Source organism: Stappia sp. 28M-7, from assembly GCF_014252955.1.
Taxonomy (GTDB): domain Bacteria; phylum Pseudomonadota; class Alphaproteobacteria; order Rhizobiales; family Stappiaceae; genus Stappia.
Map to the genome: position 1 here is coordinate 1,983,148 of NZ_JACMIA010000001.1, position 230,686 is coordinate 2,213,833.

Below are 230,686 nucleotides of genomic sequence, written 5' to 3' on the forward strand. Positions count from 1 at the left end.
CTCCATCCGCGACTTCTGCAGGAAGCTGTAGACCGGCAGGCCGAACTGCTGGCGGAACCCGTCCTTCAGCCGCTTTTCGCTGAGGCCGACGCAGATCGCGAGGTCGTGGATGGTCCAGCTGCGGTCGAGCTGGCGCAACAGCGTGTTCTTCGCCTCGTTGAGCTTGCGCGAGTCGCGCAGGATCTTCGTCTTCTGGCAGAACAGCGGCTCGCGCATCATCGAGATCGCCGCGGTCAGCAGGTCGAGGCAGCGCGCCTCGATCGCCAGGTCCTCGCAGCAGCGGTCGAGCCCGCTGGCCACCAGCCCGGCGGCCAGCGCGTCGATCATTTCCGTCGCCGGGAACCGGCCGACCCAGAACGAGCCGGCGGCGGCGACGGTCAGCGGATGGCCGCCGAGCGCCTGCTCGAACAGGGCCATCGCATCGAGCCGGCGCAGGAATGCCTCGCTCACGCGGATCTCGATGCCGCGGAAGCGCGTGTCCGCCGGCACGTCGTAGACCCCGCAAATCGGCGTCTTGGAAAAGATCATCAGTGCCGAGCGCGGATCGTAGTCCAGCCGCACCGGATGCGGGTCGCCGTCCAGCGCGCGCAGCATGCTGCTGCCGGTCGCGTGCTGCAGGATGACGATGGTCAGGCCCGGCGCCATGTTGGCCGTGCGGCGGAAGCGGTCCTGCAATTGCAGGTCATAGACGGACAGTTCAAGCCCGAGCCGGATGCCGAAGCGACGGAACTCTCCGTCGACCGCCGTCTCCGTCAGGCCGCTGTGGCTTGGCTGCCGCGCCGCGAGATCGAGCTCGCTGGCAGCCTGGCTCAAAGGGCGCTCTTCGATGTTCAGAGCCATTCGAACCTCTCCCAGGGCTGCGCACCAGAAAAGTGCCTAAGGCGGAAGGTGCACGCAAAAATAAGTATCCGATTGGGGCCGTGCCGGCCCGGATCGGGGTAGCGGGCCCGTCCATGATCTCCAATTCTTGACTGAAAAAGTCAACATTTAATCGCGCTCCCCCGAAACCCGCTTTTGCCGCGAATTGCGACATTCGCGTCAGGAAAACAGCGGGTTATCGCACTGCGACAGGTCAGCTGGAGTTTACGCATGTCCGTTGTCTCGCCTGAGGTTCCCGCCGTCGAAACGCTGGTCGATGCCATTGCGCACTGGGCCGGGGAACGGGGGGAGGAGATCGCGCTCGACTTCCGCGCCCGCTCTGGCGCCGCGCCGGTGACGCTCACCTATGCGCAGCTGTCGGCGAGCGCCCGGGCGCTCGCCGCGCGGCTTTCGGAAAAGGGGAGCCGGGGCGAGCGGGTGCTGATCCTGCTGCCCTCCGGCATCGACTACGTGGTGGCGCTGCTGGGCTGCATGCAGGCCGGCTTCATCGGCGTTCCGGTCAACCTGCCGGGTCCCTCGCGGGTCCGCCGGGTGCTCGGCAAGGTCGGCCCGATAGCGGCAGACTGCCGGCCCGCCTTCATCGTCACCACTGAGGAGATCCGCCGCCAGTCGCAGGCCGACCTGGAGGCCTTCGCGCAGGAGGCCGGGGCTCGCGTCCTCATCCTCGATGCGCCGTGCGAGCGGTGCGCGTGGCAGGGTGATCCCCTTCGCGGCACGGACACCGCCTTCCTGCAATACACCTCTGGTTCCACCGGCGAGCCCAAGGGCGTGATCAACGGCCACGCGCCCCTGATGCGCAACCTGCGCTTCATCGCCCGCCTGCTGGCACCGAAAGAACGGCCCGTCGTCGTCAGCTGGCTTCCGCTCTATCACGACATGGGGCTGATCATGGGGGTGTTGGCGCCGCTGGTGGCCGGCGGCAAGGCCGTGGTCCTGTCGCCGACCTCCTTCGTCGCCGATCCACTCCACTGGCTTGAGGTGGCGTCGGCGGAAGGGGCGGGCATGATGCCGTGCCCGGCCTTCTCCATGGATGCCTGCGTCGAGCGCTACGACGCTGCACGCTGCGCCGATCTCGATCTCAGCCGGGTGGAGAGCTTCATTCCCGCCGCCGAGCCGGTGCTGCCGCGCCAGGTCGCGGCCTTCCGCGACACCTTCGCCCCGCATGGGCTGAGGCCGGAGGCGATCCGCCCGGCCTACGGTCTTGCCGAGGCGACGCTGCTGGTGACCACCGGCTTCGAGCCCGCCGGCCCGCGCCATCTCGCCGTCGATACCGCCGCCCTGGAGGAGGGGCGCGTCGTTCCGGTCGCGGAGGCGGCGGCGGCTGCCTCGCGCATCTATGTCTCCAACGGCGCGGAGACGGACGGTCAAGACGTGCGGATCGTCGATCCGCAAACGCTGGAGACCCTGCCCGAAGGGCGGGTCGGCGAGATCTGGGTCGGCGGCGACGAGATCGCCTGGGGATACTGGGGCAACGAGGCGGCCAGCGCGGCGACCTTCCGTGCGGTTCCCGCCGACGGTGCGCCGGAGCATGCGTTCCTGCGCACCGGCGATCTCGGCTTCCTGCAGGACGGCCATCTCTATGTGACCGGCCGGCTCAAGGACATGATGATCCTGCGCGGCCAGTGCCACTACCCCAACGACCTGGAGGCAAGTCTCGTCGGCGCGCATCCGGCCATCGTCGGCGGCGCAGCGGCGGCCTTCGCCGTCGAGGACGCACAGGGGCGCGAGGCGGTCGTGCTGGTGCAGGAGGTGCGCCGCGACGGATCCCTCGATACGGGCGAGGTCGAAAGCACCATCCGCGAGGTGATCGCGCGCGAGCACGGCCTGGCGCTCGCCGATGTTGTGCTCATCCGCAAGGGGACGTTGAAGCGCACCACCAGCGGCAAGGTCCGGCGGGCGGAGATGCGCCGCGCCTATCTTGCCGGCGAGCTGGTTCTTGCGGTGGCGCCCGTGGCCGACGAGCCGGCCTCCCGGCCGGCGCCGGCAGCGGACGGCTACCGCGCGCTGGTGGCGGAGATTGCCGCCCGCGCTCTCGGCCTCGGCTCGGCGCGCCGGATCGACCCGCAGGCGAGCCTTTTCGCTCTCGGCTTCGATTCCCTTGCCGCGACGCAGGCGATTGCCGCGCTCGAGGCCCGGCTCGGCCGCCAGCTGCCCGAAGGACTGCTCTTCGACCATCCGACGGTGGCATCGCTTGCCGACTGGCTGGCCCGCGCCGAACAGGCAGACAGCGAGCCTGCGCAGACGTCGGCCGCCTCCCGTGCCGATGCCCGAGCCGCATCCAGTTCCGCCCCGCGCGCCGAGCCGCTGGCGATTATCGGCCTGTCCTGCCTCTTTCCCGGAGGCGATGAGGACTTCGACGATCCCGCGCGCTTCTGGTCCTTCCTCATGGAGGGCGGCGATGCGGTGCGCCCGCTCAGCCCCGCGCGCTTTGCCCCGGAACCGGAGATCCCCGGCTTCGGTGCCTGCCTCACCCGCGTCGACGGGTTCGACGCAGCCTTCTTCGGCATGGGCGCGCGCGAGGCGATCAACACCGATCCGCAGCAGCGCCTGCTGATGGAGGCCGCCTGGCATGCGCTGGAGGATGCGGGCATTCCCCCCTCAAGCCTTGCCGGCACGGATACTGGCGTCTTCATCGGCATCGGCACGGGCGATTACGGCCACATTCCCTTCGCCACCGGCGACCGCTCCCACCTCGATCCCTATTACGGCACCGGCACGGCCTTTGCCGCCGCCGCCGGCCGGCTTTCCTTCTTCTTCGACTGGCACGGGCCGAGCCTTGCGGTCGACACGGCCTGCTCCGCCTCCCATGCCGCCGTTCACAGCGCCTGCCAGGCGCTGCGCCTTGGCGAATGCGGGGTGGCGCTGGCCGGCGGCGTCAAGCTGCAGATGTTGACCGAGATCGACGTGGTGCTGGCGCGCGCCGGCATGCTGGCCCCCGACGGGCGGTGCAAGACGTTCGATGCCTCGGCGGACGGCTATGTGCGCGGCGAGGGGCTCGGCATGGTGGTCCTGAAGCGCCTGTCCGACGCGCTGCGCGATGGCGACCCGATCCGGGCCGTCGTGCTGGAAAGCGTGCTGGCGCAGGACGGCGCCAGTGCCGGCCTGTCTGCGCCCAATGCCGCCGCGCAGCGCCGGATGATCGAGACGGCGCTGACGCGCGCCGGCCTGACGCCCGGCGATATCGACTATCTGGAGCTGCATGGCACCGGCACCCGGCTCGGCGATCCCATCGAATATCGCGCGGTGCGCGATGTCTTCGCCGGCCGGCCGCAGGACGATCCGCTCTATCTCGGCTCGGTGAAGACCAATATCGGCCATCTGGAAGCGGGAGCCGGCATCGCCGGCCTGATCAAGGCGGTGCTGGCGGTGGAGGCCGGGCAGATGCCGCCGCATCTCCACCTCAATGAGGTCAATCCGGAGATCGGCCTGGGCGAGATCCCGGCCGTGGTGCCGGACCGCGCGACCGACTGGCCGCGCCGGGGTTCCCTCCGGCGCGCCGGCGTCACCTCCTTCGGCTTTGCCGGCACCATCGGTCACATCCTGCTGGAACAGGCGCCAGAACAGGAGCCAGAACGGGCGTTGGAGCGCGCACAGGAGACCGAAGGGAGCGAAGCGGAGGGCAAGCCGCCGCTGCTCCTTGCCTTCTCCGCCCGCAGCCGCGAGGCGGCGGACGGCCTGCGCCGCGCCTTCGCCGAGCGCCTGTCGCAACCGGGCACAGACGCCCGCGCGCTGGTCAACGCGGCCGCCCATCACCGCGACCATGAGGCGGGGCACCGCATCGCCGTCGCCGCCGGCGATGCGGCGGGGCTCGTTGCCGAGCTGGAGCGCGCGGTCTGCGAGGAAAGTCCGGCTGCACCCGCCCGCGTCGCTTTCCTCTTCACCGGGCAGGGCGCGCAATATCCGGCCATGTGCCGGGGGCTCTACGAGGCCGAACCGGTCTTCCGCGAGGCCTTCGACCGCGCCGACGCTGCCCTGCAGCCGCATCTCGGCCGCTCGATCCGCGATCTCGTCTTCTCCGCCAGCGAGGACGAGCTTCGGCGCACGGAGTTTGCCCAGCCGGCGCTCTTCGCCGTCCAGTTCGCGCTGGCCCGGCTCTGGCGTGCCTTCGGCATCGAGCCCGCCGCCGTCATCGGCCACTCCATCGGCGAGTTCGCCGCTTTTGTTCATGCCGGGATGCTGGAGCTCAATGATGCAGCCCGCATCATCGCCCGTCGCGGCCGGTTGATGCAGGAGCTCCCCGAGGCCGGCGCGATGCTCGCCGTGCGCCTGCCCCAGGACGAGGCCGAGGCTCTTGCCGAAGAGCACGGCCTGTCGCTCGCCGCCGTCAACTCCTCCGCCGATGCGGTGCTTGCGGGAAGCGAGGACAAGGTGGACCGGCTCGCCGCCATGCTGGAGGGGCGGGGCGTCAGCGCCCGCCGCCTGCATGTCTCGCACGCTTTCCACTCGGCCTTGATGGAGCCGATGCTGGCGCCCTTTGCCGAGGTCGCCGGGGATATCGTTCTCGGCGATCCGCGCCTTCGGGTCTTCTCCACCGTCACGGGGGCGGAACTGGAGCGGGCGCCCGGCGCCGACTACTGGGGCACCCAGGCGCGCCGCACCGTCCGCTATGCCGAGGCGCTCGCCCGCGCCTTCGAGGCCGGCTTCGACACCTTCGTCGAGATCGGCCCCCGGCCGGTGCTCACCATGCTGTCGCAGCGCGAGGCCCAGCACCACGATCTGACCGGCGCGCTGTTCCTGGCGAGCGCCGCGCCGGACGATGCCGGCGGCCTGATGCTGCGCCGCAGCCTTGCCGCGCTCTACCGGCGCGGCGTCGATGCCAATCGCGCGGCCGTGTTCCGGGGCGAGCGCGCGCGGCCCTCGCAGCTGCCGCTCTACCCTTTCGCGCACAAGTCCTATTGGCTCGACTACAGCGCCTCGCAGCCGACGCGTGCCGCCCTTCCGGCCCCGGGGCGCGACAGCTCCGGCGTGCTGCCGCTCTACCAGGTGGAGTGGGAGCAGGTCGAACTGCCCCCGGCTGCGCCCGCCGCCGCATCTGTCCCCGGCGCTCCGCTGCTTGCCGTCGGCGGGTCGCCGGACCTTGTCCGCGCACTTCGCGCGGCCGCGCCGGGGCGGGAGATCGCCGCTTGCGGCAGCGATGAGCAATTCGCCGGAAATTCGGAACAGCCGATCGTCTGGCTCGATGGGTTCGGGGTCGAAGGGGAGGCCGCGGACCCTGCATCCTGCGTCTCGAACTTGTGGAGGTTGATACGCCTTTCTCAAACCTTGCAGTCGACTTCGCAAAAATTCCGCATCCTTCTCCCGACCTGCGGAGCGCAGGGCGAAAACGGCACGAATGCGCCATTTCAGGCCGCATTCTGGGGGGCGGCGCGCTCGCTTTCGATCGAATGCCCGGATCTCCAGATCCTGCTTGTCGACATCGATCCGCGATGCGATCCCGCCGGGATATTCACGGAGCTCCTGCCGCGCCTCGATGCCGTTTTCGAAGAGCAGGACATGCTGCAGGCGCGTGCCGACGGCTGGTTCTCGCCGCGCATAACGCCGCTCGAGGCCGCGGCCTCGCAAGATACCGGCGACCTGCCGGTCGACGGGGCATATCTCGTGTGCGGCGGGGCCGGCGCGACCGGTGCCCATGTGGTCGAGTGGCTGGCTGCAAGGGGCGTGCGGCACATCGTCGTCACCGCCCGCAGTGCGCCGGGACCAAGGGTCCGCGCCGCCCATGAGCGTTTGCGGCTTGCCGGCGTCGACATTCGCCATGTCGAGGCGGATGTCGCCGACGAGGCGGCGATGGCCGCCGTTCTTGCCGGCATCGACGGGGACAACGTGCCGCTGCGCGGCGTCTTCCATTGCGCCGGCATAGGCCTTTTCGACACGCTCGAAGAGCTTGGCGAGGAGAATTTCTCGGCCGTTTTGCGCTCCAAGCTGGAGGGCTCGGCGGTGCTCCACCGCCTGACCGAGCACCGCACCGATCTTGCGGTCTTCGTGCTGTTTTCCTCCATCTCCGGCGTGTGGGGATCGCGCCTCCAGATCCATTACGGCGCCGCCAATGCCTACCAGGATGCCCTTGTGCGCTCGCGCCGCGCCCGTGGTCTGCCCGGCTTGTCCATCGCCTGGGGGCCGTGGGGCGGCAAGGGCGGGCTCTCCGACCTGGAGGATAACCTTCTCGACCTGCTGCGGCGGGCCCGCATCCACAAGTTCGAACCGGCACGCGGCATCGCCACGCTGAACCGGCTCGTCGCGGGACCCGGCGGCAATGTCGTCGCCGTCGATGTGGAATGGCCGGCCTTCGCGCCGCTCTATCGCGCCTTCGGGCGCAGCGACTTGCTGGCCCGTGTCGCGCCGGCGCTTGCCGGGCCGGTGGAGGGCGAGCATCCGGACTGGTCGCGCCTGTCGGAAGACGAGCGTCGCCAGACGGTCGGCGCTTTCGTCGATGCGGCGCTGCGCGAGGTGCTGAAGGTCGATGCCGGGGTTCTGACCGACGAGGCGGACCTGATCGGCCTCGGCCTCGATTCCATTCTGGTGATGGACCTTGCCCGGATCGTCACCCGCGATCTTGGTCTTGCCTGCCCCTTGCGGGCGATCTTCGAGAACGCGACGCCTGGCCGGCTGCGCGCCCACCTCGTCGACCTCGCCGGAGAGGCGGAGCCGGCTCCAGGCGGCGGGGACACGTTGCCCGGCAGCGGCGGGCAGGGCCTGATCCTTGCCGATCCCAATGCCCGCCACGAGCCGTTCCCTCTCACCGAATTGCAATACGCCTACTGGGTGGGGCGCGATCCGAGACATGTCCTCGGGGGCATCGCCTGCCACGCCTATCTTGAGACCGAGCCGGATACCCCCTTCGACGTGACCCGTCTGGAGGATGCCTGGAACCTGCTGATCGCCCGCCACGACGCGCTTCGGCTGGTCGTCGACGACAGCGGCCGCCAGCGCATTCTGGAAGAGGTTCCGCGCTATCGCATCGAGGTAACGGATCTTTCCAACGCGGATCCGGACCGCATCGCCTATCACCTGCTGGAGATGCGCGAGACCCTGTCGCATCAGGTGCTCGATCCCTCGGCCTGGCCGATGTTCGACATCCGCCTGACGCGCATGCCCGGCGGCCGCGACCGCCTGCACATTTCCATCGACATGCTTATCAACGATGCGATGAGCAGCCAGATCCTCTGGCAGGAATGGCAGGCGCTCTACCTTGCAGGCTCGCCCGAGGCCGCCGGCCTGCCGCCCTTCACCATCTCCTTCCGCGATTATGTCCTGGCCAAATCGGCCCCGGATGCGGAGCGCAAACGGCGCCAGGAGATCGACCGCGCCTACTGGATGGCGCAGCTCGACGAGCTGCCGCAAGGTCCGCAGCTGCCGCTGGCGCGTGCGCCGGAACATATCGGAGTGCCTCGCTTTTCCCGGCTTCAGGCAGGTCTCGACGCGTCCCGCTGGGAGGCGCTGAAGGCGCAGGCCCGCGCGGTCGGGGTGACCCCGGCTGGCCTTCTCGTCGGCGTCTTCGGCGAGGTGCTCGCCGCCTGGAGCGACCAGGCGCGCTTCTCGCTCAACCTGACGATCTTCGACCGTCTCGCCCTCCACGAGGACGTGCCCCGGCTGGTCGGCGACTTCACCTGCCTGACCCTGCTTCCGCTCGACTTCGGTACGGCCATGCCGCTCGGCGAGCGGTTGCGCGAGGTGCAGGGGCGCATGTTCGAGGCGCTGGAACACCGGACCTTCAGCGCGGTCGACGTGCTGCGCGAGTTGAACCGTGGCGGCTCCGGCCGGCAGTTTGCAGCGCCCGTGGTCTTCACCAGCCAGCTCGGCATGCAGGACCCCACCAAGGGCACGTCGGAAGGAGACGTGCTCGGCCGGCTTGTCCACGGCATCACGCAGACGCCGCAGGTCTGGCTCGACCATCAGGCGGGCGAGCAGGACGGCGGGCTCGTCTACAACTGGGACGTGGTCGACGGGCTGTTCCCGGCGGGACTCGTGGAAGGGATGTTCACGGCCTATGGGGCGGTGCTGGAGCGGCTGGCCGACGAGGCGCAGGCATGGGGCGAGCCGGTCGGCGACCTCAGGCCCGAGGACCAGAGAAAGGTGCGCCGTGCCGTCAACGAGACAGCACGCGAGTTGCCGCTCGACCTGCTCGATGCCCCGTTCTTCCGCAACGCGCAGGCCAGGCCGCAAGCTTTGGCGCTGATTTCCGGGGTGAGGTCCTACTCCTACGGCGAACTGGCCGGCTGGGTCGGCAAGCTTGCCGGCGGGCTCCGTCAGGCCGGCATCCGTCATGGCGAGCGTGTCGCCGTGCTGATGGAGAAGGGCCCCGAGCAGGCCGCCGCCTGCCTCGCCATCCTGTCGCAGGGCGGCGTGTATGTCCCCGTCGATCCGGCGATCCCCTCGCAGCGCTTTGCCAGCATCGTGGAGACGAGCGGGATCCGGCTCGCATTGACGCAGACGCGGCTGATCGGGCGGCTGCCGGAATTTTCCGGGAAACTCATCCCCGCCGACGAAGATGCCTGCAGGGACTTCGAGGAAGCGGGTCCGGCGAGCGGGCGCGCTCTCTCCGACGAGGCCTATGTCATCTACACCTCCGGCTCGACCGGAACGCCCAAGGGCGTGCTGATCGACCATCGCGGGGCCTCGAATACGGTCCTCGACATCAACGCCCGCTTCGGCGTCGATGAAAACGACCGCATCTTCGGTTTCTCGGCGCTCGGCTTCGACCTGTCGGTCTACGATCTCTTCGGCGGTTTCGCGGCCGGAGCGGCGCTCGTCCTGCCCGACCCGGAGGGAACGCACGATCCCTCGCACTGGGCGGAGCTGATCGCCCGCCACGGCGTCAGCGTGTGGAATTCCGTCCCGGCGGTCTGCGACCTGCTGCTCGGCGAGACGGAGGCAGACCTTTCCAGCTTGCGCCTCGTCCTGCTGTCAGGCGACTGGGTGCCGCTGAAACTGCCGGCGATCCTGCGCGAGCGGGTGCCGGGCGCACGGCTCATCGCCATGGGCGGGGCGACCGAGGCCTCGATCTGGTCCAACTGGTTCGAGGTGGAGGAGGTGCGTCCCGGCTGGACGTCGATCCCGTACGGCACACCGTTGTCCAACCAGAGCTACCGGGTGCTCGATACGCGCCTGCGCGATCGACCCGACTGGGTGATCGGCGACCTGCATATCGGGGGCGTCGGTCTTGCGCTCGGCTATGAGGGGGACAAGGAGCGGACCGAAGCCGCGTTCATCCGGCACCCGGACGGCGAGCCGCTCTACCGGACCGGCGACATGGCGCGCTACTGGCCGGACGGGGTCATCGAGTTCCTGGGCCGCCGCGATACCCAGGTGAAGATCGCCGGCCATCGCATCGAACTCGGGGACATCGAGGCCGCTCTGGCCGGTCATGCGGGGATAAGGGACGCGGTGGTCGATGTCGTGGGCTCGCAGGAGCGCGGACGCCGGCTGGTCGCATGGCTTCGGCTCGAAGGCACTCACCCGGACTTCCACGAGGACCTGACCGCCGATCCCGTGGAGGCGGAAGCGATTGCCGCGTCCCTCGGGGATACGCTTGCCGGCGGCATGGCAGCCGTCGCCTTGCCGAAGGGCAGGACCGGTGCCTATGCGGACTGGCAGGCCGGGCTTGCGGCACGGATGCTTGCGGATCTCTTCGCCGGAGCGGGGCTGCTGGGTGAGGGGGAGAAGTCCTTCGACAAGCAGGACGCGGAGACCGCACTTGGACTTGCGGCGGAGTTCAGCCCGCTGCTCCCGCGCTGGCTCGCCCATCTGGAGCGGCTCGGCGTGGTGCGACGCGAGGGCGAGCGGTTCGCGCCCGGCGTGCTGCCGCTATCCTGGGGGGACATGGAGCGCCGGGCCGGCGAGGCGGGGCTCGCCCCCGCTCTGCTCTCCCGCGTCAAGGCGCTGGTGCCGGAGCTTGCCTCCGTGCTGCGCGGCGAGACGGATCCGCTGGAACTCTTCTACGCGGATGGGGCCGATCTCAGTCCCGAACGTCTGGCCCGGCTGCATCCTTGCGCGGTCGATGCCCATCGCCGGATCGGCGAAACGCTCGCGGCCATGGCCGAGACCGCCGGTCGGCCCTTGCGCGTTCTCGAGATCGGCGCCCGCGCCGGCGTTGCCACCCGCGACTGGCTGGCGGGGCTGGTAGAGGCGGCGGGGGACCTGCCTGCGCACACGCGTGTCGATCTCGTGCTTGCTGATCCCTCGCCCTTGCTGCTGGCAGACGCCCTGCGCGACCTGCCGGGCGGGCTCCAGGCGGCAACCGTGGTGTTCGATCCCGAAGGCACCGTGCCGCCGGATCTCGAACCCAACAGCTTCGATGTCGTGCTTGCCTTCAACGCCCTGCACCGGGCGCGCGATGTCGGTACCGTGCTGGCTGCCGTCCGCTCGCTGCTGAAACCGGCGGGGCACCTGCTGGCGGTGGAACTGACCGTCAACGGTCCGATGATCGACCTGACGGCCGGCGTGATCGAACGCGGCTTTGCCGGACTGGCGGACGGACGCAAGCAGAGCGGGCTGCCGTTGATGGCCGCTTCGGCCTGGACGCAGAGCCTCGATGAGGCCGGCTTCGACGCGGCCATGGCTCTCGACCCTGCCGATAACGGCGATCTCGCCGTGCTGGCCGCCCGCAACGCCGATCCGGCGGTGCGCTTCCGTCCCGAACGGGTGATCCGCCATCTGGAAGGACTGCTGCCGGCCTATATGGTTCCGCGCCAGGTGGTGCCGCTGGCCGCGCTGCCGCTGTCGGCCAACGGCAAGGTGGACCGCAAGCGCCTGCCGCTGCCGGGCGAGGTCGCGCCGGAGCAACAGGCGCTCGCCGCCCCGCGCAGCGAGAGCGAACGCCGGCTTGCCGCGATCTGGAGCGAGCTCCTCGGTCATGCGGTCGGGCGGGATGCCAATTTCTTCGCGGCCGGGGGCGACAGCCTGATCGCCGTGCGGATGGCCGAACGCATTCGCGCCGTCTTCGGACACAAGGTGAAGCTGCGCACCATCTTCGCGATGCAGGACCTTGCCGAACTCGCCGCCCATCTCGACGGGTTCGGCGACAGCGGTCAGGACATGCAGGACGATGCGCCGGTGCCGCTTGTCGTCGATCCGCACGCTCAGTTCGAGCCGTTCCCGCTGACCGACGTGCAGCAGGCCTATTTCATCGGCCGCCAGCCCGTGTTCCCGCTGGGCGGGGTGTCGACCCACATCTTCGCGGAAATTGAGGTGAGCGACCTGTCCGCAGAAGCGCTGGGCTGGGCGTGGAACCGGCTGGTGCAGCGTCACGGCATGTTGCGGGCGGTGATCGACGAGGCGGGCAACCAGCGGATCCTGCCGCAGGTTCCGGTCTTCTCGGCAATGACGTCGGACCTGACGGAAGGCGACGAGGCAGCGCTCGAGCATTGGCTGGAGCGTCAGCGCCGGGAGATGAGCCACCGGGTCTACGACACGGCGCAATGGCCGCTGTTCGACGTGCGCATGGCCAAGCATGGCGGCGGCGTCAGGTTGCTGGTCAGTCTCGACAATCTCGTCTGCGACGGGCGCAGCATGGTCATGATCCTGTCCGAATGGGCAGCGCTTGCGCGCGACCGCGCAACGGTCCTGCCGCCGCTGGACCTGTCGTTCCGCGATGTGGTGCTGCACTGGGAGCGCGAGGAAAGCTCGCCCGCCCATGCGGCGAGCCTGGAACACTGGTTCGCCCGCCTGCCGGACTTGCCGCCGGCGCCGAGCCTGCCCCTGCAGCGCAAGCCCGAGGACCTGACGCCGCCGCGCTTTGCACGCCTTGCCGGAACGCTCTCCCATGACGACTGGGCAGCCTTCCGCGCCAATGCGGCGGCGGCCGGCCTGTCTCCCAACGCGGCGCTTCTCTCCGCCTATGCGGCGAGCCTTCGCGGCGGCGGTGGCGGCGACCGCTTCAGTCTGAACCTGACGCTGTTCCGCCGCGATCCGATCCACCCGCAGATCGACCTTTTGGTCGGCGACTTCACCTCGCTGTTGCTGGTGCCGTTCGAGGCGCAGGCGGGAGATGGCTTTGCCGCTGCCGCCCGGCGCCTGCAGGACCGTCTGATGGAGGATCTGGAGCATGCCCGCGTTTCGGCGGTGCGGGTGATGCGCGAGGCGGCAAGGCGCGGCACGGATGCGCAGGCCCTCGCCATTCCGGTGGTGTTCACCAGCGGCGTCGGCGTCGACAACACCGCATCGGACGGCAGCACGGCGGACTGGCTGGGGCGCTTCACCGGCGGCATCACCCAGACGCCGCAGGTGTGGATCGACCACCAGGTCGTCGACCGGGACGGCGAGCTCGCCTTCAACTGGGACCATGTCGAAGGCCTGTTCGATGCCGAATGGATCGAAGGCGTGTTCAACGCCTATTGCCGGATGCTGGCCGATCTCGCCGCCGACCCGGGCGCGTGGCAGGCCCTGTTGCCCGCCGTCGATCCCGTCGCTGCCGGCGCCTTGCCGCACGCAGCCGATGACGAGCCGGAGGCGGAACCGGCCGTTGCAGTCGATGCGCCTGTCGATGGCGAGATTGCCGACCTGATTGCCGATCTCCTGGCGCAGGAACTGGGCATCGGCGCGCCGGACCGGGAGGCGAGCTTCTTCGAGCTGGGGGCAACGTCGCTGACCTTGCTGCGGCTGCACCAGAAGCTGCGCAAGGCGTTGGCGCGCAATTTCCCCGTGGTCGCCATGTTCGCCCACCCTTGCGTCCAGGCACTCGCCGGGCACCTCGGGGCGCCGGAGCCGGCCCTTGCCGGCGAGGCCGGGCGTGCCGGCACGCGCCGGGCGGCGGGCCGGGCCAATGCCGAGCGCCGGCGCCGGGTGCGCGAGCTGTGAACCGCCATCTCCCTTCACTTCATTCAGGACGTCCCATGCGCGCTTTCGACATGAGCCTCTTCACCGAGATCTATCAGGACGTGGAACCGGTCGCGATCATCGGGGCGGGATGCCGCTTCATGGGCGCGGCGGATCCCTTCACCTTCTGGCAGCGCCTTGCCGACGGCGAGGAGCTGTCCCGCCGGGTGACGGCGCAGGATCTTGCCGCCGCCGGGCTCGATCCGTCCTTGCTGGAGCGGGACGACTTCGTTCCCGTCGCCAGCGTCGTCGACGAAGCCGAGCATTTCGATGCGGAGCTGTTCGGCTACTCGCCGGCGGAGGCCGCGACCATCGACCCGCAGCAGCGCCTGTTCCTTGCCTGCTCGCGCGAGGCGCTGGACATGGCGGGGCTGGCCGAGACGGTGGCCGGCATGCGGGTCGGCGTCTTCGGCTCCGCGCGGATGAGCACCTTCTCGATGCCGCAGCCGGAGGACGTGCTGTCGGCCGGCCAGTCGCGGACCTTCCAGCGGCTGATCGGCAACGACAAGGACTATCTGGCAACGCGCACCGCCTACAAGCTGGGCCTGACCGGGCCGGCGCTGACGGTCCAGACGGCATGCTCCAGCTCGCTGGTGGCGGTGCATGTGGCCTGCGAACAGCTGCGCAGCGGCGAATGCGATCTGGCGCTCGCCGGAGGCGCGGCGCTGACCTTTCCGATGGCCGCCGGCTATTTCCACCAGCCGGGCATGATCTTCTCGCCCGACGGGACCTGCCGGCCCTTCGATGCGGAGGCGTCCGGCACCTTCATCGGCAACGGTGTCGGCGTCGTGTTGCTGAAGCCGCTGCGCCGGGCGCTGGAGGATGGCGACGGCATCCTCGCGGTCATTCGCGGATCCGCGGTCAACAATGACGGCACCGACAAGGCCGGCTTCACCGCGCCTTCGCTGGCCGGGCAGCGGGCGGTGATCGAGGAGGCGATGGCGCTGGCCGGCGTCACCTCCGACAGCATCGGCATGGTCGAGACCCACGGTACGGCAACGCCGCTGGGCGATCCCATCGAACTGAATGCGCTGGCCGAGGCCTTCGGCCGCGACACGCCGCGCCGTCACCCCTGCGCGCTCGGCGCGCTGAAGGCAAATACCGGGCACCTCGACACCGCCGCCGGCATCGGCGCGCTGATCAAGGCGGCGTTCAGCGTCCGCACCGGCCTCATCGCTCCCTGCCTGCATTTCCGAAAGCCCAATCCGGCGCTGGAGATCGACGCAACGCCTTTCATGGTGCCGCAGGCGCTGCAGGCCTGGCCGGACGGGCCGAGGATTGCCGGCGTCAGCTCCTTCGGCATCGGCGGGACCAATTGCCATGTGATCGTGGAGGACCTGCCGGAGCCGCTGAAGCCGGCACGGCTCAAGGCCGACGGTCCCTTGCAGCTGGCCCTGTCGGCGCCGGATCTGCCGGGGTTGCGGGCGCTGTCGCAGGCCCATGCCGATCTGCTTCTGGAAGGCGCCTACGAGGGCGAGCTGCCGCGCTACTGCGAAACGCTGGCCCGCCAGCACAAAGGCGCCCGGGGCGCGCGGCTGGAGATCGGCGGCGGCAACGGGCTGGAGCTTGCCCGCACACTGTCGCTGTTCGCCCGGACCGGCGGCGAGGACGCAGCTTTCGTGCAGGACAAGGACGCGGCGGCGCCGTGCTGGCGTGCCGGCCTGGCGGAGACGGAGGCTGAGCTGCCCGCCGGCCCTGCAGGACCGCGCGTCATCGCCCCCGTTGCTCCGCGCGTCGGTGGGCGCATCGCCCGGCCAGGTGCTCGCGAGGGCAGGGACGACGGTTGGGGTGAACTGGTGGCCAGTCTCCAGGAGGCCTCGCGCCTGCGCGCGGCCGAGCACGACTGGTCATCGCTGGACGCGGAAGGCGCGGCCGTCGCCCGCCTGCACGCCATCCATGTCGCCCATGCCTTCGACAGGCTCGGCGTCTTTGCGGACGGTGCCTGGCGCACGGTGGAGGAGGCGATGGCGGCGGGCGGCATTCTCCCGCATTACGCCCAGCTCACCGCTCGCTTGCTGCGCGATCTCGTGGACGAGGGGGTGCTCCGCCGCGAGGGAGACAGGTTCGGCGCGCTTCAAGTGCCGCCGATGGCCGAGGCCGCCCCGCTGCTCGACGACATGGCCGGGCGCGGCTATCGCCGCCTGACGGGCATGGTCGCCCGCGTCGGTCCGCAGCTTGCGCAGATGCTGACCGGGACGGTGGATGCGGTCTCGCTGGTGTTCCCGTCCGCCGCCATGGACGACGTGGAGGACATGTACGAGCGCCAGCGCGACAGCGTCTTCCTCAACGATCTTGCCGCCGATGCGGTCGCGGCCATCGTCGAGGCACTGCCGGCGGGCAAGCCCCTGCGCGTGCTGGAAATCGGCGCGGGAACCGGCGGCACCACGTCCGCGCTGCTGCCAGTCCTGCCGGCACGGCGGACCCGCTACACCTTCACCGATATCGGGCCGCTGTTCCTGCGAAAGGCCCGCGACAAGTTCGCCGCTTTTCCGTTCCTCGACTTCGCGACGCTGGATATCGAGAAGGATCTCGCCGCACAGGGCTTCGAACCGGGCAGCTACGATCTCGTGGTGGCGGCCAATGTGCTGCACAACGGCCGCGACCTGACGCGAGTGCTCACCGATGTGCGGGGTCTTCTGGCGCCCGGCGGCGTTCTCCTGATGCGTGAGATTTCGCAGCCAAAGCCCTTGTTCGACTTCATTTTTGGTCCGCTGGTGCCGGTGCTCGACGATATCGAGGCGCGCGGCGGCGAGCTGTTCCCCTCGCTCGCCCGCTGGGGGGCTTTCCTCACCGGAGCCGGGTGGTCCGACTGGTCGTCCTTCCCGCCGGAAGGGCAGAAGGACGGCGCCATCGGCGAGACGATCCTGCTTGCCCGCAACGGGAAGCCGGCGGCGCCCGTGGCATCCACGTCCCTCGCAAACCGGTCGGAGACGGTGTCGACGACCGATGCTGCGGGCCTGATCGCCGGGCTCGCCGCACGGGCCGGCGACGGGTTCTGGCGGTTCGAGGGCGTGCGGCTTGTCCCCGCAGCTAAACCGCAGGCCCTGCGTTGGACCAGTGTCGAGACCGAACTTGCCCTTGCAACGGAAACGGGGGCGGAGGTGATCGCGGCAAGGCCCGCCCGCTTTGCCGGGACCACGCTGCCGCCCATGCCCGGCGAGAACGCGGCCGCCGTCGCCGGATCGCTTGCCGAGGCCTTGCGTCCGGCATTGGCCGGGTTCGACGGGCAGGGACCGCTTGTCGCCGATGCGGTGAGCGGCACCGGCACCGATGTCTCGGGCGGCCGGCTGTCCGTCCGTTCGCACGACGCTGGCGGGCTGGGCATTGCCGTCTTCGACAAAACGGACTGGCCGGTCCTGTGGATCGACAATCTCCGCAGGGTCCGGCCGGCCGCCGCCGCGACACGCCCCCAGCTCTGCCATTGGCGCTGGGAGGCTGCCAACTCCCGTGTGTCCGCGGGGCGTGTCGCGGCGGTGATCCCGTTCGAAACCGAGCTTTCGCTGCCGGCCGATGCGGGCGACGGCGATACCTGTCTTGTCGATCTCACAAAGGCCGACGAGGGGCGGTCGCTTTCCGCTCTCTCTGCCGCCCTGGCTGCGCTGTTGCCTGCGGCGGCGAAATCCGGCTGCCGGATCGTGCTGCTGACGCGCGGGGCATTGGCTGCCGTGCCCTGGGACCGGCCTTGTGCGCCGCTGATGGCCGGACTTGCCGGTCTCGTGCGGGTGGCGGCGCAGGAATATCCGGGCCTGGCGTTGCGACTCGTCGATGACGACGGCAGCCATGGCGAGGACGCGCTGCATCGGGCCTGCCTGGTCGAGGACGGCGAGGCGGTCGTCGCCCTGCGCCGGGGGCGGCGCTTCGTGCCGCGCCTCATGGCGCAGGAGGCAGCTCCTTCCTCGTTCGGAGTGGAGCCGGACGGCCTGCATCTTCTGCTCGGCGGATTGTCGCCGATGGGCCTTGCAACGGCCGAATGGCTGGCCGGAAAAGGTGCGCGCAGCATCCGCATCGCCGCTCGCCGCACCCCGTCGGAGGCAGAGGCGGCCCGGATCGCTGCGCTGACTGCTGCCGGGGTCGAGGTGGCCGTCGACAGCAACATCGATCTGGCCGATGCGGCCGCGACGGATCGGCTGCTCTCGGCCATCGAAGGGGGGACGCTCGCCTCGCTCTTCCACTTCGCTGGGCATCTGGAGGACAGGCCGCTCGCCTCCCTGGATGCTGCCGCGCTGGAACGGGTGCTGGCGCCCAAGCTGCGGCCGGCCGAAGCCCTGTGCCGGCATATCGCACGGCTGGCGCCTAGGCGCGTGGTTTTCGCTTCATCGGCCGCGACCGTCTTCGGCCCGGCGGGCCAGGGCGCGCACGCCATTGCCAATGCCGCTCTGGAAGGACTTGCAACCGCGCTGCGCGCGGACGGCATTGCAGCGACCGCGCTTGCCTGGGGCTTCTGGGGTGACGGGCGCGCGGAGCGGGTACGGCTGGCGCAGGACCTTGCCGGCCGGGGCATGCTGACGCTCGCGCCGGACGAGGCGCTGTCGTTGATGGAAGCGGCGCTGGACCTCGGCCACGCGGTGGCAAGCCCGCTGCATGTCGACTGGCAGGCCCTGGCGGGTGCTGCGGGCGGGCGACTGCCGCCGGCCCTGTCGCGAATGGCGCAGGCCGCACCGGCCCGCGAGCCGGCACTTGCGCATGGGGATACTGTCGAACCTGTCGGCATCGAGACCTGGCTTGTCGACCGTCTGGCGAGCCTGCTCGCTCTTCCGCGCGAGCGGATCGACATGCAGGCCAGCCTGCTGTCGCTGGGGATCGATTCCCTGATGATGCTGGAACTCGCGCAGGCGGTGAAAGGCGAACTGGGGCTCGAGCTTTCGGCAGCTTTCGCCTTGCAGGACCAGACGCCGGCCTCGCTTGCCCGGCACCTCGCTGAGGCTGGTGGCCAGCTCCCGCCGAAGGCGGCGGGCGCGGACCTTGCAGCCATCGTCATGAACCTGATCGCCGATCTTCTCTCGCTGCCTGCGGATACGGTGCGCCCCGAGAGCCGGCTGATCGACCTGGGGCTCGACTCCCTGCTGTTTCTCGACCTGTCCGAAAGGCTTGCCGCCGAGACCGGGCTGCGGCTGTCGGGCGAGGCGGCCATGCGCTTCGATACGGTCGGCGCGCTCATCGAGGGGATCCGCTCGCAGGGCGGTTCGCGGGAGGACGCGGAGGCAGGATCGCTGCGGGCGGCGCTCGCGGAACTGTCCGCCAGCCGCCAGGGGCTTCTGCTCGCGAATGGCGATCTCGCGCCGGTACCGGTACGCCCGGGCATGACTTGGTCGCTGTCGCCGCTCCAGCGGGCATGGTGGCTGGGCCGGCGGGCAGGCGCACCGCTCGGCGGCACCGCCCGGCACATGTATGTGGAATACGACAAGGAGACGGCGAGCTTCGACCTCGACGCCTTCGAGCAGGCCTGGGCCCGGTTCGTGCAGCGCCACCCGGCCCTGCGCATGACCGTCGATGACGAGGGCAGGGCGGTGCCGGCCGATGTCGAGACGGTTCCTCCGATCGTCCGCGAGGACCTCTCCGGCCTGACCGACGCGGAGCGGGAGGAGCGGCTTGCCGAAACCCGCCGGCGCATGAGCGCACAGGCGTTCGACCTGTCCGCCTGGCCGTTTTTCGAATGGCGCGCGTCGCTGCTGCCGGAAGGGCGCCTGCGCCTGCACTTCGACATCGACACGACCTTCCTCGATATCGAGAGCTTCCAGGTGATGTTGCGCGAGCTTGGTCGCCATGTGGGGGCGCCCGGTCAGGAGCTGCCGCCGCTGAGCTTTGCGGCGACTGACTACATGCGCGGCATGGCGCTGGTGGGAAAGACGCAGGCCGCAGAACAGGCACGCGCAGCGGCTCGCAGGCGCCTTGCCGCCCTGCCGCCGGCGCCGGACCTGCCGCTTGCCGCGCTGCCCGAAACACTGCCGCCGCGGTTCGCCATCGAACGCCGGGCGCTCGACCGCGCGTCCTGGCTTTCGGTCCGGGATGCGGCGGCCGGCCGGGGCGTTTCCGGCACGGCGCTGGTGCTTGCGGCCTTCGCCGCCGGCTTGCGCAGGTGGTCGGCGGACACGGAGCGTTTCTCCCTGCAACTTGCCTATCCCGACCGCAAGCCGCTGCATGCGGAAGCGATGAACATCGCCTGCGAGGCGAGCGCGGCAATGGCGGTCCCGTTCGATTTCGCGGGGGCGCCGAGTTTCGGGGATCTCATGGAGCGAACCGAGGCGGCGATCCGCGAGAACCTGTCGCAGCTGCTGTGCGGAGGGCTCGCCGACGACACTGCGGCGGAGGACCTGCCGACGCTGATGTTCCCGGTGGCGATGACATCGCTGCTCGGCGTGCGGCAGGCCTATGCGCTGCCGGAAAGCGCCGACCCGCTGCTCGGCATGCCGGCCTATGAATACGCGGCCCAGCCGCAGGTGGCGCTGCATTTCCAGGTGCTGGAGGAGGAGCGCGAGCTGCTGTGCAACATCGACGAGATCTCCGGACTGTTCCCGCAAGGGCTCGCCGCATCCGTCTTCGATACGGTGATGGCGATCCTCGCGAAGGGCGAGAAGGCATGGTCGCTGCCGCTGGAGGAGTTCGCCGGTACCGGTGCGCCCCGTGAGGGCGCCAGCTCCCTGCGCGCCTGGCTCGGAGGCTTTGGCCATGTCGGGTGAGGTGCTGAACGTCGTCGTCTGCGGCACCTGCTTCGGCGAGCACTACCTTGCCGCCATCGCACGGCTTGGCGGGGATGTCCGCCTGGCCGGCATCCTGGCGCGCGGGGGCGCTCGCTCGCGTGCGCTCGCCGCTCATCTGGACGTGCCGCTCTATCGGGACGTTGCGGACCTGCCGGCCGATATCGACGTGGCCTGCGTCGTTGTCCGCACCACGCTGTTCGGCGGCGACGGCAGCCGCCTTGCCGAGGCACTGCTGAAGCGCGGCATTCATGTGCTGCAGGAGCACCCCGTGCATCCGGGAGAGGTCGCCTCGCTGCGCCGGCAGGCGGAGGGCGCAGGCGTGCGCTACCACGTCAACAGCTTCTACCCGCATCTGCCGGCGTTCCGGCATTTCATCGCCTATGCGAGCGCGGCGGGCGAACGGGCCCCGGCGGCCTTTGCCGAAGTCACCACCAGCCCGCAGCTGCTCTATTCGGCGCTCGACAGCCTGGGGCGCAGCCTCGGCTCGCTGGCCGGGCTCGAATGCCTCGGCCCTCTGGTTCCGCCGTCCGAGGCGTTGCCGTTCCATGCCTTCCAGGGGCGGGTCGGCGGCATTCCCTTCTCATTGATGCTGCAATCCTGGCTCGACCCGTCCGACCCGGATCACCACTCGCTGGTCATGCACCGCATGGCGGTCGGCTGGCCCGAGGGCGCGGTCAATCTGGTCAACAGTTTCGGCCCCGTCGTGTGGAGCCATTCGCTCTATGCGCCCGACTATCGGCAGGACGGCGAGGCGAGCTCCTATCTGCTGTCGCCGGAGCGCCATGCCGGCTGTCGCCACTTCACGCAGCCGAGCGCCCATGTGCTGGGCTCGCCCGCCGGCGCGCCGTTCTGGGACGTGGTGCATGGCGAATTTCCCGAGGCGATCGGCCATGCGCTCGCCGAGCTGCGCTGCGCCATCGAGGCGCCGGGCAGCGTGCCCTGGCAGTCGGACGCCTATCTCGCCGACCTCGGCAAGGCCTGGCTGACCGTGTTGCGCCAGGCCGGACCGCCGCGCGAACGCGCCATGCCGGTGCCGCCGCCGCCCCATCCCGATCCCGTTGAATTCGCAAGGACCCTCACCGATGCCGACTGAACCGGTCGCAGAGCGCACCCGCAGCGCCTATTCCGCCCTCGACGAGGCTTTCGTGCAGGCCGGGCTCGACGGGCACGCGCATTTCCTCAACTGGGGCTATGAGCCGATTGCCGGGCTTGCCGACGGTGCCGTTCCCGGACTTGTGCAGCCGGGCGCCAACGAGGCGTGCGAGCGTCTCGTCGCCGAACTGGTGGGTCCCGTCTCGCTCGACGGTCTGCGGGTTGCGGACATCGGCTGCGGCCGTGGTGGCGCGCTGGATGTCGTCCTGCGCCGGTTCCGCCCACTGTCGGCCATCGGGCTCGATCTCAGCGCCGACAACATCGCCGGGGCCCGGCGGTTGCTCTCCGGGCGACGCGTCCGCCTGCAGGTGGCCGATGCCTGTGCGCTGCCGCTGGGGGAGGCCAGCCAGGATGTCGTCCTCAACCTGGAATCCTCCGGGGCCTATCCGGACATGGGCGCCTTCCTGCAGCACGTCCGGCGCGTGCTGGCGCCCGGCGGGTTGTTCCTGCACGGCGACCTCTGGCCGTCCGAGCTGGTCGGCCCGTTCATCGAGACGATGGAGGAGATGGGCTTCGTGCTGGAGAGCCTGCGCGACGTGACGCGGCAGGTGTGCCGCGCGCGCGACCGGATGCCCGCCGGGCTGATGTCGCGCCTTGCCGGCAGCAGGGGCGCGGCAGAGGTGGAGGACTACTTCGCCGCACCCGGCTCGGCCATGTACGACTGCCTCGACCGGGGCGCCATCGCCTATCTGCTTTGCCGCTGGCGGCGCGGCGAAGACCCGGGCGGAAGCGTGGACACGGGCCCGCTCGAGAGGCGCGCGGCGCGGATCGATGCGCTGCTGGGCGAGGCGCGCGCCTCGCTTGCCGAGCGTGCCGACTGGTTCCCGTTCGGCGGGCCGAGACGAGGCGCCGACGTCAACATCCTCGCCTTTCCCCATGCGGTGGCCGGTGCCTCGGCCTTCAAGAACTGGCAGGCCCGGTTCCCGCGCGACTGGCAGGTCTCGCCGGTGCAGCTGCCCGGCCGCGAGGGACGGATCGCCGAGCCGCCGTTCACCTCGCTGTCGGCGGCCGTCGAGGCCTTGCTGCCGAAGGTGAGACCCTACCGGGACACGCCGCTCGTTCTTCTCGGCTGGAGCCTTGGCAGCAAGATCGCGTTCGAGCTGGCGCACCGGCTGGAGCAGGAAGGCGTCTGCCAGCCGCTGCTGGTGGTGGCTGGCGTGTGTCCCGGACCGCATCAGCCGCTGCCGGATCTTCGCAGCTTTTTCGGCGAGGACGGCATGGAAACGCGGCTGCGGCTGCTCGGCGGAACGCCGGAGAACATCCTGTCGAGCGGCGAGATGCTGTCGGCGCTGCAAACGACGATGGAGGGCGATACCGCGATGGCGGCGAGCTATCGCAGCGAGGCGGTGATCCGCGCGCCGATGCTGGCGCTGTCCGCCACCGGCGATGAGCTCGTCTCAAAGGAGGCGGTGGAAAGCTGGCGGCCGCGCACGGCGGGAGGCTTCACCCATCGCCGGCTGGAGGGCGGACATTTCATGGCGCGCGACGATGCGCCGACCGTCGCCGGCGTGGTGAAGGAGGCGGTCGCAGCGCGCCTGCGCCAGGGCTCCCGACAGGCGGAGGTCGCATGATGAACGCGCCCGTTCGAGCCGTTTCGCCGTGGTTCCCCTTCGGCCTGCCGACGGGGCGGGGAAGGGCCGTGCTCTTCGTCTTCCACCATGCCGGCGGGACGGCATCGTTCTTTCACGGCTGGCGGGAGCATCCGCTGCTTGCGGATCTGGATGTGTGCCCGGTGGAACTGCCCGGCCGCGGCCGTCGATTTGCCGAACCCGCCTCCCGCACCGTCGGCGAGCTTCTTGCCGGCCTGGTTCCGGCGCTGTGCGGAGCGGTTCCTGCAGGGCGGCCCGTCCTTTTGTTCGGCCACAGTCTCGGGGCGCTGGTCGCGTTCGAGGCCGCGCTGGCATTGCAGGCGCGCGGATTGCCGCCGGCCGGCCTCATCGCTTCGGCCCGGCGCGCACCGCAGCTGCCGACGCCGGCGCCCTGGCGCCATGCAATGGCCGACGAGATGCTGATCGGTGAGCTGCGGCGCCTTGGCGGCACGCGCGACGAGGTGCTGGAGAGCGAAGAGCTGCTGGAGCTTTTCCTGCCCGCGATCCGGGCGGACTTCGCCCTGACCGAAACCTATGCGCCGCGCGCGGGCTCGAGGATCGGCTGTCCCGTTCTGGCCCTGCGCGGCGAGGGCGACCTGGAGGTATCGGCGGCCGATGTCGATGCCTGGCAGGAGGTCTGCGGATCGCGGTTCGCGCGGGCGGATCTGCCGGGCGATCACTTCTACCTCTCCGAGCCGTCGGTGCTTGCCGACATTCTCGCGCGCCTGCGCTGCCATGCCGGGCTTGCGTGACATGCGGGCAACGGTTCGCCCCAGGAGGCACGAACAGTCCCGATCAGGGCTGAAGCGGGCCTGATCCGGGTGGCGGGCCTCGCCGGGGGCAATTAAGGCCGGAATGTGGTCGGGGTAAGCACTTCATGACATCGAAATCAGGCGCATCGGGCGTCTTCACTTTCAAGATCCTGAGCCTGTTCATCGGGCTCTACGCGGCACAGGCCATCACCGGCAGCCTCGTGCAGACCGGTCTCCCGACCGTGCTGCGCGAGGAGGGGATGGGGCTCGACCGTATCGGCCTCCTGTCGCTGCTGTTCCTGCCCTGGGCGCTGAAGTTCCTGTGGGCGCCGCTGGTCGACCGGTTCTGTGTCGTCCGCCTCGGCCGGAGGCGATCCTGGCTACTCGTGTGCCAGGCACTGATCGCATTGAGCTTCGCGGTCCTGTCGCTGCTGTCGCCGGCCGGACACTTCGAGCTGATGCTATGCGTGCTGCTGGGCGTTGCGGTGTTCGCCGCGACCCAGGACATCGCCACCGACGCCCTGGCGGTCGAGGTGGTCGATGAAAGCCGCCGGGCCACCGTCAGCAGTGCCGGGGTCTTCGGCGGTTATGTCGGGTTCCTGCTCGGCGTCGGCGCGTGGTTGCCGGTCTATGCCGCGTTCGGCTGGCAGGCCTCGATGCTGTTCATGGCCGGCGTGGTCGTGGTGCTGACGATCCCGGCCGTCGCGGCGCGCGGACTGGAAGACGGTGTGCCTGTTCCTTTGGACGAAGCGGCGTTTCGCCCGCGTCTTTCGGCGTCTTTCCGCAGGCCCGAATATCGCCGGGGCCTCGGCTTCATGCTCGTCTACCAGTCGGGCCTGCGTCTCGGCATCGCCCTGATCGGCCCGTTCCTGGTCGATGTGGGCCTGACGCTCGCCGATGTCGGCTGGCTCAAGGGGGCGGGCGGTGCGGCCGCCGGTCTTGTCGCCGCGCTTGCCATGCTGGCGCTTCTGCGCCGTCCGTCCGCGCGCGCCCTGATGCTTGCCGCCCTCGCCAACGCCGCCCTGTTCCTGGCGCTGGCGGGCGTGTGGGCCGGCATCGTCTCCCGCGATCTGGTCGCCCCGCTGATCCTTGCCCAATCCGCGGCCGCGGCGACATCGATGATCGCGCTCTATGCGGTGATGATCGGCTGGTGCTCGCCGCGTCAGGCCGGCACCGATTTCGCCCTGCTGCAGAGCGCCGACGCGGTGATGGCCATCGCCTTCGGCATCGCCGCCGGCTTCATCGGCCAGGCCTTCGGACATGCGGCCGTCTTCGCCCTTGCCGCTCTTCTGCTTCTTGCCGGTGCGGCTCTCGCCCGGCGCCACTCCATTGCCTCGGACCTGCCCCTCGCCGCTGAGGGGGCACTGGAAATACAAGGAAATCAACAATGAGAAGCCGTGCTCTGCTGGGCGTTTCCCTCCTCGCGATCGCTGCCGTCCTCCGGCCGCTCCCCTCCAAGGCGCAGGACGCTGCCATGGCGGGCGAGCCGACGCTGCTTCCCCGTGTTCTCGTGTCGGCCACCAAGCGTCTGCAGGATGCCTTCGAGGCGATCGGCGAGGTCGCGACTGTCGAAGCGGATGAGCTGGAACAGCGCGGTTTCTCCACCATCGACCGCATCGACCGGGTGTTTCCGGACGTGCTGATCCGCCAGCGCTCCAGCCGGGCCTATTCCGGCATCACCGTGCGCGGCCAGTCGTCGGTCGACTTCTACAATCCGGCGACCCAGCTCTATGTCGACGGGCTGCCGCAGGATCAGGCGCTGTTCAGCCAGTTGCTGCCGCAGACGCTGGAGCGGGTAGAGCTGCTTTACGGCCCGCAAGGAACGCTCTACGGCCGCAACGCCATCGGCGGCGTGATCAACGTCGTCACCCACAAGCCGGAGAACGAGTATTTCCTGAGCACGGTGATCGACGTGAACAGCCTCGGCGTGCTGGGCGGCGTCGCCTTCGGCGGAGCGCTGATCGAGGATGTCCTTTACGGCGATGCCTGGTTCAGCGCCGAGCGCGAGGACGGCGAGATGCGCGACATGGTCACTGGCGAACGGACCGGTGACAGCGAGACGCTGGCCGGTCAGGCACGCCTGCGCTATGCGCCGGTGGGTAGCCCGCTCGACATCATGTTCTCCTACGGTCGCAGCGAGCGGACCTCGGACGAGGAACGCTTTGTCATGCAGTCGATGCTGGACAGCCGCATCTCGCTGCCCGTGCCCTCCCACTACGAGCTGACGACCGACAGCTACGGCCTGACCGCCTCCTACGATCTCGGCCCGGCGACGATCACCTCGCTGACCGGCTACCAGGATCGCTCGTTGCTGCGCACGATCTTCGGCTCCTACACGCCCGAATGGCAGGAGACGTTCAATCAGGAACTGCGGATCGCCTCCAATCCGCAGGAAGGGGCGATGTTCGACTATGTCGCCGGCCTCTATTTCCAGGATCTCGACTTCCGCCGCGAAGTGCCCGCCTCGACCCTGGCCTCGCACCAGGAAATCCGCTCCTACGCGGCCTTCGGCGAAGTGACCTGGCATGCGACCGAGCGGATCGACCTGACCGGTGGCCTGCGCTTCGACTACGAGGAGGTGGACGCGGCGACGACCCTTGCCGGCGTGCGCCAGACGAACAGCGCGGATTTCTCCGCGCTCTCGCCGAAGGTGGGCGCCAGCTACAAGGTCACGGACGACGTGCTCGTCTACGCGCTGTTCAGCACGGGCTTCAAGGCCGGTGGCTTCACCCGCGCGGTGACGCCGGCCAATATCGGCTTCTCCTATCAGCCGCAGCACAGCTACAATTATGAAGCCGGCATCAAGGCGAGCCTGTTCGACGACACGCTGGAACTCGGTTCCTCCGTCTACTTCACGATGACGGACGACTATCAGCTGTCGGTCGGTCCGGTGACCGGCCAGTACCTGCAGAATGTCGGCGAGGTGGAGAGCAAGGGCATCAGCCTGACGGCGCGCTGGCAGCCGGTCGATCCCTTCATGCTGTCGGGCGGCATCGCCTTCAACGACAGCTATTTCAGCAGCTACAACAATCCGGCCAATCCGGGCGTCAACCTGACCGGGAACAAGGTGCCCTATGCGCCGGATGTCACGGCCAACCTGACTGCGGCCTACACGTTCGGCCTGCCGGGCGACTTCGGCGACCTGACCGCGCGCGCCGGCGTCACCTATGTCGGAAAGACCTGGTTCGACGAGGCGAACACGGTCGGGCAGGGCGCCTATGCGCTGCTCGACGCGGGGCTGTCCTGGAAGCATGGCGAGCATGTCGTCGCGGACTTCTACGTCGACAACATCACCGACGAGACCTACGCGGTCTACGGCTTCGACTCCGCCGGCGCCGGCTTCGGCAACGTCTACCAGCTTGGCCAGGGGCGCACGATCGGCGGCCGCCTCAAGATCACGTTCTGAGGCGGACGGCATGCGCATCCTGATTTCGGGCGCGGGACCTGCCGGTCTTGCGCTCGCAAACTGCCTGCTCGATGCGGGCCTGTCGCCGGTGGTGGTGGAAAAGGCGCCGACGCTGCGCACGGCCGGCTATGCGGTCGGCCTGCATCTCGGCGGCTGGGAGGTCGCTGCCCGGCTCGGCCTGATCGACGCATTGAAGGCGAGGTCGATCTCGATCCAGCGGGCCGACTATCGCGACGCGCGGGATCGCAAGCTGTTCTCCTACAACTATCGGCATCTTTCGGCAGCCTGCGGCGACCGCATGCTGGTGATCATGCGCGATGCGTTGCAGGAGGTTCTGGTCGAGCGGCTGGGCGGACGGGTGCCGATCCGATACGGGACGTCCGTCTCTGCTCTCGTCGACGACGGCAAGGCGGTGCAGGCGGAATTTTCCGACGGGTCGAGCGAGCGCTTCGACTTGGTGGTTGCCGCCGACGGCTATCGCAGCGGCGTGCGGGAACTGCATTTCGGCCCGCATTCCAAGTTTCTGAAGCCGCTCGGCTATCGCAGCGCCGCCTGGCGGATGCCATCCTCGCAGGCGATGGACTGCGACTACGCCGCCTTCATGGATGTCGATCTGCAGGCCGGCCTTTACCGGGTCGGCGACGGTACGGTGGCGACCCTGTTCTGCTGGCGCGATGAAGACACGTCCCGCGTGCCGGCGGACAAGCGCACGGCCGAACTCGTCAGCCGGTTTTCTCACTGGCCGGCGCTGATTTCCGACACCTTCCGGGAGGGCGTCGACTGGTCGGGCGCCTTCTTCGACACGATCTGCCAGGTCGAGGTGCCGCAATGGTCGCGCGGACGGGTCGTCCTGTTGGGCGATGCCGCGCATTGCATGACCTTCCTGTCGGGGCAGGGCACCTCCACGGCCGTCGTCGGGGCGCATGTGCTGGCGGCCGAGCTCGCGACGCGCCCGCTGGATGAGGCTCTGGCCGCCTACGAGGCGCGGCTTCGACCCGTGGCAGGGAGGCTCCAGAAACAGTCGGAGAAGATCGGCGGGCACTATGTTCCGCGCAGCCGCTTCGGCCTTGCGGTCCAGTCCTGGATCATTCCGACCCTGATGCGTCCGCCGCTGGTCCGGCTGATGGCGCGCAAGATGGAGGCCTCATCGCCCTCCATCGCATGAGGGTTTGTTCGCGCTTGACCTTGCCCCTGCTGGAAGGTTCATCATGGCACAAATCCAGATCAACAGGTCGGACGTGCCATGAACATCGGAGAAGCTGCGGCTCTCGCCAGCCTGCCGCCCAAGACGATCCGTTATTACGAGGAAATCGCGTTGATCCGCCCGGCACGTGCCGGCAACGGCTATCGCGACTACTCGGAGATGGACATCCATCGCCTGCAGTTCCTGCAGCGCGCGCGCAGCCTCGGCTTCACCATCGAGGAATGCCGTGTGCTGCTGTCGCTCTACGACGACGAGCACCGGGCGAGCGCCGATGTGCGCGCGGTCGCGATCGAGAAGATCGGCGAGGTGGAGCGCAAGATCGCCGAACTGCGCTCGATGAAGGCGACACTCACCCGGCTGGTGGAATCCTGCCATGGCGATGCGCGGCCGGACTGTCCGATCCTCGAGGATCTCGCCAAGGGCAGCGGGTCCTCCTGCGGCGGTCACTCGTGATTTCGCGAAAGGGCCTGCTTCTCGGTGGAGCCGCCGTCGCGATCGTCGCGCTGGCGGTGGTCCTGCGTCCGCAGCCCGAACCCGAGCTGGAACCCGCATCTGCCATGGCAGAGGTGAGCGTGCCGGAGCTGTCGGGTCTTGCCGCCGAGGGCAGAACCGCCTTCGATGCCCTTTGCGCGAGCTGCCACGGTGAAAACGCGGCCGGACGGCAGGGGATCGCCCCGCCGCTGGTCCACGTCATCTACGAGCCGGGGCATCATGCGGACGGGGCTTTCTTGCTGGCGGCAACGCGCGGCGTTCGCCAGCACCACTGGACGTTCGGCGACATGCCGCCGGTTCCCGAGGCGAGCCCGCAGGATGTCGCCGCGATCATCGCCTATGTGCGGGAGCTGCAGCGCGCCAACGGCATCTTTTGAGCCGGCCCCCGGATCAAACGCCGAGATAGGCCTCGCGCACCCGCTCATCGGCCAGGAGCGCTTCGCCCTTGCCCTCCATCGCGATCTCGCCGGTCTCGATGACATAGCCGCGCGTGGCAATGGACAGGGCGGCGAAGGCGTTCTGCTCCACCAGGAAGACGGTGACGCCATCCTCGCGGTTCAGCCGCTGGATGATCTCGAAGACCTGGTCGACGAGCACCGGGGCAAGGCCCATCGACGGCTCGTCGAGCAGCAGCAGCTTCGGCCGGCTCATCAGGGCGCGGCCGATCGCCAGCATCTGCTGCTGGCCGCCGGACAGGCCGCCGGCAGGGTTCCTGCGCCGCTCCTTCAGCACCGGAAAGAGGTCGTAGACCCGCTCCAGGTCGGAGGCGATCTCCGCGTCCTTGCGCAGATAGGCGCCGAGCCGGAGATTGTCCTCGATGGCGAGCGGCGCGAAGATCTGTCGGCCTTCCGGCACCTGGGCGATGCCGGCTGCGACACGCGCATGCGGGCTGGCGCGCGAGATGTCGCGTCCCTGGAACAACAGGCTGCCGCCGGTCATCGGCTGGACGCCGGAAATGGTGCGCAGCAAGGTGGTCTTGCCGGCGCCGTTGCCGCCGACGAGCGCAACGATCTCGCCGGCTGCGACACTCAGCGAGACGCCGTGCAGGGCCTCGATCCGCCCGTAGGAGGACCGCAGCGTTTCGACGCGCAGAAGCGGATCAGTCGAGTGCAAGGTTGGCCTCCCGCGTGCCGTGGGTTCCAAGATAGGCCTCGATCACCTTCGGGTTCGAACGGATCTCGGTTGCCGAGCCCTCGGCCAGCACCCGGCCCTGATCGAGCACCAGGATGCGGTCGGAGATGCGCATGACGAGCTTCATGTCGTGTTCGACCAGCACCACGGCGACGCCATCGTCGGCGATCTTGCGGATCAGCTTCTCGATTTCCTCGGTCTCGACCGGATTGCACCCGGCGGCCGGCTCGTCGAGCAGCAGCGCCTTCGGCTCGGCCGCGAGCGCGCGGGCGATCTCCAGGCGCTTCAACGCGCCATAGGACAGGTTGGCGGCAGGAATGTCCGCCTGCGCGGAAAGTCCGACGCGCGCCAGCAGGGCATCGGCCACCTCCGCGCTCTCCCGGTTCTGGCGACCGGTGGAGGGCAGGGCGAGCAGGTGGGCGAGCAATCCGCGCTTTTCGCGCAGGTGCCGGCCGACCATGACGTTTTCCCGCGCGGTCATGCGGAAGAAGACCTGCAGGTTCTGGAAGGTGCGCGACAGACCGCGCTCGGCCAGCCGGTTGGGCTCCAGCGCGGTGACGGGCTCGCCCGCCAGATGAACGCTGCCGGCCTTCGGCGTGTAGACGCCCGAGACCAGGTTGAACAGCGTGGTCTTGCCGGCGCCGTTGGGGCCGATAATCGAGAAGACTTCGCCGGCCCGTGCCGAGAAGCTGACGTTGTCGACGGCGCGCACGCCGCCGAAGGCGATGCCGATCTCGCTCACCGAAAGAAGAGGCGTTGTGGTGCTCACTTGTTCCGCCTCCCCTGGAAGAACGCTGCGATGCTCGGCACGATGCCGGCACGCAGCACGATCATGATCACCATCATGATGAGGCCGAGGATCATGTGTTCGTAGTCGTGGAAGCCGGTCAGCGCCTGCGGCAGCACCACGAGGATGGCGGCGCCTGCCACCGATCCGAGGATCGAGCCCATGCCGCCGAGCACGACCATGGTCACCAGCTCGATGGAGTGCAGGAAGTTGGCCTTGTCCGGCGTCACGAAGCCGTTGACCAGGGCCAGCGTCGAGCCGGCGACCGAGGCATAGACGGCCGAGATGACGAAGACGGTCAGCTTGGCGCGGGCGACGTCGATGCCGGCGACCCGTGCGGCGACCTCGGAATCGTGCAGCGCTCTCAAGGCCCGGCCCGTCGGGCTGGCGACGAGATTGCAGGCGATCCACGCTCCGATCACCAGCAGGCCGCCGCTGATCCAGTACCAGGTGTCGGCGCCGCGCACCCGCCAGCCGAACAGCGTCAGCCGCTCGACCGGCATGCCGTCCGGTCCGCCGGTCAGCCAGGCCTCGTTGGAGATCGTCATGGCGATCAGGATGCCGAAGCCGAGCGTCGCCACCGCGAGATAGTGGCCCTTGAGCCGCAGGATCGGCCGGCCGACCAGAAAGGCGATGGCGGCGGTGGCAACGGCACCGGCCAGAACCGCAAGCAGCGGGTGCAGGCCGAACTGCGGCGGCAGCACGGCGACGGCATAGGCGCCGATGCCGAAGAACCCGGCATGGCCGAGGCTCACCTGGCCGGCATAGCCCATCAGCAGGTTGAGCCCGATGACAGCAAGGGCCGAGATCCAGACCAGCGCGGCGACGCGGTAGTAGAAATTGGAGGGCATCGCGAAGGACAGCGCGACGACCAGCAGCGCGATCACCAGCGGCACGGCGAGACGGTGGGAGAGAAGCTTGCCCATGGTCACACGCGCTCCACGCTGGCCTTGCCGAACAGGCCGCCCGGCATGGCGAAGAGCACGACAAGGATGACGATGAAGGCGATGGCGTCCTTGTAGGTGGACGAGATGTAGCCGGCGCCGAGCGCTTCCAGCAGGCCGACGGCCAGCCCGCCGACCACCGCGCCGAGCGGATTGCCCATGCCGCCGAGCATGGCCGCGGCGAAGCCCTTGAGCGCCAGCAGCATGCCGACGTCGTAGCTGGTCAGGGTGATCGGGGTGACGAGAATGCCGGCAATGGCGCCGATGGCCGCCGACATGACGAAGGACAGGCCCATCACGAAGGAGGTGTTGATGCCGACGAGACGCGCGGCCAGCCGGTTCGCTGCCGTCGCCAGCACGGCCTTGCCGATCAGCGTGCGGTTGAAGAAGGCCCACAGCAGCACGACGATCACCGCCGCCCCGCCCAGCACCCAGAAGCTCTGGGGCAGGATCGCGGCACCGCCGAAGCGGATCGGCGTGTCGCCGGAAAAGGCGGGGAGCGAGTGGAACTGCTTGTCGAACACCACCTGGGCAAGGCCGCGAAGGAAGATCGAGGCGCCGATGGTGATGATGATCAAGGTCACGGGCGAGGCGCCGCGCGCCGGCTCGATGGCCAGCCGGTGCAGCAGCAGCCCGACCACCATCGCAACGAGGATGGCGCCGATCACGGCCAGCGGCAGCGGCACGCCGGCAGCGGTGGCGAAGACCGTGGTCATGCCGCCGATCATGACGAACTCGCCTTGCGCGAAATTCACCACGTCGGAGGCGTTGTAGATGATGGTGAAACCGAGCGCGACCAGCGCGTAGACCGCGCCGACCGTCAGTCCGGAAACACAGAATTGCAGCAACTCGGGCATGGGTCCGCCGTCAGCTTGCCCGCGCCGTCGATGCGGCGGGGCCGGGGGCCTTCGATGTCGTGAGCAGGAGCCCTGCCGCGCGCCGGATCTCGCCGGGCGCGCGGCAGGGGAGGGCTTGCGCCTTACTCGGCCAGCGTCCAGTCGCCGCCGCGGATTTCCAGCATGCGGAACGCGGTCAGGTCGAGGCCCATGTGGTCGTCCGCCGACATGTTCACGACACCAGCGGTGCCCATGAAGCCCGAGGTCTTCTCGATCTCGTCGCGGATAGCCTTGGGATCCTCGGAACCGGCGCGCTTCATCGCCTCGACCAGGATCATCAGGCCGTCATAGGCGTGGCCGCCGAAGGTCGACACCGGCAGGCCGGTCTTTTCCTCGTACATCGACTTGTAGCCGGTGACGACGGCCTTCTGCGGGTCGCTGTCCGGCAGCTTGTCGGCGACCAGAAGCGCGGAAGCCGGAAGCCGCACGCCCTCGGCCGCATCGCCGGCCAGGTCGATGAAGGACTTCGAGGCAACGCCGTGGCTCTGGTACAGCGGCACCTCGATGCCGAGCTGCTTGTAGTTGCGCGTCACGATGGCCGGGCCCTGGCCGAAGCCGGGGTTGATGACCGCCTGCACGCCGGCAGCGTTCTTGATGTTGGTCAGCTGCGGCGTCATGTCGGAGTCGCTCGGACCGTAGGTCTCGTCTGCGACGATCTCGATGCCGTAGTTGCCGACCACCGAGAGACACTGCTCGCGCATCGACTTGCCGAAGCCGCCGGTGCCCGAGATCATGCCGATCTTGGCAAGGCCCTTGGCCTGCATGTCCGCGAAGATCTTCTCGCAGGCCATGCGGTCGGTATGCGGGGTCTTGAAGGTGAACTCCTTCACCGGATCGATGATGACCACGGCGCCGGCGAGCGAGATGAAAGGAATGCCCGCATCCTCGAAGACCGGGATCATCGCCATCGTCGTGCCGGTGGTGGAGCCGCCGACCACCGCGACGACCTCGTCGTCTTCCACCAGGCGGGTGGCGAAGGTGCGCGCCTTGTTGGCATCGGCGCTGTCGTCATAGACGATCAGCTCCAGCTGCTTGCCGTTGACGCCGCCTTCGGCATTCAGCTTCTCGACATACATTTCCAGCGTCTTGGCCTCGGGATCGCCGAGGAAGGACGCAGGGCCCGTGACCGACAGCGAAGCGCCGATCTTGATGGTGTCGGCCGCCGCAGGGGCCGCCCAGACCATGGCGACACCGGCCAGCAGGGCCGCGCCACGGATGCATTTTCCGAAAACTGCCATTCTTGTTTCCTCCCACAGGTCCAGTGCAGTCTGTTTCCGGTCTCCCGTTCGGAAAGCAGGGGCCGGGGGCAAACGTGTCGCCGCCGGCCCGTCCGTTCCTACGCCGCGACCGGGCGGCGCATGGCTGCCACGCGGAAGCGGTTGGCGACGAAGGCGCTGTCGCACAGACAGGCATTGCCGGCCGGGTTCGCTCCGGTGACGTGATAGTCGGAGAAGGCGGCGGACTGGTTCACGAAGATGCCGCCGGTCAGGTTGACCGAAAGCGCCACGCCGGCATCGGCGAAGGCATCGGCCGCCTTGTCGATCAGGGTCTCGTCCGTCGCATAGAGGGCTGCGGTGATCGCGCCGCGGGTCTTGGCCGAGCCGGCCGCACGGGCGATCGCGTCCTCCGCGCTGTCGGTGGCGATCACGAAGCTGATCGGCCCGAAGCGCTCCTCCAGATAGGCGGCTTCATCCGCGGCATCGACCGCCAGCACGAGCGGGGTCGCCGAGCGGGCGCCGTCCATGCCCTCGACCGGGGTGCTGTCGCGCAGCACCTTGCCGAGCTTGCGGGCCTCAGCCACGCGCTCCAGCGTCGCCTCACTCTGCACCGCGCCGAGCACGCCGGCCGCCCGCTGGGGATCGCCCAGCAGCTTGTCGACGGCGGTTGCGACGGCGCCGGCCACCTCGTCGAAGCTCTTGTGACCCTCGTCCGTGTCGATGCCGTCGCGCGGCACGAAAATGTTCTGCGGCGCGGTGCACATCTGCCCGGAATAGAGCGAGAGCGAAAAGGCGATGTTGCCGGCCATGCCGCGCATCGACGGCGTGCCGGTGATGACGATGGAATTGACGCCGGCTTCCTCGGTATAGACCAGCTTGCCCTTGGCGTTCTCGCGCACCCAGGCGCCGAAGGCCGGCGAGCCGGTGAAGTCGATGATGGCGACGTCCGGATGGGTGACCAGCTCCTTGGTCAGCGGCTTGTCGGCGGTGTCCGCGGCAAGCTGCAGCACGTTCGGGTCGAATCCGGCCTCGGCAAGCACCTCGCGGCCGATCTTGACCGTCAGCGCCAGCGGCAGGATCGCGCCCGGATGCGGCTTGACGATCACCGGGTTGCCGGTTGCAAGGCTGGCGAAGAGGCCCGGATAGCTGTTCCAGGTCGGGAAGGTGGCGCAGCCGATGACCAGCGCCGGCCCGCGCGGCACGATGCGGAACTGCTTGTCCAGCACCAGCGGATCCTTCGGACCCTGCGGCTTTTCCCAGCGCACGGCGCCGGGAATGCGGCTCATCTCGTCATAGGCATAGGCGACGGCCTCGAGACCGCGATCCTGCGCATGCGGGCCGCCGGCCTGGAAGGCCATCATGAAGGCCTGGCCGGACGTGTGCATCACCGCATTGGCGAACAGGAAGCTCAGCCGGTTGATGCGGTGCAGGATCTCCAGGCAGACGCCGGCGCGCGCTTCCGCGCTCGCCTTGCCCCAGCCGTCCATCGCGGCCTTGGCGGCGGCAACGGCCATGTCCGGGGTGGTCTCGGGATAGGTGACCCCAAGGTCGAGGCCGAAGGGGCTGACCTCATGGCCGACATGACCGCCGGTCGTCGGCTGGTCCAGCTCGAACGGCTTGCCCAGCAGAGCCTTGAAAGCGGCCTCGCCGTCGTCCTTCGCGCTCTCGCCGTAGATCTTGCCGGAGGGCATCTCCGGATAGGCGGACCAGTAGCCGCGGCTATGGATGGTCTCCACCGCCTTGTCCAGGGTCGCCTTGTGCGTGTCGAAGAATGCGGCCATGACCGTCTCCCTGCGTGACGCGCTTGGCCGGGGACGCACGCCGATACGGTCCCGTCTTGCGGGATCCCTCGACGTTTTCCTCCCGGCGGACGCGCCGCCTGATGTCTTGCCCGCCTCTCCGGCCGTGTCCAGGCTGTGCCTGATCGCGGTGCCACGGGGCGGGTCGGTTCGTTGGTTCGGACGCGATTGACAGCGCCCGATTGACGATCATAATAATTGACCGACCGGTTGGTCAGTCAAGTGAAAAATCACGAGGGCGACCGGTACGCATCGCGGCGAGGGAGGGCACCCCGAGGGTGGATCCACGTCGCGGCGGCGGCACCGGCGCAACGGGAGGGCGCATGCAAACCGAGACTTCTGCAGCTCACGGCGGGGCGGAGCCCGCGCCCGTTCTGGTCGAGCGCGAGGGCGGCGTTCTCGTCGTCACGTTGAACCGGCCGGACAAGCTGAACTCCTTCAACGAGGCGATGCATGCCGCGCTGCGCGAGGCGATGGACCTTGCCGAGAGCGATGCGGAAATCCGCTGCGTGCTGCTGACCGGCGCCGGGCGCGGCTTCTGCGCCGGCCAGGATCTCAGCGACCGTGTCACCGCGCCGGGCGATGCCCCGCCGGACCTCACCCGCACCATCGAGGCCAACTACAATCCGCTGCTGCGCCGGCTGAAGGCGCTGCCGAAGCCGGTCGTCTGCGCCGTCAACGGCGTCGCGGCAGGCGCCGGCGCGAACATCGCGCTGGCCTGCGATATCGTTCTGGCCGCCGAAAGCGCAAAGTTCATTCAGGCCTTCTCGAAGATCGGCCTCGTGCCCGATTCCGGTGGCACCTGGTCGCTGCCGCGCCTTGTCGGGCTGGCCCGCGCCAAGGCGCTGGCGCTTCTTGCCACCCCGGTTCCCGCCCGCCAGGCGGAGGAATGGGGCATGATCTGGAAGGCATTGCCCGATGGCGAGCTGATGGGCGAGGCGCGCCGCCTTGCCGGCGAGCTGGCCGCCGCGCCGACCTTCGGCCTCGGCCTCGTCAAGCAGGCGCTGGAAGCCTCCTTCGGCAACGATCTCGACACGCAGCTCGACCTGGAGCGCGACCTGCAGGGGCTGGCCGGCCGCTCGCCGGACTACGCGGAAGGCGTCGCCGCCTTCATGGCCAAGCGTGCGCCTGCCTTCACCGGCCGCCCGCCGAAGGGCGCGGGCACGGGTCCGGAGGGGGAGGCGTGACCATGACCGATACGCAAGCCGCACGGCCAGCCAACAGCATGACCCCGGATGAGCTGGCCCGCGCCTGCGCCGATGCCATGTGGGCCGGCGACAAGGCGAGCCAGGGGCTCGGCATGGAGATCCAGGAGGTGGGTTCGGGGCGGGCGGTGATCGCGATGACCGTCACCGAGGCGATGGTCAACGGCCATGGCATCTGCCACGGAGGCTACATCTTCACGCTGGCGGATTCGGCCTTCGCCTTCGCCTGCAACAGCCACAACCAGAACACCGTGGCGAGCCACTGCGCGGTCAGCTTCCTGCGGCCCGGACGCCTCGGCGAGCGGCTGGTTGCCACGGCCTTCGAGCGCTGGCGCGAGGGGCGCTCGGGCATCACCGACGTGACCGTGACCAATGCGGCCGGCGAGGTCCTCGCCGAGTTCCGCGGCAATTCCCGCACCATCAAGGGCACCCACCTGCCGGTCGAGTGATCGGCAGGAACGACGGATTTCAACAAGAGCGATGACCGCGCGGGGGAGAGCCCCCGTGACGGCACAGGACAATCCGGGAGGATTAGACGCATGTTCGATCTGGCGCCGAAGCCGGGCGATCTCGACCCCATCGAAACCGCTTCTCGCGACGAGATCGCGGCCCTGCAGCTCGACCGGCTGAAATGGTCGCTGCGTCACGCCTACGAGAACGTTGCCCATTACCGCAAGAGCTTCGACGAGGCCGGCGTCCATCCGGACGACCTGAAGACCCTTGCCGATCTCGGCAAGTTCCCCTTCACCTACAAGCAGACCCTGCGCGACAACTATCCTTTCGGCATGTATGCCGTGCCGCGCGAGCAGGTAGCCCGCGTCCATGCCTCGTCCGGGACGACGGGAAAGCCGACCGTGGTCGGCTACACCCGCAATGACATCAAGACCTGGGCCACCGTCATGGCCCGCTCGCTGCGCGCCGCCGGTGCCCGGCCGGGCATGATCTGCCATGTCGCCTACGGCTATGGCCTGTTCACCGGCGGTCTCGGCGCCCATTACGGGGCCGAGGAACTGGGCATGACCGTCGTGCCGATTTCCGGCGGCATGACCGAGCGCCAGGTGTCCTTGATCGAGGACTTCCGTCCCGACGTCATCATGGTGACGCCATCCTACATGCTGGCGATCCTCGACGAGTACCGCGCGCGCGGCATCGATCCGCGCGAGTCCTCGCTGAAGGTCGGCGTCTTCGGTGCCGAGCCCTGGACCAACGCCATGCGCCAGGAGATCGAGGCCGCCTTCGACATGCACGCGGTCGACATCTACGGCCTGTCCGAGGTGATGGGGCCGGGTGTCGCCAACGAGTGCGTCGAGACCAAGGACGGTCTGCACATCTGGGAAGACCATTTCTATCCCGAGATCATCGACCCGGTGACGGGCGAAGTGCTGCCGGACGGCGAGATCGGCGAGCTCGTCTTCACCTCGCTGACCAAGGAGGCGATGCCGGTCATCCGCTACCGTACCCGCGACCTGACGCGCCTGTTGCCGGGCACGGCCCGCTCCATGCGGCGGATGGAGAAGGTGACGGGCCGCTCCGACGACATGATGATCCTGCGCGGCGTCAACGTCTTCCCGACGCAGATCGAGGAACAGTTGCTGCGCGTCGAGGGGCTGGCGCCGCACTACCAGGTGGAATTGACACGCTCGGGCCGGATGGACGAAATGACCGTCCACGTCGAGGCGCTTCCCACCCATGCCGACGATGCGCAGCGCGCGGCCTCCGCCGCCGAGCTGAGGACGCATATCAAGAACGTGATCGGGATCAGCACTCGCATCGCCGTTGCCGACCCGGGCGTGATCGAACGCTCGATGGGCAAGGCGAAGCGCGTGATCGACAACCGGCCGAAGGCCTGATAGGCCGGCGCCCGCACACCAGCAGCAACGGCCGCGGGACCTTCCGCGGCCGGACCACTCCGGGGGACTGGACGACATGGCACGCCCGCGCGCCGAAGATTACGACGACAAGCGCAAGGCGATCCTGAAGACCTCGGCCGAACTCTTTGCCGAGCACGGGTTCGACCGCGCCTCCATGAACCAGATCGCCCTCGGCTGCGGCGTCTCCAAGGCGCTGCTCTATCACTACTACGCCAACAAGGATGCGCTGCTCTTCGACATCATCCGCGATCATCTGGACGAGCTGATCGCGGCGGTGGAGGAGGGCGCCACGCCGGAGATGACCGGCGAGGAGATGCTGCACGGCTACGTGCTGGCGCTGCTGGACGCCTATCGCGACGCCAATGCCGAGCACAAGATCCAGATCAACGAGATGAAGCGGCTGCCGGCCGAGCAGCAGGAGGAACTGAAGGCGCGCGAGCGTCGCCTCGTGCAGCTGTTTGCCGGCGCGCTGTCGCGGGCGGTGCCGCAGCTCGCCGAGCCCGGCTCGACGCTGCTGAAGCCGGTGACCATGAGCCTCTTCGGCATGGTCAACTGGCACTATCTGTGGTTCCGCGAAGGCGGCGCCGTCAGCCGTGCCGACTACGCGCGCATTGCCACACGCCTCATCCTCGACGGTGCCCGCAGCCTCGCCGGCTGAGCCGCCGCAGGCAGGTCTTCCGCTTTGACAACGTGAGTGCCCGGCGCTTGAGCGTCTGGCTCAGCCGCCGGTCGAGCGCTGCGCCGGCCAGTTGCGGTCGCCTTCGGGGATCATGAACACTTGGCCGGGATAGATCAGGTCCGGATTGCGGATCTGGTCCTTGTTGGCCTGGTAGATCGTCGTGTAGCGAATGCCGTCGCCGTAGCGGCGCTGCGAGATGGTCCACAGGTTGTCGCCGGTACGGATGATCACGCTCGGGATCTGGCGCGTGCCGGCATCGCCGCTGGCGCCGGAGCCTGCTCCGGCCTCGCCGGACAGAGCCACAGGACGCAGGATCACGGCCTCGTCGGCAGCCTTTTCGAAGGTCACTTCGGCGCGGGCGGTCACTTCGCCGTCGCCGGTGGTCACCTGGTCGGCGCGCACGGCCACTTCGCCGGGCTTCACCTCGCCTTGCGCTTCCAGCAGCCAGCGGCCCTTGGCATCGGTCTTGGCCTCGCCGACCAGCTGGTTGTCGAGATAGACGCGCACGTCGCTGTTCGGCTCGCCGGATCCCGCGACGAAGACCTTTTCGTTCTCTGTCTCCACCGCCTCGACGGTCACGGTCGGCGTTGCCGCATCGGCGGCAGGTGCGGTGTCGGCAGGGGCGTTGCCGCCGGTTGCGGCCGGCTGGTCGCCTGCGGCGGGCGCCGTGCTGGTGTCGCCGGCCTGCGGGGCCGCGGCCACCTGCTGTTCGGTCGTCGTGTTGCTGTCGCTGGCGCTCTGCGGTGCCGCCTGCGGCTCGGCTTGCGCCTGAGCCTGTGCGGCCGCGTCCGTCTGCTGGCCTGCCGCGGCGGTGTCGCCGCCCGGCTGCGCCGGGGCAGCGGCTTCCGTCTGGGGCGCTGCGGTTTCGCCGGTGCCTGTGGTGCCCTGCGCTCCCGAAGGCGTGTCGGCGGCGGCGCCCGCATCGGCGACCTGCTGCGGCTTCTGCAGGATCTGCGAAGGCGCGCCCGGCTCGTTCAGCATCACCAGGACTTCGCCCTTGGACGGGTCGCCCGGCACGGAGACGGCCATCGACTGCTGCGATTCGTTGAGCACCTTGCCGTCGGCATCGCGCGTTTCCAGCGTCACCGCATGCGCGCCCGGCTTGAGCGGCTGGTCGAGCACGATGGCGAATTCACCGGCGGCATTGGCGATGCCGCGGCCGATCACCTCGCCGTTGGCGAGCAGCGCGATGATGGCGCCGGCTTCCGAGCGGCCCGCAACCACGGCCGAGCCGTCCGGCTCCACACGCATCAGGTCGAAGGAGGGAACGGCGGCCAGTCGCTCCTCGACGGACTTCCCGCCGATATCGGTGTTTTCGCTGGATGTTTCGCCGGCCTTGGGCTCTTCCGTCTTTGCGGGGTCGTTGCTCGCGGTGGTCTGCGTCGCCACATCGCCGGCCGTCGGGGCCTCGGTCGTTTGCTGTGCAGGACCATCGTCCTTCTGCGACAGGTAGTAGCCGGCGGCTCCCGCGCCGGCGAGGCCGAGCAGGACAAGAACCTGGATGATGAGTTTCTGCGACATGAAAACCCGCGCTCCCCGCGATTCGCGCCGTGCGGTTACCCCTGCGACACAATATGTGTCAGCGCCCCCGAAATTCCACCGAATGACTATACGCTAAACCAGCAGCCGGCAAGCAAGCCGGGTCTCCAGCCGCCTGCGCCGGCGGCGGCATTCGCCCGCTTGACCCGCGGGGGCGCTGGCGTCACATCTAGCCTCATGAAACACGATCACACGTCACCGTGCGGCGAGGATGAAACCCGCCGCCTGAAAACCGTTTGCGTCTATTGCGGCACGGGTGAGGGCGCCGATCCCGCCTATATGGATGCTGCGCGCCAGCTTGGCCGCATGCTCGCCGCCGAAGGCCTTGGCCTCGTCTATGGCGGCGGCTCCCTCGGCCTCATGGGCGCGGTCGCCAACTCCGCGCTGGAGGCGGGCGGCCATGTCACCGGCGTCATTCCCGCGTTCCTGGAGGAGCGCGAAGTGATGATGCAGTCGGTCAGCGAGCTCGTCGTCACCAGCGACATGCACGAGCGCAAGCGCACCATGTTCGAGCGCGCCGACGGCTTCGTCGCGCTGCCGGGCGGCATCGGCACGCTGGAAGAAGTGGTGGAGATGCTGACCTGGGGCCAGCTGGGACAGCATTGCAAGCCGGTGGTGCTCGCCGATATCGGGGGCTTCTGGCGACCGCTGATTGACCTGCTCGCGCATATGCGCGGCGAAGGGTTCATTCGCGCCGGCTTCGAGGTCGACTACCGGGTTGCGAACAGCGTTGCTGAGATTCTTCCCGCCCTTCGCCGGCCGGCCGGAGCGGGCGAGGGAGCCACGGAGGCCGGCGTCGCCGATCTCGAAAAGCTCTAATGTGAAAAACTCTGAGCCAGCGCCTGCAAGGGCCTGATCTTGGACAACAAAAAGGGCCCGCAGGATGTCTCCTGCGGGCCCTTTTCATATCATTCCGCTGCCTGGGGCAGCGTGCCCGGAGGCACCCTCGGCGGTTCCTTGCGCGGCCCGATCGAGGTGACGGTGGCCGAGACCGGTGCGCCGAAGGCGGCCGAGGCCGGCGTTGCCGGAGCCTCCGATGCCGCCACGTGCTGTCTCTCCCCGAACGCAGTTTCTGCGGGCGTAGTGCCGTCCGCACCGGTGCCCGCATCCGCCTCGCGGTTGCGCCGGCTGGCGAACAGCCGCATCCACACCGTGGGCAGTGCCAGCATGGTCGGGATTACGATCAGCGTCAGGATCGTCGCGAAGCCGAGGCCGAAGATGATCGCCGTGGAGAGCTGCACCCACCACACCGCGGTGATCGAGCCGAGCGCGATCACCCGGTTGACGAAGTCGAGGTTGAGCTGCGTCATCATCGGCACCAGGCCGGCGATGGTGGTGATGGTGGTCAGCAGCACCGGCCGGATGCGCTGCGCCGAGGTTTTCAGCACCGCCTCCACCGGTTCGATCCCGTCTTCCCGGAAGCGGTTGTAGGTGTCGATGAGCACGATGGCGTTGTTCACCACGATGCCGGCCAGCGCCACCACGCCCGTTCCCGTCATGATGATCGAGAACTTCTGCCCCATCACCGCCATGCCGAGCAGCACGCCGAAGACCGACATGATCACCGTCGAGAGCGTCAGGAAGGTCTGGTAGAAGCTGTTGAACTGGGTCACCAGGATGATGAACATCAAGAACAGCGACCCGATCATCGCCTTCATCAGGAACTCGCCGGACTCCTTCTGGTCCTCGTCCGCGCCGCGGAAGCGGAAGGAGACGGTTTCCGGCCATTGCTGGGTGTCGAGCCAGGCCTGCAACTCCGCCACCTTGTCGTTGGCGGTCAGCGGCCGGGTGACGCCGTCGGCAGTGGTGATCGTGTCGGTCATCACCACATTGGCCTTCACGTCCATCGCATAGAGCCCGTCGCGGCGGGTGATGGTCGTGACCTTCTGCTGCGGCGCCCGGTCGATGAAGTTGGACAGCGGCACCTGGCCGAGTTCCGTCTGCAGGCGCAGGGAATCGAACCGGTCCAGCGTGCGCTCCGCTTCCGGCAGGCGCACGCGGATGTCCACCTCGTCCTCGGAATCGTCCGGGCGGAACTTGCCGATCAGCACGCCGTTGGTGACGAGCTGCACCATCGAGCCGACCGAGCCGATACCAGCCTGGAAACGGCCCGCCTGTTCGCGGTCGATGGTGATCTGCCACTCGATGCCGGGCAGGGGACGGCTGTCCTCGCGGTCCTGCAGGCTCTCCATGCTGTCGACATGTTCGCGCACCTTGGCGACGGTTTCCGTCAGCTCCTTGTAGCTGGTCGAGGTGACTTGCAGTCGCACGTCCTTGCCGGTCGGCGGACCGCCCTCGATCTCCCGCGTCTCCACGAAGATGCCCGGCAGGTCGGCCGTGCGTTCGCGGATCTCGGCGGCGATCTGCTTCCAGTTCCGCCGGCAGCAATAGTCGGAGAACTCGAGGTTGATCTGGGCGATCACGTCGGCCGGCTTGTCCTGCACGCCCATCATGCCGCCGCCGCCACTGCTTCCGGTGGATACCGACATCACGGCATTCTTGATGCCCTTGACGTCGATCACCTCGCGCTCGACGTCGAGCGCCAGTTCCAGCGCCTCACGGGCGGAGAAGTTGCCTCGTGCCGAAACCAGCACGATGGCCGAATTCGGCTCCTCCTCCACGAAGAACTCGACGCCTTGCGAGTTGGCCATGAAGTAACTGAGGATGCCGCCCGACAGGGCCACGAGCGCGACCAGCGTGACGACATTGCCGAACGCGGTGCCGGCGCAAAAGCTCAGCAGCCGGACATAGATGCCCGTGACGCCGCGGATCTTCGAGGCATCGAACTGCTCGCCCGCCGACAGGAGCTTTGCAGCTTCCTGCTCTTCCGCCGCCGCACGCTGCGCGCGGCGGCGGGAGGCGGCGACCAGCGGCTTGAGACCAAAATAGGCGAGCACACCCGCAGCCAGAGAGGCGACGGCGGCAATCGTCAGGAACACTTCCTGCGGCAGGGGCAGCAAGCCGGCGACCGCCGGATTGGCGAACAGCGCGGCGACGGCGGCGCCGATCATCAGGGCCACCAGCCATTCGGCGTTGCGCCCGATCCAGGAGATCGCGCCGGACATGGCCGCACCCGTCACCGGCAGGAACACCAGCGCGGTCAGCAGCGAGGCGCTGAGCACGATGATCACCATGATCGGCAGGTAGCTCATGAACTCGCCCGCCACGCCCGGCCACAGCAGCATGGGCAGGAAGGCGGCCAGCGTCGTTGCCGTCGAGGAGGTGATCGGCCAGAACATCAGCTTGGAGGCGCGGATATAGGCCTCCTGCGCGTCCATGCCCTCGGCCACCTTGCGGTCGGCATACTCGACCATGACGATGGCGCCGTCGACCAGCATGCCGACGGTGAGCACGAGGCCGAACATCACCATCGTGTTCACGGTCATGCCGACCGATTGCAGGATCAGGAAGCCGACCATGAAGGACGCGGGGATGGAGATGCCGACCAGCAGCGCGGACTTGAAGCCGAGCGCCCAGACGATCACCACCATCACCAGGAAGATCGCGGTCAGGATCGAGGATTCCAGCGAGCCGAGGATCTCGAAGATGTCCTCCGACTTGTCGAGGATGTAGTCGACGCGGATCGTCTCCGGCCAGTCTTTGGTCGCCGCCTCCACCACATCGCGCACCGCGGCGTTGTTCTCGATGATGTTGGTGCCCTTGCGCTTGACCACGTCGATGGAGATCGCCGGATGGCCGTTGACGCGGGTATAGCTGGTCGGGTCCTTGAAGGTGCGGCGGATTTCGGCGATGTCGCCGAGCGTCACCACGCCTTCGCCGCTCTGCTTGATCGGCAGGGAATACACGTCTTCCGCCGTTTCGACGAGGCCGGGAACCTTGACGTTGAAGCGGCCCTGGCCGTTGTCGAGGAAGCCGGCCGGCACGAGCTGGTTGTTGTTCGACAGCGAGGTCAGCAGTTCCTGCTGGGTGACCTGGTAGGACTCCAGCTTCATGCTGTCGATGACGACCTCGAGCAGTTCCTCCCGGTGGCCGGAAAGGTCTGCGTTCAGGACCGTCGGAACCGCTTCGATCTCGTCCTTCAACCGCCGCGCATGCCGGTACAGCGTGCGCTCCGGAACGTCGCCGGACAGCGTCACGAAGATCGTCGGCATCAGGGCGAAATTGGTTTCGACGATGGTCGGCTCGTCGGCTTCCGCCGGAATGTCGGCCTTGGCCTGGTCGACCTTGTCGCGGACATCGGCCAGCGCCTTGTCCTTGTCGAAGTCGACGTTGAACTCCAGCACGACGCCGACATGGCCCTCACCGGAGACCGTGGTGATCTCCTTGAGACCGTCGAGGCCGCGCAGGGCGGTCTCCATCGGTCTTGCGATCAGCCGTTCCGCGTCTCCGGGCGAGACGCCCTGCTGGCTGATCGAAACGTAGAAGACCGGAATGTCGATATCGGGGTCGGCCTCTTTCGGCACGCTGATATAGGCCATGATGCCGGCCGCAACCATCACCACCATCAGGGTGAGAACGGTCTTCGGCCGCCGCAGGACCGTCTCGAGCATCGAGATCATTGCGTAGCTCCTGCCATGGTGGCCACGGGCTCGACGGTCTGGCCGTCGGTCACATAGTCCTGACCGGTCACGATCAGCCGAACCGTGTCCGGCAGCCCGCCAACCCAAAGTCCGTCCTCATCGCCGCCCAGAACCGTCACGGGGTGGAAGGCGACGCGGTTCTGCTCGTCCACGGCACGGATGCCGAGCGTACCGGCATCATTCAGCGTCAGGACGCCGGAACTCAGCTTGTGAGCGCTCTCCTCCTTCAGCGGCACCCGTGCGGTGGTGGTGATGCCGTCGCGGATCGACCCGTCCTTGTTCTCGATCTCGATCTCGACGCGGAAGGTGCGGGTGGCCGGGTCGGAGGCCGTCCCGATGTAACGGATCTTGCCCGTCGCGCTGTCGCCGGTCACCAGCTCCACCTCGGCGTTCTGGCCGATCTCCAGCTTGCTCACGTCGCGCTCCGACACCTGGCCGATCGCCAGCACCGGGTCGGCGTCGATGATGGTGGCGCATACGCCGCCCACCGCCAGCACCGTGCCTGTGCTGACCATCGGGCTCTCGATGATGCCCGGGATCGGTGCCTTGATGATCGTGCGCGACAGTTCCAGCTCCTCTTCCTCGAGTCGGGCGGTTGCCGCATCCATCGCCGCCTTCAGCGCGGCGACGCGGGTCTGGGCGGTGAACCCCTTCTCGTTGAGCTGCGTGGCGGCGGTAAAGTCGAGCTCGGCCTGGGCAAGCTGGGCCCTGGCGTCGAGAACCTTGGCCTCGCGCGCGCCCTTGTCGAGCACGCAGAGCACGTCGTCCTTCGCGACCCTGTCGCCTTCCTTGACCCGGCGCTCGGCCACCCGCCCGCTGGTCTCGGCCCGCACCTCGACCTTGGCGTCGGCCTCGGTGCGGCCGCGGATCACCAGGATCGAGCGACGTGGCTGCGCCGTGATCTCGCGAACGGCGACGCGGAAGGGCTTTGCCGCCGCTTCCTCCGCGCGCTGCGAGGGGGGAGGTGTCGCGTTTTCCGAGTCGGCCATGCCGCCGGCCACAAAACTGCCCGTCCACATCCAGCCCGCAACGCCGGCGACGATGCCGACTGCGAGAACGTGGGAGAAGCGGATCTTCATTCGGGGGATCTCCGGCTGTGTTCGTTCACTCGGCGGCCAGGGGGAGGGCGGGGTGGCCGAGTGCGATGTCTTCAAGTCTGTGTCGGTTCGCTTCCAGGAAGCGGATGTCCTCGGTCATGCAGTTGCGCCCGTATTCCAGGATGAAGCTCGCGGCCGGGCGCCGGTCGCAGGGTTCGGATCCGATCGCTTCCAGCTTGGCCAGCTCCTCGCGAAGATGCGCCAGGCGCGCGTCGATGGCCTTTGCGATGACCTGCGGCCCGACCATCTCCGCGCACATGGCGACCAGCAGGAACGGCGAACGGTAGGTGTCGGGTGCGGGCGGCCGGCTGAGATCGCGGACGAACTCCTCTCGACCCGCCTCGGTGATGGAATAGACCTTGCGCGACGGCTTGCCGCTCTGGGCCTCCTCGCGCACGGTGACCAGACCTTCGGCCTCCAGGCGGGCGAGCGCCGGGTAGATCGACCCGAAGCTGGCATCGACGAAATAGCTGTACTTGCCTTCGGTCGAGAGCTTACGGATCTCGTAACCTGTTGCGTCTCCGAAATTGAGGATTGCAAGGCACAGGGTTCTCACGCTCATTCTCGGTTTCCTTCCGCCCTCGCCGGGAGTGTCGGCCCGTCGCCCTGTCGTTGCAGGCGATCTTCTTGTTCGGCCGTTGCCGGTCGCGATCCTGTCGATGCGATCCGGTTTCGTTCCTGATGGCATGTCCGTCCCGACCGCGCTTGCGCTTTTGTGCCCTTCAGGGCGTGCTGGCTGCGGACAATGCCGGTTCGATATATTCTTGATTAGTGATATATCGGTTCGATATACTTCCGCCTTATATAGGCTGCACGCCTCCGGACACAAGCGATCCGCGAGGGATTTTTCGCAGCCAGCGGTTTTTTTCGAGCCTTGGAATGCGGACGGGGCCGACTGCGGCAGTCGACCACGTGGACATTCTCGTCGCCTGCGCCATCTTGATGAGGAGATGGATCGGGCAGGGCGCGTTGACGCTCTTGCGATCTCGTCTACGCTTCAAGGAAAGGTGCGGATCCATGACCGACCTGAAAGACGTGCACTCCTCCTCCCGGTCCGGCGGCATCCCCCGTCTGCTCGCCCAGCCGTTTTTCCGGCTTCTTGCCATCAACTGGCTGATCGGCGCCTTTGCCGCCGCGCTCGTGCTCGGTGGCTTGATGTGGCTCGATACCGGCGGCCTTCGCAGCCTGATCCTTGCCTCCGACCAGCCCTGGCTGCCCGTGGTGGTGCTGCTCGCCGGCCTGATGATCACCCTGTGCTCGGCCGCGATGGGCGCGGCGATCATGGCGCTGCCGTCGGAGCCCGGCGACGACCGGGGGCGCCGAGCGCGTGGCGGGACCCAAGTTGCGCTGGAGCCGGCACTTGTCCCGGTTCCTGTGCGTGTGCGTGAGCGCGGCTGACGCGAAGGCCTTGCATCGGCGCACGGTTTTGGGTTTCCTCCGGGCTTGAGCAGCCCGTCTTGGGCCTGGTCCCCTCGTGCAACGGACGGTCCCCATGAGCGACACCTATCCGCGCGATCTCGTCGGCTACGGACGCGAGACGCCCAATCCGCAGTGGCCGAACGACGCCAATGTCGCCGTCCAGTTCGTCATCAACTACGAGGAAGGCGGCGAGAACTGCATCCTCCATGGCGACAGCCATTCCGAGGCCTTTCTCTCGGAGATCGTCGGTGCCGCGCCCTGGCTTCGCCAGCGCCACATGAGCATGGAATCGATCTACGAATACGGCTCGCGCGCCGGCTTCTGGCGCCTGTGGCGCCTGTTCACCGAGCGCTCCATGCCGGTCACCGTCTACGGCGTCGCCACCGCCCTGCAGCGCAACCCGGATGCGGTCGCGGCCATGAACGAGGCCGGCTGGGAGATCGCCTCGCACGGGCTGAAGTGGATCGACTACAAGGACTTCTCGCGCGAGGACGAGCGGCGCCACATGATCGAGGCGATCCGCATCCACGAGGAAGTCACCGGCTCGCGCCCGCTCGGCTGGTACACCGGCCGCACGTCGGAATTCACCCGCGACCTCGTGATGGAGGAAGGCGGTTTCCTCTATGATTCCGACAGCTATGCCGACGACCTGCCCTACTGGGTCGAGGGGCCGTCCGGCCCGCATCTCGTCATTCCCTATACGCTCGATGCCAACGACATGCGTTTTGCCACCCCGCAGGGCTTCAACTCGGGCGACCAGTTCTTCACCTACCTGAAGGACACGTTCGACACGCTCTATGCGGAAGGCGAGGCCGGCGCGCCGAAGATGATGAACATCGGCCTGCACTGCCGTCTGGTCGGCCGTCCGGGACGTGCTGCGGCGCTCGCCCGCTTCCTCGACTATGTCGCCTCGCACGAGAAGGTCTGGGTCACCCGGCGCATCGACATCGCCTGGCACTGGCATGCCCACCACGCCGCCGGCTGAGGCCGGCACGGCTCCGGCGGATGTCGAGGCGCTTGCAACGGCCCTGCTGGACCGGCTGCACGAGACCCAGCCGCTGCGCGTCTGGTCGCTGATCGTCACGATCTTCGGCGATCTCGTCGCCCCGCGCGGCGGTGAGGTCTGGGCCGGCACGCTGTCCGATCTGCTCGGCCTCATGCGCATCGATGCAGCTGCCGTGCGCGCGGCGCTCTCGCGTCTTGCCCGCGACGGCTGGGTCGAGCGCGAGCGTCAGGGGCGGCTAAGCTTCTACGCCCTGTCGGCGGCCGGGCGCGCGACCTTCACCCCGGCCTCGCAGCGCATCTATCGCCTTGCGCCGGACGGGGGCGAGACGCGTCAGGTGGAACTGCGCGTCGTCGTGCTGCCCGAAACGGACGGCCGCAATGGCCTTCGTGAGGCGGCCCGCAAGGCGGGTTACGGGTTGCTGGCCCCCGGCGTGCTGCTCGGCACCCCGGCCAGCCCGCCGCTGGACGGGCCCGATTTTCCGCAAGGGGCGGCGGACGGCGCGGTGACGCTGGCCGCCTCCGTGCTGGCCGGGTCGGATGCCGATCTCGTTGCCCGCGCCTTCGATCTCGCCCCGCTGGCCGGCCGCTACCAGTCCTTTTGCCGGCGCTACGCGCCGCTCGCCGATGCGCTGGTGGCCGGACAGGGCGGTGCGGAACAAGGGTGCCTGTCGCCGGAGACGGCGATGGTCTGCCGCATCCTGCTCGTTCACGACTATCGCCGGTTGATCCTGCGTGACCCGATGCTGCCGCCTGCGCTGCTTCCAGCCGATTGGCCGGGCCTTGCCGCCAACCGGCTGGCGGCCCGTCTCTACGGCGCGTTGCGGGCGCCGGCCGAGGCCTGGATCGCGTCCCATGCGCGCGGCCGCGACGGCCTGCTGCCGCCGCCGGATGCCACGGAAGCCCGCCGCTTTTCTGCTGGCTGAACCTGGGAATTCAGACAAATCAGCGACTTGTGCGAACCGGTTCGCCATGGGCTAATGTGTGACAGAAAAAACTTGAAATATAAAAATATCGTCACGTATAATGCGTGGCAGATAAGGCGCGCCCCTTGCGCGTCCCGCATGGCAACCGAGGAGGGGTTGATCGCATGTACACCCAGGCCCTGAACGCCCGTGACGCATCGGACGAGCGCAGCGAGGACGCCGCGCTGCTCGCCGCCTTCCAGGCCCGCATCGACGCGGAAGAGAAGATCGAGCCCAACGACTGGATGCCGGAGGCCTATCGCAAGACCCTCGTGCGCCAGATCTCCCAGCATGCCCATTCCGAGATCGTCGGCATGCTCCCCGAGGGCAACTGGATCACCCGCGCCCCGACCCTGAAGCGCAAAGCGGCTTTGCTCGCCAAGGTGCAGGACGAGGGCGGCCACGGCCTCTACCTTTACTCCGCCGCCGAGACGCTGGGTGTTTCCCGCGAGGAGCTCACCGAGCAGCTTCTGTCCGGCAAGGCGAAATACTCCTCCATCTTCAACTATCCGACCCTGACCTGGGCCGACATCGGCGCCATCGGCTGGCTGGTCGACGGCGCGGCGATCATGAACCAGATCCCGCTCTGCAGGTGCTCCTTCGGTCCCTATTCGCGCGCGATGATCCGCGTGTGCAAGGAAGAGAGCTTCCACCAGCGCCAGGGCTACGAGCTGCTGCTTGAGATGTGCCGCTCTTCGGAAGAGCAGAAGGCGATGGTTCAGGACGCGCTGAACCGCTGGTGGTGGCCGTCGCTGATGATGTTCGGTCCTTCCGACACCGACTCCAAGCATTCCGCCCAGTCGATGGCCTGGAAGATCAAGCGCTTCACCAATGACGAGCTGCGACAGAAGTTCGTCGATGCGACGGTGCCGCAGGCGCACTATCTCGACCTGACGCTTCCCGACCCGGACCTGAAGTTCAACGAGGAAACCGGCCACTGGGAGTACGGTGAGATCGACTGGGAGGAATTCTCCCGCGTCGTCGCGGGCAACGGCCCGTGCAACCGCGAGCGCCTGGACGCCCGCCGCAAGGCCTGGGACGAGGGCGCCTGGGTGCGCGAGGCGGCCCTGGCCCATGCCGAGAAGCGCCGCAACCGCCGCGAGGCGGCCCGCATCGCCGCCGAGTGAGCGCGACACCCCGGCGCGGGGCACGCGCCGGGGGCAAGGCACAACGACGTTCCGAAGGAACATGAGGCTTTCGCACCGGCCATGCGCCCGCGAGCCCGAGGGAGAAAACCATGACCGAGAAGAACACGCCGCTTTGGGAAGTTTTCATCCGTTCGCGCACCGGCATGGCGCATCGCCATTGCGGTTCGGTGCATGCGGCCGACGAGGAGATGGCGCTGCAGGCCGCGCGCGACGTCTACACCCGCCGCGGCGAGGGCGTCTCCATCTGGGTGGTGCCGTCCTCGGCGATCGTCGCCTCCGACCCGACCGAGAAGGACGTGATGTTCGAGCCGACCGCCTCGAAGATCTACCGGCATCCGACCTTCTACGAGATCCCCGAAGAAGTCGGCAACATGTGAGCGGGAGCGGCACCATGACCACGACCGACCAGACCGCCGACCTCTTTGCCTACACCCTGCGCCTTGCCGACGATGCGGCCATTTTGGGCCAGCGCCTCGGCGAGTGGTGCGGCCATGCGCCGACGCTGGAGGAGGATATCGGCCTCGCCAATGTCGCGCTCGACCATATCGGCCAGGCGCGCGCGCTCTACACCTATGCCGGCGAGGTGGAAGGCGAGGGGCGCGACGAGGACCAGCTCTGCTTCCTGCGCCACGAGCGCCAGTTCAACAACTGCCTGCTGGTGGAGCAGCCGAACGGCGACTTCGCCCAGACCATCCTGCGCCAGTTGTTCTTCTCCGCCTTCATGCTGCCGCTGTGGCGCGAGCTGAAGGCCTCGAAGGACGCAACGCTCGCCGCCATCGCCGCCAAGGCGGAGAAGGAAGCGGCCTATCACGTGCGCCATTCGGCCGAGTGGACCATTCGCCTCGGCGACGGCACCACGCAGAGCCATGAGCGCGCCCAGGCCGCTGTCGATCAGCTGTGGCCCTATACGGGAGAGCTGTTCGAGATCGACGGCGTGGTCGAGCGGCTGGTTGCCGCCGGTATCGCGGTCGACCCGGCGAGCTTGCGCGACGAGTGGCACGCCACCTTGCGCGAGGTGCTGGACGAGGCGACGCTGCGCCTGCCGCCCGATGGCTGGTTCCAGACCGGTGGCCGTTCGGGCCGTCATTCGGAGAGCTTCGGCCACCTGCTGTCGCAGATGCAGTACATGCAGCGGGCCTGGCCGGGCCACAGGTGGTGATGGAGATGGGCTCGCGCCTGCACGACATCGCGGGGGAGAGCGCCCGCCGGCGTGCCTTCGAGGTCGCCGCGCAGGTGCCGGATCCGGAAGTTCCGGTGCTGACCATCGGCGATCTCGGCGTGCTGCGCGATGTGCGCATCGCCTCCGACGGCACGGTCGAGGTCGACATCACGCCGACCTATACCGGCTGTCCGGCCATGGCCGTCTTCACCATGGACATCGAGACCGCGCTGATGGCGGAGGGTTTCGGTAAGGTGCGGGTCAATACCGTCCTGTCGCCGGCCTGGACCACCGACTGGCTGAGCGAGGAGGCGCGCGAAAAGCTGCGCGCCTACGGCATCGCCCCGCCGGCCGGCAAGGCCTCCCGCCGTGCCCTGTTCGGCGACGACGAGGTCGCCTGTCCGCGCTGCGGCTCGATCGACACCGAGAAGGTGTCGGAGTTCGGCTCCACCGCCTGCAAGGCGCTCTGGCGCTGCCGCTCCTGCGCCGAGCCGTTCGATTATTTCAAGTGCCACTGAGCTGGCGTCTTGTCTGGCAGGCAGCGGATGCCGCCGGAAGCTTTTGAGGGAGAAACCGCATGTCGCCGAGATTCCATGCGCTGAAGGTCCGCGAAGTGAGGCGCGAGACGCCCGAGGCCGTGTCGATTTCCTTCGACGTGCCGGAGAGCCTGCGAGAAGCCTACCGCTTCGCCGCCGGCCAGTATCTCACCCTGCGCACGGTGATCGGCGGCGAGGAAGTGCGCCGGTCCTATTCGATCTGCGCCGGCGAGGATGACGGCGAGCTGCGTGTCGCGGTGAAGAAGATCGACGGCGGCGTCTTTTCCGCCTTCGCCAACGAGAACGTGGCGGCCGGCGACGAGATCGACGTGATGACCCCGTCGGGCCGCTTCGTGCTGCCGGCGCATGAGGGCGGCCCGCGCCGTCTCGTGGCGGTGGCCGCCGGCTCCGGCATCACGCCGGTGCTCGCGATGATCCGCACGGTGCTGACCCGCGAGCCCGAGAGCGAGTTCTTCCTGTTCTACGGCAATCGCAGCGCCCAGACGATCATCTTCAAGGAAGAGATCGAGGACCTGAAGGACGTCTTCCCGACCCGCTTCGGCGTCTTCCATGTGCTCTCGCGCGAGACCCAGGACGTGGAGATCCTTTCCGGCCGGCTGGATGCGGAAAAGCTGGAACGCCTGTTCAAGTATGTGATGCCGGTGGCGGAGGCGGACGGAGTGTTCCTCTGCGGTCCCGGCGAGATGATCGAGACCGCGAGCGAAGTCCTGTCGCGCCTCGGCGTGGCGGGCGAGCGCATCCACCGCGAGTTCTTCACGCCGGCCGACGGCTCGGCCCCGCATGCGGCCAAGCCCGCGAACAAGGTCTCCGAGACCGCCCACGAGGCGCGCGCGGAACTGATCATCGATGGAGCCCGCGTCACGGTACCGGTCGCGGCCGGCGAGACCATCGTCGATGCGGCCATGCGCGCGGGCGTCGAGGTTCCCTATTCCTGCAAGGGCGGCATGTGCTGCACCTGCCGCGCCAAGGTCGAGGCCGGCGAGGTCGATATGGCGGTCAACTATTCGCTCGAGCCTTGGGAGATCGAGGCGGGCTTCGTCCTCACCTGCCAGTCGCGCCCGGTCTCCGACACGGTGGTGCTCGACTACGACGCGATGTAGGCTCAAGGGACGCGGGGCAGGGCGCTTGATGCGCCGCCCCCGGTTTCCCCATAAAGAGAGCCTTCCCATGCATGAGCGTTTCGTGCTCGTCACCGGCTGTTCCGGTGGCGGAAAATCCACATTGATCGAAGAGCTTGCCCATCTCGGTCACCGAACGGTCGAGGAACCCGGCCGGCGCATCGTCCGCGAGGAACTGGCGGGAGAGGGTAGCGCGTTGCCCTGGGTCGATCTTGCCGCCTTTGCCCGGCGGGCGATCCGCATGGCCGTCGCCGACTGGCGCGGCGCGCATGCCGGAGCGGGTGGCGATGGCTGGACCTTCTTCGACCGAGGCGTGATCGATGCCGCATCCGCCTTCGAGGCCGCGACCGGGCGCGCCGTTCTTGCGACGCTCGCCTGTCGCTACCGCTATAGCCCGCTGGTCTTTCTTGCCCCGCCCTGGCCGGAGATCCATGCGGGTGATGAAGAGCGCCGGCACGGCTTTGCCGCCGCGGTCGAGGAATACGAGCGCCTGGCGAGCGAGTTGCCCGCGCTCGGCTACGAGACCCGGCTGCTGCCGAAAGTCCCGGTCGCCGAGCGCGTCTCGTTCATGCTCGCCGCGCTGGAGCGCGGCTGAGCCGTTCGCGTCAGATCTCCATCACCACGCGCCCGTCGATCTTGCCGGCGCGCATCGTGTCGAAGATCGCGTTGACATTCTCCAGCCGGTCCACCGAGTAATGTGCCGCGACCTTGCCGTCCGCTGCAAAGGCGAGTGCCTCGGCAAGATCGTTGCGCGTGCCGACGATGGAGCCGCGCACGGTCTTGCGGTTCAGCACGGTGTCGAAGATCGGCAGCGGAAAGTCGCCGGGCGGCAGGCCAACGAGGCTCATCGTGCCGCCGCGCGCCAGCATACCGAACCCCTGGCTGAACGACTTGGGCGACACCGCCGTCACCAGCACGCCTTCCGCGCCGCCGCCCTTCTGCACCTCGGCGGCAACGTCGCCGCTTCGCGCATCGAGGGTCATGTCGGCGCCGAGCGCGCGGGCCAGGGCCAGCTTCTCATCGGAGATGTCGACGGCGATCACGTGCATCCCCATCGCTTTGGCATATTGCACGGCCATGTGGCCGAGCCCGCCGATGCCGATGATGACAACGGTCTGGCCGGGCTTCGCCTCGGTCTCCTTCAGCCCCTTGTAGACGGTGACGCCGGCGCACAGCACAGGCGCTGCGGGCGCGAAGGCCAGCCCGTCCGGCAGGTGGCCGACATAGTCCGGATCTGCGAGCACATAGTCGGCAAAGCCGCCATTGACGCTATAGCCGGTGTTCTGCTGGTCGTGGCACAGGGTTTCCCAGCCGCCGACGCAATGCCGGCAATGGCCGCAGGCCGTGTGCAGCCACGGCACGCCCACCCGGTCGCCTTCCTTCACGCTGGTGACGCCGGCCCCGACCGCGGCGACGGTGCCGACACCTTCATGGCCCGGGATGAAGGGCGGCTGCGGTTTCACCGGCCAGTCGCCCTCGGCCGCGTGCAGGTCGGTGTGGCAGACCCCGCTGGCGGCGATCTTCACCAAGATCTTGCCGGGCGCTACCTCCGGCCGCACCACTTCGCAAATGTCGAGCGGTGCGCCGAACGCGCGCACCACGGCGGCTTTCATCGTCTTTCCCATCGGTCTCCCCGTTGCGATTTTCCGTCCAGCCCGGCGCCATTATGGTGCGGCGAGACGAGTCTCGCCTTGCGCGAGATCAAGGTGTGGGCGCTACCGCAGGTTCTTTCCGGGTCCAATCGTTAATGGCACGGGAACCACATCGGTTAGGTGAACATTCAAGTCTTCGTGCCACGGTGCTGCCCATGCAGCAGATCGGAACAAAATCGATGGGGCACTGGCTGGACGGACGCAAGCGCAACATGGCGCTGGCGATTTATCTGGTATGTGCCGCCGTTGTCGTCGCCTTCGCGCTTTCCAACACGCATATGCTCGGCAGCGCCGGCGGCATCGCCGACGAGGTGCGCGCGCAGGACGAGCGCCATCTGGTGCGAAACGAGGTCGACCGTCAGGTCGAGATTCTTGCCGACGACCAGTCGCGCGTGTCCCACTGGGACGAAGCGGTGAGGGCGCTTGTCGCCCGTATCGACTGGACGTTCGTTCGCGAGGAGATCGCCAACTGGCACTGGGAAGACTTCGGCATCCAGACGACCGTCATGGTCGGGCCCGACGATCTGCCGCGCCTGCTGATCTTCGAGGACGATATCCGCTCCAAGACGGAGGCCGAGGCTTACGTCGCCCTGGCCGCCGATCTCGTCGAGGCGGCACGCCAGGCCTATGCCTCCGCCCGGGAACGGCAGGGAAGCGGCTTCCGGGTGTCCCGCCACCCGGTGCGCTCGTCCAGCCCGCTCTACGTTTCCGACGTGCGGGAGGTGAAGGGCGAGATCAACATGATCGTCGCCCAGGCCATCGTGCCCGACGACGATGCCGTGCTGCCCGACGGGCCGCCCAACATTCTCCTCACCTTCAAGCCGCTGATGCCGTCGATCCTGACGGAAATCGGCCGCAAGCTCGGCCTGAAGGACTTCGCGATCCACCCGGTCGACGCGGTCCCGGCAGACAGCGACGTGATCCCGCTGGGCGACGGCACTCCGCGCTTCGTCGCCACCTGGGTCCGCAGCCATCCCTCCGCCGTGATCTGGCGCGAGGCACTGCCGCTGCTGGTCGGTGTTCTGGTTCTGGCGGCCATCGCGCTCGGCTTCGTTGCCCAGCGCTTTGCCCGCAGCCTCCGTCGCCTGCAGCAGAGCGAGGAGCGCAACCGCTTCCTCGCCAATCACGACGCCCTCACTGGCCTGCCCAACCGGCTGCAGTTCGAACAGGAGATGGAGCGCGTCCTGCAGCGCAGCGAACAGGACCGCTGCGCGGTCCTGTGCATCGATCTCGACCGCTTCAAGCAGGTCAACGACACCTGGGGTCATCCCATCGGCGATCTGGTGATCCGTACCGTGTCTGCCCGCATTCTGGAATCCGTTGGCGACCGGGGCATGGCCGCGCGTGTCGGCGGCGACGAGTTCATCGTGTTGCTGCGTGAGGGGCTCGACCGCGCCTCGGTGCTGGCCCTGTGCGATGCGATCGTCGACAGCGTCTGTTCGGAGATCGTGTTCGATGGCGGCCGGGCCTCGGTCGGCGCCAGCATCGGCGTCGCCTGGTGGCCGGACGATGCGCTCACTGCCAAGTCGGTGATCCGCAGCGCCGACGACGCACTCTACCGCGCCAAGCAGGACGGCCGGGGCCGGACCTTCCTTGCCACCGGCTACGTCCATCCGCCCGCGCCGCCGTCCACAGCCCGCGCAGAAGACCCGTCGCCCGCCATCTGAGCTGCAGCCGCGCGGGCTGTCGCCCTTACATCGGCAGCGACAATTGCCAGGACAGGCCGAACCTGTCGATCAGCCAGCCGAAGCGCGGGCTGAAGCCGTAATTGTCCAGCGGCATGAGAACCGTGCCGCCGTCCGACAGGCGCGCAAAGGCAGTGTCGAGCGCCTCCGCATCCTCCATCTCGACGAACAGCGACATGGATGGCGTGAAGTCGAAGTCGTGCGGCATCGGGCTGTCGATGACGATCAGGTTCTGGCCGGCGAAGGAGACCTTCGCCATGCGCACCGTTCCGGGGGAGGCCGTGTCGTCGCCGTTCAGCTCCAGCAGGTCGAGGGCGAAATCGGGAAACACCGCCTGATAGGTCTCCAGCGCGGCGCGCGCCTTGCCCTGGAACATCAGGTGGGTGAATGCTCTGGTCATCTGCGGGGCCCTGTCGTTTCGAGTGTCTCGAGGCGTCAAAGCGTTACAATGCAATCCGCGACGACTGCTCGCAAGAGTGGTGCCCACCCCGCATGTCTGGCTCGTGCGGCGATTAAACCCGCTAATCACCGCATGATATGCGGTGATTAATTGCAGTTGCGGCGAATGAGGGTTATATTCTCCGCAAAAGGTGCGGAGAATGGCGACCTATATCCATCAACTCGATGCGTGGCCGAAAGTCCACTTCGACCATGCGGCGGTCTCCGGCCCGCTGGCGGCCGTGCGTCACCGGCAGGGACGGCTGGCCGGGCGCATGGATGCGCTTGGCTTCGAACTGCGCTCCGAGGCGGTTCTGGAGACGCTAACGGCGGATGTCGTGAAGTCGAGCGAGATCGAGGGCGAGATCCTGGAGCGCAGCCAGGTTCGCTCCTCCATCGCCCGCCGGCTCGGCATGGATATCGGCGGCCTGCCGCCGGTCGACCGCAATGTCGAGGGCGTCGTCGAGATGACGCTGGATGCGGTCGGTGCGTTCGACAAGCCGCTCACGCAGGAGCGCCTGTTTGGCTGGCACGCGGCGCTGTTTCCCACGGGGCGCAGCGGCATGCTGCGCATCGCCGTCGGTCGCTGGCGCGACGAGGAGGCAGGACCCATGCAGGTGGTCTCGGGCCCCTTCGGCCGCGAGAAGGTCCACTTCGAGGCTCCGCCCGCGTCCCGTGTTGCCGGCGAGATGGCCGCTTTCCTGGAGTGGTTCGAGAGCCCGGATACGCTCGACCCGGTGTTGCGGGCCGCGCTCGCGCATCTGTGGTTCGTCACCATTCACCCCTTCGAGGACGGCAATGGCCGTATCGCGCGCGCGGTCGGCGACATGGCGCTGGCCCGTTCCGAGGGCAGCGGCCAGCGCTTCTACAGCCTCTCCTCGCAGATCCGGCAGGACCGCAAGGGCTATTACGAGATCCTCGAGCGCACCCAGAAAGGCGATCTCGACATCACGCCCTGGCTGCTGTGGCTTCTCGCCTGCCTCGACCGCGCGCTGGACGATTCTGCCCGCATTCTCGAGGACGTGCTGCGCAAGGCGGCCTTCTGGCAGGGGCTGGCCGGCGAGCCGCTCGGCGAACGCCAGCGCAAGGTGCTGAACCGCCTGCTCGACGGCTTCGACGGCAAGCTCACCTCGTCGAAATGGGCGAAGCTGACCAAGACCTCGCCCGATACGGCGCTGCGCGATATCAACGATCTTGTCGCCCGCGGCATTCTCGCGCGCGATCCCGGCGGCGGGCGCTCCACAAGCTATTCGCTGGTTCTGCCGGACGCCCGTTCCGGCCGATCGTGATCCCGTCGGTGCGGCGATTGCCGTTTTTCCTCAACCGCCTATGATCGCGCGACCCCGTTTGCACGGTCGCTTTTGAGGAGACCTTCCATGAAACTCGTCCGTTTCGGACCTGCCGGCAGCGAGCGCCCCGGCCTTGTCGATGCGCAAGGGCGCATCCGCGATCTTTCCGCCCATGTCGACGATATCGCCGGCAAGACCCTTTCCGACGAGGGGCTGGCCCGCATTGCCGCGCTCGATCCTGCCTCGCTGCCGCTGGTGGAAGAGGGCGCGCGCATCGGTCCCTGTGTCGGCCAGGTCGGCAAGTTCGTCTGCATCGGCCTAAACTATTCCGACCACGCGGCCGAATCCGGTCTCGACGTGCCGCCCGAGCCCATCGTCTTCATGAAGGCGACCTCGGCGATCTGCGGTCCCGACGACGGTATCGAGCTGCCGCGCGGCTCTGTAGCAACCGATTGGGAGGTGGAGCTCGCCGTCGTTATCGGCCGTCACGCCAAATACGTGTCCGAGGCCGATGCGCTGTCCCATGTCGCGGGCTACTGCGTTGCCAACGACGTGTCCGAGCGCGATTTCCAGACCAAGCGCGCCGGTCAGTGGACCAAGGGCAAGTCGGCCGACACTTTCGGCCCGCTCGGCCCCTGGCTGGTCACCCGCGATGAGGTGGCCGACCCGCAGGCGCTCGGCCTGTGGCTCGACCTCAACGGCAAGCGCATGCAGACCGGTTCCACCGCGACCATGATCTTCGGCGTCGCCAAGGTGATCTCCTACCTGTCGCATATGATGAGCCTGCATCCGGGCGACGTGATCTCCACCGGCACGCCGCCGGGTGTCGGCATGGGCATCAAGCCGGCTCCGGTCTATCTGAAGCCGGGCGACCGGTTGGCGCTCGGCATCGACGGCCTGGGCACCCAGAACCAACTGGTGCGCGCCGCCGACTGACGCGGGCAGGGGCGGGGAGCCTTGCCCTGAAACGAGAAACGCCGGCGCGGAGGGATCCGCGCCGGCGTTCGTTTTCAAGCGTGTTTCGGCGTTGCCGCGTTACGCGGGCTGGAACGAGCGGACACGGCCGCGCTCGCCGCTGTGATCGCGCGGCTTGGCGCCCTGCGGGCGGCTGTTGCGCTGCTGCTGGCCTGCCGGCTTGTCCTTGCGTGCGCCGCCATTGCCATTGCCGTTGGCACTGCCGCGGAAGCCGCGAGCCTCGCCGCGACCTTCATCGCGTGCGGCGCCTTCGCCGCGCGGGCGGAAGGGCTTGCGCTGCTGCTGCTGGCCACGGCCGCCGCCGCCACGCGCCTGCTTGCGCGGGGCCGGGCCGTCGTCCTCGCGCTCGACCAGCACCTTGCCGATCAGCTTCTCGATGTCGCGCAGGAACGGACGCTCCTCGCGGTCGCAGAAGGAAACGGCGATGCCGCTCTTGCCGGCGCGCGCGGTGCGGCCGATGCGGTGTACATAGGCTTCGGGAACGTTCGGCAGCTCGTAGTTGACGACATGCGACACGCCATCGACATCGATGCCGCGTGCGGCGATGTCGGTAGCCACCAGCACCGGGGTGCGGCCGGAGCGGAAGTTGTCGAGCGCCTTCTGGCGCTGGCTCTGGCTCTTGTTGCCGTGGATCGCGGCGGCCGACAGGCCGGCCTGCTCCAGCTGCTTGGTCACCTTGTCGGCGCCGTGCTTGGTGCGCGTGAAGACGATCGCGCGATCCATGTCCTCGCTGCGCAGCACGTCGACCAGCGCCTGGCGCTTGGCGTCGCGCTCGATCAGGAGAACCTTCTGCTCGATGCGGTCGATCGGCTTGGAGGCCGGAGCCACCGCGATTTCCTGCGGGTTGTTCAGAAAGTCCTCGGCCAGCGCGCGGATCGGCTTCGGCATGGTCGCCGACAGCAGAACCGTCTGGCGGTCACGCGGCAGGCTCGCCAGGATCTGGCGGATCGCCGGCAGGAAGCCGAGGTCGAGCATGTGGTCGGCCTCGTCCAGAACCACGGTGGTGGTCTTGTCGAGACGGATGGCACCGCCCTGCATGTGGTCGATCAAGCGGCCCGGCGTTGCGACAAGAATGTCGACGCCGCGCGCCATGTTGCGCACCTGCGGGAAGGGACGGACGCCGCCGACCACGACGGTGGCCGAATGGCGCACCTTCTGGCCATAGGCGCGGATGCTGTCTGCGATCTGGGCGGCGAGCTCGCGCGTCGGGGCGAGGATCAGCGCGCCGCAGGTCTTCGGCTCGGGCCGGCTGTTCTGCGCGACGATGCGGTTGAGCAGCGGCAGCACGAAGGATGCGGTCTTGCCGGTGCCGGTCTGGGCGAGGCCCAGCACGTCGGCGCCCGACATGATCGCGGGAATGCCCTGCGCCTGAATCGGCGTCGGGGAGGTATAGCCCTCGGCCTCAAGGGCCTTGAGGATCGGCTCGGCGAGGCCGAGGTCGTTGAACGTGGTCAAGCGGACTCCTTGCTCGCGCCGGCACGCCATCATGGGCGAGCGGTCGCGGTCCGTGTCTGTCATGAAGGGAGCTTGCGCAGATCAGCTGCCTTGGGGGCGCGCCGGCACCGAAAACGGACCATGTTGTCCGCCGCTCGGGTAGCAGCGCTTCGTATCGGCAACGATCGGGAGGAAGGTTGCGTCTGGGCGCCGGTCACGAAAGGCTCGTGTCTCCACGCGGACGCCGTTGCGCCGCATAGACCACGTTTGATGTTGCGATGCAACGAAAATCGCTTCCGAAGCCCCGTTCGAGAATTTGGAACAAAAATTCCATATGCGGTTTTTGCACGGCTGTGCAAGGCCTCGCTCCCGCATGGCTTCATGGCTGGACGGGGTGGCGTGGGGCGTATTTGGGTCCGATTGGATCGCTTTGCGCAGCGGTCAAATCGGATGCGGTGCGTGCCCCATGGTCTGCGCCTGATACCAGATGACCGGCTGTAGCTTGATTCTCTACGGGATTGATATCAGGCCAAAACCCGCCAATCCTAGCGGCATCTCTTGTGGTTTTCGTCGCGCCCGCCGTCGCGGTCCCCGGTCTCGTTTTCCACCACGGGCGGGCGATAAAGCGGTTGCAGTCGGCCATAATGGAATTTATGTTCCGTTTTGAGGGGCGAATAGGCCCCTTTGCGGTTCCGGCAGGGCGGGGAGAGGTTGTCATGAGTTCGCAGCAAGGCCGGGACGCGCGGCCGCTCGATGTCATCACCATCGGCCGCGCTTCGGTCGATCTCTACGGCTCCCAGGTCGGCGGCCGGCTGGAGGACATGCGCGGCTTCGCCAAGTATATCGGCGGCTCGCCCACCAACATGGCGGCCGGCACCGCGCGGCTCGGTCTGCGCTCCGCCCTCATCACCCGTGTCGGCGACGAGCACATGGGCCGCTTCATCCGCGAGGAACTGGTGCGCGAGGGCGTCGACGTGCGCGGCGTCAGGACCGATCCGGAGCGGCTGACCGCGCTGGTGCTTCTGGGCATTCGCGACCGCGAGCAGTTTCCGCTGATCTTCTACCGCGAGAATTGCGCCGACATGGCGCTGGACGAGGGCGATATCGACCCTGACTTCATCGCGGAAGCCGGCTGCATCACCGTCACCGGCACTCACCTGTCCAACCCGCGCACCGAGGCGGCGGTGCTGAAGGCCTTGCGCCTTGCCCGCGAAAACGGCGCCCGCACGGCGCTCGACATCGATTACCGGCCCAATCTCTGGGGCCTTGCCGGACACGATGCCGGCGAAAGCCGTTTCATCGAATCCAGCGCGGTGACCGCCAAGCTGCAGTCGCATCTTCACCTCTTCGACCTGATCGTCGGCACGGAGGAGGAGTTCCACATAGCCGGCGGCAGCACCGATACGCTGGCGGCCCTGCGCGCCGTGCGGGCTGTCTCCGCCGCAACGCTCGTGTGCAAGCGCGGGCCGATGGGCGCGGTCGCCTTCGAGGCCGAGATCCCCGACGATCTCGACCAGGGCATCTCCGGCCCGGGCTTTCCCATCGAGGTGTTCAACGTGCTGGGCGCGGGCGACGGCTTCATGTCCGGCCTCTTGCGCGGCTGGCTGCGCGACGAGGGCTGGGAGCGCGCGCTGACCTATGCCAATGCCTGCGGCGCGCTGGCCGTCTCGCGGCACGGCTGCACCCCGTCCTATCCGAGCTGGGAGGAGCTGTGCTTCTTCCTGGAGCGCGGCGTGCGCGTGCCGGCGCTGCGCAAGGACGCGGAGCTGGAGCAGATCCACTGGTCGACGACCCGCAAGGGCGACTGGCCGGAAATGCGGGTCTTTGCCTTCGATCACCGCAAGCAGCTGGAGGAACTGGCCGCCGAGCTCGGCGCCGACCCCGCTCGCATTCCCGCCTTCAAGAAGCTGTGCCTTGCCGCCGCCTGCCGGGTGCAGGCGGGGCGACCCGGCTACGGCATCCTCAGCGACGGGCGGCTCGGAGAGGAGGCGCTGTTCGCTGCCGCCGGCACGGGCCTTTGGATCGGCCGCCCGGTGGAACTCCCCGGCTCCCGGCCGCTGGAACTGGAAATCGGCCCGGACTTTGGCTCCGGCCTTGCCGAATGGCCGGCCGACCATGTGGTCAAGGTCCTGTGCTTCTGTCATCCGGACGACGACGAGACGATGCGTGCGGCGCAGGAGGCGACGGTGCTGCGGCTCGCGCGCGCTGCGCGTGCCAACGGGCTCGAGCTGCTGCTGGAGGTCATTCCGTCCAAGGTCGGGCCGGTCGGCGATGACACCACGGCGAAGCTGATCCGCCGCTTCTACGAGATCGGCGTCTATCCCGACTGGTGGAAGCTGGAGCCCTCCGTCTCCGCCGCCGCCTGGGCGCAGACCTGCGCCGCGATTTCCGAGAACGATCCGCATGTTCGTGGCATCGTCGTGCTCGGTCTCGACGCACCGGTCGAGGATCTGGAAGCCAGTTTCGCGGAAGCTGCCCGCTTCCCGCTGGTCAAGGGCTTTGCCGTCGGGCGCACCATCTTCTTCGAGGCGGCGCGGAGCTGGCTCGGCGGCAGGCTTGACGACGAGGGCGCGATCGCGCTCATGGCGTCGAAATACGAAACGCTTTGCGCGGCCTGGGACCGGGCGAGGGCGGCAGACGGGAGAGCGGCATGACGACGACCATCCGGCTCACGGCGGCACAGGCCGTCACGCGGTATCTCTGCCGGCAGATGAACGAGGACGGCGTTCCCTTCATCTCCGGCGTCTGGGCGATCTTCGGCCACGGCAATGTCGCGGGCCTCGGCGAGGCGCTCTACGGCGTTCGCGATGAGCTGCCGACCTGGCGCGGCCACAACGAGCAGGGCATGGCCCATGCCGCCGTTGCCTATGCCAAGCAGCTCGGCCGCCGCCGGGCGATGGCCGTCACCACCTCCATCGGCCCCGGCGCCACCAACATGCTGACCGCCGCGGCCATGGCCCATGTCAACCGGCTGCCGGTGCTGCTGCTGCCCGGCGACGTCTTCGCGGGGCGCGCGCCCGATCCGGTGCTGCAGCAGCTGGAGGACTTCGGCGACGGCACGGTCAGCGTCAACGACTGCTTCCGTCCGGTCTCGCGCTATTTCGACCGCATCACCCGGCCCGAGCAGCTGTTGACCGCGCTGCCGCGCGCCTTCCGCGTGATGACCGACCCGGCCGAATGCGGCCCGGTCACGCTCGCTTTCTGCCAGGACGTGCAGACCGAGGCCTTCGACTGGCCGGAGAGCTTCTTCGAGCCGAAGGTCTGGCGCATGCGCCGACCCCAGCCGGATCCGGCCGAGCTGGAGGAGGTCGCGCGCCTGATCGCCTCGGCCGAGCGCCCGGTCATCGTTGCCGGCGGCGGCATCCATTATTCCTTTGCGCATCAGGCGCTTGCGCGTTTCGCCGAAGCGCACGGCATTCCGGTCGTCGAGACCCAGGCCGGCAAGTCGGCGCTTGCCTGGGACCATCCTCTCAACTTGGGGTCGGTCGGCGTCACGGGCTCCTCGGCCGCCAATGCGGTCGCCGCCGAGGCCGACGTGGTGCTTGGTGTCGGCACGCGCTTCCAGGACTTCACCACCGGCTCCTGGTCGCTGTTCGCGCGGCCGGACCGCAAGCTCGTCAGCCTCAACGTCTCGCCTTATGATGCGGCCAAGCACGGCGCCGTGCCGCTCTGCGCCGATGCGCGCGACGGGCTGGAGGCTTTGGGCCGGGCACTTGGCGACACGCGGTTCACGCCGCCGGCGGATGATCTCAAGCGCGAGTGGATCGCCGCCGTGGACGCGGCGACAGCCCCGCCGCCCGATGGCAACGCGCTGCCGAGCGATGCCCAGGTGATCGGCGCCGTCCAGCGCAATGTCGATGAAAACGCAGTGGTTTTCTGCGCGGCCGGCGGCCTGCCGGGCGAGCTGCACAAGCTCTGGAAGGCTGCCCGGCCGATGGGCTACCACATGGAATACGGCTTCTCCTGCATGGGCTACGAGATCGCCGGCGGGCTCGGCGCCAAGATGGCGCAGCCCGAGCGCGAGGTCGTCGTCATGGTCGGCGACGGCTCCTACATGATGATGAATTCCGAGCTCGCGACCTCGGTGATGCTGGGCCGCAAGCTCATTGTCGTGCTGCTCGACAATCGCGGCTTCGGCTGCATCAATCGCCTGCAGAGGGCGACCGGCGGCGAGAGCTTCAACAACCTGCTCGACACCGCCCGCCATGTGGTGCCGAGCGACATCGACTTCGCCGCGCATGCCGCCTCGATGGGCGCGATCTCCGAGAAGGTCGACGACATCGCGGGGCTTGAGGCCGCGCTGGTGAGGGCGCGGGCGTCGGAGCGCAGCCACGTCATCGTCATCGACACCGACCCGCTGGCGACGACCGAGGCCGGCGGCCACTGGTGGGACGTCGCGGTGCCGGAGGTCTCGACCCGCGAGGCGGTCCGCTCCGCCCGTGCATCCTACGAGAAGGCCGTGAAAAAACAGAACCTTGTCGACTAGTCTTCACCCCGCTTCGACCCTTTGAAGGCGTAACAGATGATCCTCTACGGCACCAACCCGATTGCCTGGTCCAACGACGACGACCAGAGCCTCGGCGCTCACATTCCGCTTCAAACCTGTCTGTCGCAGGCTGCCGAGATCGGCTTCGACGGCATCGAGAACGGCCACAAGTTTCCGATCGATCCGGCCGAGCTCGCCGCAACGCTGGCTCCGCACGGCCTGAAATTCGTCTCGGCCTGGTACTCGCTGCATCTGCTGACGCGCTCGGCCGACACCGAGATCGAGGCGATCGGCGAGCATCTGGCGCGGCTGAAGGCGATGGGCTCGCCGGTGCTGATCGCCTGCGAGACCTCCAACGCTATCCACGGCAATGACGGGGTTGCGGTCAACGACCGCCCCCGTCTCGACAGGGACCGGTTCGCCGCCTTTTGCGCCGATCTGGAGAAGGTCGCGGCGCATTGCGCGGCCGAGGGCGTGCCGCTCGTCTACCATCATCACATGGGCACCATCATTGAAAGCGAAGAGGAAATCGACGCGCTGATGGAGCTGACCGGCCCGGCGACGCGGTTGCTGCTCGACACGGGCCACGCGTATTTCGGCGGCGGCGATCCGGCGCGGCTCGCCGAAAAGCACATGGGCCGCGTTTCACATATCCACGCCAAGAACGTGCGCCCGGATGTGATGGCTGAGGTTCGGAAAGAGGGGCTGAGCTTCCTGGAAGGGGTACGCCGGGGCGTCTTCACCGTGCCGGGCGATCCGGAGGGCGGGGTCGATTTCGCGCCGGTGCTGAAGACCGCTGCAAAGCACGATTATTCGGGCTGGCTGGTCATCGAGGCGGAGCAGGACCCGGAGGTCCGCGACCCGGTGACCTACCAGTCGATGGGCCTCAAGGCGCTGAAAGCGCTGGCGCGCGAGACCGGCCTCGACCGGGGATAAGGTGGGCCGCAAGGCCTCGATACACACGAGACGGGAGAGGGACGCCATGGCCGATCTGCTGGTGAAACCAAAGGGCAAGCACGGCAAGGTGCACGATATCACGCCGCAGAGCGCCGGCTGGTCCTATGTGGGTTTCACGCTCTACCGGCTGGCGCCGGGCGAGAGCGCGAGCGAGGCGACGGGCGACCGCGAAGCGATCCTGGTGCTGGTCGAGGGGCGGGCCGAGCTGAGCGCCGGTGGGGTCTCCTTCGGCGAGCGGGGCGAGCGCATGAGCGTCTTCGAGCGCAAGCCGCCGCATTGCCTTTACGTGCCGAACGGCTCGTCCTGGGAAGCGAAGGCGACGACCGAGCTGACGCTGGCCGTGTGCACCGCGCCGGGTAGCGGCGGGCACGAAGCCGGGATGATCGAAAACATCGGTTTCGAGGAGCGCGGCAAGGGCACCAATACCCGCTACATCCATCCCATCGCGATGGAGGACAAGGACGTCGCCGACAGCCTGCTGGTGACGGAGGTTTTCACGCCGCAGGGCCATTGGTCGTCCTATCCGCCGCATCGGCACGACGAGGACAACTACCCCGACATGACCTATCTGGAGGAGACGTACTATCACCGTCTCGATCCGGCGACGGGCTTCGGCATCCAGCGCGTCTTTACCGAGGACGGCAGCCTCGACGAGACGATGGCGGTGTCGGACGGCGACGTTGTGCTGGTGCCGAAGGGCCACCATCCCTGCGGCGCGCCCTACGGCTACCAGATGTACTATCTGAACGTGATGGCCGGCCCCTTGCGCAAGTGGCGCTTCAAGAACCATCCCGATCACGACTGGATCGCGCAGCGCGACGCGAAGACGTGACGGCACGGCCGAAATGCGAAATGGCGGTGCCGCTATCCCCGGTTAACCGAGATCGGAGATTGCAGGAAGCCGCCATTTTGTCCCCGTTTGCACAATGCTAGCTTGCAGCCATTGACGTTCTGGTTGCGGGTAATTTCATGTTGGAGAATTTTTATAGCCCGAAGGGGCGTATGGGGCGGATCGACTGGTGGATCTGCTCCACCTTCGTCACCGTCATCGCCTTCGGTTTTCTCGCGTTCGTATCGGGATATGCCAAACGCTACGGGCCGATGACCCTCGACGTGTCGATCATCATTGTCGCCGCTGCCTTGATGATCTCATGGGCCAGTTTCTGCATCTCCTCACGCCGGCTGCACGACATCGGACGCAGCGCCTGGTGGTATCTGCTGATCTTTATCCCCCTGATCGGCAGCGCGATCCTCTTGCTGCTATGGGCGTTCTATCCCGGAACGCCGGGCACCAATCGCTTCGGGCCGCGACGCTCCGGGGGCGAGGCCTATGCAGGCTCGGCGACAGGATCCGGGCTGACGGCCGACGAGATCGACGACCTGATCCGCCGGCATGCCAATGGCCGGGGCGGCCAGGGCGGCAGCCGGACAGCGATGGCGGCGAGCGGTCTGCCGCCGCAGGGCCAGCCCGTCGTGGTGGAAAAGCGCCGCGTGCCGCCGGGCGGCGGACATCCGCGCCCGACCTTCGGCCGCCGAGGGCTTGCCTGATCGGCGCAGACGCCTGAATTCCTTGAGAAAAGACGCCCGGACGAGATCTCGCTCGCCCGGGCGTTTTCATGCCTGTTTCGCCGCGTGCAAATTTCGAGACGGATTTTGCGAAATTCCGTCGCAAACAGCGCGAAATTCGAGAATCCGGTCTCAAACTCACGAAAACCCCGCGGCGGACCGATCCAGGGGCGAAAACCACCCGCTCGAGCGGGTTATCCCCGCTCAGGGTCAGAGGCGGTAAAGTGGTCGCCGGTCACCCGCTGATGAGCAGGGCGGCACCGGCGAGCGCCGTCAGACCGCCGAGCGCGCGGGTCAAGGCGTGGCCGCGCGACGAAGCGAGCTTGCCGAGGCCATAGCCGAGCGCGATGCCGGCGGCATGCAGCAGGGCGGTTGCGAGCGCGAAGCCGGCGCCGTAGGCGAGCTGCGTTGCCGCGCCGATCTCGCCGCCATGGGCATGGCCGTGGAACAGGGCGAAGGCGGCGACGACGGCGGCCGATCCGGCGAGCGGTAGCCGCACCGCCAGCGCCACGAACAGGCCGAGCGCCACGACCGAGGCGAGGATCGCCGGTTCGACGAAGGGCAGGGCGACGCCGCCGAGCGCCAGGGCGAAGCCGAGCAGCATGGTGCCGACGAAGGCGGCCGGCACCAGGGCGATCGCGCGGCCGCCGATCTGCCAGGCCCAGAGGCCGACGGCGATCATCGCCAGGATGTGGTCGGCGCCGAACAGCGGATGGCTGAAACCGGCGGCGAAGGAGCCGTGCTCGCCGGGATTGAGATGCGCAAGGGCGGGCGTCGCCGTGGCGGCAAGGGTTGCGGCCAGCGAGCCGGCCAGGAAAGCGGTGCGGGCGAACCCGGCGGATGTGAACCTCGTCATGCAGTCGATCCTTTTCTCAAGTCGATCAGGACGCCCCGGAATGGGTCGCGTCATTGCTTCAGGTCCTGGACGTCTTCTCACCTCAGGCTGTTTTGTCGTTTTGCCTGTTCCAAGGCGTGAGGGGCCTGCCCCCCGAAAGAAAACCGGCCGCACGAGGCGGCCGGGAAGAGATGCCGTCAGGCGGCAGCGTGGTAGAGGCGCTGCTGGAAGACGAGGCCGGTACGGGCCTTGTCGAACAGCTTGGCGCCGGCGAGCACGGCCAGATCGACGAGCGGCTCGACGATGATCACCGTCAGGTAGGCGAGGCCGAAGCTGCCGACATTGGCGAGGTTCTCGGCGCCGAGGCCGCCGCCATAGAGCGCCCAGAAGCCGACCCAGGCGACGATGCCGCCCTGGTAGCTGGTCGAAAGGGCCAGCGCCTGCTTGTAGCTGACGTCCTTGTAGGCGGTCTTTGCCGGAATGATGCGGCGTGCCAGGAGGCTCATGGCGAAGAGCGGCACGATCAGCGTCGTCAGGTTCATGCCGTACTGGGGCAGGTCGGCCGGGGCGAAGAACACGCCCTGCACCAGCAGGCCGAGCGCAAGGCCGATGCCGGCCGGACCGGCACCGAGCATCAGATAGAGCGTCGAGCCGAGAATGACGTGAACCTCGGACACGCCGACCGGCTTGGTCGGAAGCACTTCGAAGAAGCAGAAGACCAGCGCGGTCGCGATCACCGAGCGGACCACCAGGGCGGCAAAGCCCCCGTCGCGGCGAATGGTGTCGATCGCCATCTTGCCGATCAGGCCGACAGACGCGGCGGCGGTCGCAACGCTGAGTAGAATCTTGGCGCCGTCGACGACGCCGGGTTCGATATGCATATCAGCCTCCTTGGCGCACCCACCGTGCGCGGAGCTATGGGAAAGGCGCAAGAAATGCTTGCGCCGCGGCTGATGGCAGGTCTCCTGGCTCGCGGTTCATTGCGCCTGTCCGCCTTCCCGGCCGAAGGGCCAGTGGCATTGGGACAGCGCTCGCCGCTCACAGTTGCGGGGGCAGCCACGGATTCGGTCCCTGTTGGGTACGCCTCGCCGTGTTCCCTTTTCACCCGCGTTCGGCTTTGCCTCACGGGTACCATCACCTTGCAATGCTAGAGGGCGGGGAGTTGGTGTGACAAGATCAATTTTCGTCCGATCCTGTTCGAAACACGGCGTTTCGTGCCGGGAAATGAGGCAGAGGCCGTGCCCCATTGGCGCTCTGGGCAGGCGTGAGGCTTCTCCCTGGTGTCTTCCCGGACGAGGCCGAAGGCCGAAGATCCGGGACCGGGGAGCCGCGGCGGTCGTGGCATGATTCCGGAGCGCTCCCCATAGGCCCTCGGCTCTCCGATCCCGGCTCGTCGCTGACGCGCCGTCCGGGATGACGAAGGAGAGGTTTCGGTGTCCTCGCAGCCGCTCTGGGAACGAATGGGCCCCGGATCTCGCAATGCTCGTCCGGGGTGACGGCAGAGGGGATGCGGGGTGACGGCGGAGGGTGGGGAGAAGGCGTAGGAGGGACGGTAAAGGGCGGCGGCTGAGGTGATGCGAGGCGGCGCCTCCTACTCGGCTGTCATCCCGGGCAAGGCGCAGCCGCGACCCGGGACCCATTGGCGCCCTCGGCAGGCGTGAGGTGGGAGGCGCCGCCATCCTGATGGCTGTCATGCCTGCGAAGGCAGGCATCCAGTATCCGCTGGGGCGTGTGGGTTTGCGAAAGCGGATGCCCTCGACGAAGGGCGCTCGCGGCGACGTCACGGCTCGAACCGTGCGGCCTGGGGTTACTGGATCCCGGTCTTCGGCTTCGCCGAAACCGGGATGACAGGCTCAGTGTGGGGTGGGCGCAGGCGTGTTTCGCCGCCGCTCTGGGAACGAATGGGCCCCGGATCTCGCGATGCTCGTCCGGGGTGACGGCAGAGGGGATGCGGGGTGACGGCAGAAGGGAGGAGCGCCGGCGGCGGGGCGTCGGACATGCAGGACGCAGCGGCGACCGACAGGCAAAAAAGGGGCGCGGCCCGTCAAGGCCGCGCCCTTTCCCCCTTAGGGCCGAAACCCTATGCCCCGAGAAGCGAGGCGCGAGTGCGTCAGCGCTCCTCGGTCTGCAGACCCTTGAAGATCGCCACGCACATCAGGAGCAGGACGATCGTGAAGGGAAGACCGGTCGAGATGACCATCGCCTGAAGCGAGCCGAGCCCGCCGCCGATCAGCAGCACGATGGCCACCAGTCCCTCGAAGGTGCACCAGAACACGCGCTGGGGCACCGGCGCGTCGACCTTGCCGCCGGCGGTGATCGTGTCGATCACCAGCGAGCCCGAGTCGGACGAGGTGACGAAGAACACGATGACCAGCACGATGGCGATGGTCGAGGTGATGGCCGAGAGCGGCAGGCCCTCGAGCATGGCGAAGAGCGACAGTTCCGGGCTGTAGCTGTCGATCACGTTGGCCTTGACCGCGCTGGTCGCCGGGTCCGAGAGAACCTGGTCGATGGCAACGCCGCCGAACACGGCCATCCACAGCACGCAGACCAGCGAGGGGATCAGCAGCACGCAGGTGATGAACTCGCGCACCGTGCGACCGCGGCTGACCCGGGCGATGAACATGCCGACGAACGGCGACCACGAGATCCACCACGCCCAGTAGAAGGCCGTCCAGCCCTGGCGATAGTCATCGTCGGTGCGCCCGATCGGGTTCGACAGGCCCACCAGGTCGGCACCATAGGCGCCAAGACCGGTGACGAAATCGCCGAGGATCGCGACCGTCGGGCCGGCGAACAGCACGAACAGCAGCAGCACGGCGGCGATCACCATGTTGATCTCCGACAGCACCTTGACGCCGCCGTCGAGCCCCCGAAGCACCGAGACCAGCGCGATGGAGGTGATGCCGATGATCAGGATCACCTGCACGGTGATCGTGTTCGGAATGCCGTAGATGTGCTCAAGGCCGGCATTGGCCTGCTGGGCGCCGAGGCCGAGCGAAGTGGCAAGGCCGAACAGCGTCGCGAACACGGCCAGCGTGTCGATGACATGGCCGGTCCAGCCCCACACGCGCTCGCCGAAGATCGGATAGAACGCCGAGCGGATCGACAGCGGCAGGCCCTTGTTGAAGCTGAACAGCGCCAGCGCCAGCGCCACCACGGCGTAGATCGCCCAGGGGTGCAGGCCCCAGTGGTAGATGGTCGCCGCAAGGCCCATCTCCTTGGCCGCCTCGACGTTCTCCGGGATGATCGAGCCGTCGGCCGCAAACGGCGAGGGCACGCCGAGGGGCGACGAGATGGCCATGTGATAGACCGGCTCGAGCACGCCGAAGAACATAAGGCCGATGCCCATGCCGGCAGCGAACAGCATCGCGAACCAGCCGGCATAGCTGTAGTCCGGGCTCGCCTCCTTGCCGCCGAGGCGGACGCTGCCCCACGGGCTGACGATCAGGAACAGGCAGAACACCACGAAGACATTGGCCGCGCTCATGAAGAACCAGTCGAAGGTGCTGGTCAGGGCAGGCCGCAGCCAGCCGAAGAACGAGGCCGCCTGCTCGGGCGCCACCAGCGCGTAGACCACGAAGGCGACGATCGACAGGCTGGAAATAAGGAAGACCGGGTTGTGGATGTCGAAACCGAAGGGACCGAGCTGCCCCTCCAGGTTGTGCTGACCGATCTCGAAGTCGGTCTCGATGATGTCGGACGCACCTTCCGGCTCGGGAATGCCGGTGGCGCTTGTCTGGTCGCTCATCTTGTATCCCTGTTGTTACGACAATGCTGGCCCGCGGTGGAACCGCTTGCCGGACGTGTCTGCTTTATTGCGGGCCTGTCGGCCCGGTCGGATTTTATTTGCGAGTGACCGCACCAGGAGGTGCCAGAAGCGGCGTCATCCGGTTTCCCGGCGACATCGCGCGATGGCCAGTCTCGCACCCGCACAAGCAAGATGCCCCGGCGTGCCATGGTCCGCGGGAGGAAGCGGACGGCAGCCGGCGTGCGGGCTTCGTTACGACCGCCCGGAGGGCCCGGGCGAACGAGAAGGGGGGCGGAAGATCCGGACCCGTCCGAACCTCGACCATGCCCCCGAAAGGCAGAACCGGGCATGCAGCGCATCCCCGGTCGACGGGATGCAATGTGGCATATTTGCGGCATAATCGCAAATCGATATGTATATCAATGGCTTGATCTGGTAATTTGGATTCGCTGGTCATGCCCGCCGGGCCGCCGCACTTGACTTGGCAGGCCTGCCATCGTCAGGAAGAACAGGTAGGGGCCGCGCGGGTGCGGCCGCGAAACAGGATGCCGCGCCGCGTGCAGACGCTCGACACTTCTTCTTCCGATCTTCGCGACAGGCTCGCTTCCCCTCGCAGCGGGGATCCGCTCGCCGGGCGCGATATCGCGCTGGTGATCTTCGACTGCGACGGCGTGCTGGTCGACAGCGAGCCGATCAGCGAGCGGGTGCTGCTGGCCGCGCTCAAGGAGGCGGGCGTTGCGGTCGACCATGCCTATTTCAAGGCGCATTTCCTCGGCCGCAGCTTTCCGCGCGTTGCCCAGAGCATCCGCGACGACTTCCGCATCGCCTTGCCCGAGACCTTCGAGAGCGACTACCGGGAGCGGCTGCTTGTCGCCTTCGAGGCGGAGCTGAAGCCGGTCGCCGGCGTGTTCGACGTGCTGGACCGGCTGGCGGTGAGGGCCTGCGTCGCCACCAGCAGCAGCCCTCCGCGCGTGCGCCGCTCGCTGCAGCTGGCCGGGCTCGACAGCTATTTCGGCGAGGCCGTGTTCACCGCCTCGCAGGTGGCGCGCGGCAAGCCGGCACCGGATCTCTTCCTGCATGCGGCGGCCGAGTGCGGCATCGCGCCCGAGCGCTGCCTCGTCATCGAGGACAGCCTGCCGGGGCTGGAGGCGGCGCGCGCGGCACAGATGGCCGTGTGGCACTTCATTGGCGGCAGCCACCTGGATGCGGAAGACGCGGCGCCCGGCGAACCGCCGCTGCCGGTCTTCGACCGGTGGGCCGCGTTTTTCGACATGGCGCCGCAGCTGGCGCGGGATATGGGCGGCCGCACGGCCGGGCAGGGGAGCTGAGGCGATGGCGGGCAAGGGCGATGCGGATGTGAGCCGCCTCGACGAGGCGGCCCGGGCCGGCTGGCTCTACTATGTCGCCGGCAACACCCAGGACGAGATCGCGCGCAAGCTGGGCGTGTCGCGCCAGTCGGCGCAGCGCCTGGTGTCGCTGGCCGTGACCGAACGGCTGATCAAGGTGCGGCTCGACCACCCGATCGCCCGCTGCATGGAGCTGGGCCGCAATCTGGCGGACCGCTTCGGCCTGCGCTCCTGCGAGGTGGTGCCGAGCGACCCGGCGACCCCGTCCTCCATCGTCGGCATCGCCCAGGCGGCGGCCGGCGAGATGGAGCGGCACCTGAAGTCGAACGAACCGAAGATCATCGCCTTCGGCACAGGGCGCGCGCTGCGTGCCTCGGTCGACCAGCTGCCGACCATGGACTGCCCGCAGCACAAGATCGTTTCGCTGCTCGGCAACATGATGTCCGACGGATCGGCCTCGGCCTACAACGTCATCATCCGCATGGCCGACCGGGTGAACGCCCGCCACTATCCTATGCCGCTGCCGGTCTTCGCCCGCTCCAAGCGCGAGCGGACGCTGCTGCACAATCAGGAGCCGGTGCACAACATCCTGGCGCTGGCCAAGGACGCGGACGTGACCTTCGTCGGCGTCGGCAATATGGGCGAGACCGCGCCGCTCTTCGTCGACGGTTTCATCAGCCGCGACGAGATGTCGGCGCTGACCGCGGCCGGCGCCATCGGCGAGATCACCAGCTGGGTCTACGACCGCAATGGCGAGCTGATCGAGGGCCTGACCAACGATCTCGTCGCCAGTGCCCCGCTCGGCAAGGCGCGCGACAAGCCGGTGATCGGCATCGCCGCCGGCGAGGGCAAGGTGGACGCGATCCTCGGCGCGCTGCGCGGGGAATTGCTGAACGGCTTGATCACCAACGAGCTGACCGCCGACCGCCTGCTGGCGCGCTGAGACGCCGCTGCCGGGCGGGTGTTTCCGCTGGCCCGTACCCCCACGTCCCGCACTCTCCACCGATCCCTTCGGCATCGGCCTGACCACGCGCGCGCCAGCGGTTGCATCGCGCGAAGGCCTTCCCTCTTGCGTCTTGCCGCTACGAGAGCCTTTCTCAAGCCATTGGCGCATTGATGTTTTTTGCGGTGCAGCGACGAATGTTGGCGGGCGGCATGCCGCGCCAGCTTGACGGCTCCTGCCTGTTTTGTGAGTATTTGCCCGCAATCATAGCAAATGCCCATTCGGCATCTGGGAGGACTTCATGACCACATTCATCCGCGCCCTTCTGGGCGCGACGGCCATCTCGCTTGCCGTGTCCCCGGCGCTGGCCGAGAAGCTGACCATCGCCACCGTCAACAACGGCGACATGATCCGGATGCAGAAGCTGACGGACGATTTCGCTGCCAAGAACCCCGACATCGAGCTGGAGTGGGTGACGCTGGAAGAGAACGTGCTGCGCCAGCGCGTGACCACCGACATCGCCACCAAGGGCGGCCAGTACGACGTGATGACCATCGGCACCTACGAGGCGCCGATCTGGGCGAAGCAGGGCTGGCTGGTCGCGCTCGACGACCTCGGCGCCGAGTACGATGTCGACGACCTGCTGCCGGCGATCCGCGGCGGCCTGACCGTCGACGGCAAGCTCTACGCCGCGCCGTTCTACGGCGAGAGCTCCATGGTGATGTACCGCAAGGACCTGATGGAGAAGGCCGGCCTGACCATGCCGGACGCCCCGACCTGGGACTTCATCAAGGAAGCCGCCGCGGCGATGACCGACAAGGCGGGCGAGGTCTATGGCATCTGCCTGCGCGGCAAGGCCGGCTGGGGCGAGAACATGGCCTTCCTCAGCGCCATGGCCAACTCCTACGGCGCGCGCTGGTTCGACATGGACTGGAAGCCGCAGTTCGACAGCGAGGCCTGGAAGGCGACGCTGACCGACTATCTCGACCTGATGAACAATTACGGGCCTCCGGGCGCGTCCAGCAACGGCTTCAACGAGAACCTGGCGCTGTTCCAGACCGGCAAGTGCGGCATGTGGATCGACGCCACCGTCGCGGCGTCCTTCGTGACCAACCCGAACGACAGCCAGGTCGCCGAGCATGTCGGCTTCGCGCTGGCTCCCGACAAGGGCCTGGGCAAGCGCGGCAACTGGCTGTGGGCCTGGAACCTGGCGATCCCGGCCGGCTCGCAGAAGACCGAGGCGGCCAAGAAGTTCATCGCCTGGGCGACCTCCAAGGAATACCTGGAGCTGGTCGCCTCGAAGGAAGGCTGGGCCAACGTGCCCCCGGGCACGCGTACCTCGCTCTACGAGAACGAGAAGTACCTGGAGGCCGCGCCCTTCGCCAAGATGACGCTGGAGAGCATCAACGCCGCCGACCCGCAGAAGCCGACGGTCGACGAGGTGCCGTATGTCGGCGTGCAGTTCGTGGCGATCCCCGAGTTCCAGGGCATCGGCACGGCCGTCGGCCAGCAGTTCTCCGCCGCCCTTGCCGGTACGGTCTCGGCCGAGCAGGCGCTGCAGAATGCCCAGCAGACGACCGAGCGCACCATGCGCCGCGCCGGCTACATCAAGTAAGCCGCGCCAAGGACGAGGGCCGGTCCGCGCTTCATGCGGGCCGGTCCGCCCTTCCCAAGGACCAACCGACCCGGGGCTGAACCGATGGCAACCGCCCATTCGCGTGCCGCCGCGCGCGTGATGATCTCGCCGGCCGTGATCCTGCTGCTCGGCTGGATGATCGTCCCGCTCTCGATGACGGTCTACTTCTCCTTCCTCAGCTACAATCTCCTGATGCCGGGGATGGAGGAGTTCATCGGCTTCGGCAACTACGAGTTCTTCCTGACCGATCCCGCCTTCGTGGAGGCGCTGACGAACACCTTGCTGCTGGTCGGCGGGGTGCTGGCGATCACCATCGTCGGCGGCGTCGGCCTTGCCCTGCTGCTCGACCAGCCGATGTGGGGGCAGGGGATCGTCCGGGTGCTGGTGATCGCGCCCTTCTTCGTCATGCCGACCGTCTCGGCGCTGGTGTGGAAGAACATGTTCATGAACCCGGTCAACGGGTTGTTCGCCCACATGGCCAAGGCGCTCGGACTGCCGCCCTTCGACTTTCTCGCCCATGCCCCGCTGATGTCGATCATCGTGATCGTCGCCTGGCAGTGGCTGCCCTTCGCGACCCTGATCCTGCTGACTGCGCTGCAGTCGCTCGACAAGGAGCAGCTCGAGGCGGCGGAGATGGACGGGGCGAGCGCGTTCGACCGCTTCCGCTTCATCGTGCTGCCGCACATGTCGCGGGCGATCACCGTGGTGATCCTGATCCAGACCATCTTCCTGCTGTCGGTCTTCGCCGAGATCCTGGTGACCACCAATGGCGGGCCGGGCTACGCCTCGACCAACATCACCTATCTCGTCTACGCCCAGTCGCTGCTGCAGTTCGACGTGGGCGGCGGCTCCGCCGGCGGCATCGTTGCCGTGATCCTCGCCAACATCGTTGCGATCTTCCTGATGCGGATGATCGGCAAGAACCTGGAGGCCTGACCATGGCGCGTCGAGCCACCGGAACCCGCAAGATCGTCGTCACGCTAGCTGCCTGGGCCGTGGGGCTGGCGATCTTCTTCCCGATCCTCTGGACGATCCTGACCAGCTTCAAGACGGAGGCCGAGGCGATTGCCTCGCCCCCCTCGTTCCTCGCCTTCGAGTGGACGCTGGAGAACTATGTCGAGGTCAACTCGCGCTCCGACTACTTCCTGCATTTCATGAACTCGGTGATCATCTCGCTCGGCTCGACGCTGCTCGGCCTGCTGATCGCCATTCCGGCGGCCTGGTCGATGGCCTTTGTTCCGGCCAAGCGCACCAAGGACATATTGATGTGGATGCTCTCCACCAAGATGTTGCCGCCGGTCGGCGTGCTGGTGCCGATCTACCTGATGTTCCGCGACTTCGGCCTGCTCGACACGCGTATCGGCCTGATCGTGGTGCTGACCCTGATCAACCTGCCGATCATCGTCTGGATGCTGTTCACCTACTTCAAGGAGATCCCCGGCGAGATCCTGGAGGCCGCGCGCATGGACGGGGCCTCGCTCTGGGACGAGGTGGTGCACGTGCTGACGCCGATGGCGGTGCCGGGCATCGCCTCGACGCTGCTGCTCAACATCATCCTGGCGTGGAACGAGGCCTTTTGGACGCTGAACCTGACGGCGGCCAAGGCGGCGCCGCTGACCGCCTTCATCGCCAGCTATTCGAGCCCGGAAGGGCTGTTCTACGCCAAGCTTTCCGCCGCCTCGACGCTCGCCATCGCCCCGATCCTGATTCTCGGCTGGTTCAGCCAGAAGCAGCTGGTGCGCGGCCTCACCTTCGGCGCAGTCAAGTAAGGACCCGAACGATGGGCAGGATTACCCTTTCCAAGGTGACCAAGACCTTCGGCGACGTGGAGGTGATCCCGCCGCTGGACCTGCAGATCGAGGATGGCGAGTTCGTCGTCTTCGTCGGCCCGTCCGGTTGCGGCAAGTCGACCCTTCTGCGGCTGATCGCTGGGCTCGAGGACGTCACCTCCGGCGAGATCGAGATCGACGGCACGCCCGCCACCGACCTGCCGCCGGCGCGCCGCGGCCTCGCAATGGTGTTCCAGTCCTACGCGCTCTATCCGCATATGAGCGTGCGCAAGAACATCGCCTTCCCGCTGAAGATGGCCAAGATGGATGCGGCCGAGCAGGAGCGGCGGGTGCTGGCGGCGGCGAAGACGCTGAACCTCACCGACTATCTCGACCGGCGGCCGGCGCAGCTCTCCGGCGGCCAGCGCCAGCGCGTCGCCATCGGCCGCGCCATCGTGCGCGAGCCGGAGGCCTTCCTGTTCGACGAGCCGCTGTCCAACCTCGATGCGGCCTTGCGCGTCAACATGCGGCTGGAAATCTCCGAGCTGCACCAGTCGCTGAAGACGACGATGATCTACGTGACCCACGACCAGGTCGAGGCCATGACCATGGCCGACAAGATCGTGGTGCTGCGGGCCGGGCATATCGAGCAGGTCGGCTCGCCGCTGGAGCTCTACCGCAGCCCGGCAAACCTCTTCGTCGCCGGCTTCATCGGATCGCCGAAGATGAACTTCATCACCGGCGAGGAGGCGGCGAAGCACGGCGCCCACACCATCGGCATCCGGCCCGAGCATCTGGCGATCGCGCAGGAGGGCGGCAGCTGGCGCGGCCGCGTCGGCGTTGCCGAGCATCTGGGCTCCGACACGTTCCTGCATGTGCATGTGGACGGGCAAGACCCGCTGACGGTGCGCGTGCCGGGCGAGGCGGGCTACCGCCACGGCGATACCGTCTCGCTGACGCCGAACCTGGAGCACCTGCACCGTTTCGACGACAAGGGGCTGGCCCTGCGATGAGACGGCTGGAAGGACGCAGTGCCCTGATCACCGGGGCGGCGCGCGGCATCGGCCGCGCCTTTGCGGAAAGCTATGCCCGCGAGGGCGCAAGGGTCGCCATCGCCGACATCAATCTGGACGGCGCGCAGCAGGCGGCCGAGGCCATCGGCAACGGTGCCATCGCCGTGCAGCTCGACGTCACCGACCAGGCCTCCATTGAGCGCGCGGTGAGCCGGGCGGACGCGGAGCTCGGCGGCATCGACATCCTGGTCAACAATGCCGCGCTGTTCGACATGGCGCCCATCGTCGAGATCACCCGCGAGAGCTTCGACCGGCTGTTCTCGGTGAATGTGGCCGGGTGCCTGTTCACCATGCAGGCGGTGGCGCGGGCGATGATCGCGCGCGGGCGCGGCGGCAAGATCATCAACATGGCGAGCCAGGCCGGCCGGCGCGGCGAACCGCTGGTCGCGGTCTACTGCGCCACCAAGGCGGCGGTGATCAGCCTGACCCAGTCGGCGGGGCTCGACCTCATCCGCCACGGCATCAATGTCAACGCCATCGCCCCCGGTGTCGTCGACGGCGAGCACTGGGACGGGGTGGACGCGCTTTTCGCGAAATACGAGGGCAGGGCGCCGGGCGAGAAGAAGCGCCTCGTCGGGGCGGCCGTGCCCTTCGGGCGGATGGGAACGGCGGAGGACCTGGCCGGCATGGCGATCTTCCTCGCCGGACCGGAGAGCGACTACGTCGTGGCCCAGACCTACAACGTCGACGGCGGCAACTGGATGAGCTGAGCCGGACCTGCCGAGACGACGAACTATCCGCGAAAGAACTTCGCCGCGCGCCCTCCCGCGCGCCGGCCCAAGAGAGCATGATCCAGAGGCCCCCGTGACCACAGCGACCCCAGTGACCACCAGCCTGTCACTTTCGACCCTTTCCGAAATCACCGGTGCCAGCGTGCCGGCCTATGCCCGCGAAGACCTGAGCTCCGGCATCGTGCATCTGGGCGTCGGCAACTTCCACCGCGCGCACCAGATCGTCTATCTCGACCGGCTGTTCAACCGCGGGCTCGACCGCGACTTCGCGGTGATCGGCGCCGGCGTGAAGCCCTACGACGCGGCGATGCGCGACCGGCTGAAGGGCCAGGACTGGCTCTCCACCGTGGTGGAGCTGGATCCCGGCGGGCTGACCGCCCGCGTCACCGGTGCGATGATCGATTTCGCCGAGATCGATCCGGAGGCCATCGTCGCCGTGCTCGAGCGACCCGAGATCCGCATCGTCTCGATGACGATCACCGAGGGCGGCTACTATGTGGACGCGACTACCGGCGGGTTCGATGCGGGCCATCCCGACATGGCGGGCGATGCGGCAACCCCTGACGCGCCGGCCTCGGTCTTCGGCATCCTGCTGAAGGCGCTGCGTCGCCGCCGCGCCGCCGGTACCGCGCCCTTCACCGTGATGTCCTGCGACAACCTGCCGGAAAACGGCCATGTCGCCCGCAACACCGTGCTGGGCCTTGCCCGCATGAGCGACCCGGACTTCGCCGAGTGGGTGGGGGAAAACGTCGCCTTCCCCAGCAGCATGGTCGACTGCATCACTCCGGCGACCTCGGAGCGCGAGAAGGCCTTGCTGCGCGAGCGCTTCGGCATCGAGGATGCAGCGCCGGTGGCCTGCGAGCCGTTCCGCCAATGGGTGATGGAGGACCGCTTTCCCGCCGGCCGTCCGCAGCTGGAGGAGGTGGGCGTCCAGTTCGTGGAGGACGTTGCCCCTTACGAGCTGATGAAGCTGCGGATCCTTAACGGCGGCCATGCGGCGATTGCCTATCCGTCCGCGCTGCTCGGCTACCACTTCGTCCATGACGCGATGGCCGACCCGCTGATCGCCGGCTTCCTGCGCAAGCTTGCCCATGCGGAGATCATCCCGACGGTGCCGCCGATCGCCGGCGTCGACTTCGCCGCCTATTTCGACCTGATCGCCTCGCGCTTTTCCAACCCGGAAGTGGGCGACACGATCCCGCGCCTGTGCCTCGACGGGTCGAACCGGCAGCCGAAATTCATCCTGCCGACCGTGCAGGCGCGGCTGGAGGCGAATGCGGACCTTGCGGGCCTGGCGCTGGAAGTGGCGCTGTGGTGCCGCTATTGCGCCGGCACGGCGGAGGACGGCAGCGCCATCGAGATCGCCGACGAGCGCGCCGCCGAGCTGACCCGGCGGGCGCTGGCGGCGCGCGAGACGCCGCAGGCCTTCCTCGATTTCACGCCTGTCTTCGGCGATCTCGGCCGCAGGCAGCCCTTTGCCGATGCCTTCGCGCGCGTCCTCCGCGCGCTGTGGGTGGATGGCGTGCGCCCCGTGCTGACCCGCTATATCGAGGCTGGCGACACGGGGCACTGACCGTACGACATCCGCCCTTGCAAGGCGGCGCGGCGGATCTCCTCCCTTCGCCGCGCCGCTTTTCCTTTGCCGTCTTTCCTGTTGAGGGGGCGGCGATGCCCTCGACCCTGCCGCCGCTTCGTGCTTGTCTCGGCACCTTGAAAAAACCGGCAAGGGAGGAGTGCCTTGGGCATTCACGATGCATCGGGGCTGAAGGCCCTGCTTTTCGATCTCGACGGCACGCTGGTCGACAGCGTTCCCGACATCGCGGCGGCGGCCAACCAGCTGCTGGAAAGCGAGGGGCATGCGCCGCTAGAGGTCGACGAGGTGCGCCGGATGATCGGCCATGGCATCCCCAAGCTGGTGGAACGGGCGCTCGCCGCGCGCGGCCGCGTGCTGGATGCCGAAGCGCAGGCGCCGCTGGTGGCGCGGATGATGGGCTTTTACGGCGACAACCTGACGGGGCGCACGACGGTGCTGCCCGGTGCCATGGAGGCGCTGGAGGAAGGCGCGCGCGCCGGCCTCGGCCTTGCCGTCGTCACCAACAAGCCCGAGGGCTTTTCCCGCACGATCCTGAGCCATTTCGGCATGGACGACCTGGTGCCGGTGGTGGTCGGCGGCGACACCTGCGCCACCCGCAAGCCGGCGCCGGAAATGCTGCTCCATGCGGCAGCAGAGCTGGGTGCGACGCCGGCAACGGCGGTGATGGTGGGCGACAGCGGCGCGGATGTCGACAGCGCGCGGGCCGCAGGAATGAAGGTGATCGTGGTGCGCGGCGGCTATGGCGGCGTTGCGGCGGAAGACCTTGGCGCCGATATCGTCATCGACAGCCTGACGGATCTGTTCGGCGCGCTGGCGCGCCTCGCCGAAACGAGCGACGCCCGGGCCTGAGCCCGGGCGCCGAGTTTCGTTGCAGGGCAATGTCCGGCTGGCGGATTACCGCCAGCCGCCCCGGCCCGGCCGATAGCGCGTCTGGCGCAGGTAGTTGGCCGAGACCCAGCCGCTTTCCTCGCCGCCGAGCAGCTGGATGCGGCACCAGGTCTGGGTGCCGACTGCGCGGCAGCCCCTGTCGATCAGCACATCGCCATTGGCCACCCGGCCGATCACGGAATAGCCGGTGCCCGGACCGCTGCGCACATTGAGCAGCCCGCTGGAGCTGAGACCCGTCACCTCGAAATAGCTGGCGCGCGGATCTGGACCCGGGAAGGGGCCGGGACCGGGGAGGGGATCGGGACGCGAGGGCCGGTCGGGACGGTCCGGGCGCCAGTCGCCGGGACGGTCATCGCCCGGACGGCCGGGACGATTGGGGCGGCCCGGACGATCGGGGCGACCGTCCCCCTGTCCGAGATGGCCTTCGCGCAGGAAATCGCCGGCAACCCAGCCCTTGGCATCGCCGTTGCGACGCTCGACCTGGCACCAGCGCTGGCGCTCACCGACCAGCCGGCCGCAGCCGAGATTGCGCAGCAGCTCGCCGTCCGACAGGCGCGCGGTGATCGGGAAGCCGGTGCCCGGGCCGGTACGCACGTTGAGATAGTCGCGCCCGCTGATGCCGGTGACCCGCCAGAAGTCCGGGCCGCCGTCGTCCATGTCCATGCGGGGGCGCTCGGGCCGGCCGGGGCGGCCGATGCCGGGACGATCAGGACGGTCGGGACGCCCGGTGCCCGGCCGGTCGGGGCGGTCCGGACGACCTGGACGGTTGCTGCCCTCGCGCAGATAGGTGGCCGAAACCCAGCCGTTGTCGCGCCCGTTCGGCCGCTCCACCCGGCACCAGCTCTGGCCGGTGACCATGTGGCAGCCGAGATTGCGCAGCACCTCGCCATTGGCAAGGCGGGCAACCACCGGGTTGCTGGTGTTGGGACCCGAGCGCAGGTTGAGGAAATCGCCGGCGCTGACGCCGGTCACCTGCCAGAACTCCGGGGTGCCGGCATTGCCCCCGCCCTGGTTTCCACCGGGCGGGCGGCCGCCGCCGGTGCCGGGCTGCGGATCGGGGCGCTGCGGGCGGGTTTGGCCGGCGCGCACGGAGGCGACGGTCAGCACGTAGCGGGCCGTCTCGTTGCGCGCGACGCCGTCGATCGACAGGCGCACGCGGATGCGGTAGTCGCCGGCCTCGCTCGCCCGGCCGCTGTATTTCGCGCCCTGATGCGAGCCGTCGAACACCTCGCGCCGGCTGCCCGGCTCGGCGACGCCCATGTGCACGTAGCGGTTGGAGGAGGACAGCGAGAGGCTGACCTGCTGCCCGGTCGTCACCGGAAGCAGGTACTCGACGAATTCCTCGCCCTTGATCATGCCGGCGATCTCGGTGCCGGCGGCTCCGCGCGGAATGTCGATGCGTTCGGTGCGCATTTCCATGGCGAGCGCTGCCGGCGCTGCGAGGACGACAGCCGCCGCAACGGCCGCCATGGCAAGGGAGCGGAAAAGCGTCATGCCTGAAATCTCCTGAACGAATCTGCCGAAAAGCAGGGTCAGGATGAGTGTTCGCCCGGCAATGTGTCGAGGTCTTGGCGCCGGCACGATGATTTGCGGGCCATGTGCCCTAGAGGTTTTCGCGCATTGCCGGACGGTCCGCGGGGCTTATCATCGCGCATCGTCTCACGGGGGAACCGCAATGCCTGCCGCCGCGCTGATCCTGTTCTATCTCCTCATCGCGCTGGCGCCGCTCGCCCTGGCCGCCGCCAGCGGCCGGCCGCCGCGCCCGGTGATGGACGAGATCGCCAGCGGCATGGCGATGGTGGCCTTCGCGATCCTGCTGATGGAATTCGTGCTGTCGGGCCGCTTCCGCTCGATCTCGGGCCGCGTCGGCCTCGACGTCACCATGCGCTTCCACCAGTTGCTCGCCCGCACCGCGCTGGTGCTCGCCCTGGCGCATCCGTTCCTCTACACGCTGCCCTTCGCCCGGCCGCTCCCTTTCGACCCGACCCGCCAGCTGACGCTGACCTTCGCCGCCGAAGGGCTTGCGACCGGCGTTCTGGCCTTCGCACTGCTGCCGGGTTTCGTGATCCTGTCGATTGCCCGCGACCGCATCGGCTGGCGCTACGAGACCTGGCGGCTCGCCCACGGGCTCGGCGCGCTGGCCATCGCCGTGCTGGTGCTGATCCATGCCCGCCACGCCGGCCGCTACAGCGCGGATCCGCAGCTGGCCGGCCTGTGGGCCGTGCTGACGGCGGCGGCGGTGCTGTCGCTGGCGCATGTCTATCTGGTGAAACCGCTGCTGGCGCGCCGCCGCCGCTGGGAGGTGACGGGCCTGCGGCAGCTGGCCGAGCGCACATGGGAGGTGGTGCTGAGCCCCAGGGGGCACGAGGGGATCTCGTACCGCGCCGGGCAGTTCGCCTGGATCCGCATCGGCGCGCCGGTCTTCTCGCTGCGCGAGAACCCGTTCTCCATCGCCTCGGCGCCGGGCGAGGGCAAGGACCTGCGCTTCGTCATCAAGGAGCTCGGCGACTTCACCGCGACGCTGAGCGGCATTCCGCTCGGCACGCGCGCCTATGTCGACGGGCCGCACGGCAATCTGGTGCTGGAGGGGCGGCAGGGCAGCGGCATCGCCTTCATCGCCGGCGGCGTCGGCATCGCGCCGATGCTGAGCCTGCTGCGGCAACTGGAGATCGACGGCGATCCGCGCCCGACGGTGCTGGTCTACGGCAACCGCCATGCGGGCCAGATCGCCTGCACGGAGGACCTCGCCCGCATGCGTCGCCAGCACCGGACGGAGGTGGTGCAGGTTCTGTCCGAACCGCCGCAGGGCTGGGAAGGCGAGCGCGGGATGGTCTACGCGGCGCTGGTCACACGGCTGTTCACTGAGGCGCGCCATCGCGATTGGCTCTATGTCCTGTGCGGTCCCGCCCCGATGATGGAGGGCGTCGAGGAGGCGCTGCTCGATCTCGGCGTGGCGCCGCGACAGATCATCTCGGAAAGGTTCCAGCATGACTGAAAGGCGCCTCCCGCCGAAGCTGCCGCCGCACACCACGCGCGTGCGGCGGCTCGCTCTCTTCTGGGTCCTCAACGCCGCTCTGGCCGCTGGCATCCTCGTCTTCGCCCTGCGGTAGGTGTGGGCCTGCCGGAGGTCGGTGTGTTCCCGCAGCCGCTCTGGAAGCCAATAGGCCCCGGATCTCGCGATGCTCGTCCGGGGTGACGCGCGAAGGGGATGCGAGGTCGTGCTTCTTTCTCAGGCCGTCATTCCGGGCGAGCATCGCGAGACCCGGAACCGGAGAGCGGCGGCCCGTTCCCATAGCTCGATCTGCGGGGTTGAATATATTTTTCGAATTATTGCGCAATATACTTAAGGTCGGTGCGTGTTCGATATCGACTTGTGGCGAAACTGAGACAAAACAAGATTTATACCTTTGGAGGTGAGCGGGATAATCTTTTCGAACACGTCCGGCAGCAGCCCGGCAAACGGGCCGCCCGGCATGTTCGAGGAGGGCTCAAACGTGATCGTCCGTACCTTCAAGGCAGCCGGCGATGCGCCGGTTTTCCGCTACGCCGTGTCCCGCGAAGTGGTGGCCCGCACCGACCAGGTGGGGCACGCGCTCTACGACACGACGCTGGCCGCCGGCGCTGCCGACACGGTGACGCGCGATGCCGCCGGCGAGTTTCCCGCGCAGGCGCATTTCTGCCTGTCCGGCACGGGCATGGTGATCGTCGACGGGCGCAGCGAGCGTGCCTCGCCCGGAACGCTGATCGCCGCGCGGGCGAGCACCGAAGTGAGCTTCATCGCCGAGAGCGAAATGCGCATCTGTACCGTCTTCGGCGGCGAGGGGCCGCAGGAGGCGATCCGCGCCGACGCGCTGATCCGCCATGTCGACGAGTTCATCGGCACCGAGCGCGATGTCTTCTGGGGCAATGGCCAGAGCCGGCGGCTCCTGGTCAAGGCGGACGGCTTCGGCTTTGCCCTGTGCCAGACGCTCGGCAATGCCAACACGGACTCGCCACTGCAGTACCGGCACCATTTCGAAAGCTGCTACTACGTCTCGGGCAGCGGCGAATATGTCTGGGAGAGCGGCAGCCACCCCATCGACACCAACGGCGCGCGGGCGACCGCCTTCATCATGAACCGGAACGATGCCCACCGCATGGTGGTGCGTGACCCCTCGATCTGCCTCAGCATCTTCAGCCCGCCCATCGAGGGCACCGAGGCCCATGACTTTTCCGGCAAGCGGCCGTCGTCCTACTGAGAGACGCCCTCCAGCGGCCGCCTGACGCGATTTTCTGCGCTTCCGGTGCTCACGTACCCGAACGTACGCTGCGCTCCGGTTCTCGCAAATCACGCCATCCGGCGCGCCGGAGATCGTCTCCACCACGGCGGAGCGGGGCTTGGCGGCAATCAGTCGCCAAGCCACCGAATGTGCCGAATATAATATATTTCAACTGCTTTGGCCGGATCGCTAAGGTTTTCCTGTCCGCCGCGGATGCCGTCCGCGTCCCGGTTGGCGTCGCTGGAAGGAGTTTCAATGACGTCGCAATCCGCGCAAAGCGCCGAAGGTCATGTCTTCGACATCATCGGCATCGGTATCGGTCCGTTCAACCTCGGGCTCGCCTGCCTGACCCAGCCGATCCGCGATCTCGACTGCCTGTTCCTGGAACGCAAGGACCAGTTCAACTGGCATGAGGGAACCTTGCTGGAAACGGCGACGCTGCAGACGCCCTTCCTGTGCGATCTGGTGACGCTGGCCGATCCGACCAGCGAGTTCAGCTTCCTGAACTACCTGAAGCAGACCGGCCGGATCTACGCCTTCTATGCGTTCCTGCTGGACACGGAAAACTTCTTCCTGCTGCGCAACGAATTCAACAAATACTACCGCTGGGCCGCCAGCCGTCTCGACAACGTGGTGTTCAACCGCGAGGTGGAGACGGTCGAATACGACGAGGAGGCCGGCGTCTACCGGGTCACCAGCCTCAACACCAGGATGGGCCAGCGCAAGGTGCTGCTCGCCCGCCGCATCGTGCTGGGCTCCGGCATGTCGCCGGCGGTGCCCGCACCCTGCGAGGCGGTGCGCGACAAGCTGCTGCACAGCGCCGACTATCTGCGCAACCGCGAGGCGGTGCGGCAGAGGAAGTCGATCACCGTGGTCGGCTCGGGCCAGAGCGCGGCGGAGGTCTATCACGACCTGCTGAGCGACATAGACCGCTACGGCTACCGGCTGAACTGGGTGACGCGCTCCTCGCGCCTGGTGCCGCGGGAGCTGACCAAGTTCACCCTGCAGATGACGACGCCGGACTATGCCGACTACTTCTTTTCGCTGTCGCGGTCCAAGCGCGAGGACCTGGTGCGGGCGATGCAGTCGATCTTCAAGGGCGTCAACCCGTCGCTGATCAACGATATCTACGACCTGCGCTACCGCAAGCAGCTCGGCGGCGATGTCGACATGATGCTGATCTCCAACACGGAGGTGGAGGCCTGCAGCCACGATGTGGCGAGCGACAGCTTCCGCGTCACCTTCCGCCAGGTGGAGGAGGAGAAGTCCTTCGAGCTGGAGACCGACGTGCTGATCATGGGCACCGGCTACCGGTTCCGCATGCCGGACTATCTGCGGCCCATCTCCGATCGCATCAACTGGTGCGGGGAGGGGCGCTTTGCCGTTGCGCGCAACTGCAGCATCGACACCAAGGGCAGCGAGATCTTCGTCCAGAACGCGGAGATTCACGCCGACAGCTACCTGCCGCCGGATCTCGGCCAGTCCTGCTACCGCAACTCGATCATCATCCGCGAGGTGCTGGGCAAGGAATACTATCCGGTGGAGCGCAGCCTTGCCTTCCAGCGCTTCTCCTCGCCCGTGGACGGCCTGACCGCCGCCGTCTCGGCCGGCGGCTGACGGGGCACGACGACGATGGACGCGATGACCGCCGCCCTGCAGACCATGCCGCCGCACGAGCGAGCCGCTGCGCATCTGGAAAGCGACCGCTGGCTGTGGGCCAATCGGCTGCTGGTGCGCAAGGCGATCTCGGAATTCGCTCACGAGCTGCTGCTCGCGCCCCGCGAGGTGGAGCCGGCGGGCGCCGGCGAGGCCGGACGCTACGTGCTGGAGCAGCCGGCGCTCGGCATCGAGTACACGTTCCGCGCAAGGCGCATGCGCCTCGACCACTGGCAGGTGGATGCCCACTCGATCAAGAAGCGGATCAAGGGCGAGCCGGCGCCGCTCGACGCGCTGAAATTCATCATCGAGTTCAAGGCGGAACTCGGCATTCGCGATGCGATGATGCCGGTCTATCTCGACGAGATCAGCAGCATTCTCTACGGCAGCGCCTACAAGGCGGCGACCAAGCCGCACCGGGCCTCCGATCTTGCCGGCGCCGACTTCCAGGCCATCGAGACGGGCATGACCGAGGGCCATCCGTCCTTCGTCGCCAATAACGGCCGGCTCGGCTTCGACACCGCCGACTATCCGCTCTATGCGCCCGAGGCGGCGGGCCCGCTCTCCATCGTCTGGATCGCGGTCTCCCGCGAGCATTCGCGCTTCACCGCCATGTCCGGCATCGACCACGACCGCCTGATGGCGGAGGAACTGGGCGAGGACACGGTCGCCGACTACCGGGCGCAGCTGACCGGCGAGGGGCTCGATCCCGACCGCTATCACTTCATGCCGGTGCATCCCTGGCAGTGGTTCAACCGCATCTCGATGAGCTTTGCCCCGGAGATCGCCCGCCGCAACATCGTCTATCTCGGCCTGTCGCGGGACCTCTACCAGCCGCAGCAGTCGATCCGCACGTTCTTCAACGCCTCGGCGCCGTCGAAGCGCTACGTGAAGATGGCGCTGTCGATCCTCAACATGGGCTTCATGCTGCAGCGCGGCCTGTCGCCGGAGGACATGCAGACGACGCCGGAGATCAACGAGTGGCTGCGCAACCTGCTGGCGCGCGACCGCTATCTGCAGGACAACGGCTTCTGCCTGATCTGCGAACAGGCGACGATCAGCTATCGCAACCCCTATTACGAGGAAGGGCTGGCGGCGGATTCTCCCTACAAGCACGTGCTCGCCGCCCTGTGGCGGGAAAGCCCGGTCAACCTGATCCGGCCCGGCGAACGGCTGATGACGATGGCAGCGCTCTTGCATCTCGACCCGCAAGGGGATGCGCTGACCGCCAGCCTGATCGAGCGCTCGCGGCTGGGGGCGGAGGAGTGGATCCGCCGCTATCTCAAGGCGTATCTGGCGCCGGTGCTGCACTGCTACTACGCCTACGACATCATCTTCATGCCGCATGGCGAGAACGTCATCCTGATCCTGGAGAACGACGCGCCGACGCGCATCGTCATGAAGGACCTGGCGGAGGAGATGCGCATCCTCAACAGCGGCGCGACGCTGCCGCCGGTGGTGCGGCGCAACTGCGTGGTGCTGGACGATGCGGTGCGGCTCGACGGCATCTTCACCGATGTCTTCGACTGCTACTTCCGCCATCTGGCGGCGATCCTCGACGAGCGGCAGGTGCTGCCCGAGGCGCGGTTCTGGGCGCTGGTCGGCGAGTGCGTGCGCGAGTACCAGGCGGCGCAGCCGCAATATGCCGAGAAGTTCGCCCGCCACGACGTCTTCGTGCCGGAGTTCCCGCGCAACTGCATCAACCGGTTGCAGCTGCGCGACAACCGGCAGCTTCTCGATCCCAACGACCCGGACAAGGGGTTCGAATATGCCGGCACGCTGCCCAATCCGCTGACCGGTGGGGCGGACGGCTCGCCGGGCCTGCTGCGGCGGGCCGTGGGGCATATCGGGACCTATTTCCTCGGCCCGGGCTGAGGCCGTTTTCCTCTGTCTTGCGCTGCTTGCGCAGATATGAAAACGGACTTTGTTGCAAGAAACCCTCTCTGGAATACTGAAGGCGCGCCGTCTTTCGAGTGATTTCGGAAGAAAACGGCTCGTCATTTCTGCCTATCCGGGAAGGGAAATACGATGTTGAAGGCTATCGAGATTTCGAAGGAGCTCAACGAGGACAGCCTCCGCAAGCTCATTGCGAAGAACATCGATGCGATCCATGTGCCGGGATTCTATCCGAAGGAGCTGTCGGCGCGATTTGCCGACTGCATCGCCGGCCATTCCGAACTGGAAGCCTACAAGGTGCAGAACGCGCTGAAGCGCCTCGGCATGGGCTATGTCGATGTCGGCAAGGACGCGGACAACGCCAACCGCTACCACAGCGAGGCGATGCGCTCGATCTGGGGCATCCGCGACATGATCTATCCCAACCTGACGCCGCTCGACCATTTCCGCCTGCTGCTGGAGGAGGTCTGGCCGGCGGGCGCGACCATCCAGACCATCGACGAGCGCAAGAGCTTCGTTGGCACCTGCAGGGTGATCGACCCGGGCGCCAAGATGCTGCCGCACAACGACCGGCTGGCGCGGATGCTGTCGAACGGCGCGTCGGACCTGACCGGCCAGCTGGCGGTCAACGTCTATCTCGACATGCCGCCGGAGGGCGGCGAGCTGGAGCTGTGGCTGAGCGAGCCGACGCCGGAGCAGGACAAGGAGCAGGAGACCCGCGACGGGCTCGACCGCGAGGTGCTGGGCGAGCCGCGGCTGCTGATCCGGCCGGAAAACGGCGACCTGGTGCTGTTCAACTCGCAGCTGATCCACGGGGTGACGCCGGGCGTCGGCGGGCGTCGGGTGACCATGTCCTGCTTCGTCGGGCATCGCGGCGACGACCAGCCGCTGACCTACTGGAGCTGACGCTCCCGCTGTATCGTTTTGCCGGAACGAAAAGGGGCGCGCCTTCGAAATGAGGGCGCGCCCTAGTCGTTTAGGGAGGAACCTTCCGCCGCCAATCCGGCCCGCTTTTGGCAAAGCGGGCCGGATTCCGCTGATGCGGCGGCCGGTCTTCCGGTTACTCGCCCGCCGCCGCGGCTGCCTGGGCCTCCGGGCCCGAGAGCAGGTCGCGCCGCCGGATCATCAGACCAGAGATGACGATGGCAAGAACCGAAAGCAGGGCGACGATCCACATCAGCACCGAGAAGGCGGAGGCGAAGCTCGCCTGGCCGAATTCGGTGACGGCCGGCTGGACGTCGATCGGTGCGCTGGCAACGGCACCGGCGAAGTCGCCGCGGGCGATGAAGTTCGCCGTATTGGTCAGGCCTTCGCCGAGCGCGGTCGCCAGATCGCCCGAGCCGCCGAGCTGCAGCGTGATGCTGGACAGCAGGATGGCGCCGAACACCGAGATCGACAGGGTGAAGGAGCCGTGGCGGAAGGTGATGTTGACGCCCGAGGCGACGCCCGCCTTTTCCGGCGGGACGACGGCGGTGGCGACGTTGGAGAGCTCGCCGTTGATGAGGCCGGTGCCGAGGCCCAACAGCAGGAAGGCGACCACCCACACGACCACCTCGGCCGGCGGAGCGATGGCGAGCCACAGGAAGCCGACGGCGACCAGCGCGCAGCCGAAGGCGATGAGACCGCGCACGCCGAGACGCTCGGGCGAGGCGAGCCGTGCGCCGAGCGGGGCGACGAGCAGCAGGGGGATGGTCATCGGCAGCAGCATCAGGCCGGCCGAGGACGCGGACATTTCATGCACCACCTGGAAGTAGATCGGCAGGTAGACCAGCATGACCCAGAAGGTGATGCTGTTGAGCACGCAGACCAGCTGCACGCCGGTGAAGGTGGGAATGCGGAACAGGCGCAGGTCGAAGGCCGGCTTCCTGACGCTGGTCTCGATCCACACGAACAGCAGGAACAGCACCACGGCGCCGGCAATGGCCGCCAGGATGGTGTCGCTGCCCCAGCCGCGTTCGCCGCCCTCGATCACCGCATAGGACAGGCAGCCCAGCGCGCCGGTGAAGGTGAGGATGCCCGGCCAGTCCAGGCCGCCCGCATTGTCGTCGGAGGATTCTTCCACGCGCCAGTAGCACAGCGTGATCAGCAGCGCGACGATCGGCACGTTGAGCAGGAAGATCCAGCGCCAGCTGAGCAGGTCGACGAGGATGCCGCCGACGATCGGTCCGAAGGCCGCGCCGCACCCGATCGACACGCCCCACAGCGCGAAGGCCTGGGCCCGGTCGGAGCCCTGGAAGGCGTTGGAGATCAGCGCGACGCCGAGGATCAGCATGGCGGAGGCCGAGAGCCCTTGCGCGACGCGGCCCCAGATCAGGGCCGTCGGCGTGTCGGCGAGGCCGACGATCAGCGAGGTGACGCCGAACAGCGCGAGGCCGATCACCATCACCCGCCTGCGGCCGAACCAGTCGGCAATCGCGCCGACGGCGATCAGCACCGAGGTATAGGCGATGTTGTAGGCGTTGATGATCCACTGAAGCTCGGCGAAGCTCGCCTTCAGCTCCCGCTCGATGGACGGCAGCGCGATGGCGACCACCGTCACGTCGAGAATGACGAGGAACGAGCCGAGCGCGGCGACCGCGAGCGTCGGCCAGTTGTCCATCAGCGAGGAACGTGGTGTCGATTGGACTGAGGTCATTGTCTGTTTCCCGAATGCGTTTGCGGAAGCCGTCGCCGGTTGACGAGGCCTCCGACGGCGGTGTGCCGTGAAACGACTGCAAGGCGGGAAAGGGGCGGTTCTCCTCCCGCAAGCCCTGCGCGCAAACGATGGCGATCCGGGTGCAACCCCGCATCGTTATTGATCTTTTTTCCGCCTTGCACGGGAAAATCTAAAGGCGCCCCGGAAGCGGGGGAAATATATAATTCCGCTGGGTTCAGGTGCCTTTGCGACTGAGGTTCCCGGACGTCCCGAGCGGTGGCAGGACCGTGCCGGGCGGGGGGAGGAACGGCGCAAGGTCCACCGCCTGAAAGCGGCGCGCATGCGTGTGCGACCAGGCAGGACGGCGGTCGCGGTCGATCATCGCCGCACGGATCCCTTCAGTGAAATCCGGGTGGGTCAGCAGCCGGGAAACCACGGCATATTCGAGGCCGAGCGCGGCCTCCAGGCTCTGCTGCCGGCGGGCGCACGCAAGCACCTCCAGCGTCAGCGCAAGCGCAAGGGGCGATGCCTTCCCAAGCGCGCGGGCTGCACGCGCGCAGGGCTCGCCGCCGGCTTCCAGCCGCGCGAGGATCTGCGGCACATCGGGGGCGGCGAAGGCTCGCTCCAGTTCAGGAGGGACGCCGGGAAGTCGGGGGACGCCCGACCCGGCCGGCACGGGCTCCGGCAGGGCGGCAATGCCCTTTTCGCCGAGCGCCTGGACAAGCTCCGGCATCTGCTGCGAGGCGACCCGGTAGCGCACGAGACCGAGCGCGGCGGCCGCATCCGCGCCGAGCTTCTCGCCGGTGAGCGCGATGAAGGCGGCAAGCGGAGCGGGGAGGCCGGAGAGAAGATGCGAGGCGCCGGAATCGGGGATCCAGCCGATGCCGCATTCCGGCATGGCGAAGCTCGCCCGCTCGCTGGCGACGGGATGGCTTGCATGCAGCGCAAGCCCGAGGCCGCCGCCCATGGCAACGCCGTCGATCAGCGCGACGACGGGCTTCGGGTAGCGCGCAAGGGTGAGGTCGAGACGATATTCGGCAAGGCAGTGGCCGCGCGCGCCCTCCACATCGCCCTGGGCGACCCGGCCATGCACGGCGGCAATGTCGCCGCCGGCGCAAAAGGCCCGCCCGCCAACCGCATCTAGGACGACGAGTTCGGTGGTCGGATCGCAGCGCCAGTCCTCGAGCGCCAAGGCGATGCCGGCAAGCATCGCCTCGCTCAGCATGTTGAGGGCGCGCGGACGGTTCAGAGTGATCCGTCCGGCGCGGCCCTGGCGCTGCACCACAAGTTCGTCCCGCGAGGGGACGGCGGCCGCGCTCAATGGTGGATGAGGGCCGCCGACCAGGCGAAGCCCGCACCATTGGAGACGACCATCACCTTGTCGCCGGTGCGGATCAGGTTCTGCTCCACCGCCTCGGCATAGTTGATGACCATGTCGCTTTCCTGGACATGGCCGCGATGCTTGAGCGCGCTGGTGTAGACCTTCTCCGGCGGCAGGCCGAACTTCTTCATGAAATAGGCCTGATCCCAGGTCGAGAAGGTCGGATAGACGTAATAGTCGACGTCGTCGAAGCCGAGGTTCAGCTTGTCGAGCAGCTGGGTCATCACCTTGCCGAACATGCGGAAATTGATCGGGATGACGCCCTCGTTGAACTTGTCCATCTTGGCGTACATGTGCAGCAGCCGCTCGGTGACTTCCTCGTTCGGCTGGCGGTTCTGCAGGCCGGGCACGTACCACACATCGTGCAGCCGGCCGATGGAGATGGTCTCCACGCCAAGGATGCGCGCGCGGGTCGCATTCTTGCGCAGCACCAGGGCGCTGCCGCCGTCGCTCGCCACGGTGATCGGGTAGTAGGTCTTGTTGAGATCCGGCGTGCGGTCGCCGGCAAAGAGCAGCGCCGTCGACACGTCGTCGTCGGCCAGCATCAGGGAGACGACGGTCTTCAGCGCCAGATGGTAGCTGGCGCAGCCGCCGGTGTTGACGGCGGTGGCGAAGGCATTGTCCAGCCCCAGTTCCTGCTGCACGAGACCGGCGGCCGACCAGGTCGGCCCGACATAGTCTTCCGGGATCGAGGTGAAGTCGACGACGAGGTCCACCTCGCCGGGCGCGACGCCGGCCTGGTCGAGGGCGCGGCGCGCGGCGGCGATGGCCAGCACCGAGGGCAGCTCGTCGGTGACATGGATGTCATGGATGCCGATGTCGCGCTGGAAGTCGATGTTCTTCGACAAGGTGCCGAAGGGCACGTCCTCGTCGCGGAACACGTCCGCCACCAGCTTCTTGTCGGGCGGAAGGTAGAAGGCTTCGGAAAGGATGCCGACGTGGTCCATCTGGATCTCCCTTGTCAGTATTTCAGCAAGGTGGCGCCGTAGAGAAAGCCGTGGCCATGGGTGGCCAGCAGGACATGGGTGCCGGCGGGCGGCGCCTCTTCCTCCAGTTCCAGCATGTTGAGTACGAGGTCCGAGGCATGCAGGTGCCCGCGCGAGGCAAAGCCCGCCGGCACCAGCCGCTCGCCGGCGCCGAGGCCGTCGCCGACCGCCTGTGCGTCCGAGGCGGAGATGTTGGCGGTGATGGTGCGGCCGATGTCGCTCCCCGACAGCCCGTGCCGGGCGAGCAGTTTGTCGACCAGTCCCTTGAGCTCGTTGGTGCGGTCGGCGCGCGCGTGCTTGGCCGCGTCCAGCGTCAGCCGGTAGAGGTCGAGCCGGGTCGGGTGCTTCATGCCGCCGCCGGGAATGTTCAGCACGTCGTGCAGCGCGCCGGTCGAGCGCATGGCGGTGCCCAGGATCCGGGCGCGGCCCGCGCCGCGCGCCACGATGACGGCGCTGGCCCCATCCCCCAGCACGGTGAGCGGGGCGTCCTTGCCGGCGATCACCCGGTTGCCGGATATTGCCTGATCGGAGGCCACCAGCAGCACCCGGTGCACATCGTCGTTGGCGAGGATCAGCGCGCGGGCGAACTTGATCGCCGCATGCAGGTTCGACGAATGGCCGCCGCTATAGCCGAGGGTGAAGGCGCGCTTGGCGCCGAGTTCGGCCTGCAGCTCGTTGCTCATCGACCAGGCCGGCTCGACATAGCGCTGCGGCATCATCGAGAAGTCGATGATCGCATCGAGGTCGAGCGGGGTAAGGCCGGCGGTCTCCAGCACCTTGCGCGATACCGCAACGGCCATGTCGGTGGGGCTTTCGCCCTCGAAGACATGAACGCTGTCGACGCCGAGCCGCGCGGCGGCGGTGACATCGACCGGGCCCGTCTCGCGGGCAATGATCTCGTCGAGCGTGTTGGTGCGCTCGGGCAGGTAATGGGCGGCCGCAAGCAGGCCGACGGGTTCCGTAACGCTGTCTCTGGCGCTTTCGCGGGTCATGGGATCCGGCTCCTGGCTGGGAGAAGGGTGCGCGCCGCCCGGCCTGCCTGCTCGCCCGCCAGCCGTGACGGCCAGCGGGCAAGCTCAAGCAGGGCGAGGGCGAACCAGTGGGGTGCCGAGCCGCTCAGGCGGCCCGTGCCGCCCCGGTGCAGGCCTCGATGATGTCCGCCGGCACCGTGTGGTCGTCGTACCAGCGGCCCGACAGAGGCTTCTTCACCAGCGCGACATCGGCCGCGTAGGAGAGGATCTCGTCGTTGTGCCGGCCGATCTCCTGGCGCAGCGAGGCGGACAGCCCGCCGTCGAGCTCATAGGCCCGGTCGACGGAGCCCGTGAGGTAGCGCAGGTGGTCGATGCGGTCGTTGACGATCTTGATCGAGCGCTTGGTGATGCGGCCGAACTCCGCCTTGTCGTTGGCCATGACCTGCATGGCCTCGTACATGCTGGGCAGGAACTCGTCGCGCTTCATCCACTTGGTCTCGTAGTTCATCGCGTCGCGCCAGCGCGGCTGGGTGAGCGACTTGCGATGGGACTCAAGATCGCGGTGGAACACCGTGTAGCCGTGCTCCTCCGGCTGCTCGAACCACTGGCAGCCCGGATCGAGGAACGGCACCATGCCGAAGATCGTCGGGATCACCTTGTCGTTCGGGAAGCGCTGCATCAGCCGGCGCGAATAGGCGACCGTCTCCATTACCGAGGCATGGGTCTGCTTCGGCATGCCGATCGTGTACCAGAGGTAGAAGCCCTTGATGCCGACATCGAGCGCGGCGGCGATCCAGTCCTCCATCTCCTCGTTGGTATAGGTGCCGCGCCCGCTGAGCCGGCTGATCTCCACGTCGTGCGATTGCGGCGACAGGTTGATGTAGATGTCGAGGTTGGGCGCGACCTCGGCCATCTGCTTGAGCACGGACGGCTTGGTCAGGCGGAACTGCTCGAAGGAGACCGAACTGACGACGCCGCTGTCGTTGACCGCCTCCAGGTAGGAGAGCAGGCGCGGGGCGGATTCCGAGTAGGCCTGCAGCGTGTAGACGCTGAGCGGGGACTCGGTCTTGGGGAAGGTGGTGATCTCCCGCGCCAGCTGCTCCGAGCGGCGGTGGAAGACGGTCTTCTTCTCCACGTTCATCATCCGCTGATAGGCCCAGCGCGAGCCCGAGCACCAGCCGCAGCTCTGCTGGCAGCCGGTGTTCGGCAGCACCATCAGGTTCGGCATGTTCAGCAGGTTGTCGGTCTTGGGGAACATCTTCGACCAGTCGATCGCCACGTCGTTGAGCACGTCGGGCGTGTAGGTATGGCCGTTGTCGACGACTTCCCCCTTGTCCTTGTAGACCATGTTCTGGACGTCGAGGCGCCCGCGTACGCCGCGCTTGAGCTGCCCGACGAGATCGGCCAGCGGCTCCAGCGTGTCGTAGCCGCGGATGACGCCGTCGATCTGCGGGTACTGCATCATCTCGCGGGCATAGTAGGTGGAGACGATGCCGCCGAAGACGACGAAGCTGTCGGGGTGCACCTTCTTCAGCACCCCGGCGACTTCGATGGAGCCCTGGCAGTGGGGCAGCCAGTGCAGGTCGATGCCGAAGGCGGGGGCGTCGAGATACTGGAACAGCTTCTCCACGTCGAGCGTGGGGTGCTTCAGCATCAGCGACGCCAGGTTGACGATCTTCACGTCCAGCCCGCGCTCGGCAAGGAAGCTCTTGATCGACAGGAAGCCGAGCGGGTGCATCTCGAAGATCGGGGTGACGTTGCTGCTCTCCTGGCTGGAATACCAGCCGAGAACGAAGTCGTCCCGGTTGCGGAAGTCGAAGATCGCCGGTGCGTGGACCAGGATCAGGTCGGCCTTGATGCGTGTCATGGTGTCGCCATCCCTCGGGTACCAGGACGGACGAAGGGCTGGGCCCTTACGCCGCCGCTGACGTGATCTTGCTGTGACAGAAACCGGAGAGCGCGTTCAGCGTCTTGTAGTTCTGCGAGGTGATCTCGTCCTCGTCGATGGCGATGCCGAATTCCTTTTCCATGTATTCGGTGACCTCGGCGATGCCGAGGGAGTCGAGAATGCCGCTGTCCAGCAGGTTCTCTTCCGGGTCGATGCCGCCCGAAACGTTCACGCCGGAGTTTTCCATCAGGTAGGCGAGCAGGTTCTTCTGTACGCTCATCAGGTCGGGTGCAGTCACGGGCCTTCTCCTCCATCAGGCTGTCGCGGCTCCCCGCATGGGGACGCCGGACCGTTGCAGTCCGTTCGGGCGCTGAGGGAGTCCCTCTCGCTCCCTGTCATTCGCACGGTGAATGAGTGTATATTTTTGTTGTTGTTGGAAATTTATCCAATTTAAACAGCTTATTGCCCAATTGCGGCAAGTCAATATCGCCTGTCTGACTGAATATCTATCGATTGATATGAATTTTACGCAGAGGTATTCGTAGAAATATCAGAGTCTGTTATCGGGATGCGTCCGGCGGGGCGCCGGACGCAAGCAAGGCCGGGCGCGGGCGCTACAGACCGAGGGCGCGGGCGGCGATGGTGCGCTGGATGTCGGACGTGCCGGAATAGAGCAGGCTGCCGACCGCGTCGCGGAAGTCGCGCTCCACCTCGTAGTCGGCCATGTAGCCGTAGCCGCCATGGATCACGACCGAGTTCTGGCACGAGGCGACCCAGGCCTCGCTCAAGTAGAGCTTGGCGAGCGCGGCCTCCATCGGGCAGCTGCCCTTGGTCTTCTTCAGCCAGGCGACCTTGTAGAGCAGCAGCCGCGAGGTCTCGTGCCGCAGCTTCATGTCGACGATGCGGTTGGACACCGACTGGAACTTGCCGATCGGCTTGCGGAACTGGGTGCGCTTGTTGGCGTGGGCGACGCACTGCTCCACCTGGTGTTCCATTGCGCCGACCAGGTTGGCCAGGATCGAACTGCGCTCCCACTCCATCGAGTTGTTGAAGATGCGCCCGCCCTGGCCCTCCTTGCCGATGCGCGCGGTGACCGGCACGCGGCAGTCCTCCAGCGTCAGCCAGGCCATCGGCGAGGTGCGCAGGCCCATCTTGCGGCGGTTCGCGCTGATGGTCAGGCCCGGCGTGTCGCGGTCGACGATGAAGCCGGTGAGGCCGAGCGAGCCGGCGCTCTTGTCGACCGTGGCGAAGATGACGAAGACATCCGCGACGGGTCCGTTGGTGCAGAACACCTTGGCGCCGTTGAGCACGTAGTGGTCGCCGTCGCGGGTGGCGGTGGTGCCGAGGCTCATCACGTCGGAGCCGGCCTCGGCCTCGGTGATGCCGTGGGCGCCGATCAGGTCGCCGGCAATCAGCCCGCGCAGGTACTTGTCCTTCTGCTCCGGCGTGCCGAACTGGGCGATCGGCATCTGCACGGTCCACATCTGGCCGTTCATGCTGAACAGCAGGCCGTTGTCGCGGCAGCCGTAGCCGAGCGCCTCCATGGCCAGCACCGTGGTGATGATGTCCTGTTCGGCGCCGCCATAGGCCTTCTCGAAGGGAAGGCCGAGGATGCCGAAGCCGGCGATCTTGCGCCACAGGTCGCGGGACAGGATGCACTCGGCATCGCGCTGCTTGAGGTCGCCCTCGTTGAGCTCGTCCTTGGCGAAGCGGACGACCTTCTCCTTGAAGGCCTCCTGCTCGGGAGTGAAGCTGAAGTCCATCTGCGCTCCTCGTGTTCCACTGGGATCTGGCGGGCGGGCATGCACGCCGAAGGTCTGGTCCCCGGCCGGAGTGCCGTCTCGGCATTTGCGCGGAGGTCCGGCAGGTGGTTGGATGGCGGGGGCAGTTTCGCCTTGCGGGTTACGGCCTACGGACAGGGTTGGAGGCACGCCTCCGCCGTTGCCTGGGGCCGACTTTTCCCCATGGCGAAAACTTCATTGATAATAGTGACAGTGATCTTGTGGAGAGGGTTATTCTTTGATGTGGCTCAGATCGGAATGCTTCTCGCCATTAAGACGAAATACATATGCCATAATTTCCTCCCGTTTTCGTGTTCTCTGCATTGGAATCCGATTTTGTTTATTGCATGGACTCCTGAAACGAGAAACTAATTTTAATTACAACCAGAATACAACTTTCCGTTCGTGTCGAGAAATATATATTTTTGCCATATAAAGGTTTGCGTTCGAATTTTTGGGGACAGCAAAAATCGGCCAATCCTAGGGAGCAGAAGGCAAACAATGAATCTGAGAAGGCTCAAGTTCTTTGTAACGGTTGCGGAAGAGTTGCATTTCGGCAGGGCTGCCGAACGCCTCTGTATGACGCAACCTCCGCTCAGTCAGGCCATTCTGGCATTGGAGGAGGAACTGTCCGTCACGCTGTTCAAGCGGACGAAACGAAATGTCGCGCTGACGCCTGTCGGCGAGCACCTTCTGTCCCACGTGAGCAAGCTGCTGCAGGAGGTCGAAGCGCTGCCGGCGCTGGCGCGCCAGCTTTCCCGGGGCGAGATCGGCTCGCTCAAGCTCGGTTTCGTCACGACGGCGGACTACAATCTGCTGCCGGAGCTGATCAGCCACTACGGCGCCACCTTTCCGGAGGTGAAGGTGACGCTGAAGGAGATGACCAGCGACCTGCAGGTCGAGGCGTTGATGCAGGGGGACATCAATGCCGGGCTGATCATTCCGCTGCACCAGACCCTGCACACCTCGCTGTCCTATCTGCCGTTGCTGCATGAGCCGCTGGTGGCGGCGGTGCCGGAAGAGTGGGTGCGGGCAGGGCGTGTGGAGATCGTCAACGGCCGGCTGAAGATCCAGGACGTTGCCGAGGAACCCCTGGTTCTGTTCCCGCGGCGCTCCGCGCCGGCCTTCCACGACATCATCACCACCTATTTCGCCGCGAACGGCATCGAGCCCGTCATCGGCCAGGAAGCGATCCAGATGCAGACCATCATCAGCCTGGTCTCGGCCGGGATGGGCTTTGCGCTGGTGCCCGGCTCGCTGCGCCGGCTGGGGCGCATGGGGGTGCGGTATGTCGGCCTGGAAGGCAAGCCGCCGACGATCGAGACCGGCCTCGTCTGGCGCAAGGAAGATCCCTCGCCGACGGTGCTGCGCCTGGTGGAGATCGCCCGCAGCCTGGGCGAGCCCGTGTCCGACGACGACGGCAGCGCGGGCGAGGGCCGGGGCAATGGCCGCGGCGACGGGCTGGGCGGAGGAGCGCCGGGCGTCGGCCTGCCCGAGGCGGCGATGGTGCATGCCCGCCACGACCTGAACAGCCACGGCCACGCCGGCCGGCTGGACTGACACGGGAAACGTCCCTCCCGCACACTCGAACGCAAACACGAAGGTTGGCGCCGGCTCGGGAGGCTGGCGCCACTGTCCGGCCCGCTCGTTCGGGCGCATGTCCGGGCGCCGTCCCGCGTCCGCGATTAGGTCGAAAAACGACTTAATACCGCATGACAAATATATTTCTGAAATGAAAGGCGAGGCGATACGGTCGCCGGAAAGCTGACGGGCACACCTTCCGCAGACGCGAAACAGCGAGGGATTTTAGGCGGTTGCGCCGCTCTCTCGACCTGCTCCGCGAGCCGTGGACAGGCCGGCCGTGTCCGTCCGGATCGGGAGGCGGCCTGCACGACGGGCCGGAGAAGCGGCGGACCGGCGCCGCGCGCGTTTCCAGGGAGGACTGCGGGTGCCATACAACGAGCGTTCGAAGACGATTTCGCAAGGGGTCGAGCGTTCGCCGAACAGGGCCATGTTCTATGGCCTCGGCTACACCAAGGAAGATTTCGACAACCCGATGATCGGCATTGCCAACGGGCATTCGACGATCACGCCCTGCAACGCCGGTCTCCAGCCGCTCGCCGATGTGGCGGTGAAGGCGATCAAGGAGGCGGGCGCCAACCCGCAGATCTTCGGCGTGCCCACCATTTCCGACGGCATGTCGATGGGCACGGAAGGCATGAAGTACTCGCTGATCTCGCGCGAGGTCATCGCCGACTGCGTCGAGATGACGGTGCAGGGCCAGTGGATGGACGGCGTGCTGGTGCTGGGCGGCTGCGACAAGAACAAGCCCGGCGGCATGATCGGCATCGTCCGCGCCAACGTCCCGGCGATCTACGTTTATGGCGGCACCATCAAGCCGGGCAAGTGGAAGGGGCAGGACCTGTCGGTCATCTCCGCCTTCGAGGCTGTCGGCGCGATCAAGGCCGGCCGCATGAGCGAAGAGGACTTCGAGGGCATCGAGCGCAACGCCTGCCCGACGACCGGCGCATGCGGGGGCATGTACACCGCCAACACCATGAGCTCCTCCTTCGAGGCGCTCGGCATGGCGCTGCTCTACTCCTCGACCATGGCCAATATCGACCAGGAGAAGTTCGACTCCACGGCCGAGTCCGCCCGCGTTCTCGTCGAGGCGGTGAAGAAGGGCCTGAAGCCGCGTGACATCGTCACCCGCAAGAGCGTCGAGAACGCGATCACCCTGGTGATGGCGACCGGCGGCTCCACCAACGCGGTGCTGCACTACCTGGCCATCTGCCACGCGGCCGAGGTCGAGTGGACGCTCGACGATTTCGAGCGGATCCGCCGCAAGGTTCCGGTGATCTGCGATCTCAAGCCGTCCGGCAAGTACATGGCGGTCGACCTGCACAAGGCGGGCGGCGTGCCGCAGATCCTCAAGATCCTGCTGAATGCCGGCCTGCTGCACGGCGACTGCATGACCATCACCGGCCGCACCCTGGCCGAGGAACTGGCCCATGTGCCGGATGCCCCGCCCGCCGACCAGGACGTCATCCGGCCGATCGAGGGCGCACTCTATCCGGAAGGCCACCTTGCGATCCTTCGCGGCAACCTGGCCGAGGACGGCGCGGTGGCCAAGATCACCGGCCTGAAGTCGACCTCGATCACCGGCCCGGCGCGCGTCTTCGACGACGAGCAGTCGGCGATGGACGCGATCCTCTCCGACCGCATCCGCCCCGGCGATGTGCTGGTGCTGCGCTATCTCGGCCCGCGCGGCGGACCGGGCATGCCGGAGATGCTGGCCCCGACCTCGGCGATCATCGGCCGCGGTCTCGGCGCCGATGTCGGCCTGATCACCGACGGCCGTTTCTCGGGCGGCTCGTGGGGCATGCTGGTTGGCCACGTCACGCCGGAGGCCTATGAGGGCGGCACCATCGCGCTCGTCGAGGAAGGCGACACGATCACCATCGACGCCTCGCGCCAGCTGCTGCAGCTGGAGGTGGACGACGAGGAACTGGCCCGGCGCCGCGCCAACTGGCGCCAGCCGGAGCCGCGCTACCGCAACGGCGTTCTCGGCAAGTTCGCCCAGCTCGCGCTGCCCGCCAACAAGGGCGCGGTGACGGGCTGACGGAGCCTCGGCAAGCTTCGGGGCGGACCGGATCCGCCCCGTCGCAGCCCAGGGCGGCAACGAAAACGGATAGAGCGGAATGACGATCTGACCGGAACGCGGCCCGCTCTAGGAGGCTGTCCGTCCGGCATCCGCACCTCCGGTTGATGGGGGGATGGTGCCGGAGGCTGGACGGGCAGGCTTTCCGGGCGTCAGGACGGGGCATCGGTGCCCGGTCCCGCGGCCCGGCTTCGCGGTCTCGGCCTGCGGCGCGCAAGCCGCGCTGCGCCGAAATCCGGCCACCTGGCCGAACCGATGAGACCGGCCCCTCAAACCGGGCCGCCAAACGAACATCTGAAACGGGCCACCGAGCCGAGCCGCCAACCCGGGCCAGCTGCGCCCGACTTCAAAGGGGGCGAACGGGGAAGGCAGGGCGGCCGGCAACCGGACCAGCCGTCTCTGGGCGAGGATGCCAGCGTGTCAGCCGGGGTCGGAAGATCCCGGCCGCTGGCGTTTGCCTGCTCGCTTTGCCGGCTTGTGGTTTCGTGTTTCAACAGTCACAAGAAATAGAAAAATAGAATTAGACCGGGTCGGGCCCGCTTCATATCCTCATCTTACAATCGAATAGAATAATATTCGCTTGAGGAGGGGAATGATGTCGGCCGATGAGTGTTGTTGTTGCTTCCTTGATGTAAGTAACGTGGCGGCGGGGTCGGCGGTTTCCGTCCGTGCGGCAAGAGGAGCTGTAGGCGCTGGCCGGCGGGGGCGAGGGCGCATGCTGTTCCTGGCCGGAGCCATGGCGCTGGGGCTCGCTCCGGGCTGGATGGCTCCGGCGGAGGCCGCCAGCTATACGATGACGATTGCCCATCTCTATCCGGACGACCTTGCCAACAACGAGACCGCGCCGGCCCTCAAGCATTTCGAGCAACTGGTCGAGAGCGCCACGGGCGGCGACATCGACGTGCAGATCTTCGGCAACGGCGCGCTCGGCGGCGAAGTTGAGGCCGCCCAGCAGGCCCGCGCCGGCAAGACCGTCCAGTCGGTCATGCTGGGCTCCGGCACGCAGGCCTCCTTCTTCCGCAATTACGAGATGATCACCTCGCCGTTCCTGTTCCCCGACTACCGGACGGCCTGGACCTTCTTCGACAGCCCGTGGTTCGCCAGGTTCATGAAGCCGATGGTGCAGGAAAGCGGGTTGCGCTACCTCGGCACGCTGGACGATGGCGGCGGCTTCGTCGCCTTCGCCAACAACAAGCGGCTGATCACCAAGGTCGAGGACCTCAAGGGCCTGCGCATCCGCATCGAGGAAAACCAGGCGCACATGACGATCATGAGCGCGCTCGGCGCCTCGCCGACGACGCTGCCCTGGGGCGAGTTGCAGACCGGTCTGGCGACCGGCCTCGTCGACGGCCATTTCCATGCGCCCGGCGTCAACGACATCTTCAAGTTCTCGGACGTGACCGACTTCACCACCTGGAGCGGCCATGTCTACAACACCATCACCTGGAGCGTCAGCGAGGCCTGGTTCTCGCAGCTGCCCGACGACTACAAGAAGATCATCGTGACCTCGGCCCGCGAGGCGGTGGCGATGGCGCATGGCATCGCCGCGCAGATCACCGTCATCGGCTGGGTGAACTCCTGCAAGAAGTTCGAGCAGTGCCACATCCTCTCCGATGCCGAGAAGCAGCGAATGCGCGACATCTCGCAGCCTCTCTATCGCGAGTGGCTGGTGAAGGAGTTCGGGGAGAAGGCCTCGCTCTACGACGATCTGCGCGCCGAAGTCTCGCGCATCCATAACGAGCTGAACCGTTCCGCCGTCGAGCTTTATCTCGACTGACGCGGCTGGCAGGCGGCGACGGGGCGTGTCCGGCCGCCGCCTGCCTTTCGCGGACGCGCAAGCGCCGCTCTGGACATCGCCTCCGCCGACCGGGACCGAACCGATGAGCATGACTTCCACCATTGGGCCGGGAGCGCTTCTTGGCGCCCTGCGCCGGGCCAGTGACATGGTCAACCGCGCCACCATCCTCGTCTGCGCGGTTCTGCTTGCCGTGATGCTGCTCGTCTCGGCGGCCGGCATCATGCTGGAACTCGGCTTGGCGCTGGCGGGGCGCTTCGACAGGGCGGACCTGTTCGACAGCGGGCCGCTGGCCTTCGCCTATGCCAACACCCGTCCCTCGCTGTTCCGCCTGTTCCTGCCCTGGCTCGGCATGCTCAGCATCACCGTCGCGTTCAAGTATGGCGAGCATATCGCCATTCTTGCCGTGGCGCGGCGGCTGCCCCGCTGGGCCGCGCGGCTGGCGCAGGCGGTGAACCTGGCCGCCATCGGCCTCTTCGCCCTGGCTCTGGTGTGGTACGGGTTCGGCTTCTTCCGCGAGGCCAGCAACCTCTACATCATCTCGCCCAGCCTGCAGGTGACGCACCACTGGACGGCGGCCTCCGTGCCGGTGGCGGGCGCGATCCTGTGCCTGCACCTCGTCGACGGGATGGCGCTGCTGGAAGAGCGCGGCGCGATCAGCGCGGCAGCCGAGGAGGTCGAGGCGGCGGAGGCGGAGCTGGAGTTCGGCGACGGGCCGCCGACCGGTGCGGGCGAGCCGGACGACGCCGGCGCGCGCGAAGCCGGCACAGCGACCGCGCGGCGCATTGCGGAGGTCGCGGGATGAGCGCCTCCGTCGCCTTCATCGTGCTGATGTTCATCGGCCTGCCGCTCGGCCTGGTGCTGACAGCCGCCGGCATGGTCGGCGCCTATTCCATCGGCGGGGCGGATTTCCTCGGCATTCTTGCCGACCGCTTCTATTCCGGCGTATCGGGCTACGTGCTGATCGCCGTGCCCTATTTCATCATCACCGCCGAGATCATGAACCGCGCCGGGCTGACCGAGCGGCTGATCGCCTTTGCCAGCTCGCTGTTCGGCCGGGTGCCGGGGGCGCTGTCGCATGTCAATGTCACCACCTGCCTGCTGTTCGCCGGGCTGACCGGCGCGGCGGTGACCGAGACGGCGGCCATCGGGCGCACGCTGATCCCCTCCATGCGCAAGGAGGGCTACAGCGCGGCTTATTGCGCTGCCGTTACAGCCTGTTCGGCCATCGTCGGGCCGATCATCCCGCCCAGCATCATCATGATCGCCTATGCGGCGACCCTGCGGGACACCTCGATCCTCGGCCTGTTCGCCGCCGGCATTGTGCCGGGGCTTATGATGGGCCTCGCCATGCTGGTGGTCAGCGGCATCATCTCGTGGCGGCGCGGCTATGCCGGCCACCAGCGGGTGATGCTCTCGGTGATCGTCTCCACCGGCATCAGCGCGCTGGCGGCGATGGGCATTCCGCTGGTCATTCTCGGCGGTGTGCTGACCGGCCTGACCACGGTGACCGAGGCCTCGGTGATCGCCTGCATCTATGCCCTGGTGCTCGGCGGCTTCGCCTATCGCCGGCTCAGCCGGCACGACCTGTGGGAATCGCTGGTCTCCACGGTCAGCTTCAGCGGCGTGGTGTTCCTGCTGCTCGGCGCGTCCAACGTGCTCGGCTGGTTCGTCACCCGCTCCGGCATCGCCCGTCATGCGGCCGAGACCATCGCCACCATGAGCGACAATCCGGTGGTGCAGATCCTGGCGGTCGCCGCGCTGCTCATCGTCATCGGCATGTTCATCGACGTGCTGCCGGCCATCATCATCGCCGTGCCGGTGCTGGCACCCGCCCTGGTCGAACTCGGCTTCCACCCGCTGCATGCGGGCATGGTGATGCTGCTGGCGCTCAACCTCGGCAACATCACGCCGCCGGTCGGCCTGACCCTGATGACCGCCGCGCGAATAGCCAACGCCCCATACGAAAGCGCGGTGCGCGAGTCGCTGCCCTTCGCCTTCGCCCATGTGGTGATCGTGGTGCTGTGCGCGCTGTTCCCGGCCATCACCCTCCTGGTGCCGCGCATGTTCGGCGTGGGCATGTAGGCGGCTTCCTTTTCGACCAACGTCACACAGAGAGTGAAGACCATGACCAAGGATCAATCGGTGGAGCGGCTGACCGCAGTCCTGCAGAAGATCGCGGCGGCGGAAGAGGTGCGCGAGGGCAATCCCGGCCCGGTGACGCTGGTCGCCGTCTCCAAGACCTTCGATGCGGATGCGATCCGCCCGGTGATCGCCGCAGGGGCCCGCGTGTTCGGCGAGAACAAGGTGCAGGAGGCGCAGGAGAAGTGGCCGGCGCTGAAGGCCGAGTATCCCGACATCGAGCTGCGCCTGCTCGGGCCGCTGCAGTCCAACAAGGCGAGGGATGCGGTCGCCCTGTTCGACGTGATTGAGTCCGTCGACCGGGAGAAGATCGCCGCCGAGATCTCCCGCGAGATCGCCCGCCAGGGCCGCAGCCCGCGCCTCTATGTGCAGGTGAATACGGGGCGCGAGCCGCAGAAGGCCGGCATCGATCCGGACGAGGCCATCGCCTTTGTCGAGCGCTGCCGGGATGTGCACGGGCTGACCATCGAGGGGCTGATGTGCATCCCGCCGGCAGGCGAGGATCCCGCGCCGCATTTCGAGCTGCTGGCCGCGCTCGCCGACAAGGCGGGCCTTGCGCGCCGGTCCATGGGCATGTCCGGCGACTACGAGAAGGCGGTGATCTACGGCGCGACCAGCGTACGCGTCGGCTCGGCCATCTTCGGCGCCCGCACCTATGCCTGACCCACGCCCGACCAGCAGTTTTCTTACCATTCAGGACGCTACTCGATGAACATCAACGCTCACCAGAAGCTGGACTACCGGATCACCCACCAGTTCGACGGCCTGACCATTTCGGACGGCGAGTTCCAGCGCCTGCTCGACATCGCCAGCTGGAACGGCCATGTGCCGACCTTCACCCGGCGCGGCCGCGGCTCCTGGGAAAGCCTGAACGAGCCCATCGCGCTGAAGGACGACCCCTCGGTCACCTTCCACGCGGCCAAGCTCAAGGGCGTCGGCCTGTGGAACCCGATCCTGCCGGGCGATGCGGAATATTCCAACAAGCTGCATGACGATGCCGGCAACGACCCGGTGCCGCCGCTGACGGACCTCCTGGAATATCTCGTCACCTATCCGCATTTCGGCATCTCGAACGAGGGCGAGTACAAGTACGCCTACAGCTCGCCGAGCCCCATCGGCGGCATCGTCCACGAGCGCGCCCATCGCGAGTTCTGGTCGGCCGAGCGGCTGGTGCGCCACGGCGTGCCGACCATCGCGCCGCTGGCGGTGATCGAGTATGGCGGCAACCTGTCCTTCCAGGGCCAGCCGATGGGCGCGGTGCTGACGCTCTCGCCCGGCTCCGCCTCCTACCGCATCTCGGAGATCCTGTTCGGTGCCGGCATGGTGCGCGGCAGCGATCCCGCCTTCGACGCCCATTACGACGGCATCCGCGAGGCGCTCGGCGTCGAGGGCGACCCGGACGACGAGCGCGTCCGCCTGACGGTGATCTGCAAGCTCGCCCGCGAGGCCGGCAAGCTGCTGCACGACTTCTCGCTCGCCGAGCTCTACCGCTACTCCGGCGACTGGGGCAATTTCGTCTATTCGGTCGAGAGCAAGCGGCTCTTCCTGATCGACCTCGATTCCGTGCAGGACATCAACCACCTGCCGCCGACGGCAAAGGCGATGCAGTCCTGGCGCGACCTGGCCAGCGCCATCTACCGGATGGTCGGCAAGCTCGGCTACCCGACCGCGCTCGGCAAGTACACCATCGACAACCTGATGGAGTTCGACCCGATCGCCGCGAAGATCGCCGGCTATTTCCCGGACGTGCCGGAGGCCGAGATCCGCACCATCTCCCGCCGCCTGTGGGGCTACTTCATTCCGCATCTGGCGCTGCTGACCAAGCACCGGGACGACATTCTCGGCGGCTGGGACGGGGACCGGCGCAAGTCCTACAAGATGGACCACGACCTCTTCTACATCCTGGCGCTGACCCTGCTGCGGCCGCTGTTCGAGCACAGCGCGGTCGGGCGCAAGTATCCGAGCGACATCACCGACGACGAGATGTGGGGCAAGGCCGAGCGCTTCCTCGGCAACCGCTTCCAGTATTTCGCCTGGCTGATGGGCCGGTACGACATTTAGAAAATCGGGAGACGACGATGGCGCGCATCATTCCGCGAATGCTTCAGGCTCTGGCACGGCACGCGCCGGAGGCTGCCGCCATCGCCTTCGAGGGCACGACATGGACGCGGGCGGAGCTGCAGGACTTCGCCGCCCGCGTTGCCGGCGCCCTGCGCGCCGGCGGTGTGCGCCGCGACGACCGGGTCGCGGTCTATCTCGACAAGTCGCCGGAGGCGGTCGGCACGCTGCTCGGCGTGATGATGGCGGACGCGATCTGCGTGCCGCTTGATCCGACCGGCCCGGCGCCGCGCCTTGCCGCCATCCTGAAGGATTGCGAGCCGTCGATGCTCGTCTCCTCCGCCAACAAGGCGAAGCGGCTGGAGGCGCTGGCGGCCGAGGGGTGCGAGCTGCCGCCGGTGCTGGTGACGGGCGGCGTGCCGCTGGCGCTGTCGGCGGAGGCGCGCGGCATCGCCCCGGTGATGCTGGAGCCCCAGGATGAGACGAAGGATAAGGCGAGGGGTGAAGCGGCCGCGCCGCCGCCCTCGCAGGTGATCGACGAGGACCTCGCCTATATCCTCTACACCTCCGGCTCGACCGGAAAGCCCAAGGGCGTGATGATCAGCCACCGGGCCATCGTCGCCTTCTCAGACTGGGCGGGCGAGTATTTCGCGCTTCACGCGCAGGACCGGGTCGCCTCGCATTCGCCGCTGCATTTCGACCTGTCGCTGTTCGATGTGTGGACGACGCTGGCGCACGGGGCCTGTGTGCACCTAGTGCCGCAGGGCATTTCCTTCATGGCGACGGACCTGGTGCGCTTCATCGCCGAAAGCCGCGTGACGGTGTGGCAGTCCGTGCCTTCCGTGCTGCGGATGATTACCCGCCAGCTCGGCGATCCGGGTCCGGAATACGACCAGCTGCGGCTGATCTTCTTTGCCGGCGAGCCCTATCCGCCGGCGGAGCTGCGCGAGCTGATGAGCCGCCTGCCGAATGCGCGCTACCACAACATCTACGGCGCGACGGAGATCAACGACGTCACCTGCCACACGCTGACCGGGCTGCCGGATGACGGGCCGCTGCCCATCGGCGTGCCCTGCGCGCACATGGAGGTCCTGGTGCTGGGCGAGGAGGGGGAGGTGCTGTCGGCGCAAGGCGCGGTCGGCGAGCTGTGCGCCCGCGGGCCGACGCTGGCCAGGGGGTATTGGGGCGATCCCGCGATGACGGCGGCGAAGTTCGTCCAGGACCCGCGCCACGATCTCTACCCCGATCCGCTCTACCGCACCGGCGATCTGGTGCGCATCGGCGAGGGAGGCACGCTTCACTATGTCGGAAGGCGCGACGCCCAGGTGAAGATCCGCGGCTTCCGCGTCAATATCGGCGAGGTCGAGGAGGCCTTGCTGCGCCACGACGCCATCAGCGAGGTGGCGGTGATCGACGAGCTCGACGCCGACGGCAACCGCACGCTGGCCGCCTGCTTCATCGCGCACCGCGAGGTGCCGGACGCACGCACGCTGAAGCGCCACTGCCTTGCCTTCCTGCCCAACTACATGGTGCCCGAGCGCTTCGTGCCGGTCGATACCCTGCCGCGTACTTCGACCGGCAAGATCGACCGCCAGGCACTGCGACGGCAGCAGGAGGCAATGGCGCAGCCTGCCTGAGGGCGCACGCCCTCGAGGGTTTGGAAACGCAAAAGGCGGCGAGCCTCGTCTGCTTGCCGTCGCGCCGAACCGTTGCCGAAAAGGGGAGGGAATGGAGGCCTCGCCTGGAGTCGAACCAGGATTAAGGGAGTTGCAATCCCTTGCGTAGCCATTCCGCCACGAGGCCGCAGGGTGTCCGGAGCGCATCTCGCTCCGTCTTTCCTGTAAAAAGACCTTATGGTCTCGCTGGCATGCAATCAATTATAATAATGATATCAATATATATAATATAAAAAGTGGTAATTCGCGCGTCGATTGGTCGATGGTAGGAATTTATATTGGAAGGTGTGTGGTGTACTTGGTCTCTTCCAGGATGACCGTGCTCTGGATTTCGTGCAGGCCCGGCAGCATCACCAGCTTCTCGCGCAAGAGGGTCTGGAAGTGATCCATGTCCCGCACGACGACGCGCAGGTTGAAGTCGAATTCGCCGAGCATCAGCTGCACCACCTGGATCTCAGGGATCTTCAGGGCTGCTTCCTGGAATACCGAGATCGACTGGCGCCCGTGGCCGGACAGCTTGATGCGCACCAGGATGGTCGCGTCGAAGCCGAGCTTGCGACGGTCGAGGATGATCGAGCGGCCGAGGATCACCTTGTCCTCGATCATCCGGTTGATGCGGCGCGAGCAGGGCGATTGCGACAGGCCGACTCGCTCCGCCACCTCGGTGACGGAGAGGGAACCGTCCTGTTGCAGGACGCGCAGGATCTTCAGGTCGGTTTCGTCGAGTGGCTGCATGTTTCAGCTCCGTCTACGCGCTGGCGCGCTGGTTTCATGCGCGCTAGTCTATTCGGACGCCTCGAAAAGACAAGATTAGCCGGATTGCCGGCTCTATAGTGACGGCGCTGATGGTGTAAGTCGCAGGGAGGAACGCGATGGGAGCCTGCATGATCGGCTGGGCCCATTCCAGGTTCGGCAAATCGGAAGCGGCAGGAGCGGAGGAGCTCATTGCCGAAGTGGTCGGCGACTGCCTCAGACATGCCGATGTCGGTCCGCAGGAGATCGACGCGATCTTCCTCGGCTCCTTCAACAACGGATTTTCCAAACAGGATTTCCAGGCCTCTCTGGTCGCCCTCGCGGTGCCCGAGCTGCGCTTCACCCCGGCAACGCGCGTCGAGAATGCCTGCGCCACCGGCTCGGCCGCGATCCATGCGGGCATCCGCCAGATCGAGAGCGGGCGCGCCCGCCGCGTGCTGGTCGTCGGCGTGGAGAAGATGACCGCGACTCCGACGCCGGAGGTCGGCGACATCCTGCTCGGCGCCTCCTACCGCAAGGAAGAGGCCGAGGTCGACGGCGGGTTCGCCGGCGTCTTCGCCAACATCGCTCAGGCCTATTTCCAGGCCTATGGCGACCGGCGCGAGAGCCTGGCGCGGATCGCCGCCAAGAACCACGCCAACGGCATGGCCAATCCGTATGCGCATATGCGCAAGGCGTTCGATTTCGACTTCTGCAACGAGGTCTCGGAGAAGAACCCGATCGTCGCCGGCCCGCTGCGCCGCACCGACTGCTCGCTGATCTCCGACGGGGCGGCGGCGATGGTGATCGCCGACACCGACACCGCGCTGACCACCGCGCCGCGTGCGGTCTATTTCCGCGCCGCCGAGCATGTGAACGACTTCCTGCCGCTCAGCCGTCGCTCGAAGACTTCCTTCGAAGGCGCTGCAAGGGCTTGGAATTCGGCCTATGAGCGGGCAAAGGTCGGCGTCGCCGATCTCTCCTTCGTCGAGACCCACGACTGCTTCACCATCGCCGAGCTGCTGGAATACGAGGCCATGGGCCTTGCCCGCGAGGGCGAGGGGCACCGCATCATCGACGAGGGCGTCTCGGCCTTCGGCGGCCGCCTGCCGGTGAACCCGTCCGGCGGTCTGAAGTCCAAGGGCCATCCCATCGGCGCCACCGGCGTCTCCCAGCATGTGATGGCGGCGATGCAGCTGTGCGGCGATGCCGGCGACATGCAGCTGCCCCGGGCCGAGCTTGCCGGCGTGTTCAACATGGGCGGCGCGGCGGTCGCCAACTACGTCTCGATCCTGGAGCGGCTGAAATGAGGGTGGAAGGCGCCGAGCGCATGTCCAACCGGGTGATGAATCTCGGTGACCTGCTCACCGATGCCGCCCGCCGCCATCCGGACCGGCCCGCCGTCGTGCATGGCGAACGAATTGTCAGCTGGGCGCAGATGAACGCCCGCGTCGACGCCTTCGCCTATGCGATGGCCGGCCTCGGCATCGGGCCGGGCGACAAGGTGATCGTCCAGTCGCGCAACTCGGTCGAGATGTTCGAGACCATGTTCGCGGTCTACAAGCTCGGCGCCGTCTGGGTGCCGACCAATTTCCGCATCCTGCCGGACGACGTCTCGCATATCGCCAGCTCGTCGCAGGCCAAGGCCATCATCTACGAGCCGGAATTCACCGCCCATGCCGATGCGGCGCGCGATGCAGGGGCGCAGATCGTCATCTGCATCGGCGAAGCGCGCGCGGGCGAGCATGTCCACGCCGATCTGGTGGCGACTGAGCTCGGCAAGCCCTTCCGTGCAGCTGCCGTCGAGCGGGACGATCCTTGCTGGTTCTTCTTCACCTCCGGCAGCACCGGCAAGCCGAAGGCGGCCGTGCTCAGCCACGGGCAGATGGCCTTCGTCATCACCAATCATCTCGCCGACCTGATGCCGGGCACCACCTCGGACGATGCCTCGCTGGTCGTCGCGCCGCTGTCGCACGGGGCGGGCATCCATCAGCTGATCCAGGTGGCGCGCTGCGTCACCACCGTGCTGACGGTCTCGCGCAGCCTCGATGCCGACGAGGCGTTCCGCCTGATCGAGCGTCACCGTGTCTCCAACATGTTCACCGTGCCGAGCATCCTGACCGCGCTGGTCTCCGACCCGGCGGTGGACCGCTACGACCATTCCTCGCTGCGCCATGTCATCTATGCCGGCGCGCCGATGCTGCGCGAGCACCAGAAGACGGCGCTGCGCAAGCTCGGCCGATGCCTGGTGCAGTATTTCGGCCTCGGCGAGGTGACCGGCAACATCACCGTGTTGCCGCCGCATCTGCACGATCCGGAGGACGGGCCAGGCGTGCGCGTCGGCACCTGCGGCTATGCCCGCACCGGCATGCAGATCGAGATCCAGGACGACGAGGGCAATGCGCTGCCGCCGGGGGAAAACGGCGAGATCTGCGTCATCGGCCCGGCGGTATTCAACGGCTACTATCGCAATGAGAAGGCCAATGCGGAGTCCTTCCGAAACGGCTGGTTCCGCACCGGTGATATCGGCCATTTCGACGAGAACGGTTTCCTGTTCATCACCGGGCGCGCCTCGGACATGTTCATTTCCGGCGGCTCCAACATCTATCCGCTGGAGGTGGAAGAAAAGATCGTCGCCCATCCGGCGGTGGCCGAGGCCTGCGTCGTCGGCATGCCGGACGAGAAATGGGGCGAGATCGGCGTGGCTGCCATCGTCCTGCAGCCGGGCGCCGAGATCACGCCGGAGCAGCTGAAGGCGGACCTCGCCTCGCGCATCGCCGGCTACAAGATCCCCAAGCGTTTCGTTGTCTTCGACGCGCTGCCGCGCTCGGGCTACGGCAAGATCACCAAGAAGGCGGTGCGCGAGCTGCTGGAAAGCCGCCTTGCCGAAGCGCCGGTACTGGAGGGGGCGAGGTGAGGGGCCCTGGCGGCCTGCCAGCCGCCTCGCGGCTGCTGCGTCAGCCCGGCCCGGTCGCCCGCGACCGGATCACCCTCGGCATGGATATCTGCGAGGACGTGCGCTCGGGCCTGGTGCGGCTCGTCCCCGGCACGCCGCTGGTGGAGGCCTTCGGCGCGGCGATGCGCGCGGCGACCGGCGGCGAGTGGCGGCCCGCCGCCTTCGAGATCCTGTCGGGCGGCTTCGAGCCCTGCATCTACTGCCTTGCCGCACCCGATCCCGGCGGCGAGCGGGTGGTGACCTACACGCCGATGACGAATGCCGGCGCCGTGCGCGCTTTCGGCGGCTCGGCAACGCTGGGGATCGGCGCCGACGGCGCACCGCTGCTGCATTGCCACGCCTGGTTCGCCGAACCGCACGAGGGGCGGGTGTTCGGCGGCCATCTCGATACCTTCGCCAGCCGCGTCGGCGGCGAGGGCTTGCGGGTCCGCATGATGGTGTTCGACAGCTTCGACATCCGGCAACTGCCCGATGCGGAGACCAACCATACCGTCTTCCGGCCTCTGGACCGTTCAGGAGGGGTGCAATGAGCGAAGAGGTGAAGCTTGTCAGCGGCCGCACCGGCCGCACCGTCTATGCCCGCGTCCATCCCAACGAGGATCTCGTCCAGGCGGTGGAGAAGATCTGCCTGCGCGAAGGGCTGGAGCAGTGCTTTCTGCGCGCCGGGCTCGGCAGCCTGACCGACGCCTGCGTCGCCTTTTCCTCCGGCAGCATCAAGGTGGTGCGCGGCCCGGCGGTGGAGGTGATCGGCATGACCGGCATGGTGGAAGCGGACGAGGCCGGCAATCCGGTCGCTATGCTGCACGGCGTGCTTGCCGAACCGAACGGCACGATCAGCGGCGGCCGTTTCCTGCCCGGGCAGAACCCGGTCTGCGTGACCTTCGAGATCGTGCTGGAGGAATGGCTGCCGGATGCGGTGCCGGCCGGCACACTTGCCGGCGCGCGCTCGGCTCCGGTTTCAGATGCAATGGGAGGTGCACGCGCATGACCGCTCTCAACCGCACGCTCGAGGAGCGCTGCCATATCGTCACCGGCGGGGCGTCGGGCATCGGCCTTGCCACCGCACGCTGGCTGCTCGCCCGCGGCGCCGACGTGGCGCTGCTCGACATGTCGCGCGAGGCGCTCGACAAGGCGATCGCCGACCTCTCGGCCGAGTTCGAGGGCGCGTCCGACCGCCTGTTCGGCGCCCGCGCCGACATTCGCGACGAGGGCAGCCTGCAGCTTGCCTTCGAGGGGATCCAGGAGCGCTTCGGCCGGCCGCTCGCGGGGCTGGTCAACTCCGCCGGCATCGCCCGCGCGGTGCCGTTCCGCGAGACCGATGCGGAGCTGATGCGCACCGTGCTCGACGTCAACGTGGTCGGAACCTTCCTTGCCGTGCGCGCCTTCGTGGCGGCCGAGCGCGAGCCGGATGCCGCTGTCGTCAACATCGCTTCCGTGTCCGGCTTGATCGGCAATTCGCTGCGCACCGCCTATGGCGCCTCCAAGGGCGCGGTGGTGACCATGACCAAGGTGATGGCCAGCGAGCTCGCCCCGATGGGGGTGCGCGTCAATGCGGTCGCGCCGGGGCCGATCAGCACGCCGCTGCTCGACGGGCTGCACAGCGATGCCGCCCGCAACGCCTGGATCAGCCGCATCCCGCAGCGCCGCTACGGCGCTCCGGAAGAGGTGGCCGAGGCCATCGGCTTCATGCTGTCGCCGGCTGCCAGCTTCGTCACCGGCGAGGTTCTGGTGGTCGATGGAGGGTTTCTGTCAGCCGGTATCTAGCAGGCCGGGGACAGAGAAGACACGAGAGCTCCCCCGCCGGTCTCGCCAAGATGCGGTCCGGCGGATCGCGACGAGCCGGGAGGGGCGTCACGGAACCGCGCCGCAGTTTCCCACCGCTCCGCCCGTCCCGCCGCAACAAAGGCCCGCGTCCCGAGAGGGGCGCGGGCCATTTCCGTTTCCGCATGAAAGAGACCGGCCAGGGCGCGCCCGGCGAGGCTGCCCCGCCGTCTCGTCAGATGTGCAGCGCGTGGCCGAGCGCGGCAAGGCAGGCTTCCTGCAGGCCCTCGCTCTGGGTCGGGTGGGCATGGATCACCGCACCGATGTCGTCGATCCGCGCGCCCATCTCGATGGCGATGGAGAACGCCGCCGACAGCTCCGAAACGCCGCGACCGACCGCCTGCAGTCCGAGGATCAGCCCGTCCTCCTTGCGCGCGACGACGCGCACGAAACCGTCCTCGGCCTCCATCGTCATGGCGCGGCCATTGGCGGCGAAGGGGAACTGGCCGGTGGTCACCGCGCCGCCCTGTTTCTTCGCCTCGTCCGGCGACAGGCCGCAGGTGACGATCTCCGGATCGGTGAAGCACACCGCCGGGATGCAGCGCTTGTCCCAGCTGCGCTTGTGGCCGGCAATGATCTCGGCGACCATCTCGCCCTGCGCCATGGCGCGGTGGGCGAGCATCGGCTCTCCGGTCACGTCGCCGATGGCGAAGACGCCCTGCATCGAGGTCCGGCAGCGGTCGTCGATGCGCAGGAACGGCCCGTCGGTGGCCAGTCCCAGGCTGGCGATATTGGCGCTGTCGGAGCGCGGACGGCGGCCGACGGTGACCAGCACCTTGTCGGCGGCGATCTCGCGCTCGCTGCCTTCGGCCGTTTCCACCTTGAGGCCCTTGTCGCCGAGCCCCTTCGCCTTGGTCGACAGCATCACCTCGATGCCGAGCGCCTGCAGCGACTTGAGGACGGGACGGGTGAGGGCGCTGTCGTATTGCGGCAGGATCCGCTCGGCCGCCTCGACCACGGTCACCTTTGCGCCGAGCTTGGCGAAGGCCGTGCCGATCTCCAGGCCGATATAGCCGCCGCCGACGACGCACAGCTTTTCCGGAACGGAGCGCAGCGACAGCGCCTCGCTGGAGCTGATCACCGTGTCGCCGAAGGGCAGGAAGGGCAGCTCGACCGGGGCCGAGCCGGTGGCGATCACCACCTGTTCGGCGCGGATCTGCACCGAGGTGTCGCCGGTCGTCACCTTGACGGTCTTGCCGTCCTGGAAGGTCGCCTTGCCGGCGATCAGCCGCACTCCGGACTTTTTCAAGAGGCCCGCGACGCCGGCATTCAGCCGGGTGACGATGCCGTTCTTCCAGTCGACGGTGGCGGACAGGTCGATCTGCGGCGAGGCGGCGGTGATGCCGAGCGGCGAGCTGCCGTTGAAATGCGACAGCTTGTGGAACTCTTCGGCCGCGTGGATCAGCGCCTTGGAGGGGATGCAGCCGACATTCAGGCAGGTGCCGCCGGGCTTCTGCTCGTCGACGATGATCGTGTCGATGCCGAGCTGGCCGGCGCGGATGCCGCAGACATAGCCGCCGGGACCGGCGCCGATGATCAGCAGCTTGCAGGTCATGTCGCTCATGGGCTCAGTCCTCGACGAACATCAGGGCAGGGGTTTCCAGCAGCGATTTCAGCTTCTGGACGAAGACGGCGGCATCCCAGCCGTCGATCACGCGGTGATCGAAGGAGCAGGAGATGTTCATCACCTTGCGCGGCTGGAACTCCTTGCCGTCCCACAAGGGACGCACGGCCATCTTGTTGATGCCGACGATCGCCACCTCCGGGTGGTTGATGATCGGCGTCGTGGCGATGGCGCCGAGCGGCCCGAGCGAGGTGATGGTGATGGTCGAGCCGGACAGCTCCTCGCGGCTCGCCTTCCCCTCGCGGGCGGCCTCGGCCAGGCGCACCACCTCGGCGGCGCAGTCCCAGACCGAGCGCGCTTCCGTGTGGCGGGCGACCGGCACGGTCAGCCCTGCCGGGGTCTGGGTGGCGATGCCGATATGCACGGCGTCGTACTGGCGCACCACGCCGCCCTCGTCGTCGTAGAGCGCGTTCATCTCGGGCTGCTCGCGCACCGCCATGACGATGGCGCGCATGACGAAGGGCAGCAGGGTCAGCTTGCCGCGGTTCGCTGCATGCGCCGCGTTCAGCTGGCCGCGCAGCTCCTCCACCGCGGTGACGTCGACTTCCTCGACGATGGTGATGTGCGGGATGCGCGACTTCGACAGCGCCATCTTCTCGGCGATGCGCCGGCGCATGCCCACCACCTTGACGTCGCGGGTGCCGAGCGCGGGCATGCGCCCGCTTTGGCGCGCGGTCGGCGGCCCGTGCTCGATATAGGCGTCGAGATCCTCGTGCAGGATGCGCCCGGCCGGACCCGATCCGCCGACCCGGCGCAGGTCGATGCCGGCCTCCTGGGCGCGCCGGCGCACGGCCGGAGAGGCAAGCGGCTTCTCGCCGGCCGCCAGCGGACGGTGCGCGGCCGCGGGCCGCGCCGCCTGGGACTGGGAAGCGGGCTGAGATTGGGCCTTGGCTTCGGGCTTGGCCGGAGATTTTTCTGCCGACTTCTCCGGGGCAGGCGCAGCCGGCTTTTCGCCTGCGGCCTCTGCCGTGTCGTCGGTCTTGTCCTTTGCCTCCGCCTTGGGGGCGGGGGCGTCCGCTGCGGCGGAGTCGTTGCCTTCGCCCTCGACCTCGATCTGGATGAATTTCGCGCCGATGGCGATCACGTCGCCCGGTTCGCCGCACAGCCAGACGACCTTGCCGGCAACGGTCGAGGGGATCTCGACCGCGGCCTTGTCGGTCATCACGGTGCCGAGCACATCCTCGTCCTGGACCTCGTCGCCGATGGCGACGTTCCACTCGGTAAGCTCGGCCTCGGCGATGCCTTCGCCGATATCGGGAAGGGTGATGGTGAAGATACCCATGGTCTCAGCCCTCCAGAACCTGCGCGAAGGCGCGCTTGATCCGCTCGGGACCCGGGAAATAGGTCCACTCCTGCGCATGCGGGTAGGGCGTGTCCCAGCCCGTCACGCGGACGATCGGCGCTTCCAGGTGATAGAAGCAGCTCTCCTGCACGGCGGCGCACAGCTCGGCGCCGAAGCCGGAGGTCTTGGTCGCCTCGTGGATGACGACGCAGCGTCCGGTCTTGCGCACCGAGGCCTCGATGGTCTCCAGGTCCAGCGGCAGCAGCGTGCGCAGGTCGATGATTTCCGCATCGACGCCCGCTTCCTCGGCCGCCGCCTGGGCGACATAGACCATGGTGCCGTAGGCCAGCACGGTCAGCGCCGAGCCCTCCCGGCGGATCTTCGCCTTGCCCAGCGGCACGGTGAAGTAGTCCTCGCTGACATCGCCGAGCTCGTGGTTCTTCCACGAGACGACGGGCCGGTCGTGATGGCCGTCGAAGGGACCGTTGTAGAGCCGCTTGGGCTCCAGGAAGATCACCGGATCCGGGTCCTCGATGGAGGCGAGCAGCAGGCCCTTGGCATCGCGCGGGTTGGACGGCACCACCACCTTCAGGCCGGCGACATGCGTGAACAGCGCTTCCGGGCTCTGGCTGTGGGTCTGGCCGCCGAAGATGCCGCCGCCGGTCGGCATGCGGATCACCATCGGGCAGGTGAACTGGCCGGCGGAGCGGTGGCGCATGCGTGCCGCCTCGCTGACGATCTGGTCGTAGGCCGGGTACATGTAGTCGGCGAACTGGATCTCGACGACCGGCTTCAGCCCGTAGGCGCACATGCCCACGGCGGCGCCGACGATGCCGTTCTCGCTGATCGGCGCGTCGAAGCAGCGGTTGCTGCCGTATTTCTTCTGCAGGCCGGCGGTGCAGCGGAACACGCCGCCGAAATAGCCGACATCCTCGCCGAACACGACGACCTGCTTTTCCCGGTCCATCGCAAGGTCATGGGCGTTGCGGATCGCCTCGATCATGGTCATGCGTGCCATGTCAGAACCCCGCTTCCTGGCGCTGGCGCTGGAGATGCGGCGGCATCTCAGCGTAGACATCGTCGAACATCGAACGCGGCGAGGGCTTCGGCCCGGAAATCAGGGTGCCGTTGGCCTCCGCCTTCTTCTGGCAGGCGCGCACCTCGTCGGTGATCTCGGCCAGCGCCTGGGTGTGGCGCTCCTCGGACCACTCGCCGATGGTGATGAGGTGCCGCTTCAGCCGGTCGATGGGCTCGCCGAGCGGCCAGGCGCTGAACTCCTCCTTCGAGCGGTAGGCGGACGGATCGTCCGAGGTCGAGTGGCCGCCGGCGCGGTAGGTGACGTGCTCGATCAGGGTCGGGCCGAGGCCCGAGCGGGCCCGCTCGGCTGCCCAGCTCGCCACCGCATGGACGGCGAGATAGTCGTTGCCGTCGACGCGGATCGAGGGGATGCCGAAGCCGTGGCCGCGCGCGGCGAAGGTGACGGCTCCGCCCCGCGCCACGCCCTGGAACGTCGAGATCGCCCACTGATTGTTGACGATGTTGAGGATCACCGGCGCCTTGTAGCTGGAGGCGAAGACCATCGCGGCGTGGAAGTCGCTCTCCGAGGTCGAGCCGTCGCCGATCCAGCCGGCGGCGATCTTCGTGTCGTTGGAGATCGCCGAGGCCATCGCCCAGCCCACCGCCTGGATGAACTGCGTGCCCAGGTTGCCGGAGATGGTGAAGAAGCCGTGGTCGCGCGCCGAGTACATCACCGGCAGCTGGCGGCCTTTCAGCGGGTCGGCGGCGTTGGAGTAGATCTGGTTCATCATGTCGGTCATGGGATAACCGCTTGCGATGAGCAAACCGGCCTGCCGGTAGGTGGGGAAGTGCATGTCGCCGTCCTGCAGCGCCATGTGGAAGGCGCAGGACACGGCTTCCTCGCCCAGATGCTGCATGTAGAAGCTGGTCTTGCCCTGGCGCTGCGCCTTCAGCATGCGCTCGTCGAACTGGCGCAGGGTCAGCATGTGGCGCAGGCCCGTACGCAGCGCCTCGGCGTCCAGCAGCCCGGCCCAGGGACCGACCGCCTCTCCGGCCTTGTTCAGCACGCGGACGACCGAAAAGGCCATGTCGCGCATGTCTTCCGGCGCCTCGTCGATGGCCGGCCGGCGCACCGCGCCGGCGCGCGGGATCTCGAAATCGGAGAAGTCCGGCGTGTCGCCCGGCCGGCAGCCGGGCTCCGGTACGTGAAGGGAAAGCGGTCGTGGAGCGGTCATGAAAACTCCTTCGTCGACAGTGTGCAATTCCGTTCGGCGCGCGGTCCGCGCACCGCGGCGGGGCAATCAGGAACGGTCGCGCTCGGCCAGCATGGCACGGGCAACGATCACACGCATGATCTCGTTGGTGCCTTCCAGGATCTGGTGCACGCGCAGGTCGCGGACAATCTTCTCGATCCCGTAATCCTCGAGATAGCCGTAGCCGCCCAGCATCTGCAGCGCGTCGTTGGCGACGCGGAACGCGGTATCGGTGACGAAGCGTTTGGCCATGGCGCAATGCTTGGTCGCGTCGCTTGCGCCCTGGTCCAGCTTCCACGCGGCCTGGCGCAGGAACGCGCGCGATGCCTGCAGCTCGATCTCCATGTCGGCGAGGCGGAACTGCAGCCCCTGGAACTGGTCGATCGTCTTGCCGAAGGCCTTGCGCTCGCCCATGTAGCGGGTCGCCGCGGTGAGCGCGCCCTGCGCGCCGCCGAGTGCGCAGGCGGCGATGTTGAGCCGGCCGCCGTCGAGGCCCTTCATGGCATAGGCAAAGCCCTTGCCTTCCTCGCCGAGCAGGTTTTCCGCCGGCACCGTGCAGTCGTCGAACTGCACCTGGGCGGTCGGCTGCGCCTTCCAGCCCATCTTGTGCTCCGCCGCGCCGAAGGAAAGGCCGGCGCTACCGTCCTCGACCACCAGCGTCGAGATGCCCTTGGGGCCGTCCTCGCCGGTCCGGCACATCACCACATAGACGTCGGAATAGCCGCCGCCGGAGATGAACGCCTTGCTGCCATTCAGCACATAGCCTTCGTTGGTGCGGGTCGCGCGGGTGCGCAGGGCCGCCGCGTCCGAGCCCGAGCCCGGCTCGGTCAGGCAGTAGGAGGCGATGCTTTCCATGCTCGCGAGCGGGGCGAGGAAGCGCTCGCGCAGTTCCTCGCTGCCGTAATTGGCGATCATGCCGGCGCACATGTTGTGGATCGAGATGAAGGCCGCGACGGAGGGGCAAGCCTCGGACAACGCCTCGAAGACCAGCGTCGCGTCCAGCCGGGTCAGGCCGGTGCCGCCGTACTCTTCCGGCACGTAGAGCGCGCCGAAGCCGAGTTCGCCCGCCTGGCGCAGCACGTCGCGGGGAATGGTGCCGGCCTTTTCCCAGGCGTAGGCATGTGGCGCGATGGCCTCCCGGCCGAAGTCGCGGGCCATGTCGAAGATGAGGGTCTGCTCCTCGGACAGCGCAAAATCCATGTACGGCGCCTCCTCGCCTGAAATATGCCCGGTCCCTGACGATGGCATGAGATGCGGGCCCGTGCACCGGGGGTGTCGGGCGGTCAGGTCTCGGGTGTTTCCAATACTATTGCCCGCTATGAGTGAAATTTCATGCTGAATTTGCTTCGATTTTGCCGGTGTGTGAAATATCCTTCTGCAATGACGCGATATGAAGGAGGAACGTGTTGTGCCGCGACAGCTTGATGACATCGACCGTCGCATCCTCAAGGCGCTGGTCGCAAACGGGCGTTTGTCCAACACTGAACTGGCGCGCGAGGTCGGCCTGTCGCCGAGCCCGTGCTGGCAGCGGGTGCGGCGGCTGGAGGAGGAGGGGGTGATCTCCGGCTACACGGCGGTGCTCGATCACGAGGCGCTCGGCGTCGGCGAGACGGTGCTGATCGAGGTCTCGCTCGACCGGCACGACCCGGAAGCGCTGGAGGGCTTCGGCAAGGCGATGGCGGAGATCCCGGAGGTGCTGGAGGTCTACCTGATGGCCGGCGACTGCGATTATTTCGTCAAGGTCGCGGCGAGCGGCACCAAGGGCGTTGAAGAGTTCCTGCGCGAGCGGCTGTTCCCGATCCCGGGCCTGCGCCATTCCAAGTCCAGCTTCTCGCTGCGCTGCCTGAAGAAGGTGACCTCCTGCGTGCCCGGTTGAGTTTTCCGGCGCTGAGGCGGGCGGGGCAGCTCAGCCTCGCGGCTCGCGGGTCAGCAGGGCGAGCACGAAGACGGCCCCCAGCGATGTGGTGACGATGCCGATGGGCAGTTCCTGCGGCGCCAGCAGGGTGCGCGCGGCAATGTCGCTGATCAGGAGCAGCCCGGCACCGGTTAGCGCGGCCACCGGCACGAAGCGCCCGTGCATCGGCCCGGCGAGCGCGCGCGCGATATGCGGCACCATCAGCCCGACGAAGCCGATCACGCCGCTGATCGATACGAAGGCGGCAGTCGCGAAGGCGCACACCAGAAACGTCGTGCGGCGCAGCGCCACCACGTCGACGCCGAGCGTGCGCGCGGTATCCTCGCCGGCCAGCAGCGCGTCGAAATTGCGGTGGCGGACGAAGGCGAAGGCAAGGATCGCGGCAAGGCCGACCGCCGCGATCGGCAACAGGTCCCAGCGGGCGAGGCCAAGGCCCCCCAGCGTCCAGAACAGCACGGAATGGGCGGCCCGCTGGTCGCCGGCAAAGACCAGATAGTTGGTCAGCGCCATGAACAGGAACGAGACCGCGAGCCCCGCCAGCACGAGCCGCGCCGGTCCCCGGTCGCCGAGCCGGGCGATCAGCGCCAGCACGATGACCGAGGCCGCCATGCCGCCGGCAAAGGCGGCGAGCGGCAGCGTCCACAGGCCGAGCAGGTCGCCGGTGACGGTGATCACCAGCACTGCCCCGGCGGCCGCGCCCGAGGACAGGCCGAACAGGAACGGATCGGCCAGGTCGTTGCGCGTCGTCGTCTGCAACAGGCAGCCGACCGTGCCGAGCCCGGCCCCGACCAGCAGCGCCAGCAGCGCGCGCGGCAGGCGCAGGTCCATGACGATGCGCGCCGTCGGCCCGTCGCCGCCGGCGAGCGCGTCGATCACCGCGCGCACGGGCAGCGGCGTCGAGCCGATGGCAACGGCGGCCACCAGCAGCGCGATGACCGCCAGCAGGCTAACCGCCAGGACCAGCGCCAGCCGCATGGCTCAGAACGCCTCCGGATGCATGGCCCGGGCGAGCCGCTCGATGCCCTCGACATTCGCCGGCCCCGGCGTCAGTTCCTCATAGCGCAGAGGCAGATAGCGGGCGTTCTTCACAGCGTCGGTCTGGCTCATCACAGGGTGCGCTTCCAGGAAGGCGCGCAGCTTGTCCGCCCCGCCGCCGTCCTGGTAGTCGAGCAGGATGATGAACTGCGGGTCGGCTGCCGCCACCGCCTCCCACGAGGTGGTGCCCCAGCTGGTCTCCATGTCGGCGGTGACGTTGCGCCCGCCGGCCGCCTCGATCATCGCCGTCGGCATGGCGAAGCGGCCGGCGGTGAAGGGCTTGTCCTCGCCGGAATCGTAGAGGAACACCTTCAGCTCGCGGTTCTCGCCGATGCGCTCGGCCAGCTCCGCCATCCGTGCCTTCCAGCCGTCGACCAGCGCCTGCGCCTCGGCCTCCTTGCCGAAGATGGTGCCGAGCCGCAGCATGTCGCCATAGAGCAGGTCGAGCGAGGCGGCGGGTCGCGCCTTGTCCAGATGGATGCAGCTCTCGGTGAGGATCAGCGTCTTGATGCCGTGCGGCGCCAGCGTGTCCGGGGTGACGTCGCCGCCCGGCTTCATGCCGTAGTACCAGCCGGCGAAGAACAGGTCCGGATCGGCCGCGACGAGATTTTCCAGCGTCGGATATTTCGGCGCGATCTCGGGGATGTCGCCGCGCTTGCGCTCGAACTCCTCGCTGGTCTTGTACCAGCCGCTGATGCCGCTGACGCCAACCATCCGGTCCTGCAGGCCGAGCGCGAAGGCCATCTCGCTCATGTTGATGTCCTGCACCACGATGCGCTCGGGCGCAGCCTCGAAGGTCAGCGGCGTCCCGCAATTGTCGACGGTGACGGGAAAGGCGAGGGCCGGTGCGGCAAGGGCCATCGCAGCGGTGAACAGGGAAAGGCGCTTGAGGCCGGGCTTCTTCATGGGGGACAGACTCCTCGTGAGGATGAAAAACCGTGGAACGCTGGGAAAAGGTGAGGGCGCGGCTCAGCCGCGCGTCGCCACCGCACGCAGATGCGGCGCGCCGGGCGCGGGACGCTCGGGTCCTGAAAGCTCTGATCCTGAAAGCTCGCCGGCGATGCCGGTGCCGAACCGCCCCTCGATGGGGATGTCCAGCACGCTGATCTGGCGGGCCTCCACCGGATGCTGCATCCGGTGCATGTCGACGCTGAAGACCGCACGCACCCGCTCGCTCGACAGCACCTCGACCGGATGGCCGTGCGCGACCAGCCGGCCGCCCTGGATCAGCGCCACATGGCTGGCGAAGGCCTCGATCAGGGTCAGGTCGTGTAAGGCCGCGACCACGGTGATGCCGAGGCCGGAGACGAGGCTGAGCAGCTCGCCGCGCGCCAGCGGATCGAGATGGTTCGTCGGCTCGTCCAGGACCAGGATGCGCGGACGCTGGCAGATGGCGCGGGCGATCTTCGCCCGCTGGCGCTCGCCGCCGGAAATCTCGCTCATGCGCCGGTCGGAAAAGCGCGTCAGGTCGGCCAGCGTCAGCGCCTCCTGCGTTGCCCTGGCGCGGGCCTCGCGCCCGCCGGTGCGGTGATGCGGCAGCTGGCCGAGCGAGACGTATTGCGAGACGGTCAGCCGGTCGTCGCTTTCCTCGCTCTGGCCGACATAGGCGATGACGCGGGCGCGCTCGGTGATCGGCACATTGCGATATGGCCTGCCGCCGAGCAGCATTTCGCCGCCGGTCGGCTCGCTCAGCCCGGCGATCAGCCGGATCAGCGTCGACTTGCCCGCGCCGTTCGGCCCGGCAATGACGAGGATCTCGCCGTCATGCACATGCAGCGTCAGGTCGGAGAGGAGCGCGTCCGCGCCGCGCGGCCGGTAGGCGACCTCGCGCAGCTCCAGCACCACCGGGGTTCCGCTGTGATGGCTCATGCGCCGTTCTCCCGGCCCGGCGATCCGGGGTCGAAAGCGGGCAGGGCGGGCATGCGCGCCAGCGTCTTGCCCTTCAGCCCGTCGGGGCGCTGCAGCGAGGAGCACCAGCCGTCTTCGAGTTCGCCATATTGCCGGGCGAAGGCGACAAGCGTCTCCACATCGCGTTCCGGCTCGATGTCGCCGAACAGATAGCTCGCCTTGCCGTCGGCCTGATAGGCGACCGTGCAGGGGCGCGAGCAGCCGGCCATGCAGGCCGCACCCGCCACGCTCACATGCGCCAGGCCTCCCTCGGCAAGTGCGGCGCTCAGGGCCTCGATCAGGTCCTTGCCCGGCTGTTCGCGCGTTTGCGGATCGCGGCAGGTGGTGCACACGGTGATGCGGTGCCGGCGCGTATCGGGAGCTGCGTCCATGCGGCGTTCGCCGAGCGCCAGGTCATGCGCCATGGCGATGCCCCGCACGTTCGCCCGCAAGGTTCGGCAGGCTGCGGATAAAGGCCCTGGATGGGCGGAAAATGGACTCGTTGCGTGTCATGGCTACCTTCCCGGAACACCCCGTCCGGTCGTCGTTGCGGGAGATGGCAGGTCTCCTGGCTCGCGGGTCCGGTCCGGCCGCGCCTTCCCGCCCGGCTTCGGGCAGTGGCATCGTGCGGCTGGACCTGGGCCATTCGTCCGGTAAAGGACGTCGGCCCCGGCCGCTTACAGTTGCGGGGGCAGCCACGGTCTCGGCCCCTGATGGGTACGCCTCACCGTGTTCCCTTTTCATGCCTCTGGCGGTTCGGCCGTCGGCAACCATCGCCGCCAAACTGGCAGATGACGGGGACCGCATCAAGACCAATCGCCCAAAGCCATCGCCGCCGTCTCACGCCGCGGCGCTGCCCCAGGCGGGGAAGGGGTCGTCGAGCCCGGTCCAGCGCTCCGGATGGAAGCCCGTATCGGCGACCAGCGCCGCGTCGAGTTCGGCGCGGATCGCCGCCTCGTCCATGCCGCTCGTGCCGATGAAGACGATTTCCTGCCGCCGGTCGCCCCACACGGGGTGCAGATAGGGCTCCATCGCCCGCCGCCATTCGGGCGACTCGGGCCAGTGCTGGCGCGGCACCGCCGACCACCACAGCCCGCGCTTTTCAGTGGTGACGAAGGCGCCGGCCTGGCTGATCTCGCCGACGAAACGCGGCCGCGTCGCCAGCCAGAAGAAGCCCTTGGCGCGGATCACGCCCGGCCAGCTCTTGTTGACGAAGCGGCTCAGCGCGCGCGGGGCGAAGGGGCGGCGCGCCCGGTAGACGAAGGAGCGGATGCCGTATTCCTCCGTTTCCGGCACATGGTCGGCAAAGCCGTTCAGCTCCTTGAACCACAGCGGATGCTCGTGCGCCTTGTCGAAATCGAAGCGCCCGGTGCCGAGCACGTCGCGCAAGGGAACCGCAGAGCGGTCGGTCTCCATGATCACCGCATCCGGGTTGAGGGCGCGCACGATCTGGCGCGCGGCTTCGAGATCCAGCGGCCGGGCATCGCTCACCTTGTTGAGGATGATCGTATCGGCAAACTCGATCTGGTCGACGAGCAGGTCGACCAGGGTGCGCTCGTCGTCCTCGCCGAGCGATTCTCCACGCTCGGTCAGGAAGTCGGTGGAGCCGTAGTCCTTCAGCAGATTTGCCCCGTCCACCACCGTCACCATCGAATCGAGCCGCGCCACATCGCTCAGGCTCTCGCCGTTCTCGTCGCGGAATTCGAAGGTCGAGGCGACCGGCAGCGGCTCGGAAATGCCGGTGGATTCGATCACCAGATGGTCGAAGCGGCCCTCCCGGGCCAGCGCCTGCACCTCGCGCAACAGATCCTCGCGCAGCGTGCAGCAGATGCAGCCATTGGTCATCTCCACCAGCCGCTCCTGCGTGCGCGAGACGTTGCCGCCACCCTCGCGCACCAGGCTGGCGTCGATGTTCACCTCGCTCATGTCGTTGACGATGACGGCGACCCGCAGCCCCTCGCGATTGTTGAGGATGTGGTTGAGCAGGGTGGTCTTGCCGGCGCCGAGAAAGCCGGACAGCACAGTAACGGGCAGGCGATTGTCCATCGCGAAAGCTCCTGAGATATGATGTTATCACATAACAATGCTTGACCGAAAGAAAGGCGGCCGGAACCGCCACGATTATTTAATCTCTCGGCCGTTCCCCCGGGGCACGCGAAGCGCGACCCGGGGCCTGTTGGTTGCCAGAGCGGCGACGAGGACACGCCGATGCGCGCCCACGCCCCGCCTGTCGTCCCGGACGGCGCACGCTTTTGCGCACCACCCTCTCGGTTCGTCATCCCGGACGGCGCGTTAACGCCGAGCCGGGATCGGAGAGCTGGGAGCCCGTCGACAGCGCTCCCGAACACCACCGCAGACACCGTGCCTCTCCGGTTCCGGGTCGCGCTGCGCTTGCCCGGAATGACGCCATGAGAGGTTGGGGCGACAAGGCGCCCGCCAAGGGTGCCAATGGTTCCCGGTTCTGCGCTTCGCTTGACCGGGATGACATCCTAAGAGGGAGGCGCGGCCTCGCATCCTCTCTGCCGTCACCCCGGACGAGCATCGCGAGATCCGGGGCCCATTCGTTCCCAGAGCGGCAGCGAGGACACCGAAACCTCTCCTTCGTCATCCCGGACGGCGCGTCGGCGCCGAGCCGGGATCGGAGAGCCGGGGGCGCATGAGGTGCGCTCCGGATTTATGCAAAGACCGCCGCGGCTCGCCGGTCCCGGATCGTCGGCCTTCGGCCTCGTCCGGGAAGACGCCAGACAGAGGCATTCCACCTGATGCCGGCTAAGGGTGCCATTGGGTCCTAGTTCTGCGTCTCGACCGGTATGGCATCCCCTTGCGGAAGGCTCAGCCTCAGCCGTTGCCGCCAAGGCACTGTTCCATCGAGCTGGCCAGTCCGTCGATCAGGCCGAAATAGAGGTCCGGCCCGTCGGCGAGTTCCGCGCCCAGCGGATCGAGGACGCCCGAGCGGGCAGCGGTGCCCTCGGTCACCACCTGGATCAGCTTCGGTTCGAACTGCGGTTCGGCGAAGACGCAGGTCGCGCCCAGCTCGCCGATGCGGGCCTTGATCTCGGCGACCCGCTCTGCACCCGGCATCACTTCCGGGCTGACGGTGATCGAGCCCGAGGCGGTCACGTCGAAACGCTTCTCGAAATACTGGTAGCCGTCGTGGAAGACGATGAAGCCCTTGCCGCGCAGCGGCGTCAGGCGGGCGTCGATGTCGGCGCGCATCGTCTCGATGCGCTCGACGGTCTTTGCCGCATTGGCCTCATAGGCGGCGGCGTTTTCCGGGTCGGCTTCCGACAGGGCCTCGGCGATCTCGTTCACCATGGCCTTGGCGTTTTCCGGGTCGAGCCAGATATGCGCGTCGAAGGCTCCGTGCGCGTGCCCGTGGCCGTCAGCGTCTCCATGGTCGTGACCATGCGCCTCGGCCGTCTCGTGCTTCTCGTCATGATCGTGGCCCGCATGGTCGTCGTGCTTGTCCTCGTCATGGTCGGCATGCCCGTGCTCGCCCCCATGCTCGCCCCCATGGTCCCCATGATCATGCGCCTCGAACGCGCCGCCCTCGCGGAAGGGGAGCTTGACGAGGCCGTGCGCGTCGATCAGCTCGACGGACTTCGCGCCGGTGCCGATGGTCTCGACCGGCTTTTCCAGGAAGGCTTCCAGCTCGTGGCCGATCCAGAAGATCAGGTCGGCATCCTGCAGCGCCCGCGCCTGCGAGGGGCGCAGGCTGTAGGTGTGCGGCGATCCGGCGCCCTCGATGATCAGCTGCGGTTCGCCGATGCCCTGCATCACCGAGGCCACGAGCGAATGGACCGGCTTGATCGAGGCCACCACCTTTGGTGCGGCATGCCCTGCGGCACTCGTCGCAACCAGCAGCGAGGCGGACAGCAGCAGTGTGCGGGCAAGCGTCATGATCGTCTCCGTATCGGCTGACATGTTATAAGATTACATTGTTGCGTTACGCTATAACGTGTGAGATACAGGCGGGCAAGCCCCCTGTTGGACCTCTGCCGAAAAATCTCCCGCATTGCGATACGGGGCGGACTTGCCCACCGCGCGGGGGCGTTGGAGGATGGCTGCGTGAATCAGGATCCAGCTTCATGTTGACGACCACAACGAGGCCCGCCGGCGAGGATCTCGTCCGCCTCACAGGTGCCGGCGTGTACCGCGACGGGCGCTGGCTGGTGCGCGGCGTCGATCTCGCCGTGCGCCGGGGCGAGATCGTCACCTTGATCGGGCCGAACGGCTCGGGCAAATCCACCACGGCCAAGACCGCGCTCGGGCTCATCGCTCCGAGCGAGGGCCAGGCGGAGCGCTGCCCCGGCCTTGCCGTCGGCTATGTGCCGCAGAAGCTCAGCATCGACTGGACGTTGCCGCTCACCGTCGAGCGGTTCCTCTCGCTCACCGGCCGCATTTCCTCGCGCGAGACCGATCGCGTGCTGGAGGCGACCGGCATTCCGCATCTAGGCCGCGCCGAGATGCGCAATCTCTCCGGCGGCGAATTCCAGCGCGCGCTGCTGGCCCGCGCCATGGCCAGAAAGCCCGACCTTCTCGTCCTCGACGAGCCGGTGCAGGGCGTCGACTTTTCCGGCGAGGTCGCCCTTTACGATCTCATCCGCCGCATCCGCGACGACATCGGCTGCGGCATCCTGCTGATCTCGCACGACCTGCATGTGGTGATGGCGGCGACCGACCATGTCGTCTGCCTCAACGGCCATGTCTGCTGCCAGGGCGCGCCGACGGCGGTCGCCTCCAGCGAGGCCTACAAGCAGCTGTTCGGCGCCCGCGCCGATGCGACGCTCGCCGTCTACGAGCACAATCACGACCACACCCATCTGGAGGACGGGCGGGTGCTGCATGCCGACGGCAGCATCACCACGCATTGCCATCCGGACGACGGTCACCACCACCACGACCACGATCATCACCACCACGATCATGATCACGACCATGATCACGGGGCAGGGGGCGCTGCCGCATCCCCGGCCGGAGGGCGCCATGCTTGACGACTTTTTCCTGCGCGCCCTGATCGCCGGCGTCGGCGTCGCCCTCGTTGCCGGGCCGCTCGGCTGCTTCGTCGTGTGGCGGCGGCTCGCCTATTTCGGCGACACGCTTTCGCATGCCGCGCTCCTCGGCGTGGCGCTCGCCTTCCTGATGCAGGTCAACATCACGCTGTCGGTCTTCGCCGTCTCGGTGATGGTCTCGCTGGCGCTGCTCGGCCTGCAGCGGCGGGCTTCGCTGTCCTCGGACGCGTTGCTCGGCCTGCTCGCCCATTCCTCGCTGGCGCTCGGCCTCGTCGCGCTCGCCTTCATGAGCTGGGTGCGCATCGACCTGATGGGTTTCCTCTTCGGCGACATTCTCGCCGTGTCGAAGTTCGACATTCTCGCCGTCTATGTCGGCGGCGCCGCGGTGCTGGCCGTGCTGGTGATGATCTGGACGCCGCTCTTTGCGGCGACGATCAGCCGCGAGCTGGCCGAGGCAGAGGGCTTGCGCCCCGACCGGGCCAACCTGATATTCATGATCCTGCTGGCGACCGTCATCGCCATCTCGATGAAGATCGTCGGCGTTCTGCTGATCACGGCGATGCTGATTATTCCCGCGGCCACCGCGCGCCGACTGTCCGGCGGGCCGGAGCAGATGGCCGTCATCGCGGCCCTTGTCGGGGCTATTGCGGTGGTCGGCGGCTTGTTCGCCTCGCTGGAGTGGGATACGCCGTCGGGGCCGTCCATCGTCGTTGCGGCGCTGGTGCTGTTTCTCGCCAGCCTGTCGCCCTTCGCCGAGAAGCTGCCGAAGCTGTTCGGCCGGGATGAAAAGGGCTCGCGCCCGGGGGAAGCCAAGTGATGAGGACCAGTCGATGAGCGGAGAAACCCTGTCCGGCCTGACCCGCAACCAGACGCTGGTCCTGTCGGCACTGGAGCGCGCCGGCGCGCCCTTGAGCGCCTACACCATCCTCGACCAGCTGCGCGAGGAGGGCTTCCGCGCTCCGCCGCAGGTCTATCGCGCGCTCGACAAGCTGGTGGAAATGGGCGCCGTGCACCGGCTGGAAAGCCTCAACGCCTTCGTCGCCTGCCGCCATCCCGACTGCGAGGGCCACGAGACCGCCGCCTTCGCCATCTGCGAGACCTGCGGACAGGTCCGCGAGCTCAACGACGCGCATCTTGCCCACCACCTGCGCGATCTTGCCGGCAAGGACGGGTTCGTCGTGCGCAAGTCGACGGTGGAGCTGCGCGGCACCTGCGCAACCTGTCTGGCTGCTGCCTAAGACAGGCAGGAATGTCTGGCTGCTGCCTGAGGCGGGGCCTCAGCGCACCGCCGCGGCCGGTCCCGCCGCCTGCGGCAGGATGAAGGGAATCTCGCCCGCCGGTACCGCCGACACCCGCAACGGGTGGTCGAACGCCTCGGACACCAGCCGGTCGGTGATGACCTCTTTCGGTGTTCCCTGCGACAGCAGCCGGCCGCTTTTCATCACCAGGATATGGTCGGCGTAAAGCGCCGTCAGGTTGAGGTCGTGCAGCACCGCGACGACGCCGCCGCCGGCCCGCGCATAGTCGGCCGCGACATCCATGATCAGGATCTGATGGCGGATATCGAGGCTGGAGATCGGCTCGTCGAGGAACAGCCAGCGCGGCACCCCGTCCGGGCAGGGCTCCCACACCTGGCACAGCACCCGGGCGAGCTGCACCCGCTGCTGCTCGCCGCCCGACAGCGAGTGGTACTCGCGCGCGGCAAAGCCGTCGAGATCGACCCGCTCCAGCGCCTCGGCGATGCGTCGGTGCGGCGAGCCGGCAGGGAGCACGCCGCGGCGGATGCCGAGCCGCACCACTTCGGCGACCGTCAGCGGAAAGGTCAGGCTGGCATGCTGCGGCAGCACCGCGCGCAAGCCGGCCAGCGCCTCCGGCGGCAGGTCGTCGACCTCAACGCCGTTGAGCCGCACCCGTCCGCTATGGGGCAGCTCGCCGGTCACCGCCTTCAGCGTCGTGCTCTTGCCCGAGCCGTTCGGCCCGACGATCACCGTCACCTGGCCGGCCTTGGCCGCGAAGGAGACATCGCGGACGATGGGCGTGCCGCCCAGCGACACGTGCAGCGCCTCGATCTCGAGAGTGTCGTTCGCAGGCGTGGTCATGAGGTGATCAGCCCTTTCCGCCGCAGCAGGATCCACAGGAAGAACGGCGCGCCGGCGAGCGCGGTGAGAATGCCGATGGGCAGCTCCGCCGGGGCGACGATGGTGCGGCTCACCGTGTCGGCGAGGATCAGGAGGCTGCCGCCGAGCAGGGCGCAGGCAGGCAGCAGGAACCGGTGGTCCGGGCCGATGGTCAGCCGCAGCAGGTGCGGCACGACGATGCCGACGAAGCCGATGCCGCCGCTGACCGCGACGGAGGCGCCGGTCGCCGCCGCCACCGCGACGATGGCGATCCGCTTCAGCCGCTGCACGCGGATGCCCAGATGCCCGGCCGCTGCCTCGCCCAGCACCAGGGCGTTGAGCCCGCTTGCCAGGAACGGCACGCCGACCAGCACGATCGCGATGATCGGCCCCGCCGCCAGGATCTTCTCCCAGTTGGCGCCGGCCAGCGAGCCGAGCCCCCAGAAGTTGAGATCGCGCAGCTGCTGGTCGTCGGCGACGAAGACCAGAAGGCCCGTGGCAGCCCCCGCCAGCGCCGCCAGCGCGATGCCCGCCAGCAGCATCGTCGCGATGGAGGTCATGCCGCCGCGCGTGCCGATCCGGTAGAGCGCGAAGGTGGTTACGAGCCCGCCGAGAAACGCCGCCAGCGGCAGCGCGTAGATGCCGAGCACGGCAACCACCGGCGCCAGCGTCGTGGTGCCGAGCACGATCATCGAGGCGGCGCCCAGCCCTGCGCCGGCCGACACGCCGACGATGCCGGGATCGGCGAGCGGATTGCGGAACAGGCCCTGCATCACCGCGCCGGACACCGCCAGCGCCGCGCCGATCAGCGCGCCGAGCAGCACGCGCGGCAGCCGCACATCCATCAGCACGATCCGGTCGCGCAGCTCCGAAGGACTGGCCGCCTCGCCCTGGCCGAACAGCCCGTTGATGGCCGTCGACAGGCTGATCTGCAATGCGCCGGTGGTCAGGGAGAACAGCATCACCGCGACAAGCAGCACGGCGAGGCCGGCGATCACCAGCCGTGCCAGCGGCTCGCGATCGCCAAGGCGCGCCCGGGCGGCCACCCGCTCGGGCAGCAGCCGTTCGGACAGGGACGAGGTGGTCAGGCTCACGGGGCGCGCCTCCTTCTACAGGCCCATGTCGGCCAGCTCCGCCGACAGGTCGCGCACGGCAGCGCCGGTGCGCGGGCCGAAGCCGATCAGGTAGAGGCCGTCCATCTGGATCAGCCGCTTGTTCTGCCCGGCCGGCGTCTGGGCCAGCGCGGCATTGGCGAACACCTGCTCGGCGGAGGCGGTGTGGCCTTCGCCGCGGCTGATCATCAGGATCACGTCGGGGGCAGCGGCGATCAGCGCTTCGTCGTTGATCTGCTTGTAGCCCTCGAACACGCCCATGGCGTTGGTCGCGCCGGCCATCTCGATGATGCCGTTGGCGGCCGTGCCCGTTCCGGAAGCGAGGATCCGCCCGCCGTTCATCGACAGGATGAAGAGCACGCGCGCATCGCGCCCGCGCGCCTTCGCTTCAGCCACCGCCGCGTCCAGTTCCGCGCCCACCTGCTCGGCGAGCTTCGCCGCCTTGTCGCCCGCGCCGATCGCCTCGCCCACCTTCTCGATCTTGCCGAGAATGCCGGCGCGGTCGAAGGTCTCGGGCACTGCGACGTAGGGCACGCCGGCCTCGCGCAGCACGGCGAGCGCCTCCGGCGGGCCGCTGCCTTCCAGCATCAGGATGGCGTCGGGCCGCACGGACAGCACGCCCTCGGGCGAAAGCGCGCGCATGTAGCCGACATCGGGCAGCTCGGTGGCCGCGTCCGGGAAGCCGCTGGTGGAGTCGCGCGCCACCAGCCGGCCTTCCTCGCCGAGCGCATAGACGATCTCGGTGACCGAGCCGCCGATGGAGACGATGCGCTGCGCGCCCGAGATGTCTCCGGCCTCTTCGGCAAAGGCCGGGGAGGCGGGCAGGGTGAGCACCGCCGCAAGCGCGATGCGGCGAAGCGCGCGGCCGAGCGGCCGTTGGGAAAGAAGGGTCATGATCCGTCCAGGCTTGTCGTGTTTCACTCGGCGGCGACGGTCTCAGGGCGCGCCAGCCCCTCGACCAGCTCGCGCCAGTCGGTGCGCTCGACCTTGCCTTCCTTGCGCACGCCGAAGAACTGGATGATCAGCGTGCCGTCGGCGTCATAGGCCTCGATGGAGGTCACATGGCCGTCGCTGGTCGGCTTGCGCACGGCCCAGGCCTCGGTGATGTGGTCGGTGCGCAGGTGCAGGTGAAAACCGGGATCCATCACGTTGATCCAGGGGCCCATCGGCGCGATCTTGGCGATGGGTCCGGAATGGATCTGGATGCAGCCGCGATTGCCGACGAAGCACATGATCGGCTGGCCGCTGTCGGCCGCCGCCTGCATCATTTGCGGCACCGCGCCCTCGGCCAGCGGCCAGGCATAGTCGTCGCCGGCAAGATTCAGCGCGTTCAGCCGGTGCAGGTCGAGGTCGCGCAGCATTCCGTGGAACTGGTGCGTGTCGGTCAGCGCCTGCCAGCGCTCGCGCAGCGCGTCTTCCTTGTCGCGCTCCAGCGCGGGCCGCGCGGAGATCTCGGCCGGCGTCACCTCGCTCAGAAGACCCGGCTCCTGATCGTCGGCCAGCAGGCTCTCCACCAGCGCGTTCCAGGCCGCCATGTCGGTGCCGGGGCGCGTATGCACCTTGTGCACCGCATCGCCATGGGCGTCGAAGAACTGCAGGCTGTGCCGCTCCACGCCGTCCTCGCCGGTCTTGGCGACGGCAAAGCCGTGCACCCACACGGTCGGGAACATGCGCGTGTCGATGTCCGCGCCCAGCATCATTGCGGCGCGCTTGCCGGGCACGAAGCGGTCGTAGACGCCGATCTTCTCGTGCACCGCGCTCTCGTTGCGGGTCAGCGCCATGACTTCGCCGACGCCGCCCAGACCCTTGAAGATCTCGTCGAAGCGGATCTCGATGCGGCTGACGCCCAGCCCGCAGAAGGCGGAGACGAATTCCGCCTCGCTCAGCTCCAGCATGCGGGCGAGGTCGCGCTCGCGCATCTTGGGGTTCTCGGCGCGCATGCGGCGGACGTGTTCGTAATCGGTAGTTTCGCGAGTCATGGGGTCACCTTGTTGCAAGCGGCCGTGCCGCGATCCGCGCCTGGCGGTCTCGCGCCCATACGGGCCGGTCGTGTTCGACCTGGGCTTGCACCTTTCCCGGAAGGCTCCGGGTCCGGCGCGGCTCTGCGCGCCACCGCGGTTTTCCGGTGGAAAGGCTGTGCTGGCTAAGGTGCCGAACGGGTTGCCTGTGATCGGATCGCCGATCTCATACTTGACTCAATTACTCATGTTTTGTAACGACATCAATACCTGAGCAAGTTTCTCAAGTTTTATCAACATTCGACGAGCAAGCAAGCGCATGCCAGCGAGCGATCGAGCACGATTGGAGATGTCAAATGGGGCTGGCAGGCTCGTACAGGACTGAAAGGACGGTGGCGGGCAGGGCCGCTGTCCTGATGAGCGGCGTGGCATTTTGCGCGCTGAGCGGGGTTTCGGGCGCCTTGGCGCAGGACGTTGCGGCGGAGGGCGACACCGGTCGCGCGACCATGCTGCAGCGCGTCGTCGTCGGCGCAGGCGCCGAGAAGGTGGCGATCGACACGCCGCAGGCGGTGACCGTCCTCGATCAGGAAAGCATCGATGCCGAGCAGGCGACGACCATCGGCGAGCTGTTCCGCCAGGTGCCGGGCGTCACCATCGTCGGCAGCGACCGTATCGGCGGCCAGTCCTTCAACATCCGCGGCATCGGCGATCTCGGCTCGTCGGACGAATCGAAGATCATCGTCGCGGTCGACGGCGCGGTGAAGTTCTACGAGCAGTACCGCATGGGCTCGTTCTTCTCCGATCCCGAGCTCTACAAGCAGGTCGAAGTGCTGCGCGGCCCGGCGTCCTCGACGCTCTACGGGGCAGGCGCCATCGGTGGCGTGATCAACTTCCAGACCAAGGATCCGGAAGACTTCATCAAGCCGGGCCAGACTGCCGCCGTACGTCTCAAGACGATGTACGATTCCAACAAGGACGGCGCCATGGCGTCCGTCACCGCGGCCTATGCCTTCTCCGACCAGACCTCGATGCTGCTCAACGGCAACTTCCGCCGCTCCGGCGAGTACGAGAACGGCCTCGGCCAGCCGATCCCCGGCTCGGACTTCGAGTCCTTCTCCGGCCTTGCCAAGATCGTCCACCGCTTCGGCGACAACAACGAGCAGTCGGTCCGCCTGTCCTACGAGCGTTGGCAGAGCGATGCGGACGACACGGCCTACTCGCAGACCGGCACGCTGCCCTTCGGCACCATCGACCGCGAGATCCTCGACCAGACCGTCGTCTTCGCCTACGAGAACCCGGCCAGCGACAATCCCTGGCTCGATCTCAAGCTGAACCTGTCCTTCTCGGACACCAAGGTGAACCAGAGCAACGCCTCGGCGCCGATTCCCTCGCCGTTGTTCTTCGACAGCGAATACGGCTACCGCACCTGGTCGGGCCGGCTGGAGAACACCTTCGACTACGAAGGCGAGAACATCCGCAACTACTTCACCTTCGGCACGCAGCTCAGCTACCAGGAGCGTGTCGGCGACACCGTGTTCGGCAAGGTCTCGTTCCACCCCGAGGGCACGGACACCAAGGCCGGCTTCTTCGCGCAGAACGAGTTCATCTGGAACGACCGGCTGACCCTCATTCCGGGCGTGCGCGTCGACTTCGTCAATCTGGATCCTTCCAGCAGCGTCATCGGCGGCAGCCAGCGGCACGAGACGGCGTTCTCGCCCAAGCTCGCGGTCATGTACAAGCTGAACGACACGTTCTCGCTGTTCGGCTCGCTCGCCCATACCGAGCGCGTGCCGACGCTGGACGAGCTCTATTCGACCAACGTGCCGGACACCAGCTATCCGGGCGGACGGACAGTCAGCCCGAACCTGACCAAGGAAAGCTCGAACGCGGTCGAGATCGGCTTCACCATGCAGGCGTTCGACCTGTTCACCTCCGGCGACGGCCTGCAGGTCAAGACCACCGGTTTCTACAACGACCTGAAGGACATGATCGCGCCGAACCCGGCACGCGGTCAGGCGACCCCGGTCTCGTACTACGTCAACATCAACGCCGCCGAGATCATGGGCGTCGAGGTCGAGGCCTCGTACGACTCCGAGTTCTTCTTCGGCAGCCTGGCCTTCAGCCACATCCACGGCGAAGACAAGTCGACCGGCGCCACGCTGACCACCATTCCGGCCGACACGCTGGCTGTGACGCTCGGCGGCCGCCTGCCGGACTACGACCTGTCCTTCGGCTGGCGTGGTCTGTTCGCCGGCTCCATCGGCACCGGCGCCACTGCGCGGGCGGGCGGCTTCGGCGGCTATGCGGTGCATGACCTGTTCGCCGACTGGAAGCCGGACGAGGGCATGATGGCCGGTTTCGAGGTCCGCGGTGCGGTGGAGAACCTTTTCGACAAGCAGTATCGCAACAACCTCGCCGGCGATGACGGCAAGGGACGCACGTTCAAGTTGACTCTGGCCAAGACCCTTGGATGGTAAGGCGCATGGGAGAAACGAATGGGACGCAGACTTGAAATCGTGGCTGCGGCGGCTTTGACCGCCGCGGCCCTGTGGGCCGGTCAGGCGCGGGCGGCGGAGGAGGCTTCGCCCGAGGCGGCTTCCGTGTCCGGCCTTCACATCGAGCTGAACCGGGTTGCGGACAATGGCGGCGGCGGGTGCCGCCTTACCTTCGTTGTGCGCAATGCGACGGGCGGCGAGGTGCCGCAGCCGCGATTCGAGTTTGTGCTCTTCGACAGCGACGGGCTCGTCGACCGGCTGACCACCTTTGACTTCGGTGCGCTCGCGCCGGAAAAGACCTCGGTTCGCCAGTTCGATCTGGCGGGCGTCGCCTGCGGCAAGCTTGGCCGCATCCTCGTCAACGGTCCGGCTCAGTGCGGCGAGGGCGGTGCTGCGGCCCATTGCCAGGCGCAGCTGTCGCTCGCCAGCCGGGCCGAAATACCCCTCGGCCGCTAGGCTGAAACCCGATCGGCCTCAGGCCAAGAGAGCTACACGGGCCGAACGGCCCCGGAACTTCATGAGCTGTTAGGAACGCACCCATGTCTTTCGCCGACATTCTCGCCTCGATCTCGGGCTTCCTGGAGCTCGGCGGCCCCGTCGTCGCCGTGCTCGCCGGCCTGTCCGTGATCGCCCTGACTGTGGTGATTCTGAAGCTCGTGCAGTTCTGGACGCAGCGGGTCGGCCGTCCCGGCCGGGCCGAGGCGGCCGTGCGCCTGTGGGGCCATGGTCGCCGCCGCGAGGCATGGCAGGCGCTCGGCGACATCCGCAGCGCCTCGGAGGAGGCCGTCGCCATCGCCATGCAGTCGGGCGAGGGCGGCGCTGCCGTCGACAAGGCGCTGGTGGAGGAAGACATCGCCCGCGCCGCGACCCGCCGCCTGCACCGCTACAATGCCGGCATGAAGGCGCTCGACGCCATCGCCCAGATCGCGCCGCTGCTCGGCCTGTTCGGCACCGTGCTCGGCATGATCGAGGCGTTCCAGAAGCTCCAGTCGGCGGGCAATGCGGTCGATCCGTCGCTGCTTGCCGGCGGCATCTGGGTGGCGCTGCTGACCACCGCTGTCGGCCTTGCCGTCGCCATGCCGGTCTCGCTCGTCGTCACCTATCTGGAAGGCCAGATCGAGAACGAGAAGGTCGCCATCGAGACGCTTGCCTCCGCCGTGCTGCTGGAGCAGGCGCGCGGCGGTGCCCGCGCGACCTTTGAAGAGGTCGAGGCGGGGGGCTACGAACAGGTGGCCAATGCGCATTGACTTTGCCAGTCCGCGCCGGCGCCGGCTGTCGCTGACATCGCTGATCGACGTGATCTTCCTCTTGCTGCTGTTCTTCATGCTGTCCTCGACCTTCACGCGCTTCGCGCAGGTCGATCTGGCGGCGCCCGGCGGCGGCACGGGCGGGGCCGTCACCCGGCCGGACATCTTCGCGACCGTTGATGCGAACGGCCTCACCGTGAACGGCACCCTCATCGATCCTGAAGCACCGGGCACTGCCGTTTCCGCGCTCGTCGAGGCCGGGGCGAAGACCGCGCTTCTCGTCCCGCGCGAGGGCGCCCGCGCCCAGGATCTGGTGAGCGCGCTCGAGCTGCTGCGCGGCGGTGGCGAGCTCAAGGTGATCGTGGCGAGGCCGAAATGATCAAGGTTCGCCAGAAGCCGCCCAAGCGTCAGGCGGAAAGCACCATCTCGCTGATCAACATCGTCTTCCTGATGCTGATCTTCTTCCTCATCGCTGGCCAGCTGGCCCCGCCGGTCGACCCGGACGTCACGCTTGTCGATACGACCGAGGCGCCGCCGCTGGCCCCGCCCGATGCGTTGTTCGCCGACAGCGAGGGGCGCCTGTCCCATCGCGGTCAGCCGGTCGAGATCCCCGCCTATCTCGCGGCGCTTGGGGCCATGGGGGAGGCGCAAGCGCCCCTCACGGCCGACGGCGTGACTGCGCCCGGCGAGGATGCCGGCAATGGCGGCCCCAACGTGTTGCTGGCCGTCGACCGCGATCTCGATGCCGCGCGCATGCTGGAGATCGCAGACCAGTTGTACCGGGCCGGCGCCGGCAAGGTATCGCTCGTAACCAGGGGAGCTGAGTGATGAAGCTGAGACCGCATCATGTGGCAGCGGCTCTCATGATCTCGACGGCGGTTCACGCTTCGGCGGTCGCCGTCATCATGCACGAGAGTTCCGGGGTCCAGATCGAGGGCGGTGGCACCGTCCTGTCGGCCGAACTCGGCGATGCCTTCGTCGACGCGCTGCAGGCCGGCGCCGACGGCGAGCACACCGAGGTCAACAGCGAGACCTCGGAGGTGGTGACCCCCATCGACGCGCCGGAAGGCGAAAAGCCGGTGGAGCACGCCACGGCGCTGGAGGAATCCTTGAGCGAGGAGGCGACCGCGCCGGAGGTCCCGCACAGCGAGACCGTGCCGCCGGAAGAGGTGGTCGAGGCGGTCCAGCCGCAGGCCGAGCCCACGCCGCAGGTGAGCGAAACCGTCGAGGCGAAGCCGATGGAGATGGCGGCCCTTGCTCCCGGCATTGTCGCAACGGCCGTGCCCACCGCCGTCGAGACCGCGACCGAGGTTCCCGAGGCTGCCCCCGTCCAGGCCAGCGTCTCGCCGGTCGAGGCGCAGCCCGTTCCCTCGACCGAGCGGCTCGAGGCGGCCGCCGCCGTGCCCATGCCGCAGGCCAGGCCCAAGGACCTGAAGATCGCCGAGGTCCGACGCGAAGCGCCGGCCCGCAAGGCCGATACCGTCAAGCGTCAGAAGGAGAAGGCCGCAAGCGTCCGCTCGAAGAAGACCACCAGCGGCCATGGCGGCAACTCGAGCGCTACGGCCAACAAGGGCGGCGCACAGCGCATCGGCAAGTCGAAGGAGTTCGGCAATGCCGACGCCTCCAGGTATCAGGATGCGATACACAGCCGGATCGAGCGTGCAAGGCGTCGCGGCAGGGTCGGTCGGATGCGTGGAAAAGCGGTGGTATCTTTCGTCGTCGCCAGCAATGGCGGGCTCGCCGGCGTGCGCCTGATACAGAGTTCGGGCAACGAGATCATCGACAAGGCGGCGTTGAAGACGGTGCAGCGGGCTCAGCCGTTCCCCAACATCCCGCCGGAGGCTCGCCGCAAGAGCTGGGCCTTTACGGTGCCGATCGAATACGAGTGATCTTGAGACGCCATTCTCGAAATTCGGCGATTTCGATACGGAATTTCGCAAAATTCGTCTCAAGGCATTTCAGGCCGGATATGCCCGGGCGGGACCACCGTCCGGGCATTCGCTTTTGAAGGGCTTGTCCCCGTCTCGTCGGTGCGGGCGGGGCGATGTCAGTACCGCCCGTCCGCGGCCGTCAGGTTGCGATGCGCCTTGTAGAGCTCGTGCGCCACTTCCGCCCGGTCGTCGCGGTTGCGCACGGCCATGTTGGTGTCGGCTGCGATGAGGCGCAGATGCGTGCGCAGGATTGCGGCGTGGTCGCCGCGCGAGACCTGGGCCATGCGGCCGATGGCCTGGATGAGGCGCAGCGCCACCATGACATTGCCGCTGGAGGCGCGCCGCATCGGATGCAGCGCCGTGCCGACGATCTCCTTCACCTCGATCAGCTCCAGCCAAACTCGCGGCTTGCCCTCCTTGTCGCAGATCAGCGAGGACGGCGCGCCGCGTTGCAGGATGATCGCCAGCGAGGCGGACAGCTGGTCCAAGGCACTGATTGCCGTATAGGAATCGTTGATGCCCGGCGACAGCGCCCGCAGCGCGATCTCGACATTGAGGTGGACGTTGAAGAGGATGTCCCCGTCGGCGGAGCGGGCATCGGCCAGCAGCACCGAGCGGTGCACCGCCTCCGCCAGCGCCTTTTCCTTGCCGTCGACCCGGTGAAGGATCGCAATCGGCGTGCCGGCAATGATGAAATGGCCGGGCCGCGCCACCACCTGCACGAAGCCGTCTTCCTCCACCGCATGCCGCAACAGGGCCTCCGCCTGAACGGCGGTGACATAGCCGGACGAGCGCGCCAGGACCGGCTCTCCCTCGCCTTGCGGAATGGCGTTGCGGTCGTCCGGCTCCTCCTTCGGCTCGTCGGCGAGCAGCCGGTCGATGGCCGAGCGCAGCGAGCGCTGAGTGCGGGCGATCTCGTTATCCACCATCACCCGGCGGGCCGTGTCATGCACGAAATACACGACCCAGAAGAAGCTGGTGGTGGCGAGCGCGATGGCGATCGCGACGGACAGGCGAGGCACTTCCTCGTCGCCCACCACATAGAGGACAAAGAGGGAATAGAGGAAAGTGGCACCGAGCAGGCCGATGGTCGATTGATTGACACGATTGGCGGTAAAGGTTTCCAGCAGCCGTGGTCCGATATTGCCCGCCGCCAGCGTGAAAACGACCAGGGTGAGGGAATAGACTAGGCTGATCACCGTCATCATCGCCCCGGCGATTGTGCCCAGGACGGACCGGGCGCCGCTCGCGGAGATGTTGAGGAAGGGCAGCGCCTCGAAGACGGGATCGACGATATCCGTGCGGTCGATGGAGACCGCAAGACCGGCCAGCAGCAGGCCACATAATGCCAGGACGGCCGGCACGAAAAGGAAGCCCCTAACCATGCGCTGCAACCGAAGCAGGGAAAGGCTCTTGAACACGACGTCTCCCGTGGATCATCCGTTTTTCGGGCAGGCGGCGCCGACCTCGTTGCCCGCAAGCCTATACGCTTGTTGCAGGGCGAGGCGAGGGGGGATTGCATTTGCCGCCGCTCTGCTGCTCGCCATGACGGCCTCCGGGGTCGGCGCCAAGGCGCCGTTGCCGCAGCCAAGACCCTACCAGGCCGCCCCCGCGCAGGACGGGCGGGGACAGGCAGAGGATATCCCGGCGCACAAACCGGCAGTCGCCGGTGCCGCAGACAGCGCGGCCCTGCCGCGCCCCAAGCCGCTTGTCCCCGGTTTTGCGTCCGCCGGCCCGGCGGGCGATGCCGGGAACAGCCACTTCGCCTCCGCACCCGCGAGCGGGGACAAGCCTGCGCCGGACAGCGAGGCCGTCACCGGGTGTATCGAGGCCCTGCGCCGGGTCGGCGCCACCTTCGAGCGGGTGCCGCCCGTCCCGGGGGCGGGCGCCTGCGGCATCGAGGACGCGGTCTCCGTCTCGGCGGTCGGCGGCATGGCGCTGGTTCCCGAAGCCGTGCTCTCCTGCGAAACGGCGGCCGTTGCCGCACGTTTCGCCGCGCAGGTCATCGCACCGCTGGCCAGCTCCACCCTCGGCTCGGACGTGGCCCAGATCCGCGTCGCGGCCTCCTATCATTGCCGGGGCCGCAACCGCATCGCCGGAGCGCGGCTGAGCGAGCATTCCTTCGGCCGGGCCATCGATATTCGCGGGCTCATTCTGGAGGACGGGCGGGAGTTCGCCGTCGCCCCGCGCCAGACCGGCGGCGATGCGCGCGCTGCGACGAAGCTCCAGAAAGCGCTGCGTGCTGCGGCATGCGGACCCTTCACCACCGTGCTCGGGCCCGGCTCGGACGCCTATCACAACGATCACTTCCATCTCGACACCAAGCCGCGTCGTTCGCCCTATTGCCGCTAACTTGTTGAAGGTGAAAGACGCCTTGCACGCGCCGTGCGTCCGGAGTGGGGCAGGTTCGAAAATCGAAATGGAAACATGATCTTGCCGGACATTCTTGAATCTGAATTTCGTTCGAGAATGTCGTAAGATGCCCAGCACCTGAGCTCCGGGTGACCGGCGGGGGCATAGCGCTTTCTCCAGGCGGGGCTGACACAGATCAAGGCGCGCCGCCCGGCATCTGTCAGGATCAAGCTTCGGTCTGCGGACCGCACCGTCCCACGCCCAGCGTTTTTCGAGGCCGCCGTGACCAAGCCTGCGCAAAAGAAAACGGAACTCCTTGCCGGGACCGCCCTTGCCGCGGTCGGCACTCCGCCGGCCGTGCCGCCGGCGGTCGTGCGAGGCCCGCAGGAGCCTGCCCGCCATCTGCACGAAACGATGGATCGCAGCGTGCGCGCCGCCGTTGCGCGGGTGACCGGCGGGCTTTCGCCGCATGCCTTCATGGAGGCCTGGAGCGACTGGGCGCTGCACATGAGCCGGGCGCCCGGGCGCCAGCTGGAGCTGCTTGAACGAGCACAGGAAAACGCGCTGAAACTGGCGGCGGCCTGCATGCCGGGTGCCGAGGGCGAGGCGAGCGCGCCCTTTGTCCCGAAGGATTTCGACCACCGTTTCGAGCATCCCGGCTGGGAGCAGATGCCGTTCCGCGTCTGGAAACAGGGCTTTCTTGCGGTTCAGGACTGGTGGGACCACGCGACCGACCGCCTGCGCGGGCTGGAGGAGCAGGATGCCAACCGCACCCGCTTCATGGCGCGGCAGATGCTCGACCTCGTCTCGCCCTCCAACTTCCCCTTGACCAATCCGGAGATCATCGAGGCGACCGTCCGGCAGGGCGGGCGCAATTTCGTGGAAGGGGCGACGCATTTCTCGCAGGACATGGTCAAGACGCTGACCCAGCGCCACGACCCGCCGCCCGAGGGCTACAGACTGGGCACCGACCTCGCGTGCACGCCCGGAACGGTCGTTTACCGCAATGATATCATTGAGCTTATCCAGTATGCGCCGGCGACCGGGACGGTGCAGGCCGAGCCGATCCTGATCGTTCCGGCCTGGATCATGAAGTACTACATCCTCGACCTGTCGCCGCGCAGCTCGATGGTGAAATACCTCGTCGAGCAGGGCTTCACGGTCTTCATGATCTCCTGGGTGAACCCCACCGCCGAACAGGCGGACCTGTCGCTGGAGGACTACCGCACGCGCGGCGTCATGGCCGCGCTGGACGCCATTTCGACCATCGTTCCGGAGCGCCGCATCCATGCCGTCGGCTATTGTCTCGGCGGCACGATGCTGGCGATTGCCGCGGCCACGATGGCGCGCGACTGCGACGAGCGCCTTGCCTCGATCACGCTGATGGCCGCGCAGGTGGATTTCGTCGAAGCCGGGGAATTACTGCTCTTTCTCGACGAGAGCCAGGTGGCGTTCCTGGAGGATATGATGTGGGACCAGGGTTACCTGGACCGCCCGCAAATGGCGCGCACCTTCGCCGCGATCCGCGCCGAGGACCTGATCTATACCCGCGCCGTGCGGCGCTATCTGCTCGGCCAGGACGATCTTCCCACCGATATCGGTGTCTGGAACGGGGATACGACGCGGATGCCGGCGCGCATGCACTCGCAGTATCTGCGCGGTCTGTTCCTTGAAAACCGGCTCACCGCCGGCCGTTTCGCGGTCGAGGGGCGGGTCATCGCCCTGAAGGATATCTCGGCGCCGATGTTCGTCGTCGCCACCGAGACCGATCACATCGCCCCGTGGAAATCCGTCTACAAGACCCAGCTTTTCACCAACAACGACCTGACCTTCGTGCTGACCAAGGGCGGGCATAATGGCGGTATCCTGAGCGAGCCGGGCCATCCGCGCCGGCACTATCGCCTGTCGCATCGCCCGGCCGGCGCCCATTATTCCGGCCCCGACGGCTGGCAGGAGCAGCACCGGCCGCGTCCCGGCTCCTGGTGGCCGGAATGGTCTTCCTGGCTTCTTGCCCGCAGCAGCGGAGAGGGGATACCTCCGGCCATCGGCGCGCCGGACAAGGGGTTACCCCCGCTCGAGCCCGCTCCCGGCAGCTATATCCATTTGGCCTGAGGGCCAGTTGGGGAAGGGGATAAAAAACATGAGTGAAATACTCTTGAATTAGCTCTCCCGTCGGAGTAGCTCTCGCGCATCCCCCTCAGATGCGCGGACTAATCCTCATGTCTTTCAGACTTCCCCTTGCCGCAGCCACGCTCGCTCTGGCCTCTCTTGCCCTCTCGCCGGCCCAGGCCGAGCCGACCAGCTATCCGCTGACGATCACCAATTGCGGTGTGGAGGTCACGATCGAGAAGGCGCCGCAGCGGGCGGTTGCGCTCGGCCAGAACAGCGCGGAAATCCTGCTGCTGCTGGGACTTGAAGACCGTCTCGTTGCCTCCGCCTTCTGGCCGACCAAGGTGTTGCCGGAGCTCGCCGAGGCGAACGAGAAGGTGAAGCTGCTCACCGTGGAACTGCCGACGCTGGAGTCGATCCTGGCACAGGAGCCGGACTTCATTGCCGCCCAGCTGCCGTTGCTGCTCGGGCCTGACAGCAAGGTGTCCAAGCGCGAGGATTTCGATACGCTCGGGATCCCGAGTTACCTGGCTCCGGGCATCTGCAACACGCGCAAGGACACCGGCGACTTCTATGGCAGCCGCCAGCAGCTTTGGAACATGGACCTCCTGTACCAGGAGATCGAAGAGCTTGCGCGGATCTTCGACGTTGCCGACCGCGGCGAGCAGCTGATCGCCGAGTTCAAGAAGCGCGAGGCGGACCTGCGTGCCCGTTTCGGGAACAACCCGGACCTGACCTTCCTGTTCTGGTTCTCCAGCCCGTCGGTGGCTGACAATGCCTATCTCGGCGGCAAGAACGGCGCCTCCGGCTTCATCGCCGATGTGCTGGGCGGTCGCAACGCCATCACCACCGAGACCGAATGGCCCACCGTGGGCTGGGAAGGCATCATCGCCGCCAATCCGACGGTGATCGTCGCGGCCTCCCTCGACCGTGATCGCTGGGATCTCGACAAGGTGGAAAACAAGATCGCCTTCCTGAAGAACGATCCGACGGTCAGCCAGATGGAGGCCGTGAAGAACGGCTATATCGTCACCATGAACGGGGCGGCGATGAACCCGACCATCCGCACCATCTACGGCGCGGAGGAAATCGCGGTCCAGCTCGAGGCGCTCGGGCTGCTGAAGTGAGGATATCCCCGTCCAGGGCGAGCCTGCGGTTCGCGGTATTGCTCGTGGGGGCGCTGGCAATCCTGATGCTGGCGATCGCCACGGCGGTGGGGATAGGCGAGATGCATATCCCGCTGCGAACCGTCGTGCTCGCCGTGACCAACCAGTTCGGCTGGACCTCAGCGGAGATCAGCCGCATCCAGGCCAGCGTCATCTGGGACCTGCGGCTCAGCCGTGCGCTCGTCGCCGCCCTTTGCGGCGCGGGCCTGGCTATGTGCGGTGCTATCCTCCAGTCGTTGCTGCGCAATGCGCTGGCCGAGCCCTATGTGCTCGGCATCTCGGCCGGCGCCTCCACGGGGGCCGTCGCGGTCATTATCCTCGGTGTCGGCGCAGGCGCGGTCACGCTCTCGATGGGCGCCTTTGCCGGGGCGCTGGCGGCCTTCGTCTTCGTGGCGGTCCTGTCTGGCGGCGGGCGGGGCGGGGCCGACCGTACCATCCTGTCCGGTGTCGCGGCCGCCCAGCTTTTCAATGCGCTCACCGCCTATGTCGTCACCACCTCGGGCAATGCGCAGCAGGCGCGCGACGTGATGTTCTGGCTGCTGGGGAGCCTCGGCGGCGTGCGCTGGCCGGAGTTCCAGTTGCTTGCCGTGGTGATCGCGCTCGGTCTTGGCATGTGCATCTGGTATGCACGCGCGCTCGATGCCTTCACATTCGGCGATGACGCCGCCGCCTCCATGGGCATACCCGTGGAGCGAGTCCGCATTATCCTCTTCACTGTCACCGCGGTGATGACGGCGACCATCGTCAGCATGGTCGGGTCCATCGGCTTCATCGGCCTGGTCGTCCCGCATGCGGTGCGCTTCCTCATCGGGCCCGGCCACATGCGCTTGCTGCCGGCCTGCTTGCTGGTCGGCGCCGTGTTCATGGTGCTGGCCGATATCGTCTCGCGCAGCATCATGGAGCAGCAGACCCTGCCCATCGGCATCGTCACGGCTCTGGTGGGCGTGCCGTGTTTTGCGCTGATCCTGTACCGCGCGAGGCCTGCGACATGAGCGTGCGTGCCGAAAATCTGGTGTGGCGCGTCGGGCGCAAGACGATCGTCGACGACGTGTCGTTCGATGTCGAGCCTGGCAAGGTGCTCGGGCTGCTGGGGCCGAACGGCTCGGGAAAGTCGTCGCTGCTGCGCCTGCTCGCCGGGCTGCGGCGCCCGGCGTCCGGCCGCGTGCTGCTCGACGGGACGGATATCGCGCGCACCGGCCGCCGGGAGCTGGCGCGGCGCGTGGCGCTGGTTCAGCAGCACGCCGCGACCGATGTGAACGTGACGGTGGAGGATGTGGTGCGCCTTGGCCGCACGCCGCATCGCGGTCCGCTTGCGGCCTGGAAGCCGGCCGATACCGAGGCCGTGGACACCGCTCTGGAACAGGTCGGCATGACCGGGTTTCGCCGCGAGGCTTGGCAGAGCCTGTCGGGCGGCGAGCGCCAGCGTGTCCACATCGCCCGCGCACTGGCCCAGCAACCGCGCGAGCTGTTCCTCGACGAGCCGACCAATCACCTCGACATCCAGCACCAGCTCGAGTTGCTGCGTCTCGTCGCGCAGCTGGGGCTGACGACGATCGTCGCGCTGCACGATCTCAACCATGCGGCGATGTTCTGCGATCGGCTGCTGGTGCTGCACCGGGGACAGGTTGTCGCCAGCGGCGTGCCCGCCGACGTGCTTACCCCCGATCTGCTCCGCGAGGTCTTCCGCGTGGATTGCGACTTCCTGAATTCGGACGACGACGTCCTGCGCATCCTTTTCAGGAAATAGCGCCTTTACACAAAGCAGGAGCTTTTCGGAAAAGCGTGGCTGCATAAGCCGCGCCAGCGGTCGTGCCGCCCCGTCTCGCCGCCCGTTTCCGTCCCGCTGTCCGGTTCAGAACCGGACAGCAAAGCCCATCCTGCCGCCGGCCGAGGCCTGGCCATCTCCCTCGATATTGAAGAGGAGTGCGCCGTCCAGGCTCCACATGCCGCCATTGGCGAGTTCCACACCCGCGCCGACCGATCCGAACGCCCCGGATCCGCCAAGACCCGCGAAGCCGCCCGTCAGGGCTATGCTCGGGGTCACGACCATGCCGTCTTCGAGGATAAACTGCCGGGCAAGCTCGGCGCCCAGGCTGACGCGCAGCTGTTCGACCGTGAAGCCGTCCATTCCCACGACGTTGCCGGCAGCGTTCCTGACGCTGTAGTCGTCGATCTTTTCCGACAGGTAGACTGCCCGCAGCTTGGGCGCCAGCGTCGTCGCTTCGTCGAGCTGCCACACCCCGGACAGCGATGTATCGAACATCCACCGGCTGGTGTCGAACTTGCCGTCCCAGAACCGCGTGTCGATATCGTTCGACGATCCGCCGTAGAGCAGGCTGGTATCCCAGAACACGCCGCGGCCGAGTTCGAACGAGGCATAGGGGCCAACGAACCAGCCGTTGCCCGTCAGCCGCGCATCGTCGCGGGTCGGATCGCTCATCCGGTCGAAGTGGAAGGAGACGCCGATGAGGGCGCGCTCAGACAGCAGATAGTCCGCACCGGCCGAGAACAGCGCGAAGGTGCCCCAACGGCTGTCGTTCGCATTGCGATTGTGCACGGCGAAGGTGCCATCGACCCACACGTTGAAGGCGGACGTATCGACACCGAGGCTGCGTTCGATCGCGTCGCTCGCCGCGGACATCTGCGCCAGGCTGGTCGCGAACCCGAGGGTCACTCCCTGCGAGGAGGGCATCATCCGCATGTTGATGACATCGCGCGCCGATTTCATCTGCCGCCGCTCGCGCAAACCCGGGATCTTGATCGTGGAGCTCAGCAGGTTCTGGCGCGTCTGGACGAAATCATGGACCAGCCCGTGGACTTCGTTGGCAACGGCCTGCGGATCGTAGCCCAGGGAGTAGACCACCGTGCCCACATTGGACGTGCCGAGCGAACTGGTGAGGGTGAAACGCACCCGCACCTGGCCCGAATAGGTCGGGTTCGGCGTGAACTTCAGATAGAAGCCGACCGGAGCGGGGGCGCTGTCGAGCTGTGCGAACTCGCCATAGACGATCTGGGCCGTGCCGCCATTGGCCGGCTCGACCGAGACGATGGCCGCGGATTGGAATGGTCCACCCGTCGCGCCGCTCGTCAGGTTGACGTTCGGCGGCGTCGAGCCCGGCGGCACGGTCACGTCCTTGTCACTCACCGTCACGGTCTGTTCGTCGACGGTCAAGGTATAGGCTGCAGAACCCGTGACGTTGTTGGCATCGCGCGCCTGGATCGTGAAGCTGTAATTGCCCTCGGTATCGGGATCCAGCGGGCCGTTCAACTGGCCGGTCGAGATGTTGAGCACCAGGCCATCTGGAAGACTTCCCGAGGCGACGCTGTAGATATACGGCGCCGTGCCGCCGCTGGCGGTGATCGAGGTGGTGTAGTCCTCGCCGGCAGTTGCTTGCGGCAGCGCACCTCCGGCCGGCGTGAGCGCAATGACCACCGGCGCCGCATCGACCTGAATGGAGTAGGCGGCGTTGCCGGTGTCGCTGTTGGCGTCGGTCGCGGTGACCGTGAAGCTGGCTGTCTCCGCCGTGGTCGGCGTTCCGGTGAGAGCACCGTTCGAGGCGAGGGTCAGGCCGTCGGGCAGGGCGCCTGCGGTCACCGCATAGGTATAGGGCCCCGTGCCGCCGGAGGCGGAGAACGTCTGGCTGTAGGCGGTTCCCACCTCGCCATTGGCAAGGCTGCCGGCGGCCGGGCTCAAGGTGATGGTGACGGGCGCTGCATCGACCTGGATGGAGTAGGCGGCGTTGCCGGTGTCGCTGTTGGCGTCGGTCGCGGTGACGGTGAAGTTGGCGGTCTCCGCCGTGGTCGGCGTTCCGGTGAGAGCACCGTTCGAGGCGAGGGTCAGGCCGTCGGGCAGGGCGCCTGCGGTGACCGCATAGGTATAGGGCCCCGTGCCGCCGGAGGCGGAGAAGGTTTGGCTGTAGGCGGTACCCACTTCGCCATTGGCAAGGCTGCCGGCCGCCGGGTTCAAGGTGATGGTGACGGGCGCGGCATCGATCTGGATGGAGTAGGCCGCATTGCCGGTGTCACTGTTGGCGTCGGTCGCGGTGACCGTGAAGTTGGCGGTCTCCGCCGTGGTCGGGGTACCGGTGAGGGCGCCGTTCGAGGCGAGGGTCAGGCCATCGGGCAAGGCGCCAGAGGTCACCGCATAGGTGTAGGGCCCGGTGCCGCCGGAGGCGGAGAAGGTCTGGCTGTAGACGGTTCCGACCTCGCCATTGGCAAGGCTTCCGGCCGCCGGTGTGAGCGCAATGACCACCGGTGCCGCATCGACCTGGATCGAGTAGGCCGCATTGCCGGTGTCGCTGTTGGCATCGGTCGCGGTGACCGTGAAGTTGGCGGTCTCCGCCGTGGTGGGCGTTCCGGTGAGGGCGCCGTTCGAGGCGAGGGTCAGGCCGTCGGGCAGGGCGCCAGAGGTCACCGCATAGGTATAGGGACCCGTGCCGCCGGAGGCGGAGAAGCTCTGGCTGTAGGCGGTTCCGACTTCGCCATTGGCAAGGCTTCCGGCGGCCGGGCTCAACGTGATGGTGACGGGTGCCGCATCCACCTGGATCGAGTAGGCGGCATTGCCGGTGTCGCTGTTGGCGTCGGTCGCGGTGACCGTGAAGCTGGCTGTCTCCGCCGTGGTCGGGGTGCCGGTGAGAGCACCGTTAGAGGCGAGGGTCAGGCCGTCGGGCAGGGCGCCTGCGGTGACGGCATAGGTATAGGGGCTCGTGCCGCCGGAGGCGGAGAAGGTCTGGCTGTAGGCGGTTCCGACCTCGCCATTGGCGAGGCTTCCGGCTGCCGGTGTGAGCGCAATGACCACCGGCGCGGCATCGACCTGGATGGAATAGGCCGCATTGCCGGTGTCGCTGTTGGCGTCGGTCGCGGTGACCGTGAAGTTGGCGGTCTCCGCCGTGGTCGGGGTGCCGGTGAGAGCACCGTTAGAGGCGAGGGTGAGCCCGTCGGGCAGGGCGCCTGCGGTTACCGCATAGGTATAGGGACCCGTGCCACCGGAGGCCGTGAAGGTCTGGCTGTAGGCGGTTCCGACTTCGCCATTGGCAAGGCTGCCGGCGGCCGGGCTCAACGTGATGGTGACAGGTGCCGCATCCACCTGGATCGAGTAAGCCGCATTGCCGGTGTCGCTGTTGGCGTCGGTCGCGGTGACGGTGAAGTTGGCGGTCTCCGCCGTGGTCGGCGTACCGGTGAGAGCACCGTTCGAGGCGAGGGTCAGGCCGTCGGGCAGGGCGCCCGCGGTGACCGCATAAGTGTAGGGACCCGTGCCGCCGGAGGCCGTGAAGGTCTGGCTGTAGGCGGTTCCGACCTCGCCATTGGCAAGGCTTCCGGCTGCCGGTGTGAGCGCAATGACCACCGGCGCGGCATCGACCTGAATGGAATAGGCGGCGTTGCCGGTGTCGCTGTTGGCGTCGGTCGCGGTGACGGTGAAGTTGGCGGTCTCCGCCGTGGTCGGCGTTCCGGTGAGAGCACCGTTAGAGGCGAGGGTCAGGCCATCGGGCAGGGCGCCCGCGGTGACCGCATAAGTGTAGGGACCCGTGCCGCCGGAGGCCGTGAAGGTCTGGCTGTAGGCGGTTCCGACCTCGCCATTGGCAAGGCTTCCGGCTGCCGGTGTGAGCGCAATGACCACCGGCGCGGCATCGACCTGAATGGAATAGGCGGCGTTGCCGGTGTCGCTGTTGGCGTCGGTCGCGGTGACGGTGAAGTTGGCGGTCTCCGCCGTGGTCGGCGTTCCGGTGAGAGCACCGTTAGAGGCGAGGGTCAGGCCGTCAGGCAGGGCGCCTGCGGTCACCGCATAGGTGTAGGGACCCGTGCCGCCGGAGGCTGAGAAGGTCTGGCTGTAGGCGGTTCCGACCTCGCCATTGGCGAGGCTTCCCGCCGCCGGCGTGAGCGCAATGACCACCGGCGCCGCATCGACCTGGATGGAATAGGCCGCGTTGCCGGTGTCGCTGTTGGCATCGGTCGCGGTGACGGTGAAGTTGGCCGTCTCCGCCGTGGTGGGCGTTCCGGTGAGAGCACCGTTCGAGGCGAGGGTCAGCCCGTCGGGCAGGGCGCCTGCGGTCACCGCATAGGTGTAGGGCCCGGTGCCGCCGGAGGCGGAGAAGGTCTGGCTGTAGGCGGTACCCACTTCGCCATTGGCGAGGCTTCCGGCTGCCGGTGTGAGCGCAATGACCACCGGCGCCGCATCGACCTGGATGGAATAGGCCGCATTGCCGGTGTCGCTGTTGGCGTCGGTCGCGGTGACGGTGAAGTTGGCGGTCTCCGCCGTGGTCGGGGTGCCGGTGAGAGCACCATTCGAGGCGAGGGTCAGGCCATCGGGCAGGGCGCCTGCGGTCACCGCATAGGTGTAGGGCCCGGTGCCGCCGGAGGCGGAGAAGGTCTGGCTGTAGGCGGTACCCACTTCGCCATTGGCGAGGCTTCCGGCTGCCGGTGTGAGCGCAATGACCACCGGCGCCGCATCGACCTGGATGGAATAGGCCGCATTGCCGGTGTCGCTGTTGGCGTCGGTCGCGGTGACGGTGAAGTTGGCGGTCTCCGCCGTGGTCGGGGTGCCGGTGAGAGCACCATTCGAGGCGAGGGTCAGGCCATCGGGCAGGGCGCCAGCGGTCACCGCATAGGTGTAGGGCCCGGAGCCGCCGGAGGCGGAGAAGGTCTGGCTGTAGGCGGTACCCACTTCGCCATTGGCGAGGCTTCCGGCTGCCGGTGTGAGCGCAATGACCACCGGCGCCGCATCGACCTGGATGGAATAGGCCGCATTGCCGGTGTCGCTGTTGGCGTCGGTCGCGGTGACGGTGAAGTTGGCGGTCTCCGCCGTGGTCGGGGTGCCGGTGAGAGCACCATTCGAGGCGAGGGTCAGGCCATCGGGCAGGGCGCCAGCGGTCACCGCATAGGTGTAGGGACCCGTGCCGCCGGAGGCCGTGAAGGTCTGGCTGTAGGCGGTTCCCACTTCGCCATTGGCAAGGCTGCCGGCGGCCGGGCTCAAGGTGATGGTGACCGGGGCGCCCGCAGAACAGGACACGGTTAGTGTCATCGTTACAGGAACGTCCGGGGCCGATGCCGATTTGTTCACGACGACTTCAAACGCGGCAAACGTCCGGCCCGCCGAGAAGGTATAGGTTCCGGCATCCGAAATGTTGGCGTTGGTCGTTGTCGCGTCGTGGTGATCCCAGTCGTCGAAGTTTCCGACGTAATAGTTCGCGTAGGTGGGGCTGCCCTGGGTGCCGCTGCCGACAGCGCTCCAGGTCACGGTTTCGCCAACGTCGAGGCTGTCATATTCCCGGTAGAACTGAGAGGTGCCGTCCGCCGTGGTGAGCGTTCGGCCTGTACCCCAATCGCTGCTGATCTGCGAACAGGAGGCAGAGAGTGCGTGGGCGTCGATGGTGCCGGCGCACAGAGCGAGCCAGACGGTCAGGACAAGGAACGAGAACTGCACAAGCAGCCGGCGTGCCGTTCGAGACCCGGCACAAGTCATTCGAGCGTGAGAGGTGTCGTTCGTGAGCGCTGATGCCGCCCTCGCAAAGGTTGTGGGCTGGGGGGAGCATGCGCCATCTCCTGCTGTCCCATACCTGCTGGTTCCAGTTACCGGCCGTGTGCCCCGCATGCCCTGTCCCGTCAATTTTGAGGATGTATCCTCGTGAGGGCAGCTTTCTGAAATTGCGACGATTATGCGGGCCTTGCGCAATAATCCGGACCTCCGAGGCGATCTTCGTCACGACGGGTGAGTCAGGGGAAAGTGGCCCGCTCCTTAAATCGCTGGCCTCCTTATGGGAGGTGAGAGCGCTTGATCTCGATGCAACCAGAATCTGCAATTCAATCATTTCTTGAAGTGCTTCGGGCGTACGGTCAATGGCGGTAAACCATCGACCGTACAATTTATAGGTGCTGTGTCGTTATGGACGCATAGGATTATTACGGACGCGGCGGATAGAGCCCGTTGATCATGATGCAGTAGGTCATTGCCAGCGATGGCGACTGATTGCTGAAGGTGATGCCGTTACCCGTGTTGCCCACCGTGACGACACCTCCGGTGATGCCCGTCGGAACGGTAAAGCTGACGGGGCCATGGCCGGGGGTGCCGGTCAACTGGACGTCGAGGCCGCTCAGCGGAATGTCTGTCGCTGTGCTGGTGGAGGGAACATAGATGTATGCGGCCTGGGTGCCCGACGACGGAGCCTTGCCCAGATAGGAATCTGCCGCGAGGGTGCCGCCTCCGGTTTCGTCCTTTGCATTGAGTGCCGCACTAACCCCGAGCGTGCCCGGGCTCCCCGGCACGTTGACCGAAACCATGCCTCCGCCAACGCCGGTGAATGTCGCCTGATGATTGTGCGGCGGCAGGTTGGAGACAGTGAGCGTGGTGGTGGGCTGGCCGGACAGGCTTGCGAACGGCTGCGGCAACAATCCGGCACCTGCGCCGTAGTTGATGATCGCCCGGCCGCGCAGGTCCGGAAGAGCGAACTGGCCGCTCTGCGGAGACCCGCCGTACTGGGTGCCGATCAGGCTGTAGAGCGCCTGGTTGCCGTTGATAGCTATCAGCCGCCCATCCGCCGGCAGCCAGTTGTTGGGACACCAGTTGAAGGAAAAGGCACAGACGGAGCCGATGTAGGATTCGTCGTTGCAGGCCATTGCCGGTGCGGTAGTGCCGAGGACGACCATGCCTCCACCAAGACCGAGTGCTCCGGCAAGGCCGAGCGCGGAGAGGCCGCGGGCGACGGTGCGAGGCAGGCGAGTTGCGTTCCTCATGCTAATCTCCTTTTGGTTGGTGGCGGTCGAATCATGCGTCGTACGCTGGATCGCCGTCTTTTACCCTACGAAATTTCTACCCAAAGTTATAAAGATAAAAATATGCAACCGATTGAACGGGGGCGGAATGTGCCCTCTCGCAGGTGGCCGAAGAAGTGCCGAAAGAGCCGCGCGGCACGCTTCACGTGGCTGCCGAAGGCTGCAGGCCCGCGGAGGTCGCCGTCCGCGCTCTACCGACCGGCCCCCGCTACAGGTCGCGGGCCGTACACTCCGCGACGATCTCATCGCTCACCTGAAAGCTTGGCCCTCCCGGGCGACGGAGCGCGCCGATGGCGGATTCCTTGTTTGGTGCATGGGAATCCTATTTGGTACATTGCGCCGGGCCAGGGTTGAAATTCGGCGTATTTGGTGCAGAACGAGCGCGAGCGAGACACAAGGAAGCCTTTAAGTGGCTGGAAAGCTGTATCTACCGACGGTCACGCGCCTGGCCGTCGCACCGATGATGGAATGGACCGACCGCAACTGCCGAGCGTTCCACCGTCACCTGAGTTCCCATGCGCTGCTCTATACCGAGATGGTTGCCGCGGCCGCCGTCATTCATGGCGATCGGGAAAAACTCCTTGGCTTCAACGCCATGGAACACGCTGTCGCCTGCCAGCTCGGCGGATCCGATCCGCGCGAACTGGCGCAGGCCGCGCGCGTGGTCGAGGATTTCGGCTATGACGAGGTCAACCTCAATGTCGGCTGTCCGTCCGACCGGGTGCAGTCGGGCCGCTTCGGCGCCTGCCTGATGCGCGAGCCGGAGCTGGTCGCCGAAAGCGTTGCCGCCATGCGCGAGGTCGTCTCGATCCCGGTGACCGTCAAATGCCGCATCGGCGTCGACGACCAGGACCCGGGAGAGGCGCTCGACCGGCTGGCCGATACCGTCGTGGCGGCCGGTGTCGACGCGCTGTGGGTGCATGCCCGCAAGGCCTGGCTGAAAGGCCTGTCGCCCAAGGAAAATCGCGATATTCCGCCGCTCGACTACGACCGCGTCTACCGGCTGAAGCAGCGCCTGCCGGATCTGTATATCGGCATCAATGGCGGGATCTCCAATCTCGACGAGGCGGAGGCGCACCTTCAGCGCGTCGACGGGGTGATGCTGGGCCGCGCGGCCTATCACGACCCGTGGCTCCTTGCCGATGTCGACCGGCGCCTGCATGGGGCGGAAAATCCCGTTGCCACGCGCGAGGAGGCGGTCGAGGCCTTCCGTCCGTACATCCTGGCGCGGCTCGAAGAGGGCGGCCGGGCAAACCAGATGCTGCGGCACATGCTGGGGCTCTATCACGGCGTTCCGGGCGCTCGGTCCTGGCGCCGGCGGCTCACCGTGGACGCGGTGAAACCGGGCGCCGGCATCGAGGTTCTGGACGAGGCCCTTGCCGAGATTGCCAGTGCCGGACTGGACAAAGCGGCCGCCTTGGGTCAGTTAGAAGCCACGGGGTAGGCGACCGGCTGAGTCCGGCCCGCCCGTCCCCGCTTCCTTCCCGCGCCGCATCCAGTGGGGGCTTTCATGGATTTTTCGTCGATCAACGGCGAGGTCGTCGGCCTCGCGTTTGCCCTTGTTGCGTCGGGCGCCGTCGCCGGCCTGCTGGCCGGCGTCTTCGGCATCGGCGGCGGGGCGGTGCTGGTGCCGGTGCTCTACCAGTTCCTCACCTGGCTCGGCGTCGACGAGGCGGTGCGCATGCACATCTCCGTGGCGACCTCGCTCGGCATCATCGTGCCGACGTCAATCCGCTCCTTCATGGCGCACAAGAAGCGCGGCGCAGCCGACCTTGAGCTGCTGAAGAGCTGGCTTATTCCCGTTCCTGTGGGCGTCGTGATCGCCAGTCTCGTTGCGGCCTATGTCTCCGGCGACGGCCTGAAAGGCATCTTCGCGGGCATCGCCGTGATCGTCGGCCTGCGCATGCTATTCAACCGCGAGAGCTGGAAGATCGGCAGCGACATCCCCGGCAACCCGGTCAGGGCGATCTGCGGCGTGCTGATCGGCTTCTTCTCGGCGCTGATGGGTATCGGCGGCGGCGTCATGAACAACACCTTCATGACCCTCTACGGCCGGCCCATCCACCAGGCGGTTGCGACCTCGTCTGGCACCGGCGTGCTGATTTCCATTCCCGGCGTCATCGGCATGATGTGGGCCGGCTGGGGTGAGCCGAACCTGCCGGCGTTCTCGCTCGGCTACGTCAACCTCCTCGGTGTGGCGCTGATCATTCCGATCACCACGCTGGCCGCACCGTTCGGCGTCAAGATCGCCCACGCCCTGCCGCGCCGCTATCTGGAAATCTTCTTCGGCCTGTTCCTGCTGTCGGTGGCCGCGCGCTTCGCCTGGAGCCTGTGGGGCTGACGGATCACGGCTCCAGGATCAGGCGGTCGCCCTCGACGCGCCAGCTCCGGAGCCGGTCCATCGCCGACATGCCGAGCAGGCTGGTCTCCAGCGTGCCGGGATGTGCAACGAAGGCGCGCAGGTCGCGAAGCGTGTAATCGCCGATCTGCAACCGGTCCAGCTGGACCGTCGCGACCTGGGTGCGTCCGTTCGCCGTCGACACCGGAACCGTATAGGACAACGTCGCCGGGTCGATCCCGGCGGCACGCGCATCCGCATCCGTCAGCGTGACCGCCGAAGCTCCCGTGTCGAACAGGAAGTCGACATCGGCGCCGTTGACCTGTGCCGCGATGCGGTAGTGGCTGGAACGGTCGCGGATAATGGTGATGGTGCCGGTCTGCGGATCGGTAAGCGCCATGCCGGGAACCAGCGTTCCGACCACGCGGCGGGCAACCACCTCCAGTTCGTCGCGCCAGGCATAGCCGGTGACCAGCAGCGCGCCGAGGGCACCCCAGATGAGCAGGCTGCGCAGCAGCGCCGGCACCTGGCGCGGCGAGGCGAGCATCGAGCCGCCGATCACCACGAGCAAGGCCAGCAGCGCGACGATGCGGGGACCGGTTTCGGAATAGCCGCCTTCGTCGCCCGGCATGTCGAAGCCGAACAGGTAAGCGACGATAGCCGTGGCGATCACCGCGATCAGAAGCGCGAGAATGACGAGGCCTGCCGTCTTGCCGCGAAACATCAGCGTGCCTCCGCTGTGGAGGCGGACCGGCCGGCGAGGGAGGCATTGATCGCGCGGCGCTCGGCCTCCGAGAAGCTCGCCCAGCCGGCGATCTCGTCCAAGGTGCGCAGGCAGCCGGCGCAAAGGCCCGTCGCCGGGTTGATCTGGCAGAGGCGGATGCAGGGGCTGTCGCTGCCTGTCATGTCTCTCGTGGGTCCTGTCGTTGCGGTGTGATCCCTATCCCATGTGGGGGATTTCAGCGCCCGGACAAGATCGTGATCGGTGCGGCAAGGATCTTGAGCGGGAAGGTGACTGCCGCCTTGGCCGTGTTGCCGACCACGTCCACGGTCGTCTCCGTCGGTCCGGACTGCTGTCGCAGCTCCAGGGACTGCAGCGCCTGGCCGAGTTCCGGCGCCACCTGGGCAAGCTGGGCGAACTTGCCGTGATTGGCGGCATCGTCCCCCTTTACGTCGGTAAGGTCGACGACGACGGCACCGAGCCTTGCCAGTTCCTCCTCGTCGCCATAGGCGCCGAGCCGCTCGCCGCCGGCAAGCAGGCTGGAGGCCTGCAAGGCCCGGTCATCGCGGGATATAAGGATGACATAGGGCCGCTCCGGCTTGCCGGTGCGGCGCAGCTGCGCCTTGAACACATCGACATCCACATCCGGTGCAGCCATCGCAATCAGGCCGATCTTGTGCGCGGGCAGCGGTTTTCCGGAAATGCGGATCTGGCGGATCGTCTCCGTCAGCACCCAGTTGCCCATCGAGTGGGCCAGCACGTTGACCCGGTCGGCGCTGGAGGCGGCCAGTGCGCGCAAGGTGCGCTCGAGCGAGTCCCGCGCGATCGTGGCGCTGTTGGTGTCATAGAGATAGCCGGTGACATCGCCGCTGGACGCCCAGGTGAACAGCACCGCCACGCTCGGCATGTTGCTGTCGTGCTTCAGCTGAGTCATCCGGTACAGCGCTTCGGGAAAGCGCGTGTTGTAGCCGTGGACGAAGAGGAACACCTCGCGCTTGCCCTTCGGACGCTTCGCCAGCTGGCGTTCCAACTCGGCGCTGAAGCCCTTGTCGTCGAGATAGGAGGCCGAGCGCAGTGTGAAGTCCTTGGCCGGGTCGCCTGGCGGGATGGACGGCCATTCGATCGAGCCCGGTTTGTGTTCGGGCGGAACCGAGACAGTGGCAACGGCATGGTCGAGGCCGGCGCCGCGTTCGCCGCTGAACAGGCTGCCGCGTGTCGTGTCGCGCTTGCGGGTGGTGGCGATCAGGATTTCGTGGGCGGTTGCGCCGGGGGCGATGGCCTGTGTCTCGATCAGGCTGCCCGGGCCGGGGCGTCCGGCGCAGGCGGCAAGCACGAGCGCAGCGACAAGCATGACGACCACCGCCGGAGAGGCGGAAACGATCTTGCCGTTACGGGAAGTTGAGCTTGTCACCCTGCAGACCTCATACTCGGAACGGGCCGGCAGCGCCTGCCGAAAGCCGATAGTCTTCTTATCAGCAAATGCGCCGGGATGCAGTCATCGTGCAAGGCAGAAGCCGACAAGCAGGCCGACAAGGGCGACCTGCTGTGTCGCACCGAGCACATCTCCCGTGTGGCCCCCGATGCGCGCGCGCGCCAGGAGCGCGGTGCCGATAGCTGCCGCTGCGGCAAGAAACAGCGCGGCAAAGACCGCCGTAGCGGGGAGAAGGGCAAGACCGGCAAGCGCGGCGGCAAGGCCGAGGAAAAGGGCCAGTGCTGCTGCGCGCGAGGAAGGTTGTCCGCTGGCGGCCGCCAGACCGTCGGGCCGGGCAGGGGCAAGCGAGGTCCACACGCCGACCATGGCGGCGCGCGAGGCGGCCTCGGCGAGGACCAGCAGGAGCGCTGCCGAAGTGGCACCGACACGCTCGGTCAGCGCTGCGAGAAGCACGACCCGCAGGCCGACGCCAACGATGAGAGCCAGCGTGCCGAAGGCGCCGATGCGGCTGTCCTTCATGATCTCCAGCCGCCGCTCGCGCCGGCTTGCACCGAAAAACCCGTCTGCGACATCGGCGAGCCCGTCCTCGTGCAGAGCGCCGGTCAGCATCATGGCAAGGGCGACGGCAAGGAGCGATGCGGCGAGCGGCGGCAGGTCCGTAAGGCCTGAGAGCACCAGCAGCAGGGCAGGCGGCAGGGCGAGCAGGGCGCCAGCAACCGGCACCAGCCAGGCAGCGCGAGAGAAGGCGGGAAGCTGCGACGGATCGTCCAGCCGGTTGACCACCGGAACGGGCACGCGGGAGAAGAACCGCAGGCAGGCCGCAAGGTCGGCGGCGGAGCGCAGCACGCGATGCGCGATCCTGTCGCGGGGGACTTCGGCCTCAGGCTTCATTTTTCACTCATCCGACTTTGCGAGCCTGCGCCCGCCGGTTTATAGATCGGCGCCCGCCCGCCGCCAAGATCGTGCGGACTGCCGATACCAGCCGGAGTTTCCAGCCCATGTCCCTTTCGCCGTCCGCGCTTCCCTTCGACGATATCCGCAACCTGGTCCGCCAGATGCCTGGGCCCGACGAGGAGGCGGTGGCGGAGGTGCGCGCGCGCGACGCGCAGCTGACCAAGCCTGCCGGTTCGCTCGGCAAGCTGGAAGACCTCGCCGAGTGGCTGGCCGGCTGGAGCGGCCGTGGCCGTCCCAAGGTCAGCCGGCCGGTCGTCGCGATCTTCGCGGCGAATCATGGCGTTGCCGACAAGGGCGTCTCGGCGTTTCCCGCCAGCGTCACCCGGCAGATGGTGGAGAATTTCGCAGCCGGCGGCGCGGCGATCAACCAGATCTGTATCGCCCATGATCTCGGCCTGAAGATCTTCGACCTGGCGCTGGACATGCCGACGCCGGATATCACCGAGGAAGATGCCTTCGACGAGGCGAATTGTGCCGCGACCATGGCTTTCGGCATGGAGGCGGTCGCCGGCGGCACCGACCTGTTGTGCATCGGTGAGATGGGCATTGCCAATACCACTGTCGCCTCCGCTCTGCTGGCCGGCCTGTTCGGCGGCACGCCGGGCGACTGGGTGGGTCCGGGAACCGGCGTCGATGCCGAGGGCATGGCCCGCAAGCGCGCCGCCGTCGAGCAGGCCGTTGCCCGGATCGAGGGGACGAGCGATCCGCTGGAGGTGCTGCGCCGCGTCGGTGGGCGCGAGCTTGCCGCCATGGCCGGCGCCGTGCTGGCCGCGCGCCTGCAGCGCACTCCGGTGATCGTCGACGGCTTCGTTGCGACCGCCGCTGTCGCCGTGCTGCATGCGATGGATCCGCGCGCCCTCGATCATTGCCTGTTCGCCCATGTGTCCGCCGAGCCGGCGCATCGCATGGCGCTGGAAAAGCTCGGTAAGGAGCCGCTGCTCGATCTGGGCATGCGGCTCGGCGAGGGGACGGGCGCAGCGCTCGCGGCCGGAATCGTGCGTGCCGCCGCGCAGGTGCATGACGGCATGGCAACGTTCTCCGATGCCGGCGTGTCGGGGAAGGGCGAGAGCTAGGTCTCTCTCGCCTCGGCGCCAGAAAGTCTCGCCCGGACCGCGCTCGGCGTTTCGCCGGTCACGCGCAGGAATTCGCGGTTGAAGTTGGACTTGGTGTTGAAGCCGCTGGCCAACATCGCAGCGGTAACGCTGTGTCCTTCGGAGAGCAGCTTGCAGGCGTGGCGGATGCGGTAGCCGTTGACGTGGCGTGAGACATTTTCGCCGTGCATGCGGTTGATCGCCGCCGAGAGCTGTTTCATCGGAACGTGCAGGCGCCGGGCAAGGCGCGCGAGCGTCAGGTCCGGGTCGAGGCATGCGCCGCCCTGGTCGAGCAGCGCGTCGAGACGCGCCATCAGCGCCCTGTCGGCCTCGCTGTTCACCTCGGCTCCGGCTTCGCCTTCCTGGGACGCGGGCTCTCCGGTGTCGGTCTTTTCGTCGTCTTCTCCCATCGCTCCAGGGCGCGCTGCAACGAGGCCTAGCAGGCCTACGGCCAGAAGCGCCAACGACGAGGTGAGGCTGACCAGCAGCGGGCGCAGCCACGCCTCGCCGGACATCAGCGCAACGGCAATGGCCGTATCGCTGACCGCCGACAGTAGGAGCGAGGCGCCGACCACCTGCCAGATGCGCCGGGGAAGATGGCCGGCCTCGAGCCGCGCAAGCGGCAGGTCCTCTCGGCCCCGCGCCTGAAACAGGATCGCGGCGCCGTAGCCGGAATACAATGCGACGAGAGCAACGTCGGGCAGCCAGTGCAGCGAACCCTGGCCGAGCGGCACGGCAATGGCCGTGGCAAGGGGTGCCACCGCGTGAGGCAGGGCGCCGGGCAGTGCGGGTGCGCGGATCGCCGCCTGCCGGAAGGCGAGATAGGCGAGCGGAGGCACCAGAGAGGCGGTGACCGGCAGCACCGGCTGCAGCGCGGCAAGGCCGTAGTGCTGGACCAGCGAGATGAGGGTGCCCTGCATCGCGGCCGCCCCGAGCAGCACCGGAAAGAGCGAGGGGCCGTCCCGCAGCAGGACGAAGCGGCAGGCCAGGAAAGCCAGCACGAGAGCGACCGCAAGCGGGATCGGCAAGACGAGCATCAGGGGCCTCGGTGAATCGCATCGGGCACGGGGTCGACGCATCCCAGGTACAGGATCCGGTTGCAGTCGTCCTCGATCCGGTTTCAGGACGCAAGCGCGGGGTTTTGGGAGGCATCGAAATCCCGTCGCCACCCAAGGAGATCCCGCGATGAAACGCCTTGCACTTGCCGCCCTCCTGTCCGCCCTGGCCCTGACGCCTCTCGTCGCTGCGCGTGCCGAAACGCTGGCGATCCCCGGCTATGACCGGATGGACGTCCCGGCCCGCCACCGGGCGCAGCCGATTGCCGCCTCGCTCTGGTATCCGGCGGGCCGGGCGACATATCGAAACGTCATCGGCGACAGTGTCCTGTTCGAGGGCGAACCGGCAATGGTCGGCGCGGCGGTCGCCGAAGGGCGCCATCCGCTGATCCTGCTGTCGCATGGCTCCGGCGGCGCGATGGAGGGGGTGGTGTGGCTGTCCTCGCGCCTTGCCGCGCGCGGGGCCATCGTGCTTGCGGTGAACCACCCCGGCACCACGTCGGGAGACTCCTCGCCGCGCCGCACGATGCGGCTTGCCCCCCGCGCCGCCGATCTGGGAGCGGCTCTGGAGGCCGTGCTCGGCGATCCGCAGTTCGCGCCGCATATCGACCGCGAGCGTATTTCCGCGCTTGGCTTCTCGCTCGGCGGTACCACGGTGCTGGGACTTGCGGGCCTGCGTTTCGACCGCGAGGCCTTTGCCGACTACTGCCGGGATGCGGGAGAGACTGCGCCGGGCTGCGACTTCCTGGCAAAGGGCGGGGTGCGGCTGGATGCGCTGCCCGAGGCGTTCTCGGCCGACATGCGGGACCTGCGCGTCTCGGCCGTGGTGTCCGTCGATCCGGGCTTCACCCAGGCGGTAGTGGAAGGGAGTCTTGCCGGGGTTCGGGCTCCGGTGCTCTTCCTCAATCTGGGCGAAACGGATCTCTGGGAGGCGGTGGATGTCGGGGAAAGCGGGAGCGGTCTTGCCGCCCGCGTGCCCGGCGCGCGCCATGTGGCGGTCGCGCCGGCACACCATTTCACCTTCCTCGGCTTGTGCAAGGAAGGCGGGGCGGAGCTGCTGCGGAAGTGGCAGGACGATCCGATCTGCGATGACCCGCAGGGCACAGACCGCGCGAAGGTGCACGAGGAGATCGTCGGGATCGTGGCGCAGTTTCTGGGGCTGACGACGGACGACTAACGAAGGCGGCTTGGAGGCGGCGGAACGTACCGTCGCCTCAGGAGGCCTTGCGCACGATCATTCGCCGGGCGGCGCTGCGGCGGGCATCGACGCCCGTGCCCGGGGTCTCTGCCAGGGCCGGCATGGCTTCCAGCACGCGCGAGGCCGGGAAGGTGACGATCGCCTCGGTGCCCTCGCGCAGCTTGGACCGCAGTTCGAACTTGCCGCCATGCATCTGCACCAGCGCCTGGACGATGGGCAGGCCGAGGCCGGTGCCTTCCTCGGCGCTCTTGATGGCAATGGCGCCCTGGCCGAAGGCCTGCATCACGATCGGAATTTCGTCTTCCGGAATGCCCGGACCGTTGTCGCGGATGGAGATGTATTGGCCGCCGCCAGCGGTCCAGCCGGCCTTGACATATACCTCACCGCCCGAGGGGGTGAACTTCACCGCGTTCGACATCAGGTTCAGGACCACCTGGCGAATGGCGCGTTCGTCGACCCACAGTTTCGGCAGATCGACCTCGTAGGCTTCGGTGATGGTGATGCTCTTCTTGCGCGCGCGGATCGCCATCATGTGCTTGCAGTCTTCGAGAAGCTCGGCCAGCGGCACGGCTTCCTCGCTGAGCTCGTAGCGGCCCGCCTCGATGCGCGAGAGGTCGAGAATCTCGTTGATCAGGTTCAGCAGATGCTGGCCGGAATTGTGGATGTCGGCCGCATATCCACGATAGGTGTCGTTCTCCAACGGGCCGAGAAGCTGGTTCTTCATCACCTCGGAGAAGCCGAGGATGGCGTTGAGTGGCGTGCGCAGCTCGTGGCTCATGGTCGCCAGGAAGCGCGACTTGGCCAGGTTGGCTTCCTCCGCGCGCCGGCGCGCCTCGTCGGAAATGGCGTTCGCCTGTTCCAGCTCGGAGATCAGGTGGTCCTTTTCCGCGCGGAAGGCCAGCATCGTCACGGTCGAGACATGCAACTGGTTGCCGAGCATCAGGAAGAAACCCTGCGCGCCGATGGCCATGGCCATCATCGCGTAGTGGATCGCGGTCTGCTGGTTCAGGAACGAGACGACGATCGCCAGGGTGATCGGCAGCGTGCCGGCGAGCAGGGCCCTCGGCAGGCTGGCCGACAGCATGGTCAGCATGGCGATGACTATCAGCATCGTCGCGAACTGGAAGATCTCCGAGCCGTCATGGCCGGGCGCCGTCGACTGCAGCAGGAAGAAGCCCGCCCAGGACAGGCCGTAAAGCAGGTCGCCGATGATCATCTGGCGGCGCCAGCGGGGCAGGTCGGCATCGGCCGGCGTCTCGCGTTCGAAGCGGCGGCAGGCCATGAGCAGCAGCGTGTGGGCGATGATCGTGAAGATCATCCAGCCCACGACGATGTCGATGCGCATCCACAGCAGCGAGATGCTGCCGACGATGAGCGCGAAAAGCGGAAGCGCGAGCGATGCGCTTAAGCGGTTCTTGGCAAAGGTGAGCAGCAGCTCGTATTCGAAGTTCGGCGCGATGCCGTCGCCCGTCGACAGCCGCTCGCGAACATTGCGCACGGTCTTCGCCACGTCGCGCCGCCGCCGGGCGCGCTCGCTGTTGAGGGCCGTTTTCGCCTCGCTGCTGGTTGTTTCCTGCGCGGCCATGTAACTCAGGCACCTGGTTGCCGGGGACTTGCCCGGTTGGATCGAAACAGGTCCAGTGTGGTGACCAACCCTTAATATCCGCCTCAAGGACGTGGTTAACCAAACGTCACGAACCTGGATGGGCGTCAGAGGCGGGACCGGGGCGGCAAGGAGAGCGAATGACGGCAAGAAGCGGAAGGGGACTTGGCACGCTGGCGCAGGAGATCGGCGCCTGCAGGACCTGCATCACCGCACCCGCCGGGCGGCCGCTGCCGCATGAGCCGAGGCCCGTCTGCGTCCTGTCGGCAACGGCGCGCATCGCCATCTGCGGCCAGGCACCGGGCACGCGTGTCCATGCCAGCGGCCGCCCTTTCACCGATCCGAGCGGCGACCGGCTGCGCGAGTGGATGGGAATCGGCGAGGAGGTCTTCTACGATCCGGCCAAGCTTGCCATCGTGCCGATGGGCTTCTGTTTTCCCGGTCTCGACGACAAGGGAGGCGACCTGCCGCCGCGCCGCGAGTGCCGGCGGCTCTGGCATGACCGCATCTTTGCCGCGATGCCGCAGCTTGAGCTGAAGCTGGTCATAGGCTCCTACGCACAGGCCTATCACCTTGGCGAGCATCGCCGCGGCTCCGTGCGCGAGACGGTCGCCGCGTGGCGCGAGATCCTGGAGGAGACGCGGGCCGAGGGCGTTGCCGCGATCGCCTTGCCGCATCCCTCATGGCGCAACAACGCCTGGCTGAAACGCAATCCCTGGTTTGAGGAGGACTGCCTGCCGGTGGTCCGCGCCGAGGTGGCGCGGCTGCTTGGCTGAGGTTTGCCAATAAAAAGGCCGGCGCCCGGGATCAGGACCCGAACGCCGGCTGAAGGTGCGGGGCGCAAGGCCCCGGGGAGTATCCCAGAGGGAAAACGGGCGGCCGATCAGCCGAACAGGTCGCTCAGGAAGGTGCGGACCTCGTCGATCACCGTTCGGTCGGAGGTCATCGGCAGGGAGTCGTCCTGCGACCAGCCCACCATGCTGTCGTCGTAGAGCGAGACGTTTTTGTAGCCGAGCAGCTCGTGCAGCACGAACCAGTTGGTCGCAGCCCAGTGGCCGGTGTTGCAGTAGGAGACGATCTCCACCGACTTGTCGCCGAGCGTCGACGGCACCAGAGCGGCGATCTCGGCCTGCGGCTTCAGCTGGCCCTTGGCGTCGTCATAGAAGACGGCCTGGTCGAGGCTGACGGAGTCCGGGATGCGGCCGAAGCGGGTTGCCTTGGAGTGCTTGTCGAGCCCTGCGAACTGGTCGGCCGGGCGGCCGTCGATCAGCACGGCGGACGTCTCGAGGCGCTTTGCAACATCCGAGGTCTGCACGAGGTAGTCGGCGCGCGGCTCCGCAACGAACATGTCGCCAACAGGCGTCACGTTTCCGGTCTCGACCGGATGACCGCCCGCGACCCAGGCCTTGTGGCCGCCGTCGAGGATGGCGACCGCGTCATGGCCGAGATACTTCACGGTCCAGTAGACGCGTGCTGCGGCGGAAAACTCCGAGCTGTTGCCGCCGGCCGGCACGATCACAAGCGCCTTGTCCTCGGACAGACCGAGCTCGGACAGGGCTGCCTCGAGCTTCTCGACGGACGGCAGGACGCCCACCACATCGCCGCGGTCGGTGCGCCAGTAGCCCGGATACTCGCTCCAGACGGCGCCCGGAACGTGACCCTTCAGGTAGACGTCCTTGCTCGAGCCGGCGAAGGGCGAGCGGATGTCGATGACGACGATATCGTCGCGCTCCAGATTGTCGGCCAGCCATTGCGGGCTGACGAGGGGCGTCACTGCGGGCGCCGCAAAGGCCGCCGGCGCGGCAAAGGCGGTGGCGACGATCAGCAGGGTTGCTGCAAAACGAGAGAACGCAAACATCTGTCTGCCTCCAGAAATGGGGACCTCCCGCAAGCCTTGCAGGGGCCTTTTCAAGGGAGGAGTTGACACCGGAGACAAAACGCGGCAAGCGAAATCGAGACGGAAATTGGAAGAAAAATCCAATATTCTCCATTCTCCCGCCAGTAGAAGAAAACGAGAGTTGTCAAAGTCCGGTTCATTGGAAAATGAATCCGAGAACCTCTCGAGCCGCCGAGCCAGGAACCCATGATCGACCGCATCGACAGACGCATCCTTTCGATCCTCCAGGAGGATTGCACCATTCCGGTCGCCGAAATCGGCCGCCGCGTCGGACTTTCCACAACGCCCTGCTGGCGCCGCATTCAGAAGCTGGAGGAGGACGGGGTCATCCAGCGCCGGGTGGCGATCCTCGACCCGAAGAAGATCAACGTGAAGGTCACCGCCTTCGTGGCGATCACCACGTCGCGGCACAACGACGACTGGCTGCGCAAGTTCGCCGACGTCATCTCCGAGTTCCCGGAAGTCATCGAATTCTACCGGATGGCCGGGCAGGTCGATTACCTGCTGCGGGTCGCGGTGCCGGACATCGAGGCCTATGACGCGTTCTACAAGCGCCTGATCGCCAAGATCGACATCTCCGACGTCTCCACCTCCTTCGCGATGGAGCAGATCAAGTCGACAAGCCAGCTGCCGCTCGGCTATGTCCAGACGGAGAAGCCGCGCGCCGAACGGGACGACCAGTAGGCCGCGCCAGCAAGGGAGGCGAGACATGGCACAGCATTCGCAAAGACAGGGGCCGGCATGGCGACGGCTTGCCGCCGCATGCCTGGCGGCATGTGCCGTGTCCGCGACCCCGGCCCTGGCTGCCGACGGGCCGCAGATCAGCCAGGTGGAGCGGTCTTACGAGGACGTGCGGTTCGATCTGGAGAACGCGATCATCAATCGTGGTCTGGTGATCGACCACATCTCCAATGTCGGCGACATGTTGGCCCGTACGGCCGCGGATGTAGGCTCTGAAACGCAGGTTTTCGTGAACGCGGAAGCGTTGCTGTTCTGCTCCGCCCGGCTGTCGCGCGCGGCGATGGAGGCGGCACCGGAAAACGTCGCCTTCTGTCCCTATTCGGTATTCCTCTACGAAACGCCCGACGCACCCGGCAAGGTTTCCGTCGGCTATCGCCCGCTCCCCGAACAGGGAAGCGAGGCATCGCGGGCCGCCATCGCCGAGGTCAATGCGCTGCTGGCCGGCATCGTCGAGGAAGCCGGCGGCGAGTGAGCCGGCCGGAGCGGTTGCCCCGTGTCATCCGCTCTCGCCGACCTTCGGCCAGTAGGTACCCAGGCACCAGACATTGTCTTCCGGGTCCCGGCAGATGAACTCGCGGCTGCCGTAGTCGCGGGTGACGAGCGGTTCGACGATGACGGCGCCCGCCGCCTCGGCGCGGGCGAAGGCCGCATCGATGTCCTCGACCGCGATGTAGAGCGTCTTGCCGGACGGACCGTCCGGCTGGCCGACGATCTGCGCGAAATCGTCGTCGCGCGCCTGTCCCAGCATCAAAATCGAGCTGCCGAGCACGAGCTCGGCATGGGCGATCGTGCCGTCAGGCGCCTCATGGCAGGCGTGGACCGTGAAGCCGAAGGCCTGTTGCAGCCACTCCACCATCTGGCGGGCGTTGCCGAAGCGAAGGGCCGGGAAGATGCAAGGGGCAGGGGATGTGGTCATGGGTCGTCTTTGTCCTCGTTGCGGAACGAGGGCAGAGATAGCCGCCGTATCCGGCAGACGATTGAACAAATGTCACCTGCCCGGCGGGTCGGGCCATGTCGCGGAGCCGAGTTTGTCGAGGCTCAACCACCACGCGCGCGGCGTGAGCCCCGCGAAGTCCTCGAACTCCCGGATCATGTGCGCCTGGTCCGCATAGCCGCCGGCAAAGGCGATGTCCGCCCAGTCGGGCCGCACGGCCTTTCTGGCCAGGGCCTGTGCCCGGTTGAAGCGGGCGATGCGGGCAACTGTCTTCGGCGAAAGGCCGAACGCGCGCGAAAAGCGGTCGGCAAGGTGCTTGCGGCTCCAGCCGATCCGCGTCGCCAGATCGTCGATGCGGCGCACGGCTCCGGAAGCGATGAGGCCGAAGGCGGCATCCACCAGGGGAAGGGTCGGCTCTGCGGCCGCCGCCCCGAAGCGGGCGGCGAGGAAGCTTTCCGCGCAGTCGAGCCGGGCATTCCAGTCGTCGGTATCCTCCAGGCGCCGACGAAGCTCCGAGATCTGCGGATGGGCAAGATCGGCGAGCGGCACCATCCGGCCGGCGAATTCGGAGGCCGGGATGCCGAGGAGGCGCTGTGCGCCGACCGGCGTCAGGTTGACCTGCAGGCAGGCGGAGCGGCCGCTCGAGGCGATGAAGATGCGTGCGGTATCGAGACCGGCGATGAAGCTCGGCTGCTCGTCTCCGGCTACGGGCGCATGTCCGAGACGGATGCGGAAAGGCGTGCCGAAATTGATGATCAAGGGGGCGGAGAGCGAGGCGGTCTCGATCTGGCGGATCGCAAATCCGTCCGTTTCCTCATAGGTGGCGACTTCGGTGTAGAAGGGGCGCAGGGCAAGTGGCGCCGGCCGATGCAGGAAGACGACCCCGCAGTCGGCGGGCAAGGTCATGCCAGGAGTATGCAGGACGGGAAGGTCGCTGCCTGAGATCCCGCGGGCGCCTGGGGCGGTGGGATCGCGCCGGGCATTGGTGCGCTTGCTCATTTTCCAAGATGCTCCAGCTTCCTGTTCGCCGTACCGGCTCTGGAACGCTGGGGAAGGGTGGCGCAGTCCGTAGGCGGGCGCAACCCCGGCCAAACCCGGCGGCAGGGCGCCGCCGGGTCGTTGGCACAGTTACTTGCCGGCGTTCTGCAGGCGGGCGATCAGGCTGGACGTGTCCCAGCGGTTGCCGCCCATGGCCTGCACCTCGGCGTAGAACTGGTCGACCAGCGCGGTGACCGGCAGGCGGGCGCCGGTCTCGTTGGCGGTCTTCAGGCAGATGCCGAGATCCTTGCGCATCCAGTCGACGGCAAAGCCGAAGTCGAACTTGTCGTCGCGCATCGTCTGCCAGCGGTTTTCCATCTGCCAGGACTGGGCCGCGCCCTTCGAGATCACCTCGATCACCTTGGCGACGTCGAGGTCGGCCTTCTTGGCGAAGTGGATGGCCTCGGACAGTCCCTGCACCAAGCCGGCGATGCAGATCTGGTTGACCATCTTGGTGAGCTGGCCGGCGCCGGCCGGGCCCATGTGGCCGACCATCTTGGCGAAGCACTCGATGGCGGTGCGGGCGGCCTCGAATGTATCGGCGTCGCCGCCGACCATGACGGTCAGTGCACCGTTTTCCGCGCCCGCCTGCCCGCCGGACACCGGCGCATCGAGGAAGCCGCAGCCCTTGGCTTTCGCGGCCTCGTAGAGCTCGCGCGCGACTTCCGCCGAGGCGGTGGTGTTGTCGATGAAGATTGCGCCCTTCTTCATGCCGTGGAAGGCGCCGTCGGGCCCGGTGGTGACCGACCGCAGGTCGTCGTCGTTGCCGACGCAGGCGAAGACGAAGTCGCAACCCTCGGCCGCTGCAGCCGGCGTCGCTGCATGGGACCCGCCGTGCTCGGCCGCCCATTTCTCCGCCTTGGCCGCGGTACGGTTGTAGACGGTGACGTCGTGGCCGCCGCGCGACTTGAGGTAACCGGCCATCGGATACCCCATCACGCCGAGACCGATGAATGCAACTTTCGCCATTGCGCCCCTCCTCCTGAGTTCGTTGGCTGAGCCATCCCGGCCGGGACGGCAATTGTATGATGTCGCATCCTCTTTAGCGCATCATGGTGCCAGTGTCAGGGGCGGAGTGTCAGGATCCGAGCGTCACGGAGAGGCGTGGTTGCACTCAGGCGGACAGGGCGACCGGGGTGGGCCGCCCTTGCATTGCATGTCACGTTTTCTCCGGGGCGGGCTTCAACCGTGCGGGGCGCCGCCGAACGGGACGCCAGATGCGGCGGGGCGCCTCCAGCGGAGGCAGGACCTGATCCTCGGCGCGCAGCGCGATCAGATAGGTTCTTGCAAGTTGGTCCAGCATGTCTGCTCTCCATCAAGGGACTTCCATTGTCGAAAGCATTGCTGTTTTCCGACATTCATGCGACTCAGGAAAAACTTTGGAATGTAAGTGAGGCTTACATATGGATTGGAGCCGGATGCCTTCGCTCGCCAGTCTGCGTGCCTTTGCTGCCGTCGCGGAGGCCGGGACGCTCGCAGGAGCAGGACGAACGCTGAATGTCAGTCACGCGGCCATCAGTCAGCAGGTGCGTGCCCTGGAAGCGTTTCTCGGCGCGGAGCTGGTGGTGCGCGAAGGGCGGGGGCTGGTCCTGACGCAGGAGGGACGCGCGCTCGCCGGGCATCTCGAGGCGGCCTTCTCCCTGATGTACCGGGCGGTAGCGGAACTGACCGATGCGGATCGCACCCGCCCGCTGCAGGTGACCATGACACCCACCTTCGCAGTGAGCTGGCTGATGCCCCGCATCTCGGACTTCCGCCACCGGCACCCGGATATCGAGCTGATGCTGAACCCGACAGCGGACGTGGTAGAGCTCGAGCCCGGCGGCGTCGATCTTGCCATCCGCTTCGGCAAGGGGCAGTGGCGTGGGCTCAACTCCGAGCCCCTGTTGCTGACGAGCTTCGTTGTCGTGGCGGCGCGCTCGCTGGTCGGCGAAGCGGATTTTTCCGATCTCGCCAAGCTGCGCGACTATCCCTGGCTGCAGGAGTTCGGGGCCAACGAAAGCGCCAACTGGTGGGACCGGAAGGGCATTGCCCCCAGCCGCAGCAACAACCTGCACATGCCTGGCTACATGATGCTGGAAAGCCTGCGGCGCGGCGACGGGGTGACCGCCGCCGCGCGCGCCTTCATCGAGCCGGAGATCCGCTCGGGCCAGTTGCGTGTCCTGTTCGAGGACGAGGAGCGCGGCAACGGCTATCACATCGTCACGCGGCCGGGCGTACAGCGCCCGCCGCTCAAGACCTTCATCGCCTGGCTACGAAGCCACCGCGATGGACAGGACGCCGTGACCGGCTAGCTGCCGAGCGGGGCAAGGGCGGCGGAAAGATCCGCGATCAGGTCGTCTGCGCTCTCGATGCCGATGGACAGGCGCAGCAGGTTGACCGGCACGCCCGTGGCGTCACCCTCGATCGTGTGACGATGCTCGACGAGGCTCTCGACGCCGCCAAGCGAGGTCGCCCGCTTGATCAAGTCTAGCCGCCCGGCGACCGCCAGGGCCTCTGCAGCTCCGCCCTTGACCAACACCGACATCAGGTAGCCGCCGCCCGCCATCTGCCGGCTGGCAACAGTGTGCGAGGCGTGGTTGGCAAGGCCCGGATAAAGCACGCTTTCCACCGAAGGGTGGGCTTCAAGCATTTCGGCCACGGCCTGCGCATTGGCGCACATGCGCTCCATGCGCAGGGACAGGGTGCGCAGGCCCCGCAGCAGCAGATAGGCTTCGAAGGGGCCGAGTACTGCGCCGGCGTCATGCCGCTCCTCACGGATGAAGCGCCAGGTGTCGGTCTGTGCATCGCGGCAGGTGACGATGCCCGCGAGCACATCGGAATGGCCGTTCAGCGCCTTGGTGGCCGAATGCAGCACCAGATCGGCGCCAAGCTCCAGCGGCTTCATCAGCAGGGGCGTGGCGGCGGTCGCGTCGACCGCGACGACGGCGTTCAGCGTATGGGCGGCCTCGGCGATCGGCGCGATATCGGCGACGGTAAGCCAGGGGTTGGACGGCACTTCGAGGAAGACCAGATCGGGGCCGGTCTCCACCAGCGTCTCGCAAAAGCGCGTCGTGTCGCCCGCATCGACTTCGATCAGGGCGATTCCCATATGGGCGCAATGCTTGCGCAGCCATGAGGTGGTGCCCCAGTAGATTCCGGACTGCGCGACGATGGTGCCGCCCGGCCGCACGCTGCGCAGCACTGCCGAGATCGCGGCCATGCCGGAGCCGAAGGCGCGGCTCTCCGCACCGTTTTCGAGGGTTGCCACCAGGCTCTCGATCTGGCGCACGAGATCGCTGTCGTCGCGCGAATAGATGTGGCCGGCGCTGGTCAGCCGGTAGTCGGTGTCGCGGGCGAAGGTGGTCGCGGTGTGGATCGGCGGAACCACCGCACCGGTCAGCGGGTCGATACCGCCGCCCCCGTGAGCCAGGAGCGAGGCAGGGGAGAGGCGGCGGTCGGTCGTGTCGGCCATGGGAAACTCCGGTGGAACTGATCTTTCGCCAAGCGGTAGCCGCGAAATGCCCGCCCCGCAATGGGGCAGGCATTACGATGTTGCGCGGCAAGAAACCGGTCAGCTGCGGCGCAGGTGGCGGGTCAGGCGCAGTTCGAACTTGTCCCAGATCCGGCGCAGCGCTTCGACGACGATGAGGTAGAGGACGGCCGCCCAGATATAGGCCTGGAAGTCGAAGGTCCGGGAATAGGCGCGACGCGTCTCGCCCATCAGGTCGTAGATGGTCACCAGCGAGACGATGGCCGAGCCCTTGATCATCAGCACCAGCTCGTTGCCATAGGGACGCAGGGCCACGATCAGCGCCTGAGGCAGAATCACTTTCAGGAACGTCACGCCCTTCGGAATGCCAAGTGCGGCGGCTGCCTCCCACTGCCCCTTGTCGACGTTCTGGACCGCACCGCGCAGGATCTCGGCCTGATAGGCGGCGGTGTTCAGCGTGAAGGCGAAGACCGCGCAGTACCAGGCGTCGCGGAAGAACCACCACAGTCCGATATCGCTGAAGAACGGGCGGAAGCTGCCCGCGGCGTAGTAGATCAGGAAAGTCTGGGCGAGCAGCGGTGTGCCGCGGAAGAAGTAGACATAGGCATAGGCAAGGCCGGACAGCAGCGGGTTGCGCGAGTTGCGCGCCAGCGCCACGGGCAGCGACAGCGCGGCGCCGGCGACCATCGACAGGCCGACGAGCTGCAGTGTGATGATGATACCGTCGAGATACTTCTCCCAGTAGTCGCGGAAGAAGTCCGACATGACATTGCTGGCGAGATAGTAGAGCAGGTTGGCACCGGCGAGGATCCACAAGGCCATGAGCACATGGCCGGCGATGCGGGACATGGTCCAGCCGCGTGCCACGGCCGGCGGAGCCGGCTGCGGGGCGATGGTACGGTCGCTGACCCAGCTCATCGCGGCACCTCGCCGCGCTTGGTCCAGGCCTCGATCCGCGTCAGGCCTGCGGAGGAGATGATCGCCAGAACAAGGTAGATCAGGCAGGCGCCGCCGAAGAACAGAAACGGCTCCTTGGTGACGCGGGCGGCGATGCCGGCCCAGCGGAGCAGATCATCCAGGCCGATGGCGGAGACGAGCGCGGTCTCCTTCAGCAGGATCAGCCAGAGATTGCCGAGCGCGGGCAGGGCGAGGCGGATCAGCTGGGGCAGGATGACGAGGCGCATCGTCAGGGAGCGGCTGAGGCCGAGGGCATAGCCGCCTTCGTATTGTCCCTGCTTGATCCCGCGGAACGCCGACAGGAAAGCCTCCGAGGCGTAGGACGAGAACACCAGCGACAGCGCCACCATGCCGGCGATGAAGGAGTTCACGTCCACGGTCGCGCCGGTGACGAAAACGCGGGCGATCTCGTTGAGCAGCATCTGCCCGCCGTAATAGACGAGGAACAGCGTCAACAGCTCGGGCAGGCCGCGAAAGATGGTGGTGTAGACATTCGCCGCCGCACGCAGCGACGGCTCGCCGGAGTTCTTCGCCACCGCGATCAGGAATCCGAGCACGAGGCCGAAGGGCAGCGAGGCCAGCGCCAGAGACACGGTAACGAGAACGCCGCGCGCGATCTCGTCGCCCCAGCCGTCCGGGCCGAACGATATCAGGGTCAGGGCTTCATTCATGCGACGGAACCGCTGGTCTTAGCGGGACGGCAGGTGACTGCCGCCCCGCGAGGTTCAACGGTCGTCAGCCGCCATAAACGTCGAAATCGAAGTACTTCGACTGGATCTGCTCGTAGGTGCCATTGGCGCGGATCGCCTCGATGGCCTTGTTGAACAGTTCCTTGAGCTCGGGCTCGTTCTTGCGGATGGCGATGCCGGCGCCTTCGCCGTTGATCACCGGGTCCGGCGTCAGGGTGCCGAGCAGCTTGCAGCAGGCACCGTCCTCGGTGGCGAGCCACTCGGACAGGACCACCACGTCATCGATCACCGCGTCGATACGGCCGGAGGCCACATCCAGCTTGTACTCGTCCGGCGTCGGATAGAGCTTCAGCTCCGCATCGCCGAGCTTGGCCTCGGCGTAGTTGGAGTGGGTGGTCGAGGACTGCGCGCCGAGCAGCTTGCCTGCCAGCGCTTCCTTGGTGGCGGCCGGGATGGTGCTGTCCTTCGGCACGGCGATTGCCGGCGGGGTGTTGTAGTACTTGTTGGTGAAGTCGACCTTCTGCAGGCGCTCCTCGGTGATCGACATGGAGGCGATCACGGCATCGAACTTGCCGGCCTGCAGCGCCGGAATCATGCCGTCCCAGTCCTGGACGACGAACTCGCACTCCACCTTCATCTCGGTGCAGAGCGCCTTGGCGATGTCGATGTCGAAGCCGACGAGCTGTCCGTCGGAAGTCAGGTTGTTGAAGGGAGGGTAGGCGCCTTCGGTGCCGATCAGCACCTTGGTCCAGTCCTTGGCCTCGGCTGCGCCTACGGTAGAAATGGCCAGCACGGCCGCGGCCGCGATCTTCATCAAACGCATCATGTATCCCCTGCGGTACTGTTTTCCGCCCGCATCCATTTTTCCGGCGCGGGATCAGATTTCATACTCCCACCAAATTTATCCGGAATTCAACCGCTTTACGTTGGACTGTCCCCATTGCTCATGATGAGCGGGGAACATTGTTCCGCAATTGTTTCAGGTGTCGCAGGGGAAGGGGGAGAGTTTGCGCCTGGCCTAGCGTGCGGCAAGGCCGTAGTCGCCGAAGCTGATGAAGTCGACCAGCTGCCCCTCGACGACCGAGGTCGCTTCCTCGGGAATCTCGATCAGGCCGTCGGCCTCGCGCAGCGAGGTGATGAGGCCGGATCCGTCGCGGGCGAACTTGCGCACGACGGTTCGCCCGGCTGAGTCGCTCTCGAGAATGCCGCGATAGAACTCCCGGCGGTCGGGCTTTTTCTTGGGGACGGAGAAGGCGGCCGGGATCTGGTAGCGCACCGGCTCGAAGAAGGCACCGCCGCCGAGTGCGGACAGGACCGGCAGCACGTAGAGCAGACCGCAGACCATGGCGGCAACCGGATTGCCCGGCAGGCCCAGCGTGACGCAGTCGCCAATGCGGCCGAAATTCATCGGCCGGCCCGGTTTGATCGCCAGTTGCCACATGTGCCGGCTGCCGAGTTCGTCGATGGCGGCGACGAAATGATCTTCCTCACCGCGTGAGGCGCCTCCGGTCGTGACGATGACGTCATGGGTCAGGGCGGCAGCCGACAGGGCGGCCTGCACTGCCTCGGCCCGGTCCGGCAAGATGCCGAGGTCGGTGATCTCGACCCCGCTTGCGGCAACGAGGCCGGAGAGTAGGAAGTGATTGCTGTCGTAGACGCCGCCGGCAGGCAGCGGCTGGCCGGGACGGCGCAACTCGTCGCCGCTGGAGACCAGCGCCACGCGCAGCCTGCGAAACACATCGACACGGCCCGCCCCGGTGGAGGCGATTGCGGCAATGTCCTGGGGCCTCAGGCGGGCGCCGGCCTGCACCAGAACCTCACCGGCCTTCAGGTCCTCGCCGGCCTTGCGCCGGTTGGCGCCTGGCTTCAGGCCGGGCGGAACATGGACGAAGGTCTGGCCGCCGCGCTCGGTGATCTCGCAGTCCTCCTGCATGACAACCGTGTCGGCCCCGTCCGGCATGAGGGCGCCGGTGAAGATCCGCGCCGCGCTGCCGGGGGCAAGAGGGGACTTGAGCGGGTGACCGGCGGCGATGCGTGCCGATATCGGCAGCAGGCCGTCGCCGGCCGACAGATAGTGGTCATGGAGGAAGGCGTAGCCATCGACGGCGGAATTGTCGGCGAGTGGCACATTCTGCGCTGCCACGACGGAGCGGGCGAGAATGCGGGCGTGGGCTTCGCCGAGTGCGACGCTTTCCTGTCCCACCACCGGAACGATCCGCTCCCGCAGAATCGCCAGCGCCTCCGCATGGCGCAGCCGATCGCGGTCGTGCAGGAAACAGTCGTCAAGCAGTCGTCTGGTCGGAGCCATGTCGGTTCCCGGAAAGTCCGCAGGTGGACAGGATGAAGTCGGCAATGCCGTCGATATCGTCGAGATGGTAGACCGGCAGAGTCGCATCCGCCACGGCGCCGTCCGAGGCTATGGCGACCACATGCGGATCATTCGGCGAAAGCGCCTCGCCGCGCGCGGCAGCAGTCCGGCGCAGCTCGAGCTTGGGCAGGGCCTCGCGCTTGTAGCCCTCCACCAGCACCAGGTCGCAGGGCGACAGGCGGGCGAGAATCTCGGCAAGTGAAGGTTCGGCCTTCTCGCGCAACTCGTGCATCAAGGCCCACCGCCGGCCCGATACCAGCGCGGTCTCGACGGCGCCGGCCGTCCGGTGGCGGTGACTGTCCGTGCCCTCCTGGTCGATGTCGAAGGCGTGATGCGCGTGTTTGACGGTCGCAACGCGAAACCCGCGCGCCGTGATCGCCGCAACGAGGCGCTCGGTCATCGTGGTCTTGCCGCTGTTCTTCCACCCGGCGATGCCGAACACCGGTGCGGGATGCCTGCTGTCGCTCATGCCTCGGCTTTCAGCAGCTCTTCGGCTGCGGCAAGGTCTTCCGGCGTGTTGACGTTGAAGAACGGATCGGGCGCGCCGGGCGGCGGAGTGAAATCGGCACTGGCATTGGGGTGCATGTCGACGAAGGCGAGCACCTTGCGGGTCGTACCCTCGCGCAGAAAAGTCTCGAGCGAGTCCGCCGCCGAGACCGGCCAGTAGCCGAAAACCGGATGCATGTGCCCATCGGCTCGGGCCAGGACGATCCGGTGGGGATCCTCGCCGCGTGCGGCCATCAGGCGAACAGCAAGGTCAGCCGGGTAGAACGGCGTGTCGCCGGCGACCGAGACGATCCCTTCCGCTTGCGGCGCATGAACCTGCGCCCAGCGGAGGCCGGCCAGTACGCCGGCCAGCGGCCCGGCAAAGCCGTCGACCGGATCGGGAGCGACCGGCAGGCCGAAGCCGGCGAAGCGCCCGGCCTCGCCGTTGGCGTTGAGCACGAGAGGGCCGACCTGCGGCCGAAGCCGTGCGATGACGCGGGCGAGCATGGTTTCGCCGCCCAAGGACAACAGCGGCTTGTCGCCGCCGCCCATGCGGCGGGCAAGGCCGCCGGCCAGAATGCATCCTGCGAGAGCGGGCGTGGTCATGCGGCGTCGTCCTCGCTGCGCGATCCCTTGCGGGCATGGCGCGGGTCCTCGCGGTCGCCCGCCTCGGGAACGGCGTCGTATTCCACCCGTTCGGCACCGGACAGCACGACGAAGCGCTGGCCGCGCGCCCGGCCGACCAGCGTCAGCCCGACGCGCCGGGCAAGCTCCACGCCCCAGGCGGTGAAGCCGGAGCGCGAGACCAGAATGGGGATGCCCATCATTGCGGTCTTGATCACCATCTCGGAGGTCAGCCGGCCGGTGGTGTAGAAGATCTTGTCCTGCGGCGGAATGTGGTTGAGCCACATCCAGCCGGCGATCTTGTCGACGGCGTTGTGCCGTCCGACGTCTTCCATATAAGCGACGGCGCGGTCTTCCTGGCACAGCACGCAGCCGTGGATCGCGCCGGCCTCCAGGTAGAGCGAGGGCTGGGTGTTGATCTTCCGGGTGAGGGCGTGGAGCCAGGAGGTGCGCAGGCGGGCCTGCGTATCGAGCGAGATCTCGTCGAAGCGTTCCATCACGTCGCCGAAGACGGTGCCTTGCGCACAGCCCGAGGTGCGCACCTTCTTCTTCATCTTCTCCTCGTAGTCGGTCTCGCGCTCGGTGCGCACGACCACAACCTCGAGATCGTCGTCATAGTCGATGCCGGTGATGCGGTCGTCCGGCCGCAACATGTTCTGGTTCAGCAGGTAGCCGACCGCCAGCAGGTCCGGCCGGTCGCCGATCGTCATCATGGTGACGATCTCCTGCGAGTTGAGATAGAGCGTCAGCGCCCGTTCCGTGACGACGCGGATTTCCACCTCGCGGCCGGTCTGGTCGATGCCGGTGACGGGTGTTGAAAGGCGCTCATCCTGTGGGTCGGGCCGAACGAGAAAATCCGGCAACCGTTCCGGGTCGGCGTCGTTGCGAAGATTCTGCAAGCTGTCCTCCCTGCCGTGCCGGCCGTCATGCGCCCGTTTTACGGGGTGCTCGGCGCACGGTGTCTGTTATGGCACAAACTAGGGAAGGAGAGGCGAGGCTGGCAAGGGTAGGGGTGTGCGTGTCGGCCTCAAGCCGATATGGCACGCGGTTGTGCATTGAGGCGGGCATGGCGGGCGGCGCTGAAGATCACAGCAGACGCGAGATCGTCGTAGCTGGCAAGTTCCGGCGCCTGGCAGATCGGGATGTAGAGGTTCGACAAGACGGCATCCTGCGAATCGAGCGCATCGGCGAAGAACATCGGCATGCCGGGAAGCAGGCGCGCGGTGTCCTCGCGTCGGTCGATGATCTGGCAGCCGACGTGCCGGGTGTCGTCGATGATGCGTGCAAAGGCGCGCTCGACTGCGCCGTGCTCTCCCTCCAACACCTGAAAGAAGGTGTTTCCGGCAAGCAACAGCGCACTTGTGAGCCCGTCTCGGGTGTTGTTGCGGCGAGCGACCGCGAGCAGCCGGTCGACTTCCTCGTCGAGCGACAAGGTCATGTCGCTGAAGTTGATCCTGCTCCGGTAACTCACCCGGGTGATGGTCATGGACTGCCTCAATGCGTCTGTCATGGCGTGCAGTCTAGTGACAACCCCTTCGCGTTCCGTAAGTGGAAAACCGAAGTCTTGCCTGTGGTCATTAACTCACTGGCAAGCAAGCAGGATCGCGGTCGTCGGGGTCAGACGAGGAGTGCTGCCCGGGTAAAGCGGCAATCCTCGAGCCGCCGGGCCAGGCAAGCGACCGCATCGCGCACCCGGGACAGGTCCGCCGGGGCGGTGCCGGTCAACACTTCGGCAACCTTCGCAGGCATTTCCATGCGGTCGTCCCGGCCGTTGGCAAGGCAGAGCCAGCAATGCGGAAAGAGGCGGGTGTCGAGCGGGCCTTCACAGATAATCTCGACGCGGGACAGCCGAAGATCGCCTTCCGCGCAGGTGCGGCTGTCGGCAAGTCCCGACGCTTCGCCTTCCAGCCAAAGGAGGACGTGGTCGCCCTGTCGCAGAAGAACGCCGGTTACGCCGTTCAGGCGGTTGAGGCGGCGCGTCCGGTCGAGCAACAGGTCGACGTCTGCGCAAGACAGACCGTCAAGGGAGCTACCGTCGATGCGGGCCCTGTAGCAGATCGCACTCAGTACCATTTTTCCGATCCTTGCTTGCGGACTCCCCAGCCGCCCTTGAAGTTTGCGCGCAAGGTCTCGATCAATGGTTAAAAAGGGGCTGATGATGTCGTGAAAATCACGTCTGTCGCGGTTTTCTCCCCTTGTCGCTGGCCGGAGGCGGCAAGGTGGGGCCCGCGTGAGGGGCCCTGCGACGGGAAAGCAATTGACGTTTCCCGGTACGGCCTTACGTTCCGCGCATGTGATCGGGCACGGGAATTGTGATGTTCTGGAAGAAAAAGAGGGATGCAATGCCGACGCGTGAAGAGGTCCTGGCCGAGCTTTCCAAGGTCAAGGGGCCGGATCTCGAAGGGGATATCGTATCGCTCGGCCTTGTCTCGGATATTTTCATTTCCGATGGCAGGGTGATCTTTTCGATCACCGTCCCTGCGGAACGGGCGCAGGAGCTGGAGCCGATGCGGCAGGCGGCCGAGAAGGTCGTCGGCAAGCTTGCCGGTGTCGAGAAGGTGCTGGCTGCCCTGACCTCCGAGCGCCAGGGCGGGGCAGGGGCGAAGGCACCGCCGCCGGTACGGCCCGCGCCCGCGGCCGCCGACATGGGCAGCGTCCCGCCGCCGATGCAGCGCCGCGCCGCGCCGGCCGCGCCAGAGCAGACGGCAAAGCCCGGCGTGCCCGGTGTCAAGGCGATCATCGCGGTCGCCTCCGGCAAGGGCGGTGTCGGCAAGTCGACGACCACCTGCAACCTGGCCCTCGCGCTGCAGGCTAACGGGCTCAAGGTCGGTGTGCTCGACGCGGATATCTACGGCCCGTCGATCCCGCGCCTGTTCCGCGTTTCCGGGCGGCCGGAGCCGGTGTCCGGCCGTATCCTCAAGCCGCTGGAAGGCTATGGCATCAAGGTGATGTCGATGGGCTTCCTCGTGGAGGAGGAAACCCCGATGATCTGGCGCGGGCCGATGGTGATTTCGGCGATCACCCAGATGCTGCGCGAGGTCGCGTGGGGCGAACTGGACGTGCTGGTGGTCGACATGCCTCCCGGCACGGGCGACGCGCAACTGACCATGGCTCAGAACGTGCCGCTTGCCGGTGCGGTGATCGTCTCGACGCCGCAGGACCTGGCTCTGATCGATGCGCGCAAGGGGCTCAACATGTTCCGCCGTGTGGATGTGCCGCTGCTCGGCATCGTGGAGAACATGAGCTATTTCCTTTGCCCGGACTGCGGCGGGCGTCACGACATCTTCGGTCATGGCGGTGCACGCGCGGAAGCCGAGAAGCTCGGTGTCCCGTTCCTGGGCGAGGTGCCGCTCGACATGGCGATCCGGATCAATTCCGATGCAGGAACGCCCGTGACCGTGACCGATCCGGACGGGGCCCATGCGGCGATCTATCGTGATATCGCGACCAAGGTCTGGGCCGAGATCGAGCGAAACCGCGAGGACGGCCAGCGTGCCGCGCCGCGTATCGTCATCGAGAGCTAGGGGCTGTCCCCTGCATCTGGGCCGGAAATGGCGTTCGGCCGGCTAGACAATCCTGATTGGTGAACAAGGGCTTCGCGGCCGATGTCGCGAAGCCCTTTTTGCTGAAGGCGAATCGGCGCGCGTTCAAGCGGCCCCGTTTCTTGAAAAGAACCTACGCGGGCCGCCAATTGATTGTTTGGCGGCGGGTTTTTAAAACATGACTATTCGAGTTAGCTTTTATCTCAAGGCAAAACATTCCCGCCGATCAGTCCTTTTTGTCGCACGATCGGGTGCGCGTTACCGGTTTATTGTGCGGCGCACAATGGCCTGCGGCGCGGAGATCATGCGTTCTGTGTTGTTTCGTGTATTTTTGTACAAAAATTGGATTGTAAGTACATGAAATGCATAAACATCTCCCACGCAACGCAAAACCGAAAGCGTTTGCGTGCACCCGTCCAAAATGACAATCTGCAAGGTGAGGGAGATTAATTGCATGATCAACAAGCCGGATTTCGGTGCCGCAGCTGCGGAAGCCGGAACGTCGGACGCACATGCTGCCGAGAGAATGATGGTCGTCCCCGAAGATCGGGAGCGGGCCATCCTTTATGGCATTCTGGCGAGCGGTCTGGAGCGGGCTGCGGATCGTGGCTGGCTGGCCGCGATCGCCGCGCTGCCGCGTCTCGAGGGCGAAATCGGCGGTCCGTTGGCAGAGCTCTCCCGTATCGCCGCAACCGCGGACCCCGAAGTGCTGCGACGCGAATATCACGACCTCTTCATCGGGGTTGGGCGCGGCGAGCTGGTCCCATACGCTTCCTATTATCTGACCGGATTTTTGAACGAGAAGCCGCTGGCGCTGTTACGGCAGGACATGCGCCGGCTCGGCATCGAACGCGATCCGGACATTCACGAGCCGGAGGATCACATCGCGGCGATTTGCGCGATGATGGCCGGACTGATCGACGGCAGCTTCGGTGATGGCGACGAGGAGGAGGCTTCCGCCTTCTTCCGTGCTCACCTTGCCGTTTGGGCGCCCTATTTCTTCAAGGATCTGGCCGCGTCCGAAACCGGCGAACTGTATCCTGCGCTCGGGCGCCTGGGGCAGGCTTTCACGGCGGTCGAGATCGAGGCTGACAGGCTTTTCGCGGAGCGCCGCAAGGCGGGTTGAGTATCTGGCCCGGCGCAGGCCGGGCAAGGCGGGTGGCGGGCGAAACTGCTGCCCAGGGCAATGTAAGTGGAACGAGAGGGTGTCATGAGACGCAAGGACACAGCGATTGAGGCGGATCGTCGGAGTTTCCTGAAGCTTGCAGGGCTCGGTGCCGTGGCCGGCACGGCGACGCTCGTGACTGGCGAGGCCGAAGCGGTCGAGGCCGACAAGGCGGCTGGGAGCGGCTACCGCGAGACCGAGCATGTGAAGACCTTCTACGACACGGCCCGGTTCTGATCCGCAAGGACGCCGGACTGTCTGAAGTCGCAATCAGCGCCCCGTGCCGAAGGCAAAAGAATGGGGCATGCGCAGAACCAGTCGCCACGAAGCGGCCCTGCGCTATCGAGGGAGAAACGTGATGCTGAGGAAGAAGACGAGCGGGACTGCGCGTCGTTCCAGCCTGGCTTCCGCGATCGAGGCGATCGGCGCCAGCGCGATGGACCGCCGTACGTTCCTGCGCAGGTCGGGCCTTGCCGCGGGCGGGCTCGCCGCAGCCGGGGCACTTACCGGTGGCATGGTGCGCAAGGCCGAAGCGGCCGGGCCGACCAATGCCAAGGTCGAGATCAAGAAGACTGTCTGCACGCACTGTTCGGTTGGCTGCACCGTGCTGGCGGAAGTGCAGGATGGCGTGTGGACCGGCCAGGAGCCGGGCTTCGACAGCCCCTTTAACCTCGGTTCGCACTGCGCCAAGGGCGCCTCGGTGCGCGAGCATGCCCATGGCGAGCGCCGCCTGAAGTACCCGACCAAGCTGGTCGGCGGAAAGTGGGAGCGCATTTCCTGGGATCAGGCGATCAACGAGATCGGCGATCAGATGCTGAAGATCCGCGACGAGAGCGGTCCGGACAGCGTCTACTGGCTCGGCTCGGCCAAGCACAGCAACGAGCAGGCCTATCTGGTCCGCAAGTTCGCGGCCTTCTGGGGCACGAACAACGTCGACCACCAGGCGCGTATCTGTCACTCCACCACGGTCGCAGGTGTCGCGAACACCTGGGGTTACGGTGCGATGACGAACTCGTACAACGACATCCACAATTCCAAGGCGATCTTCATCATCGGCGGCAATCCCGCCGAGGCGCATCCGGTCTCGCTGCTTCACGTGCTGAAGGCGAAGGAAGAGAACGCTGCGCCGCTGATCGTCTGCGATCCGCGCTTCACCCGCACCGCAGCGCATGCGTCCGAGTATGTCCGCTTCCGTCCGGGCTCCGACGTGGCTCTGGTCTGGGGTATCCTCTGGCACATCTTCGAGAACGGCTGGGAGGACAAGGAGTTCCTGCGCCAGCGCGTCTGGGGCATGGACCAGATCAAGGTGGAAGTGGCCAAGTGGACGCCCGAGGAGACCGAGCGCGTCACCGGCGTCCCGGGTTCGCAGCTGAAGCGCGTCGCCCGTACGCTCGCCAACAACCGTCCGGGCACCGTCATCTGGTGCATGGGCGGCACGCAGCACACCAATGGCAACAACAACACCCGCGCCTACTGCGCCCTTCAGCTGGCTCTCGGCAACATGGGCAAGGCCGGCGGCGGCACCAACATCTTCCGCGGCCATGACAACGTGCAGGGTGCGACGGACCTTGGCGTGCTTGCCGATACGCTGCCGGGCTACTACGGCCTGGCGGAAGGCTCCTGGCGCCACTGGGCGCGCGTGTGGGGCGTTTCCTACGACAGCCTTGCCGAGCGCTTCGCCACGATGAAGGGCGCCGACGGCAAGGACAAGGCCATGATGTTCGAGAGCGGCATCACGGTGTCGCGCTGGATCGACGGCGTTCTGGAAGACAAGGCGAACCTGCTTCAGCCCGACAACACACGCGCCATGGTGTTCTGGGGCCATGCCCCGAACTCGCAGACCCGTCTGCCCGACATGAAGCGGGCGATGGAGAAGCTCGATCTGCTGGTCATCATCGATCCGTTCCCGACCATGTCGGCGGTGATGCATGACCGCAAGGACGGCGTCTACCTGCTGCCGGCGACGACCCAGTTCGAGACCTATGGCTCGGTGACCGCGTCGAACCGCTCGCTGCAGTGGCGCGAGAAGGTCATCGATCCGCTGTTCGAGTCCAAGACCGACCACTCCATCGCGTATCTCTTCGCGAAGAAGTTCGGTTTTGCCGAGGACATGTTCAAGAACATCGAGGTGAACGGCGAGGAGCCGCTCATCGAGGACGTGACCCGCGAGTTCAACCGCGGCATGTGGACCATCGGCTATACCGGCCAGTCGCCGGAGCGCCTGAAGCTGCACATGCAGAACCAGCACACGTTCGACCGTACGACCCTGCGCGCCAATGGCGGGCCGGCGGACGGCGACTTCTACGGCATGCCTTGGCCGTGCTGGGGCTCGGCGGAGATGAAGCATCCCGGTTCGGCGGTGCTTTACGATACGTCGCTGCCGGTTGCCGAAGGCGGCATGGGCTTCCGCGCCCGCTTCGGCGTCGAGAAGGATGGCGACAACCTGCTGGCCGAAGGCTCCTGGCCTGTCGGTTCGGAGATCGAGGACGGCTATCCCGAGTTCACCATGGCCATGCTGATCAAGCTGGGCTGGGACAAGGATCTGACGCCCTACGAGCGCCGGATGATCGAATGGGTCGCCGGCATGGTGGATGCCATGCCTTCGTCGGAAGAGGTCGGCGAGACCTCGCAGACCGGGGATATCCCCTCCGACTACAATGACAAGGTCGGCGGCGTGAACTGGAAGACCGACCTGTCCGGCGGCATCCAGCGCGTTGCGATCAAGCATGGCTGCGCGCCCTACGGCAACGCCAAGGCCCGCGCAGTGGTGTGGACCTTCCCGGATCCGGTGCCGCTGCACCGCGAGCCGCTCTACACCAGCCGTCGTGACCTGCTCGACAAGTATGCGACCTATGAGGACAAGACCTTCTGGCGCGTCCCCACCCGCTACAAGTCGATCCAGGAGAACGACTATTCCAAGGACTTCCCGATCATCCTGACCTCGGGGCGCCTGGTGGAATACGAAGGCGGCGGCGACGAGACCCGCTCCAACCCGTGGCTGGCCGAGCTGCAGCAGGACATGTTCGTCGAGGTCAACCCGCGCGATGCCAACAATCTCGGCATTCGCGACCGGGAAATGGTTTGGGTGCACGGTCCGGAGGGCGGCAAGGTCAAGGTGATGGCCATGGTGACCGAGCGTGTCGGTGTGGGCGTGGCCTTCATGCCCTTCCACTTCGGCGGTCACTTCCAGGGCGAGGACCAGAGGCACAAGTATCCGACCGGTTCGGATCCTTATGTGCTCGGCGAGGCGACCAACACCGCCCAGACCTACGGCTATGACAGCGTCACCCAGATGCAAGAAACCAAGGCCACGCTCTGCCGCATCGAGCGCGTGGCGTAAGGGGGAAAAACCATGGCACGGATGAAATTCCTCTGTGACGCCGAGCGCTGCATCGAGTGCAATGCCTGCGTAACTGCCTGCAAGAACGAGCACGAGGTGCCGTGGGGCATCAATCGTCGCCGCGTGGTGACCATTCAGGACGGCAAGCCGGGCGAGCGCTCGATTTCCGTCGCCTGCATGCACTGCTCCGACGCGCCCTGCATGGCGGTGTGCCCGGTCGACTGCTTCTACCAGACCGACGAGGGTGTGGTCCTTCACTCCAAGGACCTGTGCATCGGCTGCGGATACTGCTTCTACGCCTGCCCCTTCGGCGCGCCGCAGTATCCTCAGGCCGGCAACTTCGGTTCGCGCGGCAAGATGGACAAGTGCACCTTCTGCGCCGGCGGTCCCGAGGCGGACAACTCCTCGGCCGAGTACGCCAAGTACGGCCGCAACCGTCTGGCCGAGGGCAAGCTCCCGCTCTGCGCGGAGATGTGCTCGACCAAGGCTCTGCTGGCCGGCGACGGCGACGTGGTCTCGTCGATCTATCGCGAGCGCGTCGTGGCCCGCGGCTTCGGCTCCGGAGCCTGGGGCTGGGGCACTGCCTACGAGCAGAAGGCAGGCAGCTTCTGATCGGTACCTTTTTAAGGCCGTTAAGAATGACAGGGGCGGCCTGCGGCCGCCTCTGTTGCGTCGGTGGGGCATGGAACCCGCCGAAACTCGACTGAGGAGAGAGTGACGTGAAATCGGGATCAGCCACGTGGGGCATGTTGGTCGTCGCGGGAGCGCTGCTGGCGCTCGTTCCGGGGTGCCGGGACGATGAGCAGAATCGCCCGCTGCATCTCGAAAAGGGCGTCTATCAGGGTGCGGACGATGCTCCGCTCACCGCGGAAGAGCGCCGCACGCTGCAAGAACGCGGCAACCGGCAGCGCTTCTGAGGCGCGTCGACAGCCTGAAGATCAAACCTGCGGACGGAACAGGGGAGGGACTAGGATGTACCACACGGGAACCATGCGCCCCGCATACATCTCGAACGGCATTGTCTGGCGGCTTCGCACCGCGCTCATGGTGGTGGTCGCCGCTCTGTTCTTGGCGCTCTCGGTCCAGGATTCTGCCTTGGCGCAGCCGGTCGACAACGATCCGGCAACCGTATCACCCGTGCAGGGACAGGTGCCGGGCAACACGCTGGGGACGGATTCCGACACCGAGATGTGGCGTGCAGTCCGTCAGGGCGTTGCCGGACAGGTTTCCATCCCGGACAAGAACGCGGCAACACTCGTTCAGTCGGAAGGCGAACTTTGGCGCTCCATCCGCAACGGGCCGCTTGCGCTTTATGCAAGCTGGGCGATGCTGGCCATGGTCGTGGTTCTGAGCCTGTTCTTTGCGATCCGTGGACGGATTCGCATCGAGCATGGACGGTCCGAACAGACCATCACCCGCTTTGCCGCCTTCGAGCGCTTCGGCCACTGGCTTCTGGCTTCGTCCTTCATCATCCTGGCGCTGACCGGCCTGAACGTGATGTACGGCCGGTATGTGCTGTTGCCGGTCATCGGTCCCGAGGCCTTCGGAGCGCTGACGATCTTCGGCAAGTATCTGCACAATTATCTCGCCTTTGCCTTCATGGCGGGTCTCGTTATCATCTTCGTGATGTGGGTCAGCCATAACCTGCCGCACAAGACCGACATCAAGTGGGTCCTGCAGGGCGGCGGCATCTTTTCGCGCAAGCTCCATCCGCCCGCGAAGAAGTTCAATGCCGGTCAGAAGGTGATCTTCTGGCTGACGATCCTTGGCGGCCTGTCGATTTCCATGTCCGGCTGGACCCTGCTTTTCCCGTACACCACGCACTTCTTCTCCGGCACGTTCGAGCTGGTGAATACCGTGTTCGGAACCGCGCTGCCGGCCTCCCTGTCGCCGCTGCAGGAACAGCAACTCGCCTCGCTGTGGCACTCGATCATGAGTGTGTTCCTGATCTGCGTGATCATCGCGCACATCTATATCGGCACCATCGGCATGGAGGGCGCCTTCGACGCCATGGGCTCCGGCGAGGTCGATCTCAATTGGGCGAAGGAGCACCATTCGCTCTGGGTCGACGAAGTGATGGCCCGCGAGGCGGAGCACAAGGGACCGAGCAAGGTCCAGCCCGCAGAGTAGCCGGGAGCGCGTCGTGTCGGCAGTGGTCAGGACCTTCGTCGTTTCGCTGGTTCTGGCACTGGCAGGCGGCCATGCGGTCGCCGCCGGTGACGGCCCGGTGCCGGCCTGGCCGGAGCGGCTGCAAGGGCACGGTGGCCCGGTGCGCTCTGTCGTGCTCGATGGAGACGATGGGCGCGCGCTGACAACGTCCTTTGACTACTCGGTCATCCTGTGGGCGTTCGAGGCAGGCGAGGGACGCGTCGTCCATCGGATGATCGGTCACGAGGCGGCGGCCAACGATGCCGCCTTTGCCGGCGGTAAGCGCGCCGTCTCTGTCGGAGACGATGGCGCGGTCATCCTTTGGAACCTTGCCGATGGCGCGATGCTCGACCGCATCGACACCGGCGAGGACAAGACGCTGGCGGTGTCCGTCAGCGCCGACAGGCGCTTCGCGGTCACGGCCTCCTGGGACCGTACCGCCAGGATCTACGCGCTTGAGGGTGACCGGCTGTCCGAGCGCGCGGTACTGGAGGGTCATCGCGGCAACGTCAATGCCGCCGAGTTCTCCAGCGATGGAAGCCGTGTGTTCACCGCGTCCTATGACGGCGCCATCCGGGTGTTCGACCGGGAGACCGGCGAACTGTTGCGAGAGGTCTATTCCCACGGCTGGGGCGTCAACGTGATGGCTCTTCTGCCCGGCGAGACGCATCTGGCCTTCGGCGCGACAGATGGCGCCGTGGCCGTTGTCGACATCGCGCAAGGGAGCGTGTTCAAGCAGCTTGCCAGCCACGAGCGACCGGTCCTGTCTCTGGCGCTGTCGCACGACGGCAGCCGGCTTGCCAGCGGCGGTGGCGACGGGCGCATTCGCCTCTACGATACCGGCGAGTGGGGGCTGCTGGAGGAATTCGAAAATCCTTACGGCCCGGTCTGGGGTCTGGCTCTCCCGGCGGACGGGACAGTGGCGCTGTATGCGGGTCTCGACGACCATGTGAACATCTGGCAGGTGGCGCCGCGCAAGCCGTTCGAACCGGTAGACAGCCAGTTTCCGCGCCGCTTCCAGGTCTCGGCGGAGGATGATCTCGGACGCCGGCAGTTCGCGCGCAAATGCTCCGTCTGCCATACGCTGACGCCGGATGGCGGCAACCGGGCCGGGCCGACGCTTTACGGCGTGTTCGGGCGACGGGTCGGGACCTTGCCGGGGTATCCCTACTCGCCGGCGCTGAAGCGCCTCGATTTCGTATGGAACGAACAGACGATTTCGGACCTTTTCGACCATGGCCCCGACGTGGTGACGCCGGGCTCCAAGATGCCGATCCAGCGTCTGCGGAGCGATGAGGAGCGTGATGCGCTGGTGGCCTATCTGAAACATGCGACCGCGCCCGCCGAAGGCGACGCGGCGAGGCAAGGAGAACAGAAGCAATGAAGGCGTTCCTGAGCGCGATGGTGGCGCTCGCGGTGATCGGGACCGGGGCCTGGGCCTACCTGACCCGCGAGCTCGATTATTCGTCGGCCTCGGTCTATTCGTCCCACAATCCGGGCGCAGTCCGCCTGTCGCCCGATTCCGGCAAGCGACCGGGCGAATGATCCGCCTGGCGGCGGCGCTGGCGTTCCTCTTCGCCGGTGTGCTGGCGGCCCTGGCGCAGACGTCCGGCCCGGCCACCGCAACACGGTCCGTCGTCGCCCTGTTGCCGGACTGGCCGGCGAGCCAGCCTCGGACGGAGGAGCCTGAAGGCTCGGCCGTGGCAGTCGGTGAGGGCGGCCTTTTGTTGACGGCCGATCATGTGATCGGCACGGCAAAAAGCGTCCGCATTCGTCTTGGCGACGGCAGCGTGCATCCGGCCGAGATCGTCCACAGGGATACGGAAACGGATCTCGCACTGCTTCGCGCCGACGTCGACCTGCCGGTGCTCGAGGCGGCATCCGATCCGCAGCCTGCCAGTCCCGCTTGTGCAATCGGCAATGCCTTCGGTCTTGGCGTCTCCGTGACCTGCGGTGTCGTCTCTGCAACCGGCCGTGGAGGCATCGGCTTCAATGCCGTTGAGGACTTCGTGCAAACTGATGCCGCCGTCAATCCGGGCGCGTCCGGTGGGGCTCTGGTAGACAGCCAGGGGCGTCTCGTGGGCATTCTCTCCGCGATTTACACAAAGTCCGGCGACGGCGATATCGGCGTCAACTTCGCCGTGTCGGAGCCGCTGGCACGCCGAGTGGTCGAGGCGGCCCGGTCCGGGGGCTCGCCGCGCCGTACGCTCGGGGCGAGCCTGCGCCCGACCCGAGCGGGACCGCTTGCAGCCGGCCTGCAGGTGCTTTCGGTCCGTGAGGACAGTCCGGCCGCACGCGCGGGGCTTCAGGCCGACGACGTGATCCTGGCGGTCGACGGCTGGCCGGTCGCAAGCGTCGCGCTCCTGCGCGGTCGATTGGAACGGGCTGACGCAACCGGAGCCCTGACGTTGCGCCGGGGTGAATCAGTTTCTGAGGTGCAGCTCGATCTTTCAGATTGAACAACCTCTTGGAGCCCCTCCCGGATTCAGTTTCTCAAGAATATCTCGTGCAACCAGGGGCTCCTCCAGCCCCGTATCGAAAGGCTAGGTCCATGAACGACGAAACCTTCAATATGTCCCTCAGGAAGTTTCTGAAGCAGGTCGGCGTGACCTCGCAACAGGCTCTGGAGACTCATGTTCGCACCAATGGGCTGACGGATGGCACCCTCACGGCGAAGGTCGTGCTGACGCTGGACGGGCAGGAGTTCGAGCACGTCGTCACCGGCAAGATCGACCTGGGATGAGATCGATATCGTCGCGCTCGGCGCTGACGGATTCAGTTTTTGAAGGAACGCTGTCATCTTGCTGGAAAACAACATGAACGAGCTCCCGGAGCCGGTGTTTCCGCCTCTGCTCAAGGGGCACAGGCTGGACGGTGGCGCTCATCCGTTCGAGGCAGCGGTGGCAGGCGCTGCGAGCCGGCACTACTCCGCCGGCGACCTGCTGTGGTCTTCCGATCCCGCTCATGTCCGCATCGCGCTGGTGCTGGAGCCCGATGTGGAGCCGGCGCGCGGCATCGAGATGCTGTTCCTCGCCATGGTCGCGACGACGGACGCCATGGGAGCGTTGATCCCGCCGGAGGTTGCCTTGACCTACGAATGGCCGGCGGTGCTGCGCGCGAACGGAGCGCGCGTCGGTCGAGCTCGGTTCGCTCAGGCGCAAGAAACCGGCGAGGACGGGGCACCGCTCTGGCTGGTGGTGGGGATCGAGTTGCGTCTTGCGCCCGTCGATGGGGCGATGGAGCCTGGCGAGATGCCGCATCTCACAAGCCTCGTCGACGAGGGCGCGGCCGACCTTGGGCACAGGCTGGCGGTCGAATCCTTGTCGCGGCACATGCTGACATGGATCCATTCCTGGGACATTGACGGCTTCGCTCCGGTTCTCGACAACTGGCTGTTCCGTGCCGATGGCTATAAGCAGGAGATCGTGGTACCCGGGCCGAAAGGCGAGCGGCGTGGCACGTTCCTGGGGATCGACGAGGCCGGCAGCCTGTTGCTCAAGCCCGCCGACGGCGGCTCCGCCGTGGCGTTGGCGCTCGATGAGCACCTGGCGCATCTCGATCATCGCGACAGCGAGGATGCCGCATTGGCGCTGCACAACAAGGGAATGGACCAATGACCCGGCTGCTCAAGGCGATCCGGCTCGATGTATCGGATACGAAGGTGTTTCCGCTTGCGGCGGAGGCGGGAGACTGGGTCATCCCGGGAACCTTTGCCTTTCGTGCCTATACCGATGAGGGGCTGACCGGGAAGCTGCGGCAGGCATTCGTCTCCGGTTTCCTGTCGCTGGAGAACTTCGGTTGGTCGACGCTTGCGACCCCTGCCGAGATCTCCGAAGAGGAGCGGGAGCGGCTGCTGGATCGGCTCTGCGAGCATTTCGTCGAGGAGCACGGCGCCCCATCCATAGAGGCGGCGCGTCCCGTCGCCGAGGCGGAGCTGAACGATACGGCCGAGATCGCGTCCGAGCTCGACCTCAACGCGCTGCTGGCGGTCAGCCGGGAGATCGATGAGGACGACGGAACGATCCGAGAGAGCTTCCATCTTGTGACGCCCCCGGACGATGCGCCCCATGCCCGCATCTGGGACGTGACCGAGGACGACTGATGCCGCAATTCTGGAAATCGTCAGGGGCGCACCTGTTGAGCCGCGATGCCAGCGGCTACCTCCAGGTGACGCCGGACTTCCTGCGAGCCTATTTCACCAGGCCCGAGATCCATCCCGTGGAGGAGTCCTGCGAGGCTGAGCATCGCCTTTTCGAACGGCTGATGACCGATCCTTTCGCCGCGGTTGGCGATGACGATCTTGCGGCCATCGTCGATCCGGATGCGGCCGACAACTATCGCGTCGTCCTGCGCTTCCGGGACCATCTGGTCGCCCATGGCAGCATCGAGAGTGGCTATGCCGCCCTGTTCAAGGGCAATGGCATCGACATCCCGCCGATGTTCATCGACCAGCTCGTCCACCTGATCGCCCACAACGTGCTGCGCAAGGTGGCGGACCCGATGCGGGTGCGCGCCGGCGAGCTCCTGTTCCGGGAACAGGCCGTGACGACCGCGGATGGGCAGCTGATGCTGGCCGACGCCGAGACGGTGGAGACCTATTCGCGCACCGGCGGTCTGGGCGGCCTCGGCGCGCTGCTCGCCGAGGCGGGCACGCCCGTGCCGTCGGTCTCGCTCGATGTTCTGACCGAAGAGAATGCCTCGATCTACTGGGACCGGTCGGACCGCTTCGACACGGCCATCGACTTCCGCTTTACCGAGCCTGCGCTGGACGCCTTCGCCCGGGTTCTGGAAAGCTGGATCGGCCATTTCCACGGGGTATCCGTGCGCATTCAGCCGCAACAGTCGGTCCGCGACGAGCGCTGGTCCTGGCATGTCGGGCTCGATGCGGAAGCAACACGCATCCTCAATGCCCTCTATCAGGGGCAGCAGGTCGGGGAGACGGATCTTGGCCGGATCGTCGCCCTGTTCCGCATGGACTTCGACAATCGGGGGGACGCCATCGAGAGCATGCGCGGCAAGCCGGTCTGGATGGGACTTGCGATGGGCGCCGACAATATCGTGCGCATGAAGCCTCAGAACCTGTTGACAAACCTGCCCGTTCGGCCTCGAAACTGAACGTCCCGCCCGCGGCCCGTGTCCGCAAGCAATCGGACATCGCCATGTTCACTTCGGAAAACGGCCGCGCCATCCTGTTCATGATGCTGGCCATGGCCGGGTTCATCGTGAACGACAGTTTCGTGAAGCTGGTTTCCGAGCGTCTGCCGCTTGGCGAGATCATGTTCGTGCGCGGCATCATGGCGCTCGTCCTGGTGCTGGGCCTTGGCATAGCCAACGGAGAGGTGAGGCGCTTTTACCTCCTGGCGAACAGGCTTGTCGGTCAGCGCGTCTTTGCCGAGGTGACGGCAACCGTTCTCTATCTAACAGCGCTGTTCAACATGGAGATCGCCAACGCGACGGCGATCCTGCAGGCGCTGCCGCTGTTGGTCACGGCGGGAGCCGCCGTATTCCTGGGCGCTCCGGTGGGATGGCGCCGCTGGACGGCCGTCGCGGTCGGCTTTGGCGGCGTCTTGCTGATCGTGCGCCCGGGCATGGAGGGGTTCAACGCGTGGGCGCTGATGGCGCTTGCCGGCGTTCTGTTCATGGCGCTGCGCGACCTTACGACCAATGTGCTGCCGAAGAACGTTCCGACGCTCGGCGTCACCTTCGCGACGCTTGTCGGGGTCACCGTGACCGGGCTTGCGCTTTCGCTCCGCGAGACCTGGACGATGCCGTCGCTCCTCGACCTGACATTCCTTGCCGCGGCGGCCTGTTTCATCCTCATCGGTTTCGTCTGCATCATCAACGCGATGCGTATCGGGGATATCTCCCTGGTCGCTCCGTTCCGCTATTCGATCATCGTCTGGGCAATCATCATCGGCTACTTCGTCTGGGGCGATGTGCCCGACCTGCCGACGCTCGTGGGTATCGCCATCGTCGTGGCAACGGGGCTCTACAGCCTGATGCGCGAGCGCAAGAAGTTGCAAGAGGCCGGACCTGCCGCAACGGCCGACTTGCCGCGATGAGCGGCAGGATTTTCCAAGGCTTGCCAACGTGCCATCGCACGCCCTAAAGCAGATCGTATGACAAATCCTCTCCCTTCGGCAGTGCCGGAGCGGCGCCCCACCATTGCGCTCCTCGTTGCCGTCTCCGCCGTCAATCCTCTTGCTCTCAATATCTACCTGCCGTCGATGCCGACGCTGGTGGATATCTTCGACACGACAGCAGGCATGGTGCAGCTGACGCTGTCGCTCTACCTCGCCGCCGTGGCGATCGCGCAGATCGGCATCGGCCCGTTGTCCGACCGGCACGGGCGGCGCCCCGTGCTGATGTGGGGCCTTGGCATCTTCATCGTCGGCAGCATCATCTGTGCGCTGGCGGACACCATCGAGACGATGCTCGTCGGCCGCATGTTGCAGGCATCTGGCGGCTGCGCCGGCATCGTGCTGGGGCGCGCCATCGTGCGCGACCTGTTCGACCGCAGCCAGGCGGCCAGCATGATCGGCTACGTCACCATGGGCCTGGCCGTCGCCCCGATGGTCGGGCCGGCCATCGGTGGTGCGCTGGATGAGAATTTCGGGTGGGGCACCAGTTCCTATCTGATGGTCGTTCTTGGCATCATCGTCTTCATCTGGGCCTGGTTCGAGCTGCATGAGACCAATCACAACCGCGCGGCCGCAGGCGGCGGATTGCGTGGGTTGGCGCGCAGCTACGGCGTGCTCGCCCGCTCGCCGCTCTTCGTCAGCTACGCGCTGACTTCGGCCTTCACGTCCGCGGTTTTCTTCTCTTTCCTCGGAGGCGCGCCCTTCATCGCGGCAAAACTCATGAACATGACGCCCTCGACCTATGGGCTCTATTTCATGATGGTCGCCGGAGGCTACATCGTCGGAAACTGGACGTCGGGGCGCTTTTCGGCGCGGGTCGGCATCGGGCGGATGATCAACGGCGGCAACATCGTCCTCAGTCTTGCGGTGATCATCATGGCGACCGCGTTCTGGATGGGGGAACCGCGTCCGCTCTCTCTGTTCGGCCCGATGTTCCTCGTCGGCATCGGCAATGGCATGTCCTTGCCCAATGCGATTGCCGGTGCCGTCAGCGTCCGGCCGGACCTTGCCGGCGCCGCCTCGGGCTTTACCGGCAGCATGCAGATCGGCGCTGGTGCGATCACCTCCGCGCTGGTCGGCTGGCTGCTGACGGGTGTTCTTTGGCCGGGAACCATCTGGCCGCTGGTTCTTGTCATGACTGTCTGCTGCTGCGTTGCCGTCGCCTCCGGCGTGGTTGCAAGGCTGCTGGAAGCGGTGGAATAGGCAAGCCGCGCGGCAGGCGGTATCTTCGTCTCCCATATGCTGCTTGCCGGCGCCGCGCCTTGCACCATTTACCGGCAGTCCGTGAAGCCAAAAGCCACACGAGGTTCTGCAATGACGAGAAGCTCCGGGCCGTCGCGCCGTTTCCTGCTCCAGTCCGCGCTTGCCGCAAGCGCCCTGCCGTTCCTGCCGCGCCTCTCGCTGGCGAGCGCATCCGGGTCGATGGAGCTGGTGGCAAAGCCGGGCAAGGCCTCGCTTTGGGAAGAAGGCGGCCCGCTGGCGGACATCTGGGGCTATGACGGCGGCGTACCGGGACCGGTGCTGCGCATGCGCCAGGGTGAAACCCTGAGCGTGCGCTTCCGCAACGAACTCGAGCAGCCCTCAACCATCCATTGGCATGGCATCCGGATCGACAATGCCTATGACGGTGTTGCCGGCCTGACGCAGGAGCCCGTCGAGCCCGGCGAGACCTTCGAGTATCTGATCAAGGCGCCGGACGCGGGCACCTTCTGGTATCACCCGCACAACCGCAGCTGGGAACAGTTGGCGCGCGGCCTTTACGGCGTTCTGATCGTGGAGGAGCAGGAGCCGGTGCCTGTCGATCAGGACATTGTCCTGGCCTTCGACGACTGGCGGCTCGACGAGGCGCGGCAGATCGATGTCGCAAGCCTGGGGATGCTGCACGACTGGGCCCATGCGGGGCGTCTCGGCAATGTGCTGACCGTCAACGGCCAGCCCTATCTGAAACAGACTGTCAGGCCCGGCGAGCGGTTGCGTCTGCGTGTCCTCAACACCGCCAATGCGCGCGTGCTCCAGCTCCGTTTTTCCGGGCTTGCGCCGGTCGTCCTGGCGCTGGATGGCCAGCCGGTTGAGCCTTATCCCTTGGCAGAGGAGACGCTGGAGATCGCGCCGGCGCAGCGCTGCGACCTTATGGTCGACGTGCCGGGCGAGGCGGGCGTGTTCAAGATCGACGAAGTCTCGCGCGATCCCTTCGCGGCCTGCGAGCTGCGCGCCGAAGGTGAGCCGATCGCTCGCACGGCACCGCTGCCCGAGACCTTGCGGCTACCGAAGAACCCGCTGGCGAGCGCGCTCGATCTCGAAGGTGCGCTTTCGGTCGACCTCCTGATGGAGGGTGGGGCGATGGGGCGCATGGGCGCCGCGATGCTGCATGGCGAGAGGAAGGGCATGCGCGACCTCATGGAGGCCGGCAAGCTCTGGAGCTTCAACGGCGTCGCCGGCAGCCATCATGACCCGGCATTGTTCTCGACCGCGCTCGGCCGAACGGTGCGCATGCCCATCGTCAACGACACGCGCTGGCCGCATGCGATCCACCTGCATGGACACCACTTCCGGGTTCTCAGCCGAAACAGTGCCCCGGTTGCACGGGAAGAGTGGCGCGATACGGTGCTGACCGCGCCGGGCGAGCGCGTCGAGATCGCTTTCGTTGCCGACAATCCCGGCAAGTGGATGCTTCACTGTCACATGCTCGAACATCAGGAAGCCGGCATGATGAGCTGGTTCGAGATAAGCTGACCTTCGCTGCAAGGCGGACAGGTCCAGACCACATCAACAGGAGAGGAACGTTTCCCGCATGGCCAACAGACAGGAACGGCGCGCAGGACGCGCGTCAGGGACGCTCGATACGACCGGTTTCCTGCAGGTCGCGGGCAAGTTCATCGACGTGGCGAACCGCGAGAACCGCAAGATCCCGGCCACGGACCTGCAGATGGCCTTCCTCTGGGCGGCGGCTCGCTACAACGCTCATGTGGCAAAAGCAGTGGTCGGCGTCGAGGATCACGAGGACTTCGTGACCAAAATGGTCGAGAGCTACCGGGAAATGCTGCGTCAGAACCTTGCCGATCCGGAGTTGGATCCGCCGGCGGGAAGTGCCTGACGCCGCTGGGGCGAAAACCGGTCGCCGCCGGGCGGCAGCGACCGGTCGATTTCAGTTGTCCTTGAGGAAATCGTCCGCGGTGAGCGAGCCCTTTTCCATCGCCAGATAATCGTCGGTCGTGACGATCCGCGGCCTTGCGCCGCCCCGCAGCGGCGTGTCGTCCATTTCCCACTGGGCCGAGATCCGGCAGTCGTCGCACATCTCGATCAGGGCGATCTGGTCGGCACGCTGGAACATCCAGTGCTTGCCGGACAGCTTTTCGCGGATGCGGGCGATGGACGAGCGCGTGCCGAAGGCCTTGCCGCAGGAAACGCAGGTCGCCGGCTCTTCTTCGTGCAAGACCTCGGGCCGCATGGCGCTCGGAGCGGCGTTGTAGCGCGCGTCCAGCGTGATGACCTGTTCCGGGCAGGTATTGGCACACAGACCGCACTGCACGCAGGCCGCTTCCGTGATGCTGACCTGGGGTTTGTCCGGATTGTCGGAAAGCGCAGCCGTCGGGCAGGCGGAAACGCAGGCAAGGCAGAGCGTGCAACCGTCGGAAGCAATCTGGATGCGGCCATAAGGCGCGTGCGCGGGCAGCGCAATCAACTCCTGCGGCGCCGGGGCACCTTCCAGCAGACGGGCAATCGCGCTGCGCGCGACGTCGCGCTTGCCACCGACCGGATCGAAGCTTGCCGACCGGACGGCGAGGGCGTTCGCCTCGACGGGGAAATAGCCGGACACCGCGTCGGGGTCGTCTTCGACAGCGATGGAGAAGGTGCCGGATGGCTTGTATCCCATGCCGGCCAGCAGGCTCTCGCAGAGCTCGATTTCCATGCGCAGGGCATCCAGCTCGTGCGCCTTGGAGGGCGGGCAGAGGAAGACGATGCGCTGTGCACCGGCAAGCACGGCGGCAAGCATCGCGTCATGGCCGAAGCTCGTGACGGCATGGGCGCCATGCGGCAGCACGTTGCCCGGTAGGCCCTCGCCGAGGCGGGCGAGCGCATTGATGATGTCGCCGCCATGCTGGCTTTCGTGGATGAGGAGAACGGCATTCTTGCCGCCGGCCTCGCGATAGGCGCCGAGCAAGGCCTGGAGGCGGCGGATCTGGCTGCTACGGTCCGGGTAGCGGTAGCTGACCGCACCGGTGGGGCAGTGCGCCGCGCAGGAGCCGCAGCCGCCGCAAATGCCCGGATCGATGGCGATCTCGCGCCCGGTGCTGGAAATCGCTCCTGCCGGACACGCGTCCAGACAGTTGGTGCAGCCGGTCTTGCCCGAGCGGCCATGGGCGCAGATCGAAGCGTCGTAGGTGACGTAGAGCGGCTTTTCGAACGTGCCGACCATGTCGGCCATGTCGAACATCGCCCGCGCCACCGCGGCCGGATTGCCCGGATCGACGCGGATGTATCCATCGCGCTTGGACGCGGCGCTGACCAGTGGGGTCTCACCGGACAGATCAAGGATCAGGCTGCAATTGGCGCGTGCGCCGTCACGGGGCAGGGCGAAGGAGGGAGCCCCGCGCGAGGATGGCAGCATCTGGGCATAGCCGTCGACCGTGACCTCAAAATCGCCCAACGACCCGCCAACAGTGCGGATGCGTCCCATATGTACCGGGATTTCCAGCGTGCCGGGCAGGATGAGATCCAAGGCATCGCTGAGCAGCAGAGAGACCGACAGTCGCCCCTCCAGGGCCCGGGCCGCATCGAGCGCCTGCTGGCCCGCGCCATAAACGAGGCAGACCCCGTCCGACTCGATCGAATGCAGGGCGGCAGGGACCGAGGGTGCCAGCGCTTCGGCGAGCAGGGCTGAGATCTTGGGATGGGGATCGGTCGAGGTGGCGCACCAGCCGGCGCGCTCGCGGATGTTGACGAAGGACAGTTCCTGCTCGGCGCCACGTTCCTCCGCGACTTCCTGGAACAGCGGGGCTTCCTGCGTGCACGCGACAAGGAGGGGCTCGCCGGTCGCCAGCGCCTTTTCGAACGAGGCCATCTGCGCGCGGCACAGCTGGGTGTGCACGGTGTGGTCCTTGTCCAGTCCTGCAATCCGGCCTGCGTCGAGACGCATGGTCTTTTCGCAGTTGCACAGCATGATCCGGGGTTTGCTCGACGCCATGTCGTTCCTCCGTGGCGCGTGCCCGTCCTGCTCTGGAGCACTGGCGAGCCGCTCTTGTTCGATTTGCCCGACACTAGCGCAATTCGTGAGGATTTTCCTTACCTGCCTGAACTTGTGCGCATCCTTGTCGGAAGTCGAGGGGCGGTGAGGGCGGGAGCCGATACGGCCGCATTGCCTTTCCCTCTCGGGTGCCCCAGAATTACGCAGATACAACAATATCGGACCGCACCTTGCGGGGAGGAATTTACGTGCAAAGGGAAGTGATTGCGCCGTTCGGCATCGTGCTGGAGCGTCGTCCGTCCTCTTCGAAATGGGCGGATTGGTCGTGGAAGATCACGGAAGTGATCCCCGACGCTCCGGCGACCGACGGATGGACGGTCATCCACGAAGACGATGGCGTCACGCGCTATCTGTCCTCACCGCACATGCTCGTGCTTCATCACAAGATGGTGGAGGCCTACGACGCGAATATCGAGACCGGCTCTCCGTCGATCTGGGCAATGCTGGATGACGAGATCACACCCGCCATGCCGCCCTACAGGCCGCGCGGTGTCACCGCCGACCCTTACGAGGCGCAGGGTGTTCTCGACAGCGCCGCCGGACTGGTGGAGCGGGTGGCGATGCCCCGGGAGACGGTTGCCTGGATGGCGCAGTACCTCGCCTCGTTGCCGGAGGCGCCGGCCTTCCGCAAGCGCCGCCGAGACCGCATCGAGACCGAGAAGCAGATTTTCGGCAAGGAGCCGATCTTTTCGCCGCTCGGCCGCAGAGAGGAGCGGGAGTCGTGAGCACCGAGACCGACCGCGGCTTTCTCTCGCGCTGGTCGCAGCGCAAGCAGGCGGCGCGTCAGCAGGTCAACGAGAGTGCCGAAGAGGAGCGCGCGGAGCCCCTGGAGCCCGTCTCCGAGCTTGCCGGCGGCGAGCCGGAGGGAGGCGTTGGGCGTCAGCAGCCGACCCGGGAGGAAATCGCCGACGCCAACCGGGTGGCAGCGGAGGCTATCGATCTCGAGACACTCGGCTTCGACTCCGATTTCTCGCTGTTCCTCAAGGACGGCGTGTCCACCCAGCTGAAGAACGCGGCGCTGCGCAAGCTCTGGCGCTCCAACCCGGTTCTGGCCTGCGTCGACGGCCTCAACGACTACGACGAGGATTATCGTACGGTCGAGACCTTCGCCGATGGGATCCGCTCGTCCTGGCAGGTCGGCAAAGGCTACAGCTGGATGTCCGAGGTGGAGGAGAAGCTGGAGGCGGTCGCGGATGCGGTCGACACGGTTACGACTTCGGAGGACGCGGCCGAACCCGCTTCCGACGTGGCTGAGCCGGACGCTCCCGAAGGCGCCGACGCGCAGGTCGCCGACAGTGCGCCGCCGGAGGACGAGGAACCGCATGTCCTGACGGCGCAGGTGCCAGAGGCCGACGAAGGACAGGTGGGGGCGCTTTCGCTCGCCGTTCCGCAGGCCCGCGACGACTATGACACGGTGCCTTCTCGAACGCAGGCCGTTCAAGAGCCGGCCCGCCCGGCGCGCCGGCGGGTTCGCTTCACCTGAAAGGACGAACCGAGGTAGTCCTGCTGAGGCGGGGTGCTACTGGGGCGGAAACTGGCTCTCGCAATAGCTGACCGCTCGGGAGCGGAACGTCTCGTAGCGGGCCGCGTCGACCAGTCCTTCCTTGCGCATCTGGTCGACAGCGCCGACACGCTCGGCGAGGCACGCGTCGAGCTGCGGGTTGCCGGACGAGGCCATGCCGGCAGCGACGGTGCCCGAACTTTCGAACGGCGTCATGGCAACCCCGGCAAATCCGACCTTTCCGATCCAGACCATGGCCCCCGCCAGTCCCGCGGCGATCGCGAGCGCCGCAAGACGTGCGGCGATCCCGTCGATGGCTCGCGGTCGCGGGGAGCGGGGGGCGACGGGAGCCTCCGTCATGTCAGCCGCCCGTCACGCTCATGTGGCGGGAAACGGCGGGCTGGCGCGTGCGCCGGTCGATGATGAAGTCGTGGCCCTTCGGCTTGCGCCCGATCGCCTCGTCGATGGCGGAATAGAGCAGTTCGTCGCTCTCCGAGGCCCGCAGCGCCGCGCGAAGGTCGGCGCTGTCGTCCTGGCCGAGGCACATGTAGAGCATGCCGGTGCAGGTCACGCGGACGCGATTGCAGCTTTCGCAGAAATTGTGGGTCATCGGCGTGATGAAGCCAAGCCGTCCGCCCGTTTCGGCGATGCGCACGTACCGGGCCGGGCCGCCGGTCTTGTAGGGAATGTCCTCGAGGGTCAGGCGCTCGGCAAGGTTGGCGCGTACCAGAGAAAGGGGCAGGTACTGGTCTGTCCGGTCTTCCTCGATCTCGCCGAGCGGCATGGTCTCGATCAGCGTCAGATCGTAGCCGTTGCCGTGGCACCATTCGATCATCGGCACGATCTCGTGCTCGTTGACGCCCTTCAGGGCGACCATGTTGATTTTGACCGAGAGGCCGGCTTCGGTGGCCGCGCGGATCCCGTCCATCACCTTGGCAAGGTCGCCCCAGCGGGTGATCGCACGGAACCGCGCCGGGTCCAGCGTGTCGATGGACACGTTGATGCGGCGCACGCCGCAGTCGTAGAGTTCCGAAGCGTAGCGGGCGAGCTGCGATCCGTTGGTGGTGATCGTCAGCTCCTCCAGATCGCCGCTGTCGATATGGCGCGAGAGCGAGCGGATCAGGCTCATGATGTTCTTGCGCACCAGCGGCTCGCCGCCGGTCAGGCGCAACTTTCGCACACCCTTGACGATGAAGGCGGAGCACAGCCGGTCGAGTTCCTCAAGGCTTAGAACCTCCCGCTTCGGCAGGAAGGTCATGTCCTCGGCCATGCAATAGACGCAACGGAAGTCGCAACGGTCGGTGACGGAAACGCGGAGATAGCTGACGGTTCGCCCGAACGGGTCGATCATCTGCTGGGACATCGTGTGTTCCTTGCCCGGCCGCCGGTGCGGCCTCTTGATACCTGGACGCCGGATGCGCGGTGCCTCCGGACTCCTCCCCATTTTGAGTATGAAGGTAGCGGAAAGAAGACTTGCGTCAATTGTGCGCAGGAAGGAGAGGCCGACAGCCTCGGTCGTGCTTGCAGTTTGCCGCAGCCGCTCTATCGTCGCGACCAACGCAAGCAACGCAACCGGGAAGGATGTGAAACGTGACCGACAGCAAGCCCTGGCCGACGGAACTCCGCCTGAGCAAGGACCGCAAGCGGCTCACCGTCACCTTCGACACTGGCGAGGCGCACGAATACTCCGCCGAGTATCTGCGGGTCTGCTCCCCCTCTGCCGAGGTGCAGGGACATTCTCCGGCGCAGCGCAAGACGGTGCCCGGCAAGATGAATGTGGGGATCCTGCAGCTCGATCCGGTCGGCAACTATGCGGTGCGCATCCATTTCGACGACCTTCACAATACCGGGATCTTCTCCTGGGACTATTTCCTCAAGCTGGCGAACGAGCGCGAGGAACTGTGGGGCGGCTATCTGCGCGAGCTGGAGGAAAAGGGCCTTTCCCGCGAGCCGCGCCGCTGAAACTGGCGTCGACAGCCGCTTGGAATCGTCTGCATAGTTGCAGCAGTTGGAATCACTTCGGAGAGTGCGAATCGTGAGCGGTGATGGAGCAACAGTCCGGTCGGCCGGACGGCAGGTCGCAAGCAATGCAAGCGGGATGAGCCGCCGGGCGCTTCTGGCCGGTCTGCCGCTTTTGCTTGCCGCATGCCAGACCAAGAGCGGCGCGATCCGCAATGCCGGCCTCGAGGTGACGACGGAAGGCACGCCCAATTATGCGCTGGCCTATGCGGCGCGGCGCGACGGCGGCTTCAATATTCCGGCCATTCCGTGGAAAGAGTTCGATCCGCGCTATCTCCGCCAGTCGGTTCGCTACATGAGCCGCCACGAGCCGGGAACCGTGGTCGTCGACCCGCATGCCAAGTTTCTCTATCTGATCCAGCCGGGCGGCAAGGCGATCCGTTACGGCATCGGTGTCGGCCGTGCCGGCTTTGCCTGGTCTGGCGATGCGACGATCCGCTTCAAGCGCGAATGGCCCAAGTGGTTCCCGCCGGCGGAGATGATCGACCGCGATCCATCCCTCGAGAAGTATCGCGATGGCCAGGACGGCGGCCCGCGCAATCCCATCGGCGCGCGCGGCCTCTACCTGTGGCAGGGCAATGTCGACACGCTGTACCGGATCCACGGTACCAACCAGCCGCGTTCCATCGGCACCAACGCCTCGTCGGGCTGCATCCGCATGTGGCACCAGGACATCATCGATCTCTACGACCGGGTCGAGGTGGGCGCCAAGGTGGTCGTGCTCGGCTGAGATCAGCGCGATGTGACTGCCAGCTTTTCGGCATAGGCAAGGATCGCCTCAAGGTCGTCCTGGGTCAGGATGACCTCGGCCAGCGTGGCCGGACTGTCCTGGGGGCGGGGCGGCTCGTTCTCGAAGCGCAGATGCGCAGGGTGAGGACGGCGCGCGAGGAAGGTGGCAAACCGGTCGTGCCAGTCGTCCAGCGCACTGACCATGATCATGAAGGACGGGGTGGAGGAGATGCCGGTCATCCGGTTCTCCGGCGTCACCACATGGCACCGCGCGCAATGGAGTTGCGATAGGGCCTTGCCGCGCTGCGCAAGCGCATCGTCTGGCGTTTGCGCGGCAGCTGACCCGGGCGCCAGCAGCGCAGGGCAAAGGGTGGCTGCGAAAAGCCCCCCAAGGACAGCGGTCGGTAATCCCGTCAGCTGATGAGAAGATGCGGCGTGCCGCCGCTGCGTCCTGCGTCCCGTCATGTGCCCGCTCTCCCTGCGCGTGCTTGTCAGGATGAAGGATTGCGTTGGAATGCGGGCGGATCAACGAAAAAGGGCCGGCGCAATCGCCGGCCCTTTTTCATTTTCGAAGCTGGTTCGCAGCTCAGCGCTTGACCACCACCCGCGCGCCGACATCGACGCGGTCGTAGAGATGCACGACATCGTCATTGGCCATGCGGATGCAGCCCGACGAAACCGCGGTTCCGATGGTCCAGGGCTCGTTGGAACCGTGGATGCGGTACAGCGTGTTGCCGAGATACATGGCGCGCGCGCCCAGCGGGTTGTTCGGACCGCCCGGCATATGCGCCGGCAGCACGCGCCCCTTGGCGCGCTCGCGGGCGCGCATCTGCGGCGGCGGCGTCCAGCCCGGCCACTCGGCCTTGCGGCTGATGCGCTGGGTGCCGGCCCACTGGAAGCCCTCGCGGCCGACGCCGATGCCGTACTTCATCGCACGGCCATTTTCCTGGACGTGGTAGAGGCGGCGCTCGCCGGTATCGATGATGATCGTGCCCGGAGCATGGGGACCATTGTAGCGCACGGTTTCACGAGGGATCGGCGACTTGCCGCTCGGGGCGCCGTGAGCGCTGAAGTCCACCCACTTGCGGGTGGCGGGATCAAAGAAGCTGTTCGCAGCCGCAGGCGTCGCGATGGTCGCGGCGACGAGCGTGGCGGCAAGCAGGTTGAAAAGGCGCATATCCAGTTTCCCCATCCGGTGGTCGTCCGAACCAGCCTGAACCCATGCAACAACGCGATGAAACTCGGATGACAACCCGTCCCCGGAGGGATGGGATTGCGGAGGAGGCTCCGGTGCGTTGCCTGCGTGGCGCTGTGTAACGATCTGGCTCCGTAACGATACTTCCCAGTGTCCCTTGCAATGCGGTTAATGCAAAGGTCTCGACGGACAGGAAACTGCCATAATCGGAAAATGGTTGGCGTGACGGCGGTCACATGATCGTGAGTTTGCCGACCGAAAGGTGGTCGCAATGCCGTCGTCACGCCCGCAGGTAGGTAGGTGCCTCGGCCGTCAGCCGAGATTGAGCTCCTTGAAGAAGTCGTTGCCCTTGTCGTCGATGACGATGAAGGCGGGGAAATCCTCGACCTCGATCCGCCAGATCGCTTCCATGCCGAGTTCGGGGAACTCGACGACCTCGACCTTCTTGATGCAGTCCTGGGCAAGACGGGCGGCCGGGCCGCCGATAGAGCCCAGATAGAAGCCACCATGGGCCTGACAGGCGCGGCGCACCTGCGCGGAGCGGTTGCCCTTGGCAAGCATCACCATGGATCCACCGGCTGCCTGGAACTGGTCGACATAGGCATCCATGCGACCGGCCGTGGTCGGGCCGAAGGACCCGGATGCATAGCCTTCCGGCGTCTTCGCCGGACCTGCATAGTAGATCGGGTGGTTCTTGAAATAGTCGGGCAGCGGTTCGCCCTTTTCCAGCCGCTCGCGCAGCTTGGCATGGGCGAGGTCGCGCGCCACGATCAGCGGTCCGCTCAGCGACAGGCGGGTCTTGATCGGATGACGGGTCAGCTCGGCCAGGATCTCCGGCATCGGCCGGGTCAGGTCGACCTTGACGACGTGATCGGACAGGGTGTCGTCCGTCACCTCGGGCATGTACTTGTGCGGCTCGCGCTCCAGCTGCTCCAGATAGATGCCGTCGCGGGTGATCTTGCCGAGCGCCTGGCGGTCGGCCGAGCAGGAGACGCCGATGCCGATGGGCAGCGAGGCGCCGTGACGGGGCAGGCGGATGACGCGCACGTCGTGGCAGAAATACTTGCCGCCGAACTGCGCTCCGACACCGGTCGCCTGGGTGAGCTTGTGGATCTGCTCTTCCATCTCCAGGTCGCGGAAGGCATGCCCGAGTTCGGAGCCTGTCGTCGGCAGTTGGTCGAGGTAGCGGGCGGAGGCGAGCTTGACCGTCTTGAGCGTGGTCTCGGCCGAAGTGCCGCCGATGACGATGGCAAGGTGATAGGGCGGGCAGGCGGCTGTGCCGAGCGTCAGGATTTTCTCCTTGATGAACTCGACGAGCCGGTCCGGCGTCAGCAGCGACGGGGTGCCCTGGTAGAGGAAGGTCTTGTTGGCCGAGCCGCCGCCCTTGGCCATGAACAGGAACTTGTAGGCGTCGTCGCCCTCGCTATAGAGCTCGACCTGCGCCGGCATGTTGTTGGAGGTGTTCTTCTCCTCGAACATCGACAGCGGCGTGAGCTGCGAATAGCGCAGGTTCTTCTTGAAATACGCGTCGCGCGCGCCCTCGGCGAGCTTCGCCTCGTCGCTGCCGTCGGTCCACACGCGGCGGCCCTTCTTGCCCATGATGATGGCGGTGCCGGTGTCCTGACACATCGGCAACACGCCATGAGCCGAGATATTGGCGTTCTTCAGCAGGTCGAAGGCGACGAACTTATCGTTCTCGGTTGCCTCCGGGTCGTCGAGGATCTTGCGTAGCTGCTCCAGGTGCCCGGGCCGCAGGTAGTGGTTGATATCGGCAAAGGCTTCCTCTGCGAGGATGCGCAGCCCTTCCGGCTCCACCACCAGCACCTCTTCGCCCTGGAACGTTGCGGTCGAGACGTAGTCGGAGGTGAGCTTGCGGTAGGGCGTGGGGTCTGCCGCAAGGGGGAACAGCGTGGAGTGGCGATAGTCGGGAGGCGTGGTCTCGGACATCGGTCTGCCTTGGCTGGAAGCTGAGGTGGATAGGTTTGGATGCCTTTTACGCCATCACCTTGCCGCCCGCCAAGTCGACTTGCGCGGGAGGGAGCACGGGAGGTGCGCGCAGGCTCCCGCGCCCTCCCGGCGGCACCCGTCGTTACCGCGTGGCGGTGATGCCGATCTTGACGGAGACCTCGTCGCCGACCGTGGAGGCCGGGATGTCCGAGCCGATGCCGAAGACCAGGCGCATCAACGGAACCTCGGCCTGGGCACGGGCGGTGTCGCCGTCGATCTCCAACGTGAAGGGCAGGGTAAGCGGGACTGCCTTGCCCTTGATCGACAGCTCGCCGGCGGCCTCATAGCGCCCATCGCCAAGGGCCGTGATCTGCGAGGATTCGAAGACCGCCTGCGGATGGCTGGACGGGTCGAACCACGAGGCGCTCGACAGCGTCTGGTCGATCTGCGGCTGACCGGTGCCGGCAGTGCCGGTTTCGATGACGGCGCGGATGCGGGCATCGGCGAGGTTGTCCGGGTCGAGGGAAATCTCCGCCGACCAGTTTTCAAAACGACCCTCGACCGGGCTTCCGTTCTGCGTGGCGACGAAGGAAAGGCTGCTTTGGGTCATATCGACGGACCAGTCGCTGGCAGCCGCCGGACCGGCGACAAGAAGGCTCGCCAGGGCGAGGCCGAGAGCACGGCCGCGGAAATTTCGATATGCGAACATCGTCATGAACCTTGTGTCTGGGGCTGCCGTATCGCCGCGACGGGAGGGGACGCGGTGCGATACGCAGCTTGAGGGCTGGCAGGGGCGGTGGAGGTCAGTCCCTGCGCCCTGTGGAGGCAGTACGGACCATGCGGCGCAGCACATCGTCCCTGTTGAGAAAATGGTGTTTGAGCGCGGCCGCCACGTGGAGCAGCACAAGAAGAAGCAATCCGTTGGCCAACAGCTCATGGACCTCCTTCAGCGCGCTTTCGGCCTCAGCCTTTGTGCCCAGCGCCGATGGTACGGGCAGATGAGGGACAGGCAGGGTGTCGAACACCACGGTCGGAATTCCCCAGGGCGACGCGGAGACCATCAGCCAGCCGGACAGCGGGATCGCCAGCATCAAGGCGTAAAGGCCGGCATGTCCGAGATGGGCTGCGAGACGCTCGATTCCCGGCATCGTCTCCGGCAGGGCCGGTGAGGGATTGGCGAAACGCCAGGCGAGCCGTGCCAGCACGAGCGCGAGCACCAGGAAGCCGAGCGACTTGTGCAACTGGTAGAGCGTGAAAGTGTCCGGCGCCATCGGGTCGAGCCCCGTCATGTACTTGCCGAACAGGAACAGCCCGATGATGAGCAGCGCCATCGTCCAGTGAAACAGGATGGCAACAAGGCCATAGCCAGAGCGGGTATTGCGCAGTTGCATGGCGTATCCATTCCTCGCTGCCGGAGGGGCGGGAACGAGCCTGGGAGGAGGCCCGTTCCCGAAAACTCCAAATTACTTCGCCTGCAGGGCTTCGGCGCTGAAGGAGATCGTAACCTCGTCGCCGACATAGGGCACGAACATGTTCATGCCGAAGTCCGAACGCTTGACGACGGTGGTCGCATCCAGGCCGACGGCCGGGGTCTTGGCCATCGGATGCTCGCCGATAGTGTTGACCGTCACGTCGAACACCACCGGCTTGGTGATGCCCTTGATGGTCAGGTCACCGGAGACGGCCAGCGTGTTCTCGCTGGTCTTCTCGACATTGGTGGAGACGAAGGTCGCGGTCGGGTGAGCGGAGACCTCGAAGAAGTCAGCACTCTTGAGGTGCGTGTCGCGCTCGCCCCAGAACGTGTCGAGGCTGTCGGTGTTGACGGTCATCGAGATACGCGAGTTGGCCGGCGTCTCCTGGTCGATCACCAGTTCGCCTTCCCAGTCGCCGAAGCGGCCGTCGGTCGTCGAATAGCCGAGGTGGTTGTAGGAGAAGGTCAGGTTGGCGTGGGACTTGTCGAAGTCGTAGGCAACCGGCTCGGCAATTGCGGGAGCGGCGGCAAGGGCGAGCGCCAGTGCGGCGGCGGTCAGACGGATCATACAGAACTCCTGGCATTTTGTTTGCGGTAGTGGGCAGCGACCGCGATTGCGGCCTCGGCAGGAGATCGTATGAAGGCGCGGCGTCATCAACCGCATGCAGCTGAATTCACTGTACGCGTGAGGTGAACAATAAAAGGATGTGGGGCCTCACTGTATGACGCTTGCGCGAGATCGTCAGGTCGGGCACCTTCGCGTTGGCCGTGCGCAGGCTGCGCGGCAATAAGGCCTTGGACGGGCCGGCCGGATCGGGAACGGAGATGCGGAATATGATCGACCTGTACACTTGGAGCACTCCGAACGGCCGCAAGGTCTCGATCATGCTGGAAGAATGCGGGCTTCCCTATGAGGTGTTCCCGGTCGATATCACCAATGCCGAACAACATGCGCCGGCGTTCGTGCACATTTCTCCCAACAGCAAGATCCCGGCGATCATCGACCGCGAAGCCGGTGTGAGTCTGATGGAATCAGGTGCCATCCTGCTCTATCTCGCCGAAAAGACCGGTCGTTTTCTCCCTCCGGAGGGACCGGAGCGGCTGCGGGTCATCGAATGGCTGATGTGGCAGATGGGTGGTTTCGGCCCGATGCTGGGCCAGGCCCACCATTTCCTGCATTTCAATCCCGGCAAGGCACCCTACGCCGAGGAGCGCTATGCCAGCGAGGCCAAGCGCCTTTACAGCGTGCTGGATCGCCAGCTCTCGGAACACAAGTTCGTGGCGGGCGAGTATTCCATCGCCGACATGTCGATCTGGCCCTGGGCAAGCCGCTTCGAATGGCAGGGCATCAACCTCGCCGATTATCCCAACGTTCGGCGCTGGTATCTCGAGGTGGCGGCACGGCCGGCAGTGCGGAGCGGCTACGACGTACCCAGCGTTACGAGCGGGATCCCCATGCCGGCTTGAGGCCGGCACAGGGAAGGTCTCTTTCCGTCAGGACGGAATGGATACGGCGCGCTGCGAGGCAGGGCGCTCGGAGCAGTCGGCAAACCAGCGCTGGACATTCGCCAGCGTGTCGAGGCCGGTGATCTCGCCCGCGCCGTAGAAGCCGCCGAGCGTGCGGATCCAGGGCCAGACCGCGATATCTGCGATGGAGTAGTCGTCGCCCAGGATGTAGGGGCGCCCGTCCAGACGTTGCTCCAGCACGGCAAGAAGGCGCTTCGCCTCCGCCGTGTAGCGCTCGCGCGGATAAGGATCCTTGACCTTATCGGCGACGAAATGGTGAAAATGGCCGAGCTGGCCGAACATCGGCCCCAGTCCGCCCATCTGCCACATCAGCCACTGGATGCAGTGATAGCGTCCCGCCGCATCGGCGGGGATCAGCTTGCCGGTCTTCTCCGCAAGGTACAGCAGGATTGCGCCGCTCTCGAACAGGGCCAGAGGCTCGCCGTCCGGCCCGTTGGGGTCGAGGATCGCAGGGATCTTGTTGTTAGGGTTCAGCGACAGGAATTCCGGCGTCATCTGATCGTTCGTGTCGAACGAAACCTTGTGGGCCTCATAGGGAAGGCCAAGCTCTTCCAGAGCTGCGGATACCTTGATGCCGTTCGGGGTTGCCAGCGAGTAGAGCTGAAGACGGTCAGGGTGGGCCGCCGGCCAGCGGCGCGTGATCGGAAAGTCGGTAAGTAACGCCATGGGTCTGCTCCCGGAAAGCGGTTGGGTGCGCCATTCTTAGGAAATCTCCGGTGACCTGTCGCGGCATGTTTGAGGGAAGAGCGTCAGCCGCGGCGCCTCAGTTGAGCGAAGGTGCATTTTGGTCTTGGACTTGTCACGATTGCATGCTCCGATCCGCTCCGATGTGAAATCAGAACCGCACCGGCGAATGGCGCCCCAGGGAGGGACGGTCCGCAAGGGACCGGAAAGCCAGCTGGTAGCTCGGGGGGACGTCATGCACGGCAGGTTCGGAACATTCGGTCTCGGCGGCATTCTTGTCCCGGCATTGGCCGGGGTACTCGCCTTCGCTCTCGCGGCCACTCCGCATGCGCTGGCTCAGGAGGCCGGTGAGCGGCGGATCGTGACGGTCGATGATGCCGACTATTTCGGCGCCGATTTCCGCACATTGAAGGAGGTCGATCTCGACACCTGCAAGACCGCTTGCCTCGACAGCAACCAGTGCCGAGCCTTCACCTACAACACCTCCGCCCGCTGGTGCTTCATGAAGTCCGATGTCGGGCAGCTGCAGTCCTTCGCCGGTGCGGTGGCCGGCCGTGTGGTGACGGTGGCGCGCCGGGACGATGCGAGCCGCAAGGCGCGGAGCGAGGAGCTTTCCTTCCTGTCGCGCTCGCTGATGGATGATGCCGCCGCCTATGCCCGTCGCCTGCCACGTAACTTCAAGGCGGGCGGCGAGAGCGTCGGTCAGCTTGAATCGCAGGCGCGCACTGCCTTCGGATCCCGCAACTTCGACGAGGCGGAGCGTCAATTTGCCCGCGCGCTCACCCTGGATGTCGAGCGCAACGACCTCTGGTCGGGGCTGGTCGGCTCGCTCCTGGCGCAAAAACCCTCTGACTGGCAGCGGCGCAACCAGGTCGAAACCGACAGCACCCTGGCGGCGATCAACACCTATCTGACGGCGGCCAGCGAGGACGAGCGGGTTAGTGCCCTCGACCTGCTGGCGTCCTCGCTCGAGCGCCGCCAGCTTTACAAGCCGGCCATCAAGGCACTGCGTGCCGGACTGGCGCTCGACGAGGTGCCCGCGCGGCGTGAACGCTATGACGTCATGGTCGCCACCCACGGTTTTCGCATTCTCGATCACCAGGTCGATTCCGACGCGGTGAACCCGCGTATCTGCGTGGTTTTCTCCGACACGCTGCAACGGGGCGCCGACTTCTCGCCCTTCGTGCAGGTGACGGGCGAGGGGACCTACTCGGTCGAAGGCGATGGGGCCCAGGTCTGCGTCGACGGGATCCGTCACGGCGATCGCTACGCGCTGCAGCTGCGTTCCGGCATCCCGTCCGCCGATGGCGAAAAGCTGGAAAAATCGGCCAATCTGACGGTCTATGTTCGCGACCGCGCGCCGACCGTGCGCTTCCTTGGTCGGGCTTATGTGCTGCCGGCCGGCGATGGCGCGACGATCCCTCTTGTCACGGTGAACACCAAGACCGTGGAGACGGAGATCTACCGTATCGGCGAACGCGGATTGACGCCGGCCCTCAGGGACAGCCGCATCCTGTCGCAGCTCAACAACTACCAGTCGGAGCAAGTGCGCGACGAGTACGGCGAGAAGCTCTGGTCCGGCACCGTCGAGACGGAACTTCGGTTGAACCAGGACGTGACGACCGCGGTTCCGGTGGCGGATTTCGGGCTGACCATGCAGCCCGGCATCTATGCCATGGTGGCCCGCGCCCGCGAGGACAAGCAGAACGAGTGGGGTCCCTGGGCGACACAGTGGTTCCTGGTGTCCGATCTTGGCATCAGCTCCTATACCGGCTCGCAGGAAACCGTCGTCTCCGTTCGCAAGCTGTCCGATGCCGGCCCCGTCGAGGGCGCCAAGGTGCGGCTGGTTGCGGTCAACAACGACATTCTCGGGGAGACCACCAGCGACGCGCAGGGCTTTGCGCGCTTTGCTCCCGGCCTGTCGCGCGGAACCGGCGGGCGTGCGCCTGCCCTCGTCAGTGTCGAGACGCCGGGTAACGCGGACTACGCGTTCCTGGACCTGACCAAACCAGCTTTCGATCTTTCCGACCGTGGTGTGGAAGGGCGCGCAGCGCCGGGCCCTGTCGATGTCTTCGCCTGGCTCGACCGGGGTGTCTTCCGACCGGGGGAGACGGTTCACGTCGGCGCGATGGCGCGCGACCGCGAGGCCATGGCTGTCGCCGACCTGCCGCTCACCTTCATCTACGAGCGGCCTGATGGCGTCGAGTACAGCCGGGTCCAGGTCTCCGAGGCGGGCGCGGGCGGCCGTGCCCATGCGCTGGAGATACCCGCAAGCGCTCAGCAGGGCAGCTGGTCTGTCCGTGTCCATGCAGATCCCAAGGGCGAGGCGCTGGCGCGTCTTTCCTTCCTGGTCGAGGATTACCAACCCGAGCGCGTCGACTTCACGCCGGAGACGGAAGCCAAGGTCTTCGACCCCGAGGCGCCGCCGACCCTCTCGCTGCAGGCGAGCTTCCTTTACGGGGCTCCGGCATCGGCCCAGCGGGTCGAGGGCGAGGTCGTCGTTTCGCCCACCCGCCAGTTCCCCGGCTATGCCGGCTACACGTTTGGCCTCGCCGACGAGCAGATCTGGCCTGAGCGCACGCCCCTGCCGGATGGTGTGGTGACCGACGAGGAAGGAAAGGTCAGCTTCACTCTGCCTGTTCCGCAACTGCAGCCGACGACGGCAGGTTACACCGCCAAGGTGGTCACGCGCGTGGTCGAGGCTGGCGGGCGCTATGTCGAGCGCAGTCTTGATCTTCCCGTTCTTGCAGACGGTCGGCGGATCGGTATCAAGCCGGCATTCGACGGCGGTGTCGATGAAGGTGCGCCGGCCGAGTTCGAGCTCGTGGCGCTCGACCGGCAGGCAGAGCGGATCTCGGCCGATGTCCAGTGGACGCTGTCGCGCATCGACACGCGCTACCAGTGGTATCGCGCCGACGGTCGCTGGTCCTTCGAACCGGTGACCACCAGCCGGCGCGTTGCGACCGGCGAGCTGAGCCTTGCTGCGGATCAGGCTGGACGACTGTCCGTGCCCGTGGAGTGGGGCGAATATCGCCTCGAAGTCGCGGCGAACGGGGCCGAGCCGGCTGCGACCAGCATCACGTTCAACGCCGGATGGTATGTCTCGTCTGCCTCTTCGCAGACGCCGGACGTGCTCGATGTCGGCCTGGACAAGAAGGCCTACCGCTCTGGCGACACGGCGAAGCTGCGTTTGAAGCCGCGTTTCGACGGTATCGCGCTGGTCTCCGTGATGGCCGACCGCTTGATCGAAAGCCGGGTGGTCGAGGTCTCCGAAGGCGAGACGGAAATCGATCTTGCCGTGACCGACGACTGGGGGAGCGGCGCCTACGTTACCGCTACCCTTCTGCGCCCGATGGATATCGAGGCGAAGCGCATGCCCTCGCGCGTGCTCGGCCTGCAGTGGCTGTCCGTCGATCCCGGCGAGCGCCGGCACACGGTGGAAATCGATGCGCCGGAAACGATGCGCCCGCGCTCGACCATGGAAGTCGGTTTGACGATCTCCGGCCAGCCCGCAGGCAAGCCGGCCTTCGTGACGGTCGCAGCGGTCGATGTCGGCATCCTGAACCTCACGCGCTTCCAGACGCCGGATCCGGCGGGCTGGTATTTCGGTCAGCGCCGGCTTGGCGTCGAGATCCGCGATTATTACGGCGAGCTCATCGACCGCACGGTCGGCGATCTCGGGCTGGTGCGCTCAGGCGGCGACGGCGGAGGCCTCTCCTTTGCTGCTCCGCCCCCGCAGGAAGAGCCGATGGCGCTCTTCTCCGGCGTCGTGGAGACGGATGCGGACGGAAAGGCGACCGTGACCTTCGAGGTGCCCGACTTCAACGGCACTGTACGGCTCACGGCGGTTGCCTGGAGCGAGAGCGGCGTCGGACATGCCGAGAAGGACGTGACGGTGCGCGATCCGGTGGTGGTGACTGCCACACTGCCGCGCTTCCTCGCTCCGGAAGACCAGTCGCGTCTTCTCGTGGAGATCGACAACGTCGAAGGGGCTGCGGGCGACTACGTGCTGCAGGCTGCCGTCGAAGGACCGGTCTGGCTACAGGCGGAAGACGCCTCCCGCACTCTTTCGCTTGCCGCTGGCGAGCGCCAGACCCTGCGCATGCCGCTGATGGCGGAGACCGGCACGGGCGACGCTACCCTGACCCTGACGCTGGAAGGGCCGGACGGCCCGGTTGCCGAAAAGGTGCTGTCGCTCGGTGTTCGCGACACGATGCCGCCGCTGACGCGCCGGTCCTTCGTGACGCTGGCAGCCGGTGCCGGCCTGACGCTCGACGACGGCACGCTGGCCGGGGTCGTTCCGGCGAGCGCCAGTGTAAGCGTTGCCGCCGGCGGGGCTGCGCGGATCGACATTCCGGGACTTCTCGGGGCGCTCGACCGCTATCCTTACGGCTGCACGGAGCAGATGACGAGCCGTGCTCTGCCGCTGCTATATCTCAACGAGTTGGCCGTCGCGAGCGGCCTGAAGACCGACAGCGAGATCCGCGGTCGGATCGAGCAGGCCATCGTGCGGGTGCTGGGCAACCAGAGTTCGAACGGCTCGTTCGGCCTGTGGTCCAGCTTCGGTACGCAGGACACCTGGCTGGATGCGTATGTCACCGACTTCCTGCTGCGCGCCCGCGACCGGGATTACAACATCCCGACCCAGGCGTTGGAATCGGCTCTGGAGAACCTGGAAAACCGCATCGCCTACGCCTCCGACTTCGATGATGGCGGAGAGGGGATCGCCTATGCGCTCTACGTTCTGGCGAGTGCCGGGCGCGCCTCCATCGGCGACCTGCGCTACTATGCGGATGTGAAGCTCGGCGATTTCGCGACGCCTCTTGCCAAGTCGCAGATCGCCGCAGCGCTCTCCCTTTACGGCGAGAGCGGTCGGGCGGAGCGCGCCTTCGAGAACGCGGTCGATGGGACCGGTCAGCCGGAAAACACGAGCTATCGTGCCGACTATGGAACGGCCCTGCGCGACTCCGCCGGTGTGCTGGCCTATGTGACCCGTGCCAGCGCTGCCTCCGTCGATACCGCTGCCCTGACCCGCGAGGTCGCCAACCGGCAGGATTCAACGCCTGCTCTGTCCACCCAGGACATGGCCTGGCTGCTGGTGGCCGGTCACGAACTGGAGCAGAAGGCGGAGGCCGCGAGCTTTGCGGTCGACGGGACGGCAGTGAGCGGGCGGCTGGACCGGCGCGTGACCGGCGAGACCGTCTCCGGACAGCCCATGCGGGTCGAGAACCGGGGTGACAAGGCCGCCGATGTGGTGATCACCGTCACCGGACGCCCGGTCGAGCCGCAGCCGGCGGGCGGAACGGGCTACAGCATCACCCGTACGCTCTACGACCTAGACGGGAACGAGCTTTCGCCTGATGCGGTGCCGCTCAATACCCGGGTCGCGGTCGTGCTGACGGTCACGCGCGACCGGCCGGGCAAGGGGCGGATCATGGTTGTCGACCGCTTGCCGGCCGGTCTGGTGATCGACAATCCGAGGCTGGTCCGCTCGGGCGATCTCGGCGGTCTCGACTGGCTGTCGACGGTCGACAATACCGACCATGTCGAGTTCCGCGACGACCGCTTCGTCGTCGCGCTGGACGAGTCCCAGCAGAACATCGACGTCATGACCTTCGCCTATCTGGCGAGGGCGGCGCTGCCGGGCAGCTTCGCCCATCCGCCGGCAACCGTGGAGGACATGTACCGGCCCGACCTCGCGGCCCGCACCGACACGGGGCGGCTCGAGGTGCTCGGCCCGCTGCGCTGACGCCGCAACCGGAAGGGGCGGCAAGTGGCGCGGACCGGACAGGGCAGGCGATTGCGGCGGCTGGCGATCGGCCTGTGCTGCATCGTCGTTCTGTGCGTCCTCGCCATCGGCGCGACCCTGGGCGCTCAGGTCTTCTCGCTCGGCCGGGAGGATCTGCCCGGCGCTGTCGAGATGTCCCGCTCGGTCAGCGATCGCAACGGGCGCCTGTTGCGCGCGTTCCAGACCAGCGACGACCGGTGGCGAATGCCTGTGTCGCCCGATGAGGTGGACCCGCTCTACCTGTCGATGCTGCTCGCCTACGAGGACAGGCGCTTTCACGACCATCACGGTGTCGATCCGCTGGCGATCCTGCGGGCCGGCTGGCAACTGGCGACCAACGGGCGGATCGTTTCGGGTGCCTCGACCCTGACCATGCAGACTGCGCGGCTTCTGACGGAAGCGCCGACGCGCTCGCCCTTGTCGAAGTGGCGCCAGATCGTGCTGGCCCTGGCGCTCGAGCGGCATCTCGACAAGGATGAGATCCTGTCGCTCTACCTCGCGCGCGCACCCTTCGGCGGCAACATCGAGGGTGTGCGGGCGGCAAGCCACGCGTGGTTTGGCAAGGAACCGGCGCGGCTGACCCCGGCGCAGGCGGCGCTGCTGGTGGCTCTGCCGCAATCGCCGGAAGCGCGCCGGCCCGACCGGTTCCCCGAAGCTGCGCGCAGTGCCCGCGACCGGGTCCTGCAGACAGCGATGGAGGCAGGTCTTTTGCCCCCCGGTGACGTCGCAGCAGCGAGCCGCGAGGCGGTCCCTGCGCGCCGGCGACCGGTGCCGATGCTTGCCCCGCACGCGACGCGGCAGGCGCTCGCCCGCAATGAGGCAACCGACCAGCGGCTGACCATCGAAGCGGACTTGCAGGCGCGGCTGGAGGCGATGGTGGCGGAGCGGGCCGGCCGGCTCGGCAGCCATGTGTCCGTCGCCTTGATCGTTGCCGACAATGCGAGCGGCCAGATCCTGGCGCGTGTCGGCTCAGCGGACCTGCTGTCGCAGGCACGCCGCGGCCATGTCGACATGAGCGGTGCGATCCGCTCTCCGGGTTCAACGCTGAAGCCGCTGATCTACGGATTGGCCTTCGAGCAGGGCGTGGCCCATCCCGACAGCCTGATCGAGGACCGGCCGACCACAGTCGCCGGCTACAGCCCGACCAATTTCGATCTGTCGTTTCAAGGAACTGTTCGCGTTCGCGAGGCGCTGACTGCCTCGCTCAATGTGCCGGCGGTGACGCTTCTCGATGCGGTCGGTGTGTCGCGCTTCGTGTCGCGGCTGAAGCGGGCCGGGGCGACGCCCCGTTTCCCGCAGGGCGAGGCGCCGGGCTTGGCCGTGGCGCTCGGCGGCTTCGGCATCTCGCTTCGCGAGCTCGTTGCCCTTTATGCCGGAATCGCGCGCGGAGGCACGGCCATCTCGCTGCACGAGAGCCTGGCAGCGGGTACGGATGAACCGGGAGTGGGCGAGGCCTTGCGCAGCGACGACCGCCGTTTTCTGTCGGAAATGGCCGCTTGGCGTATCGCCGACATCCTGTCCGAAGTGCCGCCGCCGGATACGGCGAATGGTGCCGGAATCGCCTACAAGACCGGCACCTCCTACGGCTATCGCGATGCCTGGGCCGTCGGGTTCGACGGGCGCCATACCATCGGGGTCTGGGTCGGCCGCGCAGACGGCACGCCGGTGCCGGGACTGACGGGCTACAAGTCCGCCGCACCGCTTCTGTTCGACGCTTTCCAGCGGGTGGCAGCCCGCAGGACGCCGCTGCCGCAGCCTCCGAAGGAGTTCGACCCGGTGGCAGACGCCGTGCCCGCACCGTTGCGCTATGCCCGCACGGCGACGCGTCCCGACGGCATGCACACGCAGAGCGGGCCGGAAATCTTCTATCCGCCGGATGGCGCGACGGTCGATCTCGGTCTTGGAGAAGGCAGCGAGGCGGCGCTCGTCGTGAAGTTGCGGCGGGGTAGGGCCCCGTTTCTCTGGCTGGCCAACGGGGCGCCCGTTGCCAGCGGTCCCTTCGCGACCTCGCTCGTCTGGCAGCCGGACGGGCCGGGCGCCTCGACCATTTCGGTCATCGATGCCGATGGTAATTCCGCCCGCGTGACGCTGGATCTGAGGTAGGGGCAGGCGCTGCGTCTGTTACCTCAGACGCGACAGGAACCTGGCGATCACGCCCTGGGTTTCCGCGTCCCACAACAACGGGGCGTGACCCTCGTTGGCAATCGTGTGCCGCTCGAGCCCCGGACTGCGCTGTTTCATCTGCGAGTAGGTCTCGGTGCTCAGAATATCCGAGTGAGCCCCCCGGATCGCCAGCATCGGCACGCTGGCGATCGCATCGAAGACGGGCCAGAGATCCGGCAATGCGGTCTCGTCGTCGATGGTACCCAGCGTGTTGGCGAGACGCGCGTCGTAGTCGAGTTGGATCCCGTCCTCGGTCTCCACGTAGAGCTGCCGGGCGAGCCGCAGCCAGCCTTGCGCAGCGACATCGGGAAACTGGCTACCGAGTGCGCCATGCAACCGCTCTGCCGCCTCCTGCCAGGTGTCGACGCGCATGTTGCTGCCGATTTCGCCGGAGAGGCGCTTCAGCCCGCCGCGCTCGATTGCCGGCCCGATATCATTGAGCACGAGGCCCGCGACGCGATCGGGTGCGCGCCAGGCCAGCAGCATGCCATGCAGGCCTCCGCGCGAGGTCCCCACGATGGCAAGGCGGCCGAGCGACAGGGACTCGAGCCCCGCGTCGATGTCCTGTGCCTCGCGTGCGATGGAGTAGGTCCGCCAGTCCGGGTGCCGTCCCGAACGCCCCCTGCCGCGATAGTCCATGGCGATGACCCGATGTCCGCAGCCGGCGAGATAGCGGGCGAGCGGCGCGAAGTCGCGCGTGTTGCGCGACAGACCGGGCAGGCAGAGGACGTCGAGAGCGATGCCGTTCTGCGGTTCCCATACGGTCGCGGACAGGGCGACGCCATCGTCCGAACGCCATTCGTGGTAGTGCGGCTGTGCGCCTGCTGCCTCTGCTGTATCCATTTCCACCACCACGTTTTTCCAGGATTCGCTGAACTCGGAGAGATCATAGACACCGCGACGATGCGGCGAAAAGTGCCTTGCCGGCGAAGTCCGCCGCGGATGCACCGCGAAAGCCGGGTCGATGTTGCGTCGGTCCCGTGTGACGACTATTGTGCGCCTCCCGGACGGTCAGTCCGGTCAAACGCCACACTCCAAGAGGTCCAGCATGTTCAAGGGATCCATCCCCGCACTCGTCACGCCGTTTCGCAACGGAGCGGTCGATGAGAAAGCGTTCCAGGAGTTTGTGGACTGGCAGATAAAAGAGGGCAGCCACGGCCTCGTTCCGGTGGGCACCACGGGCGAGAGCCCGACGCTCAGCCATGCGGAGCACAAGCGCGTCATCGAGCTGTGCATCGAGGCCGCCGGCGGCCGCGTTCCGGTGATGGCGGGCGCAGGCTCGAACAACACCGTCGAGGCCATCGATTTCGCGACCCATGCCGAGAAGGCCGGCGCGAATGCGCTGCTGATCGTGACGCCCTATTACAACAAGCCGAACCAGGCCGGCCTGATCGCCCACTATCGTGCGATCGATGCCGCCGTCGGCATCCCCATCTACATCTACAATATCCCCGGCCGGTCGGTGATCGACATGCAGCCGGAGACGATGGCGGAGCTGTTCAGGACGTCGCGCAACATCAAGGGCGTGAAGGACGCAACGGCGAACATGGCGCGTGCCAGCCGCCAGCGCGAGCTGTGCGGGCCGGAGTTCGTACAGCTGTCGGGCGAGGACATCACCGCGCTCGGCTTCAACGCTCATGGCGGATCGGGTTGCATCTCGGTCACGGCGAATGTCGCGCCGCGGCTATGCTCGCAGTTCCAGGAAGCGATGCTGGCGGGCGATTTCGCGACCGCCCTGTCGATCCAGGACCGGCTGGCGCCGCTGCACAATGCGCTGTTCATCGAGCCGAACCCGACGGGTGCGAAATACGCCCTGTCGCTGCTCGGCAAGCTGGAGAACGAGCTGCGCCTGCCGCTGGTTCCGGTCTCCGAGCCCACCAAGGCCGCGATCCGCGATGCGATGACGCACGCGGGCCTGCTTAACTGACAAGGACGGTTTGCCGGGCGGTGCTTTGCGCTGCCCGGCGCCGCTAGTGACGATGGCCAGCAAGAGCGCCGCCGACAGTAATCGAAAGCTTATCGCCGACAACCGCAAGGCCCGGTTCAACTACGAGATCGAGGACACGCTGGAGGCGGGGATCGAGCTCAAGGGAACCGAGGTGAAGGCGCTGCGCGACGGCAAGTCGATGATCGCCGAATCCTACGCCAGCTTCGAGGGCGGGGAGTTCTGGCTGATCAACTCCTACATTCCCGAATACCTGCAGGCAAACCGGTTCAACCACGAGCCGCGCCGCAAGCGCAAACTCCTGCTGCACAAGCGGGAGATGGCCAAGCTTGCCCTTGCCGTAGAAAAGGACGGCAAGACGATCGTTCCGCTGAAGCTCTACTTCAACGACAAGGGACGGGCGAAGCTGGAACTGGCGCTTGCCAGGGGCAAGAAGCTGCATGACAAGCGCGAGACCGAGCGCAAGCGCGACTGGAATCGCGAGAAGGCACGCCTGTTGAAAACAGCTGGATAAGCTGTGAATGGCTGAAGGCGGGTTTTCGTTTTGTTCTTCTGAATTTACTTGAAGAAACTGCCTCAACAGATTCGCAAGTTTGAAGAATTAGCCTCGAAGGATCGTGGCCAAAAGATCCCGTCTTTCGCCTTCGATCGGAACCGGCCGCCTTGTGGATCGATCCACCTGGACGTGGACGAAACGCCCTTGTGCGCTGGCGCTGCCGCTCTCGTCCGCAAACAGGGCGATCTCATAGGACACAGACGAGCCGCCAAGCCGGCTAACCCGGATGCCGGCGGTCACCGTGCCCGGAAACGTGAGCTCGGCGAAGTAGGCGCATTGCGTCTCGACGACGAGAAACACCGTCTCGGAGTGGCGCGGATCGAGCACGCCTTCCTCGATCAGCCACCCGTTCACCGCCGTGTCGAAATAGCTCAGATACTCGACATTGTTGACGTGACCATAGATGTCGACGTCCATCCAGCGCGTGGGAATGGCCCGGAAAAGGCGAAAGTCGTCACGGGTCAGCGGTATGGCGCGGGTCATTCTGATTGATCCTTGGGCCCCTCAGAGCGTCCGGCGCCCGAACGTGTTGGTGCGCGGGAAACCGTTGGGCGGCAGGCGTCCGGCCTGGGCCCGGTCTCCGCGCCAGTCCGTCAGCTCTTCCATCTTGCGGTTGAAACTGCGTCCGGACGAGTCCACCCACGACAGGCCTTCCTCGGCCTTGAACACCGTCACGTCGGACACGCCGCCATCGCGGTAACGCTGCAGTCGCACGCCACGTCCGCGCGACATTTCCGCGACCTGCGCCAGCGGGAAGACGAGCAGCTTCCTGTTGCGCCCGATGATCGCCACCTGGTCGCCCTCGGCGGCAACGCAAAGCCGCGCCTCAACGGGCATCGTGACGTTGAGGACCTGCTTGCCCTTGCGCGTGTTGGCGATGACGTCGGCCTCGTTGACCACGAAGCCCCGCGCCTCGTCGGAGACGACGAGAAGCTTGCGGTCGCCGCGATAGACGAACACGTCGACGACGTCCTGGCCTTCCTCCATGTCGACCATCAGGCGGATCGGTTCGCCATGGCCACGCCCCCCCGGCAGCTTGTCGGCGCCGAGGGTGAAGAACTTGCCGCCGGTCGTGAAAACGAGAAGCTTGTCCGTGGTCTCCGCCAAGAGGTGCAGCTTCAGGCTGTCATCCTGCTTGAAGGACAGGGACGACAGGTCGCTCTGGTGCCCCTTGAGGGCGCGGATCCAGCCCTTCTGCGAGATGACGACGGTAATCGGCTCCTTCTCGATCATCGCCTGATGAATGTCCGTCAGGTCGTGTTCGGGGGCGTCGCCGAAGGTCGTGCGGCGCTTGCCGAGCGGCGTTTCGGGGCCATAGGCCTTGGCCATTTCGGCGATCTGTTTGCCGATCCTGGTCCACTGGCGGGCTTCCGATCCGAGCAGCGTCAGCAACTCGTCGCGCTCCGCCGTAAGCTTGTCGTGCTCCTTGCGGATCTCGATTTCCTCGAGCTTGCGCAGAGAGCGCAGGCGCATGTTGAGGATGGCTTCCGCCTGGACGTCCGACAGGTCGAATGTCGCCCTCAGCGAGGCTTTGGCATCGTCCTCCTCTCGGATGATGCGGATCACCTCGTCGAGGTTGAGATAGGCGATGAGATAGCCGCCTAGCACTTCCAGACGATGCTCGATCTGCGCCAAACGGTGCTGCGACCGGCGCACCAAGACGTCCTTGCGGTGATCGAGCCATTCCTGCAGGGCCTGCTTGATCCCCATGACCATGGGGATACGGCCGCCCGACAGGACGTTCATGTTGAGCGAGAAGCGGCTTTCCAGATCGGTCAGCTTGAACAGCGATTCCATCAGCAGCGCTGCATCGACGTTCTTGCTGCGCGGGACGAGGACAAGGCGGACATCCTCGGCGGACTCGTCGCGCACGTCGTCCAGAAGTGGCAGCTTACGGGCCTGCAGCAGCTCCGCGATCTTCTCGATGAGCCGCGACTTCTGGACCTGATAGGGGATCTCGATGACCACCACCTGCCAGGTGCCACGGCCGAGATCTTCGACCTCCCAGCGGGCGCGCACGCGAAAGCCGCCGCGGCCGGTCTCGTAGGCCTCCAGGTAGGCGGCATCGCTCTTGACCAGAATGCCGCCGGTCGGGAAGTCCGGCCCCTGCACGAACTGCAGCAGTTCCTCGGTCGAGGCGCTTGGTGTCTTGATCAGATGCTGCGCGGCAGCACATAGTTCGCCGATATTGTGCGGCGGAATGGAGGTCGCCATACCGACGGCAATGCCGGCCGCGCCATTGGCCAGCAGGTTGGGAAACCCACCCGGCAGGACAATGGGTTCCTTGTCGAGCCCGTCATAGGTTTCGCGGAAGTCGACCGCGTCCTCGTCCAGCCCGTCGAGGGTGCGCACGGCGATGTCGGTGAGGCGCGCTTCGGTGTAGCGCATGGCCGCCGCGCTATCGCCGTCGATATTGCCGAAGTTGCCCTGGCCGTCGACCATCGGATAGCGAACGGCAAAATCCTGAGCCAGGCGGACCAGCGCGTCGTAGATCGCCTGGTCGCCATGCGGGTGGTATTTACCCATCACGTCGCCGACGACGCGGGCGCACTTCTTGAAGCCCGCATTCGGATCGAGCTTGAGCAGCCGCATCGCGTAGAGAAGCCGGCGGTGGACCGGCTTCAGCCCGTCACGCACATCCGGCAGCGCACGATGGGTGATGGTCGACAGCGCGTAGGAGAGGTAGCGCTCCTCGAGCGCCGAGCGAAGGTCGACAGGCTCGATGCCACCTGGCGGAATCAGGTCTTTTCCCATGTCTCATTCGCTACAGGCATTCGCCGCCCGAAGCAATGCGCGAGGCGCCGCCGATGGCGGTTTTCAGCCGCTTTCCGCCTCTTGAAGGTGGCGCCGGATCGCCTCCACGAACCCATCTCGCGCCGGCGACATCTGAAGCAGGCGCGGGGCGAGAACATGCCGGTCGAGAAAGTAGCCGGTGAGGCGGAAGGCGTCCTCCAGCGCCTTTCGATCCGGAAGCCGGCCTGCAAGCTCGGAAGGCATACTGTCCACGCGCGAGGGGGAGGCTTCTGGTGCAAGAAATGGCGGCAGGGGCAGCAGGCGAGGGGCGTAAGGCTGTCCCGCCTCGCGGCAGACCGCGCGCCCGGATTTCGGCGACACGTAGATCAGGTCATCAATGCGTCCCGTCGCGGCGCATTCCGTTAGGTCCAGTCCGAAGCCGAGCTCGGCTAGGACCTGCAGCTCGAAATGCACCATCAGCGCGCCGGCGACCAGCGGCTCGTGCAGATGGGCGATGATCGCCTCGAGCCCGTCGTGAAGTTGCGGATGCGGATCGCGCTCGGGAAGGAAGTGCAGCAGGGCCGCCAGCGCCTGGATGCCGTAGACGCCGGTCGAACTGGTCATCAACTGGGCGGCGCGCAGCTCCAGCGGCTCGATGGCATAGAGGCCGAGGTGATCGTCGAGACGCGCCCGCCAGACGAGGCCGACGCGGTTTCCGGGCTGTAGCGCCGCCTGCATGCGCCGGCTGCGCCCGCCGCGCACGAGGCCCAGATGTCGGCCGCGCTCGCGCGTCATCGCCTCGAGGATCAGGCTGCTCTCGCCGTGTTTCCTCGTCGCCAGGATGATGCCGTCAGCGCTCCATTCCATCTCTGTTGCGGTTCTCGTTGCCGGGGGGGCAGGGACAGGAGAAAGGACTACCCGAGACAAACGGGTGATGCAAAGGGTGCAAAACCGGCAGGGCCGCGAGCGATGCCGGCAGGTAGAGGGTATTTCTCGGGGTTCTTACTTCTCGTGGGGCAGTTTCATGAACGTATATGCACGCATCATCACGTCCATATCATGCCTCTCTTTCTCACTGCCGAAAAATGCCAAACGAACAAATCCGAGCCAGCCGCCCGCCATCATCCATGAAAGAAGAGCAGCAAATCCATAGATAATTAGACGGGACGTCTCCGGATCTCGATCCCATGACATGTAACCCGTGGTATCAAGCTCGTGTATGCACGAAAGTGAAAAGAGGTGAAATATTATTGATGTGATGACGAGTATAATCTCAAACCTGAACGGCATAATGAATACGCCCGCAGGCCGAAGAAATCGGCTTGTAAATAGTGTGATCCAACAAATGGCCGTGATTGCGATGCTCGTGCAGAAAAAGAATTTCAGCGTGGAAGTATCTGTGTTTCCAAGGAGTCTTTTTGAGGCTTTAGATGTCTGGTAAATCAATGCAAATATGGATTTACCTAGGAAAATATTCAATGTTAAATCAAATACAAAATGCAAGAGCATGTAATAAGATAAGATTTTTATGATCGTTGGCAGCGGACTCTTGGGGACTTGCGGTTCCATAAGCTGCTCTTTTGCGAGCTCTGAAGAGGCGTAAACTCCAGAGGCTCGCGATAAGGTTCGTATGCTTTACCGGGGGAACTCCAGGCCCATTTCGCGGTAGCGCTCGGGGTCATCCGACCAGTTCTCGCGTACCTTGACGAAAAGGAACAGGTGGACCGGGCAGCCCGCGGCCTCGGCGATCTCGCCCCGCGCTGCCTGTGAAATCGCCTTGATGGTGCGTCCGCCCTGGCCGAGCACGATCATCTTCTGGCTGTCGCGCTCGACATAGATCGTCTGTTCGATGCGGACCGATCCATCCTTGCGTTGCTGCCACGCTTCGGTTTCCACCGTCGACATGTAGGGCAGTTCCTGGTGCAGGCGCAGGAACAGCTTTTCTCGGGTGATCTCGGCCGCCAGCATCCGCATCGGCAGGTCCGACGCCTGGTCCTCGGGATAGAGCCAGGGTCCCGGCGGAACGCGCTCGGCCAGATCCTCCATCAGGTCGTCGAGGCCCGATCCCGTCACGGCCGATACCATGAAGGTCTTGTCGAACTGGACGATCTCGTTGGCCTTCTGCGCGAGCGCCAGCAGTTTCTCGCGCCTGGTGACGTCGACCTTGTTGAGGATCAGGAGCTTCGGCAGCTTCACGTCCGCAAGCCGCTCCAGGATGCTGGTGACCTGATCGTCGATGCCTTTGCGCGCATCGATCAGCAGGGCGACCACATCGGCCTCGCGCGCGCCGCCCCAGGCCGTGTCGACCATGGCGCGTTCCAGTCGGCGCTTCGGGCGGAAAATGCCCGGCGTGTCGACGAAGATCACCTGCGAAGCCTCGTGCATGGCGATGCCGCGCACGAGGGCGCGCGTGGTCTGGACCTTGTGGGTCACAATGGAGACCTTCACGCCGACAAGGGCGTTGAGCAGGGTCGACTTGCCGGCATTCGGTGCCCCGATCAGCGCGACGAAACCGGCCCTGGTGGCGGTTTCGTTCGTCTCGGGGGGCATGCCGGTGCCCTCGGTCGGGGCCTGGTCGCTGGTGCTCACTTGATATCCGTCTCCGTCCAGACGCCTTCCCGCAGGAGAGCCGTCTCTGCCGCCCGCTGTTCCGCGAGCCGTTTCGATCCGCCGGTGCCTGTTGCCGGCTGGTATCCGTCGATCTCCACCTGAACGGTGAAGCTGGGCGCATGGTCTGGACCACTGCGCTCCGTCATGATGTAGCGCGGGGCGGCCTTGCCGCGACCTTGCGCCCATTCCTGCAGCATGGTCTTGGCATCGCGCAGCGGGCCATTGTAGCCGGTCATGCGCGGTCCCCAGTGCTCCTCGATCAGAGTTTGCGCCGCCTCGAGGCCGCCGTCCAGATAAACGGCCGCAATGACCGCCTCGCAGACGTCGGCAAGGATCGCCATCTTGCGTTTGCCGCCGGTCTGCGCCTCGCTTTCGCCGAGGCGGATCGCATCGCCGAGCTTCAGGTCCCTGGCGACTTCCGCGCAGGTTTCCTTGCGCACCAGCTGGTTCAGCCGTCGGGCCAGTTCGCCTTCCTCGGCCTTGGGGAAGCTCCGGTGCAGCATGGTGGCGACGGCAAGCCCGAGCACCCGATCGCCGAGGAACTCCAGCCGCTGATAGCTGGTGGCCGGCCCGCTGCGCGCGGTGGCGCTGCCATGGGTGAGGGCGCGCGTCAGGAGCTCGCTGTTACGAAAATCATGGCCGAGGCGCCTCTGCAGTTGCGCCTCGGCCTTTTTCTGGACATCGGAGGTCATGTTCGGATCTCTAGGCCACCTGGCTCAAAGCAGCTTGAACAGCCGGCTGCCGCGAACGGTCCAGGGCCACTTCCAGAACATCCAGGCGGAGGCGTCTTCGTCGACCGAGAAGAACAGCATCTCGGCACGGCCGACGAAATTCTCGAACGGAACGTAGCCGACCGCGGACAGGACGCGGCTGTCGGTCGAGTTGTCGCGGTTGTCGCCCATCATGAAATAGTGTCCCGGCGGGACCTTGTAGACGCCGGTATTGTCCCAGGTGCCCCGGGGCG

The 230,686-nt window shown here is 66.9% G+C and carries 193 protein-coding genes, 1 tRNA gene and 2 riboswitches (2 of these 196 running past the window's edge); of the genes, 110 read left to right on the forward strand and 84 right to left on the reverse strand.

Translation table 11 applies throughout. The annotated features are described in order from the left end of the window. Nucleotides 1-840, reverse strand: the 5' portion of a protein-coding gene (locus H7H34_RS08690) for a helix-turn-helix domain-containing protein (protein WP_120268240.1). It extends 165 nt beyond the left edge of the window; only the first 840 of its 1,005 coding nucleotides appear in the window; it begins with the start codon at nt 838-840; the stop codon falls past the left edge of the window. A gap of 249 nt (nt 841-1,089) precedes the next feature. Between H7H34_RS08690 and H7H34_RS08695 the strand changes: the two genes are divergently transcribed. The 10 genes from H7H34_RS08695 to H7H34_RS08740 all read left to right on the forward strand — a co-directional run bounded on the left by H7H34_RS08695 (nt 1,090) and on the right by H7H34_RS08740 (nt 29,359). After that, a complete protein-coding gene (locus tag H7H34_RS08695; protein ID WP_185924944.1) occupies nt 1,090-13,671 on the forward strand; it encodes a non-ribosomal peptide synthetase/type I polyketide synthase in 12,582 nt (4,193 codons plus the stop codon). 35 nt (nt 13,672-13,706) lie between these two features. Further along, nucleotides 13,707-20,366 carry an SDR family NAD(P)-dependent oxidoreductase gene (locus H7H34_RS08700; protein ID WP_185924945.1) on the forward strand — a complete coding sequence of 2,220 codons (6,660 nt, stop codon included), beginning with the start codon at nt 13,707-13,709 and terminating at the stop codon, nt 20,364-20,366. Further along, nucleotides 20,356-21,480 (forward strand): Gfo/Idh/MocA family oxidoreductase, encoded by a 1,125-nt coding sequence (locus tag H7H34_RS08705; RefSeq protein ID WP_185924946.1) that lies wholly within the window; start codon nt 20,356-20,358, stop codon nt 21,478-21,480. Before H7H34_RS08700 ends, H7H34_RS08705 begins: the two co-directional genes overlap by 11 nt. Continuing rightward, entirely contained in the window at nt 21,470-23,110 is a 1,641-nt protein-coding gene (locus H7H34_RS08710) for a thioesterase domain-containing protein (protein WP_185924947.1), read from the forward strand. The genes H7H34_RS08705 and H7H34_RS08710 overlap by 11 nt, the downstream gene beginning before the upstream one ends. After that, complete coding sequence (locus tag H7H34_RS08715) at nt 23,110-23,880, forward strand: thioesterase II family protein (protein WP_185924948.1); 771 nt, start codon at nt 23,110-23,112, stop codon at nt 23,878-23,880. The genes H7H34_RS08710 and H7H34_RS08715 overlap by 1 nt, the downstream gene beginning before the upstream one ends. Before the next feature lie 125 nt (nt 23,881-24,005). Further along, nucleotides 24,006-25,271 (forward strand): MFS transporter, encoded by a 1,266-nt coding sequence (locus H7H34_RS08720; RefSeq protein WP_185924949.1) that lies wholly within the window; start codon nt 24,006-24,008, stop codon nt 25,269-25,271. Further along, nucleotides 25,268-27,286 carry a TonB-dependent receptor gene (locus H7H34_RS08725; protein ID WP_185924950.1) on the forward strand — a complete coding sequence of 673 codons (2,019 nt, stop codon included), beginning with the start codon at nt 25,268-25,270 and terminating at the stop codon, nt 27,284-27,286. Before H7H34_RS08720 ends, H7H34_RS08725 begins: the two co-directional genes overlap by 4 nt. A 10-nt stretch (nt 27,287-27,296) precedes the next feature. Continuing rightward, entirely contained in the window at nt 27,297-28,451 is a 1,155-nt protein-coding gene (locus tag H7H34_RS08730; RefSeq protein WP_185924951.1) for an FAD-dependent monooxygenase, read from the forward strand. 78 nt (nt 28,452-28,529) lie between these two features. After that, nucleotides 28,530-28,943, forward strand: coding sequence for a Cu(I)-responsive transcriptional regulator (gene cueR / locus H7H34_RS08735; protein WP_185924952.1), 414 nt, complete (start codon nt 28,530-28,532; stop codon nt 28,941-28,943). After that, nucleotides 28,940-29,359, forward strand: coding sequence for a c-type cytochrome (locus tag H7H34_RS08740; protein ID WP_371811371.1), 420 nt, complete (start codon nt 28,940-28,942; stop codon nt 29,357-29,359). The genes cueR and H7H34_RS08740 overlap by 4 nt, the downstream gene beginning before the upstream one ends. A gap of 13 nt (nt 29,360-29,372) precedes the next feature. Here the strand turns inward: H7H34_RS08740 and H7H34_RS08745 are convergent, their stop codons facing one another. From H7H34_RS08745 to paaN, 6 genes are all read right to left on the reverse strand, one after another. Further along, nucleotides 29,373-30,095 (reverse strand): ABC transporter ATP-binding protein, encoded by a 723-nt coding sequence (locus H7H34_RS08745; RefSeq protein ID WP_185924953.1) that lies wholly within the window; start codon nt 30,093-30,095, stop codon nt 29,373-29,375. After that, nucleotides 30,082-30,882, reverse strand: a complete 801-nt coding sequence (locus tag H7H34_RS08750) for an ABC transporter ATP-binding protein (RefSeq protein ID WP_185924954.1) — start codon at nt 30,880-30,882, stop codon at nt 30,082-30,084. Before H7H34_RS08750 ends, H7H34_RS08745 begins: the two co-directional genes overlap by 14 nt. Further along, nucleotides 30,879-31,826, reverse strand: coding sequence for a branched-chain amino acid ABC transporter permease (locus tag H7H34_RS08755; RefSeq protein WP_185924955.1), 948 nt, complete (start codon nt 31,824-31,826; stop codon nt 30,879-30,881). Before H7H34_RS08755 ends, H7H34_RS08750 begins: the two co-directional genes overlap by 4 nt. Before the next feature lie 2 nt (nt 31,827-31,828). Beyond that, nucleotides 31,829-32,701 (reverse strand): branched-chain amino acid ABC transporter permease, encoded by an 873-nt coding sequence (locus H7H34_RS08760; RefSeq protein WP_185924956.1) that lies wholly within the window; start codon nt 32,699-32,701, stop codon nt 31,829-31,831. A gap of 122 nt (nt 32,702-32,823) precedes the next feature. Then, the gene (locus H7H34_RS08765; RefSeq protein WP_245165328.1) at nt 32,824-33,924 is read right to left on the reverse strand and encodes an ABC transporter substrate-binding protein; all 1,101 of its coding nucleotides are present in this window, start codon (nt 33,922-33,924) and stop codon (nt 32,824-32,826) included. Between the two features lie 152 nt (nt 33,925-34,076). Next, nucleotides 34,077-35,738: a phenylacetic acid degradation protein PaaN gene (gene paaN / locus H7H34_RS08770; protein WP_185924958.1), complete on the reverse strand. Its 1,662-nt coding sequence runs from the start codon at nt 35,736-35,738 to the stop codon at nt 34,077-34,079. 341 nt (nt 35,739-36,079) lie between these two features. On the opposite strand from paaN, the gene paaG reads away from it, so the two are divergent. From paaG to H7H34_RS08790, 4 genes are all read left to right on the forward strand, one after another. Further along, a complete protein-coding gene (gene paaG / locus H7H34_RS08775; RefSeq protein ID WP_185924959.1) occupies nt 36,080-36,943 on the forward strand; it encodes a 2-(1,2-epoxy-1,2-dihydrophenyl)acetyl-CoA isomerase PaaG in 864 nt (287 codons plus the stop codon). Nucleotides 36,944-36,945: 2 nt separating this feature from the next. Further along, nucleotides 36,946-37,410 (forward strand): hydroxyphenylacetyl-CoA thioesterase PaaI, encoded by a 465-nt coding sequence (gene paaI / locus H7H34_RS08780; RefSeq protein WP_209006184.1) that lies wholly within the window; start codon nt 36,946-36,948, stop codon nt 37,408-37,410. A gap of 90 nt (nt 37,411-37,500) precedes the next feature. After that, nucleotides 37,501-38,811 carry a phenylacetate--CoA ligase PaaK gene (gene paaK / locus H7H34_RS08785; RefSeq protein ID WP_120268223.1) on the forward strand — a complete coding sequence of 437 codons (1,311 nt, stop codon included), beginning with the start codon at nt 37,501-37,503 and terminating at the stop codon, nt 38,809-38,811. Nucleotides 38,812-38,887: 76 nt separating this feature from the next. Beyond that, nucleotides 38,888-39,490, forward strand: a complete 603-nt coding sequence (locus H7H34_RS08790) for a TetR/AcrR family transcriptional regulator (protein WP_120268222.1) — start codon at nt 38,888-38,890, stop codon at nt 39,488-39,490. A gap of 60 nt (nt 39,491-39,550) precedes the next feature. On the opposite strand, the gene H7H34_RS08795 is transcribed toward H7H34_RS08790, so the two are convergent. After that, complete coding sequence (locus H7H34_RS08795) at nt 39,551-41,032, reverse strand: LysM peptidoglycan-binding domain-containing protein (RefSeq protein ID WP_185924960.1); 1,482 nt, start codon at nt 41,030-41,032, stop codon at nt 39,551-39,553. A 195-nt stretch (nt 41,033-41,227) separates the two neighbouring features. Between H7H34_RS08795 and H7H34_RS08800 the strand changes: the two genes are divergently transcribed. Then, a complete protein-coding gene (locus tag H7H34_RS08800; protein ID WP_185924961.1) occupies nt 41,228-41,869 on the forward strand; it encodes an LOG family protein in 642 nt (213 codons plus the stop codon). 89 nt (nt 41,870-41,958) lie between these two features. Here H7H34_RS08800 and H7H34_RS23420 read toward each other — a convergent pair whose 3' ends face one another. The 3 genes from H7H34_RS23420 to H7H34_RS08815 are packed head-to-tail and all read right to left on the reverse strand — an operon-like array spanning nt 41,959 to nt 47,250. Continuing rightward, nucleotides 41,959-45,570: an efflux RND transporter permease subunit gene (locus tag H7H34_RS23420; RefSeq protein WP_185924962.1), complete on the reverse strand. Its 3,612-nt coding sequence runs from the start codon at nt 45,568-45,570 to the stop codon at nt 41,959-41,961. Further along, complete coding sequence (locus H7H34_RS08810; RefSeq protein ID WP_185924963.1) at nt 45,567-46,670, reverse strand: efflux RND transporter periplasmic adaptor subunit; 1,104 nt, start codon at nt 46,668-46,670, stop codon at nt 45,567-45,569. Before H7H34_RS08810 ends, H7H34_RS23420 begins: the two co-directional genes overlap by 4 nt. Nucleotides 46,671-46,695: 25 nt before the next feature. Further along, complete coding sequence (locus H7H34_RS08815; RefSeq protein ID WP_120268217.1) at nt 46,696-47,250, reverse strand: PadR family transcriptional regulator; 555 nt, start codon at nt 47,248-47,250, stop codon at nt 46,696-46,698. Nucleotides 47,251-47,705: 455 nt separating this feature from the next. Between H7H34_RS08815 and H7H34_RS08820 the strand changes: the two genes are divergently transcribed. The 9 genes from H7H34_RS08820 to H7H34_RS08860 all read left to right on the forward strand — a co-directional run bounded on the left by H7H34_RS08820 (nt 47,706) and on the right by H7H34_RS08860 (nt 54,651). Continuing rightward, entirely contained in the window at nt 47,706-48,086 is a 381-nt protein-coding gene (locus tag H7H34_RS08820) for a hypothetical protein (protein WP_209006185.1), read from the forward strand. A gap of 94 nt (nt 48,087-48,180) precedes the next feature. Next, nucleotides 48,181-49,092: an allantoinase PuuE gene (puuE, locus tag H7H34_RS08825; protein WP_185924964.1), complete on the forward strand. Its 912-nt coding sequence runs from the start codon at nt 48,181-48,183 to the stop codon at nt 49,090-49,092. Further along, the gene (locus H7H34_RS08830) at nt 49,070-50,035 is read left to right on the forward strand and encodes a PaaX family transcriptional regulator (protein WP_185924965.1); all 966 of its coding nucleotides are present in this window, start codon (nt 49,070-49,072) and stop codon (nt 50,033-50,035) included. Before puuE ends, H7H34_RS08830 begins: the two co-directional genes overlap by 23 nt. Before the next feature lie 164 nt (nt 50,036-50,199). After that, nucleotides 50,200-51,201 (forward strand): 1,2-phenylacetyl-CoA epoxidase subunit PaaA, encoded by a 1,002-nt coding sequence (gene paaA, locus H7H34_RS08835; RefSeq protein ID WP_185924966.1) that lies wholly within the window; start codon nt 50,200-50,202, stop codon nt 51,199-51,201. Nucleotides 51,202-51,311: 110 nt separating this feature from the next. Then, the gene (gene paaB / locus H7H34_RS08840) at nt 51,312-51,599 is read left to right on the forward strand and encodes a 1,2-phenylacetyl-CoA epoxidase subunit PaaB (protein ID WP_067341684.1); all 288 of its coding nucleotides are present in this window, start codon (nt 51,312-51,314) and stop codon (nt 51,597-51,599) included. Between the two features lie 14 nt (nt 51,600-51,613). Continuing rightward, nucleotides 51,614-52,381, forward strand: a complete 768-nt coding sequence (gene paaC / locus H7H34_RS08845; RefSeq protein ID WP_120268213.1) for a 1,2-phenylacetyl-CoA epoxidase subunit PaaC — start codon at nt 51,614-51,616, stop codon at nt 52,379-52,381. Then, nucleotides 52,381-52,899 (forward strand): 1,2-phenylacetyl-CoA epoxidase subunit PaaD, encoded by a 519-nt coding sequence (paaD, locus tag H7H34_RS08850; RefSeq protein WP_371811452.1) that lies wholly within the window; start codon nt 52,381-52,383, stop codon nt 52,897-52,899. Before paaC ends, paaD begins: the two co-directional genes overlap by 1 nt. A gap of 59 nt (nt 52,900-52,958) precedes the next feature. Then, the gene (gene paaE, locus H7H34_RS08855; protein ID WP_120268211.1) at nt 52,959-54,038 is read left to right on the forward strand and encodes a 1,2-phenylacetyl-CoA epoxidase subunit PaaE; all 1,080 of its coding nucleotides are present in this window, start codon (nt 52,959-52,961) and stop codon (nt 54,036-54,038) included. A gap of 67 nt (nt 54,039-54,105) precedes the next feature. After that, nucleotides 54,106-54,651, forward strand: a complete 546-nt coding sequence (locus H7H34_RS08860; protein ID WP_185924967.1) for an AAA family ATPase — start codon at nt 54,106-54,108, stop codon at nt 54,649-54,651. 10 nt (nt 54,652-54,661) lie between these two features. Here the strand turns inward: H7H34_RS08860 and H7H34_RS08865 are convergent, their stop codons facing one another. Then, entirely contained in the window at nt 54,662-55,681 is a 1,020-nt protein-coding gene (locus H7H34_RS08865) for a zinc-dependent alcohol dehydrogenase (RefSeq protein WP_120268209.1), read from the reverse strand. Between the two features lie 182 nt (nt 55,682-55,863). Here H7H34_RS08865 and H7H34_RS08870 point away from each other — a divergent pair, with 182 nt between their 5' ends. Then, nucleotides 55,864-57,375 (forward strand): diguanylate cyclase domain-containing protein, encoded by a 1,512-nt coding sequence (locus H7H34_RS08870; protein ID WP_185924968.1) that lies wholly within the window; start codon nt 55,864-55,866, stop codon nt 57,373-57,375. Between the two features lie 25 nt (nt 57,376-57,400). On the opposite strand, the gene H7H34_RS08875 is transcribed toward H7H34_RS08870, so the two are convergent. Beyond that, entirely contained in the window at nt 57,401-57,793 is a 393-nt protein-coding gene (locus tag H7H34_RS08875) for a VOC family protein (protein WP_185924969.1), read from the reverse strand. Between the two features lie 199 nt (nt 57,794-57,992). Between H7H34_RS08875 and H7H34_RS08880 the strand changes: the two genes are divergently transcribed. Both H7H34_RS08880 and H7H34_RS08885 read left to right on the forward strand, forming a co-directional pair. Further along, nucleotides 57,993-59,120, forward strand: a complete 1,128-nt coding sequence (locus H7H34_RS08880; protein ID WP_185924970.1) for a Fic family protein — start codon at nt 57,993-57,995, stop codon at nt 59,118-59,120. A gap of 87 nt (nt 59,121-59,207) precedes the next feature. Then, nucleotides 59,208-60,056 carry a fumarylacetoacetate hydrolase family protein gene (locus H7H34_RS08885; protein ID WP_185924971.1) on the forward strand — a complete coding sequence of 283 codons (849 nt, stop codon included), beginning with the start codon at nt 59,208-59,210 and terminating at the stop codon, nt 60,054-60,056. A 99-nt stretch (nt 60,057-60,155) separates the two neighbouring features. On the opposite strand, the gene H7H34_RS08890 is transcribed toward H7H34_RS08885, so the two are convergent. Beyond that, nucleotides 60,156-61,550, reverse strand: coding sequence for a DEAD/DEAH box helicase (locus tag H7H34_RS08890; RefSeq protein ID WP_185924972.1), 1,395 nt, complete (start codon nt 61,548-61,550; stop codon nt 60,156-60,158). A gap of 695 nt (nt 61,551-62,245) precedes the next feature. Here H7H34_RS08890 and H7H34_RS08895 point away from each other — a divergent pair. The 5 genes from H7H34_RS08895 (at nt 62,246) to H7H34_RS08915 (ending at nt 68,520) form a co-directional block, all read left to right on the forward strand. Further along, nucleotides 62,246-64,183 (forward strand): bifunctional 5-dehydro-2-deoxygluconokinase/5-dehydro-2-deoxyphosphogluconate aldolase, encoded by a 1,938-nt coding sequence (locus H7H34_RS08895; RefSeq protein ID WP_185924973.1) that lies wholly within the window; start codon nt 62,246-62,248, stop codon nt 64,181-64,183. Further along, nucleotides 64,180-66,015 carry a 3D-(3,5/4)-trihydroxycyclohexane-1,2-dione acylhydrolase (decyclizing) gene (gene iolD / locus H7H34_RS08900; RefSeq protein WP_185924974.1) on the forward strand — a complete coding sequence of 612 codons (1,836 nt, stop codon included), beginning with the start codon at nt 64,180-64,182 and terminating at the stop codon, nt 66,013-66,015. The genes H7H34_RS08895 and iolD overlap by 4 nt, the downstream gene beginning before the upstream one ends. 36 nt (nt 66,016-66,051) lie before the next feature. Next, nucleotides 66,052-66,951 (forward strand): myo-inosose-2 dehydratase, encoded by a 900-nt coding sequence (gene iolE / locus H7H34_RS08905; protein ID WP_185924975.1) that lies wholly within the window; start codon nt 66,052-66,054, stop codon nt 66,949-66,951. 46 nt (nt 66,952-66,997) lie between these two features. After that, complete coding sequence (gene iolB / locus H7H34_RS08910; RefSeq protein ID WP_185924976.1) at nt 66,998-67,804, forward strand: 5-deoxy-glucuronate isomerase; 807 nt, start codon at nt 66,998-67,000, stop codon at nt 67,802-67,804. A gap of 137 nt (nt 67,805-67,941) precedes the next feature. Continuing rightward, complete coding sequence (locus H7H34_RS08915; RefSeq protein WP_185924977.1) at nt 67,942-68,520, forward strand: DUF805 domain-containing protein; 579 nt, start codon at nt 67,942-67,944, stop codon at nt 68,518-68,520. A gap of 253 nt (nt 68,521-68,773) precedes the next feature. On the opposite strand, the gene H7H34_RS08920 is transcribed toward H7H34_RS08915, so the two are convergent. From H7H34_RS08920 to H7H34_RS08930, 3 genes are all read right to left on the reverse strand, one after another. Next, nucleotides 68,774-69,394, reverse strand: a complete 621-nt coding sequence (locus tag H7H34_RS08920) for a HupE/UreJ family protein (protein ID WP_185924978.1) — start codon at nt 69,392-69,394, stop codon at nt 68,774-68,776. Nucleotides 69,395-69,570: 176 nt separating this feature from the next. Next, the gene (locus H7H34_RS08925) at nt 69,571-70,254 is read right to left on the reverse strand and encodes an energy-coupling factor ABC transporter permease (protein WP_185924979.1); all 684 of its coding nucleotides are present in this window, start codon (nt 70,252-70,254) and stop codon (nt 69,571-69,573) included. A gap of 57 nt (nt 70,255-70,311) precedes the next feature. Further along, nucleotides 70,312-70,523: riboswitch (cobalamin riboswitch) on the reverse strand. 960 nt (nt 70,524-71,483) lie between these two features. Further along, nucleotides 71,484-73,124, reverse strand: a complete 1,641-nt coding sequence (locus H7H34_RS08930; RefSeq protein WP_185924980.1) for a BCCT family transporter — start codon at nt 73,122-73,124, stop codon at nt 71,484-71,486. 557 nt (nt 73,125-73,681) lie between these two features. Here H7H34_RS08930 and H7H34_RS08935 point away from each other — a divergent pair. From H7H34_RS08935 to gph, 9 genes are all read left to right on the forward strand, one after another. Continuing rightward, entirely contained in the window at nt 73,682-74,452 is a 771-nt protein-coding gene (locus H7H34_RS08935; protein WP_209006186.1) for an HAD family hydrolase, read from the forward strand. A 4-nt stretch (nt 74,453-74,456) separates the two neighbouring features. Then, nucleotides 74,457-75,413, forward strand: coding sequence for a sugar-binding transcriptional regulator (locus H7H34_RS08940; RefSeq protein ID WP_185924982.1), 957 nt, complete (start codon nt 74,457-74,459; stop codon nt 75,411-75,413). A gap of 301 nt (nt 75,414-75,714) precedes the next feature. Beyond that, nucleotides 75,715-77,028 carry an ABC transporter substrate-binding protein gene (locus H7H34_RS08945; protein ID WP_185924983.1) on the forward strand — a complete coding sequence of 438 codons (1,314 nt, stop codon included), beginning with the start codon at nt 75,715-75,717 and terminating at the stop codon, nt 77,026-77,028. An 84-nt stretch (nt 77,029-77,112) separates the two neighbouring features. Then, the gene (locus H7H34_RS08950; RefSeq protein WP_120268192.1) at nt 77,113-77,985 is read left to right on the forward strand and encodes a carbohydrate ABC transporter permease; all 873 of its coding nucleotides are present in this window, start codon (nt 77,113-77,115) and stop codon (nt 77,983-77,985) included. Between the two features lie 2 nt (nt 77,986-77,987). Then, nucleotides 77,988-78,818 (forward strand): carbohydrate ABC transporter permease, encoded by an 831-nt coding sequence (locus H7H34_RS08955; RefSeq protein ID WP_185924984.1) that lies wholly within the window; start codon nt 77,988-77,990, stop codon nt 78,816-78,818. A gap of 11 nt (nt 78,819-78,829) precedes the next feature. Continuing rightward, entirely contained in the window at nt 78,830-79,831 is a 1,002-nt protein-coding gene (locus H7H34_RS08960) for an ABC transporter ATP-binding protein (RefSeq protein WP_120268190.1), read from the forward strand. After that, complete coding sequence (locus H7H34_RS08965) at nt 79,828-80,601, forward strand: L-iditol 2-dehydrogenase (protein ID WP_120268189.1); 774 nt, start codon at nt 79,828-79,830, stop codon at nt 80,599-80,601. Before H7H34_RS08960 ends, H7H34_RS08965 begins: the two co-directional genes overlap by 4 nt. A gap of 112 nt (nt 80,602-80,713) precedes the next feature. Beyond that, entirely contained in the window at nt 80,714-82,195 is a 1,482-nt protein-coding gene (locus tag H7H34_RS08970) for a mannitol dehydrogenase family protein (RefSeq protein WP_185926483.1), read from the forward strand. 165 nt (nt 82,196-82,360) lie between these two features. Then, complete coding sequence (gene gph, locus H7H34_RS08975; RefSeq protein ID WP_185924985.1) at nt 82,361-83,065, forward strand: phosphoglycolate phosphatase; 705 nt, start codon at nt 82,361-82,363, stop codon at nt 83,063-83,065. Between the two features lie 45 nt (nt 83,066-83,110). Here gph and H7H34_RS08980 read toward each other — a convergent pair whose 3' ends face one another. Continuing rightward, nucleotides 83,111-84,598 carry an SH3 domain-containing protein gene (locus tag H7H34_RS08980; RefSeq protein WP_185924986.1) on the reverse strand — a complete coding sequence of 496 codons (1,488 nt, stop codon included), beginning with the start codon at nt 84,596-84,598 and terminating at the stop codon, nt 83,111-83,113. A gap of 181 nt (nt 84,599-84,779) precedes the next feature. Here H7H34_RS08980 and H7H34_RS08985 point away from each other — a divergent pair, with 181 nt between their 5' ends. From H7H34_RS08985 to H7H34_RS09005, 6 genes are all read left to right on the forward strand, one after another. Then, nucleotides 84,780-86,099, forward strand: a complete 1,320-nt coding sequence (locus H7H34_RS08985; protein ID WP_185924987.1) for a ferredoxin reductase family protein — start codon at nt 84,780-84,782, stop codon at nt 86,097-86,099. Further along, nucleotides 86,092-86,214 carry a hypothetical protein gene (locus H7H34_RS23610; RefSeq protein WP_256431531.1) on the forward strand — a complete coding sequence of 41 codons (123 nt, stop codon included), beginning with the start codon at nt 86,092-86,094 and terminating at the stop codon, nt 86,212-86,214. Before H7H34_RS08985 ends, H7H34_RS23610 begins: the two co-directional genes overlap by 8 nt. A 384-nt stretch (nt 86,215-86,598) precedes the next feature. After that, entirely contained in the window at nt 86,599-87,342 is a 744-nt protein-coding gene (locus H7H34_RS08990; RefSeq protein ID WP_185924988.1) for an ectoine synthase, read from the forward strand. Between the two features lie 276 nt (nt 87,343-87,618). Next, on the forward strand, nt 87,619-88,980 hold the full coding sequence (locus H7H34_RS08995) for a lysine N(6)-hydroxylase/L-ornithine N(5)-oxygenase family protein (RefSeq protein WP_185924989.1): 1,362 nt from the start codon (nt 87,619-87,621) through the stop codon (nt 88,978-88,980). Between the two features lie 24 nt (nt 88,981-89,004). Then, a complete protein-coding gene (locus H7H34_RS09000; protein ID WP_245165015.1) occupies nt 89,005-90,894 on the forward strand; it encodes an IucA/IucC family protein in 1,890 nt (629 codons plus the stop codon). Between the two features lie 153 nt (nt 90,895-91,047). Beyond that, nucleotides 91,048-91,821 carry a 2OG-Fe(II) oxygenase gene (locus tag H7H34_RS09005; protein ID WP_083202610.1) on the forward strand — a complete coding sequence of 258 codons (774 nt, stop codon included), beginning with the start codon at nt 91,048-91,050 and terminating at the stop codon, nt 91,819-91,821. Nucleotides 91,822-91,975: 154 nt separating this feature from the next. On the opposite strand, the gene H7H34_RS09010 is transcribed toward H7H34_RS09005, so the two are convergent. From H7H34_RS09010 to H7H34_RS09040, 7 genes are all read right to left on the reverse strand, one after another. Next, entirely contained in the window at nt 91,976-93,550 is a 1,575-nt protein-coding gene (locus tag H7H34_RS09010; RefSeq protein WP_185924991.1) for an MFS transporter, read from the reverse strand. 235 nt (nt 93,551-93,785) lie between these two features. Then, nucleotides 93,786-94,871 (reverse strand): enoyl-CoA hydratase/isomerase family protein, encoded by a 1,086-nt coding sequence (locus H7H34_RS09015; RefSeq protein WP_245165017.1) that lies wholly within the window; start codon nt 94,869-94,871, stop codon nt 93,786-93,788. Continuing rightward, the gene (locus H7H34_RS09020; protein ID WP_185924993.1) at nt 94,868-95,878 is read right to left on the reverse strand and encodes a 3-oxoacyl-[acyl-carrier-protein] synthase III C-terminal domain-containing protein; all 1,011 of its coding nucleotides are present in this window, start codon (nt 95,876-95,878) and stop codon (nt 94,868-94,870) included. The genes H7H34_RS09015 and H7H34_RS09020 overlap by 4 nt, the downstream gene beginning before the upstream one ends. Before the next feature lie 14 nt (nt 95,879-95,892). After that, on the reverse strand, nt 95,893-96,909 hold the full coding sequence (locus H7H34_RS09025; protein WP_185924994.1) for a 3-oxoacyl-ACP synthase III family protein: 1,017 nt from the start codon (nt 96,907-96,909) through the stop codon (nt 95,893-95,895). 124 nt (nt 96,910-97,033) lie between these two features. Beyond that, nucleotides 97,034-98,755, reverse strand: a complete 1,722-nt coding sequence (locus tag H7H34_RS09030) for a cobalamin-dependent protein (RefSeq protein ID WP_185924995.1) — start codon at nt 98,753-98,755, stop codon at nt 97,034-97,036. A 46-nt stretch (nt 98,756-98,801) separates the two neighbouring features. Then, nucleotides 98,802-99,074, reverse strand: coding sequence for an acyl carrier protein (locus tag H7H34_RS09035; protein ID WP_147421839.1), 273 nt, complete (start codon nt 99,072-99,074; stop codon nt 98,802-98,804). 316 nt (nt 99,075-99,390) lie between these two features. Beyond that, nucleotides 99,391-100,539 (reverse strand): acyl-CoA dehydrogenase family protein, encoded by a 1,149-nt coding sequence (locus tag H7H34_RS09040; protein ID WP_120268177.1) that lies wholly within the window; start codon nt 100,537-100,539, stop codon nt 99,391-99,393. Between the two features lie 519 nt (nt 100,540-101,058). Between H7H34_RS09040 and H7H34_RS09045 the strand changes: the two genes are divergently transcribed. The 8 genes from H7H34_RS09045 to H7H34_RS09080 all read left to right on the forward strand — a co-directional run bounded on the left by H7H34_RS09045 (nt 101,059) and on the right by H7H34_RS09080 (nt 111,850). After that, nucleotides 101,059-102,117: a LysR family transcriptional regulator gene (locus H7H34_RS09045; protein WP_120268176.1), complete on the forward strand. Its 1,059-nt coding sequence runs from the start codon at nt 101,059-101,061 to the stop codon at nt 102,115-102,117. A gap of 388 nt (nt 102,118-102,505) precedes the next feature. Beyond that, nucleotides 102,506-104,179 carry a dihydroxy-acid dehydratase gene (gene ilvD / locus H7H34_RS09050; protein ID WP_185924996.1) on the forward strand — a complete coding sequence of 558 codons (1,674 nt, stop codon included), beginning with the start codon at nt 102,506-102,508 and terminating at the stop codon, nt 104,177-104,179. 754 nt (nt 104,180-104,933) lie between these two features. Next, nucleotides 104,934-105,995, forward strand: coding sequence for a TRAP transporter substrate-binding protein DctP (gene dctP / locus H7H34_RS09055; RefSeq protein WP_185924997.1), 1,062 nt, complete (start codon nt 104,934-104,936; stop codon nt 105,993-105,995). 103 nt (nt 105,996-106,098) lie between these two features. Next, the gene (locus H7H34_RS09060) at nt 106,099-106,818 is read left to right on the forward strand and encodes a TRAP transporter small permease (RefSeq protein ID WP_185924998.1); all 720 of its coding nucleotides are present in this window, start codon (nt 106,099-106,101) and stop codon (nt 106,816-106,818) included. Further along, entirely contained in the window at nt 106,815-108,098 is a 1,284-nt protein-coding gene (locus tag H7H34_RS09065; RefSeq protein ID WP_120268172.1) for a TRAP transporter large permease, read from the forward strand. Before H7H34_RS09060 ends, H7H34_RS09065 begins: the two co-directional genes overlap by 4 nt. A gap of 42 nt (nt 108,099-108,140) precedes the next feature. After that, a complete protein-coding gene (locus H7H34_RS09070; protein WP_185924999.1) occupies nt 108,141-108,818 on the forward strand; it encodes a YggS family pyridoxal phosphate-dependent enzyme in 678 nt (225 codons plus the stop codon). A gap of 45 nt (nt 108,819-108,863) precedes the next feature. Then, nucleotides 108,864-110,216, forward strand: a complete 1,353-nt coding sequence (locus tag H7H34_RS09075; protein ID WP_185925000.1) for an SET domain-containing protein — start codon at nt 108,864-108,866, stop codon at nt 110,214-110,216. A 17-nt stretch (nt 110,217-110,233) separates the two neighbouring features. Further along, nucleotides 110,234-111,850, forward strand: a complete 1,617-nt coding sequence (locus H7H34_RS09080) for an amino acid adenylation domain-containing protein (protein ID WP_185925001.1) — start codon at nt 110,234-110,236, stop codon at nt 111,848-111,850. Between the two features lie 92 nt (nt 111,851-111,942). On the opposite strand, the gene H7H34_RS09085 is transcribed toward H7H34_RS09080, so the two are convergent. Both H7H34_RS09085 and H7H34_RS09090 read right to left on the reverse strand, forming a co-directional pair. Further along, nucleotides 111,943-112,016: transfer RNA gene (locus H7H34_RS09085), tRNA-Cys, on the reverse strand. 146 nt (nt 112,017-112,162) lie between these two features. Beyond that, nucleotides 112,163-112,624 carry an Lrp/AsnC family transcriptional regulator gene (locus H7H34_RS09090; protein WP_067222522.1) on the reverse strand — a complete coding sequence of 154 codons (462 nt, stop codon included), beginning with the start codon at nt 112,622-112,624 and terminating at the stop codon, nt 112,163-112,165. 149 nt (nt 112,625-112,773) lie between these two features. Here H7H34_RS09090 and H7H34_RS09095 point away from each other — a divergent pair, with 149 nt between their 5' ends. From H7H34_RS09095 to H7H34_RS09115, 5 genes are read left to right on the forward strand one after another with little or no spacing between them, the layout of a single operon-like run. Next, nucleotides 112,774-113,931, forward strand: a complete 1,158-nt coding sequence (locus tag H7H34_RS09095; protein WP_371811372.1) for an acetyl-CoA acetyltransferase — start codon at nt 112,774-112,776, stop codon at nt 113,929-113,931. Beyond that, on the forward strand, nt 113,928-115,538 hold the full coding sequence (locus tag H7H34_RS09100; protein ID WP_185925003.1) for an acyl-CoA synthetase: 1,611 nt from the start codon (nt 113,928-113,930) through the stop codon (nt 115,536-115,538). Before H7H34_RS09095 ends, H7H34_RS09100 begins: the two co-directional genes overlap by 4 nt. Beyond that, nucleotides 115,535-116,107 (forward strand): PPC domain-containing DNA-binding protein, encoded by a 573-nt coding sequence (locus H7H34_RS09105; RefSeq protein WP_147421838.1) that lies wholly within the window; start codon nt 115,535-115,537, stop codon nt 116,105-116,107. Before H7H34_RS09100 ends, H7H34_RS09105 begins: the two co-directional genes overlap by 4 nt. Beyond that, complete coding sequence (locus H7H34_RS09110; protein WP_185925004.1) at nt 116,104-116,565, forward strand: PCC domain-containing protein; 462 nt, start codon at nt 116,104-116,106, stop codon at nt 116,563-116,565. Before H7H34_RS09105 ends, H7H34_RS09110 begins: the two co-directional genes overlap by 4 nt. Then, complete coding sequence (locus H7H34_RS09115; RefSeq protein ID WP_120268164.1) at nt 116,562-117,341, forward strand: SDR family NAD(P)-dependent oxidoreductase; 780 nt, start codon at nt 116,562-116,564, stop codon at nt 117,339-117,341. The genes H7H34_RS09110 and H7H34_RS09115 overlap by 4 nt, the downstream gene beginning before the upstream one ends. Nucleotides 117,342-117,573: 232 nt before the next feature. Here the strand turns inward: H7H34_RS09115 and lpdA are convergent, their stop codons facing one another. The 5 genes from lpdA to H7H34_RS09140 all read right to left on the reverse strand — a co-directional run bounded on the left by lpdA (nt 117,574) and on the right by H7H34_RS09140 (nt 123,774). Next, entirely contained in the window at nt 117,574-118,962 is a 1,389-nt protein-coding gene (gene lpdA, locus H7H34_RS09120; protein ID WP_185925005.1) for a dihydrolipoyl dehydrogenase, read from the reverse strand. Nucleotides 118,963-118,966: 4 nt separating this feature from the next. Next, nucleotides 118,967-120,304: a dihydrolipoamide acetyltransferase family protein gene (locus tag H7H34_RS09125; protein ID WP_185925006.1), complete on the reverse strand. Its 1,338-nt coding sequence runs from the start codon at nt 120,302-120,304 to the stop codon at nt 118,967-118,969. Nucleotides 120,305-120,308: 4 nt separating this feature from the next. Then, nucleotides 120,309-121,322, reverse strand: coding sequence for an alpha-ketoacid dehydrogenase subunit beta (locus H7H34_RS09130; RefSeq protein ID WP_067222541.1), 1,014 nt, complete (start codon nt 121,320-121,322; stop codon nt 120,309-120,311). Between the two features lies 1 nt (nt 121,323). Further along, nucleotides 121,324-122,556, reverse strand: coding sequence for a 3-methyl-2-oxobutanoate dehydrogenase (2-methylpropanoyl-transferring) subunit alpha (locus H7H34_RS09135; RefSeq protein WP_067222544.1), 1,233 nt, complete (start codon nt 122,554-122,556; stop codon nt 121,324-121,326). Between the two features lie 66 nt (nt 122,557-122,622). Next, nucleotides 122,623-123,774 carry an acyl-CoA dehydrogenase family protein gene (locus H7H34_RS09140; protein ID WP_185925007.1) on the reverse strand — a complete coding sequence of 384 codons (1,152 nt, stop codon included), beginning with the start codon at nt 123,772-123,774 and terminating at the stop codon, nt 122,623-122,625. Nucleotides 123,775-123,982: 208 nt separating this feature from the next. On the opposite strand from H7H34_RS09140, the gene H7H34_RS09145 reads away from it, so the two are divergent. Next, nucleotides 123,983-124,450, forward strand: a complete 468-nt coding sequence (locus H7H34_RS09145; RefSeq protein ID WP_067222781.1) for an Lrp/AsnC family transcriptional regulator — start codon at nt 123,983-123,985, stop codon at nt 124,448-124,450. A 30-nt stretch (nt 124,451-124,480) separates the two neighbouring features. Here the strand turns inward: H7H34_RS09145 and H7H34_RS09150 are convergent, their stop codons facing one another. From H7H34_RS09150 to znuA, 6 genes are all read right to left on the reverse strand, one after another. Further along, nucleotides 124,481-125,464 (reverse strand): FecCD family ABC transporter permease, encoded by a 984-nt coding sequence (locus H7H34_RS09150; protein WP_120268160.1) that lies wholly within the window; start codon nt 125,462-125,464, stop codon nt 124,481-124,483. Between the two features lie 3 nt (nt 125,465-125,467). Next, the gene (locus tag H7H34_RS09155; RefSeq protein ID WP_185925008.1) at nt 125,468-126,430 is read right to left on the reverse strand and encodes an ABC transporter substrate-binding protein; all 963 of its coding nucleotides are present in this window, start codon (nt 126,428-126,430) and stop codon (nt 125,468-125,470) included. 63 nt (nt 126,431-126,493) lie between these two features. Next, on the reverse strand, nt 126,494-127,393 hold the full coding sequence (locus H7H34_RS09160; protein WP_185925009.1) for an ABC transporter ATP-binding protein: 900 nt from the start codon (nt 127,391-127,393) through the stop codon (nt 126,494-126,496). Continuing rightward, nucleotides 127,390-127,836 (reverse strand): DUF1636 family protein, encoded by a 447-nt coding sequence (locus H7H34_RS09165; RefSeq protein WP_245165019.1) that lies wholly within the window; start codon nt 127,834-127,836, stop codon nt 127,390-127,392. The genes H7H34_RS09160 and H7H34_RS09165 overlap by 4 nt, the downstream gene beginning before the upstream one ends. 116 nt (nt 127,837-127,952) lie before the next feature. Further along, nucleotides 127,953-128,201: riboswitch (cobalamin riboswitch) on the reverse strand. A 50-nt stretch (nt 128,202-128,251) separates the two neighbouring features. Next, nucleotides 128,252-129,457, reverse strand: coding sequence for a zinc metallochaperone GTPase ZigA (gene zigA / locus H7H34_RS09170; protein ID WP_185925010.1), 1,206 nt, complete (start codon nt 129,455-129,457; stop codon nt 128,252-128,254). Between the two features lie 792 nt (nt 129,458-130,249). After that, nucleotides 130,250-131,311: a zinc ABC transporter substrate-binding protein ZnuA gene (gene znuA, locus H7H34_RS09175; RefSeq protein ID WP_185925011.1), complete on the reverse strand. Its 1,062-nt coding sequence runs from the start codon at nt 131,309-131,311 to the stop codon at nt 130,250-130,252. Between the two features lie 188 nt (nt 131,312-131,499). On the opposite strand from znuA, the gene H7H34_RS09180 reads away from it, so the two are divergent. From H7H34_RS09180 to H7H34_RS09190, 3 genes are read left to right on the forward strand one after another with little or no spacing between them, the layout of a single operon-like run. Next, nucleotides 131,500-132,405, forward strand: coding sequence for an ATP-binding cassette domain-containing protein (locus H7H34_RS09180; protein WP_185925012.1), 906 nt, complete (start codon nt 131,500-131,502; stop codon nt 132,403-132,405). Then, nucleotides 132,398-133,240, forward strand: a complete 843-nt coding sequence (locus H7H34_RS09185) for a metal ABC transporter permease (RefSeq protein WP_067222783.1) — start codon at nt 132,398-132,400, stop codon at nt 133,238-133,240. The genes H7H34_RS09180 and H7H34_RS09185 overlap by 8 nt, the downstream gene beginning before the upstream one ends. A 13-nt stretch (nt 133,241-133,253) precedes the next feature. Further along, nucleotides 133,254-133,661 carry a Fur family transcriptional regulator gene (locus tag H7H34_RS09190; protein WP_067222566.1) on the forward strand — a complete coding sequence of 136 codons (408 nt, stop codon included), beginning with the start codon at nt 133,254-133,256 and terminating at the stop codon, nt 133,659-133,661. Nucleotides 133,662-133,700: 39 nt separating this feature from the next. On the opposite strand, the gene H7H34_RS09195 is transcribed toward H7H34_RS09190, so the two are convergent. From H7H34_RS09195 to H7H34_RS09210, 4 genes are read right to left on the reverse strand one after another with little or no spacing between them, the layout of a single operon-like run. Further along, complete coding sequence (locus H7H34_RS09195) at nt 133,701-134,522, reverse strand: heme ABC transporter ATP-binding protein (protein WP_185925013.1); 822 nt, start codon at nt 134,520-134,522, stop codon at nt 133,701-133,703. Then, nucleotides 134,519-135,628 (reverse strand): FecCD family ABC transporter permease, encoded by a 1,110-nt coding sequence (locus H7H34_RS09200; RefSeq protein WP_371811453.1) that lies wholly within the window; start codon nt 135,626-135,628, stop codon nt 134,519-134,521. Before H7H34_RS09200 ends, H7H34_RS09195 begins: the two co-directional genes overlap by 4 nt. Before the next feature lie 21 nt (nt 135,629-135,649). Next, on the reverse strand, nt 135,650-136,546 hold the full coding sequence (locus H7H34_RS09205) for a heme/hemin ABC transporter substrate-binding protein (protein WP_185925014.1): 897 nt from the start codon (nt 136,544-136,546) through the stop codon (nt 135,650-135,652). A 23-nt stretch (nt 136,547-136,569) separates the two neighbouring features. After that, complete coding sequence (locus H7H34_RS09210) at nt 136,570-137,631, reverse strand: hemin-degrading factor (protein WP_185925015.1); 1,062 nt, start codon at nt 137,629-137,631, stop codon at nt 136,570-136,572. A 395-nt stretch (nt 137,632-138,026) separates the two neighbouring features. Between H7H34_RS09210 and H7H34_RS09215 the strand changes: the two genes are divergently transcribed. The 6 genes from H7H34_RS09215 (at nt 138,027) to H7H34_RS09240 (ending at nt 143,241) form a co-directional block, all read left to right on the forward strand. Continuing rightward, a complete protein-coding gene (locus tag H7H34_RS09215; RefSeq protein ID WP_185925016.1) occupies nt 138,027-140,087 on the forward strand; it encodes a TonB-dependent receptor domain-containing protein in 2,061 nt (686 codons plus the stop codon). 18 nt (nt 140,088-140,105) lie between these two features. After that, entirely contained in the window at nt 140,106-140,561 is a 456-nt protein-coding gene (locus H7H34_RS09220) for a hypothetical protein (protein WP_120268151.1), read from the forward strand. A gap of 83 nt (nt 140,562-140,644) precedes the next feature. Beyond that, complete coding sequence (locus tag H7H34_RS09225) at nt 140,645-141,352, forward strand: MotA/TolQ/ExbB proton channel family protein (protein WP_120268150.1); 708 nt, start codon at nt 140,645-140,647, stop codon at nt 141,350-141,352. Then, nucleotides 141,342-141,731, forward strand: a complete 390-nt coding sequence (locus H7H34_RS09230) for a biopolymer transporter ExbD (protein WP_185925017.1) — start codon at nt 141,342-141,344, stop codon at nt 141,729-141,731. Before H7H34_RS09225 ends, H7H34_RS09230 begins: the two co-directional genes overlap by 11 nt. After that, complete coding sequence (locus H7H34_RS09235; RefSeq protein WP_185925018.1) at nt 141,728-142,180, forward strand: ExbD/TolR family protein; 453 nt, start codon at nt 141,728-141,730, stop codon at nt 142,178-142,180. The genes H7H34_RS09230 and H7H34_RS09235 overlap by 4 nt, the downstream gene beginning before the upstream one ends. Further along, on the forward strand, nt 142,180-143,241 hold the full coding sequence (locus H7H34_RS09240) for an energy transducer TonB family protein (RefSeq protein WP_185925019.1): 1,062 nt from the start codon (nt 142,180-142,182) through the stop codon (nt 143,239-143,241). The genes H7H34_RS09235 and H7H34_RS09240 overlap by 1 nt, the downstream gene beginning before the upstream one ends. Before the next feature lie 158 nt (nt 143,242-143,399). Here H7H34_RS09240 and H7H34_RS09245 read toward each other — a convergent pair whose 3' ends face one another. After that, complete coding sequence (locus tag H7H34_RS09245; protein ID WP_208996652.1) at nt 143,400-144,704, reverse strand: DUF2254 domain-containing protein; 1,305 nt, start codon at nt 144,702-144,704, stop codon at nt 143,400-143,402. A 124-nt stretch (nt 144,705-144,828) separates the two neighbouring features. Between H7H34_RS09245 and H7H34_RS09250 the strand changes: the two genes are divergently transcribed. The 5 genes from H7H34_RS09250 to H7H34_RS09270 all read left to right on the forward strand — a co-directional run bounded on the left by H7H34_RS09250 (nt 144,829) and on the right by H7H34_RS09270 (nt 150,657). Next, entirely contained in the window at nt 144,829-145,635 is an 807-nt protein-coding gene (locus H7H34_RS09250) for an extensin family protein (protein WP_185925020.1), read from the forward strand. 282 nt (nt 145,636-145,917) lie between these two features. After that, nucleotides 145,918-147,747 carry a PHA/PHB synthase family protein gene (locus H7H34_RS09255; RefSeq protein ID WP_371811373.1) on the forward strand — a complete coding sequence of 610 codons (1,830 nt, stop codon included), beginning with the start codon at nt 145,918-145,920 and terminating at the stop codon, nt 147,745-147,747. Between the two features lie 107 nt (nt 147,748-147,854). After that, the gene (locus tag H7H34_RS09260) at nt 147,855-148,871 is read left to right on the forward strand and encodes an ABC transporter substrate-binding protein (protein WP_185925021.1); all 1,017 of its coding nucleotides are present in this window, start codon (nt 147,855-147,857) and stop codon (nt 148,869-148,871) included. A gap of 65 nt (nt 148,872-148,936) precedes the next feature. After that, a complete protein-coding gene (locus H7H34_RS09265; protein WP_120268396.1) occupies nt 148,937-149,902 on the forward strand; it encodes a FecCD family ABC transporter permease in 966 nt (321 codons plus the stop codon). After that, the gene (locus tag H7H34_RS09270) at nt 149,899-150,657 is read left to right on the forward strand and encodes an ABC transporter ATP-binding protein (protein ID WP_185925022.1); all 759 of its coding nucleotides are present in this window, start codon (nt 149,899-149,901) and stop codon (nt 150,655-150,657) included. Before H7H34_RS09265 ends, H7H34_RS09270 begins: the two co-directional genes overlap by 4 nt. 105 nt (nt 150,658-150,762) lie before the next feature. Here H7H34_RS09270 and H7H34_RS09275 read toward each other — a convergent pair whose 3' ends face one another. Continuing rightward, nucleotides 150,763-156,330 carry a putative Ig domain-containing protein gene (locus H7H34_RS09275; protein ID WP_185925023.1) on the reverse strand — a complete coding sequence of 1,856 codons (5,568 nt, stop codon included), beginning with the start codon at nt 156,328-156,330 and terminating at the stop codon, nt 150,763-150,765. 476 nt (nt 156,331-156,806) lie between these two features. After that, on the reverse strand, nt 156,807-157,637 hold the full coding sequence (locus H7H34_RS09280; protein WP_185925024.1) for a phage tail protein: 831 nt from the start codon (nt 157,635-157,637) through the stop codon (nt 156,807-156,809). A gap of 499 nt (nt 157,638-158,136) precedes the next feature. On the opposite strand from H7H34_RS09280, the gene dusA reads away from it, so the two are divergent. After that, on the forward strand, nt 158,137-159,120 hold the full coding sequence (dusA, locus tag H7H34_RS09285) for a tRNA dihydrouridine(20/20a) synthase DusA (protein WP_185926487.1): 984 nt from the start codon (nt 158,137-158,139) through the stop codon (nt 159,118-159,120). Between the two features lie 66 nt (nt 159,121-159,186). After that, a complete protein-coding gene (locus tag H7H34_RS09290; protein WP_185925025.1) occupies nt 159,187-160,017 on the forward strand; it encodes a sulfite exporter TauE/SafE family protein in 831 nt (276 codons plus the stop codon). A 4-nt stretch (nt 160,018-160,021) separates the two neighbouring features. Here the strand turns inward: H7H34_RS09290 and H7H34_RS09295 are convergent, their stop codons facing one another. The 4 genes from H7H34_RS09295 to cobS all read right to left on the reverse strand — a co-directional run bounded on the left by H7H34_RS09295 (nt 160,022) and on the right by cobS (nt 163,058). Further along, nucleotides 160,022-160,738: a retropepsin-like aspartic protease family protein gene (locus tag H7H34_RS09295; protein WP_185925026.1), complete on the reverse strand. Its 717-nt coding sequence runs from the start codon at nt 160,736-160,738 to the stop codon at nt 160,022-160,024. Next, complete coding sequence (locus H7H34_RS09300) at nt 160,738-160,920, reverse strand: DUF1289 domain-containing protein (protein WP_120268139.1); 183 nt, start codon at nt 160,918-160,920, stop codon at nt 160,738-160,740. The genes H7H34_RS09295 and H7H34_RS09300 overlap by 1 nt, the downstream gene beginning before the upstream one ends. Nucleotides 160,921-160,973: 53 nt before the next feature. Continuing rightward, nucleotides 160,974-162,146 (reverse strand): alpha/beta hydrolase, encoded by a 1,173-nt coding sequence (locus tag H7H34_RS09305; protein WP_208996651.1) that lies wholly within the window; start codon nt 162,144-162,146, stop codon nt 160,974-160,976. A gap of 84 nt (nt 162,147-162,230) precedes the next feature. Beyond that, entirely contained in the window at nt 162,231-163,058 is an 828-nt protein-coding gene (cobS, locus tag H7H34_RS09310; RefSeq protein WP_185925027.1) for an adenosylcobinamide-GDP ribazoletransferase, read from the reverse strand. 107 nt (nt 163,059-163,165) lie between these two features. Here cobS and cobT point away from each other — a divergent pair, with 107 nt between their 5' ends. Then, nucleotides 163,166-164,194: a nicotinate-nucleotide--dimethylbenzimidazole phosphoribosyltransferase gene (gene cobT / locus H7H34_RS09315; protein ID WP_120268136.1), complete on the forward strand. Its 1,029-nt coding sequence runs from the start codon at nt 163,166-163,168 to the stop codon at nt 164,192-164,194. On the opposite strand, the gene H7H34_RS09320 is transcribed toward cobT, so the two are convergent. Continuing rightward, on the reverse strand, nt 164,191-165,249 hold the full coding sequence (locus H7H34_RS09320) for a helix-turn-helix domain-containing protein (protein ID WP_185925028.1): 1,059 nt from the start codon (nt 165,247-165,249) through the stop codon (nt 164,191-164,193). The two genes, cobT and H7H34_RS09320, sit on opposite strands and share 4 nt — an antisense overlap. 148 nt (nt 165,250-165,397) lie before the next feature. Here H7H34_RS09320 and H7H34_RS09325 point away from each other — a divergent pair, with 148 nt between their 5' ends. Next, nucleotides 165,398-166,444 carry an alpha/beta hydrolase family protein gene (locus tag H7H34_RS09325; protein ID WP_185925029.1) on the forward strand — a complete coding sequence of 349 codons (1,047 nt, stop codon included), beginning with the start codon at nt 165,398-165,400 and terminating at the stop codon, nt 166,442-166,444. A gap of 37 nt (nt 166,445-166,481) precedes the next feature. Here H7H34_RS09325 and H7H34_RS09330 read toward each other — a convergent pair whose 3' ends face one another. Then, entirely contained in the window at nt 166,482-168,050 is a 1,569-nt protein-coding gene (locus H7H34_RS09330; RefSeq protein ID WP_120268134.1) for a sensor histidine kinase, read from the reverse strand. A 158-nt stretch (nt 168,051-168,208) separates the two neighbouring features. Between H7H34_RS09330 and H7H34_RS09335 the strand changes: the two genes are divergently transcribed. After that, entirely contained in the window at nt 168,209-168,844 is a 636-nt protein-coding gene (locus H7H34_RS09335) for a uracil-DNA glycosylase family protein (RefSeq protein WP_185925030.1), read from the forward strand. Between the two features lie 107 nt (nt 168,845-168,951). Here the strand turns inward: H7H34_RS09335 and H7H34_RS09340 are convergent, their stop codons facing one another. Continuing rightward, nucleotides 168,952-169,926, reverse strand: a complete 975-nt coding sequence (locus tag H7H34_RS09340) for a sulfurtransferase (RefSeq protein WP_185925031.1) — start codon at nt 169,924-169,926, stop codon at nt 168,952-168,954. Between the two features lie 228 nt (nt 169,927-170,154). Between H7H34_RS09340 and H7H34_RS09345 the strand changes: the two genes are divergently transcribed. Both H7H34_RS09345 and H7H34_RS09350 read left to right on the forward strand, forming a co-directional pair. Further along, nucleotides 170,155-170,649 carry an Lrp/AsnC family transcriptional regulator gene (locus H7H34_RS09345; RefSeq protein WP_185926488.1) on the forward strand — a complete coding sequence of 165 codons (495 nt, stop codon included), beginning with the start codon at nt 170,155-170,157 and terminating at the stop codon, nt 170,647-170,649. A gap of 25 nt (nt 170,650-170,674) precedes the next feature. Then, a complete protein-coding gene (locus tag H7H34_RS09350) occupies nt 170,675-171,178 on the forward strand; it encodes a DUF302 domain-containing protein (protein ID WP_185925032.1) in 504 nt (167 codons plus the stop codon). 24 nt (nt 171,179-171,202) lie between these two features. Here the strand turns inward: H7H34_RS09350 and H7H34_RS09355 are convergent, their stop codons facing one another. The 4 genes from H7H34_RS09355 to H7H34_RS09370 all read right to left on the reverse strand — a co-directional run bounded on the left by H7H34_RS09355 (nt 171,203) and on the right by H7H34_RS09370 (nt 173,981). Next, nucleotides 171,203-171,622 (reverse strand): VOC family protein, encoded by a 420-nt coding sequence (locus H7H34_RS09355; protein ID WP_185925033.1) that lies wholly within the window; start codon nt 171,620-171,622, stop codon nt 171,203-171,205. Between the two features lie 72 nt (nt 171,623-171,694). Next, a complete protein-coding gene (locus H7H34_RS09360; RefSeq protein ID WP_185925034.1) occupies nt 171,695-172,639 on the reverse strand; it encodes a helix-turn-helix domain-containing protein in 945 nt (314 codons plus the stop codon). Between the two features lie 129 nt (nt 172,640-172,768). Then, nucleotides 172,769-173,647: an NAD(P)-dependent oxidoreductase gene (locus H7H34_RS09365; protein WP_185925035.1), complete on the reverse strand. Its 879-nt coding sequence runs from the start codon at nt 173,645-173,647 to the stop codon at nt 172,769-172,771. A gap of 190 nt (nt 173,648-173,837) precedes the next feature. Then, nucleotides 173,838-173,981, reverse strand: coding sequence for a hypothetical protein (locus H7H34_RS09370; protein WP_185925036.1), 144 nt, complete (start codon nt 173,979-173,981; stop codon nt 173,838-173,840). 100 nt (nt 173,982-174,081) lie between these two features. Between H7H34_RS09370 and H7H34_RS09375 the strand changes: the two genes are divergently transcribed. Then, a complete protein-coding gene (locus H7H34_RS09375; protein ID WP_185925037.1) occupies nt 174,082-174,972 on the forward strand; it encodes a LysR substrate-binding domain-containing protein in 891 nt (296 codons plus the stop codon). On the opposite strand, the gene H7H34_RS09380 is transcribed toward H7H34_RS09375, so the two are convergent. The 10 genes from H7H34_RS09380 to H7H34_RS09425 all read right to left on the reverse strand — a co-directional run bounded on the left by H7H34_RS09380 (nt 174,969) and on the right by H7H34_RS09425 (nt 183,347). Next, nucleotides 174,969-176,132: a trans-sulfuration enzyme family protein gene (locus H7H34_RS09380; RefSeq protein ID WP_185925038.1), complete on the reverse strand. Its 1,164-nt coding sequence runs from the start codon at nt 176,130-176,132 to the stop codon at nt 174,969-174,971. The two genes, H7H34_RS09375 and H7H34_RS09380, sit on opposite strands and share 4 nt — an antisense overlap. Before the next feature lie 99 nt (nt 176,133-176,231). Continuing rightward, the gene (locus H7H34_RS09385) at nt 176,232-177,068 is read right to left on the reverse strand and encodes an ABC transporter permease (protein WP_185925039.1); all 837 of its coding nucleotides are present in this window, start codon (nt 177,066-177,068) and stop codon (nt 176,232-176,234) included. Beyond that, the gene (locus H7H34_RS09390; protein WP_120268123.1) at nt 177,065-177,778 is read right to left on the reverse strand and encodes an ABC transporter permease; all 714 of its coding nucleotides are present in this window, start codon (nt 177,776-177,778) and stop codon (nt 177,065-177,067) included. Before H7H34_RS09390 ends, H7H34_RS09385 begins: the two co-directional genes overlap by 4 nt. Before the next feature lie 64 nt (nt 177,779-177,842). Then, nucleotides 177,843-178,619, reverse strand: a complete 777-nt coding sequence (locus tag H7H34_RS09395) for an ABC transporter substrate-binding protein (protein ID WP_120268393.1) — start codon at nt 178,617-178,619, stop codon at nt 177,843-177,845. A 195-nt stretch (nt 178,620-178,814) separates the two neighbouring features. Beyond that, nucleotides 178,815-180,104: a molybdopterin molybdotransferase MoeA gene (locus H7H34_RS09400; RefSeq protein WP_185925040.1), complete on the reverse strand. Its 1,290-nt coding sequence runs from the start codon at nt 180,102-180,104 to the stop codon at nt 178,815-178,817. Continuing rightward, nucleotides 180,079-180,633: a molybdopterin-guanine dinucleotide biosynthesis protein B gene (gene mobB / locus H7H34_RS09405; RefSeq protein ID WP_185925041.1), complete on the reverse strand. Its 555-nt coding sequence runs from the start codon at nt 180,631-180,633 to the stop codon at nt 180,079-180,081. The genes H7H34_RS09400 and mobB overlap by 26 nt, the downstream gene beginning before the upstream one ends. Then, complete coding sequence (mobA, locus tag H7H34_RS09410) at nt 180,630-181,256, reverse strand: molybdenum cofactor guanylyltransferase MobA (protein WP_185925042.1); 627 nt, start codon at nt 181,254-181,256, stop codon at nt 180,630-180,632. The genes mobB and mobA overlap by 4 nt, the downstream gene beginning before the upstream one ends. Beyond that, nucleotides 181,253-182,173: a formate dehydrogenase accessory sulfurtransferase FdhD gene (fdhD, locus tag H7H34_RS09415; protein ID WP_209006187.1), complete on the reverse strand. Its 921-nt coding sequence runs from the start codon at nt 182,171-182,173 to the stop codon at nt 181,253-181,255. Before fdhD ends, mobA begins: the two co-directional genes overlap by 4 nt. Before the next feature lie 128 nt (nt 182,174-182,301). Continuing rightward, nucleotides 182,302-182,760, reverse strand: a complete 459-nt coding sequence (locus tag H7H34_RS09420) for a BLUF domain-containing protein (RefSeq protein WP_158592646.1) — start codon at nt 182,758-182,760, stop codon at nt 182,302-182,304. Nucleotides 182,761-182,891: 131 nt separating this feature from the next. Next, nucleotides 182,892-183,347: a BLUF domain-containing protein gene (locus H7H34_RS09425; protein ID WP_185925043.1), complete on the reverse strand. Its 456-nt coding sequence runs from the start codon at nt 183,345-183,347 to the stop codon at nt 182,892-182,894. A 269-nt stretch (nt 183,348-183,616) separates the two neighbouring features. Between H7H34_RS09425 and H7H34_RS09430 the strand changes: the two genes are divergently transcribed. The 18 genes from H7H34_RS09430 to H7H34_RS09515 all read left to right on the forward strand — a co-directional run bounded on the left by H7H34_RS09430 (nt 183,617) and on the right by H7H34_RS09515 (nt 200,703). After that, nucleotides 183,617-184,798, forward strand: a complete 1,182-nt coding sequence (locus H7H34_RS09430; RefSeq protein WP_120268117.1) for an Mrp/NBP35 family ATP-binding protein — start codon at nt 183,617-183,619, stop codon at nt 184,796-184,798. Between the two features lie 472 nt (nt 184,799-185,270). Then, nucleotides 185,271-185,942 carry a TorD/DmsD family molecular chaperone gene (locus tag H7H34_RS09435; RefSeq protein WP_245165021.1) on the forward strand — a complete coding sequence of 224 codons (672 nt, stop codon included), beginning with the start codon at nt 185,271-185,273 and terminating at the stop codon, nt 185,940-185,942. A gap of 84 nt (nt 185,943-186,026) precedes the next feature. Further along, nucleotides 186,027-186,218, forward strand: a complete 192-nt coding sequence (locus H7H34_RS09440) for a twin-arginine translocation signal domain-containing protein (RefSeq protein ID WP_120268116.1) — start codon at nt 186,027-186,029, stop codon at nt 186,216-186,218. 121 nt (nt 186,219-186,339) lie between these two features. Then, nucleotides 186,340-189,321 (forward strand): formate dehydrogenase subunit alpha, encoded by a 2,982-nt coding sequence (locus H7H34_RS09445; RefSeq protein WP_120268115.1) that lies wholly within the window; start codon nt 186,340-186,342, stop codon nt 189,319-189,321. A 12-nt stretch (nt 189,322-189,333) separates the two neighbouring features. Beyond that, the gene (gene fdh3B / locus H7H34_RS09450; protein WP_067214644.1) at nt 189,334-189,933 is read left to right on the forward strand and encodes a formate dehydrogenase FDH3 subunit beta; all 600 of its coding nucleotides are present in this window, start codon (nt 189,334-189,336) and stop codon (nt 189,931-189,933) included. A gap of 107 nt (nt 189,934-190,040) precedes the next feature. Then, nucleotides 190,041-190,238: a hypothetical protein gene (locus tag H7H34_RS09455; protein WP_185925044.1), complete on the forward strand. Its 198-nt coding sequence runs from the start codon at nt 190,041-190,043 to the stop codon at nt 190,236-190,238. A 55-nt stretch (nt 190,239-190,293) separates the two neighbouring features. Beyond that, the gene (locus H7H34_RS09460) at nt 190,294-191,451 is read left to right on the forward strand and encodes a formate dehydrogenase subunit gamma (RefSeq protein WP_245165023.1); all 1,158 of its coding nucleotides are present in this window, start codon (nt 190,294-190,296) and stop codon (nt 191,449-191,451) included. Nucleotides 191,452-191,464: 13 nt separating this feature from the next. Continuing rightward, nucleotides 191,465-192,853, forward strand: a complete 1,389-nt coding sequence (locus tag H7H34_RS09465) for a c-type cytochrome (RefSeq protein ID WP_209006188.1) — start codon at nt 191,465-191,467, stop codon at nt 192,851-192,853. Next, complete coding sequence (locus H7H34_RS09470) at nt 192,850-193,014, forward strand: hypothetical protein (protein WP_158592645.1); 165 nt, start codon at nt 192,850-192,852, stop codon at nt 193,012-193,014. Before H7H34_RS09465 ends, H7H34_RS09470 begins: the two co-directional genes overlap by 4 nt. Then, nucleotides 193,011-193,928, forward strand: a complete 918-nt coding sequence (locus H7H34_RS09475) for a S1C family serine protease (protein WP_185925045.1) — start codon at nt 193,011-193,013, stop codon at nt 193,926-193,928. The genes H7H34_RS09470 and H7H34_RS09475 overlap by 4 nt, the downstream gene beginning before the upstream one ends. 92 nt (nt 193,929-194,020) lie before the next feature. Continuing rightward, nucleotides 194,021-194,212: a DUF6494 family protein gene (locus H7H34_RS09480; protein WP_120268113.1), complete on the forward strand. Its 192-nt coding sequence runs from the start codon at nt 194,021-194,023 to the stop codon at nt 194,210-194,212. A 73-nt stretch (nt 194,213-194,285) separates the two neighbouring features. After that, nucleotides 194,286-195,086, forward strand: coding sequence for a biotin/lipoate--protein ligase family protein (locus H7H34_RS09485; RefSeq protein WP_147421836.1), 801 nt, complete (start codon nt 194,286-194,288; stop codon nt 195,084-195,086). Beyond that, nucleotides 195,083-195,571, forward strand: a complete 489-nt coding sequence (locus H7H34_RS09490) for a DUF6505 family protein (RefSeq protein ID WP_120268111.1) — start codon at nt 195,083-195,085, stop codon at nt 195,569-195,571. The genes H7H34_RS09485 and H7H34_RS09490 overlap by 4 nt, the downstream gene beginning before the upstream one ends. Further along, on the forward strand, nt 195,571-196,584 hold the full coding sequence (locus H7H34_RS09495) for a DUF6352 family protein (RefSeq protein WP_120268110.1): 1,014 nt from the start codon (nt 195,571-195,573) through the stop codon (nt 196,582-196,584). Before H7H34_RS09490 ends, H7H34_RS09495 begins: the two co-directional genes overlap by 1 nt. 44 nt (nt 196,585-196,628) lie before the next feature. Further along, nucleotides 196,629-197,531: a DMT family transporter gene (locus H7H34_RS09500; RefSeq protein ID WP_185925046.1), complete on the forward strand. Its 903-nt coding sequence runs from the start codon at nt 196,629-196,631 to the stop codon at nt 197,529-197,531. A gap of 57 nt (nt 197,532-197,588) precedes the next feature. After that, a complete protein-coding gene (locus H7H34_RS09505; RefSeq protein WP_185925047.1) occupies nt 197,589-198,812 on the forward strand; it encodes a multidrug effflux MFS transporter in 1,224 nt (407 codons plus the stop codon). A 111-nt stretch (nt 198,813-198,923) separates the two neighbouring features. After that, nucleotides 198,924-200,342: a multicopper oxidase family protein gene (locus H7H34_RS09510; RefSeq protein ID WP_185925048.1), complete on the forward strand. Its 1,419-nt coding sequence runs from the start codon at nt 198,924-198,926 to the stop codon at nt 200,340-200,342. 58 nt (nt 200,343-200,400) lie between these two features. Continuing rightward, nucleotides 200,401-200,703, forward strand: a complete 303-nt coding sequence (locus H7H34_RS09515; protein WP_120268106.1) for a DUF3144 domain-containing protein — start codon at nt 200,401-200,403, stop codon at nt 200,701-200,703. A gap of 51 nt (nt 200,704-200,754) precedes the next feature. Here H7H34_RS09515 and H7H34_RS09520 read toward each other — a convergent pair whose 3' ends face one another. After that, nucleotides 200,755-202,794, reverse strand: coding sequence for a 4Fe-4S dicluster domain-containing protein (locus tag H7H34_RS09520; protein WP_185925049.1), 2,040 nt, complete (start codon nt 202,792-202,794; stop codon nt 200,755-200,757). Between the two features lie 248 nt (nt 202,795-203,042). On the opposite strand from H7H34_RS09520, the gene H7H34_RS09525 reads away from it, so the two are divergent. Together H7H34_RS09525 and H7H34_RS09530 are read left to right on the forward strand one after the other, a co-directional pair. Then, complete coding sequence (locus H7H34_RS09525) at nt 203,043-203,579, forward strand: DUF3305 domain-containing protein (protein ID WP_185925050.1); 537 nt, start codon at nt 203,043-203,045, stop codon at nt 203,577-203,579. Next, entirely contained in the window at nt 203,576-204,337 is a 762-nt protein-coding gene (locus tag H7H34_RS09530; RefSeq protein ID WP_185925051.1) for a DUF3306 domain-containing protein, read from the forward strand. Before H7H34_RS09525 ends, H7H34_RS09530 begins: the two co-directional genes overlap by 4 nt. 36 nt (nt 204,338-204,373) lie before the next feature. Here the strand turns inward: H7H34_RS09530 and H7H34_RS09535 are convergent, their stop codons facing one another. After that, nucleotides 204,374-204,715: a hypothetical protein gene (locus tag H7H34_RS09535; RefSeq protein ID WP_120268102.1), complete on the reverse strand. Its 342-nt coding sequence runs from the start codon at nt 204,713-204,715 to the stop codon at nt 204,374-204,376. Between the two features lies 1 nt (nt 204,716). Continuing rightward, entirely contained in the window at nt 204,717-205,718 is a 1,002-nt protein-coding gene (moaA, locus tag H7H34_RS09540; RefSeq protein WP_120268101.1) for a GTP 3',8-cyclase MoaA, read from the reverse strand. Between the two features lie 227 nt (nt 205,719-205,945). Here moaA and H7H34_RS09545 point away from each other — a divergent pair, with 227 nt between their 5' ends. Beyond that, nucleotides 205,946-206,317 (forward strand): gamma-butyrobetaine hydroxylase family protein, encoded by a 372-nt coding sequence (locus H7H34_RS09545; RefSeq protein WP_185925052.1) that lies wholly within the window; start codon nt 205,946-205,948, stop codon nt 206,315-206,317. A 136-nt stretch (nt 206,318-206,453) separates the two neighbouring features. After that, nucleotides 206,454-207,104 (forward strand): L,D-transpeptidase, encoded by a 651-nt coding sequence (locus H7H34_RS09550; RefSeq protein WP_185925053.1) that lies wholly within the window; start codon nt 206,454-206,456, stop codon nt 207,102-207,104. Nucleotides 207,105-207,106: 2 nt separating this feature from the next. Here the strand turns inward: H7H34_RS09550 and H7H34_RS09555 are convergent, their stop codons facing one another. The 6 genes from H7H34_RS09555 to H7H34_RS09580 form a co-directional block, all read right to left on the reverse strand. Next, nucleotides 207,107-207,343 (reverse strand): hypothetical protein, encoded by a 237-nt coding sequence (locus H7H34_RS09555; RefSeq protein WP_120268098.1) that lies wholly within the window; start codon nt 207,341-207,343, stop codon nt 207,107-207,109. Between the two features lie 346 nt (nt 207,344-207,689). Further along, nucleotides 207,690-208,280 carry a L,D-transpeptidase gene (locus H7H34_RS09560; protein WP_120268097.1) on the reverse strand — a complete coding sequence of 197 codons (591 nt, stop codon included), beginning with the start codon at nt 208,278-208,280 and terminating at the stop codon, nt 207,690-207,692. Between the two features lie 330 nt (nt 208,281-208,610). Further along, entirely contained in the window at nt 208,611-210,245 is a 1,635-nt protein-coding gene (locus H7H34_RS09565) for a fumarate hydratase (RefSeq protein WP_120268096.1), read from the reverse strand. A 142-nt stretch (nt 210,246-210,387) separates the two neighbouring features. Next, nucleotides 210,388-210,960 carry a YceI family protein gene (locus H7H34_RS09570; RefSeq protein WP_185925054.1) on the reverse strand — a complete coding sequence of 191 codons (573 nt, stop codon included), beginning with the start codon at nt 210,958-210,960 and terminating at the stop codon, nt 210,388-210,390. Between the two features lie 88 nt (nt 210,961-211,048). After that, on the reverse strand, nt 211,049-211,636 hold the full coding sequence (locus H7H34_RS09575) for a cytochrome b (protein WP_185925055.1): 588 nt from the start codon (nt 211,634-211,636) through the stop codon (nt 211,049-211,051). Nucleotides 211,637-211,708: 72 nt separating this feature from the next. Continuing rightward, complete coding sequence (locus H7H34_RS09580) at nt 211,709-212,284, reverse strand: YceI family protein (protein ID WP_185925056.1); 576 nt, start codon at nt 212,282-212,284, stop codon at nt 211,709-211,711. 266 nt (nt 212,285-212,550) lie between these two features. On the opposite strand from H7H34_RS09580, the gene H7H34_RS09585 reads away from it, so the two are divergent. Continuing rightward, nucleotides 212,551-213,183 (forward strand): glutathione S-transferase N-terminal domain-containing protein, encoded by a 633-nt coding sequence (locus H7H34_RS09585; protein ID WP_185925057.1) that lies wholly within the window; start codon nt 212,551-212,553, stop codon nt 213,181-213,183. A gap of 27 nt (nt 213,184-213,210) precedes the next feature. On the opposite strand, the gene H7H34_RS09590 is transcribed toward H7H34_RS09585, so the two are convergent. Further along, nucleotides 213,211-213,909, reverse strand: coding sequence for a glutathione S-transferase C-terminal domain-containing protein (locus H7H34_RS09590; protein ID WP_185925058.1), 699 nt, complete (start codon nt 213,907-213,909; stop codon nt 213,211-213,213). Between the two features lie 253 nt (nt 213,910-214,162). Between H7H34_RS09590 and H7H34_RS09595 the strand changes: the two genes are divergently transcribed. After that, nucleotides 214,163-219,676 carry an alpha-2-macroglobulin family protein gene (locus H7H34_RS09595; RefSeq protein WP_185925059.1) on the forward strand — a complete coding sequence of 1,838 codons (5,514 nt, stop codon included), beginning with the start codon at nt 214,163-214,165 and terminating at the stop codon, nt 219,674-219,676. A gap of 24 nt (nt 219,677-219,700) precedes the next feature. Further along, on the forward strand, nt 219,701-221,818 hold the full coding sequence (gene pbpC, locus H7H34_RS09600) for a penicillin-binding protein 1C (protein ID WP_185925060.1): 2,118 nt from the start codon (nt 219,701-219,703) through the stop codon (nt 221,816-221,818). Between the two features lie 18 nt (nt 221,819-221,836). Here the strand turns inward: pbpC and H7H34_RS09605 are convergent, their stop codons facing one another. After that, complete coding sequence (locus H7H34_RS09605) at nt 221,837-222,721, reverse strand: alpha/beta fold hydrolase (RefSeq protein WP_185925061.1); 885 nt, start codon at nt 222,719-222,721, stop codon at nt 221,837-221,839. A 205-nt stretch (nt 222,722-222,926) separates the two neighbouring features. Between H7H34_RS09605 and dapA the strand changes: the two genes are divergently transcribed. Both dapA and smpB read left to right on the forward strand, forming a co-directional pair. Beyond that, nucleotides 222,927-223,805 (forward strand): 4-hydroxy-tetrahydrodipicolinate synthase, encoded by an 879-nt coding sequence (dapA, locus tag H7H34_RS09610; RefSeq protein ID WP_120268088.1) that lies wholly within the window; start codon nt 222,927-222,929, stop codon nt 223,803-223,805. Between the two features lie 52 nt (nt 223,806-223,857). Continuing rightward, a complete protein-coding gene (gene smpB, locus H7H34_RS09615; RefSeq protein ID WP_120268087.1) occupies nt 223,858-224,337 on the forward strand; it encodes an SsrA-binding protein SmpB in 480 nt (159 codons plus the stop codon). An 87-nt stretch (nt 224,338-224,424) separates the two neighbouring features. Here smpB and H7H34_RS09620 read toward each other — a convergent pair whose 3' ends face one another. The 7 genes from H7H34_RS09620 to lepB all read right to left on the reverse strand — a co-directional run. Then, nucleotides 224,425-224,862, reverse strand: coding sequence for an acyl-CoA thioesterase (locus H7H34_RS09620; protein ID WP_185925062.1), 438 nt, complete (start codon nt 224,860-224,862; stop codon nt 224,425-224,427). A 21-nt stretch (nt 224,863-224,883) separates the two neighbouring features. Then, complete coding sequence (gene parC, locus H7H34_RS09625) at nt 224,884-227,133, reverse strand: DNA topoisomerase IV subunit A (protein ID WP_185925063.1); 2,250 nt, start codon at nt 227,131-227,133, stop codon at nt 224,884-224,886. 63 nt (nt 227,134-227,196) lie between these two features. Continuing rightward, on the reverse strand, nt 227,197-227,979 hold the full coding sequence (gene recO, locus H7H34_RS09630; protein WP_185925064.1) for a DNA repair protein RecO: 783 nt from the start codon (nt 227,977-227,979) through the stop codon (nt 227,197-227,199). Nucleotides 227,980-228,114: 135 nt separating this feature from the next. Further along, nucleotides 228,115-228,681, reverse strand: coding sequence for a hypothetical protein (locus H7H34_RS09635; protein ID WP_185925065.1), 567 nt, complete (start codon nt 228,679-228,681; stop codon nt 228,115-228,117). A 66-nt stretch (nt 228,682-228,747) separates the two neighbouring features. Further along, nucleotides 228,748-229,662 (reverse strand): GTPase Era, encoded by a 915-nt coding sequence (gene era / locus H7H34_RS09640; RefSeq protein ID WP_185926492.1) that lies wholly within the window; start codon nt 229,660-229,662, stop codon nt 228,748-228,750. A gap of 35 nt (nt 229,663-229,697) precedes the next feature. Beyond that, entirely contained in the window at nt 229,698-230,414 is a 717-nt protein-coding gene (rnc, locus tag H7H34_RS09645) for a ribonuclease III (protein ID WP_185925066.1), read from the reverse strand. Between the two features lie 24 nt (nt 230,415-230,438). Next, nucleotides 230,439-230,686, reverse strand: the 3' portion of a protein-coding gene (lepB, locus tag H7H34_RS09650; protein WP_067214747.1) for a signal peptidase I. The gene runs 505 nt beyond the window's last position; 248 of the gene's 753 nt are visible here — the last part of the coding sequence; the start codon falls outside the window, past its right edge; its stop codon occupies nt 230,439-230,441.

Excerpts from the sequence above, each read along its gene's own strand:
- H7H34_RS08695 (WP_185924944.1), top strand. The coding sequence starts at position 1,090 with ATGTCCGTTGTCTCGCCTGAGGTTCCCGCCGTCGAAACGCTGGTCGAT.
- H7H34_RS08700 (WP_185924945.1), top strand. The coding sequence starts at position 13,707 with ATGCGCGCTTTCGACATGAGCCTCTTCACCGAGATCTATCAGGACGTG.
- H7H34_RS08705 (WP_185924946.1), top strand. The coding sequence starts at position 20,356 with ATGTCGGGTGAGGTGCTGAACGTCGTCGTCTGCGGCACCTGCTTCGGC.
- H7H34_RS08710 (WP_185924947.1), top strand. The coding sequence starts at position 21,470 with ATGCCGACTGAACCGGTCGCAGAGCGCACCCGCAGCGCCTATTCCGCC.
- H7H34_RS08715 (WP_185924948.1), top strand. The coding sequence starts at position 23,110 with ATGAACGCGCCCGTTCGAGCCGTTTCGCCGTGGTTCCCCTTCGGCCTG.
- H7H34_RS08720 (WP_185924949.1), top strand. The coding sequence starts at position 24,006 with ATGACATCGAAATCAGGCGCATCGGGCGTCTTCACTTTCAAGATCCTG.
- H7H34_RS08725 (WP_185924950.1), top strand. The coding sequence starts at position 25,268 with ATGAGAAGCCGTGCTCTGCTGGGCGTTTCCCTCCTCGCGATCGCTGCC.
- H7H34_RS08730 (WP_185924951.1), top strand. The coding sequence starts at position 27,297 with ATGCGCATCCTGATTTCGGGCGCGGGACCTGCCGGTCTTGCGCTCGCA.
- cueR (WP_185924952.1), top strand. The coding sequence starts at position 28,530 with ATGAACATCGGAGAAGCTGCGGCTCTCGCCAGCCTGCCGCCCAAGACG.
- H7H34_RS08755 (WP_185924955.1), bottom strand. The coding sequence starts at position 31,826 with ATGGGCAAGCTTCTCTCCCACCGTCTCGCCGTGCCGCTGGTGATCGCG.
- H7H34_RS08760 (WP_185924956.1), bottom strand. The coding sequence starts at position 32,701 with ATGCCCGAGTTGCTGCAATTCTGTGTTTCCGGACTGACGGTCGGCGCG.
- H7H34_RS08765 (WP_245165328.1), bottom strand. The coding sequence starts at position 33,924 with ATGGTCTGGGCGGCCCCTGCGGCGGCCGACACCATCAAGATCGGCGCT.
- paaN (WP_185924958.1), bottom strand. The coding sequence starts at position 35,738 with ATGGCCGCATTCTTCGACACGCACAAGGCGACCCTGGACAAGGCGGTG.
- paaG (WP_185924959.1), top strand. The coding sequence starts at position 36,080 with ATGCAAACCGAGACTTCTGCAGCTCACGGCGGGGCGGAGCCCGCGCCC.
- paaI (WP_209006184.1), top strand. The coding sequence starts at position 36,946 with ATGACCGATACGCAAGCCGCACGGCCAGCCAACAGCATGACCCCGGAT.
- paaK (WP_120268223.1), top strand. The coding sequence starts at position 37,501 with ATGTTCGATCTGGCGCCGAAGCCGGGCGATCTCGACCCCATCGAAACC.
- H7H34_RS08790 (WP_120268222.1), top strand. The coding sequence starts at position 38,888 with ATGGCACGCCCGCGCGCCGAAGATTACGACGACAAGCGCAAGGCGATC.
- H7H34_RS08795 (WP_185924960.1), bottom strand. The coding sequence starts at position 41,032 with ATGTCGCAGAAACTCATCATCCAGGTTCTTGTCCTGCTCGGCCTCGCC.
- H7H34_RS08800 (WP_185924961.1), top strand. The coding sequence starts at position 41,228 with ATGAAACACGATCACACGTCACCGTGCGGCGAGGATGAAACCCGCCGC.
- H7H34_RS23420 (WP_185924962.1), bottom strand. The coding sequence starts at position 45,570 with ATGATCTCGATGCTCGAGACGGTCCTGCGGCGGCCGAAGACCGTTCTC.
- H7H34_RS08810 (WP_185924963.1), bottom strand. The coding sequence starts at position 46,670 with ATGAAGATCCGCTTCTCCCACGTTCTCGCAGTCGGCATCGTCGCCGGC.
- H7H34_RS08815 (WP_120268217.1), bottom strand. The coding sequence starts at position 47,250 with ATGAGCGTGAGAACCCTGTGCCTTGCAATCCTCAATTTCGGAGACGCA.
- H7H34_RS08820 (WP_209006185.1), top strand. The coding sequence starts at position 47,706 with ATGACCGACCTGAAAGACGTGCACTCCTCCTCCCGGTCCGGCGGCATC.
- puuE (WP_185924964.1), top strand. The coding sequence starts at position 48,181 with ATGAGCGACACCTATCCGCGCGATCTCGTCGGCTACGGACGCGAGACG.
- H7H34_RS08830 (WP_185924965.1), top strand. The coding sequence starts at position 49,070 with ATGCCCACCACGCCGCCGGCTGAGGCCGGCACGGCTCCGGCGGATGTC.
- paaA (WP_185924966.1), top strand. The coding sequence starts at position 50,200 with ATGTACACCCAGGCCCTGAACGCCCGTGACGCATCGGACGAGCGCAGC.
- paaB (WP_067341684.1), top strand. The coding sequence starts at position 51,312 with ATGACCGAGAAGAACACGCCGCTTTGGGAAGTTTTCATCCGTTCGCGC.
- paaC (WP_120268213.1), top strand. The coding sequence starts at position 51,614 with ATGACCACGACCGACCAGACCGCCGACCTCTTTGCCTACACCCTGCGC.
- paaD (WP_371811452.1), top strand. The coding sequence starts at position 52,381 with ATGGAGATGGGCTCGCGCCTGCACGACATCGCGGGGGAGAGCGCCCGC.
- paaE (WP_120268211.1), top strand. The coding sequence starts at position 52,959 with ATGTCGCCGAGATTCCATGCGCTGAAGGTCCGCGAAGTGAGGCGCGAG.
- H7H34_RS08860 (WP_185924967.1), top strand. The coding sequence starts at position 54,106 with ATGCATGAGCGTTTCGTGCTCGTCACCGGCTGTTCCGGTGGCGGAAAA.
- H7H34_RS08865 (WP_120268209.1), bottom strand. The coding sequence starts at position 55,681 with ATGGGAAAGACGATGAAAGCCGCCGTGGTGCGCGCGTTCGGCGCACCG.
- H7H34_RS08870 (WP_185924968.1), top strand. The coding sequence starts at position 55,864 with ATGCAGCAGATCGGAACAAAATCGATGGGGCACTGGCTGGACGGACGC.
- H7H34_RS08875 (WP_185924969.1), bottom strand. The coding sequence starts at position 57,793 with ATGACCAGAGCATTCACCCACCTGATGTTCCAGGGCAAGGCGCGCGCC.
- H7H34_RS08880 (WP_185924970.1), top strand. The coding sequence starts at position 57,993 with ATGGCGACCTATATCCATCAACTCGATGCGTGGCCGAAAGTCCACTTC.
- H7H34_RS08885 (WP_185924971.1), top strand. The coding sequence starts at position 59,208 with ATGAAACTCGTCCGTTTCGGACCTGCCGGCAGCGAGCGCCCCGGCCTT.
- H7H34_RS08895 (WP_185924973.1), top strand. The coding sequence starts at position 62,246 with ATGAGTTCGCAGCAAGGCCGGGACGCGCGGCCGCTCGATGTCATCACC.
- iolD (WP_185924974.1), top strand. The coding sequence starts at position 64,180 with ATGACGACGACCATCCGGCTCACGGCGGCACAGGCCGTCACGCGGTAT.
- iolE (WP_185924975.1), top strand. The coding sequence starts at position 66,052 with ATGATCCTCTACGGCACCAACCCGATTGCCTGGTCCAACGACGACGAC.
- iolB (WP_185924976.1), top strand. The coding sequence starts at position 66,998 with ATGGCCGATCTGCTGGTGAAACCAAAGGGCAAGCACGGCAAGGTGCAC.
- H7H34_RS08915 (WP_185924977.1), top strand. The coding sequence starts at position 67,942 with ATGTTGGAGAATTTTTATAGCCCGAAGGGGCGTATGGGGCGGATCGAC.
- H7H34_RS08920 (WP_185924978.1), bottom strand. The coding sequence starts at position 69,394 with ATGACGAGGTTCACATCCGCCGGGTTCGCCCGCACCGCTTTCCTGGCC.
- H7H34_RS08925 (WP_185924979.1), bottom strand. The coding sequence starts at position 70,254 with ATGCATATCGAACCCGGCGTCGTCGACGGCGCCAAGATTCTACTCAGC.
- H7H34_RS08930 (WP_185924980.1), bottom strand. The coding sequence starts at position 73,124 with ATGAGCGACCAGACAAGCGCCACCGGCATTCCCGAGCCGGAAGGTGCG.
- H7H34_RS08940 (WP_185924982.1), top strand. The coding sequence starts at position 74,457 with ATGGCGGGCAAGGGCGATGCGGATGTGAGCCGCCTCGACGAGGCGGCC.
- H7H34_RS08945 (WP_185924983.1), top strand. The coding sequence starts at position 75,715 with ATGACCACATTCATCCGCGCCCTTCTGGGCGCGACGGCCATCTCGCTT.
- H7H34_RS08950 (WP_120268192.1), top strand. The coding sequence starts at position 77,113 with ATGGCAACCGCCCATTCGCGTGCCGCCGCGCGCGTGATGATCTCGCCG.
- H7H34_RS08955 (WP_185924984.1), top strand. The coding sequence starts at position 77,988 with ATGGCGCGTCGAGCCACCGGAACCCGCAAGATCGTCGTCACGCTAGCT.
- H7H34_RS08960 (WP_120268190.1), top strand. The coding sequence starts at position 78,830 with ATGGGCAGGATTACCCTTTCCAAGGTGACCAAGACCTTCGGCGACGTG.
- H7H34_RS08965 (WP_120268189.1), top strand. The coding sequence starts at position 79,828 with ATGAGACGGCTGGAAGGACGCAGTGCCCTGATCACCGGGGCGGCGCGC.
- H7H34_RS08980 (WP_185924986.1), bottom strand. The coding sequence starts at position 84,598 with ATGACGCTTTTCCGCTCCCTTGCCATGGCGGCCGTTGCGGCGGCTGTC.
- H7H34_RS08985 (WP_185924987.1), top strand. The coding sequence starts at position 84,780 with ATGCCTGCCGCCGCGCTGATCCTGTTCTATCTCCTCATCGCGCTGGCG.
- H7H34_RS23610 (WP_256431531.1), top strand. The coding sequence starts at position 86,092 with ATGACTGAAAGGCGCCTCCCGCCGAAGCTGCCGCCGCACACCACGCGC.
- H7H34_RS08995 (WP_185924989.1), top strand. The coding sequence starts at position 87,619 with ATGACGTCGCAATCCGCGCAAAGCGCCGAAGGTCATGTCTTCGACATC.
- H7H34_RS09000 (WP_245165015.1), top strand. The coding sequence starts at position 89,005 with ATGACCGCCGCCCTGCAGACCATGCCGCCGCACGAGCGAGCCGCTGCG.
- H7H34_RS09005 (WP_083202610.1), top strand. The coding sequence starts at position 91,048 with ATGTTGAAGGCTATCGAGATTTCGAAGGAGCTCAACGAGGACAGCCTC.
- H7H34_RS09010 (WP_185924991.1), bottom strand. The coding sequence starts at position 93,550 with ATGACCTCAGTCCAATCGACACCACGTTCCTCGCTGATGGACAACTGG.
- H7H34_RS09020 (WP_185924993.1), bottom strand. The coding sequence starts at position 95,878 with ATGGACCACGTCGGCATCCTTTCCGAAGCCTTCTACCTTCCGCCCGAC.
- H7H34_RS09025 (WP_185924994.1), bottom strand. The coding sequence starts at position 96,909 with ATGACCCGCGAAAGCGCCAGAGACAGCGTTACGGAACCCGTCGGCCTG.
- H7H34_RS09030 (WP_185924995.1), bottom strand. The coding sequence starts at position 98,755 with ATGACACGCATCAAGGCCGACCTGATCCTGGTCCACGCACCGGCGATC.
- H7H34_RS09040 (WP_120268177.1), bottom strand. The coding sequence starts at position 100,539 with ATGGACTTCAGCTTCACTCCCGAGCAGGAGGCCTTCAAGGAGAAGGTC.
- H7H34_RS09045 (WP_120268176.1), top strand. The coding sequence starts at position 101,059 with ATGAATCTGAGAAGGCTCAAGTTCTTTGTAACGGTTGCGGAAGAGTTG.
- dctP (WP_185924997.1), top strand. The coding sequence starts at position 104,934 with ATGCTGTTCCTGGCCGGAGCCATGGCGCTGGGGCTCGCTCCGGGCTGG.
- H7H34_RS09060 (WP_185924998.1), top strand. The coding sequence starts at position 106,099 with ATGAGCATGACTTCCACCATTGGGCCGGGAGCGCTTCTTGGCGCCCTG.
- H7H34_RS09065 (WP_120268172.1), top strand. The coding sequence starts at position 106,815 with ATGAGCGCCTCCGTCGCCTTCATCGTGCTGATGTTCATCGGCCTGCCG.
- H7H34_RS09070 (WP_185924999.1), top strand. The coding sequence starts at position 108,141 with ATGACCAAGGATCAATCGGTGGAGCGGCTGACCGCAGTCCTGCAGAAG.
- H7H34_RS09075 (WP_185925000.1), top strand. The coding sequence starts at position 108,864 with ATGAACATCAACGCTCACCAGAAGCTGGACTACCGGATCACCCACCAG.
- H7H34_RS09080 (WP_185925001.1), top strand. The coding sequence starts at position 110,234 with ATGGCGCGCATCATTCCGCGAATGCTTCAGGCTCTGGCACGGCACGCG.
- H7H34_RS09090 (WP_067222522.1), bottom strand. The coding sequence starts at position 112,624 with ATGCAGCCACTCGACGAAACCGACCTGAAGATCCTGCGCGTCCTGCAA.
- H7H34_RS09095 (WP_371811372.1), top strand. The coding sequence starts at position 112,774 with ATGATCGGCTGGGCCCATTCCAGGTTCGGCAAATCGGAAGCGGCAGGA.
- H7H34_RS09100 (WP_185925003.1), top strand. The coding sequence starts at position 113,928 with ATGAGGGTGGAAGGCGCCGAGCGCATGTCCAACCGGGTGATGAATCTC.
- H7H34_RS09110 (WP_185925004.1), top strand. The coding sequence starts at position 116,104 with ATGAGCGAAGAGGTGAAGCTTGTCAGCGGCCGCACCGGCCGCACCGTC.
- H7H34_RS09115 (WP_120268164.1), top strand. The coding sequence starts at position 116,562 with ATGACCGCTCTCAACCGCACGCTCGAGGAGCGCTGCCATATCGTCACC.
- lpdA (WP_185925005.1), bottom strand. The coding sequence starts at position 118,962 with ATGAGCGACATGACCTGCAAGCTGCTGATCATCGGCGCCGGTCCCGGC.
- H7H34_RS09125 (WP_185925006.1), bottom strand. The coding sequence starts at position 120,304 with ATGGGTATCTTCACCATCACCCTTCCCGATATCGGCGAAGGCATCGCC.
- H7H34_RS09130 (WP_067222541.1), bottom strand. The coding sequence starts at position 121,322 with ATGGCACGCATGACCATGATCGAGGCGATCCGCAACGCCCATGACCTT.
- H7H34_RS09135 (WP_067222544.1), bottom strand. The coding sequence starts at position 122,556 with ATGACCGCTCCACGACCGCTTTCCCTTCACGTACCGGAGCCCGGCTGC.
- H7H34_RS09140 (WP_185925007.1), bottom strand. The coding sequence starts at position 123,774 with ATGGATTTTGCGCTGTCCGAGGAGCAGACCCTCATCTTCGACATGGCC.
- H7H34_RS09150 (WP_120268160.1), bottom strand. The coding sequence starts at position 125,464 with ATGCGGCTGGCGCTGGTCCTGGCGGTTAGCCTGCTGGCGGTCATCGCG.
- H7H34_RS09155 (WP_185925008.1), bottom strand. The coding sequence starts at position 126,430 with ATGAAGAAGCCCGGCCTCAAGCGCCTTTCCCTGTTCACCGCTGCGATG.
- H7H34_RS09160 (WP_185925009.1), bottom strand. The coding sequence starts at position 127,393 with ATGAGCCATCACAGCGGAACCCCGGTGGTGCTGGAGCTGCGCGAGGTC.
- H7H34_RS09165 (WP_245165019.1), bottom strand. The coding sequence starts at position 127,836 with ATGGCGCATGACCTGGCGCTCGGCGAACGCCGCATGGACGCAGCTCCC.
- zigA (WP_185925010.1), bottom strand. The coding sequence starts at position 129,457 with ATGGACAATCGCCTGCCCGTTACTGTGCTGTCCGGCTTTCTCGGCGCC.
- znuA (WP_185925011.1), bottom strand. The coding sequence starts at position 131,311 with ATGACGCTTGCCCGCACACTGCTGCTGTCCGCCTCGCTGCTGGTTGCG.
- H7H34_RS09180 (WP_185925012.1), top strand. The coding sequence starts at position 131,500 with ATGTTGACGACCACAACGAGGCCCGCCGGCGAGGATCTCGTCCGCCTC.
- H7H34_RS09185 (WP_067222783.1), top strand. The coding sequence starts at position 132,398 with ATGCTTGACGACTTTTTCCTGCGCGCCCTGATCGCCGGCGTCGGCGTC.
- H7H34_RS09190 (WP_067222566.1), top strand. The coding sequence starts at position 133,254 with ATGAGCGGAGAAACCCTGTCCGGCCTGACCCGCAACCAGACGCTGGTC.
- H7H34_RS09195 (WP_185925013.1), bottom strand. The coding sequence starts at position 134,522 with ATGACCACGCCTGCGAACGACACTCTCGAGATCGAGGCGCTGCACGTG.
- H7H34_RS09205 (WP_185925014.1), bottom strand. The coding sequence starts at position 136,546 with ATGACCCTTCTTTCCCAACGGCCGCTCGGCCGCGCGCTTCGCCGCATC.
- H7H34_RS09210 (WP_185925015.1), bottom strand. The coding sequence starts at position 137,631 with ATGACTCGCGAAACTACCGATTACGAACACGTCCGCCGCATGCGCGCC.
- H7H34_RS09215 (WP_185925016.1), top strand. The coding sequence starts at position 138,027 with ATGAGCGGCGTGGCATTTTGCGCGCTGAGCGGGGTTTCGGGCGCCTTG.
- H7H34_RS09220 (WP_120268151.1), top strand. The coding sequence starts at position 140,106 with ATGGGACGCAGACTTGAAATCGTGGCTGCGGCGGCTTTGACCGCCGCG.
- H7H34_RS09225 (WP_120268150.1), top strand. The coding sequence starts at position 140,645 with ATGTCTTTCGCCGACATTCTCGCCTCGATCTCGGGCTTCCTGGAGCTC.
- H7H34_RS09230 (WP_185925017.1), top strand. The coding sequence starts at position 141,342 with ATGCGCATTGACTTTGCCAGTCCGCGCCGGCGCCGGCTGTCGCTGACA.
- H7H34_RS09235 (WP_185925018.1), top strand. The coding sequence starts at position 141,728 with ATGATCAAGGTTCGCCAGAAGCCGCCCAAGCGTCAGGCGGAAAGCACC.
- H7H34_RS09240 (WP_185925019.1), top strand. The coding sequence starts at position 142,180 with ATGAAGCTGAGACCGCATCATGTGGCAGCGGCTCTCATGATCTCGACG.
- H7H34_RS09250 (WP_185925020.1), top strand. The coding sequence starts at position 144,829 with ATGACGGCCTCCGGGGTCGGCGCCAAGGCGCCGTTGCCGCAGCCAAGA.
- H7H34_RS09260 (WP_185925021.1), top strand. The coding sequence starts at position 147,855 with ATGTCTTTCAGACTTCCCCTTGCCGCAGCCACGCTCGCTCTGGCCTCT.
- H7H34_RS09265 (WP_120268396.1), top strand. The coding sequence starts at position 148,937 with ATGCTGGCGATCGCCACGGCGGTGGGGATAGGCGAGATGCATATCCCG.
- H7H34_RS09270 (WP_185925022.1), top strand. The coding sequence starts at position 149,899 with ATGAGCGTGCGTGCCGAAAATCTGGTGTGGCGCGTCGGGCGCAAGACG.
- H7H34_RS09280 (WP_185925024.1), bottom strand. The coding sequence starts at position 157,637 with ATGAGGAACGCAACTCGCCTGCCTCGCACCGTCGCCCGCGGCCTCTCC.
- dusA (WP_185926487.1), top strand. The coding sequence starts at position 158,137 with ATGATGGAATGGACCGACCGCAACTGCCGAGCGTTCCACCGTCACCTG.
- H7H34_RS09290 (WP_185925025.1), top strand. The coding sequence starts at position 159,187 with ATGGATTTTTCGTCGATCAACGGCGAGGTCGTCGGCCTCGCGTTTGCC.
- H7H34_RS09295 (WP_185925026.1), bottom strand. The coding sequence starts at position 160,738 with ATGTTTCGCGGCAAGACGGCAGGCCTCGTCATTCTCGCGCTTCTGATC.
- H7H34_RS09300 (WP_120268139.1), bottom strand. The coding sequence starts at position 160,920 with ATGACAGGCAGCGACAGCCCCTGCATCCGCCTCTGCCAGATCAACCCG.
- cobS (WP_185925027.1), bottom strand. The coding sequence starts at position 163,058 with ATGAAGCCTGAGGCCGAAGTCCCCCGCGACAGGATCGCGCATCGCGTG.
- cobT (WP_120268136.1), top strand. The coding sequence starts at position 163,166 with ATGTCCCTTTCGCCGTCCGCGCTTCCCTTCGACGATATCCGCAACCTG.
- H7H34_RS09320 (WP_185925028.1), bottom strand. The coding sequence starts at position 165,249 with ATGCTCGTCTTGCCGATCCCGCTTGCGGTCGCTCTCGTGCTGGCTTTC.
- H7H34_RS09325 (WP_185925029.1), top strand. The coding sequence starts at position 165,398 with ATGAAACGCCTTGCACTTGCCGCCCTCCTGTCCGCCCTGGCCCTGACG.
- H7H34_RS09330 (WP_120268134.1), bottom strand. The coding sequence starts at position 168,050 with ATGGCCGCGCAGGAAACAACCAGCAGCGAGGCGAAAACGGCCCTCAAC.
- H7H34_RS09335 (WP_185925030.1), top strand. The coding sequence starts at position 168,209 with ATGACGGCAAGAAGCGGAAGGGGACTTGGCACGCTGGCGCAGGAGATC.
- H7H34_RS09340 (WP_185925031.1), bottom strand. The coding sequence starts at position 169,926 with ATGTTTGCGTTCTCTCGTTTTGCAGCAACCCTGCTGATCGTCGCCACC.
- H7H34_RS09350 (WP_185925032.1), top strand. The coding sequence starts at position 170,675 with ATGGCACAGCATTCGCAAAGACAGGGGCCGGCATGGCGACGGCTTGCC.
- H7H34_RS09355 (WP_185925033.1), bottom strand. The coding sequence starts at position 171,622 with ATGACCACATCCCCTGCCCCTTGCATCTTCCCGGCCCTTCGCTTCGGC.
- H7H34_RS09360 (WP_185925034.1), bottom strand. The coding sequence starts at position 172,639 with ATGAGCAAGCGCACCAATGCCCGGCGCGATCCCACCGCCCCAGGCGCC.
- H7H34_RS09365 (WP_185925035.1), bottom strand. The coding sequence starts at position 173,647 with ATGGCGAAAGTTGCATTCATCGGTCTCGGCGTGATGGGGTATCCGATG.
- H7H34_RS09370 (WP_185925036.1), bottom strand. The coding sequence starts at position 173,981 with ATGCTGGACCAACTTGCAAGAACCTATCTGATCGCGCTGCGCGCCGAG.
- H7H34_RS09375 (WP_185925037.1), top strand. The coding sequence starts at position 174,082 with ATGGATTGGAGCCGGATGCCTTCGCTCGCCAGTCTGCGTGCCTTTGCT.
- H7H34_RS09380 (WP_185925038.1), bottom strand. The coding sequence starts at position 176,132 with ATGGCCGACACGACCGACCGCCGCCTCTCCCCTGCCTCGCTCCTGGCT.
- H7H34_RS09385 (WP_185925039.1), bottom strand. The coding sequence starts at position 177,068 with ATGAGCTGGGTCAGCGACCGTACCATCGCCCCGCAGCCGGCTCCGCCG.
- H7H34_RS09390 (WP_120268123.1), bottom strand. The coding sequence starts at position 177,778 with ATGAATGAAGCCCTGACCCTGATATCGTTCGGCCCGGACGGCTGGGGC.
- H7H34_RS09395 (WP_120268393.1), bottom strand. The coding sequence starts at position 178,619 with ATGCGTTTGATGAAGATCGCGGCCGCGGCCGTGCTGGCCATTTCTACC.
- H7H34_RS09400 (WP_185925040.1), bottom strand. The coding sequence starts at position 180,104 with ATGGCTCCGACCAGACGACTGCTTGACGACTGTTTCCTGCACGACCGC.
- mobB (WP_185925041.1), bottom strand. The coding sequence starts at position 180,633 with ATGAGCGACAGCAGGCATCCCGCACCGGTGTTCGGCATCGCCGGGTGG.
- mobA (WP_185925042.1), bottom strand. The coding sequence starts at position 181,256 with ATGACCACGCCCGCTCTCGCAGGATGCATTCTGGCCGGCGGCCTTGCC.
- H7H34_RS09420 (WP_158592646.1), bottom strand. The coding sequence starts at position 182,760 with ATGACCATCACCCGGGTGAGTTACCGGAGCAGGATCAACTTCAGCGAC.
- H7H34_RS09425 (WP_185925043.1), bottom strand. The coding sequence starts at position 183,347 with ATGGTACTGAGTGCGATCTGCTACAGGGCCCGCATCGACGGTAGCTCC.
- H7H34_RS09430 (WP_120268117.1), top strand. The coding sequence starts at position 183,617 with ATGCCGACGCGTGAAGAGGTCCTGGCCGAGCTTTCCAAGGTCAAGGGG.
- H7H34_RS09435 (WP_245165021.1), top strand. The coding sequence starts at position 185,271 with ATGATCAACAAGCCGGATTTCGGTGCCGCAGCTGCGGAAGCCGGAACG.
- H7H34_RS09440 (WP_120268116.1), top strand. The coding sequence starts at position 186,027 with ATGAGACGCAAGGACACAGCGATTGAGGCGGATCGTCGGAGTTTCCTG.
- H7H34_RS09445 (WP_120268115.1), top strand. The coding sequence starts at position 186,340 with ATGCTGAGGAAGAAGACGAGCGGGACTGCGCGTCGTTCCAGCCTGGCT.
- fdh3B (WP_067214644.1), top strand. The coding sequence starts at position 189,334 with ATGGCACGGATGAAATTCCTCTGTGACGCCGAGCGCTGCATCGAGTGC.
- H7H34_RS09460 (WP_245165023.1), top strand. The coding sequence starts at position 190,294 with ATGTACCACACGGGAACCATGCGCCCCGCATACATCTCGAACGGCATT.
- H7H34_RS09470 (WP_158592645.1), top strand. The coding sequence starts at position 192,850 with ATGAAGGCGTTCCTGAGCGCGATGGTGGCGCTCGCGGTGATCGGGACC.
- H7H34_RS09475 (WP_185925045.1), top strand. The coding sequence starts at position 193,011 with ATGATCCGCCTGGCGGCGGCGCTGGCGTTCCTCTTCGCCGGTGTGCTG.
- H7H34_RS09480 (WP_120268113.1), top strand. The coding sequence starts at position 194,021 with ATGAACGACGAAACCTTCAATATGTCCCTCAGGAAGTTTCTGAAGCAG.
- H7H34_RS09485 (WP_147421836.1), top strand. The coding sequence starts at position 194,286 with ATGAACGAGCTCCCGGAGCCGGTGTTTCCGCCTCTGCTCAAGGGGCAC.
- H7H34_RS09490 (WP_120268111.1), top strand. The coding sequence starts at position 195,083 with ATGACCCGGCTGCTCAAGGCGATCCGGCTCGATGTATCGGATACGAAG.
- H7H34_RS09495 (WP_120268110.1), top strand. The coding sequence starts at position 195,571 with ATGCCGCAATTCTGGAAATCGTCAGGGGCGCACCTGTTGAGCCGCGAT.
- H7H34_RS09500 (WP_185925046.1), top strand. The coding sequence starts at position 196,629 with ATGTTCACTTCGGAAAACGGCCGCGCCATCCTGTTCATGATGCTGGCC.
- H7H34_RS09505 (WP_185925047.1), top strand. The coding sequence starts at position 197,589 with ATGACAAATCCTCTCCCTTCGGCAGTGCCGGAGCGGCGCCCCACCATT.
- H7H34_RS09510 (WP_185925048.1), top strand. The coding sequence starts at position 198,924 with ATGACGAGAAGCTCCGGGCCGTCGCGCCGTTTCCTGCTCCAGTCCGCG.
- H7H34_RS09515 (WP_120268106.1), top strand. The coding sequence starts at position 200,401 with ATGGCCAACAGACAGGAACGGCGCGCAGGACGCGCGTCAGGGACGCTC.
- H7H34_RS09520 (WP_185925049.1), bottom strand. The coding sequence starts at position 202,794 with ATGGCGTCGAGCAAACCCCGGATCATGCTGTGCAACTGCGAAAAGACC.
- H7H34_RS09535 (WP_120268102.1), bottom strand. The coding sequence starts at position 204,715 with ATGACGGAGGCTCCCGTCGCCCCCCGCTCCCCGCGACCGCGAGCCATC.
- moaA (WP_120268101.1), bottom strand. The coding sequence starts at position 205,718 with ATGTCCCAGCAGATGATCGACCCGTTCGGGCGAACCGTCAGCTATCTC.
- H7H34_RS09550 (WP_185925053.1), top strand. The coding sequence starts at position 206,454 with ATGAGCCGCCGGGCGCTTCTGGCCGGTCTGCCGCTTTTGCTTGCCGCA.
- H7H34_RS09555 (WP_120268098.1), bottom strand. The coding sequence starts at position 207,343 with ATGACCGGCATCTCCTCCACCCCGTCCTTCATGATCATGGTCAGTGCG.
- H7H34_RS09560 (WP_120268097.1), bottom strand. The coding sequence starts at position 208,280 with ATGCGCCTTTTCAACCTGCTTGCCGCCACGCTCGTCGCCGCGACCATC.
- H7H34_RS09565 (WP_120268096.1), bottom strand. The coding sequence starts at position 210,245 with ATGTCCGAGACCACGCCTCCCGACTATCGCCACTCCACGCTGTTCCCC.
- H7H34_RS09570 (WP_185925054.1), bottom strand. The coding sequence starts at position 210,960 with ATGACGATGTTCGCATATCGAAATTTCCGCGGCCGTGCTCTCGGCCTC.
- H7H34_RS09575 (WP_185925055.1), bottom strand. The coding sequence starts at position 211,636 with ATGCAACTGCGCAATACCCGCTCTGGCTATGGCCTTGTTGCCATCCTG.
- H7H34_RS09580 (WP_185925056.1), bottom strand. The coding sequence starts at position 212,284 with ATGATCCGTCTGACCGCCGCCGCACTGGCGCTCGCCCTTGCCGCCGCT.
- H7H34_RS09585 (WP_185925057.1), top strand. The coding sequence starts at position 212,551 with ATGATCGACCTGTACACTTGGAGCACTCCGAACGGCCGCAAGGTCTCG.
- H7H34_RS09590 (WP_185925058.1), bottom strand. The coding sequence starts at position 213,909 with ATGGCGTTACTTACCGACTTTCCGATCACGCGCCGCTGGCCGGCGGCC.
- H7H34_RS09595 (WP_185925059.1), top strand. The coding sequence starts at position 214,163 with ATGCACGGCAGGTTCGGAACATTCGGTCTCGGCGGCATTCTTGTCCCG.
- H7H34_RS09605 (WP_185925061.1), bottom strand. The coding sequence starts at position 222,721 with ATGGATACAGCAGAGGCAGCAGGCGCACAGCCGCACTACCACGAATGG.
- dapA (WP_120268088.1), top strand. The coding sequence starts at position 222,927 with ATGTTCAAGGGATCCATCCCCGCACTCGTCACGCCGTTTCGCAACGGA.
- smpB (WP_120268087.1), top strand. The coding sequence starts at position 223,858 with ATGGCCAGCAAGAGCGCCGCCGACAGTAATCGAAAGCTTATCGCCGAC.
- H7H34_RS09620 (WP_185925062.1), bottom strand. The coding sequence starts at position 224,862 with ATGACCCGCGCCATACCGCTGACCCGTGACGACTTTCGCCTTTTCCGG.
- parC (WP_185925063.1), bottom strand. The coding sequence starts at position 227,133 with ATGGGAAAAGACCTGATTCCGCCAGGTGGCATCGAGCCTGTCGACCTT.
- recO (WP_185925064.1), bottom strand. The coding sequence starts at position 227,979 with ATGGAATGGAGCGCTGACGGCATCATCCTGGCGACGAGGAAACACGGC.
- H7H34_RS09635 (WP_185925065.1), bottom strand. The coding sequence starts at position 228,681 with ATGGAACCGCAAGTCCCCAAGAGTCCGCTGCCAACGATCATAAAAATC.
- era (WP_185926492.1), bottom strand. The coding sequence starts at position 229,662 with ATGCCCCCCGAGACGAACGAAACCGCCACCAGGGCCGGTTTCGTCGCG.
- rnc (WP_185925066.1), bottom strand. The coding sequence starts at position 230,414 with ATGACCTCCGATGTCCAGAAAAAGGCCGAGGCGCAACTGCAGAGGCGC.